Consider the following 230,686-nt stretch of genomic DNA (forward strand, 5'->3'; position numbering starts at 1 on the left):
GGCGGCGACGGCGAGCAATGTCATGCCGAGCAGCGGGACGAGCGACGAACTGCGGGAAAAATCGAAGAGAGGGCCGACCGGTTCGACGACGACAATCGACCCACGCCCATCGGGAATGGCACGCATCAGGGCGTGATGTTCGCCGATGCGGGCAAGCGTCGGCTCGAGCTCGCGGGCGAGTGCTGCGACCGCTCGTTCTTCCGTCGTCCAGCCGTGTCCGACGACAAGGCCTTCGTCGGGCAGAAAGAAAGCGACCTTCGAGTTCGTGACCTGCGAAAGACTATCCGCGAGTTGCCAGGATCTCGGGAGCTTCAGATTCGTGAGGAAGAGCGCATTGGCTTCCGCCACTTCGGCAAGCCGCTCGTGGGCCTGCTGGCGCTGCTGGCTCGCCGCCCAGAGGAGGGCGAGGGCTCCGGCGGCGGTCGCGATCAGAACCTGCGGCACGATGAAGCGACGGAATAGCCCGCCCCGGCTGCGGGGATCAATCGCGGGATTTGGTGGTGTTTTGCTCAAATCTGAGCGGCTTTATGGATAAAAATTGGCCATTTGGAAGGTTTTTGAACAATCGGTCTCAGCTTTGTTGCGCGATCTTCGTTCATCCGGGCATGAAGACATCCATGAGTTCACGCCGCCAGACGCCCTTTCTTTTCCTCTCACTCGTCGTCGGAGCCAGCACAGTTCTGAAAGCGGCTCCCGAAGAGCTCGAGGAGCTGGATCCGACCATTGTGACGGCGGGGAGGATCGAGGAAAGCCTCATGGACACGCCCTACACCGTGGAGGTGATCACCGAGGCTTTCATTGAAGACAACAGCAGCCGGACCTTGCCCGACGCTCTCCAGTTCACGCCGGGTGTGCTGGTGCAGAAGACGGCTTACGGTCACGGCTCGCCCTTCATCCGCGGCTTCACCGGACGGCAGAACCTGCTGCTTGTCGACGGAGTGCGGCTCAACAACTCGCTCTATCGGGGTGGTCCGGTGCAGTATTGGAACACGGTTGATCCTTATTCGCTCGACCGCATTGAGTTGATCAAAAGTCAGGGTTCGGTGCTCTACGGGTCGGATGCGGTGGGCGGCACGCTGAATGCCTTCAGCAAATCGTCGGGTTTCGAATTCGAGGAGGCCGGCCAATTTTTCAACCACGGCTCCGGCTACTATGAGTTTCGTAGTAATGGTGACGGGTCGCACATCGGACGGCTCGAGACCTCATTCGGCGTGGGTGAGAAATTCGGCGTGCTGCTTGGGGTGACCGGCAAGGAGTTCGGCGACATCCGCGACTCAGGTGTCGGCCTGATGACCAACACCGGCTATCCGGAACAGGACCTCGATCTGCGGTTCGACATGGCGTTGAATCCGGACACGACGCTGACCTTCGTCCATCAGAACGTGAACCAGGATGGTATCTGGCGCTGGCACTCGACGATTTACAATCCGGGCTGGCAGCACGACGGCCACGTGGCGGCGCCGGGGACTTACAAATCGCGAATCTATGACCAGGAGCGCTCGCTGACCTACATCCGTGTGGCCGGCGAGAATCCGGACGAGTCGGCATGGATTTCGAACTGGTCGGCAACGATTTCCTATCAGACCGGCCGCGACAGCGAGTCGCAGGACCGGAGTGCGGTCGCGCGGGTGGACCGCCGCTATCAAATCGCTGAGGTGGATACACTCGGCTTCGACCTGTCATTTGAATCGCCGCTGGCTGACGGCGATCTGGTTTACGGGCTCGACTACTATCACGACTCGGTGGACTCGTCGGGCTATCGTGATCGTGGAGCGGGCATGGTGTATGATCCGAGTTTCCGCCCGGTGGCGGACGATTCCTCCTATGATCTTTTCGGTGCTTTTGCGCAGTATGTGTGGCGGCCGACCGAGCGGTTCGAGCTGACTGCTGGCGGTCGCTACACCTATGCGGAAGCCGAGCTCGGCCGTTATTATGATCCGGCGGCGGGGGGCGATCTTTTTGGGGCGACGCAGCACTGGGATGACTTCACCGCCTCGTTGCGGGCGCTTTACCGGATCAATGATTGCTGGAATCTCTACGGTGGCGTTTCCCAGGCTTTCCGGGCACCGAACCTGAACGACCTATCAGGCAATCTAACAACCCGCTCGGGAACGCCAACACTTGGATCCGTGGGAGTGGAGCCCGAGGAGTTCGTCACATGGGAAATCGGCGGGCGCTACACCACGGATGACCGCTATTTCAATGCGGCGGTCTTTTACACCGACATCAGCGATACAATCACCAGTGTTCCGACGGCTGCGGGCTCGTCGACAAGCGTCACCACCAATGGCGAGGATGGCTACATTTACGGCATCGAGCTGGAAGGGGCCTGGGAGTTCACGCCGGGTTGGACGCTTTCGGGCTTTGTCGCCTGGCAGGATGGAGAAACTGAAACGCCTGCATTCTTCGGAGGACCGCTGGTTGAGGAGCCGGTATCGCGATTGCTGCCCCTGAGCGGATCGCTTGCCCTGCGCTGGACGCATTCATCGGACCGACTGTGGGTCGAAGGTCGCGTGCTGGCAGCCTGCGAGCAGGACAAGCTGACGGCATCGGATCGGGCGGACAATCAGCGGATTCCTTCGGGAGGGACGCCGGGCTATGTCGTGGCGATGCTGCACGCCGGCTGGCAGGCGACGGACAATCTTGAGCTGACCTGTGGTTTGGAGAACCTGACGGATGTGGACTATCGCATTCACGGCTCGGGCCAGAACGAACCGGGCTTCAATGCCATCGTGGGCGCAAAACTGAGCTGGTAGGGAGTTGCCAGAGGCAGGGGAATGCCCGACAAAGCCCGCGTGATTCGTAAGGCATTCCTTCTTGGTGCGGGGCTCGGGACCCGGCTTCGTCCTCTGACTGATATCCTGCCAAAGCCCTTGGTGCCGCTTTTTCATCGCCCGCTTGTCGAGTGGGCGATGAAGGCCTGTGAGGAGGCGGGTGTGACGGAGTTTGCGATCAATACGCATCACCTGCCGGAGCGATGGAAGATCCCCCGCCGCCAAGGCTATGGGGGGCAGGCGGCAGATGGGGGATGGTTGATGGCAGATGGGGAAGGTCGCGTCTGCAAAGGAGGGAACGGATTGGTGGCGGAGAACGCGGTCTGGAAGGGAAAGCCGGTGAGTTTGTTTCAAGAGCCGGTGCTGTTAGAGACGGGGGGTGGGATCAAGAATATCGAGGCGTGGGTGGGGGATGATGATGTGCTGGTGCATAACGGTGACATCTATTCGTCGATGCCGCTGGAGAAACTGATGGCGGCGCATGAGGCGTCGGGGAATGTGGTGACGCTGGCATTGCGCTCCGATGGGGTGGCGAAGCACATCGCGATCGAGGACGGACAGGTTCTGGATATCCGGAAGATGCTGGGGAAGGCGGAAGGGACGCATGTTTTCAGCGGCATTTACGTTTTCTCGCCGAGCTTGTTAGAGAAAATCCCGGCGGGTGAGAAGGTGTCGGTGATCCCGGCATTCCTGGAGCTGGCGAAGGAAGGGAAGCTTGGGGGTGTGGTGCTGGATGAAGGCCTGTGGTTTGATCTGGGAGATGCGGAAAGTTATCTGGCGGCGCATCGCGAGCTGGGTCTGGCGGAAGCGATTCATGCGGATGCGGTGATCTCGCCGGAGGCGGTGGTGGAGCGCAGTGTGATCGGGCCGGGCGCGGTGGTTGGTGCAGGAGCGGTCGTAAGGGACTCAGTGCTCTGGCCGGGGGTGGTGGTAAAGGAAGGTGCGGTGGTGGAGGGAGAGATTGTTTGTCGTTGATGAGAGGCGCGACGCCCCCGTCGCGCAGGTGGGGGGTGAGGCGGGCGGGTTCGGGGCTTCGGGCTTTTGGGATCAGGATTCAGGGGGCAGGGGTTAGAAAGACAAAAAGGCAAGGGGGCGCGACAGCGTCTTCGGTCTTTCTGACCCCTGAATCCTGGCCCCTGGACCCAAAGGCGTGTCAGGGCGGTTGGGGCTCTTTCGTGAAACCGAAGAACTCAAACTGATTGGGTTACTGAGCAGCTGCCTGCTTCGCTGAAACTTCGAAGGCCAGGGAAGTCGTGGCTCCTTGGGAGAATGAGGGTTGGAGCAATCTTCATGGGTAGTTCGGCTGGGGCTCCGTCGGGGATTGCAAATCCCCGCTCCTTGGGGGCTTGAAGTTCAGCTTGCTCCGGGGCAGTTTGATGGAATGAAGGGCTTGCTCGTTTGGATTTTGACGATGGGGATGGCTTTTGGGCTGGAGACGGCGGGGTGGCGAATTTCAGTGGATAAGTTGGTGAATGGTGGATTGAAGAATCCGAAGGTGGAGAAACTGGAAAAGGCTCCGGCGGAGTCGGCTTTCTTTGAAGCGGGGGATGAGCTTTGGGATTTGTCGGGGGCGGTGGAGTTGGAACTGTGGGGTGTCGTTGAGAGTTTACGTAATGTTGATCCGTTTGCGGTTCCTGAAGAACCTTGGGTGGTGGATCACGTGGGATTTGGTGGGGAGTGGCTGGTGTGGAATGCGAGTTCAGGAGTGATTGTGGGACGGACGACTTTGGCGGAAATGGCGTTGATTGAGGATACGCTCGATCTGAGAAGTGAGCCGTTTCACCTACGAAAGACCATTGAGGTCGGAGCAAAGGCGAAGGAGAAACGAGTGTCGCTGATCAGTCGCAGTGGCGAGATGGCGAAGATAGAAACTGAGTCGATTGATTTGGATGTGGCGACCAATGTGGATCAGGACCTGAAATGGCTGGACCTGCAATTGGCGGTGACGATGGACGCGGGTGAGAGCGTCAAGGAAGAGGTTCAGACGGGAGTGACGATGAAGCTGGGTCAGGAGATGAAGGTTGCGGCGTGGAAAGATGCTTCACGGGACTGGGAAATGACGGCGAACGCCGAGGCGTTGACGGTCTATGGAATTCCGGTGGGGGCGGTAAGGTTGATTGAAAGTGAGGGACGGGTTGTCGGGATGGGCATGGATCGGCCATACGATGACAAGCGGCTCGACGGGAAAAAACTTGGCGACGGACTTTTTGTTAGGCTCTTTCCGGTGCCGCCGGATTTTATTGAGCGCATCACTTACGAGCCGGATGGGAAAAAGACGAAGAAGTCAGCTTGGAAATTGCCGGACATGGAAGTTCCGGAGCCGCTCAAAACATCACTGGCAGGAAGATACATCGATGTCTCAGGTCCGTTGAAGTCGAACGGCGTGCGGTTTGAGCATGGGTCGGCGGTGGCGGGCTTTGATCCTCGGAGGTCGATGGTGCTGCTCGTGAATGATGCAGAGAATCAGGATATGGCGGAGGCGATTTTTGCTTGCTGTGATGGTGGGTCGCTGTTCGTTGTAGAGCTCAACTTTGATTGGGAAGATGGGGCATGCATGCTCCTGCTGAGGTCGGGGGAGAAGGCGTGGATTAAGAGGACGAAGGGTGAGAAGGAGGTTTCGAGCCTGGAGGCGGCACCGAATGTGGGATCGGATGGGAAGGTCGTGGATTTGAGGTTTTTCCTGCAGACGATGGAGGGAGATGCGTTGAACACGGCCGTGACGTTGGCGGAAGGAGTGCCGGTGGAGGTGGGGAGTTTTTTGAAAGGTGGAGTGGAGCGGAATGTCAGGGTGACGGCGAAAGTGCTGGAAAGTGGGAGATAGGAAGTGGGTTACCCAGGTCGCGCTGGGTAGAGAGCGAGGTTCAGCACTTCGGGCTTTTGGGGCCAGGATTCAGGGGGCGGGGGTCAGAAAGACAAAAGGCAAGGGATCGCGACAGCGTCTTCTGGCTTTCTGACCCCTGAATCCTGGCCCCTGTACCCAAGGGCTGGTCAGGGCGGTTGGGGCTCTTTCGTGAAACCGAGGGACTCAAGCTGTTTGGCTTGCTAAGCGACTAAAGTCGCTGCTCCTTGGGTCGAATTAGGACAGTTTCCCCTTGTCGGGGTGGGATCGGGTCTGGAATCTCCGGCCGCGATGTCCGCTGAAACCATTCTGACCACTACCCGCCAGTTCCTCGAGGTCGACCCGATGGTGCGAATCACCATCGAACCGATCAAACGTGGGGCGTCGGGGCGCACGATCGTACGGGTCAAAACGGATAGCCGTGACCCATTCATCGGGATCAACTGGACGGATGAGCGTCCCGATAACGACTTCTATCCTGCAGTTTCGGATTTCCTGTCGAAGGCCGGGATCAATGTGCCGGAGCTCTATCACCGTGACATGCGCTGGCGCGTGGTGCTGGTCGAGGATCTGGGCGACAAGGATCTCCTCTCGATGAAGGATGAGCCTTTTGAAAAGCGGGAGCCGTTCTACCGCTCGGCGCTGCAGCAACTGGACAAGTTGTTCTATACGCGGGGGGCCAAGGACATGGAATTCAACCCGGAGTTCGATGAAGAGATGTATGGCTGGGAACAGGAATACTTCTTTGATCATCTGGTGGATGGCTTGTTAGAGATGGATTCTTCCGAGCTGCGCAAGTCGTCGGAGCTCGCGGCCCTGGCGAAGCGCTTGGGGAAGAGTGCGCGGCATCTGGTGCACCGTGATTTCCAATCGCAGAACTTCATGCTGAAAGGCGATAAGGCCTACTGGATCGATTTTCAGGGCATGCGTCGCGGACGGCAGGAGTATGATCTGGCTTCGCTGGTCTTCGATCCCTACATGAATCACTCGGAGGAGGATCGGGAGAAGTTGCTCGATCTGTGGGAAGAGATTTCCGAGGAGCGTCCGGTGCCCCAGATTTTCCACGAATGTGCGGCTCAGCGGCTGATGCAGGCGCTTGGAGCCTACGGGAAAATCATCACCAAGCAGGGCGACGACTGGTACCGTCAGCATGTGCCGGTGGCGGCGAAGATGCTCGGCGTGGTGACCAAGGGAACGGATCTGGAGCCCTTGCTGGCACCGGTGATCGCGAAGGCCGAAGCCTTTGTTTGATGGCTGCGGGCGCACTCGCTCCTTTTCACGGGGCAGGATTCCGGGTTCGTTGAAGAGGTGATCCGCACGGGACATCATCGCATGGCTGCCGCCGTCGCCTCATTGGGCGTCGGACTGCTGCTGCTGGCGATCACGCCAAAGGTGGGATTCCTGGAAGAGGCGGACCGAAAGTGGTTCGGCGTGCTTTCTGGAAAGGGTGAGGCGGTCGTCGGGCAAGGGACGCTCGAAGACCCGCGACGGACCGAGGAAATCGAGCTACCGGAGGAGGTGTCACCGGCGGGGCTGCTTTTTCTCGACGATGATCATGACGAATATTTTGAAGCGACGCCACCGGTGCCGACGGATCTGGCAGTGGTATTTTCGCGGCTGAAGACGCAGGGGGTGGAGCATTTCGGGGTCGGCTATCCGCTGGGGTGGAAGGAGCCGGATACCCTGGCGCTGGAGGCGATGCGCGCGATGATGGATCGTCTCGAGGGGACAGTGCTCGGATTTCAGCTGAACAACGGAACGGTGGGCGAGCCGGTGCCGGTGCCGTTTCAGCGCTGCTCGATTGCCTATGCGGAGGTCGGCGGGGACCGGAGCAAGCTGCCGGTCGTGAACAGTCTGCAGGGGGAGACTCCGGAATTTGGTGGGGAAAAGACGCGGGCCGGGTTCACCTTGTTGGGAAACGAGGATGACGAGAGCGAGCGGGCGTATCTGCTGGCGCGCTGGGATGACCGGGTGGTGTTTTCGCTGCCTCTGGCCTCGGCGATCGTGAGGCTGGGCGTGCCGCTGGATCAGGTGAAGGTGGAGGCCGGAAAGCAAATCCGTCTCGGAGCGGAGGGTCCGCGGATCCCGATCGATTTTCGGGGGCGGATCAAGCTCCCAACTGCCGAACCGGAGCTGCTCAAGGCGGCGGCGACGGCGGTGATCAGCAAGACCCTGCCGGACGGATTCGGGGAGATGGACGTGCCGGTTTACCTGGTCGATAGCCGGCTGGGGGCGAGCAAGTTCGAGCGTGAATGGGGAGAGATGCTGCCGCGCATTGATTCAGTGATCCGGAGTGCTCCGCGGCGGGTGGGCCTGAAGGAGGTGCCCCGCCCAGAGCCCATTGTGGAAATGCTGGCGCTCGTTGCAGTGGCTCTTGTTGGTGCCTGGTTGCTACGTGCAAAAGGGGTGTTCGGTCGGATGATTCAGGCGGTCTTTCTCTGCGGACTTGTCGCCGCGGCGCTGGCGGCCGTCATTCGCTACTACTCGCTGGCACCGCTGCCGCTGGCGTTTCAGATGGTGCCGGTGGCGGCGCTGCTGATGGTGATGATGACGGAAGGCAGCGGGAAGATCGAGGTGGTGCGGGCGAAGTCGGTGGAGGCTGAGGAGGTGGCGACGAAGCCGCCAAAGAAGGGGAAGCGACGGAAGCGTTGAGCGGGTGATGTCAGCCGCAGGTAGCTGGGATAGGGTTTTGAGAAGGAACGGATGAGGACCGTTAGGGTGGACAAGAGTGCCCGCCCTCCTTACTTAATCGCTCGCGATGAGCCTCCAGCAGCCGACACAGAAAGCCGAAGCCCTGATCGAAGCCTTGCCCTATTTGCAGGCATTCCGCGGGAAGACCTTCCTGATCAAAATGGGCGGATCGGCGATGGAGGATCCGGATCTCGTTCGGAAAGTGATGCGTGATGTCGTTTTCCTCGAAGTCGCGGGCATCAATCCGATCATCGTCCATGGTGGCGGCAAGGCGATTTCTTCGGCGATGAAGGAAGCCGGGCTCGAAGCGGAATTTGTCGGCGGCTTTCGTCGGACCACGGAGGAGGCGATTTCGATCGTCGAGAAGGTGCTCTCCAACGAGATCAACCCCGGGCTCGTGCAGATGATCCGTGAGTTTGGCGGCAAGGCCACAGGGATTTCCGGGACGGACGTCTTTCTCGGCGAGAAGATGAAGGTCAGGGACAAGGACGGCAATCCGGCAGACATTGGCCGGGTGGGCGAGGTCGTAGGCTGCCAGCTCGGACAGATGGACTCGGCTCACAAGGCGTCGATTGTGCCGGTGATTTCGCCGCTGGCTTCAGAGCTCGCAACCGGTAAGCCGCTCAACATCAATGCCGATCTGGCGGCGGCGGCACTGGCGAAGGAGTTGCGCGTGACAAAACTGGTGTATCTTTCCGATGTGCCCGGTCTGATGAAAGACCCATCCGATCCATCGACCTTGATCAAATCGGTGAACCGGGAGCAGGCCGAGGCACTCCTTGCTGACGGGACGATTTCGGGCGGGATGATTCCGAAAGTCCAGAGTGCGATGGACGCCCTGAATGCGGGTGTCAGGAAAGTGCACTTCGTCGATGGACGATTGCCCCACGCGCTGTTGTTAGAGATTTTTACGGACTACGGGATCGGCACTGAGGTGACTCGGTGAGTTCGCTACATCCTGTCTTCGTTCCGTTGGGACGGTTGATGATAGCCGTGGATGATCACAGCTATCATGGGAAAGCCCGATGAGGTCGGGAGGACCGCCGTATCAGCAAATCAGCAAATCAGCGCTCGAGGATCTCGACTTCGTAGCCGTCGGGATCGGTGACGAAGGCCATTTTGCGCTCGCCGCTGGTGAACTTCTCACGCCACTTGCTGGGCCAGATTTCGATGCCGGCTTTTTCGACAGCGTCGCAGTATTCGACGATGTCAGGCACGCCGAGGGCGGTGTGCATGAGGTCCTCGGGGCAGGTCGTCTTGTAGTCTTCGGACCAGGTGAGTTCGAGAAAGGCGTCGTTGCCAGGGAGTTCGAGGAAGGCGAGTTGGTTGCCTTGGGGCGAGGCCTTCCGTTCCTTTTCCTGATAGCCGAGGACCTTGTAAAAGGCGATGGAGCGGTCGAGGTCCTGGACGCGGATGCGGGTGTGGAGGAATTTGATCATGTCGGCGGGAGTCTGAACCTGGATGCGGGATGCGGGAAGGGGAAAGCGCTGAGAGATAGAGCGCGAGCAGCCGAGAGGCTGCAGGTTTTCGGATTCCCCGGCCGCCGCAGCAGGATGCGCAATCTTGCTGAATTTTGAGGCATGGTTTGGTGTGAGGTGGCGACGTGGGTGGTGCTGTGCTAGGCTCCGAATGCCATGAAAACGATAGTAGCCGCAGTAGATTTCTCAGACTCGACCCCGGATGTCATCGATGCCGCCGTGAGTATGGCAGGAGCATTTGGTGCGATGCTTCATGTGATTCACGTGCTGGAGCCGGAGCCCGCCTACACGGCCTACGGATTTACTCCCGATGAATTCCCGGCGATGCATCTTTTCCAGGATGAAGCGAGGAAACGCGCCACCAAGCGGCTCGAATCGCTCGCCGCGCCACTCACGGATGTGACGGTGAAACTGATCGAAGGCAGCCCGCTGATGGCGGTGCTGGACTACGTGAAGGCCTCGAAGGCTGACCTGGTGATCCTGGGAACGCACGGACACGGCATGGTGGCTTCGCTGCTGCTGGGCTCCGTGGCGGAAGGCATGGTCAGGAAAGCAGTGGTGCCGACGATGGTGATTCCGGTGAAGGAGAAGGAGTGAGTTGCAGGCGGAGCTAAGAGGTGCTTTGCAGGCCTTTTGGGGACAGGATTCAGGGATTAGGAGTCAGAAAGACAACGAGCACGCGCCAGCACCTGCCTTTCCAGCCCCTGAATCCTGACCCCGAAAGCCGCGAAGGACCGGGTCGCTTGTTTGCAGCTTGGGCTGCCGGACCGCCCGACAGGACAGGAATGCCCTTGCTCCCTTTGGTGGGATGGCTAGTCAGAGGCATGGCCAGACGTTCCTTCAGCATGATGCTCGCGTGGCGGTATCTCAATCCGCGGCGTGCGATGCTTTCAGCGGTAGCGCTGATCTCGACAACCGGCGTGGCCTTCGGGGTCTTCGCGCTGGTTTCGGTGATGTCGATTTATTCCGGCCTGGAGCGAGAGGTGAAGAGCCGGATTCTGGGCTTTATCCCGCACGTGAGGCTCGACTACGCGCCGATGGTGGGGATGCGTTTGCCGGTGTCGGACTGGCGGGGCACGGCGGAGGCGGTCGAGAAGCTGCCGGGGGTGGTGGATGCGGGGGCTTTTGTGCAGGACAGCCTGCTGATCGATATCGCGGGCTACCGGACGGCGGGGACTTTCCGCGGAGTGGATTCCGAGGACCCGGCGGAGGTCGAGGGAATTTCGAAGATGCTCGATATGGAAGGTCACCCGGCGAGCTCGTCGGACATGGGACTCGATGACCGGGTGGTGATTTCCTCGAAGATCGCGAAGGCCTTCGGCGCCAGGGTGGGCGATACCGTGCGCTTGCTGACCTTACGGAATTTCGAGGAAGTGGAGCGGGTCTTCAAAGTGACCGAAGATCCGCCGGTGAGGGAAAAGTATGCGGAGCAGCTGGCGACGGTGAAGGAGGTATCGCAAGAGCACTGGGTGGTGAATGGCGACAAGTCGGAATATCCGCTGGAGTTCGACGAGAAAATCTACGGTCCGCTGTTTCAGATCTACAATGAAGGGGTCCGCGAAGCGGAGCAGCAAATCATCGAGGGCGCGTTGCTGCTGCTCGATAGCAGAAGCGAAGACGCGGAGCGGAATGTTCTGGTGATGGGGCGTGAGGCAAAGGAGGAGTTTTTCGCGATGCTCGCGGAGCTGGAAACGACGGATGTCGAGAAGATGGATGCCGAGATATTGAAGGGCATTCGTGAGGTGGTTCTGCCCAAGGAGGCGGAGATCATCGGGATCTACTCGGCTTCGCAAATGGCGATGACGCCGGATGTGTTCATGCCACTCCACCTGGCGCAGGATCTGGCGGGGCTGGGCAATGGCGTGCAGGGCGTGAGCGTGCGGCTCGACGATCCCTATCAGGTTGGACCGGTCGTCGATGAGATTCAGGCAGCGCTGCCACCGGAGTGGAAGGCAACGACCTGGGTCTCGGAGTTGTCGGACTTTTCGGCGCTGATCGAGCAGCAGCGGGTGATGATGTACATCGTGCTCTCGTTGATCGTGGTGGTGTCGGCGTTTTCGATGACGGCGGTGATGTTCACGGTGACTCTGCAGAAGCGCCGGGAGGTGGGCGTGATGAAGGCGCTCGGCGCGGCACCGGGTCAGATTGTGAGGGTGTTTGCCTATCAGGGGGTGATCCTTGGCGCGCTGGGGGCGGTCATGGGAGTGATCGGAGGCTTGTTGCTGGTCCGTTTCCGGGAGGGAATTCAGACGGGGATGCGCAGTGTGGGATTTGATCCGTTTCCGGCGGACTTCAATGGTTTCGCGGTCCTGCCGGCCCACGTGAATCCGGGTGAAGTGATTGCGATTGGGGTCTCGGCCTTTGTGCTCTGTTCGCTGGCGGCCTTGTTGCCGGCGTTCTTTGCGGCGCGGAGTGATGCGGCGAAGTCGTTGCGAAATCTTTGAGGGGGAAACCCGCGACGGGAAAGTCGCCCTTCCATGATAGGTGGTGCCTGAGGGATGCGCCAATTCCCACGCGATGGCGTCGAAAAGATGGCCCGTTTTGTAGTGGTTGAACCCGGAGCTTTCGGGTGGGATGGCGCCCTTGATTAAGGAAATTTGGGATCTGGCGACGAGTCCGGGAGTGCTGCCCTTCAGCCTCCTGCTCGGCCCCATGGTCCTGTTTTGGATCACCTGCTTCATCGGAACCCTGGATTTCGATTTCATCGGCATCGATTTCGGAGATGGAGGTGTCGACTCCGGTGATGGGGGGACTTTGTTCGGGGGCTCGATTCGCTGGCTCTTCAAGTTCATGCATGGCGACGTGGTGCCGCTTCCCGCCTTGGGAAGCTTCATGTTGGTCTATGAATGGGGCGGAACCATGCTTGGGAACCATTTCTGGAATCCCACCGAAGATTTGAAGCAGGCAGCGATCATTGCCGGATGGGCGCTGATTCCTGCCGTCGCACTTACTAAAATGACCGGATCACTCCTGCGGCCGATGTTTTTTGCGCTGAAGGGCACGGAAGGCGAGGCGAAGCCGGTGGTCGGGCGCAAGGGCCGGGTGCGAAGTGGCGTGCTCGATGAATCTTCCGGGCAAGTGGAGGTCGAAGACCCGGAGGTGCCATTGCTGATCAATGCCCGCTTGCTTCCCGGCTCGGTTCCTCGCGCCAAAGGCGATCTGGTAGTCGTGGAAAGCCACGACAAGGAGCGTGACATTTATTTCGTAAAGCATCTAACAAACATCGAATCCTGAATCTTATGAACACCAATACACTGGCCTTTATAGAAGTTCCCGCGATCGTCGGGGTCATCCTCATGGTCCTCCTCGGGATCGGGGGGCTCATATTCGTGGTGGGTCTCGTCTATGCGATGCTCTATCGAAAGGTAAGGAAGGGCACCGCACTGATCCGAACCGGTATCGGTGGCACCCGGATCAATTTCAACGGCATGCTCGTCTTCCCGGTGTTCCACCGCCTTGAGACGATGGATATTTCGCTGAAGCGGATTGAGATCGACCGGACGGCAAAGGGGGGGCTGATCTGTAAGGACAATGTTCGAGCCGATATCAAGGTGGCGTTTTTCGTGCGGGTAAATCACGCGGATGAAGACGTGCTGCGGGTCGCTCAGTCGGTCGGATGTGAACGGGCGAGCTCGCAGGATGCGATCCGCGAGTTGTTTGATGCGAAGTTCTCGGAAGCGCTGAAAACCGTGGGAAAACGTTTCGACTTCATCGCACTTTATGAAGATCGCGACACCTTCCGCGATGAAATCCTGAAGGTCATCGGAACCGATCTGAATGGCTTCGTGCTTGATGACGCGGCGATCGATTACCTGGAGCAGACACCTATTGAGTCGCTCGATCCCGACAACATCCTCGATGCGGAAGGCATCAAGAAAATTTCCCACCTGACCGCTGAGCAGGCGAAGCTTTCGAACAACATTCTCCGCGACAAGGAGAAGGTCATCAAACAGCAGGACGTCGAAGCCCGCGAAGCGATCCTCGAGCTGGAACGTCAACTGGCGGAAACCGAGGCAAAGCAAATGCGCGAGGTGCAAACCGTGCAGGCGCGCGAGGAAGCCGAGACGGCGAAAGTACGCGAAGAAGAGCGCCAGAAGGCCGAGCGCGCACGCATCAGCGCGGATGAGGAAATCGAAATCGCAAACGAAAACAAGGAGCGCCAGGTGCTCGTTGCGCTGCGCAACAAGGAGCGGACCGACGTGGTCGAAGTGGAACGCGTGAAACGCGACCAGCAACTCGAATCGATCGAGCGCGAACGTCTCACGACCCTCAAGGACATCGAAAAGGAGAAGGCCGTCGAAGTGGAGAAGAAGGCGATTCAGGATGTCATCAAAGAACGCGTCGCGGTCGAGAAACTGGTGGTCATCGAGCAGGAGCGCATCAAGGACACCGAGGCATTTGCCGGTGCGGACCGTGAGAAGCAGGTCAAGGTGACACTCGCCGAAGCCACAGCTCAGGAAGATGTGATCAAGCGCGTCAAGGAAGCCGAAGCCGATCAGGAATCGGCCAAGCTGCGCGCGGACAAGGAGCTTTACGAGCGCGTGAAAGCGGCCGAAGCCGAGAAGAAGGCGGCCGAGCTGCACGCCGAAGAAGTGGTGATCGCCGCCGAGGCCGAACAGGCATCGAGCGAGAAGATCTCCGCGGCGAAGAAGCTGCTTGCCGAGGCAATGACCAAGGAGTCCGCCGCGGTGGGCTTGGGCGAAGTCGAGGTGCTCGTGGCCAAGGCCGATGCGACCCAGAAGCAGGGAGCTGCCGAAGCGGAAGTGAATCGACTGAAGTTCGACGCCGAAGCTCAGGGCATCCACCAGAAGGCCGAAGCGATGAAGCTCTTCGAGGAAGCCGGTCAGTCACACGAAGAGTTCAAGCTGAACCTCGAGAAGACCAAGGCGGTCGAGTTGGCCGAGATCAACATTCAGAAGGACATCGCCGAAGCTCAGGCTGCGGTGCTTGGCGAAGCCATGAAGTCCGCGAAGATCGAGATCATTGGTGGCGAAGGCAAGTTCTTCGACCAGATCGCCGGTGCCATTTCCAACGGCAAGTCGGTCGACCGCCTGGTCGAGCACAGCGAAGCGATCCGCGATGTGAAGGACACCTTCTTCAATGGCGACCCGGAGTACTTCAAGACCCAACTCAAGGATTGGGCCGGGCAGTTTGGAGTGACCGCGGACGACGTGCGGGACCTGACGATTGGTGCGGCTCTCTCAAAACTTCTTCTCGATGCAACCGGTGAGACCCGCAGCAAACTGATCGGCTTCCTCGGCGGCGCGGACCGCTTTGGTCTGGCGGATGAGAAGGCGAGTAAGGTTCTGAAGTGAGAAATTGAACCACGGAATACACAGAATACACGGAACTGGAACTGCTGCAGGATATGAATTTATTACTGAAGGAGGAGACCCATGCGATACTTGGAGCGTGCTTTGAGGTTTATCGAGAGAAGGGGTGTGGGTTCGTGGAAGATGTGTTTCAGGAATGTCTGGAAATTGAATTTGGAATTCTTGGCTTGCCGGCAGTGGCACAGCCGGGACTCGAAATCCAATACAAGGGGCGAACCTTGAGAAAGAGGTTCGTCCCCGACTTTATTTGTTACGATCAGGTGATATTGGAAATCAAAGCAGTCAAGGCGTTCGATGATATTCGTCGGGCACAGGTGATGAACTATCTGAAAGCGACAGGTAAGAAAGTCGGGCTGTTAGTGAACTTCGGGCATCACCCCAAAGCCGAGTTTGAGAGATTCGTCCTCTAGGATTTCCGTGTATTTCGTGTATTCCGTGGTTCCCCAATAATATGTCCGAAGAAAACAAAGCCGACCAGCTTGAGGGTGGGGCGTATGAAGTGATTCGTGCGCGACTGGAGGAGCATGGGTCGAAATTGCGAGCGGGGATGGAGGTGCTCAACGCCCAGCGCCTCGAAGTATTCGGTGGTGTCGATACGGCCCTTTTGGGAACCGAGCGCGTATCCACGGAGCACAACTGCGTGGCCCGCGACCTGGTGGCAGTGGGGCGTCGGCGCTTTCTCTTCGGCTATAACATTCAGTTCGGGCTGAAGCAGACGACCGACATTGAGGATGTCTTTGCGGCGTACGATTATGATCACGAAACGCACAGCTTTACTCCGGTCCCGGTCACGGAAATTCTCGGTGACTCGCGTTTCATTGAAGACTTCCAGTATCTCTACAAGTACTATCGCGAGACAGTCTTCCTGAAGTTCCTGGTGATCGGGCCGAACCTGTTCATCGCGATGCGTGCGGGCAAGTCGCTGGATGACATCAAGGTCTTCAAGTGGCGGATGCTTGGCGGCGGAAAAATGGAATACGTCGGCAACCGCTTCGACCACGAGTATGTCTATCCACGACAGCAGGAGTTTGATTGGGTGCGCGCCCACCGGGGGATGCATCGCTCGGGTGAGCATCCGCATATTTCGATCAACGACCGGGTGTTTGTGGAAACGGTCGGCGGCGACCTGACGGTGAAGATCGAGGATAATACCGAGTCGGGTGCAGGGATTTATTCGGAACCGGTGACCGAGAGCGATCAGACGCTTGATGATGCGGAGATTTTCTATGCCGAAGTCGGCTCGCTGATTCTGATGAAGATCCTTCCCTATCGGGAGAGCCTCCATCGTTATCTGGTTTTCAATGATAAGACGAAGACGGTGCATCGCCTCGATGCCATCGGGGATTCCTGCGTGTTGCTGCCGGATGATCACGGGATTGTTTTCGCGAATGGATATCTCCTGCAGAGCGGTGAGGTGAAGACCTTCGACCATGGCCTGCTCGACATGCGTTTCGAGCGTCGGGTGGCCAGTTCGAATGGCGAGGACGTGCTGTTCGCGTTCTACAACCGCGCGGCCGGTGAGTATGTGCTGCTTTCCTACAGTCGGATCCAGCAGAGCATGGAGACGCCGATCCTTTGTTCGGGATTCTCGTTGTTTGGTGACGGGCAGTTGGTGCTTTTCCGCAATGAAGGCGAGCCTCAGAAGCACCATGCGCTGCAAGTATGGCAAACGCCGTACTTGGACGATGAGGCGGCGGTTCAATCGGCGACGAAACAGGATTCCTTCCTCTACAAGATCGGCAACGCCCAGTTGGTGCGCGGGATGGCGGAGGTGCGTGAGTTGCTGACGCTGCTCAACAAGGATGATTCCTTTGCCGGCCTGTATCTGGATTTGGTGAAGCGTTCGGGTGATTTGCTCGATAGCTATTTCTGGCTGGATCGCGAGGAATGTGGTGGGCTTGCCGATTCACTGCGCGGGGTAAAGCAGGCGGCCGAGTCGGCGATCGGGGAGTTTGAAAAGGTTCAGGCGCTGCGTTCGACCGCGGCGGAAAGAACGGCGACGACACGGGCGGCGGTGGATGCCGGCGTGCGTGCGGCGATCACCGCTCCGACAAACGAACTGAAGCCGCTGGTGAAGCATCTGGCAGAGCTGAGGAAGCTGCGGGGTGAGATTATTTCGCTCGGCGAGGTGCGCTACGTGGATGCGGCGCTGGTGACCGAGTTCGAGAAGCAGGTGATCGAGGCTTCGGACAAGGTTTCGCAGTCGACAGTTGAGTTTTTGTTAGGCGAGGACTCGCTGAAGAGCTACGCGGCGACGATTGATGAGCAGGAGGCGGGCTTGCAGAAGATTTCCAAGGTGACGGAAGCGGATGCGGTCGCCGAGGCACTCGACACGGCGGCCAGCGAGCTGGAGATGCTGATCGAGATTGTCGGCGGGCTAAAGATCGAGGATGCGACGCAGACGACGGCGATCATCGAGCGGATTTCATCGCTGTATGCGAAGCTCAACGGCACCCGGGGATCGCTGAGGAACAAACGCAAGGAACTCTCGCGTGGCGAAGGTGAGGCGCAGTTCTCGGCGCAGATGAAACTGCTTTCGCAGGCCCTGGCAAACTACCTGGACCTCTGCGATACGCCGGAGAAATGCGATGAGTCGCTGACGCGGCTGATGGTGCAGGTCGAGGAGCTGGAGGGGCGCTTCGCGGAGTTCGATGAATACATCGAGCAACTGGTCGGGCGGCGCGAGGAGATATACGATGCCTTCGAGGGACGTCGCACGCAGTTGATGGAGGCTCGTCAGAAGCGGGCGGGATCACTTTTCAAATCGGCGGAGCGGATTCTCAACGGGATCAAGAACCGGGTGGCGGGGCTGAAGGAGGTCGAGGAGATCCACAGCTATTTCGCCACGGACCCGATGAGTGAAAAGGTGCGCGATATCATTGCGCAACTGACCGAGCTCGGTGATCCGGTGAAGGCGGATGACTTGCGAACGCAGCTCAAGACGCTGCGTGAAGACGGGGTGCGCCAGCTCAAGGACAAGAAGGAACTCTACGTCGATGGACAGAACGTGCTGCGTTTCGGCAAGCATGCCTTCAGTGTGAACACGCAGCCGCTGGAAGCGACGATCGTGCCGCACGATGAGGGGATGGCCTTCCACCTTTCGGGCACGAAATATTTTGAACCAATCACCTCGCCGGAGTTCCTGGCGACGCGCGATGCCTGGGATCTGGAAGTGCCGAGCGAGAGTGATTCGGTGGCGCGGGTGGAGTACTTGGTTTGGCGTTTCCTGGAAGAGGGGCGCGGCAATGGTGAGGATCTGTTAGTCGAAGTGCAGGGCTTCATGCAGCCGAGGTATGCGGAGGGATACACCAAGGGGGTGCATGATGAGGATGCGGCGAAGATTCTGGAGAAGCTGCTGCCGGTGCACGCCGAGGCGGGGCTTCTGAGATTCGGTCCGCGTCTGCGGGCGGTGGCGATGGTCTTCTGGGAAAGTTGGAGCGATCCGGCGAAGGACGTGCTGGCGGGGCAGTTCGCGAGTTATGGGAAGCGTCGTGGGATTTTTGAAGGGGGCGGTGATGTGGGGATTTGGAAGGAGAGGCTTCGGAAGGGTTTCGTGACTTGGAGGGAGGCGAATGGGTTTGAGGATGTGCCCGAGCTTGCTTTGGTGGACTACCTGGCGGAGGAGCTTTCGGATGGTGAGGACTTTGTCGTTTCCTCGGCGGCATCGGCTTTGATGCGGGGTTTTCAGAGCGCCCTGGTGGCGAAGCGGGCAGAGAAGGATTTCCAAGCGGCGAAGGCAGGCAGCGTGATCTCGATGTTCGAGGTGGCGCGCGATTGGTTGTCGGGATTTGAAGCGGGAAATCCGGAGGTGCTGGAAGGCACGCCGGATGGCTTGAAGTCGTCGGTGATCGATGAGGCGGCGGCGCATCTGGCGCGAGGTGGCTATGATCAGCGGGCGGTGAAGTCGGTGGAACTTGCGGTGGAAGTGGATGGTCTGCGATCGAGTCACCAGCGGATCGAAGGCGGTTCGCTGGGGCTTCACTACAGCGAGTTCCTGGATCGTCTGGCGCGGCATGAGGTCACGGATGGGGCGGCGTTTCGCTCGCTTTCCGCATTGAAGCAAAAGCTGACGGCGGAGAAGCGCGAGGCCATGCGCCTCGATGAATTCAAGCCGAAGGTGATGAGCGCCTTCGTGCGGAACCGGCTGATCGATGAGGTCTATCTGCCGATGATCGGCGACAACCTGGCCAAGCAGTTGGGCACGGCGGGCACCGACACGCGGACCGACCGGATGGGCATGCTCTTGCTGATTTCTCCTCCGGGCTACGGCAAGACGACGCTGATGGAGTACGTCGCGAATCGCCTCGGTCTGACTTTCGTGAAGATCAATGGCCCGACGCTCGGTCACAACGTGCTTTCGCTTGATCCGGCGGAGGCTCCGAATGCGGCGGCGCGCGAGGAAGTGATGCGCTTGAACCTCTCGCTCGAGATGGGTGACAACGTGATGATCTACATCGACGACATCCAGCACACCAATCCCGAGTTCCTGCAGAAATTCATCAGCCTCTGCGATGCGCAGCGGAAGATCGAAGGGGTGTGGAAAGGCAAATCGCGAACCTATGACCTGCGTGGTCGCAAGGTCGCGGTGGTGATGGCGGGCAATCCTTACACCGAGAGCGGTGGCAAGTTCCAGATTCCGGACATGCTCTCTAACAGAGCGGATACCTACAACCTCGGTGACATCCTCGGCGGGCACGAGTCGGCTTTCAAATCGAGCTACATCGAGAACTCGCTGACATCGAATGCGGCGCTTTCGAGGCTGGCGAGCCGCTCGCAGAAAGACGTGCTGACCTTGATCCGAATCGCGGAAACCGGAAGTCGCGATGGTGCGGATTTTGAAGGAAACTACACGCCGGCGGAGATTGATGAGATGGTCACGGTGACGAAGCATCTCCTCACGGTTCGCGAGACGATTTCGCGGGTGAACCAGGAATACATCCGCAGCGCGGCGCAGGAAGATGCGTACCGGACCGAGCCGCCGTTCAAGTTGCAGGGCTCGTATCGGAACATGAACCGGATTGCCGAGAAGGTCCTGCCGCTGATGACGCCGCAGGAGGTGCGACAGTTGGTGATCGATCACTACCGCAGCGAGTCGCAGAACCTGACGACCGCCGCCGAGTCGAACCTGCTGAAGTTTTACGAAATGGAAGGTCTGCTCGATGAGAAGCAGGCCGCGCGCTGGGACGAAATCAAGAAGGGCTTCAACAAGCGCAAGCTGTTAGGTGGTGCCGGTGAGAATGATCCGGTGGCGCGGGTGGTGGCGCAGATGAGCCAGTTCAACGACGGGCTGGAGGCGATCCGCGAGGGCATCGCGGAAGCGGGGAAACACTACTCGCAACCGCAGTCATTGGCCGAGCAGACGGTGGCGCAGTTGAAGCAGATCATCGATGGCCTGCGGGCCGTGCCGGTGGAGGTGGAGATCAAGGTCGTGCCGGTGACGGAGGGTGCGGAGCCGAAGAAGGGGGGGACGGAAGTTGGTGGGGTGGGGATCGAGCCGGAGGTTAGGCAGTTGCCCGTTTCCAAGAATCGATCAACCGGCCCTGATTGATTCCTGCCAGATTTTCGGGGCCGACCGCTCTTCTTGGGCTCCGTTCAGGTTTTAACACGGAGCCTCTGCCCCTAGTTTTCTCCTAATTTTCCCCTAATTAGGATTTAGCTTGTGACTTCAGCCCGATTTCCTAATCTACTCCTAATTTCCTCACGATTAGGAACAATCTGATGCGCTATCCGAATATTGCTCCCGACTGGACCAAGATTTTGCCTGAGGTGACGAAGGCAGGACTTGGGGTCGAGTTTTTCAAATTCGGGCAGGAAGAAGGGCTGCGAACCGACCGCTACCTTCATTGGGACGAGTTTCGGCATCGCGCTTCAAAAACAGGGCCTCTTGCCATTGAGCAACGTTGGGCCGCCATCCGCATGGCTAGGTCTCTTCGCGCCCAGCCCATCGCCCTCATCGATACTTCCGGAAAGCCATTCACCTTTTCCCTCACCCAACGCGCCTTCGAGCTTCTTCATGAAATCGACCTCCACTGCGGAGGCGGTATCGGAGTGGCTCAAGATGGCGTCATTCAGGCTGACACGCGCGACAACTACTACATCACCTCAATCTTCGAGGAAGCGCTCACGTCGAGCCAACTTGAGGGCGCGGTGGTGACACGTTCCGAAGCTCGTGAAATCATCCGCAAGCAGCGCCAGCCGGCTAACAGTCACGAACGGATGGTGGTCAACAACTACCGGACCATGCGGCTGGTATCCGATCTGAAGGAGCAGGAACTCACGCCCGAACTCATTCTAAGCATCCACCGCGAGATCACCGCCGGCACGCTCGACCATCCCGGTGACGAGGGCCGCTTCCGGGATCTTGGTGACGATGTCCGCGTGGTTGACGACGAAAGCGGCGAAACCTTCCACACACCGCCACCCGCTAGCCAATTGGCTGGCCGGATGGATGCTCTCTGTACCTTTGCCAACCAGCAGGGCATGAACGGATTTCTTCATCCGGTGATCCGCTCCATTCTGATCCACTTTTGGGTCGCCTACGACCATCCCTTTGTCGACGGCAACGGCAGAACCGCCCGCGCGCTGTTCTACTGGTCGATGCTGCGTCACGGATTCTGGCTCGCCGAGTTCTTCTCCATCTCTCATGAGATCCTGAAAGCCCCGAAGAAGTACTACCGAGCCTTCCTCTACACCGAGACCGACGACAACGATCTGAACTACTTCCTGTTGCATCAACTTGAGGTCATCAAGTCATCGATCAGTGCTCTGAAAGAATACATCCTGCGGAAACAGACCGAACTCGATGGCATGCGAAAGCATCTTGGCCCCGGGGCCGGTTTCAATCATCGCCAGCTCGCCATTCTGAAGCACGCCATGAAATTTCCCTACGCCAGCTACACCGTCGCCGGGCATCAGGAGTCGCACGGCACCTCCTACCAAACCGCCAACAACGACCTCGCCCAGCTCCACCAACGAGGGCTGCTTCATCGCAAAAAAGTCAGCAAAGCCTTCGTCTTCAACCCCGTGCCCGACCTTGCGAAACGACTCGGGAATCCCGGAGAGTGTTAGTCAGCGCGGATGAACTGTGGTCTTCACTCCAACCCTTGAAATCATCTGATGCTACTGACCCTTTTGACTTTTGACGGAAGAGGAAGAAGGGTGACGCGGCTGAAAGACTTCTTGCCCACTCATCCTCCGGCGCGAAAGGCCATGGAGGACGCAGTGGCGATTGATCAGGGCGCTACTCCGGTGCTATTCCGTTACCACGCAATTGGCGGCAAATGTCCGAAAGTTGGGACTGGTACCGTTGACTTGCCGACCTTGCGTTTAGGGAAGCTGAACAAGCCAGATTACAAAGAATGCCTGCGATTCGCCGGCCTCTCGATTGATTTCGATCGTGCCGGTCCCACCGACTATCTTCATGTCCCCGTTGCGTTCCCAATGCTTCAGATCTGAGCTTTTGAGAACCTCGTAGGTGCCGTTGGGACCCATTGCCTCCAATACTGCGGTGGTTGCTGTGACGCGAGGAACTGCCAGAACGACGTCTTCCCTGACAACTACGGGAAACCCTTCAAGGTAATCACCGAATCCTGAGGAAGTCGAGGTGATCAGGATTCGTGCCTGAGGATCGATTCCTCCAAGAATGCTCCGCCGAAGGGAGGGAAGATTACCTTCGAAGAAGATGGTGGCGAGATTGCTGCAATCTCTAAAAGCGCTTGAGTTGATTGCGACTATGTTTTCAGGAATGATGATGGACTCCAGACTGGTGCAGTTTTCAAACGCTCCAGTTCCGATCTCTTCCAGTAGGCGGGGTAGTCTAATCCGAGCAAGGTTTGAGCAGGATTCGAAAGCACTGATTCCGATTTCTGTCAGTTCATCGGGCAATTCGATGTTTGATAGGCTTGAGCAGTCTTTGAAAGAATTCCTACTCAGGACTTCGAGAGCTTCGGGAAGGCTGATTGACAAGAGGCTTGAGCATCCCTCGAAAGAGCTGCTTCCAATGCTAGATGTGGAGTCCGGGATGATGATGCCCTCGAGATCGCCACAATCTTCAAATGCGGAGTCTCCGATGGTTTTCAGGAATGCTGGAAGGGTGATCGACGTCAGGATTGAGCAAGACATGAAGGTGCCTTCTTCCAAGGCTTCCAAGCTGTCCGGTAGAATGACGGACGTCAGATTTGAGCAATCCTGAAACGCGAATTTGCCCAAGCCCAAGACTCCTTCCGGAAGGCTGATCGATCCCAGGCTGAAGCATTCCCGAAACGAGCTTTCGCCAAGCGATTCAAGGGTGCTCGGGAATTGTATTGTGGCAAGGAGGCTGCATCTTTGGAAAGCCTGATTGCCAATAGAGCGGATTCCTTCAGCGATCTCGACGTTCTGCAACATTTGGCAAGAGAAGAATGCCGCTACCGGGATCTCGGAAATAGAACTAGAGATCACGACTCGATTCAGTTGGTCGCAAGTCGAGAAGGCCCCGACTCCGAGGGAATCTACCAAATTTGGAATGACGATTTCTTCCAGGCTGTCGCAGTCTTTGAACGAGTAGTCTCCGATATGGGTGACATTGGCCGGTATCGTGACGTCCGAAAGCCCATGACATGCGATGAACGCCCCGTCTCCGATCGAGGTCAGGGTCGTTGGGAGATTGATTGATTCAAGAACGGAACATTGGGCGAAAATCCGGTTGCTCAGGGATTCGAGTCCATTGGGAAGGCTGATCGTCTGAAGCGAGCTGCAGCTTTCGAAGGCTCCGGCCCCGATGGAGGTTATGGAGTCTGGAAGGGAAAGGGAAACGAGGTTTGGATTCAGCGCGAAAGTCGAGTCGCCAACCGTTTTGAGGCCTGATCCGAAGCTGACTGCCGAAAGGCTGTAGCAATCCGAGAAGGCCCCGGCTCCGATTGATTCCAGAGAGTCAGGAAGTGCAACCGATTCGAGAGAAAAGCAGGATGAGAAAGCCGTCCGGCCAACATGCTGAACAGACTCGGAGATGACAACCGAGGTGATTTGATCACAGTCATGAAATGCGGAGTCGTCGATCAACTCTACCGGCAGCGATTCAATTTCAGAAGGAACAACGATCACTCCGGAAGCATCACTCGCGCAATCGGTGATCGCGACAAAGTCATCCCGGACTTCGAAAGTGAGAGGGCCCAATGTGTCTGCCATGGTTCCCAATTGCGCTACCAAGAGGAGGCAGAGGATTAGGTGATTTGCTTTTAAGCGTTTCATTCTGAGAAATGACGTAAATAGCGGTACCCCGTGATTCATCGGAGGTTTTCGTTCTGACTTCAATTCGATAAAGTCGGACAGGCCCGTGGTGTGGGCGGGTCTTGCGGGTTGGATGAGCAGGTGGGTCTGGTCGATCGCTCGCAGCAGTTCAACGGTGGTGTGTGAGTTTATTTCGGCGGAAGCAATCCGCCGTTCCCTGTGCCCTATTGCTCGCCGAAGATCTGTGCCTTCCGATAATATGCCAGATAATACGCCACAGACAATACGCCAGGCATGTAGTAGCCGATTGGATTTGATAAAGGTCTGAAGATCGGACGATAGCGGTCTCGAGGGCCCCGCTGAGAAACGGGGCGAATCCACGTTGGAGATTCGAGTGCTCCAAATCGTCAGCGACCAGGAAGCGGAATCGCGCCTCTTCCTCTGTTAGGTCGAACTCCGGTGCGCAGCGGTAGCTCCGACTCATAGATGGGCTCGGCATTGCTCCTCTCCTGATAAGAACGTCCATAGACGAACATCTGTCGCCCTTTGTCATCAATCCTCAGCTCACCGGCGACGACGGGATCGGTCGCGCCGGGAAGCCACCGCCAAACGTAGCACTTAGAAGTCGTCATCGATCTCGGGGTGGCGGGTTCGGACACGCTTCGGGAGTAAAGAGTCTAGTTTCTCTGTTCTTGCTGCGTTTATGGCAAAGCGATCTTGGTCCGAATCGAATAGCGGGACGCCGAGAATTCGTGCGGCTTCGAAGTACGAGCCGATCGCGACGTTCGGGGAACCGTCCAGAATCTTGCGGACCGTCGGAGTGGAAATGCCGAGCCGATCGGCCAGTTCGTCGAGCGTGAGATTCCGCTCCTTTCTCTGGATACGAAGCAGCGCGGCAAAATGCGAAAGAGCCGCTTTTGCTAAGGTTCCCGTGCGGACAGGGGTCGTGGGCATGAAGTAGAATTGCTTTTAATTCATCTAAAAGCAAATATAGTTTACTTTATGTCCGAGAGGGACGGTGTGGCATGCGAAGAGTTGGCCTTGAATGGAGAGGAGTCACGTCGCCTGTGCGGTCAGTTTATTGAGCTGAAACTGCCTCTAGTGCCTGCTCGCGGTGCCAGCCGGCGGGGAGCGATTCGGCCCATTCGCGGGTGGCGTCGGGATCAGCACGGAGGCGCAGCTCGATGGCCGCACGGAACACCGGCTGGGTTTCATCACGGGCGGGAAGACGCAGCGCCCATCGTGCTAAGGATTCGGGGTTGGGTTTGGCTGATTTGAAGTGTTTCTTAATGGCGTCGGCGCCGCGAAATGAGACCAATTCCCAATGTTCGCTCTCGATCAGCAGGTCGAGTAAAATGGGGGAAATAGGGTCAGGGAAATGGGGTCAGAGGGAAATGGGGTCAGAGGGAAATGGGGTCAGAGGGAAATGGGGTCAGTGTGCAAATTTTGACAGATTTACGAAGGGCGGGGGTCCCGAAATTCGAGGGTTCTCGCTTGAGAGTTGGATGAATTCAGTTCCGCGGTTCTTGTGGCGTTCAACGCGGGGCGATCCGGGGCAGGATCGGATTGCGGGACGCCGCGAGTTCGTGCGGCTTCGAAGTACGAGCTGATCGCGACGTTCGGGGAGCTGGCCAGAATCTTGGAGATCGTCCGAGTGGTAGTTCCGAGCCGGGCGACCTTTTTCTCCGGGGGAACTCTGCTTTTGAGCTGAAGCGATACCTTTGCACCTCAAGGGATCCGTGGAATTCGTCCGGGTGGAACCACGCATTCTCCTTTTCATCATCTTCGGGGCCGCCACTGGGGGCGTCATCTGGCTGGAGAAGCAGCTCGAGGGGACGTGGCTTTCGCTTCCCATTGTTTTGGCTTGGGAGTCGGGTGGAGATGATCAGGCTGCCAAATTGCGATGATCCAAGTTCCCCTACTTCGCCTGATGAGCTAGGAAAGGCAGGCAATGCCGAAACGGAAGCGGAAGAAGGGTGACGCGGCTGAAAGCCGCCACTCCTTGGCTATGGCGCTTGTGAAAAGCGCCACTCCGTTGCTAGCCTCCGCGCGTGGCGGAGAAGAACATCGTTTACTTTGATCTGGAGACGCAGCGGAGCTTCAATGATGTGGGTGGATCGGCCCACAAGGACAAGATGGGGATGTCGGTGGGGGTAACCTATTCGACGGCCAGCGGGGAGTACAGGATTTACGGCGAGGAGCAGGTCAATGATCTGGTGGAGGAGCTGGTGAAGGCGGACCTGGTGGTCGGCTGGAACCATGTGGAGTTCGATTATCCGGTGCTCCAAGGCTACACGATCTACGATCTGCCGAACCAGACGGTGAATCTGGACATGATGCTCGATCTGCAGGAGGTGTTAGGCTTTCGCCTGAAACTCGACGCGGCGGCGGAGGGTTCGCTGGGTCAGCACAAGACGGCGGATGGCCTGGATGCGCTGCGCTGGTGGCAGGAATACAAAAAGACCGGTAGCCAGAAGCCGATGATGAAGATCGCGGAATACTGTGCCTTCGATGTGAAGGTCACGAAATGCGTCCACGAGTATGGCGTGGCAAACGGCTTGATTCGCTACAAAGACCGGGGCGGCCAGCCGCAGGAGACGGTGGTGAAGTGGTAGGCTCCTGTTGAAAAGATACGACTCTCCGGTGGGGAGATTCCTTGAGGTGAGGCGACAGGGCAGGAATGCCTTTGCTCCCCTTAGATCACGCCGATGGTGAGGAGGACGTGGGAGAGGGCAGCAACAAATGCGATGATCAGGAGAACGATGAAGATCTTGATGCTGAATTCGACTTGTGGGCGGGTCATGACGAGGGGCTTGTAGGTCCGGCAGGCGACTTGGCCAAGAAAAATGGATCAGGTGGCTGCGGAGACTTGAAAGAGCGTTTTGGGGTCGATGTCGGGGCCGACCTCCACGAGCTGCCATTGGCGATCGAGATTGAGGCGGAAGGTGGCGAGGTGGCGCATGGTCCATTCTTCCGGACCGATCATCGAGAGCAGGTGGCGTCCGCGGCTCTCGTAGAGGTGATAGGTTCCGCCGACAACGGGTTCAAAGTTGATCTCGGCTTCGTAGACGAGCTTGTTCCAGTTGAAATGGTCGATGGCGGCGAGATAGGTCTCGCGGATTTCGACGAGCTTCTGTTGGAGGTCGCGCTCGACTTGGGAGATGCCGCGCGATTTGAAGGAGCTCAGATCGGTGGGCACAATCCTCGGGCTGAGGGTCGAGGAGGGATAGGGCAGGAAGGCGCGCGAGACGGGTGATTCCGACATGATGGGCAACCCCTTCGAATGGAATGAGTGAGGTGCAAACAAAAAAACCGGGAAGCCGCTGGGCTTCCCGGTTTTGTAATGGTTTTTGGCTAAGCCAGATCAGCTACCGCGCTTGCTTGGAGCCTTGATCTCGGGAGTTTCGGTGCCCCACACGGAGTCGGTACCGGTGTCCTCGATGACCTTGCCGTTGCCGACGGATACCTTGTTGTCCTTCTTACGGATAAGGGGTGCTTCCACGCTGTTGTCCAAGCGGAGGAGCACGGCCTTGTCACCGTAGGGGTCGCCATCAAAGGTCCAGTCTTCCGCTGCATTGAGCAATGGAGCTGCAAGAACCGGACGACCAGGGTTACCCGAGGTGTTCTGGGCAACGGCACCGGAGAGCATGATGTAGCCGAATCCGACTTCACCGTCTTCGAGTGCCTTGCTTGCGCTCATGACTTTGTCAGGCTTCTTGGTGTAGGCGGTCTTACAGTAGAAGATGTCTTCCGACTGGATACCGAAAGCGATGAGCTGACGGAAGTAGTCGTTGGACTTTCCACCGGAGAGGTTGAGGTCGGTCCCGGTGGAGTCTTCCACGTCTACAGCGGTGTCGTCATCCGGGAATGAACCGTACTCTTGGTCGAACTCAAGCAGGGCGAGGCCGATCTGCTTGGCGTTGTTGATGGCCTCCGTGCGATCAGCCGCCTTGCGTTGGCGGAGAATCATGGGAGCCGAGAGACCCGCGAGGGCCGCGATGATCACGATGACCACGAGGAGTTCCACCAAGGTGAAACCACGCAGTTTTCTTTTATTGGATTTCATGTTTTTCGTTTGTCTATGGTTTGGATTCAGAACGAATCCGGTTTGTTTATGACCCAAGAGCGCGAGGAGCGCCCTCGGGTAAGGATCACGCTACTCCGGAATAACTGATGCTCAAGGAGAAAGGTGAATGCTGACGGGGTAAGTCTACGAATTCACAAGATCTTCACGATCCTATGGGAGAATCGCGACTTAGAAACCCCGAGGGGCAGGCAGGGAAGCGCTCGGAAAGGACCGAAAGCAAACGCGTTCCGTCGCTTCCATGAGACGAGCAGAGCTTCGATCGCGAGGGGATCCTGCATGGAGGGTATCCCATCCGTTTTGGTTCCCCCGTCAACCGGAGCCGATTTCATCTCTCGTTCGATCGCTGAGGTGAGGATGGCGTTTTTCAGGCTGCCATCGGGGCGAATCGTGGTCAGCATCAGGGGGTGTTGAAGCGGATGCCACGATGGATTGAGGAGGCCTCGAAGCGCCGGCGGTATCTGGTCGGTGTTTCAGGCGGGGCGGACTCGGTTTCCCTGCTGCACCTCTTGCATCGATCGGGCTTTGGCTCACTGGTGGTCTGTCACCTGGACCATGGTCTGCGGGGCGAGGAGTCGCGTGAAGATGCTCGCTTTGTGGAAAAATTGGCGAAAAGCCTTGGGTACGCTTTCGAAGGAGGGCGTGTAGAAGTCGCGGGTTTGGCGCGTGGGGAGAAGATTTCAGTGGAAACGGCGGGGCGGAGGGCGAGGCACGCGTTCTTCGCTGCTTGCGCGCGCGCGCGGCGTTGCCGTCGACTGGTGCTCGCCCACCACGGCGACGATCAGGCGGAGACCGTGCTGTGGAAGCTCGTGCGGGGGAGCCGTGGGGCTTGTGGCATGGGCGAGTCCCAGACGATGGTGATGGGCGGGTTGGAGATGGAAATCATCCGTCCGCTGTTGGAGTTCCGCCGGGCGGAGCTGCGGCAGTGGCTGGAGCAGGAAAATCTCAGCTGGCGGGAAGATCCCAGCAATGCGCAAGCGATCGCGGTGCGCAATCGGATACGAAACGAGGCCTTGCCCTTGTTGGAGGATATTGCGAAGCGCGATCCGACGGAGGCCTTGATCAAGGCGGCAAACTCAGATGCGGAGCTGCGTCAGATTGAGGCCTGGGCGGTCGAGCAGGCGGATGTGATCGACCCGCAGTCGCGGATTCATTTGCCGAAACTGCGGACGCATCCTGAGGTGATCCAGCGGGCTTGCCTGTTCTCCTACCTGCGGCAAGCGGGGGTGTCGGGTGTCACCCGTTCACTCGTCGATCGTGCTCTTTCCCTAACAGACCCTGAGTCTCCCCCGGTGATCAATCTTCCCGGAGGACGGGCCTTGAGACGCCGTGCCGGGCGGATCTGGGTGGCGTAAAAGGCTGCGCCTTGCGCGATTTCTGCCAACCCTAGTTTACCAAAATCCGAAATCCACGATCTAACATCTGCCATCTGCCATCTGCCATCTGCCATCTGCCATCTGCCATCTAATCCCGCCCCAGCCAATCCAGCACTTCGGCGGAATGAAAGACGGGGAGTGAGTAGTGCCCTTCGCCTTCGACCCAGCTGCCTTCGCAGTTGGGGACGCGGGAGGCGAGGTTTTGAGCGACGGAGCAGGGCAGGTTGGCATCGGCGAGGCCATGCCAGAATCTCACCGGCGTGGAGATTTCCTCCGGCTTGAAGTCCCAGGGTTTGAGGTAGAGTTCGCCTTCGGTAAGGATGCTCTCGCTGCCGTTGGCGACGGCTTCGAGGTAGCTGCGTGTCACCATGTCCCAGCCGTTGCCGTGATGGATGGCTTCACGGTCGCGGGGAGGGATACTTTTAAGCATCCAGGACATCGGGGGCTTGTGGCTGCCGCGCGAGATCATCCATCGGCTGAAAGGCACGAGCGCGGGGAGAGCGGCGCGGCGCAGGGAATTGATGCCGGACAGGGTGCGGTAGGCCCAGTGCATGTGAGTGCGATCCGCCTTGTCGGCGAGGGGCGGGGCGCCGCAGACCACCGCTGTGCGCTCGATTCGTTCACTGAGCTTGGCGGTGGTGGCGAGGGCGTAAGGGCAGCCTCCGGAAACCCCGAAAATCCGAAAATGATCGATGCCGAGGGCATCGGCAAATGCGGCAACGTCCTTTGGCCAATCGCCAAAGCGACGCTGGGGCAGCGGGCTGGAGCGGCCGATGCCGGGTCGGTCGGGTGCGAGAATGCGAATCCCACGCTCGGCTGCGCTGTTGTTGAGATAGGCGGCTTGATACCGACTGCTCGGCCAGCCGTGGAAAAAGAAAACAGGCTGGCCATTTGAGTCACCGTAATCGGCGTAGCCCAGCGTGCGGCCATCAGGCAGTTTCACGGATTCGTCTTCTTTCATCGGCGGGGAAAGCATGGCCGAGGAAATGGCAGAGCGCACATCGATATTTGGTGAAGATTGATTTAAAGAATCGATTGCCTGCATAGGGGACTCGTTCTTGCTGGAGCATGGCATCGGCAACTTTCATCACGAAGGATGGTTTACGGAGGGATGAAGAGCTTCCTTATTTTGATCGCGTTCGTGCTGCAGTTCCTACCGGCCTTGGCGGATTATGATCCAAAGAATCCTTTGGGGAATGTGGCGACGGAGCTGGCTTCGTTTCATTACAGGGATCGTGAGGTGCCGCTGAAAATCTATCTGCCCGAGGCGAAGAAGGCGCCGGTCATTTTGCTCAGCCATGGGCTCGGTGGCTCGCGTGAGGTGGGAACGTATCTGGGAACATACTGGGCGGAGCGCGGCTATGTGGTGGTGGCGATGCAGCATGTCGGCAGTGATGCATCGGTCTGGAATGCGAGTGCGCCGAGCGAGCGGATGAACAAGCTGAAGGCAGCGGCGAATGGGAAGACTTTCCTTGATCGCATGAAGGATGTGCCGGCGACAATTGATCAGCTTGAGAATTGGAACGCCGACAAGAATCATTGTCTTTTTGGCAAAACAGATCTGAGCAAGATTGGGATGGCCGGGCACTCGTATGGGGCGGTGACAACCCAGGCGCTCTGTGGTCAGAATTTCGGACCGCTCGGGCCGGCTTACGCGGACCCGCGGATTGATGCGGGGCTGGCGCTGAGTCCGAGCGAGCCGAAGCAAGGCGGTGCGGATCAGGCTTTCGGAAAAATCAAACTGCCGATGATGCTGATGACGGGGACGAAGGATGGCAGTCCGATCGGACGCACGACTCCGGAATCACGGCGGCTCGTTTATCCGGCACTGCCTGCGGGATCGAAGTATGAGTTGGTGCTGAAGGATGCCGAACATTCGGCTTTTTCCGATGCACGGTATCAGCGCGGCGCGACGAGGAACCCGAATCATCATGTGGTGATCACGGCACTCAGCACGGCGTTCTGGGATGCCTATCTGAAGGAGGATGCCTCGGCGAAAACGTGGCTGGAGTCTTCTGCGCCCGAGAAGTTGCTGGAGCCGGGAGACGAGTGGCAGAAGAAGTAGGCTTATTTAATCCGCGAGACTCAGACGGGGGAGACTGTCGAGGAGGAAGCGCGTGGTGCGGCGGGTGGTGCGAGCGAGGGCTTCGGTTTCTTCGTTGAGATTGCCGATGACGATCTCTTCGGCGGAGGCGATCGAGCCGGGGAGGTCGCGAGTGGGTTCGGTGATTTTGACGATCACCGGGGGAGCCGGGCTCGGGGGGGCGGTTTGAGGGACGCGGTTCGCGATGAGGATCACGAGCACCACGAGCAAAGCGGGAAGGAAGAGCCAGGAGGGCTTGATGCCATTGCGTCGCGAGCTGGTGCGGAGGGTGGCGCAGACACGGGTCTTGAGGCCGGGCGGCGGTGTTAGCTCCGGGGTTTGCTCGCGCAGCAGGCGATCGATGTCGGATTCTTTCATGGCGTGGTTTCCGGTTTCCAGAGAGAGGGCAAGGGGGGTGGGGAGGATGGGAGTGGCGGTGGCACGGCGGGGCGGAGTTCGCTCATGCCCTCGGCAAGGGTGGTTCGGGCGCGGTGCAGTAGTACTTTGACGGTGCCTTCGCGCTTGCCGAGCACGCGGCCGATCTCGGCGAGCGAGAAGCCGTCGTGATAGTGCATCCAGATGGCACTAAAGGCATCCCGGCTGAGCTTTTTCTCGGCGAGTTGCCAGAGATCGAGCGAGGGCGTGCTGGGATCGACGACTAATGTCTCGGCCATTGGGAGCGGCCGGTTCTTGCGGAGCATTCGCAGCGAGAGGCGTCGGCCAATCGTGAAGAGCCAGGGGAGAAACGGGCGTTCAGGATGGAAGCGGTGGATCTTTTGCCAGGCTCGGATGAAGGTCTGCTGGGTGAGATCTTCGGCGTCGTGGCGGTGGCGTGTGAGGCTCATCATGAAGGCGAATAGCCGGTCGTGATGGAGGTCGATGAGCCGCTCAAAGGCTTCCGTCGAACCCGCCCGGCTTTCGCGGGCGAGTCGGGATTCCTCTGGATCTACGGCGGGCATCGTACTTGGGCGGAATGAAGAACGGGTTACTTTCCGATCTTATCAAAGTCGCCGTTCTTTTCCATCAGGGAAATCATTTCAGAGGCTGGCATGCTCAATGTGGCGCTGACCACTCGTCCGCCCTCGCTTTCGCGGGTTTCGAAAGCGGGGTTGATGTCGGCCAGTTCTTCGTTGGTCAGTCTGCCGATGGCAACGATGCCCTCGAGCACCTTACGGACGAGTTTTCCGGTGACGGCGGAGTCGGACTCGAGTTCGATGCGGCCTTCGATCTGGCCACCGGTTTCACCGAGGGCGATCTTGAGGTTCTCGGCTTTTCTCAGGAGCTTGGCGTCGTCCTTTTTCATCGGAAGCTCGGCGACTTTTGCGGAGCCGATGAAAACGGGTGGAGCACCGACGGTGGCGAAGGTCTCGGCTTGCATGCCTTCGCCGCTTGCAAGCAAGTCGATGGCGTCGTGGAGCGTGGATTTTGTTTGGCTGAAGACGAGCAGTCGATCTCCGACGAAGGCGGCGTTCTGGGATTTTGATTTGTCTTTCCAGGAGTGGACGGTCGTCCCGGCGTGCTCGGAGGTGGCGTAGTCGTCCGCGGCGGCGACGATGTCGGTGAGGTGGGCTTGGTCGAATCTTCCTTCGACAATCAGCACCCCGTTCTTTTCGTCGCCATCGCCATAGAGGGTGAATCCTGCGAGGTCGGTCAGCGGATTGATCGAGAACATGCGTTCGGCGGCGCGGAGTTTGGCGCCTTCGCGTTCGGTGATTTCGCGGGCGATGCGGCCACCGACTTCGCTCTGGCGGGCGCCTTCAAGGTCGAGGTGAAGCCACCATTTGGCGTCGGCCGGAACGCGGGCTGGATCGAGGGGTGCGGCGTGGAGGGAGCTCGCGGCAGCGGCGGCGAGGAGGATGGTGAGGAGCTGTTTCATGTGCTGGTTCGTGGTTTCGTCGGGAGTAGCCACGAAGCGGGGGAAAGGTTACATGAAATGTGGTGAGGATAAGGGGAAGGCGATCCTGAACATTACTTGACAAAAATGCCACGGGTGGCAATTTGCCATCATGATCAAGACGCAGGTCCAGATTCCTGATGAGCTCTACCGCAAGGCCAAGCAGATCGCGAAAGAGCGGGAGTGGTCGTTGGCAGAAGTGATGAGGCGGGGTCTCGAGTACATGACTCAGGCTTGTCCTCCAGGAGCGAATGCTGCAATCCGGCTTCCTCGGCTAAAGGCGGAGGACTTCGTCGAAGGATTTGATGGTCTCGATTTCCGTGATCTGAGCGCGGATGAAGAATCGACGAGAGGGATCAATCATGATCAGTTTTGATACCAACATCCTTCTGTGCTCGCTCAATCCGAGCTCAAGCTGGCACGCGAAAGCGACGCAGTTTCTGGAGGAGTCTCTAACAAACGAGCGGGTGGCAATCGCCGACTACGTGCTTGTCGAGCTTTACACTCTGCTCAGAAACCCTGCGGTGATGAAGAAGCCGCTAGATTCTAAAAGGGCGAGTGAATTGGTGCTGAATTATTTCAAGTATCCGAGCGTCATCCGTATCGAGAATGCCCCGGTGATGGATTTCGTGTGGAAGATGGCCGAAGGTCCCAGCTTTGCCCGTCGCCGGATTTTTGATGCCCGGCTCGGGATGACCCTGCGCCATCATGGCGTGACGCATTTCGCGACTGCCAACGTGAAGGATTTCAAGGGGATGGGTTTCGAGAAAGTTTGGAATCCCTTGATCGACGAAGCCTGAATTAGTCGTCTTCTTCGTCGTCGGCGAGGAGTTGCTCGAGGGTGCGCTCGGGGGCGTCGAGGACGCGTTTGGTGATCTGATAGTGATCGGTTTCGCGAAGTTCCAGGCGATCGATGCCGCCGGGGCCGAGGCGGTAGATGTAGGCCTCCGGGTAGGCCATGATGATCGGCGAGTGAGTGGCGATGATGAACTGCGAGAAGTCCTTGGCGAGGTCGTGCATCCTCACAAGGAAGGTGAGTTGGCGGGCCGGGGAGAGGGCCGCCTCAGGTTCGTCTAACAGAAAGAGCCCATGGCCATCGAAGCGGTTGAGGAAGGTGGAGAGGAAGGCTTCGCCGTGACTCTGCTCATGGAGCGAGCGGCCTCCGTAGCTGAAGTAGCCATTGGCGGTCCAGGGGTCTTCTTCGAGTTCATCCATCTCCGTGGCGAAGTTGTAGAAGCTCTCGGCGCGGAGAAAGAAGCCGTCCATGGGGCGGATGCCGGGGCTGCGGCTGATGCGCAGAGTGGGGGCGAGGGCGGTTTCGTATTGGCGCAGGCCTGGGTGGCCGACGCGGTTGCCGCTTTGCATGGAGAAGCCCCATTTGTCGGCGATGCCCTCGAGCACGGTGGATTTCCCAGAGCCGTTTTCGCCGACGAGGAAGGTGACTTTCGGGTGAAGTTCCAGACCATCGCCGAGGGCACGGACGGCGGGGAGATCGAAAGGATGAGCGCCTGGATCCTCCGGGGTTTCGTGGGTGATGGTTCTGAGGAAGGGCATGGTCGCGAGGGGGATGAGAGCCCCTCTGCTCAATTCTGTGGGATCTTCAAAACCTGACCCACCCTCAGCTTGTTGGCATCAGCAATGCCGTTGAACTTCATGAGTTGCGCCACTTCCACGTCGAATTTCCGTCCGATCTGGGTCAGGTTGTCGCCGCGTTTGACCGTGTAGGAAACGGATGTTGTGGGGGCGCTTTCCTTCGCTTGCCGGGTGGCAGGCGCCTCCTCGGTTTTGCTTTCCGCCGCCACGGGAGCCGGCCGATCAGCAGGGTCGGTGTTGGGGACCAAGGGGGCTTGTTCCGCAGGCATCTCGACCGCTGGGGGAGTGGTGGGTCCGGGTTCTGTGCTTGGAGGTTGTTCCGTTTCGGATGATGCTGCTTGCGGTGCTGCCGCGACTTGTTCGAGGACGCGGACGCGGTCCTCAGCGGGCAGATCGGCAAGGAGCGTTTCGAGTTCTTTTCCCGATAGACCGAAGCGGCTCATGGCCTTCGCGACCCCGGTGGTGAGTAATGCCCGGTCCTCGGCAGATTTTTCGAGAACCTGCTCGCGCACTTGTGATGCCTGTTCCTGCAATTGCTCGATCTCGCCGTTCTTTGCGATCAGGGCATTTTTCAGAGAATCGATCTCTGCCTGAGCCATCGATTGCTCGGCGGTCGACGCCTCATAAGCAGCGGCTTGTGCTTCCACCCTCTTCAAGCGGTCGTTGAGAATCTCGGTTTCTTTCCGAGAGTCGTCCCACTTCTTTGCGAGGAAGATCGTGGCGGCGAGCAGGGCGACCCAACTCGCGCGGCTTACGATTTTCCAAGTCATCGTCCTCACCGGTCGGCGGCGAACGTTTTGCGATCTGATTCTTAGTTGTTGGTCCAACACGAGCTAGTGAGCGATTCCTAACCCTGCGCTCGGCTGCTATCCAGCGAGGATTGTGGTTTTTTCCCTATGATTGATGCAAGTGTCCCAGCATCAGTGGTTTGTGAGATCTGTGAAAGTGAGGTGGCGACTTTATTTCGGGCCTGATGAGTGGAATCCGCAGCTCAAGAACGGCCCTCGATTTCGGAAATCGCCCACTGTGCGTGCTCGGCAATGAGGGGGTCTTCGCTGGTGGCGGCTTCTTTGAGGGCGGGGAGATCTTCCCTCGTGCCGGTGTTGCCGAGGACGACGCAGGCGTTGCGTATGAGGCGGGGGAGTTTGATGCGTTTGATCGGACTCTTGGAGAATAGGCGGCTGAAGTCTTCGCGGGTGAGGCTGAGAATGTCGCGGGTTTTGAGCTCGAAGATCGATTCGCGGGCGTGGAAGCGCGCTTCGTTCGAAAGCTTGGCAAAGCGGTTCCAGGGACAGACTTCGAGGCATTCGTCGCAGCCGTAGAGACGATCGCCGATCGCGCGCCGGAACTCTTCGGGAATTGAGCCTTTGTTTTCGATGGTCAGGTAGGAAATGCAGCGGCGGGCGTCGACCCGATGAGGCTGGGTGATGGCATGGGTCGGGCAGGCATCGATGCAGCGTGTGCATTTCCCGCAATGGTCGCCGAAGGGCTCATCGGCGGGTAAGTCGAGAGTGGTGAGCAGCTCGGCGAGGAAGAACCAGGTGCCGAGGTGGCGGTGGATCTGGACGGTGGATTTGCCGTTCCACCCGAGACCGGCGTCGGTGGCAAAGTCGCGTTCGAGGACCGGGCCGGTGTCGACATAGTAGCGCTGGGTTCCGCCGAGGGCGACCATCGCTTCATTGAGTTGCTTGAGCTTTTTTTCGACAATGTCGTGGTAGTCTTCGCTCCAGGCGTAGCGGGCGATACGCCAACCGGTGGGTGGATTACTGCCCGGGTAGTAGTTCAGGGCGAGGGTCACGACTGAGCGGCAGCCGGGGAGGACTTCGCGGGGGTCGCAGCGCCGTTCCGGGGTGCGCTCGAGCCAGGCCATTTCGCCGTGGGCACCGTCGTCGACCCACTGCCGGAACGAGTCGGCGTGGGTGGCTTCCTTGGCTTTGGCGATGCGGCAGTCGTCGAAGCCAAGTTCGCGGGCGAGGTTTTTGATGTCGGTGACGGGCACGGAGATGATGGGAGAGGGAGTGGTCGCTGAGAGGGGATTGAATGGGGAGATCGTGGGAGTGGCAAAGTTTTTGGCGAGGAATGAGGTTCTGTGAAGGCTTGATCCGGATCGAGGCGGGCAGGAGGGCGCCGGCCTGCTGAGGCGACGATCAGTCGGTTCTTGACCCGGGGTACGGAGAGGGGGTGGATGGTTCAGGATGAAGTTTTCTGAGATTTTGAAGGCGGTGAAGAATGCGTGGGGCTTTGCCTGGCCTCCGATTGTGGCCCTTGCCGTGGTGTTCTGGGTGTCCGACTACGTCTCGGCTTTCTCGATCAAGAATGCGATTTTGACGGGTCTCGGGACCATCCACGAGAAGATGGGGTGGCTCAAGGAGGTCAAGGCGATGCTCAATGAGTATGGGCTGGCAAAGATGGTGACCGTATTTGCCGGGGTGCTGCTGGTGGTGGTGCTCTACTTGATCAAACACGTTGGATTGTCGCTGGTGGGGGCCTTGCCGCCATTTCTCGAAGTCTCGGTGCCACGCCTGCTGTTGAGGCTATTGCCGGACAAGGAGGTGGTGCGATTGCTGCGCCGCTATCCTGGCGCGGAGAGTTTCAAGCAGGCCTATGCCTGGGGTCTGGCTGAGGTCCAGATGAGCCGTTCGAGCTCGGACAACACTCCTGATTCGGTGGGATTGGTGGTCAGCCAGCTGACCAAATTGGCGGCGGTGACGGCGGTGGTCGTCGCCTGCGTGAGCATTCGCTCGCATCCCGGTCCGGTCTTGATTGAAATGCTGACGGTGCTGGTGGTGTGCGCGCTGGTTTGGTTCGGGACGGCGATTTCCGTGCTCAGAGATCAGCACCAAGCGGCTCGGGAGCTGTGGATTTCCCTGCGTAGCAATTTGCTGAAAGACACAGAGAAACTGAGCGAGGCCGAGATCGAACTGGCGGAGTTCCAACGGGTGGCCGAGGAAAAGCGGGTAGCCCGTGCGGCCCGCTGGTGGTCGGTGCGATTTGTCGATGGGAAGGTCAGCGCCTGGTGCCGAGAGAACCTGCTAAGTCGCTGAGTGCGGAGGATTCGCTCAGGCGCCGCTGGCGAAGTGGTAACGGGCGCTTTCAAGAATACCGCAGGCAATTTCGCCGGCGTCGAGACCGATGGTTTCGACTTCGATGTCGGAAGTGGCCGCATACATCGGTTTGCGCTCGGTGAGGAGCGCTTCGATTTTTTCGCGGGGGTTCTCGGTATGAAGGAGCGGGCGGTCGCGATTGCGGCCGGTGCGCTCGAGGATCACGTCGACGGGAGCCTGGAGCCAGACGACGTAGCCCAGATGCTTGAGCAGGGATCGGTTGCGCTTGCGGGTGATGATGCCGCCGCCGGTGGAAATGATCCGCCGGGGAGCGTTGGGGGCGGCGAGTTCGTGAAGCATCGCGGCCTCCAGGTTGCGAAAGTACTCTTCACCTCGTTTGGCGAAGATTTCCGCCACGCTGAGACCGGTTTTTTGTTCGATGAGCTCGTCGGTATCGACCAGCGGGTAGCCGAGCAAGTGCTCGAGCTTCCTCCCGATGGTGGACTTCCCGCAGCCCATGAAGCCGATCAGGATGATGTTTTTTGGTAGGGGTTCCCCTGCGTTCATGGGGCGAGCCTAGCGTTGCAGGTGGGGGGCGAAAAGAAGCGAAATGAGGCAGGCTCCTCAGCCGCGGAGTCGGCGTGCGCTCGTTGCAAGCAGTTGAATACGCTTTACTTCTCGGTAGGGATCGGGAAATAAACCGCGCGTCCCGTTTCCTCTGGCAGCTCAAGCATGCCGACAAACTCGATATGAAAGTCCCATTGTTTGTGACGTGTTCCGCTGCTTTTCTGGTGGCTTGGCTAGGTGTGACCTTTTTCCGTGAAGTGCCACGTGATGCTTATCCTCAACTCGGAAAGGGTTCGCTGCCGGTTTCCGCGAAGACGGAAAAAAAGGAGCTTCTGATCGAACCTGAAGAGCCGAAGGAAGTCGTCGCGGCGGCGGAGTGAGCGGAACTCAGGACGGGTTCCGCATGACTGTCGCCAGGCTTGGCGGCCGTTCATCATAGCGCGTGTAGAACGCGAAAGCCGGGGAGAAGATTCGTGCCCGAAGGCTTGTGGGCGAGTGACTGAGGGCTGGTCAAAGGAGGCCTGATAGGCGTAGGATGTCTTCATGGCGGAAGAACCTATCGTTTGTGATACCAAGCCTCTGGGCCTGGAGGTGGAAGCGGGCGTGCATTTCTGGTGTTCCTGCGGCCGTTCGTCGCATCCCCCATTTTGCGATGGGAGCCACAAGGGAACGGGCCTGCAGCCGGTGAAGTTCGAGGTGGCGGAGAAAACGACGGTCTGGTGGTGCCAGTGCAAGCGGACCGGGACACCGCCGATCTGCGATGGAACCCACAAGCATGTGTGGCAGCCGACCGAAGAATGATGAGGGCGACGCTTCGAAGCGCCGGGAGAGAATGATGCCGGACGAAACCCGGCCGCTTCGATCCACCGCTTCTAACGACGGCTGCGACTGAAGCGGGTGCGCGGATCATCCTCGGGCTGCTCTTTGTCGCGGTAGCGGAGGATGCCTTGCTGCTTCAGATTTTTGATGAAGGTCTTGGCATCGTTGGAGACTTCCTCGTCGTAGGCGAGAGTGCCGATGAGGCCCTCGCCATTTTCAACTCGGGAAAGGGTGGAGGTGGCTTGATCGGCGGCCCGCGAAATGGAGGCGACCGCTTCCGGGACGTCCCTGAGGGCTGGTTCAAGTTCCTCGATGCGCTCGGTGGCCTGAGCGAAGGTCTGCTCGGCGCTTTCGGTGGCTCGTTTGAAGGAGGCGATGGCTTCGTTGGCACCGTCGACCGTATCGGGAAGCTTGCCGCTGGCCCGTTCGAGGTTGGCAAGGGAGGCGTCGATCTTGCCGAGGTTGTCTTCAGAGAGAACCGAGCGATTCACCTTCTGCAGGGTGAGGGTGAGCTCCTGGGTGGCGCTGCGGAAGTCGCCGATGGCATTGTCGATTTTCCCAATGGTGGCTTCGGCCTGCATGAGCAGGCGTCGGGCGTCACGCGAGACGGCGACGGCATTGTCCTGAATGGCATCGAGTCCGGAGGGACCTCCACCTGTTAGAACGCTGCCGGCAGCAATGAATCCACTGGCTGGCTCGCTCGGCGGGGTGATGACCACAAGCTTGTCTCCGAGGATGGTGGCGGAGGCGATTTGGAACAGGGACCCTTCGGGAATCTTGATGGTGTCGACGATCTCAAGTTCGACTTCGACCTGGACCTGTTCGTTGAGAGTCGGGGTGCTGGAGACCTTGCCGATTCGCGCCCCGCCCATGCGGACTTCGGAGCCTTTGATCACACCGGCGGCATCGGCGAAGACGACGGTGAGTCCGTATTTGTTGACGAAGCGATCGCCGAAGCGGCCGAACTGGACAATCAGCACCGCGAGCAGGGCGAGACCGACGAAAATAAAGACGCCGACGAGAGCTTCGGTGTTCCTTTTCGATTCGGGCATGGCTTGAGGGGAAGGGGAGTGCGGCGGGATGATAGCCTATCGATGGGCGGGGGTCACAGGGTTTTCCGGCCAGGCTTCTCCGGAGTCGCCTGAAATGAAGGCGCGGAGCTCCGGATCGGAGGTCGATTGGAGCTCGGCGGGACTGCCTTCCCAGGCGATCTGGCCGTCTTTCAGAAAGAGCACGCGGTCGGCAATGTGGAAGACGGAGCGCATCTCGTGGGTCACCACGACATTGGTCATGCCGTGATTGTGCTGCAAATCACGGATCATGTGATCGATGGTGTCGGCGGTAATCGGGTCGAGGCCGGCGTGCGGTTCGTCGTAGAGAACGCAGGCCGGACGATCGACGACGGCGCGGGCGAGCGCCACGCGTTTGCGCATGCCGCCGGAGAGATCGGCGGGCATCTTGTTCTGTTGCTCGTTGAGACGGACGATGCTGAGGGCCCGGTCGACGCGGGTGGTGATCTCGTTTTCGTCGCGGATGCCGCCTTCACGAAGAGGGAAGGCGACGTTTTGCCCGACGCTCATGGAGTCGAAAAGGGCGCCGCCTTGGAACATCATGCCGACTTTCTTTCGAATGGAGCCGAGTTGTCGTTCGTTGAGACAGGAGATCTCGGTGTCCTCGATGTGGATGGTGCCGCTGGTGGGCTTGAGAAGTCCGGGAAGGAGCTTGAGGAGGACGGACTTGCCGGCGCCGGAGCCGCCGAGAAGGACGAGCGTTTCACCCCGATGAATGTCCAGATTGATGCCGCGCAGGACTTCATGGGACCCGAAGCGGTGCTTGAGGTTCCTGACTCGGATGAAGGGTTCGTCCGGCATGGCGCCGAGTGTGGCGTGGGACGGGGCGTTTTCCAAGCGTTAGCTACCCATTGGCATCCAGCGCCGAGAATCCACAGAAGAGGCGGGAGCTTTCGTTGGGGCGGGCGGGGAAGGGGGTGTCGTGATCAAGGAAAGTACGACAAATCTCGTAGAAAGATTCGGGAGTCTTGGCGCGGCGGAGTTGCTGTTCGAAGTCAGGGTCGAAGCCCTGGGTGACGAAGAGCATCGTCTTCTTCATCCGCTGGACGTGGAGAAGCGGATTGAAAGTGGCGCAGTCGTTGGCGATTTCCTCGTAGAGGGTGAAGACGTAGTCTAACAGGTCGCGGCAGCTTGGTTCGACGGATTTTTCGCCGAGGAAGGCGGCGCGGAGTTGCGGGAAGAGCCAGGGGTTGCGAATGGCGCCGCGGCCGATCATCAGGCCGGCTGCCTGGGATTGCTGGTGCAGGGCGAGGCCGGTGGGGACGTCGACGACGTTGCCATTGGCGATGACCGGGCAGGGCATTCTTTCGACGGCTCGGCGGATGCAGTCGGGATGGACCGGGGTGCTGTAGCGCTCGGTGACGGTGCGGCCGTGGATGGCGAGCATGTCGATGGCGTGCTTGGAGAATAGGTCTAACAGCGCGCCGAATTCCTCGGACGAGTGGTAGCCGATGCGCGTCTTGACGGTGAAACGGGTGGGGATGGTCTCGCGGAGTTCGCCGAGGATGCGGTCGACCTTCGGGAGGTTTCGAAGCAGGCCGCCGCCCGCTTCCTTTTTGCAGACAACGGGTGCCGGGCAGCCGAGGTTGAGGTCGATGCCGGAGACGGGATGTTCGAGGAGCTCCTTGGCAGCGCGGACCAGGTGATGGACGTCCTGGCCGATCATCTGGGCGAAGATGGGTCGGCCGGTCGGGTTCTCGTCGATCGACCGCAGGATCCAGGGATTGAGCCGCGAGTCGGGATGGACGCGGAAGTACTCGGTGACGTAGACGTCGGCACCACCATAGCGCGACAGCACCCGCAGGAAGGTGAGATCCGTCACATCCTGCATCGGCGCAAGATAGAGCGCGGGGCGGTCGTTTGGAAACAGCTCGGTCAAGTGGGATGAGGCTGCCGCAGGGAGACGAATCGGGCAAGCGAGTGAATGGTCCGATGCTCAGACGGCTTTACCTTGACATTCAAGATCTCTTCGGGAAGCTGTGCTTAGTTTTTAAGTAAAGGAGTGACTGTGGATAACGACCTATTACACACGGAGAAGATTCTGGCGGACAGGAAGACGTTTTTCCTCGATTTGAAGGAGAACTCACGCGGGATGGTGGTGAAAATCACGGAAGATGTTGGCGGCAATCGTGACACGATCATGGTTCCTGCGGACATCCTCGGGGATTTCATCGCTGCGCTGAGCGATATCAAAGCGACGGCCGACGGCCATTAAGGAAAGCGGAGTCCGCTTGGATGTAGGAGGTGTCGGCGCAGACCGGCAGGTGGGTTAGGCGGCATGGCACGCTGCAGTGGCCGGGAGAGATGGGTTTCACTCCCGAGAAGGTGTGGTAACTTTTCCCCGATGGGCGGAGACTTTCTGGCCATCGACTTATTTGATGGGTGCGAGCCCGCAGAGAATCCAAGCCCATGAAATTGCTACTGACCGTCGGAGCATCCATTTTCCTGCTGGGCTGTGATTCGCCGAGTCGGACGGGACGGGCATCTGGAAATGGCTCGATTGAGACGAAGCATCTCACGGCGGCAGAGTATGAAGACTTCATCTCGACTCCCGATAAGCTCACGGCGGTGATGTTTCACGCCGATTGGTGTGCTCCATGCCGAGAGTTCGGTCCGGTAGTGGAAGAGGTGGTGGCAGCTTCGGAAGGGATGGCAGTGCTCGGGATGATCGATGTGGAGGACTTCCCCGAGCTGGCCAGGAACCTGGGTGTGAGTGGTATTCCGGATCTCAGGTTGTTCCGGGACGGGGTGATGGTGGATTCCATGAAGGGATCGATTCCAGCGGAACAACTTCGCCACCACTTCGCCATTCAGATGAATGGGATGGGAGAGCACGGGACGCCGCCAGGGTCGAGTGAAAGTCGCGAAGAAACGATCGCGCCCTGATCAACGACGGTCCTTCTGCGGATGTGGAAAGGGAATCGTCGCGTGATCTCGGATGTCAGCAGTGAAGAGCAGGATGGATGGAGGCTTTCAGCGATGTGATGGAGCCCTATGCCTTCGGTGAAAAGCCTCTGCCGATCAAGGAAGCGGTGGCGAATAGAGCATGGCTTACTTCAGCAAGGCCTGCAGTTCCCAGGTGCGCTTGCTGCGCGGGGTGCCGGGGCCGTTGTAGCCTAACAGGCGGAAGCCGGTGGATTCGACGTTTTGGGTTTCGATGCTTTCTTCCAGGGCGGTGCGAGCTTTGGCGATGTTTTCCTTCGAGTCGGGACCTTGCCAGGCATAGCTGAGGGCTCGGGCGGCAGGAATGTCACGCACTTCGACTTTGGTGCCATCGGGGCCTTTGCTGCCCACTTTTCCGTTCTGATAGAGGAAAGCCATGCCGGCTTGGTCGAGTTCACCATCGTCTTCCGTCATCGCCATCTCGACTGGCGCCGTCATCGGGATGTCGTTCTTTTTGATGTGGGTGAAGAGGGTCCAGAAGGAACTGATCTCGCCTTTGCCATTGGTGAACGCGGCGCGGTAGGCGGGATAGGATTTCTTCTCGACCTTGTTGAAGGGACCGGGGGCGGGCCATTTCTCGGGAAGCGGAGCTTCGTCGACGTACTTCGGAGCGGTCAGGGCCTTCTCGTCTGCTTGCAGGTTGCAAGCGGCTACGAGCGCAAAGAGTGGGAAGAATTTCTTTTTCACTCCATCAAAGGAGCGAGGAACGGAGGTGCCGCAAGAGGAAACCGCGAAGCCCGCTCGGCACCGGAGGTCAGTGGTCGGCTCAAGGCACGATTTTCACCGGCGTGCCAATCCGAGCATTGGCGAACATGATTTTGGCCATGTTTTTGGGCATTCGGATGCAACCATGGGAAGATGGGTGGCCAGGCTGAGGGATCGGGCCGGCGTGCAAGCCGATGCCGGACGAAGTGAGCCGCATCCAGTTGGGCATCTCAGCACCGACGAATTTGCCGCCAGCCGGAACCGAGTCCCTGCGGCTGTCGGCATCAGGGACCAATAGTTCACCGCTGGCTGAGTAAATCCTGCCATAGAGATTGGAGCGCTTGTCGACGGTCATCTCGGTGATCGAGAACGAGCCCGTGGGGGTTTCATGTCCGCGCATGCCTGTGGCGACTCGTGACTTTCCAACGTGGACGCTTCCCTTGAAAAAATAGGCCGTTTGGTCGCTGAGATCGATGGTCACACGCATCGGTCCGTCCCCCGGCAAGTTGTCCCAGTAGGAAAATCCGGACTCCGATTGATAGGTGTGCTCGCGATTCAGATCACGCTGCAGTCCAGGGTCATCACCCGAGAGCAGGCCATTGGCGCAGCTGCTGATCAGCAGGGTCGAAAGGGAGGCAAAGGCGAATCTCAGATGGAGCATCCCAAGGACTGTCGGGTCCCGCATTGCCCACCGTCCAGAAGATTCAAGTCCATCGGGACCGCCACTGCCAAAACGGGGCCTGGTGGATGGGCAAGTCGGGAAGGGGTGACGACTGAAATGGGCAACTTTGTGACTATCTATCCCAAGAATGATGGCGTAGCAGTCTGGCAATGGAAAGCGATGCAGGGCAGGCGGATCTGGAAGTGGGCTCAGCGGGCGGGGCAGAACGTCGCAAGCTCCTGATCATCGTTAACCCGGTGGCGGGGCAGGACGACGGCCGGGATGTGGAAGCCCGACTCAGATCGGCGGCCAATGCGGCGGGGCTGGACTATGATCTGAAAGTCACCCGGGGAGAAGGCGATGCAATGCGGTGGGCGCAGGAGGCATGCAGGGGTGATCGGGTGATTGTTTCGGGGGGCGACGGCACCGTGATGGAAGTGATTACGGGCCTGGTGAAATCCAAAAGCGGTGCGGGGCTTGCTCAAATCCCGACCGGGACGGCGAACCTGTTAGCCCGTGCTTTGTCGATTCCGACCGAGTTTGACGAAGCGCTGGAGTTTGCCTTCGGCGATGGCGTGGTGGTGGCGACCGATGTCGGGTATCTGCCCGGGTTCGACCGTTACTTTGCGCTGGTCGCCGGTGCGGGATGGGATGCGGAGTTGATCAAGGATGCGAGCCGTGAATTGAAGGATCGTCTCGGATTCTTTGCCTACGTGCTGACCGGAATCAGGAACCTCTTTGGCCTCCGGAATTCAAACATCAGACTGACGGTGGACGATGAGGTCCATCAATTCCGGGCGCATACCGTGATGGTGATCAATGTCGGGGAGATTCACGATGTCGGCATTGCCATCGGGCCTGATGTGAATCCACACGATGGCAGGCTGGATCTGGCGATCATGGCACCACGGAGCGCCTGGGGCATCGTGAAGCTCGTCGTGCGCCTGCTGACCAAGCGCTTTGGAAACGACGACGATCTCAGTTATTTTTCCGCGACGCATTTCAAAATCGAGGCGGATCCTCCACTCAAGCTGGAGGTTGATGGAGAGTACGTGGGCAGCACTCCGTTTGAGGTCGAGGTGATCCCGAAAGGGGTTCACCTGCTAGTGCCCCAGCGGTATGCGGAGGACAAGGGGCTCCTTCCCTAAGCGATGAATCCCGAGGCTTTTGCTTCGGCGACGGCGGCCTTCGTGTCCGCGACCAGATGGAGTTTGACCCCGTGGCCGTGGCAAGCTTGCGCAAGCAACCGGATCTCTTCATCGCGTAGCGATTGGGAGACGTTGCGGATGAAGATGGCGGCAATGCGCTCAGGGTGTTCTTCGACGATCTGGGTGTAGATTTCCGGGTCCTTTTCTCCGCTGTCGCCGATCAGGATGGCAGGAAGGGGTTCGTGGAATGAGAGCAAGTGCCGGATGGCGCCCAGCTTGTGATCATGATGTCCGGCCTTGAGAAGCTTGTGGCGATCGATGCCCCAGTCCGTCATGAACAAGGGACCTCGCGGGGTGTTCCGGATCTCGAATATCTTGAGAATAAAGTCACGGAGGTTCCATGGCGAACTGGTGACGTAGAAGATCGGATTCCGTTCATGACCGGTCGGCCCTGCCTGAAGCCGGGTGTAGAATTTGGAAACTCCGGGGAAGATTCTCCGGGTGTGGACGTTCTCGAGCAGGGTGTTCTTGAGCAGCTGCCAAAGTTTGGCGGCACCCGTTTCGATGACGGTGTCGTCCACGTCGCTGATGATGATGCGTTTCGCGGTGGCGGGGCAAAGCGTCACGATCCCCGATGACTTGGCGGACTCGTGAGAAGGATCGTCGGCACGTTCGACCCTTGCCGTGAATTCGATGCTGCTAGCTTGGGGGAGGGAATGATGTTCGAGGTGGTGGACGAAGTACCCTTCTTCGTCACAAACGACCTGGAATCGTTCACCAAGAATCTCGCCGTGGACAGTGGCGTGGGGGATTTCCTTGGTGAAGAAGTTCGACGCCATATTCAGGAAATTCCGACGTCTGGAATCATTGACGTCCGAGGCGCGGAGTTCGCGCTTTCGTTCGACTCGTCCACGGATCACGAGCTTCGAGCCATGGGCGTAGCCTTCGAAGCAGCGCACGTAGGCGCGCTCACCGGGCAGCCGTTTCGGGCTCAGTCGTGCCGCAATCTTCTCCAGTCGGAGGAGGACACGGTGGATGGTCCCCGGGGTGGATTCAGGACCTTGCATCGCGAGAGTCGGAGCTTTCTGCTGCCGCCGGGAGAAGCGGAATCACTCGAAGATCTCAGCGAAAAACTGCTTCATGTCCGCCCACGAACGTTGATCTGCTTTCTCATTGTATGCGGCTCCTTTCGAGTTGTCGTCGCCAGCCATCTTCTGGGTGAAGGCATGGACGGCATTGCCGTAAGCGATGAACTGCCAGTCGGCCTTGGCCTCGCGCATTTCCTCAGCAAAGGCGGCGACTTCCTTGTCGGGAACGTGGGGGTCATCGGCGCCGTGGCAGACGAGAATGCGGGCTTTGAGGGTGTCCTTGTCGGCGGCCATGCCCTCAGCGGCACCGAGTCCACCGTGGAAGGAGACGATGCCGGCGATGTCGGCTCCGGAGCGGGCGAGTTCGAGCACACCGGTGCCTCCGAAGCAGTAGCCGATTGCGGCGATCTTGGAGGGATCGGTCTTCGAATCGTTTTTCAACACTTCGAGCCCGGCGGCCAGACGTGCGCGGAAGAGTTCGCGGTCGCCTTTGTATTTCCCCGCCTCGGCACCCGATGCGGGCGGTTGCGGACGGATGCCCTTGCCGTAGATATCCAGAGCAAAGACGTTGTAGCCAAGTTCGGCGAGCTGCTTGCTACGGGACTTCTCGTAGTCGGTGAGCCCGGTCCATTGGTGGACGATCAATACGCCGGGACGAGCGCCGGTGATGGAGTCGTCATAAGCGTGGTAACCTTCGAGGGTGGTGTCACCTTGCTGGTACTCGACGCCTTTCTCAACGATCCCTGCAAGACTGGTGAGGGGGAGAAGGGCCAATAGAAGGAGTTTGGAGATCATGCTCTAAGAAGGCAGCTGCTGAGCCTCTGTCAAGTCGGCCTCGCTCCCACTGTCGCCGATTCTTCGAATGCACTCCGTTTTGAGGTTGTCATCTGGGTGCCCACAGTCCAGTTGATTTGTATGACAACTTACGGGAAGTTTTCGAAATGGGTCGCCTTCATCCTCATCGGCCTCCTGCCAGCGCTGGGCTTGGCCAGGGAAGACCATGACTTCAATTTCGATTGGGAATTCCATCTTGGAGCGGATCTTCTGCCCTTGGAGGATGCCGAGTCGGGGGATTGGGAAAAGGTTCGCTTGCCGCATGATTGGTCGATTGCTCAGGGCTTCACGAAAGAGAGCACCGGAGCAAGTACGGGCTTTCTGCCTGCGGGGGTCGCCTGGTACCGGAAGAGCTTCACGGCGCCGGAGGATTGGAAGGGGGATCACCTCAGCCTTGTTTTTGAAGGAGTCTACTGCCGCTCGAAAGTCTATCTCAATGGCAAGCTCGTGGGTGGTCGTCCGAGTGGCTACGTCTCGTTCGTCGTTGATTTGACGCCGGAGCTGCGTTTCGGAAAAGAGGCGAACACGCTGCTGGTGAAAGTCGATCACTCGAACTATCTCGACTCACGCTGGTACACAGGCTCGGGGATCTATCGAAATGTCCGGATGGTGAGGACGGCTCCGACTCGGATTCCGGAGTGGGGTGTCTGGGTGCAGACGCCGGAGGTCAGTGCTGAGAAGGCGGAGCTGATCGTGCGGACGGAAATCGAGACGCCGAACAAGGAAGCTCGGAAGATGGAAGTGCAGGTCGAGATTCTCGACAAGCATGATGCGGTCGTGGCAAGTGGAACGAATCATGTGGAACTCGAGGGATCGAGGGATGTGTCGGTTCCGGTGAGTCTGACGCAGCCGAAGCTCTGGGACTTGGAGTCGCCCAATCTCTACACGGCGAAGGTCCGCTTGGTGCAGGATGGGGAAACGCTCGATGATTACTCGCTTCGTTTTGGACTGAGAAACTCGCGCTTTGACGCGAAGCTGGGCTACTTGCTCAATGGACGTCGGGTGAAGATCAAGGGAGTGAACCTTCACCATGATGCGGGTCTGGTGGGCGCGGCGGTGCCGAAGGATGTTTGGCGAGATCGGCTGGAGCGATTGAAGAGCGTCGGGTGCAATGCGATCCGCATGTCGCACAATCCACATTCGATCGAGCTGTTAGAGCTTTGCGATGAAATGGGCTTCCTCGTGATGGATGAGTTCTTCGACGAGTGGAAGGTGCCGAAGGACAAGTCGCTGGTCTGGCTCAGCGCCAACAAGGCACCGGAAGAAGTGACGCATGGTTATTCCGAACTCTTCGAAGAATGGGCCGAGCGGGATTTGAAAGCGACGATCCGCCGCGACCGCAATCATCCCTCGGTGATCATGTGGAGCATCGGCAACGAGATCGAGTGGACCTATCCCTATTACCCGCAATCGGCGAGTTATAATCCGGGCGACCCGAATGAGGACTATCACAAGACGCCGCCGGACTTTGATCCGGTGAAGATCCGCGAGCGCATGGCGAAGCTTCACCAAGGTCCGGACGAGTTGTTAGAGACGGCGAAGAAATTGGTGGACTGGACGCATGAAGAGGATCCGACACGGCCGGCGACTTCCGGCTTGGTGCATCCATCGGTGGGCTATGCGACGGGCTATGCGAAGGCGCTCGATGTGGTGGGATTCAATTACCGTGCCTGGGAATACGATGGAGCCCACGAGAGGTATCCGGAGTGGCCGATCATTGGCTCGGAAAATTGGGGAACCTGGGCGGAGTGGGACAACGCGAACAAGCGCGACTTTGTCGCCGGGATTTTCATTTGGACAGGATTTGCCTACCTCGGAGAAGCCGGTCCGTGGCCACGCAAGGGCTTGGAGATCTCGCTCTTCGACTATGCGGGTTTCAAGACGCCGCGCGGGCACTTGTTTGAATCGATGTGGGTCGATAAGCCGAAGTCATGGCTGGGGACGACGCCGGCGGACGAGTCCGAGCATCGGGTCGATGAGGAGGGAAATTGGAGCTTCGTTCAGCGGGACTACGAGATTCCGGCGATGAAGTGGCTGCGCCGATGGGAATGGGATCGGATTTATCCTTCGTGGAACTACAAGCAGGATGAGCCGATCATTGCTCAGGCTTACTCGAACTGTGAGGTAGTCGAGCTCTTCCTGAATGGCGAGTCACTCGGTCAGCGGAAGATGGCTGAAATGGACGACCGCATCGCCAGGTGGCGGGTCCCCTTTGCTTCGGGTGAGCTGAAACTGATCGGTTCGAATGGGGGCAAGGTCGTGACTGAGGATGTGTTGCGCACGAGTGGTGAGCCGCAGGCAATCCAACTCAAGGTGGATCGCGAAAGCATGAGTGCAAATCACTACGATGTGCTTCGAGTGGAGCTTCAGTTGCTCGACGAAAAGGGTGTGCCGGTGGTCAATGATGACCGCGAAGTACGCTTCGAGGTGAAAGGCCCCGCCCGGCTGTTAGGTGTCGACAATGGCTGGGAGAAAAGCGTGCAGCCTTATCAATCTGATAAGCTCACAACCTGGCAGGGTCGCGCCTTGTTGCTGCTTCAGTCGACAGATCAAGCGGGGGAAATCACGGTTACCGCGAAGAGTGGTGAGATCGTGTCCGAAGCGGTCTCGGTCACGGTGAAACCGTGACCGAGAGAAGGGGGCTTCAGTTCGCGGGCCCGAGGGTGAACTCGAGCTCGTGATTTCCTGAAGGAACGAGGTACTGTGGCAGGATCGTCGAGAGGGTCCCGGCGATGCCCTTTTGGATCTTATCGATGTTCAGGGTGAAGTGGCCTTGGGGCTTCAGATTGAAAGGGTGGCCGGCGGCTTCGATGTTCTCGGGGGCGTAGGGCCAGAGGGAAAAACCAAAGGCCGGGCTGCCGGTGATTTGGAGGCCGGACGCTCCGTCATCGCTACTCAGCTTCAGCCAGCGGGTGTCGCTGCGATTGCCGTTCTCCTGCGGGTAGGCGTAGTTGGTGAATAGCTCGGCGGTTTTGGATGCATACTCGCCGATCATCGCGCTGCGTTTGCGGTCCGGGTAATTTTCCCAAGGACCACGACCGTAGTAGCTGGTGTGTGTGTAGCCTGCGGGAACACCGGTGCTCATGCCGAAGCGGATGAGGTCGGGCAGGGAGGCGTTGGCATCGAGGACGAGCTTCACGCTGATGCGGCCATCGCCGGTGATGGTGTAGCTGGTGTTGATTTTCACCTTCGGTCCGGATTGGCGGGAGCAGTTGATCGTGACCGCGCCGTCTTCGACTTCGCCGACTTTGATCGACGGGCTTTTCAGCTCGGAGAGGATCTTCCTCCAGGCGGTGCGGGATTTCTTGAAGGGGCCGGAATTGGCGGCTTGGAGGTCGTTGTCGGTGCCGGGACGATCGAAGTTCAGGGTCAGCGGGGTGACGAGTTGCTCGATGTTGCCGAGTTTGTAGGAGATGAGCTCACCGCTGGCCTTTGAAATACGGGTGGAGAATCCCTTGCCGCTGACGGTGATGGCATCGTCGGCGTCGTTGATGGTGAGTTCTTTGTTAGAGGCCGGAGCCTCTGTGGTGGATTCCTTTGCCTTGAGCTGGATCTGTTCGTGGGCGAGTTGATGGCCCTTTTTGCACCACAGGCGGTCGACCTTTTCGTGCACGCTGAGGTTGATCCAGTATTCGGAGGTCGGCTTGTATTGGGGGCGCTCGAAGGGGATTTCCGCGACGGTGGATTGGCGGGCGGGGATGTCGGTGGTGGGGAGGACGCCGGATTGGAGCTCCTTGCCGTCCTCGCTGAGGGTCCAGCGGATTTCGTAGTTGCTGAGATTGGTGGTCTCGAAGCGATTGGTGATCTTCACGCGGCCTTCCTCTTCGGCTTCGAAGACGAGCGGTTGGAAGACGTATTTGCATTCCCAAGCGTGGGGGTTGGGGGTTCTGTTAGAGGCGAAGACGCCGTTGAAGCAGAAGTTGCCGTCGTTCGGTTTGTCGCCAAAGTCGCCCCCGTAGGCGAAGAAGGTTTTGCCGTTGGGGCCCTTCTTTTCGAGGCCCTGATCGATCATGTCCCAGAGGTAGCCGCCCATCAGGTTCGGGCGGGAACGGATTTCATCCCAGTAATCGCCGAGGCCGCCGATCGAGTTGCCCATGGCGTGGAGATACTCGCACATGATGATCGGGCGGTTGATGTGCTTGCTTTCCGACATGCCCACCAGCTGGCTGAGATTCGGATACATGCGGCTGAGCACGTGGACGTAGTCGGGATCGTCGGGGTTGGCATAGACCGGCCAGCTGGTGACCTTGTAGCCGACGTCATCTTCTTCGACGTAAGCGGGGTCGGCCGGGTCACCTTGGGCGCCTTCGTAGTGGACCCAGCGGGTCGGATCGAAATCGCGGATCCAGTGAGCGGCGGCGGCGAAGGCAGGACCGGTGCCCGACTCGTTGCCGAGCGACCAGCCGATCACGCTCGGGTGGTTCTTGTCGCGCTCGACCATGCGGTAGACGCGGCTGAGGATCGGGGCGGTCCAGGAAGGTTGATTGGGGATGTATCCACCGAGGTGGTGGGTTTCGATGTTGGCTTCATCGAGGACATAGAGGCCGTACTGATCGCAGAGGTCGAGAAAGTGCGGGTCGTTCGGGTAGTGCGCGGTGCGCACGGCGTTGAAGTTGAACTGCTTCATCAGACGGACGTCGGCTTCCATGTCTTCGCGGAGCAGTGCTTTGCCACGGGTCGGGTGGTGGTCGTGTCGATTGACGCCCATGATTTTCACGGGGATGCCGTTGACTAACAGCTCGCGCCTTTCGTTGAACTCGATTTTGCGGAAACCGACGTTTTGGCTGCGGGCTTCGATGAGCTTGCCGTCGGCGTCCTCGAGGGAGAGGACAAGCTTGTAGAGGTAGGGATCTTCGGCGGACCACTTTCGCGGGCTTTCGATCTCGGCGCGCATCAGGGCGAAGACGGGCATGTCGCGGGCGGCGTAGCGCTCGTTGTAGACCTTTTCGACGGGCACCGACGTATTGCTGTTAGGGACCAGATTGCCCTCGGCATCGAAGAGCTGACCGGTGATTTTCCAGTCCTTGAACTGATCGGGAGCGGTCTGCACCCACAGCTCGGGACGGATTTCAAGGCGGGCGTTTTTGAGGTTTTTGTCGAACCGGGTGCGGATGTTGAAGTCGTCGATGGCGACCTTCGGTTGGGCGAGCAACAGGACCTCGCGCTGGATGCCGCTAAGGCGCCACATGTCCTGGTCTTCGAGGTAGGAGCCATCGCTCCAGCGGAAGACCTGGACGGCGACGCGATTTCTTCCGTCCTGCACGAACTCGGTGATGTCGAACTCGGCGGCGAGGCAGCTGTCCTGACTATAGCCGACTTTTTCGCCATTCACCCAGACGTAGAAGGCGGAGGAAACGCCGCCGAAGTGGAGGATGATCGATTGGTCATGCCAATCGGCCGGCACCTTGAAGTCGCGGAAGTAGCTGCCGACAGGGTTGTCGCGATAGATTTTCGGTGGGCGGGGTGGCTGCGGACCTTTCCAATCCCAGTCCGGTTCGCGAGTCAGGATTTCGGGGGTGAAAGGATAGGTGATGTTGGTGTAGATCGGCTGACCGTAGCCTTGGAGTTCCCAGTTGGAGGGGACTTCGATGTCTTTCCAGTCGCTGCCGACGAAGTCTTTCGAAAAGAAGTCGAGCGGGCGGTCCTGGGTCTTTTCGACGAAGTGGAATTTCCAGCTGCCGTTGAGCGACTGCATGCGGGAACGGTCGCGATCACCGCTGAGAGCATCTTGCTTGCTGGTGAAGGAGTAGGAGGTAACGCGCGCCTCCATTTTCCCCTGCTCGTAGACTTTCTCGTTTTCCCAATCTAAAGGGGCGGCGAAAAGGGGCATCAAGCTGGCGCAAAAGAGGTTTAGGATTAGGGGCTTGGATCTCATCGGCAGGAAATTCTAAACCAAGATAAATGTCGGATGTATACAAAAAAGACACAAAACGGGGCAGCGGTCTTCCGGAGCGCCGTCGAGTGGCCGAGCCGACTTCCCAAGTCTTCGCCGATACGCGATCGGCCTAAGTTACCCGAAGAGGGTTTCCTTAAGGATTGAAGGACGGCGGAAGACGTTCGTGCTGGGGGGAATGGAGCATCAGCTCGCTGGCCGCTTCAAGGTGGCGATGAAATAGAGAGTCCCATAGGGGGACTTCGCGATGGTTTCGGTGGAGACGAGTTCCCAGCCGTGTTCGCCCCAGCGGTTCAGGGTCTCGGCGATGCCGAGGTGGTCAAAGTGGACTTCGTTTTCGACCGGTAAGCGGAGGACTTGATATTCCCAAGGGGTCATGACGAGGGTTTGCGACTGTTATTTCCCGACCGTTGACGGCGGCGACGAATGCAGCTCGCTATTTGTTAGGAAAAATTCAGGCGGAGCCGGTCGGGCTGGCGATCAAATCCGGCTCCGCCGATTGAGAGCGTCTCAGAGCTGTTCGAGCTTCTCGAGCAGGAGGTTCTTGGTAGCGAGAATGCCCTCTTCCTCGCTGAGATCGGAGCCTTCATACTCGATGCCGACATAGCCGGTGAACCCGGAGTCTTTGGCGATTTGCAACATCTTGGCGTAATCGGTGTGCTGCTCTTCTCCTTCGGCCGTGAAGCTGTGCGATTTGGCGGAAACTCCCTTGGCGTAAGGCATGAGATCCTTGAGTCCCTGGTAGCGATCGTAAGCGAGGCCGAACTCGTCTTCCTTGAGGCCCTCCACTCCGGAAAAAAGGTTCTTCGCTTGCTCGAACTGCGCGGCGTTGTCGCGCTTCTTCGCAACGTAGAAGTTTCCGAAGTCGGGAAGGCTACCGCAATTATCCATGCCGACGGATTTGAGCACGCCCGCGAGCCAGGCGCCGTGGGAAGAAAGTCCGCCATGGTTCTCGACGATGACGTTCAGTTCCATGGGCTTGGCATGTTCGCAAAGGCGGCGCAGGCCATCGGCGCAGAGCTTGGCTTGTTCCTCAGGGGCGAGACTCGCGTTTGATGCTGAGTTCACCCGAATGCTGTGGCATCCCAGTTTCTTGGCGGCATCAAGCCAGGCGTAGTGGCCTTCGACGGCGGCACGGCGCTTTGCTTCGTCCGGGTCGCCGATTTGGCCGACACCGTCGCACATGATGAGCAAGCTAATCATGCCGTTGTCATCGCAGCGCTTTTTCATTTGGTCGATGTAGTCGCCGCCACGTGGCTGGAGTCCCAGCTTATCGGTCCTCTCCGCAAAAAACTGATTGACCCATTCCAGCGCATTAATTTGGAAAAAATCGCCCGTGTAATGAGGCCAGTCGAGGTTGTCGAGATCACCGCTCTGAAGTGCTCGATGGAGCGACCATTGCGCTAGGGAAAGCTTGAATGGCGATGTTTCAGCCAGCCGAGGACCCGGTTTCTCCGTTTTGGAACAGGAAGGAATAAAGGCTCCGGATGCAAGGGCGGCGGAGGAGGCGAGAAAACGGCGACGGTTGAGTTTCATGGATAAGCTGTATCATGATTGTAGACCAACTCAATCTTCTTGATGAAGGGTGTCGCAATCCGCCCGAAGATCGAGATCCTCGGGGGGCCACGGAAAAAAAGCCCCCAAATTCGCAGCTCCCAAGTGGAAGGCCTGACGATTTCAGGGGCGATCGGCGACAAGCTGTTTCGGCTTGCGGATAGAGATTAACATCGTCGGCAACGCACCGTGCGTCCGACGACTCATGGAGTCTGCTCGGCGTGTTTTCCTTCGGCGAATTCCTCGATCGCCTTGGCGCAGAATGCCGGGATGTCGTCCGGGTTGCGGCTGGTGACGAGTCCTTCGTCGCAATGGACTTTCTGATCGACCCAGTTGCCTCCCGCATTGGTGATATCGGTTTTGAGGCTCGGCCAAGAGGTCACCGTGCGGCCTTTGAGCACGCCTGCTTCGACGAGCACCCATGGGCCGTGGCAGATCGCTGCGACCGGTTTGTGCTGTCTGAAGAACTCGCGCACAAAGTGAACGGCTCCTTCGTCGACCCGCAGAGCGTCGGGATTATGCACGCCTCCGGGAATGAGGAGGCCGTCGTAGTCGGAAGCGGTCACGCTATCGAGCGTCCGATCAACTTCGAATTGATCCCCTTTGTCGGCGTGATTGAAGCCCTGAATCTTTCCGGGCTTGAGGGACACGATGTGCGTGGTGGCTCCGGCCTCTTCGATCGCGGCACGGGGTTTCGTGAGTTCGACCTGCTCAAATCCGTCGGTCGCGAGAATGGCAATGGTCTTATTGGTGAGATCATGTTGTTTCATGGCGTCTTCAACTGGAGCGGCGATCGTGCCATGAGGTTTTTCAATGAGTTACGCAGAATTTGCTGTGCCGATAGTCGAGATCTGCAAGGTCGACGTTGCAGAATTTGACCCGTGTTTGAGGCTGAAATCCGACAGCTCTCCACATCGCCATAGGAATTTCCGGAGCATCGGTTACGCTCGGGCATGGGCCTGCTGCCGAGTCGCTTCCTCAAAATTTTTCGACCAAGGCACCAGGTTTACATTTTCGGTTCTTCGATCCTGTGGGGTCAGGGATTGAAGCCATCGCAGAAGATCCATTCGCTGCTCGCGCGGTCGATTGAGAAACACTCCTGGGTGAAGGTGCGCAGCCACATGCTTGCTCATTCCGGTGCGACGGTGTGCGGGGACGGTGGCGATGACCATCTCCATGGAGAAATCCCTCGGGATGCGCCATCGATCGATGCTCAGGTAAAGTCCGTGAAGGGTTCGCGCTCATCGCGCGTGACGGTTCTGATCGAGGGCGGGATCAACGAGGTCGGGGCCGTGACCATCGTGAATCCGAGAACGACGTCCGACTTCATTCGTCAGGCGGTTGAGAAGTCCTGCTATCACGACATGCGGCGAGTCCTTGCTGAAGTGGCCCGCCGTTTCCCCAAAGCCGAAATTTTCCTGCTCGGCTACTATCCCATCCTTTCGCGGCGTGCGGAAGGGGAGCAAATCAAAGACTTTCTGGAGGCGGAGGGCGTGGACCGGGATGACGTGAAGAACAGCGACGACTTTGTCGAAAACGCCGTCGCGAACTGCCGGTTGTTTGTCGCGGAGTCGGACCGTCATTTGAAACAGGCAGCGCGGGAAATCAGCGCGGAGTTCGGGCGAAACTGCCAGTTCGTTGCTTCGGGTTTTGGCGATGCGGAAAGCCTTTTCGGTCGGAACTCGCTGCTCTTTCCGCCGTGGGCGGGCGACCCGATGATGTCGCTACGGGCGCGCAAGTGCACCCTGGCCATCACCCGCGGAAAAACCGGCGTCCACTGCTATCTCGCGGCCGCCGCCCATCCGGACGAACGCGGCGCCGAACGCTATGCCGAGCAAGTTATTGCAGCGCGGGGGAGACGGTAGGTCATGAGGGCATCTGAAGGTGATGAACCTTTCCGGCCTGCGTAGATATCCGAGGAAAATAGGGCTGGTGAAATTGAGAAAACAGCGCAGGTTGCGGCGATCCGTCGTTCTGGCGGGTGATCTCCGAGTGAGGCCTTTCGTCTCCTTTGCTCTCCGTTGCCCATGTTTCAGCGTTTCTTCAAAGCCAGCCTCATCGGCCTTCTGGTCCTGCATTCCGCCAGCTGTCTTTCGATGCGTGATCTAACGACCCTCGGAGCATCGAGCGAAGCGCTTGTAAGGAAAGTTCCGGTGAGTGCCAGAACAGCGCCTCCGGAACCAACCCCGTCCACCGCATCCCACTTCATCTGTTGGAACGTCCACAAGGCAAGCCATCAGAGTTTCAACGAGGATGTGGGCGAACTTTTGAAAGCCGTGCCGGAGAAAAACGGGCTGATCGTCTGCATGCAGGAGGTGCGATCGACGACCTTTGACCTGATCAAAGGTCTTCATCGGGAAGCGGTCAGCGGCCACTACGCCCCGAGCTGGCGGCTGCCCTTTGCGAAAAAATCCACGGGAGTCATGACCTTCGGCTGTCAGTCGGGGGCGGCCTCCGAGGCCCGATTGATCCGGGCACCGAAGCGGGAACTCTTTGTCGCTTCACCGAAAGTTTCATTGAGCAGCGACGTGCCACTTCCCGACGGCCGCACCTTGCGGGTGGTGAACTGTCACGGTCTGAACTTTGTTCCCTTCTCGGTGTTGCCGAACCAGCTCGATCGCATCCTGGAATCCCTCAAGGATTCGGATTCACCGGCGATCGTCTGTGGCGACTTCAATGTGTGGAGCGAGCGGCGGCTGGAATTGCTCAATCAACGGGCGAGTGAGGCGGGACTCAGCGAAGTGGTGCCGCGAGGTCCCGAGCATTCGCCGGCACCTCGATGGCTGCGCTGGATGCACCGCATCAATGGCTTCGACCCCGACATCCGGCTCGACCGGATTTACACGCGCGGTATCGAGGTCTTCGATTGCTACACGCACCGCGACACCGTGAGCTCCGATCACCTGCCGCTGGTCCTGAGCTACAAGGTGCTGCCCGCTCCCTGAGCGACGAGTTCAAAACTCCGGAGCCTCTCTGACCCATTCGACGAGGGATTTCCACATCGTGTGGAAATGGTAACCGCCGCCGGTCATTTCCTCGATGGCGTCGTCCTTTGACCAGCCCTGGCGGTTGATCCGGTAGAGCGCGGTGAAGGCGCCAGTGCGGTCGGCGCCATGATAACAATGCAGCAGCACCGGTTGGTTCTTCGGGTCATCGACGATTCGGAAAAACTCCCGCGCTTCCTCGTAAGTCGGGGCGCTGGATCGCACCGGGATATTGAAGTAGTTGGGGATGGAGCCGACGGGTTTGGTGGCGGACTTTCCAGGGCGTAGGTTAACGACCGTCTTGATGCCCAGTTCGTTCGCGGCGGTGTATCCGTGCTCGTCAGGAAGGGCGCAGCGATAGAGGGCGGGTGAGACCTGATGGAGGTTGGAGAGCCTCGCGTTCTCCACGGGTTGCGCCCAGATCTTCGGACGAGGCTCTATGCTCGGCGTGTAGATGCAGCCTGCAAACATCAGGCACGATGCGGCGATGGTGGACATCGCGGTCGCTGCGAATCTCGATCGACTGCAAATCATAATGCTATGCTTCGACCGGCAAGCTTGCTTGTCCAGTGATCTTCCTATTCTCGGCCATGGCAGGAACAAGGTGTCGCGACTTTTGGCGCGATTAAGCGACTGAAGTCGCTTCTCCTTGGGGCCAGAGGGTGAAGTGACCCTCGGGGAGTTTTGCTTTTGTTGGATTGTTTTGGATGTAGCGGGTGACGCGGAAGAGATGCTTGGGGTCGCGGATGAGGCGGTCGAAGTAGTCTTTCTGCCAGAGGGTTCCGGTGCGATCGGCCAATTGATTGATGGCTCGGGCGGAGGAGCCTTTCCATTTTCTCATGACCTCTGGGAGAGTCATGTCGATTAGAGAGGCGAGGAGGTGGACGTGGTTTGGCATGATGACGAAGGACATCATCTGATAGGCTTTGCCATGGTCTGAGAGAAAGATCTCAGCGAGGGGCTCGCGAAGTTCACTGCGCCGGAGGAGGCATTCGCCGTGGCCGAGGTCCATCCACTCGTCGAGTTTATGAGAGAAGCGTTTGTGGAACTCCATTTCGAGTTCGTCGGTCCATGGTCGTGGGTTGGCGAGGAGCCAGGTTTCGCGTTTGATGGAAAGCTTTTGAATCGCTTCGGCGGGGATGGAGTCGGCGAGGCGGAAGGTGATGAAGTAGGTGGCGTGATCCTGCTCCCAGTGAGTGAGGTTGTTTTGGTAAACGGTTGTTCTCGCGAGGGGATCGTAGAACTTCATGGAGAAGCGACTTTAGTCGCTTTCAGGAGAAATGAAAGAAGCGACTGAAGTCGCTGCTCCTTGTTCACTTCGTGAAGTCTGGATCGCTGAGGGTCTTTAGAAAGGCGATGAGGGCGGCTTTGTCGGCTTCGCTGAGGCCCAGGCCTTGAGGGTGCTTGGCGAGGTTGGGGTCGAGGGTTTCGCTGAGCTCGAAATCGCTGTTGTAGTGATCGATCACTTCCTCGAGGGTGGCGAAGCGGCCGTCGTGCATGTACGGGGCGGTGAGGGCGATGTTGCGCAGCGAGGGGGTGCTGAACTTCTTCATGTCGCTCTCTTTTCCCGTGACGGCGAAGAGACCGGGGTCATCGCCGGAGAGGCCGTTGTTGTGGAAGGAGTGGTCGGTGAAGAGGGCGCCGCCGTGGCAATGAAAGCAGTCGCCCCCGAGCTTGCCGAGGCGTGGTTCAGACTCGGTGAAAAAGAGCTCGAAGCCGCGCTTCTCCTGATCTGTTAGGGTGGCCTTGCCCTTGAGGGATTGATCGAGTTTGGAGTCGAGGCTGAGGCGCGTGAGGAGGAAGTTCTCGATCGCAAGGCCAATGTTTTCCGGAGTGATGTTTCCGGATCCGAAGGCGGCGGTGAAGAGTGGGGGATAGGCGGAGTCGGCTTTGATTTTGGCGACGACCTTCTCCAACGACTCGTCCATTTCGAGATGGTCTTCAATCGGGACGAGGGCCTGTTCCCGTAGAGAGGGCGCGCGGCCGTCCCAGAAAAAGGCGCTTTTCCACGCCAGGTTGAAGAGCGGCATGGAGTGGCGAGTGCCGAGCTGACCATCGGTGCCGGGGCTGAGGGTGCGGGGGTCGGAAAAGGTCTCACCCTGGTGACAGGAGGCGCAGGAAATGGTGTTGTTGCGCGAGAGTTTCGGCTCGTGGAAGAGCTTCTCGCCGAGGGCGACGCGAGTTGTTAGAATGGGGTTGTCGCTGGGAAGGGCGGGGAGGGGGATGTGTTTGGGAAGGGTGATCGGGTAGCCTTTGGGGTTCGCCGGGAGGTCGATGGGTTTGGCCGGATTCGGTGGCGTGGGGATGCCGCCTTTTTGAATGGTGACGATGCGAAACGCGGACCGGAGATTCTCTTTTAGACGGGCGGCGACGGGGTCACCCTCGGCGGAGTGGGTGGTGGCGCCGTCTTTCTCGAAGGAGAGACCTGTCAGGAGTTTCTTGGGATCGAGGGCGATCGTGACGTAATGCTCGTCACGGAGGTTGATGTCGAGCGGCAGGGTGATGGTGCTGCGGTTGGGATCGCGGGCGAAGTGGTAGGCGAAGCCGCCGGGAAGTTTCTGTTCGGGGGCACGCCAGTGACCTTCGAGGGCGAGGAAGATGTAGCCTCCCTGCCAGTCCCAGTGGAGCTTGTTAAAATTCGGGTTGAGAGGGTGGTTGGCGGTGTAGGCGGCGGGTTCGGAGTGGTTGATCTCCTCGTTGGGACCAAGATGGAAGCTGATGGCGCTGATCTTTTCCGCCGGGAGATCGGGCAGGGTGAAGGTGCCGCCGCGGGTGGGAATGAAGGCGGTGGTGTTGGGGAGGTTGATTTTTCTGCCGTCGGCGGTTGTTAGAGAGAAGTCGGTGGCCAGCCAGTCGAGGCGGGTGACGGAGAAGGTTTCGCTACGAGAGTTCTCGTAGCGAAGGGAGTCGGCGAGCAGCGGGCGGCCGTCGACTTCGTGGGAGAAGTCGAGATGCAATGAAGTGCCGGGTGAGACGTGAGAAGTGATTAGAAAAAGAATCCACCAACGCGTTGCGAATCGTGATGAGCGTCGGAGGAACATGACTTTCGGACGGATTGCTGAGGCCTGCGACTGGTGGACATGGTAGGCGCATGCCACCGGGTCCGCAGTGCGAGTGGACTTTTGCCATCTTGGCAGATGCGACGGCTTTGATGCAGCATGGATGGGTGACGTAAAAAATCAAGCGACCTCCGGGATGCGAAGGTCGCTTGAGTCGGGATCGCAGCGATCCAGTCCCTGTTAAGGAAATTTGTGGAACTGGCGTGGGATTGATCAGTCTCGGTAATGACTTCCCCCCGGTTTCGCCGCCAGGCCCGAATCGGCGCGTCGATTAGAAAGTCATCCCCACCCAGGCGCCGAGCACAAGGGCGTCGTCGATCGCTCCGGTGCCGCCAGGATTCTGGATGTACTGGATCGAGGGCTGGACGAAAAAGGCCGGGGCGACCTGAAAACGGTGGCCGAGTTCGTAGACGATCTCCTGAGTGACGTCCTCGCCGATGGAGTCGCCGTATTGATTACTAAGCTGACCGTAGGTGACGAAGAAGAAGGTGTGGTCATCGTCGCGGCCGGGGATCATGCCCTGATAGTTGGCGCCCGCACTGATCTGAACCGGAGTCTTGGCAACTTCATCCTGGCCGGAGTAAGTGACCATGCCGAAGACCTTGAAGTCGTCGCAGGTTTCGACTTCCCCGTGCGCGTAGACACGGAACAGGAAATCGGTGGTGTTGACGCCATCGAAGTTGTCGAAGTCGCGGAACGAATTGATCGCACCGACAAAGAAGCGGGATTCACGGCCGTTGATTTCCGGAGTCCAATCGTACTGGGCGATCACGGAGATGCCGTCTTCGCTGCGGAAGCTCCAGTCGAGACCATGTTCGCTGAAATCCCACTGGTCGGGGCCGGTCTGGTAGGCGCCGAGCTGGAACTGGTGCTCGTCGGTGGGCTGGTATTTCACACGCCCACCCCAGACGGCGTAGGGAAAGGAGGTGATCGAATTTTCCAGAAGTGTGGCGCGGATCGGTCCGTTGATGGCGGTGCTCAGCGAGTAGCCGTAGAGCGGGGATTTGGCGAAATCCGAGTCGGCGGAAACGCGGCCGAGTTTCACCGACCACTCATCATTGAACTGCTTCTCAAGGAAGAGCTGATAGAGATAGGTCGTCTGACCGCCGTAGATTGTCTGGGGATCGTAGATGCCGCCGACCGAGTTGCTGATGGTATTGCCGTGGCGGTTGACGCCGGAGATCTTCATGGTGGTGCCGTGCCATCCGAAGAGTTTCTCGAGGTCGAGGTCGAAGCCGCCGTAGACCTGGCCCACGAAGCCGAGGTCATCCTTGATGCCGCCGGCGACATTGGCGCTGGTGATGGTGTCGTAGTAGAGGAAGGGCGTGACTCCTGCGTTGATAAGCTGGGAGCGTCGGCCGCCCCAGTCACCTGTTAGGTAGTCTCCCGAATTGAACTCTCCGTCTTCCATGGCGACAGCGGTGAGCTGGGCCGAGGATTCTGGGGCTTGTTCCGATGGGTCCGGTTCGACGCCGGATGCGGAGATGATTCCGAAGGAGGTGATGGCGGTGGTGAGCGTGATCTTTTTCATGGGTTTGGATGTTGGATGGATTCCTGGTTTGAGGCGCAGTGGGTGCGTGACGCCTGGCTTGGCAGGCGTTGGGAAGTGGGTCTTTTGGGGACGGGGAGAAGCTTATTCCCGACCGAAGAGCTGAGCTTGCATCAGGCGGGCGATGTCCGGGTTTTCGTAGAGCGCATCGATCATGCGGACATATTCGTCGGTGAAGTCCTTGCGATTGGCGAGGTCGCCGAAGACGGCTTTCAGTTTGAGAAACGAGAGCTTGTTTCGCGGGGTTCCGGCGGCGGCTTTGTGAAGTTCGGCCTTCATGTCATCCACGATCTCGAGCTTCTTGCCGTCCTTGTCCGTCCCCTTGTCGGAGTAGTAGCACCATGCGGCGATGACGAGCGTGGCAAAGTCGGTGCTGCCTCCCCGGTCGAGATTCTCGGTGATGGTGGGGATGAGGAACTTCGGCAGTTTGGACGAGCTCTCAAGGCAGATGCGGGCGAGGTCGTCCTTGATGTTGGGATTGGCGAAACGCTCTAACAGCGAGTCCTTGTAGTCCTCGATGTCGACGCCTTCCACCGGCGCGAGCACCGGGGTGGCTTCGGCATCCATGAAACGCCGCAGGTAGGTGGCGAAAAGCGGGTCCGCCACGCAGCCGTCGATCGTCTTGTGGCCGTGGATCGATCCGAGCAGGCCAAGCACCGAGTGCCCGGCATTGAGCAGGCGGATTTTCATCGTTTCGTAAGGTGTCACGTCCGGCACGAACTGGGCACCGACTTCCTCCCACGAGGGTCGGCCATCGCAGAACTTGTCTTCGATCACCCATTGGCAGAAGGGCTCGCAGGTGACGGGCCATTCGTCTTTCACGCCGAAGTCTTCCTCGAGCAGTTGGATGTCTGCCGCGGTGGTGACCGGAGTGATGCGATCGACCATGGCGTTGGGAAAGGCGACTTCTTCGGCGATCCATTCGGCCAGGGATGGGTCCTGCGCTTCGGCAAAAGCGAGCAGCATCTTGCGGGTCATGTCGCCATTGTGCTGGATGTTGTCGCAGGACTGGATGGTGAAGGGCGCCAGACCAGCGGCTCGACGTTTTCGCAGGGCCTCGGTAAGGTAGCCGAAGACCATACTCGGCTTATCAGGATGGGCGATGTCGTGCTTCACCTCGGGGTTCTTGAAGTCGAACTTGCCGGTGGCGGGATTGAAGTTGTAGCCGCCTTCGGTGATGGTGAGGGAAACGATCCGGGTGATCGGCGATGCCATGCGGTCGGTGACGGCGACGGGGTCATCGCAGCCGAGCATGAAATCGATGAGCGAGCCGATGACGCGGTTCTCGATGCGTCCGTCGGGGTGCTTGACGATCAGGGTGTAGAGGTAGTCCTGGCGCTTGAGCACTTCGGCGATCTTGCGGTCGGCCGGGCGCAGCCCGACACCGCAGATACCCCAATCGGTGATTCCGGTTTTTTCTAACAACTCATCGGTGTAGTAGGCTTCGTGGGAGCGGTGGAAGCCGCCGACCCCGATGTGGATGATGCCTGCCTCGAGTTTGCTCCGGTCGTAGCCCGGCCGGGCGATGGATGAGGGCAGATGGGCGAGGTTGGTCTGGTTCAATCGAATGGGTTCCTTCATGGGTTTATTGGGGTTGGAGGGTGGTTTGGAGGGCTTTTTTCCGACGCAGCGCCCAGTAGGCAGCGACGAAGTAGATGAGCGTGCAGATGAAGCCGTAGAGGTAGAAGGTCGCCCGGTTCTTGTCGTAGGCCTCGATATCCGGACTGCCGAACATGGTGACTGCCGCGAGGATCAGGGTGATGGCGAGGCTTGTGCGGGCGATCCAGTGCAGGGATCTGGAAAGGATCGAGCGATCGACGACTGCGGGAGGCGTGATGCTTGCCTGATGTTCCTGATAGTCTTCCACGAGCTGCTCCTGCTGCTCCATCGCCGCCTGCTCGGCCGGGTATTTTTGTGCTGCGCCGTAGCGTTTGGCGAGCAGGGTGTAGACGATGATGGTGACGACCCAGGTGGGAAGGAAGAGGTAGTAGAATGACATCACGTTGAGCGCATTCAGTCCGAAACCGAACACGAGACCGACCGCCCATGAAGCGACTGCGGGGGTGCTGTGGGCGAGCTTCCGGTAGCTGACCCAGTAGCGGGTCATTCCGATGCGGGGAAAGATGAAGTGCTCGGCGAAAACGATGGCACCGACCGGCACGACGAGCAGTCCGGCGTAGGTCAGCAGCGGCAGCATCTTGCCAAAGACGAAGGGGAAGCAGGCAATGATCATCGTCACGATGCCGACGGCCAGGGTCGTCTGCTTTCTCGAGCGCTTGTGGAAAATCGCCTGCGCGGCAAGACCGGCGCGGTAGAGGTTGGCGTTGGCAGTGGTCCAGCCGGCGACGATTACGATGACAAAGCCGGACAGCCCGAGGGCCTGGTAGGCGACGTCGCCCGGGTCGAGCTCGATGATGGATTTCTTCACCAGCACGGCGGTGCCGGCGCCCATGATGCCTGCGGCGATCCAGGCGAGGTAGTGGCCGAAGAGCATGCCGGAGCTGGTGCAGAGTCCGTAGATCGGCTTCTTGGCATAGCGCAGCAGCGCCATGTCGATGAGTCCGAAGTGGGTGATGGTGTTGGCTGCCCAGGCAAAGCCGATGACTTCTAACAACCCGATGCCCGGTTGTCCCAGAGCATTGACTCCGGTCCAGATCGATTGATCTCCGATGGCGACGAAGTCGGAAAAGCCCTGCACTACCGTGGTGCCGAGCACCGAGTCGGCGAGCGCCGGCATCATGACCAGCGCGCCTGCCGTGAACATTACGAAGAGCCACGGACCGCAGATGCCCGAGAATTCGGAAACCGCATTGAATCCATACATCGCGACGAAGACCACGATGGCTCCGACGGCGAGGACCACGAGCACGAACATCGCGTTGGTGGGATACCAGTCGAGCTGTGCGGGGATTTTGAAAAGGAAGCGGACCGCGGTGCTCGAGACCGTGATCATCGCGGCGGAGATGACCGTGAAGATGATGACGTTGGCCCAGTTGTAGAGCTTGGTCATCGAGTTGCCGGCGATCTTGTCGAGGTAGGTGTAGAGGCTCAGCCGGGTCTGGGTGGCGATCGGCGCGGTGATCAGCGTCCAGCTCAGGATGGCGAGGATGTTGCCGATCAGCAGCCCGATGATGATGTCCATCGTCTTGGCACCCATCGCGACGAAGGTGGCACCGATGACGAACTCGGTGGCGGCGACGTGCTCACCGGCATAGAGGCCCATGAAGTGGGTCCAGCCGTGAAGTTTGTGTTTGGCGATGGGCAGCTGCTCTTCACTGACGCCGTCGAGCTGGGCGAATTTACTGTTTGGGTCCATGGGGTTTTTTGGGGCTTGGGTTTGTTAGATGGTTTTCAAATGGGCGGGAAGTTCGGGGCAGGCGCCTTTTTGCGAGCAGACGTAGGCGGCGACCTGGTTGGCGCGGGTGTTGATCTCGGGCAGTGGCCGGCCTTTCAGCAGGCCGATGCAAAGGGTGGCGGTGAAGGAGTCGCCGGCACCGACGGAATCGATGGCGGTGGTTTCGACGCCTGGAGCGCGATGGGTTTCATCTTTGCTCAAGAGGATGCTGCCTTCGGCCCCGCAGGTGTAGACGACCAGGTCGAGTTCGAAGCGCTTGAGAAGGGCGGACAGCTTCTCGGTCTCGCTGCCTTCGAGCTCAAAGTAGTCGGCAAGGACGGGGAGCTCTTCATCGCTGAGTTTCAGAATGGTGGCGAGTTCGAGGGATTCCTCGACACGCGGCTTGGAGAAAAAGGGGGCACGCAGATTGACGTCGAGAATCCGCAGCGCCCCTTCGGGCATGTGTTTCAGGAATGCCTGGATGCTTGCCCGCGACTTGGGCGAGCGCTGGGCGAGCACTCCGAAACAGGCGGCATCGAGGGAGGCGGCGAGCTCCTCGAACTCAGGAGTGAACTCCAGATGGTCCCAGGCCATGTCCTCGAGGATCTGGTAGCTCGGCTTTCCGGCGGGATCGAGGGTGACCTGAACCTGACCCGTCGGGTGCGTGCTGCTTTCTTGGACGAACTCGGAACTGATGCCGAGCTTAGCAAGTTCGGCGCGGGCCTGATGGCCGAGCTCGTCATCGCCGACGCAGCTGACCGGGTAGGATTCGCCACCGAGTTGGTGGCAGTGACAGGCGAAGTTGGCCGGGGCGCCGCCGAGGCGTCCACTGTCCGAGAGCATGTCCCAGAGGACTTCTCCGAGGCCGACGATTCTGGGTTTGTTGGGGTTTTTGTTCACTGATCCTTAGTAGGTTAATGAGCCTTGAGTTTCGGTAGACTAATTGGAATGAGAGTCGAATGTAAAGTCTGCATGTTACAAATGGCTTGCCAGTATATTACAAATACCTGACAAATGCCTCGTGAAAGAGCCACAGCCCAAGTATTTGCGGGTGCATAAGGAAATCCGCAGGCAGATCCACAATCAGCAGTATCTGCCGGGAGATTTGTTGCCGACCGAGGCCGAGCTCTGCGCCCGTTATGAGGCGTCGCGGCCGACGATCGCGCGGGCCTTGAAGCTGCTGACCGATGAAAAGCTGGTTCATCGGAAGGCGGGATTCGGCACCCAGGTCCTGGCCCCGAGGAAGACCGGATTGCTGGCCGGACTGCTGATTCCGCAGCTTTCCGAGACTGAAATTTTTGAACCGATCTGCAGCAGCATCGCGGAAGCTGCCGGGATCGAAGGCATGAGGGTGATCCGCCCCAGCGAGCTCAATTTTGGCGACGACCTTCGCAAGCACACGGAGTCGCTCACCTCGCAGCTCATCAGTGCGCGAGTCCGCGGGGTGTTCTTTGCGCCTGCCGAGCACGTCGACGACCCGACGGAGTTCAATCTGGAGATCATCGAGCGTCTTTCCGGAGCGGGGATTCAGGTGGTGCTTCTCGACCGGGACATCCACCGCTGGCCGCGACAGACTCCCTTCGACCTGATCGGCATCGACAACATCGAGGCCGGCTATGTGGTGGCGACGCACTTGCTCGACGGCGGGTGCCGGCGGCTGGCGTTCGTCACCCGTGGAAATCCGGCGATGACCGTGCAGCTTCGCCGCATGGGTTGCCGGGAAGCACTCATTCAGCACGGGCGTCAGCCGGGCGAGCTGATGAGCGTGGAAGACGGCCAAGGAGATTTGGGAAAGGTGGCGAAGGAGCTGCTGGAGCAGGGCGTGGACGGCGTCATCTGTGCCAACGATGCCACCGCCTCCCTGCTCCTTCGCAACCTGCTTGATCGGGGGGCCAAGGTTCCGAAAGAGATCAAGGTCTGCGGCTTTGACGACGTGAAGTACGCCTCCCTCGTCAGCGTGCCGCTCACCAGCTATCAGCAGCCGTGCTTTGACATCGGACGCACGGCGGCGGGCGCGATGATTCACCGCATCAAGCACCCCGACGCACCGGTCCAGCGCATCGCGCTCCAGGGGCAACTCGTCGTGAGGGAATCATCGTCGAGCGAAGGAGAGGCCCAAGCGCCCCGCTGAGCTCGGCAGGCGGGGGGGCCAGGCATCTCTCGCTTCGGCATCTCGATTTCTTTCGGTCTTCTGCCAAATCCGGCCTCCGCCGGGGTCGAAAACTCGGTGTTTTTGGTGGCATTGCGCACTTTTCCGATCCTTTGCTGACGCGGATTCCGATTTTTCTCGTCGGGGTGGGGTATGCGTATAAAAACGTAGCGCGAGAGTCTCTCCCTCTCTTGGTGGCTTCCTGACGAGTCGGATTTTTTTGGAGGGCTCATTGTCGGCGCGCGTCGCCCTACCTGCCCCTGCCCCATGAAAACGTTCCCTCTTTCACTGACTTCATCCCTCGTCGCCCTGCTGATCTCCGGATCCCTGCTTGCCCAGGATCTCGCTCGCTACGATCTCGGGGCAGTACCGGACCAGACGATTTGGGGGGGATCGACTCGAGAGTTCCTCCTGCATTGGAACGACCGCCCGACGAGCACCATGACGTTCACGGTCTCACCCGAACCGAGTGGGTCACTGACGCTTGCCGAGGTCGGTGGAGGAGACTGGCGGATGGCCTACACGCCTGCAGCCGAGGACAAGCAGCCTTTTGTGGTGACGGTCAGCGCGAGCGATGGCGGGGAGTCGGCGCTGCAGAGCTGGGAGATGGCGCCGCAGCCTGTCCTGGGGCCCGAGGCCGACTATTTTCGCAGCGGTCCCCATACTCAGGCGCCGGTCAGTCATTACGACGTCGAGACGATCGATTCGGTCGATCCCGTCCCAAGCTCTCTGAATTTTGAAAGCCGTAATCTTTACTCGGTGCAGGTGATTGGTGAAGTGGTGGAGATTGAGGAAGATCATCCGCAGAACAATCTCTTTGAGGACTACTTTGATGGTTCGCGCCGTGATCTACGAGCGATGGAAATCATCGCCGATCGGGTGATTATTCGCAGTCCCCTTCGATTGAAGCAGACGGACGTGACCGTATTCGCGCGGGAGTTGGTATTCGAAGGCGAAGGATCGATCACCACCACGCCTCAGGAAAAAACGAGCATCCCTGCGGGAACCAGCGTCTTGGGAGATGATGGCCTCCCGGCCGGTGACATCGATCTGCGAGTGGCAAACATCGTGGCTGAGGGGAATTCGCCCCGCTTCGATCTCACAGGAGGGCAGGGAGAACCTGGTAGCTATGGTGATCACGGAGGGGACGGTCAGGACACGATTGACGGCTGGACCAGCGTAACGGTCGAGGACTGGCCGCTTAGCAAAACTCACAATGCGGGCACGGGCTACCGGATCATTTACTGGAAGTACACCGCAGCCGGGATCAAAGTGAAAGAGGGGGGCACCGCAAGTGGAAAGCCGACCAGTGGCGGCGATGCCAAACCCTCGGGTAAGCCGGGAGACGGAGGGCCCGGTGGCTCGATCCGGACGACCGTTTCCGTCGCCGGAATGGCGGATCAATCCGGAGGAATGACCCCTTCAGGAACCACGCCGAAGACCGCGCCTTATCATATCTATCAGGGGGGCAGCGCCGGGACACCGACAAAATGGAGGAAAGTGGGTTTCTATCTGACGGTGTTTAATGGGATCGAGTCCGAGACGACATCCAGTGGGACGACCTCAGCGGGCGACAATGCGGCCATTGTTCGAGGCGATACTCCGGGTGGCGGTTCTCCGGGATCGGTGGACTTGCTCGATGCTCCTTACGCTTGGATGCATCCGCTCGCCGTGCGCAAAGCGCTCCACCACATTCGCGACGATTACCTGGGCGAGCGGATCGCTTCGGCGCAGGAGCGGATTGCCTTCTACGTCACCGAGCTGTCGGACTTCCAAGAGCACCCGACCTGGGTCGACCTCGACCCGGAATCCCAGCTGGATCTCGCCGCGATGCGCGAGGAGATGATCGTCCTGGAACAGCAGATGGAGGCTGGACTCGACTACTTTGGAAACGCGGCTGCCTGGGTCCCGATGCTGAGCTTTGAGGTCAATCAGACCTTGTTTCGCAATGAATTGGACCGGGCGATGAATACCCTCTATCTCTCCTACTGGATCGGTAACAAGGCCGCCAGCGAAGCGGAACGCTTCGATGCCCTGAACGCCTTGCGCGACGCCGTCGTGGAGCAGTTCGAGCAGACCAAGACCGACTACGACATCGCTGTCGCACGGCTTCCCTTGCTCACTGAGCGCGCCAATCAGATCGGCGCTGAGGTCGGGTCTTTGCAGAATGAATTGGAAGCCGAGGAAATCGAGCTGCTGAACGATACCCGCGAGGAAGACTGGGTCACCGGACTCCGCATCGGGCTCAAAATTTCCGCGACCATGTGCCAGATGATCCCCGTCTATCAACCCGCCCTGGGCGCAGTCGGGGAGGGCCTCAGGACCGCGAGCAATTTCAATCCCGATCGGCCATGGGACTCGATCACCGACGCGAAAAATGTCGGCACCGCCTACACCAGTTCGCCATTCTACGAAGCGGTCGACGAGAAAAAGAATGAGTCGGACGCCATTGACAGCGAAGAAGCCAAAGGTGACCGCTCCAAGAGTCAGGACTACGCCAAAGGCTTGCTTCAGGCCGGTCAAGGTTTGGCGAGTGGGATCAAGGACTATCAGGAGTTCATTAAAGAGCGCGAGGCCCCGAGTGCGGAGATGCTCGCCGAGCTTGAGCGGCTCAAAAGCCGTTCGCCGGAATACAAGGAGCTGATGGAGCGGGTCGAGGCCTTGATGATCGAGAACCGCGAGCTTGCCGATGAGATCATTGACACCATGCAAAAGATCGGCGCGATGTCAGGACTGATGACGAACAGCCTCCTGGCGCTTGATGCGCTGGGTCGTGACATCTCCGAGGGGGTGGTTCTGGACGAACGTGCCAGTTCCTACCTCGATGACCTTGAGCGCAAGGCTCTCGATCGCTTGGTGAAATATCACTACTATCTCGCCAAAGCGTATGAATACCGCTTGCTCCTTCCCTACACCGAGCCCCTCGATCTTTCCGCGCTGTTCACCAGGTTTGGAGAGATTGCCCAAGTGGGGGACCACACGGTCACACCCGAGCAGTTCGAATCATTCAAGTCGGTCTACCAGGAGATGCTTTCCGATGTGGCTGAGACGATCTTCGATCACTACAACGCCAATCGGCCGGACCTCTCGGTGCCAATCCGCTTCAACCTGCTCGATGAGGAAATCGAGACCCTGAATGCGGGAGGAACGGTGACGCTGAACTTGCGCGAGGAAGGCTTTTTCCAACCGGACGAAGAGAACGTTCGGATCGTTGACCTCAGCCTGTTCTCGCTGGAAGCGGCGCCGCAGGGTGGCGGGTCCCTTGGTCGTACCGCCTTTGTCGATCTGCGGATCGAGCACTCTGGCGAGTCCTTGCTCAAGCAGCGCGGCAGCACCTATCTCTTCCGCCACTACAATCGAAGCACCGACAACCCCTTCGTATGGGGTGGGCGCTATGACGTGATCGATGATCAGATCGATCCAATTCATCCGAGTGAAGCCTCCGATTCCTTGCTCCGATCGTTGCTCGCGGGCGATGCGGTAAACGACATGTTGCTCTATTCGCGTCCCTCGGCCTGGGCTGACCTCCGGATCACGCGGTCCTACGTCAATAGCGGTGGCCCCCCGCTGGAAATTCAGTCCGCGAGACTGGAAATGATCTATGACTTCACTCCTCGCGCAGCTTCATCAAGACAGCGTGACCTCGAAGTGCTCGTTCGGACTCTGGTTGAGAACGTAGGCGGAGAGACAACCAGCGAAGAGTCCTCATTCCAGCCGTATTTCGAGCTTGATGCGATCGACTCCAGTGGACGTTCCGATGCCCGCGGGTCATTCCTGAGAACCTACGACTCGGCCTCGGGCGTGGTGACGATCACGGCACCGGCCCGCTATGGCTTGTGGGAATTTGCCGGATGGACCGATGCATTCGGCAACGAGTTGCCCGGCGGGCCCTACACCGATCCAACCTTCCACGCGGCCCTTCCTGACGACACGGTCCTGGTGGCTCAGTACCGTGAAAGCAGCGCGGTCGCGGTCATTCCGATGTGGTTGCGAGCCTCCCTTTTGCCAGGCGGAGAGAGTCTGCGGCTTGAGTGGCAGGGGGACGATGGAGTCAGGCTCCAGTTCAATCCAACGCTCGATCGCGGAAGCTGGGAGGACGTCGATGGTTCGCAATCAGTTCGGACGATGGAAGTGCCTCTGACCGGCGATTCGGGATTTTTCCGGCTCCAAGACTGAGCGAGGAACCCCGCAGACCACCTCGACGTCCGGACCGCAGTCGTGAGGTCAGAATGGAGCCGCGAGAGGCCGCTAGTATTTGGTTAAATCAAGGTCACAGAAGCAGTTGAATTGATTCGATAGGGCGGTCGAGTGAGGAGCGGAAGGCCCGGCCGCTTTCGACCGCCCCGCTTCGTGACCTCGCTGTTTTTGTGGAGGCTGGGACGTCATTTATGGGAAGTGCTGGACAAAAATGCTGCTGGGCTCGCTTCTGTCTTGGTCATGAGACTCCTCCTTTCGTTCTTCGTTGCCACCTGTGCCGTCCTGTGGTCGTCCACTGTGGCTAGTGAAACCTTGCCGGCTGGTGGGTTTAGCAGCCCGCAGACGCTCAGTGATGAGCTGAAAGTCAGCCTCAAGAAAGTCAGGGCAAGTTGTGTCGCGGTGAATGCCGGGGTGACGGCGAGCGGAGTGATCATCTCGCCGGAAGGATGGGTCATCACGGCGGCGCATGTGATTCGCAGTGCCAAGGACGGTCGCCCATTTAGAATCACTCTCGAGGATGGACGCCAGGCGGTTGCCGAGCCGCTGGGCTACAATCGGGAGAGCGATTTCGGGCTCCTGCGGATAACGAGTCCATCCATCGATTCATGGCCGCACTGCACGCTGGCTGAGACTTCGGCAATCACCGGCGACTTTTGCTTTACGCTGGCTCATCCCTCGGGACTCCAGCGTGGTCGGCCGGCTCAGGTGCGGATGGGGAGAATCATGACTCACAACGTGGCTCGGGGTCGGCCCCAGTACTTGATCGCTGATTGCAACATTCAGCCAGGCGACTCGGGAGGCCCCCTATTTTCGATGAAGGGAGAGCTGATTGGTCTGGATAGCAGTGCGGCTGGTTTCCTTGGCTTCAACGTTTTCCCCGCCATTGACCAGTTTCACCTCGATCGGGAGCGACTGCTTGCGGGCGATCGCTGGGGTGATCAGAAAAAGTCCCCGAATGGGCCGGAGTTCAGCAAGATGCAGCTCACCAAAGAGACCATCGACAATGTTCAGGCTGAGTTCATGCGGCGCCTGCAGATGAAGTACCCTCCAACCATGGATTTCGTGCAGACCCTGGCCAATGAGAAGGGTGAAATTTCGATGAATCGGCAGGCCGTGCTCGGTCATATGGGACATGCCGTATTTGCCATTGCCAGGCAGCAGGCGCTGAGCTTGGGGATGGATGATCCCTCGTTGAGCATGGCCTTGGAACCCCTCCCAAACGATGCGGTCAAGGGCCTGCCGGTTCACGTCGATGGCGCACGGGTGGGCTTCGCCCTCGCCCTCGATGAACGGCATCTGCTTACCAAAGCGAGTTTGCTTTCCGCGGATCACAAGACCGGTGTCCGCGTGGGAGATCGGGTGCTGGCCGCCAAGTCGGTCGCAAGGGACGAGGCCTGGGATCTTGCTCTGCTGCAGGTTGAAGAGGACCTCTCGGTGGCGCCGGTGAAGTGGCCGGCATCGCCCGCCGCCGTGGAGGCTGGGGATCTTCTGGTGGCGCGTGATCACGCCGACCGCTTGATCTGGAACATCGCCACCGACCGCGCGCGCCCCGTGACCAAGGCTCGTTCAGTAGGCCCCTTGCTGGATGAATCGATTATCAGCAAACACCGCGCACCCTATCCCGAGGTGATCCGTCACGCGCTGCCTCTGGTGGGCAGGGATGCAGGGATGCCTGTTTTCGATTCCTCTGGAAATCTGGTTGGCATGCACATCGCTCGGTTCACGCGCATCGTCGGTTTGATCATTCCTGTAACGTTGTTGGAGGCACGCGCTGAGGCCCTCCTCGCCCAGGCCGGAGACGAATAGTTTTTCCAACCGGTGATCTCCGTTTCCTGAACATGGTGAGACGGAGCCGCCAACCAGCGGGTTGTTTCCAGCCCACATGAAATTGACGACTCCGACTTGGAGTTGCTGGCTTTCCAGTGAGCTCAGCGGCGCGGGCCGCCACGTGGTGGTCCACCTGGAGGAGGCCCGCCGCCTGGAGGACCATCACCGCCCGGGCCACCCCCATCGTCAGGACGGCTCAATCCGGCTTCATCGGAGCTGAGTTCACCGTCGTCATCGGTGTCGAGAGCGGCGAGGGACTCCGAAGCAGCTTCGATTTCCTCCTTGGAAAGGTCGCCGCTGCTGTCGGTGTCGAGGGCCTTCAAGATCTCCGATGGCGGTGGGGCAGGAGGTGGATTTTGATCGTCATCGTTGCGGGGGCGGTCGTGGTCTGGGGGCTCGGGCTGGAGTTCCTCGGCGCTCAGGACGCCGTCGTCGTCCTCGTCGAGCTTGAGAAGCTGCTTGGCCGCGTTCTTGATCTCGCGCTTCGAAATTTCATGATCGTGATCCCTGTCGATCGTCATGCCGATCGGATCAGGCGGCGGTCCCTGAGGCGGGCCTTGGGCGATGGAGTGAAGGGAGGCTCCGATGAGGAGGGCGGGAATGAGGCAGGTGGTTTTCATAACGTTTGTTCGTTGATACGCTGAGAATGTTGGGGCGGGATTGTTTGGAAATGATGTGGAGAGAGCGGATTTTTGTAATGGAGATGTAAAAAGTCCGCGGATGGATTTCGATCAAAATCAAGAGTGGTAATGGGTTCTTTTCGTATTTCATAAAAGTCTGAAGAGTAGCTAGTTGTGGGTGAGTGTGCCGCAATTGGACGCGTATCTAAGCCGCAAATGGACGCTTGCTTATGCCGCAATTGGACGATAGGGTATGCCGCAAATGGACGATCTAGAATTCATGCTGCCACGGCAGCTTCAGTGGGCGATGGACGCTGCTTTGGCAGACACGCCGGTGGTGTGCCTGCTAGGCCCACGTCAGTGTGGGAAATCGACGCTCGCTCGAGCGCAGAAGGCCTCTCGAAAATTCCTCACGCTGGATGATGTGAACCTTCTCAATGCCGCGCAGAAAGATCCGGAAGGATTCGTCGGGCGGCTGCCGGATGAAGTGACGCTCGATGAGGTGCAGCGGGTGCCGGAACTGCTTCTTGCGATCAAGCGGAGTGTCGATGAGAGGCGTCGGCCCGGGCGCTTTCTTCTAACAGGTTCGGCAAACTTGTTACAACTGCCGAAGCTCGCGGACTCGCTGGCTGGGCGGATGGAGTGCCTCTATTTACAGCCGCTGAGTGAGGCGGAGAAAAAGCGCAGCGCAGGGGCTTTCCTGAAACGCTGGCTCGCAGGGGAACTGTGGGACAGCAAGTTGATGGAAGACAGTCCAGGGTCGTCCAGCTTGATCAAGCGGGTGGTGGCGGGTGGCTATCCCGAGCCGCAGGGGCGGACGCCTGAGCGGGCGCGGCAGTGGCATCGGCAATACCTGCGCGCGGTGATCGATCGTGACGTACACGATGTGGCGAAGGTTCGCGACAGCAGTGAAGTGGCGCGTCTGTTAGAAAGGCTGGCCCACCAGACGGCGGGGCTCTTGAATGCATCATCACTGGCGACGGATCTGCGTCTGGATCGTCAGACGGTGGACCGATATCTGACGGTGCTGGAGCGGCTCTTCCTGATTCGTCCGCTGGCACCATGGCATCGCAACTCGGCGAAACGGCTGATCAAGACACCAAAGATTCATGTGATCGATAGCGGACTGGCAGCATCGCTGGCCGGGCTGTCGGCGGAGGACTGGAATGCAAAGCGGGATCGCTTTGGTCACCTGTTAGAGTCCTTTGTGGTGCAGCAGTTGATCGCGCAGGCGGGCTGGACGGATCCGGATCTGCGGTTCTGGCACTACCGTGACAAGGATCAGGTGGAAGTGGACGTGGTGATCACTCGTGGTCGCGAAGTGTGGGGCGTGGAAGTGAAGGCTTCGGCGACCTTACATGATTCGGATGGCAAGGGCTTGCGTCGGCTCGCAGCGCAATCAGGCGATGATTTCCGGGGTGGAATTGTTTTCTATGATGGGAAGTCGATCCTGCCTCTGGGTGGCGACCGGCGAATGATCGCCGTGCCGCTGGAGCTGCTTTGGAAATGGTGATGAGCTTGCAGGGCGGACACGTTTTGCTCTGTCGGCGGGCGGGCGCAGGTGACAGGCTGCGGATCATGGAAGACGATGCCGATTCCTTTTTCGAAGCCTTTGAGAATGCCGTGATGCGACCGCCGCGTGAGATTCTCGGGAAGCTTGGTTTCGAGGCGACTCCGGTGGCAGGACTCGAGGGTTCGCAACTTCGGGGCAGGATGTGGGAGCTGGTTTACGCGCTGGCAGCGCGACGCTATTTTTTCTACCAGACGGATCACCTCAGCGACTGCGAGTTCTACGAGTGGTTGGTCGAGGATTGGTTGGAGACTCCCATCGACGACATTCCCTACGAGTATGAATCGAACTGCCACTCGGCACCAGATGTCGGGGCTTCCGACGAAGATGATCCATATGGTGACCTGGTTTGGCTGCGCTACTATGCCCTGCCCGAAGATCGCGAGATGCTCAAGCGCGCCGACCCGGACGAGCCCCTGCCGCCGCACGTTCATCCGCCCCATGATCGCGATCGATTTTTGCCCGATCCTTATCCTGCGATTTCGTCGGAGACCGACTTCAATTCTGGAATGGAGGACGAAGGTCCTGATCCGCTTGGATTGCGGAAAGTCGATCAAGAGATCGCCGAAGCGAAGTCGGACGAAGCCAAGCCGCCAGCTTTTCGTGAAACCTGGGAACGCCCTGCGGAGACCTTGAAGCGCGCAGGCTTTTCGCCGATACCGCCCGCGGAAGTCACGCCCGAGACTCAATGCGCGTTGCTCTGGGAATTGCTGCACGAGCTGGCGATCCGTGGCTTTTATGTGCTGTCCACGAATCACCTCACCGATGAGGAACTCTACGCCGGACTGTGGCGACACGGCATCCGGGAAGACGCGATCCTGCCGGGAAAAATGAAGACCGGCGCGTGGTTTCACGACATGGTCGGTAGCGGCAGCGACGAGCACATCGAGCTATGGCTTCGCTACCATGCGGATCAGACCGCCCGCGAAAATTGGGCCAAGAGTTTCCCAGATAGGGAGCTTCCGCCGAGCGAGAAACCGGTGGCGGACCGAGACTGGCGACTGCCCAAAGCTCCGCCTCCTTTTGCCTGATCCGGTCAAACAGGACGTGGTGCTGATGAGCAATATGGAGACGGACTTGGTCAGTCCGTTGCTCTGGCCGGGAGCCTTTGTCAGGAAATACTGAGGTGGCTCGATACGCTGGGGTCGAGTGAAAGGGCTGGAAAAGTCCCTCTCCATATTCTGGGCCGCTCCCAGCTTGCTCTTGGGGGGATGGCTCGCCACATTCGGCCCGCCCGATGTCCGACTCCTTCGTCCACCTCCACCTCCACACTGAATACTCGCTGCTCGACGGCATGGCCCGTTGCAAGCAGGTAGCCGCCAAGGCGAAGGAGCTGGGAATGCCGGCAGTGGCGATGACCGATCACGGTAACCTGTTCGGAGCCATTGAGTTCTATCAGGCCTGCAAGAAAGAGGGGGTGAAGCCCATCCTCGGCTGCGAAATCTATTTGGCGCCCGGAAGCCTGGAAGACAAAAAGGAAGTCCCGGGTCGGAAGCGCTCCTGCCACATGACCTTGCTGGCGGAAACGACCGAAGGTTGGGGAAACCTCCAGAAGCTCGTTTCGCTCGGTCACCTCGAAGGACTTTACTACGGCAAACCACGCGTCGACCGCGATGCCTTACGGCGGTTTTCGAAAGGAATCATCTGTCTCAGTGGCTGCATCTCAGGACCCGTGAACGAATGGCTGCGTGCCGATGATTTCGAAAAGGCGCGCGAGACGATGGCCGAGTTGATCGACATCTACGGTAAGGAGAATCTTTACGTGGAAATCCACAACCACGACCTCGAGCCGCAGCGCAAGGTCACGCCGGGTTTGCTGAAATTGGCCGAAGAGTTTGATTTGAAGCCGGTGGCGGCGAACGACGTCCACTTCCTCAATCGCGAGGACCACGAGGCGCACGACGTGATGATCTGCATCGGCACCGGCAAGTTGCTGATCGACGAAAACCGGATGCGCTACACGCCGGAGGTGTATTTCAAGACGGCGGAGCAGATGCGCGAGTTGTTCGCGGATATTCCGGGCGCCTGCGATGCGACTCTGGAAATCGCCGAGCGCTGCAACGTCGAAATCAAGCTCGATGCCACCAGCTCGGAAAAGTATCCGCAGTTCGAGTCGCCTGACGGCACGCCGCGTGAGGAATACCTGATGCGCGTCTGCAAGGAAGGCCTGGTCCGACGCTACGGTGAGGAAAAGGCGGTGCGCGAGGACATCGTGGAACGCCTTGAGTATGAGGTCGGCATCATCAATCAGCTGGGCTTTGCCTCTTACTTCCTGATCACCGCTGACTTCATCCAGTGGGCTCGAGATCAAGACATCCCGGTGGGCCCCGGCCGTGGCTCGGCGGCGGGATCGCTGGTGGCCTACGCGATGGGCATCACCGACATCTGCCCGCTGCAGTTCGGGCTGCTCTTCGAACGATTCCTCAATCCGGAACGCGTCAGTCCTCCCGATGTCGACATCGATTTCTGCCAAAGCCGTCGTCCGGAAGTGATCGACTACGTCCGTCAGAAGTACGGCGAACGTAGTGTTTCCCACATCATCACCTACGGCACCCTCGGTGCGAAGAGCGTGCTGCGGGATGTCTCGCGGGTGATGGGGGTGAGCTACGGCGAGGCCGACCGCATCGCCAAGATGATCGAGGCGAAGCCGGGCGTGACCCTGAAAAAGGAGTGGGACAGCAAGCCGGAGCTGGTGGAGCTCATCGAGTCGTCCTCGACCTACCAGGAGCTCTGGGACTACGCCACCAAGCTTGAGGGCCTGACCCGAAACGTTGGCATCCACGCGGCGGGTGTGGTGATCGGGGATCGTTCGCTCGACGAGCACGTGCCGCTGACACGCGGTAACGAAGGTGAAGTCGTGACCCAGTACGACATGGGTGCGATCACCGAGGTCGGGTTGCTGAAAATGGACTTCCTTGGACTGAAGAACCTGACGGTGATTCAGGATGCGGTGGAGCACATCCGCGTGCATCATCCGGATTTCAAGATTGAGGAGGTGCCGCTCGATGATCAGAAGACCTTCGAGATCCTCAACCGCGGGGAAACGATGGGCGTGTTCCAGCTGGAATCCGGCGGCATGGTCGAGACCTGTCGAAAGTACCAGATCGAAAAGATCGACGACATCATCGACCTTCTCGCGCTCTACCGTCCGGGTGCGATGCAGTTCATCGATCAGATGATCGAGGTGAAGAAAGGCCGCAAGAAGCCTTTTTACGAACACCCTCTGTTAGAGCAGGTCAGTGGTAACACCTACGGGGTGATGATTTATCAGGAGCAGGTGCAGAATGCGGCCAAACTGCTGGCAGGTTACTCGCTCGGTGGTGCCGACCTTTTGCGTCGGGCAATGGGTAAGAAGGACCCGGCGAAGATGGCGCAGGAGCGCACGAAATTCGTGGCGGGCTGCAAGGAAACCAACGGCATCGACGAGAAGATGGCGAACGCGATTTTCGAGAAGATCGAAATGTTCGCGGGCTACGGATTCAACAAGTCGCACTCCGCGTGCTACGGCCACATCTCGTATTGGACGGCCTACCTGAAGGCGAATTTCCCGGTTGAGTTCATGGCCGGTCTGCTGTCGAACGAGATCAACAACACCGACAAGATCGGAGTGTTCGTTTCCGAGTGCCACCGCATGAAGATCGAGATCCTGCCGCCGGACATGAACAAGTCGAAGCTGCGTTTCGCGCCGGAGGAAACGCCGAATGGCGTGATGGCGATCCGCTATGGACTGGCGGCGATCAAGAACGTCGGCGGCGGCGCAATGGCTCAGGCGATCGAGAATCGCGAAAAGAACGGGCCCTTCGAATCGCTCGATGAGTTTGCCAACCGGCTCGATTCCAAGACGGTCAACAAGCGCATCCTCGAGAACCTCGCGAAAGCGGGCGCCTTCGACTGGACCGGTGAAACCCGTGCCGGGATTTGTGCGCGCCTTGAGCAGGTTTGTGCGAGCGCTTCATCGGCGCAGAAGGATCGTGCCTCGGGGCAGGTCGCCTTGTTCGACACGATGGATTTCGGTGGTGCGCCCACGCCTTCAAGTACGGCGAGTGCCGTAGAAATCCAGGAGTGGAGCAAGGACGAGCGGCTGGTGATGGAAAAGGAGCTGTTGGGCTTCTACGTCACTGGTCATCCACTCGACAAGTTCCGGACGGTCCTGGATTCGGATCGCTATCAGAAGCTGGGTTTGATCGATGAGATCGAGATGAAGGGGCCGCGTGATCGCTACGCCTTTGCCGGGATGATCCGCAGTGTCGACGCACGGGTGACCAAGACCGGCAAGCCCTTCGGCATTCTGGTGATCGAGGATTTCACCGGCTCCCGGGAAGTGATGGTCTGGGGTGAAAGCTTCGTGCCCGCCCGAGATGCCGGGATGATGGTGCCGGGAAAAGTGATTCGATTCAAAGCCGCAATCCAGATCGATGACCGCACGGATTCGCGGAAGCTGACGGGTTCGGAGTTCAACGAACTCAAGGTTCGCAAGGCGGGAGCGAACAGCAAATCCATCGAACTCACCCTTTGGACCGCCCGTCATTCGGAAACGGATCTCGAAGAGATCCGCACGGCCATCAGCGAGAATCCCGGAAAGACCCCGGTCGTTCTTCACTTCCAGAACTCCGCCGGCAAACGCGCGACGATGGAGCTGGGCGAGGAGTTCAAAGTCCGCCGCGGCGAGAAAATGGAGGCCGCGCTCGGGCGCTGGATGGATTTGTAGGGATCTTCGGATCGTGCATCTCGATCCCGGCAGGGATCATCGCTTGTAGCCCCGGGTCGAGGAGCCTTGGCGACGACCACCCGGGGACCCGCGTAGAGGAATGAATTCGACCCCGGTAGCGGGTCGCAGCGGGCGCGGATGTCAGTGGTGGATCCGTCTTCGCTGGCACACCTTTCAGGGTGCCAATTCAGGAACCCATTCAAACCCGGGGTGCTCGTCGCTGCCGCTCCTCGACCCCGGGCTAGATGCTGTCATCCCTATCGAGATGTTGATCTAGGATTCTTCCAATCCTTAAAGGCACTGGGCTTCAGTAGGCTTAACACCGCGCGATTCCGAGCCGACTGAAGCCGGCGCTCCAATCGGCAGATCGTTTGGAATCCGCATTTTCAAAGTGAGCTAGTCCTGAGCCATCGGCCTCATCCCTTCAGTTCGGCAGGGATTTCTGGCAAACGGTCTAGCGGTCACTCGCGCTCCGGCGGCGTCCAAAGAGCAAGCCGCTCATGATGAGGGCGCCAATCGGCAGCGTTTGAGCGGGTTCAGGAACGGAGGATCCCGTGGTAGCGGGAACCGGAACGATGAATTCGGCGCTGCCCGTCTCCTGCGCTGCCCACTCTTCGAAGCCTCCCTTGTCCAGCGCAGCGCCCTCGAACATGTGACTCTGGTCGGTTTCCTCGGTCCCCAATTCGCCCATCTTGCTGTAAAGATAAACGAAGGAGTCTTTGCCGAAATCCTCGAAGATCGAGGTTGGGACATAGATTGCCATTTCATCCCTGCCGGAGCCGTTGTCGCCTTGTAGAAGAATCGAGTAACGATCGCTACCGCTCAGGCCGGCCTGCAGATCATAGACGAGAGTGCCAAGATCCGACAACGTCGCGATCGTGTTTGGGAGAGGGTCGGGATCAGTCGCAGAACCAACATAAATCTGGATCTCGTCGAGTGAGACATAATCCGTCACATCCTGTTTGTTCTCAGGTTCGTTGATATCGAGCGAGAATTTGTAGTAGCCGCCCAGGTCGACGAGATCTTCGATGGTGATCTTGGCCTCGGCTTCGAATCCGCCGGACACTTTTGATTCAAAGTCGCCTGCAAGATCGCGGTTGTAGCCGTCGGCGATCGATGACTTGTTCTCAAGGGTATACATCCGGCGGTAATTACCTGAGCCGGACTTCTCCTTGGTGGTCGTGAGGAGCGCGCCATTCACCACGGCGCCCGGGTGAGTGGCATAGTCGGAGCCGACGTAAGTAGAGCGAGGCACGGTCAAGGTGCTGGTCGCCATGGTTACTTTGTCGATGACGGTGAATGATTCGTTGACCGTCAGGTTGAGGACCGTGGCATGGAGCGGCGCCACGAGAAGAGAAAGACAGAAGGCGGGCAAAAAACGGGGGAGGGGGAAGCGAGACGCGTGCATGATAGACTTAAGCCCTTGATTTCCAATAATTGGGGCGGCCTTCAAGCGGTCGCCCCTGCGGGAGGGGGCGGGAAACTAGTTAGGAGTCCCTCCCCCTCAAGAAATATCTCAAATTATTTTTCCCCCGGTCTCCTTCACGTTCTCTCATTAGGGGGGGTGAAGGGGCGAAAGTTCATTTCAGATTGAACAAATCGTGGAATCGCGTTAAAGCCTGAGCCGTGCCGAGCACTCAAGAAGAAGGATCGACTCCCGCGATGAGCGTCAATGCCCTGGAAAAACAGGTGGTTGATGTGTTTGTGGACGGGGTGAAGGTGCTGGGTCTACCGCGCTCGATCGGCGAGATCTATGGGTTGTTATTCGTTGCTCCTCAGCCACTTTCCTTGGACGACTTCGTCGCGCGGCTGGGCATGAGCAAGGGCTCGGCAAGCCAGGGGCTGCGGACCTTGCGCGACCTGGGAGCGGTTCGCGAAACTTCGGTGGAAGGCGCTCGACGGGTGTTTTACGAAGCGGACGTCGAGCTGAAGCGTCTGGTCGGCGGATTCGTGCGTGAGCAGGTGCGACCGCATCTTGAGAGCGGTCAGTTAAAAGTCGGACGACTGCTGGAAGCGGTGGGTGAGGAGGAGGATCCGGAACTCCGGGAATTTTATGACGAAAGGGTGGCCAAACTGGAAACCTGGATGCGGCGCGGTCGAATGATGCTTCCGCTGCTACAAAAGTTTTTGGGCCAATGAGTAACAACGATGACGGCCCCGAATGGTACTGTGTGAAAACCCAGCCGAAGCGCGAGCATATTGCGGCCGGGCATTTGCGTGAATTTGAAGGCGTCGAGGTGTTTTGTCCGCGTCTCCGCTACCGCAAGGCGACACGCCGCGGAAAGATCTGGTGGATCGAGGCGCTCTTTCCCGGCTACATTCTAGCGAAGTTTGAACTCGCTGAGAGTGAACGCGCTGTGACCTATTCGACGGGGGTTCGTGGGCTGGTGAAGTTCGGGTCGGAGGTCCCACCGGTGAGCGAAGAATTCGTGGAGACGCTGCGACAGGAAATCGCCAGGAATCTGGGAGAGGAAGGGCTGCAGGACACCCTCACCGTCGGTCCGCAAGTCGAACTGGGTGAAGAAGTTGAGATCGCGAGTGGACCGCTCGGCGGTTTTCAGGGGAAGGTCGTCTCGATCCTGCCGGGAAGGGAGCGCGTCAAGGTGCTGCTGGATTTCCTCGGTCAGGCTCAGGTCGTGGAAATGGACCTGTTCGCCCTCTTACTGCCGCGCAAGCCGCTGCCTTGAGAAATCCGGTGCCTGGCAGCCGAAGAGTTTTGTTCATTTTGGATTGAACAATCCTGGTTTTGGATCATCGATAGTCGCGTCGCCAAGGGCTTTTCCTGCTCCTGGTCTCCATCATCCCTGCGCGCTCCACTTTCGGTTTTGTCCTCTTCGGGATGATTGACCAAGGGCGGTAGCGTGTCAGGACTCCGCTTGGTTCCCCTTCAGGGGCTCCCCAGTCTCACCATGTCCCCCTTATCAACCTCTCTTCTCCCCGTCAGATGATCACAGATGTTTCTCAGTATGCGGGTCAAACCGCAGTCGTAACCGGTGGCGCAGGATTCGTCGCTTCCCACCTCATTGACCGCCTCCTCGCCGATGGTCTGAAGGTCGTGGCGCTCGACAATTTCGTGACCGGAACCCGGAAGAACCTTGAGCACCTCGAGGGCAACGCGGATTTCCGATTCATCGAACACGATGTTTCCGAGCCCTTCGATGTGGAGGGTGATGTCGCTCTGGTTTTCCACATGGCCTCTCCCGCCAGCCCGATCGATTACGTGGAAATCCCGGTCGAGACCCTGAAGGCCGGATCCTATGCTTCGCATAACTCACTCGATCTGGCTTTGCGGAAAGGGGCGACGTATCTGGTCGCCTCGACGTCCGAAGTTTACGGTGACCCCGAAGTGCATCCTCAGCGCGAGGAGTACTGGGGGAATGTCAATTCGATCGGAGTGCGCTCGTGTTATGATGAAGCCAAGCGCTATGCCGAAGCTGCGGCGATGGCCTACCATCGCGCCCACGGCTTGGAGACGCGGATCGTGCGCATTTTCAATACCTACGGTCCACGCATGCGGCTTGATGACGGCCGGGTGGTGCCGGCCTTCATTGGTCAGGCGCTTCGTGGTGAGCCGATGACGATTTTTGGTGGCGGTGCCCAGACGCGCTCGTTCTGCTATGTCAGCGATTTGGTCGATGGCATCTGGCGCTTGATGCGCAGCGATTTCCACGAACCGGTGAACTGCGGAAATCCGCACGAGATGAGCATTCGCGAGTTTGCCGAAGAGATTGCAAAGATCTTCGAGATCGAGCTCAAGGTTGATGATCGGCCGATGCCGCCGGACGACCCGAAGGTTCGCAAGCCGGACATCAGCCGCGCCAAGGACGTTCTCGGATGGGAGCCTGAAGTTCCCTTCGATCAGGGGATCAGGGAAACGATCGACTATTTCCGAGGCGTGGTTTGAGAGATGGTCGAGGATGAATCCACCGACTTTCTGATCATTGGTGCCGGCTTTTCCGGGCTGGTCATCGGCGAGCAACTCGCGAAAGCGGGTTGGAAGTGCGTGGTGGCGGATCGGCGTCCGCACCTTGGAGGAAATGCCTATGATAAAAAGGACGAGGCAGGCGTCCTGATTCACCCCTACGGTCCCCACTACTTTCGTAGTAATTCGCAGCGGATCGTCGACTACCTGTCGCAGTTCACCGAGTGGCAGCCGGTGGCCTATCAGATCAAGAGTTACACTGAGGGTCGCTACTGGAGCTTTCCGATCAATCTCAATACCTTTGAGGAGATGCTCGGTCGTCCATCGACCAGCGAGGAATTCGAAGGCTGGCTGAAAAAGAAGCGTGTGCCGATCGACCAGCCGAAGAACTCCGAGGAAGTCATTCTTTCGCAGGTCGGCCGCGAGCTCTACGAACGGTTTTTTGAAGGCTACACGATCAAGCAGTGGAAGCGTCACCCCCGCGAACTGGATCCGAGCCTTTGTGCGCGCATCCCGATCAGGACGAACCGCGATGACCGCTACCTGAGGGAAGAGTTCCAGGCCTTGCCGAAGGAGGGATACACCGCGATGTTCGAGCGGATGCTCGAGGCATCGTCGGGGCTCGAGTTGCAGCTGGGAATTGATGCCGACGAAGCCCGCGCCCGCTGGAAACACCGACACCTCATTTTCACCGGCGCAATCGATGAATTTTACGAACGTCGATTCGGTCCGCTACCGTATCGCTCGCTTCGTTTCGAGCACGAAAGCTTCACCGCCGAGCAGCTGAAACCCCGCGAGTCGATCTCAGGGAAACCCGGCTTCTGGCAACCCGCCATGCAGGTGAACTACCCGGATGCGGAACTGCCATTCACGCGCATCGTCGAGATCAAGCACGCCACGGCGCAGAAGATTGATGCCTCAAGCATCGTGCGAGAGTTTCCGAAGGATTGGACGCCGGACGACGAGCCTTACTATCCGGTGCCGGCGGATGATGCCGCCGCCTTGTATCAGCGCTACGCCGAGCTCGCCAAGGGGGAGAAACACACGAGCTTCATCGGCCGGCTCGCGACCTACCGTTATTATAACATGGATCAGGTCACGGGCATGGCGCTGGCCGAGGCTTCCAGGCTGATGACCCGATATGGGAACCCAAACATGACTCAGAAATGACAACACTTATCGATAAGTTCCAATCGAAGGACGCCGTTGTCGGTGTCGTTGGCCTCGGCTATGTTGGATTGCCGTTGGTTCTTGCATATGCGAACGCAGGATTCCGAGCCCTTGGTTTCGATATCGATAAGGAAAAGGCCGCAGCTCTTCTCGCGGGTAAGAGCTATATCAAGCACATCCCCGGCAAGCAGGTTGCCGCGGCGAAGAAGTCCGGAAAGCTCGATGCGACGACGGATTTTTCGCGTGTCTCTGAATGTGATGCTCTGATCCTCTGTGTGCCCACGCCGCTTGACGAGCACTTCGAGCCAGATCTGAGCTACGTGATCAAGACGATTGAGGCGATCGTTCCTTTCCTGCGCACCGGGCAGATCGTGAGCTTGGAAAGCACCACGTATCCTGGCACCACTGATGAAGAACTCGTTACTCGGGTGGAGGAAGCAGGGTTCAGCGTCGGTGACTCGATTCACGTCGTCTATTCGCCCGAGCGTGAGGACCCGGGGAATGCGCATTTTGCGGCGACCAACATTCCCAAGGTGGTTGGCGGGGCGACTTCCGAATGCCTCGCCGCAGGAGTGGCGCTTTATGAAGCGGCCTTCGATCAGGTGGTGCCGGTCAGTTCGTGCAAGGTCGCGGAGTTGACGAAGCTGCTGGAGAACATTTACCGCGCGGTCAACATCGGACTCGTCAATGAGCTCAAGATTGCCGCTGACAAGATGGGCATCGATATTTGGGAGGTCATCCGTGCGGCTTCGACAAAGCCATTTGGATTCAATGCCTTCTATCCGGGGCCGGGGCTCGGGGGGCACTGCATCCCGATCGATCCCTTCTATCTCACCTGGAAAGCCCGCGAATATGGAGTGCACACCCGCTTCATCGAACTGGCTGGTGAGGTGAACCGATCCATGCCGGATTACGTGGTGCATCGAACCATGGAGGCTCTCAACCGTCGGGGGAAGGCGGTCAACGGCAGCAAGATCGTGCTACTAGGCCTGGCGTACAAGTCCAATATCGACGACACCCGGGAATCCCCGACCTTCGCCCTCATGGATGGCTTCAAGCGCTTGGGCGCCGAGCTTTCCTACTACGATCCCCACGTCCCGAAAATCGGTCCGACCCGTGAGCATATGGAGTGGGCAGGTCAGGAGTCGCTGGAATGGAGTGAGGAGAATCTTCGGGCTCAGGACTGCGTGGTGATCGCGACCAAGCATGACGCCTTCAATCTGGACGAACTCGCCGCGTGGTCGGATCTGATCGTCGATACGCGGAACGCGATGGCGGACACGGAGACACGCGACGGACAGGTCGTCAAAGCGTAAGTCAACCCGAGGGAAACCTCATTTCAAACGATGATGAAAAGAATCTTCATTGCAGGCCACCGTGGCATGGTGGGCTCCGCGCTTGTTCGTGGGGCGGAAGCTCGTGGAGGATTTGATGTTCTCACCGCCGGCCGCGATCGTCTCGACCTCTGCGACCAGGCGGCATGCTTCGCTTTCCTGGAAGAAGAGAAGCCTGATATCGTAGTCATCGCCGCCGCGAAGGTCGGAGGGATTCATGCGAATGCCAGCTATCCCGCAGACTTTATTTACGAAAATCTCGCGATTGCCGCGAACCTGATTGAGGGAAGCCGTCGCGCTGGAGTCGATCGCGTGCTTTTTCTTGGGTCGACCTGCATCTACCCGAAGCTGGCCCCGCAGCCGATGCCCGAGGATTGCTTGCTGACGAGCCCTCTGGAACCCACCAATGAGGCATACGCCGTGGCAAAGATCGCCGGGCTCAAGCTTTGCCAGCACTACCGCGCTCAGCATGGTCTGGTTTATCACTCGGCCATGCCCACGAACCTCTACGGGCCGGGCGACAACTATCATCCGGAGAACTCTCACGTCATTCCTGCGATGATCCGTCGCTTCCATGAAGCGAAGGAAAGTGCTGCGCCTGAAGTTTCAATCTGGGGAACAGGGACACCAAAGCGCGAGTTCCTGCACGTTGATGATCTGGCCGATGCCTGCTTCCATTTGCTTGATCTCGCCGATCCTCCGGATTGGGTGAACGTCGGCGTTGGCGGTGACATCGCGATCATGGATCTTGCGAAATTGGTGGCGGAAACGGTCGGCTATCAAGGCGAGATCAAAACGGACCCAAGCAAGCCCGACGGCACCCCGCGCAAGTTGGTCGAGGTCTCGAAAATTCACGCCACCGGATGGCAGGCGAAAGTCGACTTCCGCGAAGGCCTGGCCGCCGCCTATCAGGACTTTCTCGCCACCTTGGAATCAGGGGAGGCGAGGCTTTGAGTCGGGAAAATTCCTTCGACTTTCGACTTTCGACTTTCGACTTTCGACTTTTGGCTTTCGACTTTGGTTCGGGCATTGGGGAACAGGATTCAGGGATTAGGGGTCGGAAAGGCAGACGAGGCTTCGCTGCGATTTGAGGGGTGTTTCGGTGTTTCGGTTTTGCAGTTCTTCAGTTTTTCATTATCAGCATCTTCCCCCTCTAAAATCTAGAATCTCAATCTCCCCGTTCACATGAAGAAAGCTCTCATCACTGGAATCACCGGACAAGACGGCTCTTATCTCGCCGAGTTGTTGCTCGAAAAAGGCTACGAAGTTCACGGCATCAAGCGTCGTGCCTCGTCGTTCAATACCCAACGCGTGGATCATATCTATGAAGATCCGCACGTGGAGAATTCGCGTTTCAAGCTTCACTATGGAGACCTGACCGATACCTCGAATCTCACCCGCCTGATCAGCGAAATCCAGCCGGATGAAGTTTACAATCTCGGCGCCCAGTCACATGTCGCGGTCTCGTTCGAATCGCCGGAGTACACGGCCGATGTCGACGCCACAGGAACTCTCCGCCTGTTAGAAGCGATCCGCTTCCTGGGTCTTGAGAAGAAGACCCGTTTCTATCAGGCCTCGACTTCCGAGCTCTACGGTCTGGTGCAGGAGATTCCCCAGACGGAGACCACGCCCTTCCATCCGCGCTCGCCCTACGCGGTGGCCAAGATGTATGCTTACTGGATCACGGTAAACTATCGGGAGGCCTACGGCATGTATGCGTGCAACGGCATTCTTTTCAATCACGAGTCCCCGCGCCGCGGCGAAACATTCGTGACCCGCAAGATCACGCGCTCGATCGCCAACATTGCCCAAGGCCTCGAACCCTGCCTGTTCCTCGGCAACATGGACTCCTTGCGCGACTGGGGTCACGCCAAGGACTATGTCCGGATGCAGTGGATGATGCTTCAGCAGGAGGAGGCGGACGACTTCGTGATTGCCACCGGAAAACAGATCTCCGTCCGCGATTTTGTGCGGATGTCAGCCGCTGAAGTCGGGATCGAACTCGAGTTCTCGGGCGAAGGCGTCGATGAGATTGCCACAGTGGTCGGGGTGTCCGGTGACGATGCGCCTGCGGTGAAACCGGGAGATGTGATCGTAAGGGTGGATCCCCGCTACTTCCGTCCTGCGGAGGTGGAGACGCTTCTGGGAAATCCCGCCAAGGCGAAAGCCAAACTCGGCTGGGAGCCGGAAATTTCAGTCGAGGAGATGTGCGCGGAAATGGTCGCGCACGATCTGGATCAGGCGAAGCGCCATGCCTTGCTCGAAGTCAACGGGCATCACGTTTCGGTCACAAAGGAGTGATCACCTGGATTGAGCGACCCTATCCCCCATTGATTTGATGACTCGCGTATTTGTCAGCGGCTACTACGACATCATCCACGCCGGTCATCTTCAGTTTTTTGAGGAGGCCCGAGCCTTGGGTGACCACCTGACCGTCTCCTTTGCGGCGGAAGAGATCCTTTGGGAGCAGAAGGAACGCCGACCATCGATTCCAGATGACCACAAGAAGGTCCTTTTGGAAGGACTGAGGATGGTTGATGAGGTTGTCATCGGAACGAGCCCTGAGGAGGGACTGGAGTTCAGAGAGCATTTTCTTCGAATCCGACCGGACCTGTTAGTGGTGACCGAGGATGACAAGTATGGCGGAGTGAAGCAGGAACTGTGTGACCAGATCGGGGCGCGCTATGTGGTTCTGCCCAAGAGTCCTCCTCGCTTCAAATCCGTCTCCTCCTCATCGATCGTGCGCTGGATCCAGGCGCCCACCGAAGCGCCTCTGAGAGTGGACCTGGCAGGGGGCTGGCTGGATGTGCCGAGGTTTTCCCGGCCAGACGGCTACATCGTCAATTGCGCCATTTCCCCCCTCGTGACCCTCAAGCATTGGCCCTATGAAAAGCAGGCTGGCTTGGGAGGGAGTGGAGCCTGGGCTCTCTTGAATGGTCACGATGGGATCGATGCGGAACTCGACCTGGGAGTCGGCTGGCAGGATCCGGCGGTGATTCGCGAGACGGGTCTGTGCGTTTGGCGCTCGGGTCAGCGACCGGTCCTCGATTTCAAACACAATGGTGACAGCCTGCGTGGCAAGCTGGCGATTCTCTGGACCGGCAGCGATCATGATACGCCCGGAGCCGCTGACTTGCGGAGGGACTATGACATGATTGCCGAGTCGGGGAGGGTCGCCCGGGAAGGGGTGCTTCAATCGGACTTGGGAAGACTGGCCGAAGGAATCAATCTCTACCATCAGGCCCAACTGACCGAGGGCATGGATGCCCTGCCATCCATCGAAGGGGCGATTGCTCGAAAGTACTGCGGAGGAGGCCACGGAGGATACGCGCTCTACCTATTTTCAGATGAGTCCTCACGGAGCCAGGCACTCGGGGAAATGCCACTGTTGCGAGCCGTCGAGCCTTTCTATCGTCTCTAACACTCAATTGATCGCGGGAATCTTCATTCCCAAAAGTCCTCACTCTTTCGTTTTGGCAAAGATTTTGGGCCGCCGGTCTAACCCCAGAAAACAGAACAGATGAAACAACGCATACTTGTCGCCGGCGGTGGCGGATTTATCGGAGGCCAGCTGGCACGTGTCCTCCTTGAGCGGGGCCACGAGGTCGTGGTCGCGGATGTCAAACCCACGGAGCAGTGGTATCAACTCCACGAGGCAGCCGAGAACCTTGTCCTCAACCTCGAAGAAAAAGAGGCATGCTACGAGGCGACCAAAGGCTGCGACACGGTCTTCAACCTTGCCTGCAACATGGGCGGCATGGGCTTCATCGAGAACAACAAGGCGCTCTGCATGATCAGCGTTTTGATCAATACCCACATGCTGATGGCGGCCCGCGATCTGGGGGTGAAGAAGTATCTCTATTCCTCAAGTGCCTGCGTCTACAATGGCGAGAAGCAGACCGACGCCTCGGTGACCGCCCTCAAGGAGTCCGACGCGTATCCGGCGATGCCGGAGGATGGCTACGGTTGGGAAAAGCTGTTCTCCGAGCGGATGTGCCGCCACTTTTACGAGGACTACGGAGTCGATGTGCGGATTGTCCGCTTCCACAATGTCTACGGCCCCTTCGGCACCTGGGACGGCGGTCGCGAAAAGGCACCCGCAGCGATGTGCCGCAAGGTCATCGAAGCGATCGATTCCGGCAACCATGACATCGAGATCTGGGGCGACGGCGAGCAAACCCGTTCGTTCATGTACATCGATGACTGCGTGACCGGCCTCGACAAACTGATGGCCTCGGATTTCCGCGAACCGATCAATCTCGGTCGCAGCGAACTGGTCTCGATCAACCGCCTGCTCGACATCGTCGAGGAGATCGCCGGCGTGAAACTGAACCGCAAATACAAACTCGATGCCCCTCTGGGGGTGCGTGGCCGCAATAGCGACAACACCCTGATCAAGGAAAAGCTCGGCTGGGAACCTGAGGTCGATCTCGTCACGGGCATGAAGAAGACCTACGAGTGGATCAAGCAGGAGTTCGACAAGCGCAAGCGCGGCGAGCATGTGATTCAATAAGAAGTCCGATTGCGGTTAGATTAGATGTCCGATTCATCACAAAAGACCGTCATGGTCTCCGGCTGCTTCGATTTGTTGCACGCCGGGCATATCGCGTTTTTCGAAGAGGCATCCAGCTTCGGGAAGCTCATTGTCAGCGTCGGATCGGATGCGAATATTGCCATGCTCAAGGGCCGGCCTCCGCTCTTCAGCGAAGACGAGCGGGTCTACCTCGTTGGGCATGTCGACTGCGTTCACGAAGCACGGGTGGGAAGCGGTGTCGGGATGCTCGACTTCGAGCCCGATCTCATCGCCTTGAAACCGGATGTCTTCGTCGTCAACGAAGACGGCTACACACCCGCCAAGGAAGAGCTCTGCAAGCGCCTGGGCATTGAGTTCAAGGTGCTCGAGCGAAAGCCCGCCGCCGATTTCAAACCGCGCAGCAGCAGCGATTCGAAGGCCCGCAGTGAATTGCCCTACCGGCTGTGCATCGCCGGCGGATGGATGGACCAGCCGTGGGTTTCCGAGATGGCCGGCGGATCCGTCGTGGTGGCGAGACTCCAGCCGAATATCAAGTACATGGACCGCGCCGGGATGGCGACAAGCACCCGCCAAACGGCTGCCAAGCTCTGGGGCAAGGTCATGCCGACCTCAAACTTCGAGGAAGAGGGACGAGTGCTGTTTGCCTGCGAGAACCCGCCGGGCACCGAATACATTTCAGGATCGCAGGATGCGCTCGGCATGGTGCTTCCGGGCATCAATCGCCTGGTCTATGCCGGCGACTACTGGCCGGAGCGCATCGAAAGCTGCACCGATCCCGAAGTCGCCCAGTGGCTGCAAAGGGTGCTCCACCTGGTGCCAGTGGCCGAGCGGCCGGATGGCTACGATCCGCTGGTGGAAAAACATCTCGACGCCGAGTTCGCAGCCCGACTTGGGAAAGCGGGCGACCTCGCCTGGGAATCGATCCTCGCGAAGGATGCCGCCGGGCTCGGAAAGGCTCTCAACGAGACGCTGGAGTCATGGAAGCAACTGCTGCCCCACACCGTCAGCGATGAGTTGATGGAAACCCGCGCCCAGTTGAGCGAAGTGGCTCTGGGTTCCTGCTATTCGGGCTGCGGCGGTGGCTACCTGATGATGGTCAGCGAAGAGCCCGTGGAAAATGCCATCGACCTGCGCATCAGCCTGCCGGCGGTTGATTTTTGATCCGAGCTGATGAAAGTCGTAAAAGTCATTGGATTGCCGCTCGCCTGTACGGATTATGCGGGAGCGGTTGATTGGATCCTTCAGAAGGCGGCCGACGCCGCTACGGTAACTGCCGTAGAAGCTGCCAATACGCATGTGGCGGCCATGTATCGTCATGACGATGACTTTCGCGCAACGATGGATCGCTTCGATCTGATTGTTCCGGACGGGATGCCGCTTGTGTGGTCTCTCAATTTGCAGCTCGATGAGCGGCATCAATTGCGTGATCGGGTTTATGGTCCCTCGCTGATGCTTGAGACGATCAAAGCGACGCAGAATCTACCCCGCTACCGACACTTTTTATTCGGAGGCAAGGAAAGCACCCTCGACAAACTAACAGGCAAGTTTGGTCACGATTTCCCCGGCTCCGTGATTGCAGGGAGTTATTCACCACCCTTTGGTGAATGGCCGGACGATGAGATTGATCGCATCTGTGAAAAGATCAGGGAGTCTGGTGCCAATCTGATCTGGGTCGGTCTCGGCTGTCCCAAGCAGGAGCACTGGATCTCGCGAAACAAGCACCGCTTGCCGCCTGGAGTTTACTTTGGAATAGGAGCTGCTTTTGCCTTTCATGCGGGCGAGGTCTCACAGGCTCCTGCGATCATGCAGAAGTGCGGTCTCGAGTGGATTTATCGAATCGCTGCCGAACCGCGCCGACTCTTCAAGCGATACTTGGTTCACAACAGTCTTTTCGTCGCCTATTCCGTTCTCGATCATTCGAGGGGCGCTTGATGGAATGATGGATCAAATAAGAACCGCATCTCCTCTTTTCAAGATTACGAATCCAAGTTTAGCATCGATTATGAGCACCGACATTCACCCGCACGCCACCCTGCCTCGCCACGCCAAGGAAGTCCTCCTTGGCCAGAAAGGTTGCGTCCTTTGGTTCTGCGGACTTTCGGGATCAGGAAAATCCACGATTGCCGGCGCGCTTGAACACGTGCTCCACGACAAAGGCCGCTTCTGCATTCGCCTCGATGGCGACAACCTTCGAACGGGGCTGAATGGCAACCTGGGATTCAGCGACGACGACCGTCTCGAAAACATCCGTCGCACGGCGGAACTGGCCAAGCTCCTCGCGAGCAACGGCGTCATCGTGCTGTGCTCCTTGATCACCCCTCGGGGTGCCTTCCGCGATCTGGCGCGTGGCATCCTTGGACGCGATTTTTCCGAAATCTACGTCAAGGCCAACTACGCCACCTGCGAAGCCCGCGATCCCAAAGGGCTCTACGCCAAGGCAGGGAAGGGAGAAGTCGCCAACTTCACCGGCCGCGACAGCGCCTTCGAAGAGCCTCAAGAGCCTGACCTGGTCCTCGATACGGAAGCCCTGAGCATCGAGGACTCCACTTTCGAAGTCCTCGAATACCTTCGAAACAAAGGCATCGCCTTGTAATCCTTACTAACTTACCCAAGTAACTCCTTATTTCTTGCAATGATTTCGTCGGGGCGCTTTCCTGCGCCCCGTCACCGCTGCGATGAATCGCGGCCATTCAACCGGTCCCCTGATTATGCCGAACTACCAACTTTCCCACCTCGACCAACTCGAAGCCGAGGCGATTTTCATCCTTCGCGAAACTGCCGCCCAGTTCGAAAGACCAGGCCTGCTCTTTTCAGCCGGTAAGGACTCGATCGTCATGGCATGGATCGCTCGCAAAGCATTCCACCCGGCCCGCATGCCCTTCCCGCTGGTCCACGTCGACACCGGACACAATTTCCCGGAGACCATCACTTACCGCGATGAGTTCGCCGAAAACATGGGTGCCCGCCTGGTGATCGGATCCGTCCAGGAGTCCATCGACAAAGGCCGCGTCGCCGAGGAAACCGGAGCCGATGCTTCCCGTAACCGACTTCAGACCACGACCCTGCTCGATACCATCGAGGAGCATCAGTTCGACGCCGTGCTCGGTGGTGGCCGCCGCGACGAGGAAAAGGCGCGAGCCAAAGAGCGCTTCTTCTCCCACCGCGATGACTTCGGCCAATGGGACCCGAAGAACCAGCGCCCCGAATTGTGGAACCTCTTCAACGGCCGCAAGCAGCAAGGCGAGCACTTCCGCATCTTCCCGCTGTCCAACTTCACCGAAATGGATATCTGGATGTATATGAAGCGCGAGAACATCGTCCTGCCGAGCCTCTACTACGCCCACGAACGCGACACCGTCACCCGCAACGGCACGATCCTCGCCGTCAGCGAATTCGTCCAGCCGCGCGAAGGCGAAACGGTTGAGCGCAAGTTGATCCGTTTCCGCACCATGGGCGATGCCACCATCACCGGAGCCGTGGAATCCAGCGCCGACACCATGGACAAGATCATCGAAGAAGTCGCCGCCGCCCGCCAGACCGAGCGCGGCAACCGCGCCGACGACAAGCGCTCCGAAACCTCAATGGAAGACCGCAAGAAAGAGGGCTATTTCTAAGCGCCTACGGCGCTGAAATAGCCGGTGTTTCCGTGCTTCGGGTTTTCGGTATTTCAGTAAAGGCAGACGCACTCAGCACTAAAGGCCATGGTCAATTCTTGGAGAGAACTGGAAGTTTATCAGAACGTGTGTGCGTTGCAGCAGGCCGTAATCCAGGAGTCGAGAACTTGGCCGAAGGAAGAGACATACTCGCTCATTGATCAGATCCGCCGGTCGTCTCGATCTGTTGGCGCAAATATTGCGGAAGCCTGGGCCAAGCGCCGCTATCCCGCACATTTTCTCTCCAAACTCAGCGACTCCGACGGCGAACTCCAGGAAACCATCCATTGGCTACTATCGGCCACTGACTGCGGCTATTTGCCGTCTGATCGTGCTGAGGCGCTCATTGAGTCCGCCGAACACATTGGAAAGCAACTCGGAGTCATGATGAACCGACATAAGTCATTTTGCTTCTGACGGAAGCACCGCTTCCCGAAACACAGAAACACCGAAGCCCGGAAACACCGAGGCCCGGAAACACAGAAACACTCACCTCCTCCCCAACTAGACATGGACCTTCTCAGATTCACCACCGCCGGTTCCGTCGACGACGGAAAATCCACCCTTATCGGCCGCCTTCTCTATGACTCCAAGTCGATCTTCGAAGATCAGCTTGAAGCGGTTGAGGAAAGCTCACGCCGCCGCGGCGATGAACACGTCAACCTCGCGCTTCTAACCGACGGCCTCAAGGCCGAACGTGAACAGGGCATCACCATCGATGTGGCCTACCGCTACTTCGCCACGCCGAAACGCAAGTTCATCATCTCCGATACGCCGGGTCACATCCAGTACACCCGGAACATGGTGACCGGCGCCTCAACCGCCAACCTCGCGATCATCCTCATCGATGCCCGTAAGGGCGTGATTGAGCAGACCAAGCGCCACAGCTTCATCGCCAACCTGCTTCGCATCCAGCACGTCGCCGTCTGCATCAACAAGATGGACCTCGTCGACTACGACGAAGAAGTCTACAAGAAGATCGTCAAGGACTACGAGTCCTTCGCCTCGCGCCTCGACAACATCGTCGACATCACCCCGATCCCGATCTCCGCACTGAATGGCGACAACGTCGTCGATAAGTCCGAGAACATGCCCTGGTATCAGGGCCCGTCCCTTCTCTATCATCTTGAGAATGTCTACGTCGGTGGTGAGGAGAACCACGTCGATGCGCGCTACCCCGTGCAGTGGGTGATCCGCCCGCAGAGTGACGAATGGCACGACTTCCGCGGCTATGCCGGCCGCGTCGCCGGTGGCGTCTTCAAGCCTGGCGACGACATCACGGTTCTGCCATCCGGTTTCAATACCAAGATCAAGGCGATCCATAGCACCGATGGAGAGCTCGACGAAGCCTTCGCCCCTCAGAGCGTGACCATCACGCTCGCTGACGAGATCGACATCTCGCGCGGCGACATGATCGTCAAACAGAACAACCCGCCAAAAGTCTCCCAGGACCTGGAAGCGATGATCTGCTGGTTCTCGAACAAGCCGATGGCCTCGCGCGCCAAGCTCGTGCTCCGTCACACAACCCGCGAAATGCAGGCCGTGATCCGTGACGTGAAGTATCTCGTCGACATCAACACCCTGCACAAGGTTGAGGGCGTGGACAGTTTCGCGATGAACGACATCGGCCGCGTCACCCTCCGCACCGCGAGCCCCGTCATTCACGACAGCTACCGCCGCAACCGCAACACCGGCTCCTTCATCCTCGTCGACCCCGGCACCAATGAGACCGTCGCGGCAGGGATGATTGTGTAGGAAAAGCTAGAGGCGAAATGGCCAGCGAGGGTTCAAGCGCCCAGCTGGTTCGTCCTGGACGCGAGGGATCCTCGCCTCCCTTGTGTTGAATAGGGAGGCAATGTTCGAATTGCCGAGGGGCGGAAAGCTTCACGGAGATTCGGACTAATGTCAGGTTCGCCCACTGAGGACCCTAATCTAAGTAAGATCGAGTAGAAATTCAAAGCAGTTCCTGGGTCCTAGCTTTCGATCAATGCCAGAAAACAATGACTAAAAGATTTGCAGGTCTCGATCAGTGGCGCGGCTTCGCAATGGTGCTGGTACTAATAAACCATGGGCTTAAGCATACAGGTTGGGTTGAAGGCTTAGGTAGGTCAGGCGTGAACCTCTTTTTCGTAATTTCGGGATTACTCACGGCACTGAGTATCAAGTCTCTTGTGAATAAGAAAGAAAACTACTTTCTTAAGCTACCTCTAAAGCGATTGTGGAGACTGTACCCTGTTCTCATCATATATTTCATAATTTTGTGGGCTCTAGGGAGCATTTCTGGAAACCCGATCGACGACGAAGTTTCGCTCCTTTACCCTTTTTATTGTAATTATCTTCCCAGTAGGGGGTTTGGAGTTCATCACATCTGGAGTATAACGTGCGAACTGCATTTCTATTTTCTTAGCCCAATTCTATTTTGGTTAGGCACGACTCTCGGAAGATCTGGAAAATTTCTAATGGGTGCATTGCTCCTGGGGTTAACATGCTGCATGGGTCTAAATTTCCTAGTCTCGAAAGGATTGTTTCCGATTCTGGAGCCACATTTTATCAATAAATACACTACCCACGTGGCAGTTTGGCCAATGTTGTTGGGATTTTGCTTTGTTTTGTACCCAATGTCGATTCTGTCCTCGTTTGGAAAGCATTTGGAAGTATTCCAGTGGAAGTTGATAATTTTCTCAGTAGTGGCTCTATTTGGAGTTTTGCTCATAAAGCAGAGTGGGGCCACTGTCCTGGTGGGCTTGCTATTGATTCCTGGGCTGCTTGTAACATACATAAATAAACTATCGCTAAATGGATGGGCGGGCCAAGGATTGGATTGGATTGGAAAAAGAACATACTCGATTTATCTAATTCAGCAGACCCTAACCTTGGATCTTCCGCTCGATGACTCATGGAAACCATTTGGAGCCCTACTAGCGATTCCAGCTGGAGGTGTATTTTATTGGGCGCTTGAGTCAAGATTTCTCGGGACTCCCAAATTCATCAGGTAATGTCTGTAGAAATACCAAAGGTAATCCGTCCTCTTACTCGTCTAGTAGTGCTATCAGCAATAATTGGCGGTGCCGTTTTAGTGTGGTTTCTCCTAACTAAATGCTTTCTAGAGCGCGAAGGATATCACCGCGTGAACCCTGTGACAAAATTAGTCTCAGAGAAACACGAAAGTATTAGAGCTTCTGATGATGTGATTCTTTTTGGTGATTCAAGGGTAGACCAGTGGTGCAATTTGCCTTTCAGTGCGACCAGCAAGATTGGAATCGGAGGGGCGACGGCTGCAGAACTAGCGTGGGGTCTTGACTCCGTGCTTGAAGGAAAATTTTCCCAGATTGCTTATGTCCAATGTGGTATTAACGATCTTAAGTATCTGGGAGTGATGGAGGGTGATTTCGAGAACTCCGTAAAGCGATGTGTAGGTGATATCCAGAAAATTGCTAAGAGACTTAAAGCACTTGGTGCTGAATCAGTCGTGGTTATAGGAATATTTCCGATCGGCGAAATCCCCATTGTGAGAAAGCCATTTTGGAGTGACGAGATTGATGCAGCGAGGTTGGAAGTAAATAAACTTCTAAGCGAGCAGTCAGGTGAATATGAATACATTGACTGTGATGATGTGCTAAATGATGCTTCATGTTTTAGAGATGAACTTCACTTGAGTCCGATGGGGTATGAACGAGTAAACCGGGTAGTGAGAGCTTCACGTAAGTGAGAACGCACAATATTTTGCTAACACCCAGAAAATGTTTCGTGTTTGGTCTCGAGAATACTAGGGTAGTTCCGGAAGCCTAGTGCAAGTGGAAATGTGACCAAGAGAATACGTTCGTCTGATTCTAAGTTTGAAACACGATATGCTCAGGAAGTCTCAGATCAAAGAATCATTGTTAGTTTTTGCCCACGTCCCGCCCCCGGATCACGGGCAAAGCCGGATGATTGCTCTTATGCTCGATGCGCTAGGAAGGGGAATGTTTCCTCTACCAGTTCATCATGTCGATGCTCGGTATTCAATGGAGCTCAGAGGCGTTGGTGCCTTAAGTCTGAAGAAGCTAAGTTTAATTCTTCGCTACATCATTCAGGCGATTAGGATTAAACGCAAGTTTGGAACTAGAACCTTTTATTATGTTCCGGGACCCGTAAAATGGAGCGCCGTCATCCGGGATTGGATAACATTAGGGGTTCTGAGGAGGTTTTTCCCAACCACAGTCCTCCATTGGCACGCTATAGGGCAAGGTGCTTGGGCTGCAGGGTCAGAAGAAGTCGCTCTACCTGGCCCGAAATGGATGGATAGCGTAGGTAGATCACTCAGTAAGTTGGTACTAAAGAATCCTGACCTTTCGATTTGTGTCGCTACCACTACTCAGGATGACGCGTCGGCTGTCTTCTCTAGAAAGGTGGAAGTTGTTTCTAATGGTATTAAAGATCCATGCCCGGGAGTTGCTGAAGGTATCGCCTCCGGGAGAGTAGCGAGATTTAGGGAAATAGGAGAACGATCTAGTGTAATTCGATTATTGTTCCTCAGTCATGGAACCGAAGAAAAGGGCTTATTTGACGCGCTGGAATGCATTGAAAGTTGGCTCAAAACCGATGAGAAACAACGTTCCATCTCACTGAGTTTAGCGGGCGGAATTTCGCCCGAATGTGAGCTCCGCTTTACCAAAGCCATTCTAAGAATTCGAGAGCGTTTCAGCGACCGCTTTGCACTAGAGGAGCTTGGATTCATTGAGCAACAGGAGAAGGCTGATGCTTTCGGAACTAATGACATCTTCCTCGCGCCGAGTCGATGGGAGAGTTTTGGTATCGGCGTTGTGGAGGCAATGGCCTGGTCAATGCCTATTGTCGCCTCCTTTTCTAAGGGAGTGACCGGAGTTCTCCCAAGCCGCTACCCTTATGGTGCCCCTGTAGCGGACCCAGAAGGGTTGGCCAAAGCTCTCGGTCGCTGTGTTGAAGATCTTAGTACCGAACGCGGTGATCACTGGCCAAGAACCTTGAGAGCGAGATTCGAGAAGAATTTTGGTATCGACCTTTTCAATAAACGGATTTCTGAAGTACTTGTAAATAGCTGCGACCAGGACATAGATCAGAATCGAGTTAAAGCTACCTGTTGATATGAATGGAGGAACCTTCGCTCGTAGTCTCGCGAGACTTGTCGGGACTAGATTAGTTGACCGATCTACAGGAACCTATCTCGGACATGCCATAATCCTTACTTGGAAAGGTAGAGTCTGGGTTATAGGGTACACTGGCTACAAGCCTTTACGTGCAGTCGCAGTGCCATCGCGGAAATTATCGTATTGGCGTCTGGAAATCCGCTTCGAAGGACCTCAAGAGCCGGATTTTCCTCGTCTTGTTAAAAGTGGCGATAGAACTCGAAATAATAATAACGCATGAGTGACGCAAAGATTGCGCTTGTACTTCTAAGTCATGAAAGGGCCGAACGTGTTAACCGAATGGTTGATAGATGGCGAAGTATTACTCGGCCGTATTTGATCGTCGTTGCGTTTGGAGGTGATGCAAGCGAGTTTGAGTCGATTAAAGGTCGAAAAGTTTTCGTGGATGATTCTCGTCTACGAACAACAGACCATCAGCGTGAGCGGCAGAGCTACACTGAAGTACTGCGAAAATCGGTCCAATCTATTGCGGACGACGATTGGGATGCTCTTTATTTGGCTGAGTTTGACATGCTTCCAATAGTTAGCGATCTTTGGAAGAGGTTGGAGCAGCGAGCAGAAGCTGAAAATGCTGATCTATTAGGACACAGGGTTTGGAGGGTTGACGGAACTTTTCATCCTCATTACTCTAACCTAGCAACTGCACCGGAATGGTTTGAGTGGATAAGAACGTTTTCGATAAGAGAGGAATCTGCAGTTGTTCTGAGTTGTATGGGATGTGGACAACGCTGGAGGCGGGAAGCTATTCAAGCGGTTGTCGACATAGGAGAACCCGTCCGTGCCTATTTGGAACTCCATCTTCCGACCGCAGCCCATCATCTTGGCTACCGAGTGCGTGGTTTATCCGACCAAGACCAGTTTGTTAGCAGCGACCAACTTGCGACTAGCGCCATCCCATCAATGAAGCAAAATGGTGCATGGGTTGTCCATCCTGTCAAAGGAGAGTGGGCGTAGCTTGGAGAGCAAAGCAATCCCGCTTTTATCCTTTCTAGATCTTACACTAAGAAGAAAAAGGCTATCGGCCTACTCTAATAAAATCATGGAATTCATTGACCTGAAAGCGCAACAAGCGCGTATTAAGCCTGAAATCGACCGCCGTATCGCAACAGTGCTTGAGCACGGCCGTTATATCATGGGCCCCGAAGTGGGCGAACTCGAGCAACATCTTGCGGAATATGTTGGTGTCGATTACTGTATTTCCGCAGCGAGCGGCACCGATTCCCTGCTTATCGCCCTGATGGCTCTCGGGGTGGGTTACGGGGACGAGGTGATCACCGTTCCTTATACCTGGATTTCAACGGCCGAAGTCATCTCCTTGCTTGGGGCTAAGCCTGTATTTATTGATATCGAAAATGATAGCTGGAACATGGATCCTAACCTTTTGGAGGCTGCCATCACAGACAGAACCAAGGCCATCATGCCAGTTGGGATCTATGGCCAGACGGCGGACATGACGGCGATTAATGAAATTGCAGATCGTCATGGGCTTCCGGTTATTGAGGATGGCGCGCAGTCTTTTGGTGCCACTCACCACGGGAAGAAATCATGTGCACTCTCGCTTGTTGGTAGCACCTCATTTTTTCCTAGTAAACCACTCGGAGGATACGGTGATGGGGGTGCTCTATTCACGAACGACGAGGAACTTGCGAAGAAGATGGGACAGATCCGTCTTCACGGTCAGGAGAAGAAACATCACCATCCTATTCTTGGCCTCAACGGTCGACTCGATACTCTCCAGGCTGCCATCATATTACCAAAGCTTGGAATTTTTGATGATGAGATTAAAAAACGGCAACGGGTTGCGAAACGATATATCGATACTTTGAGCAATTCATCTCAAGAAGTCACCGTTCCTTGTGTAACCGAAGGTAACACCTCGGTGTGGGCGCAATTCACTATTCTTTCTCCTGATCGTGATGCTTTTGCCGCCCGTCTTGGAGAGAGAAATATACCAACCGTGAGCTACTACTCCGTGCCACTACATCTCCAACCCGTCTTCGCAGGTTTAGGTTACAAACTTGGAGATTTTCCTGTGTCGGAACTGGTGGCCAAGCAAGGACTATCCCTGCCTATGAATCCCTACCTTAGCGAAACAGAGATCGACCAGGTCTGCGACTCCCTCACGTAAGAGTTAAACTCTTCCGCCGAACCCTTTGCCAAACAATTTCATGGTAGCGAAAATCCATCCTAGCGCCATTGTCGACGATGACGTTACCCTAGGAAGTGGTACCTGCATCTGGCATTTTTCCCATATCTGCAGCGGTGCCCGAATCGGAGAGAATTGTAGTTTTGGCCAGAACACTATGGTCGCCAACAACGTCACCGTCGGAAACAACGTTAAAGTTCAAAACAACGTCGCCATCTACACCGGCACCACGGTCGAAGATGATGTTTTTCTCGGTCCGTCCTGCGTCCTCACAAACGTCAGTAACCCACGTTCTCAGGTCAGCCGTCGCAGACTCTACGAAAAGACGCTGATCCGCCGCGGTGCCACGGTTGGAGCAAATGCCACGATCGTCTGCGGCATCACCCTCGGACGCTACTGCTTCATCTCCGCCGGTGCCGTTGTCACGAAGGATGTGCCGGACTACGCTATGATCCTCGGAGTCCCCGGACGACAACGCGGCTGGATGTCACGCCACGGGCATCCTCTCAATGAGCGCAATGCGGGTGGAGAACTCGTTTGTCCCGAGAGCGGCTACCGCTATTTAGAAAAGGAGGGGCGACTCCGTTGTCTGGATCTCGATGAAGAAAGTCCATTGCCACCGAACCTTGCATGCGGGCAGAAGGCCTATCGCGAATTTTAATCTGACATAATTATCAAATGGAATTGATCGAAAAAATCAAAAGCAAGAAAGCTCTCATCGGAATTGTAGGCCTCGGCTATGTAGGGCTTCCACTTGGCCTGGGATTCATCGCTAAAGGCCATCGGGTTCTCGGTCTAGATATTGATTCAAAGAAGACCGCTGCGATTCTTTCAGGTTCGTCCTATATTGAACATATTGATGCCCAACCGATTGCCGATGGCGTAAAGTCAGGTCTTCTTGATGCGACCACCGATTTTGCCCGAGCAGGCGAATGTGATGCGCTGATCCTTTGCGTCCCTACTCCACTCAGTGATCATCATGAGCCTGATTTAAGCTATGTGCTAAATACCCTTGAGTTCCTTCTCCCTTATCTGAGAAGGGATCAAGTAATCTCACTAGAATCAACAACTTACCCGGGAACTACTGATGAGGAGCTCCGGCCGCGTATTGAGAACCTGGGCCTAACTGTAGGTAAGGACATTTTTCTCGTCTATTCGCCAGAACGGGAAGATCCTGGCAATGCCCATTTTTCCTCCGTCAACATCCCAAAGGTTATGGGGGGTTCCACTCCTGCTTGCGCCGAAGTTGGCCTCGCCCTCTACCAGGCAGTAGTTGAGCAGGTAGTCCCTGTATCCTCGACTCAGGTTGCCGAGTTTTCGAAGCTTCTCGAGAATATCTACCGCTCTGTCAACATCGGCTTAGCCAACGAGCTAAAAGTTGCCGCGGACAAAATGGGCATCGATATCTGGGAAGTCATCCAAGCAGCCGCGACGAAGCCATTTGGATTCAAGGCGTTCTACCCAGGTCCAGGTCTAGGTGGGCATTGTATCCCGATTGATCCGTTCTATCTCACATGGAAAGCCCGAGAGTTTGGTGTTCACACACGATTCATTGAACTCTCAGGTGAAATAAATGAAGCGATGCCGGCCTACGTGGTGCAAAAAACAGCACATGCTCTCAATACCCGGCAAAAATCGGTCAATGGTAGCCGAATCCTTATCCTCGGTCTTGCCTACAAAGAAAACGTTGACGACATGCGTGAGTCACCCACGTTTCACCTTATGGACGGACTTGATGAGCTCGGTGCTGAAGTCGACTACCATGATCCTCATATTCCTGAAATCATTCCGACCCGTGAACATGCCAAATGGACTGGTCGAAGATCTATCGAAATTACACCGACTACGCTTGCTTCCTATGATTGTGTGCTTATTTCGACTAACCACTCCCGCGTCGATTTGGTTGAAGTTGTAGCGAACTCGAGCCTGATCGTCGATACCCGGAATGCGATCGCCAGTGCTGGACTGGCTCCTAAGGAAGGTCAGCTTTTCAAAGCTTAATTTTGATAACCACTTTACTATGAGAATTGCCGTAATAGGAGCAGGAGTGTGGGGAAAGAATCTTGTCAAGAATTTGGGTGAACTTGGGGCACTAGCTGCGGTCGCCGACGCCGTTGATTCCAACCGGGAGTCGGTTCAGGAGAAGTATCCCGATTTGCCAGTCTACGAGAGCGGAGAAGAGCTCTTAGGAAAGGAAGAGCTCGATGCAGTTGCTATCGCAACCCCACCGCATACCCACTGCGCCATCGCACTTGCCGCAATGAAAATGGGACTAGATGTATTTGTGGAAAAGCCGATGACACTCGACCCTGCCGAGGCCGAGACGATGGCTGACTACGCTAAGGAGAAAGGACGAATTCTTATGGTGGGACACCTACTTCTCTACCAGCCCGCCATTTCATTCATTAAGGAGTATATCGATAGCGGGAAACTCGGGAGGATCCGCACCTTAACACAGCGCCGTTCAAAACTTGGACGTGTCCGATCCATTGAAAACGTACTTTGGTCATTCGGAGTTCACGATGTCGCGGTTCTCCTCCATCTTGCAGGAGAAGAACCTACTGAAGTCGTTTCGTTTGGGCATTCAGGCATTTCACCAAACATTGAAGATGATTACCACCTGCATCTTAGCTTCCCCTCAGGCATCAAAGCGAATCTTCACAACTCATGGCTCTGGCCAAGGGTCGAGCGGGAACTCATTATTACAGGAGAGAAAGGCATCCTCGTTTTCGATGAGGTCCACTCTCAGGTCATTCTACATAAGAAAACCGTAACTGAAGATCTCGCCCATCACGACCAGGGCAACGAAGTGATCTTTGAGGGGCATGATCAGCCGCTACGCTTGGAGCTCGAACACTTCATTGACTGTTGTTGTACTCGAGATGAGCCCATATCGGGGTCATCAAATGGGGTGGCATGCGTCAACGTTCTATCCCGAGCGACAAAATAGCGGATGGTTTAGACGAATCTTGTTTTTGCTCATCACTTTGGATGAGCAATTGATTTCGAGTTTCGAGTGTTCAGTTCTCTCTACAGCTTGGCCGCGCACCTAGAGGTAAATGAGTGAATTGATACGACGTCTTCTGCGATCTAACTATTGGAATGCGGTAGCAAAACTAGCAGGAGCGACAGGGGTTGCCCAACTTATTGGCTTTGTTACAAGTCTTTTTGTAGCGCGGCTCTATACGCCGGAGATGACCGGGGTTCTTGGTGTTGTTCTTGCAATTGTTGGAATTGTATCGCCACTAGCTGCACTTAGATATGAAATGGCAATCCCTTTAGTAAGGGAGGAGAAAGACGCTAGATATCTCCTAAGAATATGTATAGCGATGGCTGTATTTGTTGCTATCGCAAGTACGTTCTACATTCTCCTATTGTTGTTGAGGCCAGACTTCGCGCCAGCCGACGACCTAGGATCATACGTATGGTTTCTTCCCGTTCTTATTCTAGGGAATGGAATTTTGAATTGTCTGAGGTTCTGGTGCAATCGGGCAGCAGACTTTGCGCTTCTATCTCGAATAAGGATCGGATCTGCCGTTGGAACGGGTCTCACAGTGGTTCCATTTGCATGGATTCTAGGTGGTGATAGCACTTGGTTATTTGTCGGCCAAATCGTTTCATTATCAATTGGAATATTTCTCGTTGTTTCGCACTTTGGCCTATGGAGGCCGTCACTAAAGTTCGAGAAAATAGGAGGCCTCTCCCTATTACGAGAGTATAGGCAGTTCCCCTTTTACAATGCTCCGCTGACTCTCCTGGATCAGTCCGCGGCCCTGTCACCCGCTCTTCTACTCGCAGCTTACTATTCTACAGCCACCACCGGGCAATTCAATCTAGCTATGCTAATTGTGAGGGTGCCCAGTGCCTTAATTGGAGCCGCAGTCGCACAAGTATTCTATTCCCGCGCAGCAGGGTTAAGGGATCAGCCTCAGGCGCTATCCCGTTTGGTCATCACGACCACTGTATTGCTTGTCGCGATTGCCGTTCCGATGATCTTCACGATATGGTTTTTCGGTGTGGACTTGTTCCTGCTAATTTTTAACCGGCAATGGCAACAGGCTGGTGAATTTTCAACAATATTGGTTTGGCCCGCTGCTCTCGCTTTAATCCTATCGCCGACAAGTATGCTTCCGTCTCTATTGAATTTGCAGCATCGCCAGTTAATGGTTGTGGGAAGTTCTTCGTTGCTACGCGTTGTCGTTCTGTGGATTGCATGTTTTTCGGTCAACGTGCATGAAGCGCTCTTTTGGTTCGCGATCACGGAAAGTATCGGACGTCTGGTTTATGCTGGATGGATCGCTCACGAGATGAGGTCTCGCCGGATCCCTTGCTAGGGAGTCTATAGATACTATTTTGAGGATGTATATAATTTCACTTTCACCTGTTCGATCAGATCCGAGGGTTCTGCGTCAAATTGAAAAACTGCAAGAAGTTTGCAATGTAAGAGTAGCTGGTTTTGGGGCAAATCCTGAGGTTTCTAGAAAGCGATTTCAGCATAGTTGGCTTTCTTTAGGCAGTTTCCCGCCTAAGCGTACGATTGGATTTGTATTCTATAGACTTTCGTGTCTTCTAGCAGGGATAGTCTATCCTTACGCGCACTGGCTTCTTTTTCGGATGACTGCCGCCTATAGAAACTGCATGAGTGATCTTAAACTCCACAGCCCTGATTGCATTCTGGCAAATGAGTGCGAAGCGCTGTTCATTGCGGCAGAGTATAAAAGCAAGGTGAATGATAGGGTGAAAATTATTTTTGATGCACACGAATATTACACAGATTCACATCGTTCTATAAAGTCGAGACTTTTGGGTGCCAGGCCTGCGGACGCGCTATTTAGAAATGTTCTTAAGCTCGCCAGCGCAAGAACAACAGTATGTGCTGAATTAGCAACCAGGTACTTTGAAGAGTATGGACATCGGTTCGGCGTTGTGAGAAATATTCCGATTCATTCCAAGCAATGTCTTGCGCTTCCTGATCGAGATTCCAACGACAAATGCGATGGAGTAATTCGATTGATTCATCATGGTGTCGCAAGCAGATCTCGAAGAATAGATGACATGATTCGAATCATCGCAAACACCGATATCCGCTATACTTTGGATCTCATGCTGGTGTCGGATCAACAATACCAGGAAGAATTAAGGAGATTAGCTATGGAAATCGCTCCAGGTAGGATTACCTTTGTTGATCCTGTCAAGACCGTTGAGATTGTTGAAACAATTAGGCGATATGATGGGGGGCTCTTTCTTATACCTCCTTTTTCCTTTAATGCAGAAATGTGCCTTCCAAATAAGCTTTTCGAGTTCATCCATGCTGGACTTGCTGTTTTTATTGGTCCTTCTCCAGCCATGGCCGATCTTGTGAGGAGTCATAGATGTGGTTTCGTGGCGAAAAGCTATGATTTCATGGACATGGTTGATCTATTGAATAGCACTAGTCGTTCCCAGATACAATCGGCACAAGCCATGAGTCAGAAGGCATCAGGTTTGATGTCTGGTGAGAATGAAATGGATAAGGCGCTAGAGTTGTGGTGTTCTGGGGGTTTAAGGATAGTGTCCGATGCGGGCGGGGAATTTACCCGCGGCTGCGGTTGAAGGGATCCCGCTTGTATTGTTGAGGTTCTATTTACCGGTTTGAAATGAATTCTTCAATTGGTGCCGTGCAGAGATTGCGTATAGTAGTAATTTGTGCTGAGTTCGTCCCTTCGTTCTCCTATTTGGAGAATATTCTCTGCCGAACGCTTGATAGGCTTGGACACGACGTGCTTGTGCTCTCTAGCGTTCCCCGAAATTGGAGTGGTGACCTATCCACCGCAGATGCAGAGCTTCCTTTTGAGGTTTATCGGAGTTCATGGATCATTAAGTTCAAGAATACGTTTCTTGAATTTGGCTCGGGTTTCTCTCGTAGAATCAAATTACATGATCCAGATATTGTCTTTCTGCTCGCGCCTCTGAGTGGAATTGGGATGTCGGCGCTACCGAGTATTCCGACCAGAAGTAAGGTTATTTCGGCGTTTAGTGATTTGCCTTGCCACCGGGGTAAATGGAGTATGTCAACTCTGATCAAGAGTAGGTGGGTTCCTGCGATCGTCCGGCGTTCTTCTCTGGTGATGGCTATCACAAAGGAAACTCGCGTATTGCTGGAAGGTTGGGTCAGTGAAGAGGAGAGGCGCAAAATTCAGATGACTGGGCTCCTGCTGGATTTTTCTCGGCTGCCAGGTTCCCAAGATCTTCCATCACAGGTGGAAGAACTCTTAGAAAAGACTGCTTCAATTTGCTCTGTGATAACTAGGGTGCGCCCAGAGAAGAATCTTAAAGAATTCTTTGGAGTGATTTGTAAGTTCTTGGAGAGCCATCCAGAGATGGGCTTTGTTATGGCGGGAGTTGGAGATGATGCCGCTTCGACTGATTTGTTGGAAGCAATCCGTAGTTCATCTGTATCAGACAGGTGTGTGACTCTTCCGCTTTTAAGTGAGTTGGAAATTCGCGCCGTATTTGAGAAATCAAGATTCTCTCTCTGGAATTCCGTGTCGGTGGGAATCTACCATTCATTGGTGAGCGGTTGTCCCGCATTACTTTGGAACGGGCAAGTTTCTGAACATCTGATCAAGGACGGTGTTAATGGTCTTTGGTTTGGGTCGATCGATGAAGTTGAAGAGGCCATGGAGGTTGCCTATTCACACCCTTGGAACATAGATGAGGTGAAGCGCTCAGTGGGGCATGCGGATTCTGACAAGCTTGTTCCTGCGCTTCTCGATGCTGTGTTGAAATCTAGCGATGGAACTGATGAAAGGCTCGCGTCCAATTCGTTTTCCTAATGAAGGAGTGATTTGACTGTTGTTTCCGGAATGCTAAGATTCTTCACGAATGCGAGGCTCTGGGATTGACCTATGTGAGGTCCTAGTCTAAAGAAAATTGCTTACAGTCAATGGGTAAGTCCGTAGCCGGACCCTTGTAAACAAAGTTTTTTCTTATGGTTTTTAGAATAATCCAAGTTGTTATGGTGGCGTTGGTTGGCGTCGTGATGATGTCAGCCATTCTGACAGGCGGAGGTAATGTTATCGGTCAGACAGCGCTATATGGTATGATAGTGGTATTTTTTGTTGGTCTGATGTCTCCAAAGGGCGGGGTGCTGCTGATGATTATTCTCGCTGGGTATAGTGATATGCTAAAGCGATTGATGGTTCTCGAGACAAATATTTCGATGTTTGACCTCACCTACGTCCTCGGTATGGCACCTATGGCCCTGGCTGGTACGGTGGTGGCTTGTGTTGTTCAGAAGATCTTCTCGGGAAAAATCGAGAAACGAGATGTTGTGACATTTGGCGTTGCTACGGTGTTTCTAGTGATTGGAGCAGCGTTGGGTCTCAAAAGTGGAGGGGGTATGCGCGCACTGCGGTTGGTGGCTGACTACGGTGCTTTTTCTTATTTGATCTTTGTCTTGCCGATCCTCTATCCAACTCGAGATGAAATTCTTAAATTAGTAAAGACAACGATCCTTATCTTTGTGCCTGTTGCGCTTTACGGAATTTGGCAACGGACTTTTGGTTTGGCAGATTTTGAACATGCCTATTTGTTGACTGGGCTTTCTAGCGAATCTCGGCAATTGCTGGATTTGGAAGTCAGACCGTTTTCAACATTGAATGCAGCTACGTCGCTGACTATGGTGACAGCATCTGCGGTAATTCTCATACTCTGTCTGCGGCGAGAAAGGAAGATCAGCCCGCTGCTGTCTTTTACCCTTGTTGTAGTCTTCGCAATGTCCTGTTTTATGACCTTTACTCGTGTTGGTTGGGCCGTTCTTTTTGCCAGTCTCTGTTTGATACCGGTGCTTCGTTATAAATCGACGACCTTTTTGATGTATGTTGGGGGTATAGGATCATTCATTCTTGTGGTTCTTAATGCAGACTTAATTATTGATAATCTTCCTCACTGGCAGAATAAACTCTATGGTAAGACAGAGGTGTCAGCTGGCGAAGGTCAAGGTCTTAGAATTATGACGCTTTCAGATCGGTTCATTGGGTTTGAGAATATGAAGAGGCCGGAAAACTGGACCCCTTTTGGAATCAAGGAGGAGGGAGCCCGAATCTATGGATTGAGCGATCGCTATTCCACTACCTTTTCTCACGATGCGATTTCGGGCTTCCTATTCAAATTTGGTTACGTGCCGTTGGCGTGCGGGATTCTTATGGGATTGTTTTTCTTAGCCAGCCTTCACCGTGCGATTTTCAAGCTTCCTTTCGATCAGCAACGTTTTTGTCAACTGGCGCTTGCCGGGATCTTTGGGATGCTTTGCTCTCTGGCGACTGGTGGCACCGTATTTCAGTTCCCTGCAAATATCTTTTTCTGGTTTCTGTTTGCGATGGTCTTGATCACCATTGGAGAGAAACCACGCCCCGTGGAGGAAGGCGGGAAAGAGGAGAAGGAGGCAGTGTTTGGCCGCCTGAAGCCCGCCGGTGCATTTCGACCCTAATTCCCCGGCTTATTTTGTGATGGGGAATTGCCGATTATTGGTGAAGTGTGGTTTGTAGTCGCAGCGGATCAAGGTACCTGAAAAGATTAGCTCGCTCCCCCCGAGCTTTTAGGGTCTTGATTCGCCGTGCAAACCGTTTGAATTGATGCCAATAGGAAAGAAAGAAGCCTTCTCAATCCAGCTGATGCAGCTGGTCGATGCCGCCTTGGTGTGGGCAGCTTTCTGGCTTGCGGACGCCTTTCGCGCGCCGGTGCGGGAGTTGCTCGGCCAAACGGCGACCGATGCGGCGGGTTTGGCGGAGATGACTTGGGTGCTTTACCTTGCGGTTCCGTTCACGCCCTTGGTGCTGGAGTTTCTCGGCTTTTACCGCAGGCCAAGGTCCAAGCACTTTTTCCAAGCGGTGACGCAGCTGATCCGCGCCTTGATGGTGATGGTGCTGCTGATTGGGCTGTTGGCGATTTTCGCGAAGCTCGGAGAGGCGAGTCGTCTGGTGCTGGGGATTGGTGGGCTGTGGATCTTTGTGCTCCTGCTGATTCGCGACCGGATGCTGCATGCGCATCTTCTGAAGCGGGGGGTCCGCGAGGACCTCAAGGAGCGGGTGCTGATGGCGGGATCGGACGAGGAAATCGACGAATTCCTCGATGAACTCGAACCCGAAATTCGGGAGTCGTTTTCCGTGAAGGGCCGCTTCGATGTCGCGGAAGGAAAGGTCGATGAGCTCTATGCGATCCTGAAGAAGGCCTCGATCGAGCGGGTCATCTTTACGGCAGGGGAAACGGGCTTCGCCAAGGTCGCGAAATGCGTCGAGGCCTGCGAGTTGCAAGGAGTAGAGGCGTGGATTGCGGCCTCCTTTATGCGTACCCAAGTCGCGCGTCCGACTTTCGATCTGATGGGCGACCGGCCGATGCTGGTGCTGCGCTCGACGCCCGAACTCTCCTGGGAGCTGGCGATGAAAGCGGTCTTCGATCGTCTGGTGGGTGTGCTGATCATCATGCTGACTCTGCCGCTGTGGATTTTTGCCTGGGTGGGGATCAAGCTTTCGAGTCCTGGTGCTCCGGTGATGTTCAGTCAGAAGCGAGCAGGCCGCTACGGTCAGCCATTCCAGATGTGGAAGTTCCGCACCATGGTCCCCAATGCGGAGGCGCTTTTGGAGAAGATCAAGAAAGAGCATGGCAATCAGATGGATGGCCCGGTTTTCAAGCTGGATCGTGACCCTCGGATCTTCCGCTTTGGCGCGCTGCTGAGAAAGCTCAGTATCGATGAACTGCCACAGCTTATCAATGTGGTTCGGGGTGAGATGAGCCTGGTCGGCCCGCGACCCTTGCCGCTCTACGAGGTTGAGGCATTCAGGAAGTCGGCGCACCGTCGCCGTTTGAGCGTCAAGCCCGGGATCACCTGCATCTGGCAGGCCGGTGGGCGGAACACGATCACCAGCTTCGATGAGTGGGTGGAAATGGACCTCACCTACATCGACAATTGGTCGTTCTGGCTGGATATGAAGATCCTGCTTAAAACCGTCCCTGCGGTGCTGTTTGGGTGGGGGGCGAAGTAGCCGGGTGAACCAGGTTTCCTGCATTCCAGCTTGATGATGAAGCGAGCATCAATGGTATTACTGGTTGTCGCCCTTTTGTTGGCGCTGCTCTTCGGGGGGAATTCCATTTCGTGGGGCTGGACTCCCGCACTGGCTGTGTTGGGCGCCGCGGTTCTGGCGAGTGCGGGAGACCGCAGAAGCCGCGGGCGCCTGCTCGATTGGCTGCCGTTGCTTCTAGCGTCCTCGTGGATCCTTTACCGCTGTGCGATTTCTCCCGTGCAGGAGCTCGCGCGAGCCGACGCTCTGCTGGTCTTGGCGTTGATGGCGACAGCGTGGTTGGTAGCTGGCATCGAAAGGGGCGGTGCTGCTCTCCGCTGTCTCTACGACGGTCTGGTCCTGGCGGTGGTGGCCAACGCGATCGTGGCCTTTTTCCAATGGCAGGATCCTGAATTCAGTTGGCCCTATGATTCACGGCCAACGGAGTCGCTCTCAGGGCTCTTCAGTCACTACAATTACTTTTCCAACTTCCTGGTAGGGGCAGCTGGCTTGCTCGCAGGCCGTCTGATTTTTGGTCAGGACGCGTGGTGGCGAAAGGCTCTCCAAGCCTTTGCCGTCCTGCTGGTTCTTGCGCTTGTTCCTTTGTCCGGTTCTCGAGGGGGGACACTGGCTCTTTGCTTTGTTGGGCTCCTCCTAATGATTTGCGCGGTGGCGGTTTTATTCCGTCGGCGGAGTCGTTGGTTCGGGCTGGCGGCGGCCTCCTTTCCCGTCGTTCTGGTGATCGGAGGCGGGTTGGGTTGGGCGGTGCTGAACGGAATCCAATCTCAGCGAAAATCGAGTGAGGGGCTGATCAGTCTGGTCGATGGAAGTGACCGACTTGGATGGATCGAACTGGGCTTGGCCACCAGCAAAGACCATTTCCTTGTCGGCGGTGGAAGCCGCTCGTATTCGTGGGAGCGGAACGCGAAGTGGGATCAGGCCGAGTTTGGCTGGAACAGGGAAAATGAACCGTTCGTTCACAACGAAGCCCTTCAGGCGATTACCGACTATGGGATTGTGGGTTTGGCTCTCATTGTCGGAGCGCTTGGCTTGCTGGTCTGGCGATGTGTCGAAGGACTGGTGGTGGGGACTGCCGAGAGGGATAAGAATCGGGAGGATGATGCGGTTCTCGCGGGCGTGCTAAGCGCGTGTGGCGCGATCGTCCTCCAATCCAACCTTAGCTACGTGTTCCACATGCTGCCATCCGTGCTGCTTCTGGGGCTATGTTTGGGGCTGACGGTGCCACGCCGAGAATCCGAGATTCGGGCCTTTTGGCGTGCCTGGCCGGTTGGGGTGCTTCTTGCGGCTCCGCTCATGTGGTTTGGTATCAGGGGAAGCGTGGCACTCAAGAGCCTTTGGCCAGTTCTCTACGACACTCGAGGTTCGGAGCAGCTCTCGCGAGAGCAGATGAGCGAGCGCTACGAGACGGCGAGGAAGTATTGGCCCGGCTATCGTGTGGCGGAATTGGAGGGGCATTTCTACCTCGGGCTCGCCGGCAAGGCAGAAGGACTCGTGGCCGATGAATGGAGAGATCGCGCGATTGAGTCTTACCGTGCCGCAGCCAAGGAGCATCCCTACAACGCCGTTGTCTCTGTAAATCTGGGCAACGCGCTATCGACAAGTGGGCGTTATGATGAGGCGACGCGGGAGTTCGAGCGGACGATCAAACTGCAAGGTAAACTGGAGGCCATGTGTAAAGGGCGTTTTTACATGGCCCAAAACATCCATCGAGAATGGTATGGTCGGTGGACAAAGGAACGACGTGCGTCTGAAGCCCTACACGAATTTTTACGGGCTCAGCGACTTTTGGAAGAGGCTAAAGAATTTGTGATGCCGGGGATTTGGTGGCGTGATTGCCTTGAGTTTGAAAAGGATCTCGATCAATCCATCGAATTCCTCGAGGGCGCGGGGATCACGCCGCAGGCGCCGGAGCCCCGCTAGCTAATCCCGCCCCAGCCATAAGAATCACGAGCGGATTCTTTCCCAGTCGATGTTGCGTTCCGCGAGTTCCTTGGCGAGCTCGCGGATTTTTTTGTCCGCCATTTCAAGGTCCGGCGGGTCGCCGTAGCCGCGCTCCTCCTGGTCGACGAACTGCATGGTGATCGAGACAAAGGCCCAGCGCTGCGCTTCCCCTTTGAGAACGCGGTCTCTGATGTCGATGATGGTGCGTTCATTGTGATTGCTCGTCACCCGGTCGTGGCCGACGAAGAAGTAGCAGTTCAGGTTATCGATCGAACGGAACTGCTTGTTCCCCTCGGGCCCGAATTCGCCGCTCAGCTTGGTGGCGAGGAAGGTCAGGGGGACTTTTTCGCCGTTCGATAGGGTGATCTCGGATTGCGAGCTGCTCTGGATGCGGTGGCCCTGGGCTTCGAGGCAGCGCTCGGGGCGGTGGATCGAGTTGGCGAGGTCGTGGCCGGAGAGGACGATCGAGACGTCGAGCCGGTCGTAGGGCACCTCGCCGGTGATCGCCGATTGCTCTTCGGTGCGCGGCATCCCGCAGGCGGCCTTCGAGAATTTGGTGTCGGCTTCCAGGATCCTCAGCTCGGCTTCGGAGGGCGGGTAGCTGCTGGTGAGGATGCTGCCGATGCGCTCGGGAATGGTGGTATCCAGCGCGGAATCCACCTGCTCGAATGGCGGCAGGACGTAAATCGTGGACATGCCAAGCCCGAGGACGGCCGTCAGAATGATCGCTTGCTTCATGACTTCAGTGCTTCAGTTGGCGGGGCTTTGGCTGACGACGACGGTTTTTCTCGTTCGCAGTTTGCGGAGCTTGGGCATGCCGCCCTCGAGCAGGGAGTGGGTCATGAGAAGCAGGATGAGGGAGATCGGATAGAAGATCAGCAGGCCGGACCAGTCGTGCCAGGAGTTGCGCGCAAAGTCCGGGTCCCCGTACTCGGCGATCACGAAGATCGAGGTCAGGCGGAGCATGTTGCCCAGGATGGCCAGCGGGATGGCGGAAAAGCACAGCAGCGCCTTTTTCCACAAAGCCATCTTGGCGAGATAGGCCCAGACGGAGGAAATCAGGATCAGCGCCATCAGCGAGCGAATCCCGCCGCAGCCTTCATCGATCTCGAGAGGCTCCCAGTTCGAGTTGGTGGAGTAGAGTTTGACGCCGCGGATCTCGATATCCACGCCGAACCAGCTGCAGCCGACCTGGGCGAGCTCGGTGGAAAGCAGCTGCAGCTTGGTGGTCGCCAGCTGGATCTGGGGAAGGGGGATGGCCATCAGGAAGATGAACATCGGGAAAAGCGTCAGCCGCGCGACTTGCCAGCCCCACAGGTACCAGGCGGATCCCCAGAGAATGAAGGGCAGCCCGCCAATCGCGATGCGCGGCTGGCCGGTGCGGTGGGCGAGGATGAAAAAGAACACCCCGAGGATCGCGACGGGCAGGCCACGCCAGTCAGCCCGGCTGGCGACTTCGCGAAGCTTTTTCCACTGCCAGGCGATCAGGCCGACCGAGACCAGCGGGACCATGAAGCCGTGCTCCATGCGGGTTTCCGCATTCCAGGCGGACTCCAGCCAGACCAGCGGACTTTGCTTCTGCCCGGGGCCGAATCCTTTCACCACGAAGTAGAAAATGGCGACAATCAGCCCCGCGATGGCGACTACGGGCCAGCTCAGGGATTCTTTTGGCGACGTAGCGTGTTGTTTTGGAGGGCTTTCCATCTTTCCTGTGGATGCAGGGTTGCCGATCCCATGCGGGCTGTCAACAATCCCGCCCGTCGCTCACCCGTCTCCTTAATGAAGCTGATCAGTGGAACCGCTCACAGGGCGCTCGCAGAGCGCATCGCCGAAGAAATAGGAACCCGCCTTGCCGATGTCAGCGTGACGTCGTTCCCGGACGGCGAGACCTTTGTCAAAATCAACGAAAACATCCGGGGAGAGGATGTCTTCATCGTCCAGCCGAGCTGCCCGCCGACGAACCACAACATCATGGAGCTGCTGATCATGGTGGATGCGGCCCGCCGCGCCTCCGCCGAGCGAATCACCGCCGTGATGCCCTTTTTTGGCTACGCCCGCCAGGACCGCAAGGACCAGCCACGCGTCCCCATCACCGCCAAACTGGTCGCCAACCTGCTGACCTCAGCCGGCGTCGGCCGCGTGCTGACGATGGATCTGCACGCTCCTCAGATCCAGGGCTTCTTCGATATCCCAGTGGACCACCTTTACGCCAAGCCGGCGCTGATCGGCTACATCCGCGATAAAGTCGGCGACCCCTCGCAGCTCACCGTCGTCTCGCCCGATGTCGGCGGCACCAAGCTCGCCCGCGCCTACTCCGATGCCCTCGGCGCGGAGCTCGCCATCGTCGCCAAGCACCGCGTCAGCGCCACCCAGGTGGAGGCGATGAATGTGATCGGCGAGGTCGACGGCCGTGACGTGATCCTCGTCGATGACATGACCGAGACCGCCGGCACGCTCTGTGCGGCCGCGGAGATCCTCCAGGCGCGCGGAGCCAAACGGATTTTCGCCGGGGTTTCGCACGCAGTGCTCGATACGATGGGCCGCGAGCGGATCAAGAAGTCGGCGATCGAGGAAGTGATCACGACCGACTCCGTGCCTCAGGCGAGTGGGGAAAAAGTCCACGTCTGCGGCATCGCGCCCCTCCTGGCGGAGGCGATCCGGCGGATTGCCGGCGGCCAGTCGGTGACCTCGCTCTTCGAGGTCTGAGAAATGGCGCGCGCTGTCGGCCATTCCGGACGGGCCGTCCATGTCGTGGATCTACGTGGATTTTTCTCGATGGATGGCGGCCGATATGGCATGAATCGCGCCCCTTCTTGTCTCGTTTTACCGCCATGATCATTTCTCATCCCCCTGGAAACGTTTGCGCTGATTGTGGCAGCGGACTTGCTGGGGCTTTCGAGGCGAGCGGTGATCCGATGATTCCGGGACCTTCTAACACCTTCCATTGCCTCTCTCCTGGCGCCGCGCTGGTGGCGGGGGAGAGACGCAAAAACTCCCCGTCCTGAGCGACGCTGGAGCCCATGAAAATCACCCAAGGATTGAAAATGAAAGCTTCGCAACATCCCCTGAAACCGTCGGAGTCCCCCGAGTTTGTCCTCCCCTTGCTGGGCCTGATCGCAGGTCTGATGATGCCCGCGACCTTGATCGCCCAGGCCGTCCCGCAGATCGACCCGGATACCGGACTCTTCACCCAAGCGAGCCCGGAGGAGGAGGAAGAGGAGAAGGATGAGCCGCTCGACGCCGAGGCGAAAATGCAGGAGCTCGAGGACCGCGCCAACGCCTTTGGCGAAGATCAGACGGAGGAGGCGGAAAAAGCCGCCGATGAAGCCGCGGTCGACCCGCTTAATCCTGATCCGCTCGATCCGGACGCCCCGATGGCCGAAGAAGCGCCGGGAATCCAGAGAGTCTCCGGCGTTCCGGCCGACGGCGACCCGCTGCCGCCGCTTGAGCCTGTCGGGCCGATGGATCCGCTCGATCCGCTGGCCCCGCTTGATCCCCTCGATCCACTAGCGCCACTGCCGCCAGCGGAAATGGGTCCCGATGGCGTTGACCCGCTGTTTCCCTATGGCGCACCGGCCGGGGATTTCGAGGAAGACCTGGAGGCCGATGAAGAGAGCTCCGGCAGAGTTGCTGGCTTTGAAGGTCAGGGGTATCAGCCGGCCGGCGCGATTGCCGCCCCGGTGCCCGCGGCCCCTACGGGCTTTAGTCCGTATCCTGTCGCGGTGATTCCCGGCACCGGTGAAATGCTTCCGGGGCTTGAGTTCGGGGTCAATTTGTCCGCCACCTATGATTCGAACGTGCAGCGAAACTCCGGGACTTTTCTAGGAGGTGACGAGGACGACTTCATTCTCAGCACCGGCGTGGTGGCAAGTTATCGCAGTCCCGGGGAGACGTTTTGGTACTCCATCGGAGGCAACCTCGGCTACTCCCTGTATTTCAACAATAGTTCTTACAGTGGGATTTATTACGGGCTCAACGCGGCCTCGGGCTATCAGGGAGCCAAACTCACCGTGAATGCGAGGCTGGGACTCTCTTTTGGTAGTGGAGGGAACCGCTACAACAGCTCATTTGTCGATCAGCTGCGTCTTGGTATTGGGGTTAATGCGAACTATCGGATCAGCGCCAAGACCTCGATCGATGCCAGTATCTCAACCAGTCTCCAGAATTCGGACGGTCCCAACACCTCGGACATCGGATCGATCAATACCTCCGTGGGGGGGCGCTGGCAGTACTCGCCGCTACTCAGCTGGGGTGCGGGGCTGTCGTACACCGTCGATGGCGGCGATGGGGCCAGGCAGTCGGACCGTCAATCCTTCGGTCCCTACGTCACCGCCAACTACAGTGTGAGCAATAAGGTCTCGCTCAATGCCAATTTGGGCGTGGGTGTGGAATCCTACGGTGGTCAAGGGGACACGGAGATGGACTACAATTTCAGCTTAGGCGCGAGTTACCGTGTCTCGGACCTCTCGAGCATGGACCTCTCGATCAACGGAGGGACCTATGCGGATGGTTCCGGATTGGGCAACTACCGCGATACCATCGGGATGAGGTTCGGCTACAATCGCACGATCGGACGCAATGCGCTTGCTCTCGGGATCGGCTGGGAAACCAGCGAACGCTTCAATCCCAATGCGGCGATTGTGGGAGCGGCTGAGGATGAGGACTACCTGACTCTGGATGCCTCGCTCTCCCGGCCCATCCCTCTGATTCGCGGCAATGGTTCCATCTACTGCCGCTGGGAAGATCAGAATGGGGGCATTGCGTCTACCTACGACAGCTTTGTAATGGGTGTCAGCCTCTCTACCGCCTTTTAAGTGTCAGCCTCTCCTTGCTTGAAGGCCTGTCTGACGCCAATGTAGTGCGACTCAAGCCTTGCTAATCCACGAGATATGAGCCATTGGATCCCCTGATTTCGCCATGATTGCCCCCACTATCCTCAAACGCCTCTGGAGCCTCTTGCTGGCTTCAACTTTCCTCATTTTGTCCTCCTGCGCGGAGGATGAATCTACTGCCGCCGGTCCGAAGCTGAAAATCGGCGATAGCATCAGCATGGCTGTTTACAAGCAGTCCGATCTCACCACATCGGCGACCATTTCCAAATCGGGTGAAGTGTCCTTCCCCCTGATTAAAAACGTTAAGCTGGAGGGTCTCAGCGTGGTGGAGGCGACAGAGAAAATCCGCAGCCTGTATGCGGAGAAATATCTAGTGGATCCGAGCGTGACGCTTGAGGTCACGAACTACAGCAGCGAGCGGATTACCGTTACCGGGGCCGTTCGTGGGCCTGGTCAATTTGACATCCCGGGCACCGGAAAATATGGCCTCACGGCAGCCATCGCGGCGGCCGGTGGTCTTGATGCTCGGGCCGACCGGGATCGGATCGTCATCTATCGTGCCAGCGGTAGGCAGGAGACCTATTCGGAAGATGTGCTCAGCACCGATCGCCACATTCCCTTGGGATCGGGTGATCGGGTCGTGGTGATGGAAAGCCCTTTCCTGAACAAGAGGGTTTCCGTCTTGGGCAAGGTTGGTCGGCCAGGTCCGGTGGCTTTCCCCTTGGATGGCAAGCTGGATATCCTGACCGCGATTGCAGGCGCAGGAGGATTCACACCATTGGCGAATACCAAGAAGGTCAAAATCAACCGTGGCGGACAGATCATCATGATCGATGTCAAGGCGCTGGGTGAAGCCGGGAACAAGCCCTTCTATTTGAAAGAAGGCGACATCGTGAATGTCCCGGAGCGCCTCTTTTGACGAGCGACTGATTCTCCTCCTTTTTTCACCCTCTTAATTTTATGCGATCTCAGGACAAGAGTGACCTCTTGGAAGAATATTCGGACGACGACAGCTACTCGGCATCAAGCCGAGCGGCCGGCGGTGGCAGCGGACAGATCAAGCGCCTCGTCATGGCGCTCCTCGGGCGCTGGTACTGGATCGTGCTCTGCATGCTGATTGGTTGGGGCTGGGCGGTCTACGCCCTGGATAAGACTCCCAATCGCTACACCGCCACCACGACCCTGCTGATGAAGGTGCAGGTGGATCAGGTGCTGTCACGTGATCAGATTGCCGATATCCCCCTGGAAAGTATGGAGGCCATGAATACCACCATGGCCCAGATCAGCTCGCTCGACATGCTGGAGCGCGTTGCCGCACGACAGGACGTGCGTGAGTTGCCGGGTTTGGTGCCTCTGCCGGTCGACTGGCGCCCGGAGTGGCTGCAGGAGAAAATGGGGGTTGAGCCTCCCGTTGCCGGTCCTCCTCCGCAGGCGGCGAACTTGGCCAAAATGATCAGAGGCTGGCTGAGCCTTTCCGTGCGACCGGTCACCCGTCTGCTTGATATCAGGATCGACCATCCGACGCCGGAGGTCGCGAAAGCCGTGGCGGATGCGATTGCCAGCGAGTATTTGGCCGAGCTGCGCAGTGATGCAGCGATGAATCGTTCCTGGGTTATCGAGCTGCTCTCCGAGGAAGCCGAAGACGCCCGTGAGTTATTGGAAGAGGCGACGGGTTCGCTGGTAACCTACAATCAAGCTTTGGAGAGCAAGACATCCCTCGACGCCCATGAGGCGATCGTCGCCCAGCTTGAGCAAACCTACCTGCCGGCCCACCCCAAAATGATGGGTGCTCTCGCCGAACTGAAGCGCTTGCAGGATCATTTCATCAAGGACTTTGAAATCGCCCGCAAGGCACCCTCGGAGGCTGCCTATTGGGAAGAAAAGGCGGATTTTCTGCCGAATTTTGAGCAGGACCCCGAAGGCTATCTGAGAACGGGTCGCGCACTCCTGATGTCGAGAGTCGGGATCCTCAATAAGGAGATTTCGAATCGTACCAGTTTGTATTCCGGCATGCTGAAGCGCATCGAGGAATCCCGCGTCAACGGAGAAGGCGGCGAGCTCAGTGCGGAAATCGAGAACCTCGCACGGACTCCTGTCTTTCCAAGTTCCCCGGTTCCCAAATCCTTCTATACCAAGGGTCTTGGTGGCGGATTTGCCGCCGGTCTGGCGATCGCCTTCGTGCTCGTCCGCCTCGACTCGAAGTTCCAAACCGTCGCCCAGCTCGAAGGCACCACCGGCATCGCTACTCTGGCCGCGATTTCCGATATCAACGTCGCGCATCTCGCCAAAGCCGAGAAGCTCTACTACTCGAAGCATCCCGACGACTCCCCGGAACCCTACATCGATTGGGATCCCCACCTCGTCTTCCGCCCAGGCACCTCGAGCACCAGCTACGCCGAGATGTACCGCGTGCTGCGTGCCTCCGTCAGCCTGCTCGGCGATGAAACAAAGCGCAAGATCACCATGTTCAGCAGTGCGCTGCCGGGGGAGGGCAAGACCTCGACCTCGGTCAACTTTGCCCTGGCCGCCGCCGGCCAGCGCAAAAAGACCCTGCTCATCGATTTGGACTTGAGAAAGCCCTCGATCCACAAGGCTTTTGGCATCCCGCGCATTCCAGAAAGCGGCGGGATCTCCGATTGTTTGGCAGGCGATGCGCACATCAATGATGTGATCATCAGGGATTGCCCGGAAAAGAACCTCCACATTGTCGTTTCCGGCAAGCGCGTCGGCCAGCCCGGCGAGTTGCTCAATCGCGACAAACTGAAGATGATCCTCGCCTGGGCGGTGGAGAACTACGACATCGTCGTCCTCGACACGGCCCCCTTGCTTGCCGTGCCGGACTCCCGCGTGATCGCCCCGCTGGTCGACAATTTCTGCCTCATCGTACGCGCCAACTACGTGCCGAAGGGTGCCGTGCGCCGCGTTCTCGAAGTGCTCGAGGACGATGAATCCAAGCTCGACGGCATCGTCTTCAACGGCTTCGTCGAAACCCGCCGGGCGATCGGTGAAAACTACTCCTACGGCTACTACAAGACCTCCCGCTACGGTCGCTCTTACCAGTATGGCTATGGTTCCTACGGCTCCTATGGGGCCTACGGCGCCGACGACGAAGACGAGGCGGAGTCCGCCAAGGCCCTCGAAAAGCGCCGCAAGCGCCGCCGCAAGCAGATGAAGGTTTGAGAGACGCCCAGGACTTTGGAGTGCGGTGGCAGAGCGCAGCGGCGACACCGCTTTCCGAGCAACCCCATGAGCCCTCGCTCGAAAAGAAAACTCGAACCACCCTCCCGCTCCACAAATTAGTTTAATTGGTTCGGAACTTCTTGAACTAACGGCGCGAAACTGATTGTTTTTCGCCGTGCCCCCCACACCCCTCAGCTCCCGTGATCAGGAAGTCGTCGATGCCATGGCGGTGTACTTCAGCCGCATGGGAGCGACCGCTGGCTTGCCGAAATCGGCGGCCCTCATTTACCACGCTCTGTTCGTGTCCGAACAGCCCTTGAGCTTCGGCCAAGTCATGGAGCAGGGTGGGCTCAGCAAGGCCACCGCTTCCACAGGCCTCAAACTGCTTGAAAGGATCGGCGCCGCGCATCGCGTGGAAATGCCCACCGAGCGAGGCACCTACTACCGCCCCGAACTCTCGGTGCGACGCCTGATTGCCGGATTTTTCGAAAACACCCTCCAGCCGGGACTCCAGTCTGGCAGTGAGATTCTCGAGGGAATGAATGGAACCGATGGCCTCTCCGAGCACCTCGAAAGCCGGGTGAAGAGTTTGAAACATTGGCATGCTATGAGCGAGGACCTGCTTCCCGTATTGAAGGCCCTCGAGCCCTGAAATGTTAGAGTCTGCGGAAGGTCCGCGACGCCCCTGAGATTACCAAACATGGTAAGATCGGCAAAAACACCTGAGACCACGAAAGAAGGTTTTTCCGCAAACGCGGATCACGACCAAGGGCGGTAGCGTGCGAAGAGGAAAGTCTGAATAGCCGAAACCCCGAAACCCCGAGCCAAGTCATGTGGGGCGCAGCCCTTTACGCGACGCGACGCGACTCACTGCTCACTGCTCACTGCTCACTGCTCACTGCTCACTCGGCACTTCTCACTCGGCACTCGGCACTCGGCACTCGGCACTCGGCACTCGGCACTCGGCACTCACACCAACTTCCAAATATTATGCGACTACTAGTAACTGGCTCATCTGGTCTTATCGGTTCTGAAGTATGCGTTCACTTCGCGTCTTTAGGATGGGAAATTCATGGCGTTGATAACAATCAGCGCGCGGTATTCTTCGGCCCTCAGGGTGATACTCGATGGAATCAAGGACGTCTTGCCGAGTCTCTCGGTGAGAAGTTCGTCCACCACGAAATCGATATCCGCGATCGTGACGGCGTCTTGAAGCTTCTCAAGGACGTCATGCCCGATGCCATCGTCCACACCGCCGCGCAGCCTTCCCACGACCGCGCCGCCGCCATTCCATTCGACGACTTTGATACCAACGCCGTCGGCACCTTGAACCTCTTGGAAGCCACCCGTCAGGCCTGCCCGACCTCGCCCTTCGTCCACATGTCGACCAACAAGGTCTACGGCGATCGGCCCAATACCATCGCCCTCAAGGAACTCGAAACCCGTTGGGATTATGATGACGCGGCCTACGAGCATGGGATCAGTGAGGAGTTTTCGATCGATCAGTCAAAACACTCGCTCTTCGGTGCCTCGAAAGTCGCCGCCGATGTGATGGTCCAGGAATACGGTCGCTACTTCCAGTTGCCGACCTGCTGTCTCCGTGGCGGCTGCCTCACCGGCCCGAACCACAGCGGCGTCGAGCTGCACGGCTTCCTCTCCTACCTGGTGAAGTGCAATGTCGAAGGCCGCGAATACAAGGTCTTCGGCTACAAGGGCAAGCAGGTGCGCGACAACATTCACTCACACGATGTCGCCCGCTTCATCGAGGAGTTCATCGCCGCGCCCCGCATCGGAGAAGTTTACAACATCGGTGGCGGAAAGAATAACTCCTGCTCGATTTGGGAAGCCTTCAAGATTGCCGAGCAATTCACCGGCAAGCCTCAGGTTTACCAGTACGTCGATGACAACCGCATCGGCGATCATATTTGCTACTACTCCGACCTCCGCAAGATGCGTGAGCACTACCCCAAGTGGGACATCACCGTAAGCCTCGAAGAGACCATTCGGCAGATTGTTGACGCGAACTTGCGTCGTTCCTAGTTCGAACCTGCGGTGTTTGAACCTTCGGTGTTCTTGGTTCTTGGTTCTTGGTTCGAACCTGCGGTTGTTCCTGGTTCTTGGTTCTTAGTCAGAGGCTTAGGTGCGCCGTGCGCTGTCCAGCCGCATTTCAACAACGAAGACCTTCGGTTGTTCCTGGTTCTTGGTTCTTAGTTAGAGGCTGAGGTGCGCCGTGCGCTGTCCAGCCGCATTTCAACAACGAAGAACCAAGAACCAAGAACACGCCGCCCCGCGGCGTAACCAAGAACTAGGAACAAAGAACTACGAACACCAAAGGTCCGAAGGACCAACAAGGAACCAAGAACCAAGAACTAGGAACCAAGAACACCGAAGGTACTAAGGTTATGAAAATTGAGCGCTTTGAAGAGATCGAAGGTTGGCAGTTGGGCCGTGAGCTAACTCGCTTGGTTTATGATGCGACGCGGCAGGGTCCGTTCTCAAGAGACTTCGGCTTAAAAGATCAAATTCAGCGTGCTTCATGCTCAATCATGCACAATATCGCCGAAGGATTTGATGGTGGAAGTAACAACGAATTCATTCGATTCCTGAGGTATTCCCAGCGTTCCTGTTCCGAAGTCCAAAGCGAACTCTATGTCGCACTGGACCAGGACTACATCGACTCCGATCAATTCCAGCAGCTTTACGAGCTCGCCGCTCAGACTCGCTCGAAAGTAGGCGGCTTCATTGCCTACCTCCTCCGCTCTGGAAAGTAGTTCCTAGTTCGAACCTTCGGTGTTTGAACCTTCGGTGTTCTTGGTTCTTGGTTCTTGGTTCTTGGTTCTTGGTTCTTGGTTCTTGGTTCTTGGTTCTTGGTTCTTGGTTCTTGGTTCTTGGTTCTTGGTTCTTGGTTCTTGGTTCTTGGTTCTTAGTTCTTAGTTCTTAGTTAGAGGCTGAGGTGCGCCGTGCGCTGTTCAGCCGCATTTCAACAACGAAGAACCAAGAACCAAGAACCAAGAACACGCCGCCCCGCGGCGTAACCAAGAACACCGAAGGCCCGAAGGCAAATACTCAATGAATATCCTAATTACCGGCATTTGCGGCTTTGTTGGCTCGACCGTCGCCGAAGCCCTGCTCGATCAAGCCGCTTCCAGCGATCTCACGATCACCGGAATCGATAACTTTTCACGCAATGGATCGTGGCTGAATCGCGATCGGCTCCAAGCGCGCGGCGTCCGGATCCTTCACGGTGACATCCGCACCGCGGCCGACCTCGAGGCCATCGGACCCTTCGATTGGGTGATCGATGCCGCTGCGAATCCCAGCGTCCTGGCCGGGGTCGACGGGAAATCCTCAACCCGCCAACTCGTTGAAAACAACCTCGGCGGCACCATCAACCTGTTGGAAGCCTGCAAGCGTTGGAAAGCCGGCTTCATCCTCCTCTCAACCAGCCGCGTCTACTCCATCCCACCCCTGGCGAATCTCGAAGTCGAAGTCCAAGACCGCGCCTTCCACCCGCCCTCCAACAACCAGGAACAAGGAACCAACAACGAGGAACCAAGAACCAAGAACCAGGAACCAAGAACGAGGAACCAAGAACTCCCCGGCTTCAGCCGATCAGGAATCTCCGAATCCTTCTCCACCGCGCCGCCGGTATCGCTTTACGGCTCCACAAAGATCACTTCCGAGCTTCTCGCCCTGGAATACGGGCTGACCTTTGATTTCCCAGTCTGGATCAACCGCTGCGGCGTGATGGCCGGAGCCCGCCAGTTCGGAAAGCCCGATCAGGGCATCTTCGCCTTCTGGCTCCACTCGTGGCGGGAAGGACGCCCCCTCAAGTACATCGGCTTCGATGGCCTCGGCCACCAAGTCCGCGACTGCCTCCACCCCCGCGATCTCGCGCCGCTGCTAGTAAAGCAAATGGCAACCAAGAACCAGGAACCAGGAACAACGACGCCCCGCGTCATCAACCTCTCCGGCGGCCTCGCCTCCACCATGTCCCTGCGCCAGCTCTCCGACTGGTGCACCGAGCGCTTCCCTGATTCCCCAACTCGCGACTTCCTTCCTCCGGTCGCCGAAGTCCTGAAGCCTGAAGTCCGACCGTTCGACCTCCCTTGGGTCGTCCTCGACCACTCGCTCGCCACCGAAACCTGGGGCTGGAAACCGACGACCTCCGTGACCGACATCCTCGAAGAGATCGCCGACTTCGCCGACCAAAACCCCGATTGGATCGCGGTGTCGGCTTAAGGCCGACGTTCTTAGTTCTTGGTTCGAACCTACGGTTGTTCTTGGTTCGAACCTACGGTTGTTCTTGGTTCGTGGTTCTTGGTTCTTGGTTCTTGGTTCTTGGTTCGTGGTTCGTGGCTCGTGGCTCGTGGCTCGTGGCTCGTGGCTCGTGGCTCGTGGCTCGTGATCTAACAAGGAACTAAGAACTAAGAACAAAGAACTAAGAACTAAGAACACCAAAGGTCCGAAGGACCAACAAAGAACTAGGAACTAGGAACAAAGAACTAGGAACAAAGAACAGCGTTCTCAGCTTTCACTTCTCATGGAACACACCCTCAACCAACTCCTCGATATCTCAAAACTTGCCGGTGCTGAGATTCTGAAGTTCTACGATCAGGATCCGGGCACCGTCCTTAAGGACGATGCCTCACCCTTGACGCTGGCGGATCTGGCAGCCCATCGCACGATCTGCGATGAACTGATGCGACTCTTCCCGGAGATCCCGATCTGTTCGGAAGAGGGGATGGAGAATGGCGAGCTTGAGATGAGTGGTCGCTACTGGCTGGTCGACCCGCTGGATGGCACCAAGGAATTCCTCAAAAAGACCGGAAGCTTCACGGTGAATATCGCCCTCATCGAGAATGGCCTTCCGATTTGCGGGGTGATCTACGCGCCCGCCACCGGCATTGGCTACCTTGGGGGCAAGGACGTGGAGGCGTGCCGCATCGAGCCCGATGGAACCCGGACGAAAATCCAATCATCGGCACCTGCCGAGCCACCACGCTTTGTGGCCAGCCGCGATCACGCCGGACCTGAGGTCAAGCGGCTCCTCGCCGCCTTTCCCACCTCGCAATCGCTCAGCATTGGCAGCTCGTTGAAGTTCTGTCTCGTGGCAGAAGGTTCCGCCGATGCCTACCTGCGCGATGTCCCGACCATGGAGTGGGATACCGGTGCCGCCCACGCCATCCTTCACGCAGCCGGAGGCCATCTCCTCACCTGGCCCGACCTCAAGCCACTTACCTACGGCAAAGCTGATTTCAGAAACCCAAGTCTGATCACCCTCGGAACCGAATCCTTCGCCCAAACCATCGCCACCGCCGTAGGCGAAAGTCCGAAAGTCTGAAAGACTGAAAGACTGAAAGACTGAAAGACTGAAAGACTGAAAGACTGAAAGTCTGAAAGACTGAAAGACTGAAAAACGGCCCCAACCGCGTGGGCCGCAGCCCGAGCCCAATCGCGTGGGGCGCAGCCCTTTACGCGACGCGACTCACTGCTCACTGCTCACTGCTCACTCGGCACTCGGCACTCGGCACTCGGCACTCGGCACTCGGCACTCGGCACTCGGCACTCGGCACTTCTCACTCGGCACTCGGCACTCGCTACTTTGACCTAACGCTCTCCCACCAATCGAGTGGAGAGCCGCCCACCTCAACCCACCGCGTGGGGCAACGCCCGAGCCTAGTCGCGTGGGGCGCAGCCCCTTACGCGACGCGACCCGTTAGACCACCGCGATCAGTTCCTCATTTTCAGAATATTAGCATCTTCACCCTATGCCATCCGACCTTCCCGTCACCGTTTACACTCCGGACTCCGCTCTCTCGGACCCCAAGCGACTTTTCCGCGAGATGGCGGATGAGTTGAAGAACTCCCGAGAACTCTCGATGGCGCTCTTCCGCCGCGATCTCAAGGCGCAGTTCCGCCAGAGTGTGCTCGGCTACGCCTGGCTCTTCTTTCCCCCCATTGCCACCACGCTGGTGTGGTTCTTTCTCAATAGCTCCGGCGTTGTCCGCGTCGCGGAAACCGGCATGCCGTACCCGGCCTTCGTGATGATTGGCAGCCTGCTATGGCAGGCCTTCACCGAGAGCCTCAATAAACCGATCATGGCACTCACGAAGGCCAAGCCGATGTTGGTGAAGCTCAACTTCCCGCGCGTCGCTCCGGTGCTCGCCGGGATCGGCGAAACCACGCTGGTTTCGGCCGTTCGCTTGGTCCTGCTCATCCCGGTTTTCATCTTAGCCGGAGTGGTGCCATCCTGGACGATCCTCTTCTTCCCCTTCGCCTACCTTTCCATGGTCCTGCTCGGGACGGCGATTGGCGGGCTCCTCACGCCGATCGGGCTGCTCTACACCGATGTCGGCCGCGCGATCAGTGTCTTCAGCCAGTTCGCCATGTATGCCACCCCGGTCGTCTACCCCATCGCCACCGCCGGATTACTGTCGTGGGTTCATGCCCTGAATCCGATGACCTATCTCGTTGAAACCGGCCGCGCCACCCTCGTTGGTGGCCCCTTCGATGCCCTCCCCATCGCTCTCGCGGTCACCGCCGGTGCCTTCATCCTGCTGCTCCTCGCCTGGACCATCTTCCACATCACCGTCCCTCGGATTATCGAGCGTATGGGAATGTGAGTCGGCACCGGTTTCAAAACGTCGAAAGTCCAAAGTCCTAGCTTCCAAAGATCGCCGCGCGGGGCGGAGCCCCGGCGCGACAGTTTACTCAAATATCCATGTCTGAAATTCTAGAAAGCAATGCCGTTGCCGCATCCTCGAGTGAGGCCAGCACGCATTCCGACTCGGAAGTCCTCGTCCGCGTTGAAAATCTCGGAAAGGTCTTCTGCCGGGATTTTAAGAAATCGCTGCTCTATGGGTTACAAGATTCCATGGGCGATCTCTTCTCCGCCAAGAGCGATAAAAAGCAGCGCGCTCAGGACTCAGAACATAAACTGCGACCGGGTGAGTTCTGGGCGAATAAAGACATCAATTTTGAACTGCGACGAGGTGAGTGTTTGGGCCTGATCGGCCAAAACGGGGCCGGGAAAACGACACTGCTCAAAATGCTCAATGGACTGATCAAGCCAGATGTCGGAAAAATTGAAATGAGAGGACGAGTCGGGGCTTTGATTGCGCTCGGCGCTGGATTTAATCCGTTGCTCTCGGGAAGGGAAAATATTTATGTAAACGGCTCAGTATTAGGTCTTACGAAAATAGAAATTGATGAGAAGTTCGATGATATTGTGGAGTTTGCAGAGGTAAGAAAATCAATCGACTCTCCTGTTCAAACATATTCCTCTGGAATGCAAGTTCGTTTGGGCTTCGCTATCGCTAGTTCGATGAAACCCGATGTATTAATCCTAGATGAAATACTGGCCGTAGGAGATATGGAGTTTCAGGCAAAATGTATGATCGAGATTTCAAAAAACCTAGCAAGTTGCGCAGTTGTTTTTGTGTCTCACCAGGAACATCTAGTTCAAAGGATCTGCGATAGAGTGCTATGGCTGGAGGCAGGAAAAATAGTCGAGAGTGGGCCAACATTCTCGGTGCTTCCTAAGTACATTGATGCGCCTAGAAATAGAATTTCTTCCGAACAAAAGGAAACCAATCTTGAGAAGCTGGATTGCATCAACATAGTTGAACTCGTGTCATGCACTTTGGAGGTAGAATCAGGAGATAACTTAAAATTAGAGATTCTGATTAACGCATCCTCACGTGTAGCAATCGAAACATTCTATATTGCCTTTCGAGATAATACGGGAAAATTCGTCGCACGCTCAACAATTAGCTGTGAGGTTATCATTGAGGCCGATACCAATACGAACCTGAAATTTCAAGTCAAAGATTTACGATTAAAGCGAGGGTCCTACATGGTAGATACTTACGCATACAGTAACGGAGAGAAGAGTCTGGTTTTTCAATTCAATAGCGCGGCGAAGTTTCTAATGAGATCCATGATTGCATCTCAAGTAGATTACCAGCCTGATGCAGTAATCAGTGTTTAAATATGAATAGTACCTGTAAAAAAGTTGAGGACATTCTCGATGTCTCAGATTCACGTATCAGCTTGTGGATCAATTGGATCCGCTTAACTAAAGTCAGAAATGCAGCCGAAGTTGGCGTTTGGAAAGGCGATTTTGCGTCTGAAGTATTACGGGAATGTGACTCCATTGATACCTATTATATGGTTGATCCTTGGCGGAATTTGGACGATTGGAATAAACCTTTCAATGTAACAGACGAGGAGTTTAACGAAATTTATAATATGGCAGTCGGCGCGACCGATTTTGCCGAAGGAAGACGGAAAATTCTCCGTGGAAAATGCCTAGAGGTTGTAAGTCAAATAACTCAATCCGAACTAGATTTTGCATATGTAGACGGTGATCATACCCTCAGGGGCGTTTCAACCGATCTGATTTCGATATGGTCACGTATCCGTGATGGAGGTGCCGTTGGCGGAGATGACTTTACTGATACAATATGGCAGCACGAAAGCAAATATGAACCAACACTAGTGAACCCATTTGCGGTCTATTTTGCGGAGGCAGCCAATTGTCCAATATTTATTCTGCCTTTTAATCAGTTTCTCATTCTTAAAGACACAGAGATTGGCTTCACTCTCTTCAATTTGTCAGGGAAAAAGCTCACTATAAATACATTATCGCCAGTTCCGCAAAACATGCCTAAAGTCGAGAGCGGTCGAAGAAATCTGCTTAAAAGTAAAATAATTGACGCCTTATTTCGCTTATCTCCAAAATTTCATGAACGCCGAATAGTAAAGGTATCTGGTAAGCCTTTTCCAAAGTATATCAAGGATGGGAAGTGCCTTTTCATACACATACCTAAGGCAGCGGGGAGTAGTATATCCATGGGCTTGTATGGAAGGCAGATCGGCCATACCAAAATCAAGGATTGGCTTAACAGATATCCAAGCACGACACGCGAGATTATGTCGATGGCCGTGATTCGCGACCCTTATTCGAGATTTATATCAGCGTTTAATTTTCTGAAATCGGGAGGGATGAATCAAAAAGACAAGGAATTCTCTGATCTATACATCGCCCAATATCAGTCTGCTGACGAATTCGCACTAGCGATGATCGATCCAAACATGCAAGGCAAAATCCTGAATTATTGGCACTTTCAACCCCAGATCAATTATGTGACGAACCATAGGGGCGAGATTCAAGTTAAATTGCTAATTGATTTCAGGGCGCTTGAGGAAGGACTTTCGATTTTAGGAAAGATAACGGGTAATGATATTCATGTCGCCCATTTAAATAAAGGAGAGGCGACAAGCGAAACATTATCCGAAGATGCCAAGAAGATAATTTCTGCTATCTACCGATCCGACGTAGCCTTATACAGGGAAATTCAGGCGAAAGGTAGCGTATTGAGACCGTTGGAAAAGTAAGCGCTACCTTGTGCAAATTGATGATAAAGCGGCTGTGGTTGGGTTTCATCATCGTTGGCAAAGCCGTTCATGAGTTTGGTAATGAAATCTGAAACGAGGTGAGACGGAATGTTAAGGTGCTAGCAATACGTAAATTCAAAGACCTAATCTGGTCAAGCCATCCGGGTAATCGGTTATCTCCATGTGGTGCCGTCTTAGTCTCGACGGCGTTGATTTCGAAATCCTTTGCATTCTGCTCAAGGAGCGACCTTCGGCTCAAGTTGTCGAATGAAATCGCGAGTTTCTGATGATAGATTCGAGAAGATGATAAAAATATCAGTTATTATTTGTACGCACAACCCGCGTAGGGATTACTTGAATAGGACTCTAGAGAGTCTTAGAAATCAAAGTCTCAGCAAGGCGGAGTGGGAGCTTCTAGTCATCGATAATCAATCAAAGGTTCCGGTGAAAAATATCCTATCCGCGGATAAGGGAGACAACATCAGAGTCGTTGTAGAAACGAATTTGGGTCTAACGCCTGCAAGGAACCGTGGGATTGAGGAATCTCGCGGAGACTTATTGATTTTCATTGATGATGACAATGTGGTTGATCCTAATTATCTCAGTCGAGCCATGGCGATAATGGAGGATATGCCAGTGCTGGGGTGTATTGGTGCAGGCGTATTGGAACCTGAATTCGAAGAAGAACCCGCTGATTCCGTACGCCCGTATCTCAGAATGCTTGCCCTTCGCACGGTAAAGGAGACCCAGTGGTCTAACATTCCGACAGATTCGATAATTCCGTGGGGCGCAGGTTTAGTGGTTAGAAGGAATGTTGCAGAGAAGTGCCGCGACAAAGTAAAGGCTGATTCTTTGCTGTCCATTCTCGACCGAAAGGGTAGCGCTCTAAATTCAGGTGGGGATAATGAGTTTACTTGGACTGCGTGTGAGATGGGCTACGGAAAGGGTCTCTTCTTAGACTTGAAGATTGTTCATTTGATCGATAGGAAGCGACTTCAGAAACCTTATCTGATAAAAATAGCTGAAGGTCATGCATTTTCGTGGGGGATAAGCCGTTGGAATCATTTGAGAGAGACGCCTAACATACCCTCTGAAACATCATGCTTTGATATTGTGAGAAGCATCGCAAGGTTGAGAGTATCTGAAGCGCTGAGCGGAATCCAAAAGCTAATTGATCGACGGCATGTAGACGCCTTTGCCTCCGAGATTGAGGCCGCCCGTATTTCTGGTCGGAAGAGAGCACTGAAGCTTATTAAAGAAAATTAGAAAATTTCTGTTACACACGAGAAGCAGCGATCAACTTCCTTTAAGGCAATATCTAACATTTTCGTAATGCTATCCGAAGTTTTGCATTTACGGTACAAACCGAAGAGAACGAATTTCGCACGATGCGGTTGTGGTGTTCCTGCTGGATTCGATCTCTTCGATTGGGTTATTTGGAATGCTGATGCTCCTTCGCAAACGCGAACGAGTAAGCTATTTCCAAGGTCAGTGATATGTCTGCCTACTAAGGAGAGTCTTGGTGAATTATATCGAAGGAGAAGGAGGCTCAAAGCAGCAACTATTATTTTCGCCGGTGAAGATACGAACTTAAGCGACCTTCTTCCTGAGATCGAGCGCCTTCTTCCGTGGGTTGGGCACGTATTCTATGAGGCAAAGGATGTGAAGCATCCCCGTGTTCAGTCATTCTGCATGGGTTTCATTTCCTACTACCTGGTTGAAGCCGGAATGTTTCATATCCGCGCACTCGTAGAGCAGGTCAAGAAAGATGACTGGAAGAAGAAGGGCCTGCTGGCGGCTTGGGGTGGCATCTGGGCCCACCTCGATGGGATTCTCGACGATCGGAAAGCGCTTTGTCAGTTCGTTGAAGAAAGCGATTGGATACATCGCGAAGGTCTTACGCCCCATGATTATTGGCAGAGGCTCGCAGAGTCTAAATACTTGCTCGCCCCGGCTGGTCAAGGGATTCAATCACCCAAACTTGCGGAAGCATGGCTCATGCGGACTGTCCCCATTGTGACACGGAATCCATGCTTTGAGGATTTGCAGGCCGAAGGCTTCCCCATGCTGATTCTCGAGAGCTGGAATGATCTTAAGGAAAGCGTAATTGATGCCCATAGTCTCGAATATGATGGCATCGATTGGGATAAGATAGATTTCATGCTCACCCAGGATTATTTCCATAAACGCTATTTGCTAGGGCAAAGCCCTACGACGCTTGTCAAATGATGAAGCCACTATTCCTTGTATCACTCCCCCGAAGCGGATCCACCATGGTGCAGGCAGTCCTGTCAAACCATCAAAATATCGCGACCTGTCCAGAGCCGTGGATTCAGCTCATTCGGATGTCTTTCATGAATAACGATTTGGTGAGAGCGTCGTATTCCTGGCCCCTTGCATTACAAGCGATGTCAGAATGTTGCGGCGATTACGATCTATTATCGGACATCAGGGAAAAAATAGGACAATCTGCGGATCAACTATACAAAGGTAACTCAGACGAATCTACAGAGTTCTTTTTGGATAAAACTCCTCGGTACTATTTGATTCTTGAAGAACTCTACAATGCATACCCAGACGCTAGGTTTATTATTTTAAGGCGTGATTTGATATCCGTATTGGCCTCAATTTATAAAACCTGGCTGCTTCGCAAGCCCTTCTCCAAACTGGACGAATATTCTTATGATTTGATCGAGGGACCTAGTATGATTGCGGCATTCTGCGGAAAGCATGGAGATGATCCAAGAGTGCGGGTGATCGATTATGAGCATGTGGTGAGAAAGCCGCATGAAGTATTCAGATCCATTTTCCAATGGCTTAATTTGCCTTTTGAGGAATCTCTTTTAGAGTATTCATCTAATAAATCATTTCGTGGAAAGTTTGGTGACCCAAATTGCAATAATAATGCCAATGTGAAGCCTAAGGAGCTGGCTTCTTATAGATCTTTAAATGAATTGTTCCCGGCCGGAAAATGGCTATCCTTTTCAAAGGGCTATTTGAGACAAGTTCGAAAGTGGAATTATGAAGGTACAATCAGTGGAGAGTGGAATAATGGGCGCTTCAGTAATACTTATACTGCCTATGTTGCAAGGCACTACTTGAGGCTAGGATCCTCTGAACCCTCCATGCGGCAATTAATTTCGCTTCTGCTAAATAAGTTACGGTCCAAGTTTATTAATTAGCCTGAAAGCTTCAAATGGTATTTGAAACTGGAATGCTCATCCGCTACTGAGCAGACCGTACAAGGCCATTGAATCGTAGTGCATAGGAGCTTTTTCGCTACTGAAATGGTACAACTATAGGGATAGGCCCCAGAATTTTTCCTTTCAGCAGACGAGGGGGCCGACCTCATTGCGCAGAGGGAATATAGGAATTAGTTGGTTCCTGGGCGTGCGAGGCTCTGGAATGAGAGATTTTGAAGCTGGGGGAAAGGGAGGGTTTTATTGTTCTAGTCGTTAGTTCGTGCCTATCTGGATCACCTTTGTTGCTAAGTTACAAGTCGTCATGAATCCATGTCTACCTCTCTAAAGTTCTCAATTATCACGGTTACGCGTAACAATCGAAGTGGCCTTATCGATACTCTGGAAAGCGTTCGAAAGCAGAGCGTCCAAAACTATGAATTGGTCATAATCGATGGGAATTCCACAGACGGAAGCAAGGAAGCTGCAGGCGCTTATGGGAATCTGGTAAGTTTGTTTGAGAGAGATGAAGGGCAAGGTATATACCCTGCGATGAATCAGGGAGTTAGGAGGGCATCTGGTGACTGGGTAATTTTCATGAATTCAGGTGACATTTTTATCAATGAAAGAGCGTTGGAGCTCTTTGATGCATCAGGCGATTGTGATATTGCTTTTGGAAGAGCGCGGAAGACGGACGGATCTCCGCATCTGGATTTTACAGGGTGGGATAATATTTGGAAGAACATGCCGTTCTGTCATCAATCAATATTTTGTCGTCGGGAGCTTCTTTTGGAAAGGCCGTTTAATCCCAAATATAATATAGTCGCCGATTACGAGTTTATACTTTGGGCCTATTCGAACGGACGCACCTTCCACGAGATGGACTACGAAGTTTCTCAAGTTGAACCAGGCGGCGTTTCGGAAACTGCTCTTTTGCGGCGGGTTTGGCAAACCTACTGCGCAGTGAAGCGTTATTTCCCTCAAATGCATGTTCACCGATTTTATTACAAAAAGCTTAAGTGGGCGTGGAAACAACAAAGATTGACCCGATGCAAGTCATGATGGCGGTGCCGTTCAAGGTTTCTATTATTGTGCCGGTGTTTAACTGCGCCGCATCGCTCGCCGCATCGCTTAATAGTCTCTTTGTTCAATCTTTAGGTGAGATTGAAGTCATTGCGGTGAACGATGCCTCCAAGGACGATTCGGCAACGATTTTAGATGAAATTGCAAAGAATGAGCCTCGGCTGAAAGTCATTCATTTGCCGGATAATGTGGGGGTTCATGAAGCAAGGGCCGCCGGGCTTCGGGCTTCAACTGCGCCTTGGATCGGATTTCTCGACGCGGATGACTTTGCGAAGGAGGAGATGTTCGCAACCTTGCATGCGTTCGGAGAGGAGAATGCGGTGGATGTCGTGATTTGCGGCGTTGAGAAAGTGAACGCCGACAGAGTGCGACTTGGCACAAAGGTCAGATTTCAGAAGGATGGTACGCTTTGCGATGATCTCTTTGGACGCTTTTGCCGAATCGAGTTTGGAACGGGGGCACTATGGAATAAGCTCTACAGGAGAGAACTGCTGATGCCGCATGGTACGAGGTCTTTCAAATGGCGACAGGATGCAACTGAGGACACCTTGATAAACCTCGGCTGTTTCTTGAAGGCTCGGAGAGTCGGACTAGTGTCCGAATCTCTATATGAGTATGTCCAGCATCCTTCAAGCGCCACGCAGCGGGCAGGCAATGCCCGCTCATATACCAGGATTATCCGTGCCTACGCGGTTGCGATTGATATTTACGGGGAGCAGGGGAGGGAGGTGGTCGACAGAATCACTGAGCTCTATGCCCGTCAGTTGAACTACGAGTGTTATCAAGTAGAAGATTACAAGGAGCTTGATGCATTTCAGGATCAACTGAACGAAGCCATTCGATTCCTGGCAGATCGGCATTCGATGGGTATCGCCGGATTGATGAATCGATCGGCATCGGGCTCAATGAGTCGATCGACTGCGCACCAGGAGCCTCGAGAATCATTCGTTTCGGCCTGTAGGGCTTGGCTGATTCTATCAGCCAAGTTACCGATGCTATTCGCAGAGGCACTTCTCAGAAAGGTTAAAGCGATCTGACGATGAATAGGGAAAGAAAACACGTCTGCATACTCGCTGAAAAGTTTCCCGCGCGGTCGGAGACCTTTATCTTGGAGCATGCCATTGGCCTCGCTCGGCGGGGATACGAGGTTACGGTAGTCAGCGGGGGCCCCGCAGATGGGATTTCTGATAGCGAAGTCAAAGCAGTATCGTCCTCGGGGGTAAGAATGGTCCAGCATGCAAGAATGCGCACCAGCGGTATTTCCTGGATTCGTCAGATCGCAGGAGTTCTTCTAAGGTATCCGGTTTTGTGGCGTGGTTTTCGACAGAAGCGTCCTTGGAACGATCACGAGGGCATTACTGCTTCGTTCAAGTATGACGCATTAAGGCAACTTAAGCCTGATGTCGTTCACATACACTTCGGCTATCATGCCTTGTCTCTGCATCGGCTCGGTGCTCGGTTCCCGACCGTCGTGACTTGGCATGGTCTCGATGCGAACGTATTTCCGAGATGGTATGGTGAGGGCATGTATGAAGCTTTGTTTTCAGGTAGTGGCTATCACACGGTTGGATCGGACTTCATGGCTGGGAGGTTGAGGTCACTGGGCGCCCGTGATTCTTCGGTCACGAAAGCCGCCATGGGGGTCGATCTCACGAAGTTTCCTATGATTGATCGCGAACCATCGGCGACTTTTAGGATCGTGTCCGTTGGGCGGCTCGACGAGATGAAGGGCCACAAATATTTGATCGATTCCGTGTCCCAACTCATGATCGAAGGTTTACCCGTATCGCTACGGATTGTTGGCGAAGGCCCCATGAGGAAAGAACTCGAACGCCAGATCGAGGAGTCCGGACAAGGTCGCCAGATTGAATTACTAGGAGCGAGGACAAGTGCGGAGATTCTAGACGAACTCCGCTGTGCGGATTTGTTTGCGTTGACCGGAGTGGTGGCTGCCAGTGGCCGGGTGGAGACACAGGGCGTGGCCTTTATCGAAGCGCAAGCAACCGGATTGCCGGTAGTGGCCTGTGATGTGGGCGGGGTCTCCGAAAGTTTGATTGATGGCAATACGGGAATTCTATGCAAACCTGGGGATGTCGCATCAATCAAGGGAGCGATTAAGTTCTTTTGGGAGAATCCTGAGGAGCGAATCGCTTTCGGCCTACGTGGAAGAGATTTCGTCAAAAAGCGGTTTTCGATAGAGGGCATGTTGGATAGATTCGGCCACCTCTATGAACGAATTGCAGGTCATTGAGCGCCTGCCACTTTTCATGAGGCAGTAACCGTGCCGAGTTCTGGAGTCTGCGGTCTCAGTAAGTATGACGGTTCGGTTCGGTCCTTCGACCTTCGAACTGCGAGGACGTTTGAATTCATAGTCATTGGCGTTTCGCCCACCATCCCATCAAAGAACGCGCTTTCTTATCTCTTTACATGAATGCATTGCCTAAAGCCATTCCCGGCCGGAAGTCGGAAGTTTTTTTGGATAAGGAGCCAGTCACGATCGTCATCCCCACGCATAACAGGAGGGATTTGGTGTATGAAGCAATCCTCAGTGTTCAGGCTCAAACTCACGAGCAATGGAAACTCATTGTTGTAGACGACCATTCCAGTGACGGGACAATCGAGTATCTTGATGAGACCATCGAGGATCCCCGGATTTCTATCGTCCCTTTAACAGAGGGAAGAGGAGGGCAAAAGGCACGCAATCTGGGATTAGAACTGAGTAAATCTGAGTATGTCGTCTTTCTCGATTCGGACGATATGCTTGCTCCTGATTGTTTGGAGCGCCGTTTGACTGAAATCCGTAAATCCCCTGACTTGGATTTCGTGGTTTTTCAAGCCGGTCTCTTCGATGACGTTCCTGGTGATACGGATCTGATGTGGAATTATGATTCTGGTGAAGACGTTTTGGAACGGATGCTTCGGATGGATCAGCCCTGGCAGACCAACTGTTTCCTTTGGAAACGTGAATCGCTAGTAAGGATAGGAGCATGGGACGAGACACTGAGACGGGCACAAGACCTGGAGCTCCAGATTCGAGCTGTCGCTCGTGGTCTTAGCTGGAAGTGGTTCCCGGTCATCGACTGTTTTGTTCGTCAGCCTAGCAAGGATCGGGTATCCATCGGTTCAACAATCGGTCAGCTTGACGAGAAGCTCACCCATCTCGATCGCATCGACCGTACTCAGGAAGTCCTTGAGGCCAGTGGACTGTTTTCCGGTGATCACCGTACACTTCTGGCAGGAAATTATTTTTGGTTGTCCACCGGACTCGCTTCGACATACGGGAGACGTCATGCGCTGAATGTTTGGAAGAGAGGATGGGAGTATGGAGTTCTTGAGCCTGATAAGTTCTTTCCTGGTCTCGGCTACCTTGTGTTTCAGGGCACTGCTTTTGAGCATCCGTTCGTCTACTGGATTGGGAAGTATTGGCCGAATCAAATGTTTGCGTTTATCAGGCCTTTCTTTAAGAAGACCCCAAGGTCATATAACCAAAAGTTTGGTGAACTCTTGACCAGGGATATCAATCCGTTTTCGTCAATACGTATGGTCCAGGACGGGCCGATCAAGTTTCTTTTTTCGAAGCTTTCCCGTGCGTTTTCTCGGGGGCCGAAATCCCCTCCCTCGGGTTCACAACCTCGCTGACGAACTAATGATTCTTCGCAGCCTCGTCCGGGCCGGATCGATTTTATACTGTTACATCGGTAGCTGGCTGAGGCATTTCTATATCACTTTCGAAATGCGCATTATCTTTCGGTTAGTGGCGGTGGAAATCGTCCCGTCCGAAGAACTGATTCCGCACTCCCCTTCCTATGCACTACCTCCTCGATCTTGATGGCACCCTTACTGACCCGAAGGTCGGCATTCTCACTTCGCTCCAGCATGCGCTGCGCGAGTTGGGTGAGCCGGTCCCTGAAATTGACGAGCTGGCATGGTGCATCGGGCCGCCCTTGAAGGACGCCCTGGTGACGATCTTCGGCAGTGATGAGGATCCACGGGTGGCTCAGGGAGTGACGCATTTCCGGGCACGCTTCGGGGATGTTGGGCTTTTTGAGAATGAGGTGTATGAGGGGATTCCCGAGGCGCTTGCCGAATTGGTCGAGCAAGGGCATCAACTGCACATCGCGACTTCGAAGCCTGAGGTTTTTGCGCGTCGGATTCTCGATCATTTCAATCTCGCCGAGCCATTCACTTCGATCCACGGCAGCGAGCTCGATGGCACGCGGAGTGACAAGGGGGAGTTGATCCAGCACATTCTCAGGACACAGGGGATTGCCGCCGAGGATGCGGTAATGGTGGGCGACCGCAAACACGACGTTCTTGGTGCGATCCGCAACCAGGTTCGAGGCATGGGGGTGTTGTGGGGCTTTGGTTCCCGCGATGAACTCGAAGCCGCCGGAGCCTGCCACCTGTTCGAGAAGCCAAGCGATTTGGCAGTGCCCTTCTCGTGAAAGTCTGAAAGTCTGAACTGCCGAACCGGCGACGATACCTCTGACTTTGGACTTTCAGGCCGATAGTCCCGTGCGGCGCAGTCGTTTTACCGGATTCGATCTTCCAGATCATCGCGTGAGACGTCGTCTTTTACGCGACTGCTTTCCGCTTCCCGCTTTCTTGAATACCTGCTTCCATGATTAAGCTGAAACTTTTGCCATGAAAACACGAACCATCACGATCGGTGATTCCACCGTCAAAGCCGTTCCCATCGGGGGAGACGGACCGCTCGCCTTTATTGGTGGCCCCTGTGCCATCGAGAGTCGGGATCACTGCCTGAAAATGGCGGAGGACATCAAGGCGATCTGCGATGAGCTCGAGATCCCGCTGATTTTCAAAGCCTGTTACGACAAGGACTGCCGTTCTTCGCTCAAGTCCTTTCACGGGGTTGGCATCGATGAAGGGCTGGAGATCTTGAGTGAAGTTCGACGTGAATTCGGCCTGCCGGTGACCTCGGACTTTTCTGTGCCGGAGTGGGCGGTGCCGACGGCTGAAGTGGTCGACCTGCTGCAGGTCCCGGCCTACCTTTGTCGCCAGACGAGCATCCTCAAGGCTGCGGCGGCGGGCGGGAAACCGGTGCATCTCAAGAAGGGTCAATTCATGAGCCCATGGAACATGAAGAACTCGCTGCGTAAACTCGACGGCGCCGGTTGCACGGACGTGCTGCTCACCGATCGAGGTTCGTTCTTCGGGTACAACATGCTGGTCAACGATTTCCGCTGCTTTCCGATCATGCGCAGCACCGGCTCGCCAGTTTGCTTCGATGGCACCCACTCCATTCAGATGCCGACTTCGATGGGCGACATTTCCGGAGGCCAGCGTGAGTTCATTCCTTTTCTGGTGCGTGCTGCGGCTTCCTGTGGTATTGACGCGCTCTTCCTGGAAGTCCACGATGATCCGCCGAACGCCTTGTCCGACGCCAACACCGTGCTCGACATCAAACATCTCAAACGGATCCTGATCGAAGCCAAGCGGATGCACGAAACCCGCTTGGAATTGCTCGAAACCTACGGAGAGGAGGACGACATCTCATGAAATCGAATGTATTGAATCAGGATGTGATGCTTCCGCTTGACCGCTTCCCCGTGGTCAGCTCGAAGTTCTACCTCAAGCAAGCGCTTGAGGAAATGACCCGCCACACCTTTGGCATCGCCTGTGTGACCGATGAGGGCGGCAAGTTGCTGGGCATCTTCACGGATGGCGACATGCGCCGCCTCACTCTCCGGCAGCAGAAACCGTGGTCGGCATTGTTCGTCGATGACATCATGGATCACTCGACCAAGAACCCCGTGACCGTGTCCCCTGAGATGCCTCTGGTGGAAGCGGTGAAGCTCATGGAGCAAAAGCACATCTGGGATCTGCCGGTGGTGGATGCCGATGGCAAACTCGTCGGTCTCCTCCACCTCCATCAAGCCATCAAGCACCTGCTGGGGATTTAGGGAAAGGCAGTGTTCTTGGTTCTTGGTTCTTGGTTCTTGGTTCTTGGTTCTTGGTTCTTGGTTCTTGGTTCCTGGTTCCTGGTTCCTGGTTCCTGGTTCCTGGTTCCTGGTTCCTGGTTCCTGGTTCCTGGTTCCTGGTTCGTGAGCGGGGGCTTATGATCTAACAAGGGACTAAGAACAAAGAACAAGTAGCTACGAACACCAAAGTTCCGAAGGCAAGAACTGGGAACCCTGCCCCCTCTCTGGCTCATCCGTTTTCCAGTAACAAAGAACCAAGAACCAAGAACAAGGAACGGAGCGCAGCGACCCTCCCCCTCTGTGGTTAAATCATCCCTCAAATTCCAACTTTCAACGTTACCAACATGCCACACTCCAAGGCCCTTATTGTCATTCCCGCCCGTTACCCATCGTCACGGCTTCCCGGCAAACCTCTCGTCGATATCGGAGGCATTCCGATGATTATCCGCACAGCCACCCAAAGCCGGAAGGCCAAGTTGGCGGCGGAAGTGGTCGTCGCTGTCGACGACGTGCGTATCCAGGAAGTGGTGGAAGCCGCAGGCTTCCGCTGCGTGATCAGCGACCATCCATTCCGCACCGGGACGGAACGCGTCGCCTGGGCCGCGCAGCTTCCCGAGTTTGACGAGTATGACATCGTCATCAATGTCCAGGGTGATGAACCGTTGGTCGATCCGGAGAACATTGATCAGTGCATCGCGGCTTTCAGCAAGTTCCCTGAAGCGGCCGGTGTCATTGTCTACACCGCGGATGCCGACGCGAGCCATGCCGGTCACGCCACCGTTCAGGCCTCGGTCGATGTCAATTCCAGGGTGCTCTATCTGTCCCGCGCCTTCATTCCCGCGACCAAAACCGGCGGTCGGATTGAAGGCTATCCCTACCGCTACGTGCACGGCTTCTATGGATACCGCAAAGCGGCCCTTGCGGCTTACGATGGCCGTGAGACGGATGGTTGGAAGCATGAAGACATTGATCAGCTCCTGGCCCTTGAATCCGGCTACCCGCTTTACGCAATCAGCGTGCCATGGGTCGAACCCTCGGTGAACACCCCGGAGGATCTCGAACTGGTGCGGGAGATCGTGGCGAAGAAGGCATCTCAATAGGTCTTCGGCAACGAGCGGCCGTAGCTTCCTCTTTAAACGACTAGATCATGAAACATCTGTTTTTCGTGCACAGTTTTGCAAGCTATCACTGTGCACTGCGAGTCATCGACTATGAAGGTTTGGAAGGCGAAGATTGCGTTTTCGTGTGTGCGAGGGATTTTGTCTGCCCGAATCCACCTCCAAACTCGGTTCAGACCATTGCGAGATTCCGCCAGACAATGGGCATGCTGTCGCTGAGAGAAGTACTTCGCGGAATCAGATCCGGAAAGGATGCCGACAAAGAGATATCCAAATTGGCGGGAGCCAACGGATTTCATGCCTATATCCCTCATTCCTATTACGCGCCCATACAATGGGCGCTCAGTCACCCCCTCTGCGAAGGTTATTCATATATCGAAGAGGGGCTCACGTCCTATTATGGATTGAAGGAAATCGCTAAAGCTTATCCGCCGCGAAAGCCCCCATATAAAGCCGGCGTCGCCTGCAGGATCCTCTTTGGCAAACGCACTCCGAAGATCTTCACCTTTTTCCAGGAAGGCTACACCAAAGTCTACGGGTTCTTTGACACAAGCTTTCCTTCCTGGAAGCGCCGACATACGGTCGGCCCGCCGGAGCACATGGCACGTAAGCGAGACCGTGCTAAAAACCAATGCCCACTGCTCGTCTTTGATACGCTAGTTGAACTCGGTATGTGCAGCGCTGATGTCCTGGAGAAAGCTCTAAGCGACTTTCTCGAGATTTTAGTGGATTCCGGAGTACACGAGCTTCGGTATAAGTTGCATCCCGGCCAGCTGGAAGAGAGCCGGGAATCAGTTTCGCGGGTTTTCGGAGCATTCTCCGAGCGCGTGTCATTCGAGGAGTTGGCTCGGTCGGTTTCGCTTGAACAGATCTTCCACGAAGAGGATTGTGATGTGTATGTTTTCAATAGTGCTGCTGGGATGTACGCCGCTCAGGCAGGGCAGAGAGTTTTTACCATCAACGAGCTCGTATCACAATATGACCCGGAATATTCCGAGAAGGTCTCCAGGTTTCCCGCTATTTACCATGAGCTTGTGATGCCGATTTCCATAGCTCGAGGTTCCGGAATGCCTGCAAGCGTATGATGGAGCCCCGTTGATCCGGGGGTGATCATGCCGGTCGTAATCTAGTAATATCCGGTTCATTGCATCTGATGCGAATCTCTCTTCTTTAGGAAGCGAATCCGGATCGAATTCGGAGTTGTTAATGTGCTCTGATCGCATGGTTTTCATGTTCATTTAGGTAGTTCTCCCATGAAAAAACTTCATCTATTCGCGGCGAAGCTGAATCTTTCGCTTCGAAGGTGTGTGGGGCTCTGTCCCTCAAGATTTTGCTGTATCCGTGGTTTTCCGAAATCTGGGACCAATTGGGTTGGCAATCTCCTCAGACTCCATCCTGATGTATATGTCTCAGGAGAGTGGGCATTTGGAGGAATTGCTGAGGCGTTGAATGAACGAACCAAGCTATACTGGACGGAGAGTCACAACCCTTCACTCAAAGGTGTATTCGAGCGGGAGCAGCGCAAGCTTTTCAAAAAGCACTATCTTCTCCAGTTTGCGTTGGGAGGAGGAGCAGGGTGCCCGAAATGGATTTGTGATCAAACGCCGGCTCCGGTCTATCCTGAGGTCATTCCAGGCGCACCTGTCATTTATGTGGTAAGGAATATTCGAGACATCGCCGTTAGCCGGGCTTTCCATCTGCTGAGGCATGATGGTGACTGGGGAATTAAGGAGTATCCAGTAATGAGAGAACTTTATCAAAAGTATCACGGGAAGCTTGAAATGCTTGAAGGGCATCCTCAGTTACTTCTTTCAGATTTTGATTGGGTTGAGGATACCGTGAGAACATGGGCTGAGCGGGTTCGTCTCGACGTATCGGGCAACCTGGAGGACTCGACCTATCTTACATCAGATGATCGGAATGATGCTCGGCTTCACATCGTAAAGTATGAAGACCTTCATGCGGATATCGAAGGGGCCAGAAGCAAGATGTATGAGTTTCTGGAGTTGGATCCAGCGCGCGCAGCAGAGCTCGACACCGGAAAGGTGAAGACAACGCCCGGCTTCAAAAAGGAGAATCCCAATGCATTCTTTCGTAGTGGTAAAGTCAACGGGTGGAAGCGTTACTGGAATGATGATCTGGAAAAAATTGTGCAAAGAGTGGCAGGAGAAGTGATTAGAGAGTTCTACCCTTGAAATTGTTCGAATAAGCTGTGAAAGTAGAAAAGCCAAATTTCCTCATTGTCGGTTCCGCAAAATGCGGGACCACTGCCTTAGCCTCCATCTTGAGTAATCATCCGGATTGCTGCATGGCGGATCCGAAAGAAGTCTGTTTCTTTCAGGACTCTATGGACTACAAACCTAACCCGAATTTTGACAAGGGATGGTCTTGGTATAGGGAAGCATTCGGGCACTATGAGGGTGAGGCGGCGATCGGTGAGGCCACACCGTCCTACTCTGACCGATCACGCTCTCCGCTAACCGCCAAACGGATCTATGATTTCAACCCCCAGATGAGAATCATTTATATGGTTCGCGATCCCCTTGCTCGACAGATTTCCGCATGGAAGATGCAGTGGGTATTTGGTAAGGAAGGTTCTTCACCCTGGCGGAGAGAGGACAGCTGGGCATTGGAGGGATTTGAAACTTGGATGAAGAAGCAACGAGAGGTGAAGGAGTGGGACGAGTGTCGCTACAAGTTTCAGCTGTCGGCCTATCAGGAGTTTTTCCCGAAGAATCAGATTTGTGTCTCGTTCTTGGAGGATTGGAAACAAGAGAAGGATGCCGAGGTTGCAAGAATTATGGAGTTTCTCGAGTTGGACCCGTCGAAACGAGATGTGGAGTTCCGGGAGGCTGCCAACCGCGGACAAGACCGCGTCATCGAGCGGCCCTTTTTGCGCAGGCTCCGCTACCATCCAGCGGGGCGGAAGCTGATTGATGCATTCCCAAGTAGTTTGCGGCAGTACGCCCGGGAACGAATCGCGAAGCATAAAGTTCTTCCACCTGAAGCTGAGCTTTCGCAGGCCCTGCGTGCAGAGTTCCTTGATTATGTGGCAAGTGATTGTCGCGAGGTATTGAAGGAGTTTGGTAAAGACGAGACGCTCTGGAATCTCAAATAGCAGCATTTGGTACTTCAAGTTGGATCCGAAATAATAGAATGGCTGTGAAACTTCTTATTCTCACTCATTGTCCTCCACTCCCTTCTTGGGGTGGTTCAATGACCTTCTACCGTCATTTTATCGAGCGCTCTGACTTCGAGGTCATGGTGGTGACGTCGAGTCGTCACGTTGACGATCAGCCATTGCCCTATGAACCCGTTCGGGTGTCCCTTCCTGCCTGGTGGGAGCGTGCATGTAGAACCCGATTTCTGCCCTACCTCTACCCCCTGCAGGTTCTCGCGGGTCATCACCTATTGGGTCGCAAGGTGATGAAGCAAATTATGGAGTTTCAGCCTGAGGCGGTGTTCTCGGTGGCTGGAAGCTGGGACTGGACCACTTTGGCAGGTCAAAAGGTGGCGAGGGCCTTGAGGATTCCCATGGTAGCCAGTTTTAATGATTGGTATGATTACGGGTGGTTCCCTGCAGACGACCGGTTCCGCCCGCTGATCGAAGAACGCTTCCGACGTTTTTATCAGGAAGCCGACTTGGCCCTCTGCACCAGTGAAGGCATGAGGGAGGAGTTGGGAAAACATTCCAATGCCCATGTCTGGTATCCCACCGGCGCGGTAATGCAGCGCAGTTCGGATAATTATGAACCTACAGAAGTCAGTATCGATGATCCCCTCATTGCCTTTTTCGGAGGTAGCCTTGGAGGATGGTATGGACCTATGATGGAGTCTATTGTCCTCGCCTGTGAGGATTCCAGCGATCCAGTTGAGTTCCGAATCTTCGGAGCATTGGAGGCCTGGAGCCCCGAGTTTGGTGAGCGGGCCAAGAAGGAAGGGATCTTTAGGGGAAGAGTCGAATTCGATCGGCTTCGCCAGGAAGCCCTTGCAGCGGACTTGTTGATATTGCCGATGGGCTTTGGCAAGGAATGCGAACACGCCGAGAGGACGAGTTTCAAAACCAAGTTCCTCGATTACCTTTCGTTTCAGCGTCCAATCCTAGTCTGGGGACCCGAGTACTGTTCTGCGGTTCGGGTGGCGCGGGAGTTCGATTCGGCGGAATGTGTTACAGACCCGTCGCCGGAGGCTTGTCGGAAGGCAATCGCTCAGCTTGCTGCCGACCCGCTTCGGCGAGCTGAGCTCATGGGTAATGCAAAGCGAATGTATGACGATCGCTTTCATCCGGACCGAATTCACAGTGCCTTGGTTCAGAAGATTAAAGAAGTGGTAGACCGGTTCTCAGCAAGGGAAGGAATTGCATGATCAAGCGGGGGATTCAATTTCTGTATGCGCGCTATCGAGCCTTTGCACCGCTTTCATGCTTCATGTCGCCCAGGTCGGACATTCTCCGTGGCTGGGACAAGTGGCGATGGCTTGTAATGCAGCGACGCTCGGGTCGAGAGATTGAGCCGTCAGTTCGGGTTCAAGGGGTGGATTTGGATGATTTGTCCACGCGATTGGAGCTTGGTTCGGGATGCCAAGTGGATCTCGATTGCATTTTCTGGCTTGGCATGTCCGACTCCCGAATTTTGGTGGGTGAAATGACCTACATTGGTCCGAACTGTTTTCTGGGGGCGCATCGTCATCCCTTGAAGATTGGCAGAGACTGCATGATTGGAGCGCGCTGCTACTTGATTACGGCAAATCATGAAACCTGTGCGAAGCCCTATCGCGAGCAGGGATTTCGCGGTGCGGATGTGGTCATCGGCGACAACGTGTGGTTGGGCTGTGGTGTGGTTGTCCTGCCGGGTGTCAACATTGGCGATAACGCCGTCGTTGGGGCAGGTGCGGTGGTGACCAAGGATGTTCCGGCAGGCGAGACATGGGCCGGCATTCCAGCTCGAGCGATATCGAGCGTTAACAGAAGCCAAACATGAGCTCTATCAGTGTAGTGATCCCTTGCTTCAATCGCGAAGCAAGCATCGGCCGAACGCTTCGAAATGTGCTTGAGCAAAGCCGGCGGCCCGACGAAGTGATTGTGGTAGATGACGGATCCACCGATCAGTCGGCAAGGATCGTTCGAGAATTTGGCGGCCGTGTGACGCTCATCAGGCAGGAAAACCAAGGGCCTGGGGCAGCTCGGAATCGAGGACTCGACGCAAGTCGCGGCGATTATGTCTGGTTCATGGACAGTGATGATCTGGCCAGCGGCAATCAGTTGGAATTGCAATGGAAGGCTTTGATTGAGAGTGGGGCTGACATCGCCTATGGACCGTGGATCCGTAGTCGTATTGAACAGGATCGGATCGATTTTCTAGGGCCAGTGCTCCAAGCGGAAGCTTTGCCTGCCTCAAGAAGCATGCTTGAATGGCAGCTGGGAAGTTGGAGCACGATTTTCCAAGCATGCTTATTCAGTAGGAAGGCCTTGGAGAGAGCCGGGCGTTACTCGACTGATATGCGTGTTGCTGAGGATGGCGAATACCTGGTGAGAATTCTGGCATCTGGAGCACGCACCACGTTCGTTAGAGGCAGCCTCTTGTTCTATCGGTCCGATGGATCCGATCAGTTGACTCATACTACGGATGCAGCTGACAAGAACGCGTCTGACCATACCCGCTATTTCGAACGAGTTTGCGAGACGCTGCGTTCTCAAATCCCAAAGTTGTCCTCTGCGGCACTCCGTGACCTAGGGCTCCAGATTTACCGCCACGATCGGTTCTGCAAGAGTCATGGGGGATCAGGTCTGTCGCCGAATAGTCCGGCCTTGGAGATCGTCGAGCGCGTCGGATTACCTGTGCTGAGGGTGCTTGATTGCTATGAGCGTTTTGAGAGAAAAATTCGAGGTTTAGCGGGTGACTTGCCTGCGTCGAAAGGGATGCAGTCAACATTAGCAGGAGCTCATGAACGAGCACTCGCTCAGTGCATATCAGAATGAAGAGATGAGGGAAGAACGCATCAGATGAACATTGGCATCATATCAACGATTGGAAATCTCTACAACTGGGCAGGTAGCGAAGAAATGTGGAGAGGTGTCGCGATCGCCGCGATTGGTACCGGAGCAGGAGTTACCGTGAGTATGGCTGACCGGATCAGTACCTCTCGGCAGGTAAAAGATTTGCAGGAGAAAGGCGTGCGCATCCTACCTCGGAAAGAACTCAACGGAATGACGCGAAGATTGGCCACGCGTGCCATGTTTTCCCGTTTCTCCAAGATTTTTTCCCAAAAACATGATGTCATTTTGGTGTCGATGGGAGGAATTGCCGACTGTCGATGGATCCCAGATCTCCTTGAAGAATTCACCAGGACGCAGATTCCTTATGTGGTCGTGGTCCAAGCGAACGCGGAAGGGTTGCTGCAAGAGGAAGAGGGCCGAGTGCTACTTCGCCGGTTCTATGCCCGGGCTGCTTCTGTATTGTTTGTGTCGGAGCACAATAGGGAGCTCGCAGAACGTCAGCTCGGCCTCGATCTAGCACACGCAGTTTTGATGCCCAATCCCCTTCGCTCCGAAGTCCACGAACCAGTGAGCTGGCCTGACGAGGCGCCATTTCGTTTGGCTGAAGTGGCGCGCCTCGAGTTGGCGGATAAGCAACAAGATCACCTTCTCAAAGCGCTTTCTGGGAAGGCCTGGCAGGACCGAAATTGGCAGCTCACCTTTTACGGAAGCGGACCGGATGAGGGCCACATTCGTCGCTTGATCGATTTCTACGAACTTCAGGACAAGGTGAAGATCGGCGGCTTTGTCTCGGATTTTCGCGACATCTGGCGAGATAATCATCTTCACATTCTTCCGTCCCGCCGCGAAGGCATGCCGCTCTCGCTCATTGAATCGATGGCATGTGGACGCCCTGCGCTTGTCACCCGTGCAGGTGGGAGCGCGGAGTTGGTTGAAGAGGGTATAAGCGGGTGGATTTGTCCCGGCATGCATCCTGAAGTTCTTGCCGAGACGCTCGAGCATGCCTGGGAAGCGCGGGATCGATGGCAGGCATTAGGGCTGGCGGCTCGTGACAAAATCCTAACTGTCTCCGAGCCCGATTGGGAGGGAAGGATTCTTGAAATTTTGAAAGAGGCGTCGCGGAAGGGGGGGCAGGTATGAATCTCGTGTTTTGTGCGGATAGGAGGATGTTGGCGGGCCTACACGTCGCGGCGCAGTCGATCCTTTTCGAACTGCATAACGAGGTTCCCCAAGTCTCGATTTCCGTCTTCAGCGCGGATTTAGATGATTCAGACGAAGCGCTGCTGAGAAAAACTCTGGATAGAACGGGCCGAGACTATGTGCTCACCATGTATCCAATCGATTCTTCACGCTTCGAATCCTTCCCTGATCTGCAAGCAAGTCACGCCACCTATTTCCGGCTGATTGTCCCAGATATTCTCGGTGTCGATCGCTTCCTCTATATTGACGCAGACACGCTTTGTCGCGCGAATCTCCAGCCTCTCTACCACACCGATTTGCAAGGCAACCCAATTGGCATGGCTCCGGAAGCACCGATTGAGCGGAGTGTAGACCCCGATGTTGCCCGACTACTTGGAGATCGCGCCAAGGGATATTACTACAACGCTGGGGTTGCCCTTATTGATGCCGCCCTGTGGAGGCGAGAGGGTCTTACCGAGAAATGCCTCAAGTTTATTCAGGATCATCACCCCAGCTACCACGATCAATCCGCACTGAATTACGTCCTTCATGGAAAGATCCGTTGCCTGGAAGCGAAATACAATTGCCGGACCAATGCGCGAGAAAACTGGCCCGACCTCAAGTCTCCAGCGTCAGGAAGAGGCAAGCTATTGCACTTCGTGGACTTTCCAAAACCATGGAGCAAATGGGGTAAAGTCGTTCATCCTCTCGGCCCGGTATGGTGGAATGCACTGGCTCGCACTGAGATGGATGCGTCTACGCTTGGCTCTGTAGACCTTTCCCTTGTTTGGAGAACTCGAGAGGCTTACCGCCGGACTTTCAAGGATACGATTTTATTTAGAGGGTATTGCCTTGGAGCTATTTCTAAAGTGAAAGGAGTGCCATCTCAGTGAGATGTGGTCGGTTCACAAAGTTTCTGGAAACTGATATAAGCATGTCTATAGGTGACATTTTGACAATATACCCGTTGTGGATGTGAATCATTCATTTACCATCATGATTACGACCAAAAACAGGGTCGATGATTTGCGCGAGACTTTGAGGCATATTGCCACATTGGATCCTCCGCCTCTTGAAGTGATTATCACAGCTGACGGGTGCGAAGACAGGACAGAAGAAATGGTCCGATCAGAAATGCCGGATGCTCTATTGATCGTTAACGAGGTCGGGCGTGGGTCAGTGGCGTCCAGAGCGACCATGATGGAGCGAGCAAAGGGGGATTTGGTTCTAGCTCTGGACGATGATAGCTACCCTGAGCAGAATAATTGCCTGGCGAGTTTGGCGAATTTGTTTGAACAGAAGCAATCACTCGCGATCGCGACTTTCCCTCAGCGTACCGATGAGTATCCTGAAAGTTTGGAGCAGGATGATTTTGGGAAGTTACGCCCGATTCGTACTTTTCCTAATTCTGGAGCCTGTTTGCGGGTTTCAACCTACCGCTCGTTGGCGGGATTCGAGCCGATGTTCTTCCATATGTATGAGGAACCTGACTACGCGTTGCAGTGTATCGCAAACGACTGGGAAGTGTTGTTTTTTCCTGAGGTCTCAATTCGGCATCATTGGACACCGAATCAGCGTAGTGAACTCCGCAATCATCACCGTCATGCTCGCAACGAGTTTTGGAGCACTCTGATGCGGTGTCCTTTTCCGCAAGCTCTCGGTTTCATCGCTTGGAGGACTTTTGCCCAAGCGAGGTTTGCGCTGAGCCGAGGACCTTCCTGGGCGTTGCGGGAACCGGTCTGGTGGTGGCAGGCTCTGAAGGGGATGCGTCAGGCACTCCGGAGAAGAAGACCTGTAACATGGGCTGGCTATAAGAAATGGTTGGCGATGCCGGATGGCTGACTCATGTCGGAAGTTTCTCAGGATCGTGTTGTTGTGGAGCGTGCACTTTTCCTTAAACTTCTTAGAGCGCATCGCGCCGAAGCCGCCTTCCAAAATACTATTGAGGCGGTGGCACGAAGAGGGAGCCAATTGAGAAGGTCATGAGGATCGCGATTCTCTCCACCATGAGTGGTTATGCCTGGGGCGGCACCGAAGAGGTGTGGTTCCACTTGGCTGAGAGGGCACTAGGGCATGGACACCAAGTGATTGTGGCGGCGGATCACCGGGTGATTGCCTCGGAACCCTGCCGCTCACTTATTGACAAAGGACTTCGCTGTTCGGCGCGTCGACCCTTTCGTCCCGTCCGACTTCACCGTCTCAAGAACCGCCTGAAGGACGACCATCAGGAACTTCTCTCATTCCAGCCTGATGTATTGCTGATCAATGCAGGTTCGCCGTTTGATCTTGGATACAACGAGATCCTAGCTCTATTGGTTGAGAAATGCAGCGGCAAAAAGGTTTTTTTCTGCCATTTCAACTCCGATCGTCTAAAGGTCGAAAACCGGGAGGTGAGCCGTTCGACCTTCGCGGCCATGGATCACGTGGTCTTCGTGAGTCAGGAGAACCAGCACCAGCTTGAGGTGCAACTCGCTGCGAAAATTAGATCTGCAACGGTGATTCTCAATGCTTCTCGATTAGTGTTACCAGAGCCTCTCCCTTTTCCACAAATGGGATCGGTTCAATTCGCAAACGTGGCAAGGCTTGAAACGGCCTGGAAGGGGCAGGATATTCTCACCAAGATGATGGCAATGCCCCTATGGAGGGATAGGGATTGCCAACTGGATTGTTTTGGGGTGGGGCCGGAAGAAGACTATATCGCGGATCTGATTGCGCTGAACGGATGTGGCTCCAAGATGAAGATGGCGGGGTATCTTCGGGATTTGAAAACTCTTTGGGGAGGACACCATGCACTTCTGCTTCCCTCACGTGGCGAAGGCACACCTCTGGTCGTAGTCGAAGCGATGATGTGTGGTCGACCCGTCATCGCTACCGACGTCGGAGGTAATGCTGAAATCATCGAAGACGGAGTAAATGGATTCATTGCTGAAGCCCCGACGGTTCGAAGTTTCTCTGCAGCGCTGCAGCGGGCCTGGGACTCACGAGGCCGGTGGGATGATATGGGCCAGGCCGCCCATGAACGAGCCCGTGATTTAGTTTTGAGTGACCCGCCGGGTAAGCTTCTAAAGCTTCTTGAAGAGCTTGTCTCCTAACGATCGTGATCTCCATTGTCATTCCGGCCTTCAATCGAGCAGAGCTTTTGCCAACGACATTGCGAAGCTTGCTAAACCAGTCGCTACCCGCGCTTGAAATTCTGGTGGTCGATGATGGCTCGAGCGACCGAACGGCTGAAATTGCGAAGTCATTTGGAGATCCGGTTCGAATAATCCGTCAGCAGAATGCAGGCCCGGCGGCGGCGCGTAACCGGGGCTTCAAGGAGAGCCGGGGCGAGTTCATTCACTTTTTCGATAGCGATGATGTGGCGCTTCCGAACAAGCACGAAGTACAAGTCCGCGCTCTTGAGGAGAGCGGTGCGGACATTGCCTATGGGCCGTGGGTAAAAGGCAGCTTCAGCGAGAACGGGTTTGCGCCTGAGAATCACATTTTTCAGCAGCATGGTTTGCCGGATGGCGACTTGATCAAGGCGCTTCTCACAAACTGGTCCATCGTTCCCCACGCCTGTTTATTCCGACGCACCATCGTGGAGCAAACGGGTGGGTTTCCCGAAGATCTATGGGTCGCCGAAGATCAAATGATGTTTCTCGAGTGCCTCCTGGCCGGGGCCAAGGTGGTGCATTCGCCTGGCACCCTGGAACTTTACCGTAGCGATAACAGCGATAAGATATCCGGGAATGACTTGGATGCGGGTCGTCGGAGGCATCTTCTCCACTGGGCCCAATTTCTTCTGCGTGCCGGTGAGCGTTGTCGCAAGCAGGGAATCGACCCCCGTCAATGGTTCGGCTATCGAGGGCGGCTTGCCGAAATCCTGCGCGAGATGCAGACCTTCGATATTGAGGAACCTGAGCTGGAAACCAGGATCCGACAAGGGTTGGAAGGAGCCAGTCCCCTCTGGCTTTACCGATTCGTCCAACAACTCGACAAGAAGCGACAGGGCCTCGAATGTCGTCTCGGCCGCGGTCGGGCTCACCCTTGTTTCCGAGTCGGCAAGATGGATGAAGAGCAAGAGATTGCGTTCAAGGAGTGGGAGATGCGGGCTACCCAATCGAATCATTGACTGCAATCCAATCCAGCGGTTTGAAAGATCAGGATTGGGATCGGCACCCCGAGGTTAGGCATTGGGCTTAATTTGGTCGCTTCCCGAACTCCATCATGATATCGTGCGCATCCTGATCACAGAAGAAGCACTCGAAACGGGAGCGGGTCATTGGCCCAGCTACATTGGAGATCTTGCCGGCAAGTTTCGCGAGATGGGCGATACGGTTGATGTGCTGGCGCATCGCGATGCATCGCCCGAGACGCTGTCGAGAGTCGGCGGCACCCCCTGGTATTCCCGCAACTGCTGGCGGGATTCGCGAAGCCAGGGGAAGGTGGGGGGACTCTTACACAACTGGTATTTTTATCGGGAAACGCTGAAATTCCTGAAGCATCATCCGCCCTACGATCGAGTGCTGGCGTTGACGATGCGGATGCAGCATTTGCTGGCTTTCGCAGCCCTGGTGAGGAGTCGCCTCATTCCTTCATCGACGCGCTTCGTCCTACTCTTTGTGCAGGGCTTCGGTCAGTATGTCGGGCCGGGGCAGGCGACGATCTTTCCTGAGAATTTCTCCTCGAAGCTTGCCCGTGCGGCCTTTCGGGCGATGGCTCCGGCCGTGAGAAGCGGACGCGTGATCCTGGCCGGCGAGACGGCGGGCATGTGTGACGAGTTGCAGCGATTTACCGGGCTCCCAGCGACGCTATTTCCGCATCCAGTTGAAGAGGAAAAGCTGAAATCTGAAATTGGGAGAGAACCCGAAACCAAGAACAAGGAACAAGGAACAAGGAACCAAGAACCAGGAACCAAGAACCAAGAACCATTATTAACGATCACTTGCCCGGGTTATGCCCGGCATGAAAAGGGGAGTGATTTGTTGCACGATGCGATCCTGGAGGTCATTGACCAGCCGTGGGCGAAGCGGCTGCGATTCGTCATGCAGTGGCCGGAGCCTTTTGATTTGCCGGATGGCAGCAGCATGAGTCCGGATGAGAGATTGGTGAATCACCCCCGAGTGGAGTTCCTCAATCAGAGTCTTGATCCGCTTGCCTATGCCGCTTTGCTCGAGCGATCGGATTTGGTGATCCTGCCGTATCGCAGTGAATCCTACCATCAACGGCTTTCGCGGGTGGCGATCGAGGCGGCCGGTAAGGGTATTCCGCTGATCTACAGCGTTCACACCTGGACGCAAGAGGTGGTGGATCTGGTCGGGGGCGGCGTTCCCATTTGTGACGAAAGTGTCGAGTCGGTCGTCAAGGCGCTGCGTGATGCGCTCGACTGCTACCCGTCACTGAAATTAGCCGCAGTCAACGGTGCCGCTGAGGTGGCTGTCTTTCATAAAGCGGAAAGCTTCCGCACTCATTTCACCTGAACCCAAGGGATGCGAGAAATCCCGGGGAATGCTTGGGATGTTAGTCGCATTAGGTCCGCACTCATGACTGAAAGTCATTCTGGTTTGTTGCTTTTTTGCCCGTCTTCTTTTGGTGGAATTGCCGATTATGCGCACCATCAAGCGGAGGCATTGGGTCGAAGGGGGATTCCCGTTTTAATGCTGTGCCCTCCAGACTATCCGCATCGCGCGGTGGCTTATCGGCAGGAGCGCTGTTTGCCGGCTGGCGGCAAACGGTCCAAGTTGCTACTATTCAGATTGATGACTCCTGTCTGGCTTCTTCTGGGAGCTTACATCATCCTCGTGAGGCAAATCCGGGAGCGCGGTTGCAAGCGGGTATTACTGGCCTCTTACGGTGAGTATCTTGCGCCATTGTGGGCATGGCGGATGCGTCGACTTCGACGTCTCGGAGTGCGATTCGGTGCGGTGGTTCATGATCCAGTGCGCGATTTCGTGTTGGGGCCGAACTGGTGGCACCGCTGGTCAATTTCAGAGGGCTATTCCTTCCTCGATGCCGTCTTCTTGCACCACCCGATTGAGCTCGATACAGGAGTCCGAAAGTTTGACTTGGAGCAGACGGTAATCCCACATGGACCTTATTTCTTTCCGGAAGCAAACCGGAGTAGGGTTGAAACGCGTGCTGCGTTGAAAATTCCGCAGCAGGCGAAGGTGTTTCTGAGCTTTGGTCACTTGCGTGATGGCAAGAATCTCGATCTGATTCTTGAAGCCCTGAGCACGCTACCTCAGGCCTACCTGTTGGTAGTAGGCACGGAGGCTGGAACCGGGCATGTGCGTTCGGAGGATTACCAGAAGCAGGCGGAGCGTCTCGGTGTTGATGATCGCTGTCGATGGAAGGTCGGTTTCGCGAGTCCCGAGGAAGTGGCGGACTATTTCGAGGCGGCCGATTTCGCTTTGTTGACCTATGAAGCCCGCTTTCGTTCCGCTTCGGGGGTTCTGAATGTGGCGGCCCGCTACCGGCGGCCCGTTGTTGCTTCCTGTGGAGAAAGCAATCTGTCGACCGCCGTGAAGAACTATCAACTAGGGCCATGGGTCGAGCCTGATCGGGCCGACGAGATTGCCCGTGGGATGCGTGAAATTCTGGATCAAGGCGCCGCCCCCGAGTGGGAGCGCTATCTTGAAGAGAATAGCTGGGAGAAAAATGCTGAGCTGGTGAGCAGAGCACTCGATCTTTGAAATCATGAATCTCCGTCCCATGGCAGGCGCCCTGATTGGCTATCTCTATCACCGCGTGGTCGGGCGGATTCCCTCACGCTGGATGCGGGAATGCTATCTGAAGCGCTGCCTGGGTGCCTTTGGCGAAGGCAGCGCCGTGCAACTTGATTGCCGCTTTCTGAATGCGCGAAAAGTCCATCTGGGTAAACGCAACGTGATCAACTTTGGCTGTCTGCTGGATGGTCGGAAGTTCGAGATCCGGACGGGCGATGACGTTTCGATCGGGCCAGACGCCGGCATCCTGACCCTCGGGCACGACCCGCAATCTCCCGATTTCGAAGATCGAGGCGGAGCGGTGGTGATCGGGGATCGGGCGTGGATTGGTTATCGCGCGATGGTGCTCCCGGGAGTGACTATTGGAGAAGGTGCGGTGGTGGGGGCCGGCGCCGTTGTCACCAGAGATGTCGAAGCCTATTCCATCGTGGCGGGCAATCCGGCAAAGAAGATCGGCGAGCGCGAACGGAATTTGACGTATGAGCTGAGCTTCCGGCCCTGGTTGGGGTGAGGATGGCTGAATTGCTGAAAACGGGAAGATGATAGGTGGGGTGGGTTCGTGGTTCTTGGTTCTTGGTTCTTGGTTCTTGGTTCTTGGTTCTTGGTTCTTGGTTCTTGGTTCTTGGTTCTTGGTTCGTGGTTCGTGGTGGATGGTGGATGGTGGATGGTGGATGGTGGATGCCTCACTGCTCACTGCTCACTGCTCACTGCTCACTGCTCACTGCTCACTGCTCACTTCTGACCTGAGAATCCGTTTTCTGATCCTGATAGAGCGAAATAGAATTTTATGCCACCACAGCTTGAATCCAAGCGCGGCCGTAATCAGGCCGTTGAGGTTGGGAGACTGGTTGCAGCCATTGCAATCGTATGGCTTCACACGGTCGGAGGAGCGGAGATGTCTGAAACTTCCCGATGGATGCGGTGGGCGGTTCCCTTCTTTATAGGTGCGAGTCTATGGTTTGGTGGCCCAAGCTGCCAAAACCAACCCATTCAGTTCATTAAGGATCGCTTCTGGAGACTCTACCCGCTGTTTCTCATCTGGAATGTCTTCTATCTTGTCGTGAGGCTTGTTGCCAGCGCAGTAATGAATGGATCATTCCAGCAAAGCCCCTCCACATTTCTTCAGAGTCTCTTCTTTGATGGTTTTGCCCACCATCTTTGGTTCTTGCCTTTCCTTCTGTTGGTTCACCTCGTGCAGGCGCTTGGAATCGCGCTCAAGCCACCGATGTGGTTTTCCCCTCTAGCTGCTGTGGCATGCCTTGTTGGTTATGAATTTATTCCTCCTGGGTGGATCGGTGGAGGCTACCTGGCGGAGCTTGCCTGGTGGTCTGTGCCTGCCGCGCTCTGGGCGGTGGCGATCGGATTTTTGGTGCGGCGCGTGTCGCTGACTGGTCGGGCTGGCATCCAAGCGGTTTGGGGTATGGGATTTTTGATCCTCGGTGCCTTGGTCATGGCCTGGTCGGTGATTGGTCCGCGTGATGCCATGCTTGAGGGGTTGTCGGGAGTTTTGCTGTTTTTTGGAGCGATGCTCATTGGGGAGAGTGGCAAAGTGAGTTTCCCTGATAGGCTGAATCGGCTGGCCGCGCTTTCGGGCGGAATTTATCTGATTCATGTTTTCTTCATCGAGGGATTCCAGGATGTGATTTCGATGAGATTTGCTGCTGAGGAATCGGTCTGGGTGATTTCTGTTTTCATCCTGGCGACCTTGTCATCCGTTGCCGCTGTCGGAATCGCCCGAAGTGTTGGACTGGGCTGGCTTTTCGACGGTTTTGGCAGACGTAAGGCGGGTAAGTGCTGATCGATGTAACCCATTGACTGACCCTCAAGCCGACCCCGGGATCCGTCACCAGGCACATCGTTCAAATCAACCCACGAGGAACAGGTGAGAATATGGAAAAAAGGCGGCCTGATAAAGGTCGTGTTGATGGTGGGAATCGTGCCTTGCGGGTTCTTTGCGTGGGGGTTTGCCGTGGCGAAATATGAGGTTTTCCCGTTTTCCCAACTCAAGTCTCTGAAGTTTACGCTATCGTCCCACGGGAATCGCTATCACCTCGACGCATCAGCGAATCCCCATCGGGACATGAAGGTTTCTCATTTCGAAGGGCTCAATACCCGGCCGGACGTCATCATGCTCGGTGATTCGTTGACGGCTTCAGCAGAATGGCAGGAGGTTTTTTTGGGAGTGTCGATTGTCAATCGAGGAATCGACGGAGAGACAACCTTTGGCTTGAGGGGGCGATTGGAAGAAGTGATCAAGCGTCGTCCGGGCGGGGTGTTTCTGATGATTGGGGTTAATGACTTCATGGTGGGGGAGAGCGTGGAAAGAGTGCGTGATCGGTATCAAGAGATCATCAAAAGGCTGAGCGAGACCGGTGACATCCATGTCTTTGTTCAATCGACGATTCTCCAAGGGGGCAATGTTGGCCTCGAGAAAAGACGCCGGGTTACGGAGTTGAATCGTTGGTTGCGGGAATACTGTGATCGCCACGAACACGCGACATTCATTGACCTCAATCACGTCTTGGCTCCTGAGGGATTTCTGAGCGAGCGTTTCACTTTGGACGGGATTCATCTGAATGGTGACGGTTATCGCGAGTGGGCTCGCCTGATCGAACCCATGGTTCGGCAAATCGGCAGCCGCGAGGAATAACAGCCGATCGCGGGTCCAATAGTCCGACTATCGATTTCCCTCTGCCCCACTCCTCATCAACATGACCTGGATTGTTAGTCAAATCGGCGGGCGCGAGCATTATGCGGTTCCGCGCTCCTTGCATGGGCGTGGGAAGTTGGCACATCTGATCACGGATTTCTGGGTGCCGCCGACTTCAGCACTTGGGCGAGTACCTTCGCTTCAGCGGCTGAAGGACCGATGGCACCCGGAGTTGAGCGATGCGTCCGTGTGGGCTCCGAATGTTCGGATGCTGAGGTTCGAAATGGAACATCGGCTCCGCAAGACCCAGGGGTGGACGCGAACGATCGCCCGCAATTCTCTCTATCAGAATCAGGCGGTGGCTTTCCTGAGGAGGATGGAGAAGCAGGGCTTTGAAGGGGGAGAGGTGCCGACATTGTTTTCTTACAGCTACGCTGCTCTGGAGCTCTTTCGTCTGGCGAAAGAGCGGGGCTGGAACACGGTGCTCGGGCAAATCGACCCCGGTCCTGAGGAAGAGCGCATCGTTGCCGCTGAATGCCAGCGCTATCCCGAGCTGCCAAGCCAGTGGAAACCCGCTCCGGCGAGCTACTGGCGGCTCTGGCGCGAGGAGGTGGCGCTGGCGGACCGAATCATCGTCAACTCCGAGTGGTCGCGATGCTGCCTGGAAAAAGAAGGCGTGGGAGGCGGCAAGGTGGAAGTCGTGCCGCTGGTCTACCGTGCCGCAGGTGCCGACGAAGGATCGCGTGCGACAAGGCAAGCCTCGCAAGGACCGTTCCGCGTGTTGTTCCTGGGTCAGGTGAACCTGCGCAAAGGGGTGGCCCGTTTGCTTGATGCGATGCGCTTGTTGCGCGAGGAGCCCATTGAGTTGGTGATGGCCGGTCCTTCGGAATTGGATCCGATGGCATGGGCGGACCTTCCGAACGTAAAGTGGATCGGTCCATTGCCGCGGAGCGAAGTGGGAAAAAGTTATCGGGAGGCCGACTTGTTTATCTTGCCGACCCTTTCCGACGGATACGCCCTGACGCAGTTGGAGGCGCTGGCTCACGGTTTGCCGGTATTGGCATCGGCTCATTGTGGTGAAGCCGTAACGGAGGGGGTCAACGGCAGCGTGCTGGAAGACCTTGAAGCCGAAACGATCGCCGCCGCACTGATCAAGCAGCGTGAGGCGAGTTATTCCAGGGTCAGCGCACCATCGTTCCGTCTGGAAGATCTGGGGGATGCCTTGATGGATGGCCGTGCTCAGTAAAAAGTGGTTCCCGCGCTCGCCATTATTTCGTCGCTCCCATTTACTCCGGTGATCGCCTCTGGCGGGTGATGCTTTTTGATTCAACTTATGGAACAAGATTTCCAATTTCCTCTGCCCTTCTTTTTGAGTGTTCTGGCGCTTGCGGGTTTTGCCTTCATGGCGTTCAAGAACCGCGACCGTGGGTGGGGCTTGCCGATGGGCGTCGTGCTGGCCACTACCGCCGTCTGGTATCACGGGGATGCCCTCTACAATGATTATCAGGAATACATCTACCTCATGGGTGAGTCCGCGCTGGAGTCGGGCTGGTGGCAGGTGCTGATTTTCATTGTGTCCTTCGGCCTTCTAGTCTCGCCGGTGCATCAGTTGATCAATGCGAAGCTTGTTGGGAAGAAGAGCAATCTGATGGTCTATTTCCGGACGCGACGTCTTGAGCATCCGGCGATCCAGCAACAGATCGATAAGCTGACGATGGCGCTGGCCGTCGGCTGGCTCCTGCTGATGTCGGTTGCGTTGGTCCGCGTTGATTTCAACTTTGTGGGTCTCTTTGCCCCCTACCTCGAGCGCAAGGTGGATCCCTGGATGCGGGGGAGAGTGGGCGGTAGTTTCGATGCGGTGATCTCGCTGGCGGGTTATTTGCATGTGTTCCTCGCAGCGGGTTTCGGAGTGCTTGCGGCAGTTGCCCGAAATCCGAAAGCCCGCACGGTGGCCATCACGATTTGTATCCTGACCTTTCCATTTTTCATTTTCGACCGGACGCGCAATACGATGCTGGCAACCATGCTGCCAGGAATCCTGGCGTGGATTTTGTTCCGAGTGAAGGGAGGCCTGGTGGTCAAGGGCGCGGTCCTGCTTGGAGCCTTCATGCTGATCAACTTCTGGTTCAGCTTCGTTTTGGCGAACCGCAACGACCAATCGATTTCGACAGCGTTCAAAAATGATGAGGCGATCAAGGCGGCTGAGGAGACGAAGCACGAGGGGCTGAGCATGTTCTCGGAGCTGGGTTACATGAACAGCTTCTTTGAGCAGGGCACCCTGGAGCCGAACTGGGGTGAGCGGTATTTCGCCGAATTGGTGAATCCGATTCCGCGGGGGCTGTGGAAAGACAAGCCCTTTGTCGGAGTGGATTACGCCATCGCCCGGGGGTTCGGCTGGGATAAGGCAGGAGGCACGGGAGCAGGGATTGCCGCCAGCATCGCCACCGGAATGATTGGGCAGGGGGTGGTGAACTTTGGGGGGCTGTTCGGTCCGATGGCCGCCGCTTTGCTCATGGCAATATGGGTGGCGGTGCTCGCTCGACAGGACCTTCTGGGTAGCGACCCCGCGCGGTTGTTGCTGTATGCCAGCGGCATGATTCTGACCTTCAACATGGGACGCGACATCACCTTGTTGGTGCTCTATCCCTTTGTGTTTGGTCTGATGCTGCTCATTGCCCGTGACCTGATCCTGGGACGGAGTCCCGAAGTTCAAATGGCACGCCCGCCACGGCGGAGAAAGGTGCGAAAAGGGACGGAGCGTGATGCCTCCCCGAAGACCGCCCGAGGTAACAAGCCCCGCCGGCGGGTCCAGTGGCGTGGGTGACTTGTCCTCCGCTTTCGAATCTCCAACGAGCTCAAGCTTGTATTGAAACCCGTGAGCATTGCCCACCTTTCTCAATCCGTCAGCACTCAGGGTGGTGGAATTTCCGAAGTGCTCCGTGCGCTGGCGAGTGCTCAGCACGCGGCGGGTCACGAGCCGCATGTGGTGTCGGTGTCCGATGATGGCGAGGCACTTTCGCCATGGCCGCCGGATCAGCCCCATCTCTTGAAGCCGCGTCGCCTCCCTGGCATGCTCTATCTGCCGGGTCTGGAAGCCCTTCTCGATCAGTTGTCGCCGGATGTCACCCATGTCCACGGGCTGTGGACCTATCTTTCGATCGGCGTGCCGAAATGGGCGGCGGGCAAGAATGCGGCCACCGTGGTGAGTCCTCACGGGATGCTGGATGCCTGGGCGCTGGCCAATTCACGATGGAAAAAGCGTCTGGCGGCCGTGCTCTATGAGCGCCGGCACCTCGGGCAGGCGGACTGCGTGCATGCCTTGTGCAAAGCTGAAGCGCGCTCGATCCGCGAATTTGGCGTGAAGAGTCCGATTGCCGTGATTCCTAACGGGATCGATCTGCCGTCGCTCAATCCCGAACTCGATTTTAAAGGACGCAGTCAGGGGAGGTTTTTGCTTTTCCTTGGGCGCCTGCATCCGAAGAAGGGGCTGCTGAATGCCTTGCGAGCGTGGTCGCTGCGCGAAGATCGGGGCGACTGGAAGTTTCTGGTGACTGGCTGGGATCAGGGGGGGCACGAGGCCGAACTGAAACAGCTGTGTGACGAGTTGGGTCTGAGCTGGGCGACCCCTACGGTCGGGGATCTGATCGATGCTCCCGACAGCGTATCCGCGTCGGTGCTTTTCACTGGACCGGCCTTCGGTGAGGAGAAGGCGGCACTTTTGAAGATGGCTTCGGCTTTCATCCTGCCGAGCTTCAGCGAAGGATTGCCGATGTCGGTGCTGGAGGCCTGGGCGTACCATCTCCCGGTGCTGATGACGGAGTTCTGCAATCTCGAAGAAGGGTTTGAGGCGGACGCCGCCATTCGGATTGGCACGGAGGTCCCCTCCATTGCCGATGGTCTGGCGGCCTTGTTCGGGCGGAGTGAAACCGATTTGCAGGTATTGGCCAAGAATGGCCGGCGTCTGGTAGAAGAGAAATTCACCTGGTCCCGGATTGCTGCAGATTTCCAGCAACTCTATGAGTGGATCGGTAAGCGGGCGGAGCGACCTTCATTTGTGGAATGAAGGGGTCTTCGGTAGTCCGGTCCGCGATTCGTCGGTTGAGACGCCTGGCCGTCGTCTTCGCGACGCTTGGCCTCGCTCTGATGGTGGCCCTGACCGCATGGGTCGCGTGGGGGCACTGGCCTGATCCCGTCAGGGGAGAATTGGAGTGGGAGCCGGACGCGATTCTGGTGCTTGGTGGAGGCAATATCGATCGACCGACTGAGGCGCGGCGCCTCGCGACCCGCTTTCCAGAAGTGCCTGTGCTGGTCACCGGCGATGGGGGCATGATTTATGATGAGCTGATTTCCCAGGGTCTGCCGAGAGAGCGATTGATTCACGAAACGCATGCCACCTCGACGATTGAGAATGCACGTTTCACCCGGAAAATCCTCGATCGACTCGGTGCGGAGCGGGTGGTTCTGGTGACGGATTGGTTCCATGTCCCGCGCTCGATGGAGATCTTTCAGCGGGAGCAACCGGGGAGGGAATTTTTTCCGGTGTTCCGCCCCCGGCCGGAGCCGCTCAACGATTGGCACCGCTATGGCTCGACCCGTGAAAGGATCGCCGTCATCCATAACCTGATCCGGCATGGGATCTGGCCTTTCTGACTTTTCCTTATCTTCAATGCACCAGCCATGGCTCTACTGAATCAGCACGATGCGAATCATCCCGACGCCTTGATGAGGCCGATGCAGAGCTTCAGCAGCAAAGCGCGGCGGGCTCTTTGGAACTTCGCCTGGACAGTGCTCTGCCGACCGACTCCCAAACCTCTCCACCGCTGGCGCTGCGCCGTGATCCGCCTGTTCGGTGGCCGAATTGGAAAGAACAACTTTATTTACCCGAGTGCACGCATCTGGGCGCCTTGGCTGCTGGAGACGGGAGATGTGGCGACGATTGCTTCCGGCGTCTATGTTTACAATGTCGGCGGGGTGAAGATCGGGCACCATGCGATCATTTCAGAGGATGCGTTTCTTTGCGGAGCCAGCCATGACTTCAACAGCGTGGACTTCCCCTTGGTGAGCAAGCCGATCGAGATCGGGCCCTATGCCTGGATTTGTGCGCGGGCGGTGGTGCTTCCCGGTGTGCACTGCGGCGATGGTGCGGTGCTCGGAGCGGCGGCAGTAAGTTCGAAGGATTTACAAAGCTGGAAGGTTCATGCAGGAAACCCCGCGCGTATCCTCGGTGACCGGGCCCGCATCGATCAGCCGCCAAATGGCCAAGCCACCAACCCTGCGAATTGAATGTCTGATTCTGGTATCAAGGACAGCCACTATGACCTGTGCGTGATCGGCAGCGGTCCGGCCGGCATGATGGTGGCGCTGGAGTATGCTCGGAAATGCCCGGACCAGCGCGTGCTGCTGGCGGAATTCGGTGCGATTCATGGGACGGGTCAGAACCGATTGGATGATCGGATTGATAACAAGAATCCGCGCAACCATCACGACCCCTACGAGTGCACCAACAAGGGCCTCGGCGGAACCTCGATCACCTGGGGTGGCCGCTGCGTCATGTATGATGAGGTCGACTTCGAAGATCGCCCGATCGTCCGTGGAGGCTGCACTTGGGATCAGGCTCTGTTTAGCGAAGTCAAAGGCTATCAGGCCCGGGCATCGGGATATTTTGAATGTGGTGAGGGGCCATTTTCTCTCGGAGAAATGGCCGCTCATAAGGACTCGAGGGTAGCGGAGTACTTTGTTGAAGGTGAAGTGTCGGACAGCACAGTAGAACGTTGGAGCATGCCGACCCGCTTCGGTCCGCGCTATCGGGCGGAGATCGAAGAGACCACCAATCTCGATCTCCTTTGTGGCGCGGAAGCGCGTCGCATTGGTGCGGTGGATTCGGCGGGTCAGATCGACGAAATTGAGTTTCGGATGAGCTCCAATGGGGAGTCCGTAACGATAAGGGCCTCGGCTTTTGTGATTGCCGCAGGCACTCAGGAGAGCACCCGACTGCTGCTCCGCAACGCTCATGTTTTCAAGCAACTTGGAGGAACGCCCGCTGCCCTCGGAAAGTACTACCAAGGCCACGTATCAGGAAAAATCGCCAGTGTGAGATTCAAGGGCGATCCGAAGAGAACGGACTATGGTTTTCTCCGTGATCCGGATGGCAGCTACTATCGGCGACGGTTCCGCTTGTCGGATGAGTGCCTTCGCCGGGAGAACTTGCTGAACACGGCGATCTGGCTGGATAACCCGCTTTACCATGACCCGGCCCATGGCAGTGGCGCGATGTCGATGATGTATCTCGCGATGATCACACCGGTGCTTGGCAAGCGGCTGGCTCCTCCGGCGATCGCCAACTCCGTCACCAAGGGCAAAGTCAACAAGGTGCCACAACATCTGGTCAATGTGCTCCGCGGCCTGCCGGGTTCCTTGTGGACTCCCGCATCCGTTTTTTATCGACGCTACTTGCTGAAACGCAAACTGCCGGGGATCTTTCTCTACAATCCGGAGAACCGCTACGCTCTCCATTTCCATGCCGAACAAGTACCGGACCCGGAGAACCGGATGAGTCTGGCGGACGACGGGGAGACGCTGGAGATTCGTTACGATCTGAGCGATGATGATGTCGACTCGGTGATCCGAAATCATGAGATCCTCGATGACTGGCTGCGCCAGTGTGGCTGTGGAGAACTGGAATACTGGTTCCCGCGCGAGGAGTTGCCGGATGCCATTCGGACGATGTCCCGCGATGGCATTCACCAAAGCGGAACCACTCGGATTGCCGACCATTCGGCCGATGGAGTGGTCGACCGCGACTTACGGGTCTGGGGCACGCGGAATCTCTATGTCTGTAGTAGTTCGGTCTTTCCGACATCGAGCCAGGCGAATCCCACATATTTTCTCGGATGCTTTGCGATCCGATTGGCTGATCACCTGATGAACTCTCATGCGAAGCGTTGAACTTGTTTCTGGAATCCACTCCTCCGTCCTTGGTTTCGGTTGTGCCCCTATCCTGGGTGCGGTGGGTCGGCGGGAAGCCGATCGGGCGCTTGGCCACGCCCTCGATTGTGGAGTGACCCACTTCGACATCGCCCGGTCCTATGGCTACGGAGAGGCCGAGTCACATGTCGGGAGGTTTCTGGCGGGACGTCGGGAGGAGCTGGTGATAGCGAGTAAGTTTGGGATTCGGGCGACGTGGAAAGCGGGATTGCTACGACCGCTCAAGCCTCTCGTTCGAACACTGAAGGGGCAGCGCAAGCCTGCCATGGGACCGCCTTCTTCCACGGAGATCCAAAGCACGCCGAAGCGGGATCCCTTTCACCAACGCATCCCGCTGACTCCAGCCGCGATGCAGGCAAGTCTTGAGCAGAGCTTGAAGGCCCTTCGCACGGACTATCTTGATCTATTTTTCCTCCACGAACCCTTGGGAGCCATTGAGCGTCTGGACGACCTGGTGGAAGCCGCCGAGACGCTCAAGCAGCAGGGAAAAGTCAAGGGCTGGGGATTGGCTTTTGATTGGGCAAGTCACTCGATGGTGGCGCCATCCTTTTCACGTTTCGAGGTGCTTCAGTTCAACAACTCACCGGGAAGCCAGCACTATGCGCAGGCTCTCGCAGCCCGACGGGATCAGCCGAATGTCTTCTTTTCGCCACTGCGGGGTGCGGGTGGCCTCAAACCCAATCGAGTGCTTGAGCAGATGTGGAGCGATTTTCCAAATAGCGTGATTTTGTGTTCCATGTTCAAGCCGGAGCATATCACCGCCAATGCTGAGGCGGCGGGGGAATGATGCACCTTGAGAATAGTCATCCTGGCCAATTTTCCGCGGATTATCGCTCACCATGTTTTCGATTCTTATTCTAACAAAGGACGAGGAGATCAATCTGCCGGCGTGTCTTGAATCGGTCGGTTGGTGTGACGACGTTGTCGTGCTGGATTCCCTGAGCGAGGACCGTACTCAGGAGCTGGCAGAAAAGTCCGGGGCGCGGGTGTATGAGCGGCCTTTCGATGATTTTGGTTCGCAACGTAACCACGCTCTGGACCAGATCAAATTCAGGCATCCCTGGGTGTTTCACCTGGATGCCGATGAGCGATTCAACGAGGAACTGCGCCGTGAGTGCGAACGGGTGATTCGCGAGGATCAGCACAGCGCTTTTTTTGTGCCGAACAAAATTATTTTTCTGGGGCGCTGGATCCGACATAGCACGCAATACCCTTATCCCCAGGTTCGTCTCTTGAAAGTCGGTGAGGTCCGCTTCGCCAAAGCAGGGCATGGCCAACGGGAAGATCAGGTGAAACGGAGTTTGGGCCACATCGATGTGGCCTACGATCACTACAACTTCTCAAAGGGGATCAGCGACTGGGTGCAGAAACACAACCGCTATTCGGATGAGGAGGCGAAGCATTTCAACGAACAAGCCGAGCAGTCGATCCAGTGGCCAGATCTGCTCAAGGGAGGAATGGCGCGAAAGCGCGCGATGAAACAAGTCCATGCCCGAGTGCCATTCCGCTGGGTATTCAAATTCATCTATCTGTATTTTGTTCGCCTGGGAATTCTGGATGGTTATCCCGGCTTCGTTTACTGTGTGCTGCAGTCGTTCTACGATTTTCTGATCACGGTCAAAATTCAGGAAGCGAAGACCGGAACATCTCGCCCCGCGGCGAAGGCTCCGTGAGGAAGCGCCGTTCGGGATCACCGGAATCACTTGATCGCCTTGGCCGGAGAGCTGCCTGAGATCTGGAAAATGTGGAAAATGTGGAACAGTTTGCAATGAAGTCTGAAAAGCACCTTCTGCTATGGGAGCGAATGGGCGACTACCATCGTGCCCGGTGGAAGGCGACGATTCGGCGCGTCGGTAGCGACGCCTGTCTCGCCGCCGATCTCGGAACAGCCGACGGTCTCTATGAGTGGCAAGGTACGGAGGATGATCCTAATCACTTCGTGCTGGTTCGAAAGCCGGTTGGCGAGCTCGGCGACTTGGAGGCTTTCATGGCATTTCGCCGACTCGTTAGAGAGCAGGGGGTGAGCCACGTGGCGATTCCCGGCTACGGACGCTTGGCCTACATGCTGATGCTCGTCTGGTCGCGTCTGACGGGAAGAAGGGTGACAATGTTTGCCGAATCCTGGTACCCTGGCCGCAAGGGAATGGATTGGGCTAAAGGCCTGTTTTTGCGCGGAGTTACCCACCGATGCTTCGTTTCCGGAGTGTTGGCCCGGGATCACTTCGTGAAGCGTCTGGGTTTTCCGGAATCTGCGGTGTTTGCCGGATACAGCGTCGTCGATAATGACCATTTCGCAGCCGGCCACGCTTCAAGAAAGTCAAACTCACCGGACTTTGTTAGGGACGAGAAAGGGCGAAGAATTCTGCTCTGCGTCGCCCGATTTGCCGAGGAAAAGAGCCTCGAGCTGCTGGTGGCCGCTTTCAAGCAATCGAAGCTTAGCGAGTCGTGGAAGCTGGTTTTGGTGGGAGGAGGCCCCCTGAAAGACAAGCTCGCCGAGGCTTCGGTGGGAGCCCCGATCGAATTGCGCGACTGGTTGGACTATGATTCTTTGCCAGACCTTTATGCCTCGGCGTCATGCTTCGTCTTGCCCAGCAACTTCGAGCCGTGGGGTCTGGTCGTGAATGAAGCGATGGCGGCGGGTCTGCCGATCCTGTTGTCCGATGCCGTAGGAGGCGCACCGGATCTGCTGCGGGTGGGAGAAAATGGATGGAGCTTTCCAAGCGGTGATGAATCCGCCCTGCGGACGAAGCTCGATCAACTGGCGGAGTCCCCCCCTGAACGCTTGGCGGAAATGGGGGCTTGCTCGCGTCAGATCATCGCAGGGTTCTCAGTCGATTCCTGGGCTGAGAAGCTTATGAGTTGAAACCGCGTGCCGTCGCGTCGCGTCGCGTAAAGGGCTTTGCCCCACGCGATTGGGGTTGGACTCCGCCCCACTTGATGGTGGATGGTGTGAAATTTGCGGTTTTCAGTTTTTGATTTTCAGTTAACTCTTCCGATATGGCAAAGTCCCCCAACTCCCCAAAATCCTCCTTTTTACGGAAGCATGCCAAGTTCCTGATCCTCCTGACGATTCTGGTCGTCGGTGCTGTCGCCGCGGTATTTGCCTATCGCCCTGCAGTGGGGAAGTTCAAGGACTGGAGGGCTCAATCCCTCAATGAGGAAGCCCACCAGTATGCGGAGGCTGGCGACTGGAAGGAAGCCAAACGGGCGGCGGTGGCTTCCCTGCAAAACAAGGGCAGTTTTGAGGCCTTGCGGACCCTTGCGAAGGCGGCGGTGGAAAGCCGTGATCCCCGCTCACTCGCGATCGTCTACTCGCTCTTCGCCCATCCCGAAGCCAAGCCAAAGGACCGGGCCATGGCATTCGAATATGCGCTGGAAACGCGTGATCTCGTCAACGCCGCGCAAATGGTCAAGTTTCTTTCTGACGAAGAGAAGAAGTTGCCGGCCATCCATTACCAGATGGTGAGGTGGCTGCTCTTGAATGGGGAATACCAGAAAGCCATTCACCTCGCTGATGAACCGATTGGCGAGACTCGAGACGTTTCGTTGGACCTATTGTTGGCTCAAGGTGTCGTCAGCAGCGGACTTAAAGGGGCTCGCGAGGTTGCCTCTGCACGCTTGGAAAGCGTGATGAAGGATGGCGATCGCGAGTTGGCTCTTAGAGCGCTCACCTTCCTCGCCTCGCTTCCCGACAACTGGATCTACGGTCCGTTGGCGGAAGCGACGATTAAGCGCTTTGAGAACGATCCCGACCTAAGCACCGCCGATTATCTCAATATTCAGTTCTTGAAACTCGGCTTGAAGCAGGTTGACCGCGATCAAACGATTGAAAGCGTGATCACTGAATATAAGGAGGACCACCTACCCGAATTGGTGAGGTGGTTGAAGCGACTTGGTGCTTTTCAGCGCATCGTTGACCTGACGGATTCGGAGATTGCCAAGGCGGACACGGGTTTGTTCTCCGATCGCCTCAATGCGCTTGAAGCCCTCCAGCGTTGGGAGCAGATGGATCTGGAATTGGAGAATCCGTCGGCGGTCATCGTGGAACCCCTGCTGTTTTCGGCGCGAGCCTCGGCTGCTTTTAGAATCGGGGACGAACCGAAGTTTGTCAGTAACTGGGAGAAGGCGGTCAATGCGGCCAAGGTGGATTTCAGCGAGAACTGGTTCTATTCCCTCGCCACCAGTGCCGGGTATCTTGGAGACCATGATCGCCAGATGGAAGCTTTGGCACAAGGGATCCTCCATCCGCTGGGGCTCCCTCCGGAGTCGACTTTGCTTTCCCCGCTCTTCGAGTGGTTGATGAAGCGTGGCGAGACCGAAAGAGTGCAGAAGATCTGTGAGATCCTGTTGTTCCGTGAGCCGGAGAACCCCTTTCTGGTCAACAACTACATCTACCTCAAAGCGCTCCACGGCAAAGTGGATGATGACGATGTGGCCCAGCTCCGCCAGCTGCTGGAGACTTATCCCGGAAATCAGTCGGTGAAAGATTCCTTGGCTCTGGTTCTACTCCGAAATGAAGAGCCGCAGCCTGCCATTGATCTCCTCAAGGAAATCTCGGCTGAGCCCTCGAAGCTATCCATCTCCAGCCAGGCCATTTACGCGAATGCCCTCGCCGCCCTCGGCCGAGAGGAGGAAGCAAAACAACTGGCTTCTCAGATTGCCTGGGATCGGCTTTCCCAAGCCGAGCTGCATGTCTTGACGCTCAATCCTACGGATCAATCTCCTCGAGATCGACTCCAGAACAACCGTCTCTATCTGAAAGCGCTCTATGGCAGAGTAAACAGCGAAGACGTAAGCGAGCTTCGCCGTCTGCTGGCAAGCAATCCGGACGCTCAGGGTCTGCGGGATAGTCTCGCCCTCGTATTGCTGCAAAATGGGGAGCCCCAGGCGGCCATCGATATCCTCAAGGAAATCTCGACGAATCCTCTGGAGCTTTCATCGCCGAACCAGGCGATCTATGCCAACGCTCTCTACGCCCTCGGCGAGGAGGAAGAGGCGATGGAGATCGCCGATAAGATCAAATGGGAAGACCTCTCGGCGGCTGAACTTCGGCTGCTCTCGCTGCGACGCACCGAGAATGATCTCGATGATGATCTGATCAATAATCGCCTGTATCTCAAGGCGCTCCACGGCCGGGTGAGCAAGCAGGACGTCGATCAGCTCCGTCGCTTGCTCAAGACGATGCCTGATAAGGAGGGCTTGCGCGATGCGCTCGCTCTCGTGCTGCTGCAGACCGGAGAGCCTCAGGCCGCACTCGATACTCTCAAGGAAATCTCCTCGGACCCGCTAGCCCTCTCGGCACCGAACCAGGCCGTGTATGCAAATGCCCTTTACGCTCTCGGTCAGAAGGAGGAAGCGTCCCAGATTTCGCAACAGATCTCTTGGGAAGAATTCTCGGAGGCCGAACTGAGGCTTCTCGGCCTCGATCAATCCAAAGAGAAACCTCGGGAAGTCAAGGAGGCCAAGGTGAGCATCAAGCGCATCTATCTCAAGGCACTGCACGGCAAAGTGAGCGAAAATGAGGTGGCGGAACTCCAGCGACTGCTGGAAAGTGAGCCTGAAACGGAAGGCTTACGCGATGCCCTCGCGCTGATCTCGCTTCAAGCGGGGGATGCTCAAGTTGCTCTTGATCTTCTGACGCAAGTCTCGCCTGATCCGATGGCGCTATCCCCTTCCAACCAAGCCATTTATGCAAATGCGCTGCGGCAGCAGGGTCAGGTGCAGGAGGCGCTTGGCATGGCCGGAAAGATCGATTGGAGCAAGCTCTCCCAAGCCGAAAAGCGCGTGCTGGCCTTCCCTGATGAGGAGGGGACCGAGGCCCAGTAAGCCAACTAAGGGCCAAATGGTCCGAGGATATTCGGAAACCTAAAGAAAGTTAGAGGATTTTCGATCTCTAAACCTGAAGGCGCATTTCGTCGTAACTCGCTGAATATCAAGAATTAACATTGAGGTCTCTGGATTGCGGCGAAATTCGAATGAGATATCCGCTAAAATTTCTTGTAATATCAGTGAAGTCACGTATACCAACCTCGTGTCAGGCATCTCCTGGCTTTTGCATTAGAGTTTTGCCTTTTGGAATCGTTGAGAAACTTGTTTGACCTCGATCTCTCACTAGGCAGAATTTCAAAAAGTTACAGACTCTCCAGAGAACAACCCCCGAAAACGTAAAATAGTATATGAAAACTAAAACAATCCTAGGCATCACAGCTGCAGCTGTCGCCTCCGTCCAGACTGGCTCAGCGGACTTCGTCCTTGCTGGCTGGCACGAGTTTACCCCCAATGCCAGTCAAATCTCGACCGTGAATTCGCCTGCGAATGAAGGTGTCGCGGGTCTTTATGATGACGCGAACACCGTCTTCCGTCACACCCAGGCAACTGACAATGGTGGATCCACCGACAATTGGTATGGTCCTGATTCGTTGGCGACTGGCGGTTTGAAGACCGGTCAATCCCCATATGCAGGCCCTCAGAATCCGGAAACGGGAGGACCACTAGATCCGCGTTTGGCAGCCGGATACTCGGATCCTGTTGGTTTCAATGGAGCTCAGCCAGGAACGACCATGAACGGTCGAGTCGCCGTGACCAACGACAGTGACATCCTTCTCTTCAATGGTTCCGCTGATTCGTTCAAGTTACGTAGTTTCGTGTTTGACGCCTTCCTTGGAGAAGTCAGTGCTCCAGGCGCTTCGGCTCAATTTGCCAACTTTACGGTCTCGATCCTTAGAAATGGTGGCGGAGCCGCTGAGAACTACTCGATCCTTGCTTCGCAAGGCTTCACGGGTGTGCACTCCAATCCTGCTGTTGCAGGCTTCAACGCGCTGACACCTGTAGACACTCCATTCGCTCCAGATGCTATCAGCATTCCTGTTCCCAACGCGATTGTGTATGGAACCGGCACGAACTACGTTGACTATTTGGTCGACCTGCAAGGGCTTACGCTTGATCCCGGCGACGCGATCAAGATTCGCTTCAACCAAACGGGTAGCGGTGCGGTTCGTATCGACAACGCAGCCTTCATCGCTGTGCCTGAGCCATCCTCCGCGCTTGCGCTTGGTGGTATCCTGGGCCTCGGCTTGATGGGTCACCGTCGTCGCCGTTAATCCGTCCGAGTCATCTGACTTTCCCAAAACACCGGAGCCTCACGGGCTCCGGTGTTTTTTTTACGGGAGAAGGCGTCGATGTCTCACCCGTTTCCACCTCGAGTTGCCACACCTTACTCATTTGAATTACATCATCGGGATTCTGCATGCCGAACGACTCTGGTATCAGGGTCTGAGAAAGCGGTGACGGAGGGATCGATCCGCTTGGTGCGATGGAGACGCTTTCCAAAGAGTCGCTTTCCATCGTTGCGTAAGTGAGTTGATTTCAAAAATCCCGTGACATCGCCTCAAACTGTGTAAGGTGTTGCTCGGCCCACCGAAATCCACCAACTTCCGGTGGGTGCAGGCCTACCAAGTTTTTTACCATGACTCTGCCTGTTGCAGGGTTCCCCCAACGCAAACAAACATGAATATACGTACCTTATTAGGTCTTTCCGCAGTTTCTGTCGTGATTACCCAGACAGGATCTGCTGCCATCCTCCTTGCTGGCTGGAACGAGTTTACGACCAATGCCAGCCTGATCTCGCACGTCAATTCGCCTGCAAATGAAGGAGTTTCCGGAATGTACAATCATCCCACGACCTTGTTTCGCCACACCCGAGCGACGGATAGTGGTGGATCGACGGACAATTGGTATGGCCCTGATTCTGCCGCAAGAGGTGGCATGAAGACTGGTCAAACTCCGTATGTCGGCGTTAAGAACGATGAAATTCCTGGCAGCGGAGATCCGCGGTTGAATGCCGGATACACGGATCCCACAGGATTTGTCGGTAATCAGCCCGGCACGACCATGAATGGCCGGGTTGCCGTGACCAATGACAGCGATCTCATTTTGCACAACGGGACACAAACCTCCTACGAGCTGCAGAGCTTCGTGTTCGATGCCTTTCTCGGGGACGTGAACAAGCCTACGGCGGTCGCAAATATTGCTAACTTCACGGTTTCACACGTCAAAGGTGGAACCACTTACAACTACTCAATCCTCGCCCAGTTGGGATATTCGGGCGTTCATTCGAATCCGGTGGGGGGGCTGACCACGGGTTCGCCCGCTGACACTCGCTTCACTGATAATGGCATCACGATTCCGGTTCCCAATGCCATCGTGTATGGAACAGGCTCCAATTACGTCGATTACGTCTTGGATCTGTCCGGCTTCATCCTTGATCCGGGCGACACCCTCAAGGTTCGTTTCAACCAGACCGGCAGCGGTGCGGTACGTCTCGACAACGCCGCCTTCATTGCCGTTCCTGAGCCCTCCAGCGCGCTTCTGATCAGCAGTCTCATGAGCCTGAGCTTGCTGCGTCGTAGGCGTCGCGCCTGAGCGAACTGAGGTCATTCGATTTCCAAAAGCATCAGAGCCCCACGGGCCCTGGTGCTTTTTTGTGCTTTGAAGATTTGGGAGAAGTTTTGCCGCGCACGTAGCGGGATGACCCGAAGCCATCAGAAGAAGCGGCGATATCACCACTCCCTCCAAAAATCTGTGTAATCTGCGTAATCTGGCGGTTCCAATGTCGACTTGTAGGGGTGACTTCTCAGGGTATGAGAAACGAGGGTGCTACTTGGCGACTTCGAGTCGATCGATGGTGACCTGCTTGAAGGCATCCCAAGCGAGCTCGTAATCTTCGGTGCCCCGCACCATGGCCAGGATGACCCGGGTTGCGGGTGAATTGAGGCCTTCTTGAGCCGCTTTTAATTTGGCCCGCCGGAGCTTCGATCCCAGCGGCACGGGAGAAGACTCGCTGTGACGGAAGACTTCTTCGTAGTGGGTCGCGCCGGGTGACCAGACGATCTTGAAGACATAGAAGGTCTTATCCGAGAGGGGATTTCCGAAATACCATTGGCGGATGTAGAGCTTTTCCTGCTTCACTTCCAGTTCCTTGATCGGGAACTCCTCGATTAGCTTTGCGCCAGAAGCGGAGAAACAGACTTCCGGAGTGTGGGAGCCGAGGTCAGCGAGAACGTGGGGATTGCCATTTTCGTAATCAAGGTAGAGCACTTCAACAGAAGGGCTCTGGTCACCATTCTCGATAAGGTACTGAATGCCTTCATCCTGATTGAGGACGTCGGCACCGGTGGTCTCTGAGAAATGCTGATTAACGGCATGGGGCGGCGGCGTCCATTTGAGGTAGCTTCGCAGTTCGGGGTCGCTTTGATCCTGCGAGAACCACCAGAGTCGAACGCCTTCACTTGCCGCGAGCGCCAAGCAGGCGATGACGAAGAAAATTTTGCCTGAGGTCTTCATGGGTTGAGAATTTAGGCTGAATTTGCGACCTTCTTGCGCACGACCTTCACTTTTTTTCCGTGGGTGCTCCATGCGCTGATCAGCCACGCCAAGCCTGCTACCAAAACGTAGGTGGCGACCGCAGTCCATAGCCCGACCGGGTCATGGGCCTTGTCCATCGCGTCATGACCTTCGGTATAGGCGATCTGGGTCAGGGTGACGATGCGGATGGTATTGGCGATGATCGCAATCGCCAGGGAGGCGATTAGCAGAAACAGCCGTGTCGGAATCTTGAAACGACTGAGTTCCCCAAGCACCAGAGCGGCGGTGATGCAGCTTTGAAACGAGCGGATTCCGCTGCAGCCTTCAGTGACGTCGAGGAGCTTGCCATCCACCACGAAGGCCGTGCCGGAAAGGATCGCCGGAAAACCCATCATGGGAAGAACTTGGCTGGACAGATCGAGGATGAATCCCGTTAGCGCCTCGACCAGTGCGGACTGCACACTGGTAGGCAGCGGCACGGCGACAAGAATCATGAACGTTGCGGGAGCCAGATGGAGGCTCCGGCGCCAGCCTTTCAGTAAAACCAAGCTGAGATGCGTAATCCCTAACATGACGAAGGCGTGGGCCCAAAGGGGAAAGCGCCACAGCGCATCGACATGCTCTATGACCCGGATCGGGATGATGCTGAGAACCCCGAGAAAGATGAGAATTTTGAGCCAGGCCTGATGCTTCGGCGCGGGCTGTGGCGGGAGGACATCCTGCCAACGCTGGTAGGCGAGAAAGGCGATGGCCGGCGGGACCAGCCAGCCGTAGTCATAGTAGGTTCCGCCTTCCCAGCTGGGGATCAGGACGAAGCAGAGCTGCAACCACAGGATGGCGATGAAAATCAATCCGAAGATTGTCCTGCCTTTCTCATCAATCGCTGCGGGGGGGGGAGACATCGTTTGTTACTACGCCGGGGGATCGGGACGGCTTTTTGTCAGGGACTGGGAGGCTAAAGTCCAGCCATGATCGGGCCAGAAAAATGAAACACAGGTCCCGTCATGGCAGGGCGACCTCGCTTTGAAGCGGCTTGGAAGACCGCAAACCTTCAGGGGAACTCCGGCTTCAGCCCAATACCTTTAAGGATTCGATGTTCGGATCTTGCATCTCGATCCCGGCAGGGATCATCGCTTGTAGCCCCGGGTCGAGGAGCCTTGGCGACGACCACCCGGGGACCCGCGTCGAGGAATGAATTCGACCCCGGTAGGGGGTCGCAGCGGGCGCGGACGTCAGTGGCGGATCCGACCTTGCTGGCACACCTTTCAGGGTGCCGATTCAAGAACCCATCCAAACCCGGGGTGCTCGTCGTCGCCGCTCCTCGATCCGAGGCTACATGCTGTCATCCCTATCGGGATGTCGATCGGAATCCAGGATTCTCCCAATCCTTAAAGGCATTGGGTAGCGTGGTGGATCGGCTCGGTTGGTGGAGGAGTTAGGCCTTGGAGTTAGGCGAGGGAAAAACGGGATTTTTCTCGTTCCCGAAATTGGAATTATTTGTCTCTTTTACCGGGTGTCTCTTTTCAACACCAGTCGCAGTGCCCTGCTGTTCCTCTTCCTTGCGGCGATTTTTGTCGGAGTGCTGACCAGTCGTGCAGCCTGGGACTTCAATCACGGTTTGATTTTTGTCCTCGCTGGCGCGGTGATGCTGTGCTCCCGAGCCCAAGTCGCCGCGTCGCGCTATGCGTGGTTGGCAGTGGCGGTGGTGGTTTTAGCGATGGGTGCCTTCCTTCCGGCCGCGTGGTTTGGGATTCCCGAGTGGCGGCGTGGCTTCGAGGCGGTCGGGATCGAGGTCGGTGATCTGCAGGTCATCCAGGTGAGACAGGCCTTTGAGCTGACGCTGGGCCTGGCGGCCACCGTGGCGGTGGGCCTGTGGCTGACGACTCAGCGGTGTTCCTCGCAGGCACTGGGATTCCTGGCGCTGAGTTTCAGCGCGCTCGTGGCGGCCTACGCCGTGGGCTGCTTCGTGTATCGCGAGCCGCTAGCGGTGGGAATGGCCGACGGCGATTTCGGGATCTTTCCCAACCGCAATCACACCTCGACGCTGCTTTCGATGGGCTTTATCACCGGTTTGGGCTGCGTGGTGCAAGCGATCCGCGACAAGCGCTGGATGCTCTTGCTGGGTGGCTTGCTGACGACCGGGGTCTGTCTCTGGGCGGTGCTCTTCTGGTCGATAAGCCGCTCAGGAGTGCTCTTGGTGGGGCTGGGCTCTGTGCTCCTATTCGCCGGTCTCGGCGTGCGCTATCTCGGTCGCCATGCGGTGATGGCCATGGTTTTGATCGGCGCCACAGCGCTGGCGGGATTCATGCTCACCGACACTCGCCTGAAAGGCCGTCTGATGGGAACCGAGCTCGTGGCGGAATCGCCAGCAGGCGAGACCCTGTCCCCAAATTCGGCCGCCGAGCTCGATTCGCCCCCAGCCGTCGAATTCGGCGCGCTAGGTCTGAGACTGCCTCTATGGAAAGAAACAGCCAGCATGATCGGCGATTCTCCGTTGGTGGGTGTGGGGATGGGACAATTTGCTGCGCTCTTTCCTCAGTATCAGGAGCAATCGGTGATCAAGAACGACGCAAATGTCCTGCACCCGGAAAATGATTGGCTGTGGTTGGCCGCCGAACTGGGGGTTCCGGCGCTGTTAATGGGCTTGAGTTTCGTGGTGATTCTGGGAATCGATGCCTTTCGCAAAATTCGTCAGGGAAAGCTCAGGGGGCTACGCATGGCCTGCCTGATTGGGGCACTATTATTGCCCATTCATGGGTGCATTGATGTGCCGGGGCATCGTGTTCCTCTCTTTCTAGCGGCTGCATTTCTCTACATGCTTTCGATGACTGGAGAGGGCCTCGCCGCGCCAGAAGGATGGCGCTCAAGGGTGCTTCCGAAGCTGGTCGGACTTCTGGTGACGACCTTAGGAGCTTGCCTGCTTTTTCACGAATCATTTGGTCTTGGGCCGTCGGCGGTCGCGACGCCGCAGCGGGTTCGTCTGGAGGCGCAAGCGCTTCTGGAGCGGGACAAGGTGCTGGCGGAGGCGGCCCGGAAATCCAATCTGCCCTATCAGCCAGATCCCGACGACGATTTGCTTGAACTGGCGATCAGGCTTCTGTTGGAGGCAGAAAAAGTCTCGCCTCTTGACCGAGTGAATCAACGTCTGACAGGTCAGTTGGCCCTCTATTTTGACGATAAGTATGAGCTGGTGCGCAGCGCCTACGCGAAAGAGGCAGTGCTGGACCCGCAGTGGGTACTCTTGTCCATTGATCACGCGACGGACTGGGTCCCGCACGACATGGAGGAATCGAAGGCCGCGTGGCGTGAAGCTTATCGACGGGCTCAATGGATCGAAAATAAGGATCCTGCCACGCGTTTCGGCACAGATTTTGTCATAGGGGAGCTTCGATTCCGGGCGAGGAGATATCCTAAGCAGAAGGCCGAACTGGAGGAATTTATTCCTCTGTTGAATCCAAATGAAGCGAAATAAGACGAATGGCGAAGGGCTCCGTTAGTTCCCATTCAATCGATTGCCTGAGGTAGCCACACCCGGTATTGGATTTTTGCATTCGAGGGCGGCCGTCAATCGGTCGGGTTTCACGCTGTCATCACGGTTTCCGGGCGAAAGGTTGAGATCGTGGCGACGGCTTTAGGGATGATTTCCAAGGGTCTTACGGGTATCCTTACGATTCGAATTATCATTGACGTAGTCAGTAGTTTCCCTTACTGATCCCCTAGTTCGCTATGAAAACGAAATCACTCCCCAAAATCACTGCTTTTCTTGTCGTTTCCGCTGTCTTGGCGTTGCCGGTAGCCTTCGCGGCACGTGGTGGCAACAGTGGTGGTACCACAACCGGTGGCGGAAAACCGCCTGTCAGCGCTCCTTGAGCGGTCCGATCATTCTGTGAGGTCCTCCACGGCCAATGAGTCGGACGGATCTAATGGTTCTTGTGCTTATTTTATCCCTCTAATTCCCCTCTAATCCCTCTTCTTATGTCCTCTCTAAAATTTTTGAGCCAATTTGGCCTGGTGCTTCTCGGTTCGAGCGCGTCTTTGCAAGCATTCACCACGGATTTCCCTTCTTCAACTTTCGGCATTCCTGACGTTGGAATTCCTGGTGCCGACGATCCACCAGCCCCGATCGCAGGTGTCGATGGCTGGACGATTAATGATTCGGGCGCTGACGGTGGCAATGGTCTCACTTGGCTTTCCACCGTGGATGGCGCGAACGCCGCAAAGTTGGGTGGAAACTACGAGGCTCCTACGGCTCAGGATGTTTATCTGACTCATGCCGTCGAAGGTTTTCCAATTGAAGAAACCATTTTCCAAGTCGATTTCACGATTGTGGATAGCAACGAGAACTTTAATCGAGACGGTTTTGGACTTTCCCTCGGCACCTCTGGTTTGGGAGAAACGATCGGTCTCAATTTCCTCCCGGTTTTCGATGCTATCGAAAATGTGAATGCCTACCACGTGGAATATAGCGTTGGGGGGGTATCTCAAGGAGACCTCGTTTCTGACTATGGATACGCTTTCAATATATTTCCAAGTTCACTCTATACCTTGAATTTGTCATTCACTGCGAATGGTGCCAATCCGAGTTTTTCTGGAGCAATCAACGGCGTAGATGCACTGGGCAACCCGTTCTTTCTCCCATTTTCAGACGTAGAGATGAATGGAATGGGTGGCCGCGCGGTCGATACCGTTTCTGCAGTTTGGAACGTGGACCAAACCCCCAATGCGGTAAATGGCCTTGGTGGTGATAACTTGATTGCCTTCACCAATTTGAGCGTCGTTCCTGAGCCATCGGCGATGCTGCTTGGTGGTCTTTCGCTGCTTGGTCTGATGCGCCGCCGTCGCCAGGCCTGATTCTCGAGTCTAAACCTTTAAGAAAGCTGCCTTCGGTCTTCGGAGGCAGCTTTTTTGTTGCCAGGAGTCGCTGATCCCCGCTCCTTTTCTCTCCTCCCTCGCGTGAAGCTGGTCCTGATCAATCAATATTTCCCTCCCGATGAAGCGCCCACAGGCTTGATGCTGGAGAGCGTGGCGGAAGTCCTCGCTCAGCAGGGTCATTCGGTGACGGTGCTCTGCTCGGCAGGAGGTTACGCGATGACCAAGGGGGGTGCGGAGGACGCCGTCGAAGAGGCAGGTGGCAACTCGAGGCTGCGGGTGATCCGCATTGGGGCTTCGCGCTTCGGACGCGGAAGCTTCGTTGGTAAGCTACTGGATTATGCCTCGTTTTACCTGGGGGTAAGTTGGCAGTTGCTCCGCCTTCAGGCGGCCCCGGATCGGGTGGTCGCTCTAACCACGCCTCCGTTTCTTTCCCTGCTGGCACGGTTTGGCAGCTGGCTGCGGGGCGGAGACCATGCCCACTGGGTGATGGATCTCTATCCCGACGTGATGGTTTCCCACGGGATGCTCAAGGCGAATGGTGGGGGGCACCGATGTTTGGCCTTTCTGAGCCGTTTGGGATTTGGGGGTTCACGCAATGCGATGGTTCTGACCTTGGGGCCGGACATGCAGGAGCGGGTGGCGGATCATCTCAGTGCGAAGACGCCGTCGGAATGGGTGCCGCTGTGGGCGACGGAAGCTCCCGAAGAATTTTCCGATGACCAGGCCGGTCGACAATTGCGTCGCGAGCGAGGCTGGTCTGACGATGAAATGATCGTGATGTATTCCGGAAACATGGGTCTGGGCCACCGCTTCGGTGAGTTTCTTGATCTGTTGAAGAATGCCGAGCGATGGAAGCCTTTGGAGGGGAAATGCCGATTTGTATTCTACGGTCGGGGGAAGCGTCGCACTGAGATTGAGGCCTTCATCAAGGAGAACCCGAAGGCACCCGTAGAACTGCATGATTACGTCGCCCGATCCCAGCTGGGCGCCCACCTGCGCAGTGCCGATGTGCATCTGGCATCGCTGGAACCATCCTGGGACGGCACCATGGTGCCAAGCAAGTTGCAGGGGATTTTCGCGATTGGACGACCGGTGATTTTCGTCGGCAGCGGGGAAAGTTCCATCGGCCGCTGGGTCGAGGAAAGCCGGGGAGGCTGGCGAGTGACGCCCGGCGACGCTGCTGCGCTGGACTCCGCCCTGCTACAAGCGAGTGATGCGACCCAACGTCGCGAGCGGGGTGACGCCGCGCTGCGCTTTGCGGAAAGGCATTTCCAGCGAGGAGAGAATGCGCGGCGGGTGGCGGAGTTGTTTGGGGGGAGTAGAAGTGCCGAGTGAGAAGTGCCGAGTGAGCAGTGAGCAGTGAGCAGTGAGCAGTGAGCAGTGAGCAGTGAGCGGTGAGCGGTGAGCGGTGAGCGGTGAGCGGTGAGCGGTGAGCGGTTGGCAGTGTTTGCTTTGGCGCTTGTGGTTCTGGGTCGGGTGGTGAGCTATTCTGCGGCGGGGGCGGCGAGAGTTTCGAAGACTCGCTTTTCGGAGGGGAGCAGATCGTCCCATGGGAGTTTTTCAAAGTAGACGCTGGCTTCTTCGGACTTCCCGTTTTTCGCCAAAACGATGCCTCGGATGGCGCGATACGCGGGGTTCGTGCTGAACCAGTCGATCGCGGGATCATTGGTGAGCTCATCCGCTTTCTCAAAATCACCATTAAGGACGTGGCTGATGGCGAGAATGGAACGCAGCGCGAGAAGCTCGGGATACTTCTCCTGAAGAGGGCTGAGCTGCTCGACCACATACTGGGCTTCGGCACGACCAGACAGGCAGGAGATGTACAAAAATTGGGCATGGATCACCCTGTTGTCGGACTCGATTGCGTGCAGCGAGCTGAGCACGGCATAGAGCTCGTCTTCGCGGCCTTGAGCCGAAAGGCGGGCGATCACATGGCTGATTGACTCGGAGGGAGGGAGGGGACCGGTCCCGCGAATCAGGGCGCGCGTCCAGGCATCGATGGAAAGGTCGTCCAGCCCGCGCTTCTGGGCGTCGCGGGCGAGGTCGATGAGGGCGGCGGGATCTGCGGACTCGGTGGCGGATTCGAGCGCACTTTTCACGGCAAGCTTGGCCAGGTCATGGTCGCCATTTTCCCGTCCCAGAACGGCGAGACGGGTTTGGACTTTCCAGTTCGGCACCTCGCGTGGTGCTGCCTCGAGGAAGCTCTTGAGCTTGTCGTTGGCTCCGGTGGCCTCAAGATATTGAAGCTGGAGTTGGTAAAGATCGGAGAATTCCGAGGGTTTGCCAAGACTGAGAAAGTTGGCGGCTTCTTCGGGGTGGCCGATCTGGAGAAGCCAACGCGCAAGCTCGATCGAATGGCGTTCCTCGTGGCGTTTGATGGCGGCACGGAGCAGTTCCTCGCTTTTCTCGGGCTGAGCGGCCATTTGGCAACGGGTGATCCGCAGGTCGACGAGGGGGTCGGATGAGGGCTGGGAATGAGCGCTTTCGGGGAGGGCGTCGTAGACATCTCGCGCCAGATCGGCTTGCGAAATTTCGTCGACCGTCTCGAGCAGGCGAGGCCAGGCTTCAGGGGTATCGCGCAGCTGGCTTGCCAAGCGCCGATGAAACTCCGCGAGGGATTCCGGAGAATTTTTTCTGGCGAGGATCGTCAGGAGGCGGGAGTTGAGCTCGACCGGGTAGGGTTTCGGAAAGCTGATGACGATCGCCGTGGCCGCCGGCAGCATCTGATCATAAAGAAGCCGATCGATGATCGGCAATTGGTAGTCGAGCGACTGCTTGTTCTGATCGGTCAGGTGGGCCCAGGACTTGAGCGGGATGTAGGTGGGGCCTGATTGGCAGAGGTAGCGCCAGGCCACGACTTTGTCCTCTGGGGTGCTGCGGATGTCGCGGAGGATGGCGATGGCGACGTCGCCCGCCTTTGGATCCTTGAGGGCCGAGGCCGAGCGGAGAAGGATCGGGAGTGCTTCGTAGGATGTGCTGTCTTGGCGGAGGATTTGCAGGGACAGATCCCGGGCTTCGGTGAAGCGGCTTGCGGCAAGGGCTTTGGAAGCCTCTTCGAAATTGCGGCTGCTTTTCCAGCGATGGTAGGCGGCCTTTCCGGGAACCAGCGCGGCCAACAGGCCGGCACCTAGGAGGAGAAGCACGATGAGAAAGCGCCAGAGAATGTGGAGATTGGCCCAAGTCGAGGGGATTTGAGTGAGGGGGTTCATGGGTTTTACGATCAAAAACGGAGGGAAGGTACCTTAGGGCTCTGGCTTGGGAGGCGTCCAGCGAATCTGCCCGCGGATGGTTTTTTCAAATTGCAGCCAGGCAAGTTCTTCGGTGGGCATGCCGACGATTCCTCCGCTGATGATGCGGGTGTGTTGGGGGCGGAAGCGGGCCATGGCCGCGGCTAGCCGGAGTTGGCGGAGTTCGTGGCCGGTCTGCCCCATGAGCGCATCGTTTCGCAGGGTGCTCTCGGGAAATCCACTGACCCAGACGCTTTTGAAAATAAACACCGCTTTGCCTCCGTTCTGGTGGCGGAACTGGGTGGAATCGAAGTAGAGCACGCCATCGCCCGTCTCCAGCTTCCTCGTTGGATGGATCTTCACGAGCCGCATGCCGATGGCACCCATGCACTGTTCGGGGAGGTGCTTGAAGGCCTCCAGGGTGTTGACCGTGTCCGCGGCATCCCAGCGGAAGAACGAAATCCGCGCGTCCGTCTGATTCTCGGATTCGACATCTGAAATCCAACCGTCATTGCAGAGCAGAGCGTCCTCGACTTCTTCGTAGACGTCGATCCGCGGGGTCCAGGATGAGTTTGCAGAGGGAAACGCCAGCTCGAGGATCGGTTCGGACTGAGCGGTCGGTGGCGGGCTCATCCAAGCATGGGCCGCCACTTCGGCGACCACTACCGGAAGTGCCCAGAGAATGATGCGCGGAATCCCTTTCATAAATCGCCCTTTCCGACCTGTTTTCTCATCACGGTGCGGCGGCTTGGCCTGCTGATCCAGGACGATACGGCGAGTAGAACCACCGAGCCTACGGCGAAAGCGATGAGGCCTGCCTGGTCATGCGCCTGATCGAAGGCCTCTTGGCCGCTCTTGAATTGGATCGCGGCGAGCGCGCTGGCCCGAATGACATTGAGAACCCAGGCGACCGCCACTCCGATCCCCACCAGAATGAGACGCTGGACGGCTTGGAGCCTCATCAATTCGCCAAAAAACAGCGAGCTCATCAGGAAACTTTGAGCCGAGCGAATGCCGCTGCAGCCATCGGTCACTTCCACAACCTCGTTCATGAAGGCGAGCCGATCGCCCATGGTCTGGACCTGCATGCCGAGAAATTGGAGCAGCGCGGCCGAGCTGCCAACCACTCCATCGGTCAAGCTGCTGACCAGGAAGTTTTCAATCAGGGTGGGAAGCGGAATGGCCGTGCAGGCAAACAGGAGGATCGGGATGATCCGGACGGCCGCTTTGCTCCCGCCGGTGCGGACGGTGATGAAGAGAGTGATGGCGATGACCCCTAGTGCGTGAATCCAGATGGGAAGTGTCCACCGAGGGTCGACCTTCTCGACCACGCGCAGGCAGAACAGCAGTGCTGCGAGTCCCAGCATCCCGACGAGCACAAGAGTCTGGGAAAGCGGTGGGGGAGAAATGGCCATCCACTGCTTGCGGAGACGCCATAAAAACCACGCGAAGAGGGGCGGGATGAACCACCCGTAGTCGTAGTATTCCCCGAACTTCCAAGCATAAATGCACGCTCCGAAGAGCTGTGCCCAAAGGAGGACGAGCAGGATGACCCAGCCCGGAGGATTGGGCCGGACGGGCGCGCTTGATTGGCTGCTCACTGGCAGGATGACTCCGTCACCTCGACGGAGTCGCTCGACTTGGGGCTTAATAAGTTGGCTGGTTCAGGTCAGCCGTCTGTACCTCAGCGGTGAAATTCTTTTTGGGAGAAACGGGAACGCTGATTTCAGGTTTGATCGGCACATCGGGGCTGCGAATCAGGCCGGGTTCGAGGTCGGGTTGCCAATGCCGCAATTCAATATCGAGGTCTTCGCAGCATTCACTGAGTTCTTTCCGCTTGTAGGCGCTCAGCACCGATGAGGTGACGAGGATGCTGTTTGCTCCCGTTTTTTCCACGATGGCTGGCAGCTGGTTGAGCGTCCCCAGGATGGGGAATCCGCGCATCCTTCTGCCGCTGAGCTCTTCACTGTCATCAAGGAAGCCGATGAAATGGTCCTTTGCCCAGGCTTCCGGCTGCGACAGGCGCAGGTGGCAGATGAACAATTCGCCAAGGTCTCCGGCTCCGTAGAGAATCGTGGTCCGCTGAGAGCGTTTGCCGGTGAGCCGCCGTTTGCGGTGCATCGTATCGATGACTCCTTCCTGCAGGAAGAATCCCAGCGACCGTGGAATCAGGATCAAAGCGGTGGCAATGACGCCGGCGCTGAGATGGAAGACCGCGGAGCGGTAACTGAAATCCGCATGAGTCATCGCTTGCAGACCAAAGCTGAAGCCAATCCCGCAATACAGCCACAGCAGCGTTTCCGCAAAGTCGTGAACCGAGGCTCGAGTCCAACGCCGTGCGTGGGCGCGAGCCAGGCGCAGGGCGATGATGCTGCAAAACACGAAGATCATGCCGCTTGAAAGGGCCGTCTCGCTGAGTGCGTCCTCACGCAGGCTTTTCGAGACCAGCCAAGTGGCGGTGAAGGCGGCGATCGAAAGCACCGTCACGTCATACAAAAAGTAAGCCAGGACCATGATCCGGCTGGAGCGGGGACGTCGTACCATGGCGCGCAGGCCCTGACCACTGGCCATGAATTCGATCGGCGCAATGTAGCGCAAACCAATCAGCACGAGCATCATCAGCAGCATCGCTGAAATCGTCGTCATGTTCGCACCGCCGAGGACCGGAACCAGCGCGAGAAGCGAAATCAGACTCGCAATGCCGTAGATCAGGCCGACGGCTTGGCGGTGGGTGAAACCCCATCCCAGGATCCGGTGATGGAGGTGTTCGCAGTCGGGGTCGAAGATCCGGATCGCCGCTTGGCCCGGCTTGGATTGAGCAATTCTTTTCGCGCCGCGCCGCCAAATCGCCAGAGCCACATCAAGAAGAGGAACACCCCCGACCAGAAGGGGCAGGAGAATGCCTGCCATGACCGTGTGCTTCGAAACCACCGAGGCTCCGACCGAGGCAATGAAGAAGCCAATCAACATCGATCCGGTATCCCCCAGAAAGATGCGCGCGGGAGGGAAATTGTAGCGCAAAAACCCAGCGAGAGCCATGATCATGACGCCGGCGAGAAAGGCGTCACTCACGGAACTGGTGACGACGATGAAGACCGAGATGATGGTCAGGGAAATGATTCCCAGACCTGCACAGAGGCCATCCATGCCGTCGATGAGGTTGAAGGCATTGACCAGAAGAACGGTCCAAGCGACGTGGATGCCCAAATCCACAATCAACGGAACCTCGAAACCCATGATGTTTCCGGCATCGCCTCGCTGGTGGAGGAACAGCACCATCGCCGCGAGCACCTGACCGCCAAGCTTGATCCAGGCGGACATGCCACGTCGGTCGTCGATCACGCCGATCACGAAGATGATGCCCGACGCGAGGGCGAAATGGATCATCCAGTTGGCATCGATCCGGTCACTGAACGGATGTCCGGTGAGGTAGAGGAGCGACAAGCCAATCATCGCAGTGATATACACGGCGATGCCTCCGGCCCGAGGGATGACCGTTTTGTGAATCCGTCGCTCAGAAGGGGTGTCGATCAATCCCAGCTTGGGAGCGAGGTAGATCATCAGCCTCGTGAGACCGATGGCGAGGGGGAGTAATCCGATGAGGATCAGCCAGCTAATCAGGGGTGCTGTCATTTGCTCGGAGATTGGTCAGATGGGGACCAGATGGTTGGGGGTGGGGTGGGATCGCTGTCGGGGAGATGGCGATCGAGATGCCAAAGCGAACTCATTCTGTCAAGGGGGGTAGAAGGGTTCGTTCGGGGAGTCATTCAGCCAAGAAAGCGTCAGGATTTAAAGTAAAAACTTTACGGGCGAAGCATGATTTGTGCCGTGAGTCGGTCGGACTGTCGTCATGACACAGAGTTTGTTAAGCTTGGTTAATCGAGTTTCCGGGAAGAGAGCGTGATCGATTGCAGAGCGTGGAGGCAAGGGTGCCATTCTGACGAAATCGTGAAGTCGTGAGCACGGTGGCTATCACTGGAGATTCGCTAAGGATTTCGAGCGGAGAGCGAGCTTCTTTCGGGCGATCTTCGGGCACGGATGGGATCAAGCTGCAAAACAGACGCGAACAATTTTTTGACATTCTCCCTTTACCCCGCTATCACCCGCGCCCCGCCGTCGGAAACGGCGCCCATTTAAACCACTAACCGACCCTTTCTGTCATGGCCAAGAAGCAAACTCTCCACGCTGAACCCCGCATCCGTACCGGATCCGGCGTCCTCAAACAAATGCGCCGCGAAGGCTGGCTTCCATGTGTCGTTTACGGCAAGGGCGCTGAAAACCAGAACCTCAAGATCAATGCCAAGGCCTTCCGCGAATTACTGGCTCACAGCACTTCGGAAAGCTTCATCGTGAATCTCGAAGTCGCCGATGGCAAACCAAGCCTCGCCCAGCTCAAGTCCGTCCAGCACGATCCGCTTTCCGGCGATCCGCTGCACATCGACTTCCTCGCCGTGGACCTGAAGAGTGAAATCACGGCTTCCATCCCCGTGCACCTCTCCGGCGATGCTCCTGGCATCAAGGCGGGCGGTGTGCTCGAGCAAGGCCACCACACTTTGGACATCACCTGCTCCGCCGCGAATCTCCCTGACTCGCTTGAGTTTGATATCTCGGCCATGGAGGTCGGTGACTCGCTTCACGTGGGTGATGTGAAGTTCCCGGAAGGTGTGACTCCGAACTACGAGGCGGATGTGGTAATCGCCCACATTGGTTCGCCACGTGTCGAAGAAGGCGCTGCCGATGACGAAGCTGCCGCCCCCGCTGCCGAAGAAGCAGCCGCTCCGGCCGAAGCCTGATCGATCCCTGATTTTTCCAAAGCCCGGCCCGCTCATCGGCGGCCGGGCTTTTTTTTTAGATGGTGGATGGTGGATGGTGGATGGTGGATGGTGGATGGTGGATGGTCGCGTCGCGTAAAAGGCTTCGCCTCACGTGATTTTGCTTTGAGGGGGCGAGTTGCCTTCCTGATCGAATAGGCTTGGGGGACAGGGGTCAGGATTCAGGGTTCAGAAAGACAGTAGACGCTGTCGCGACCCTCTGCCTTTTTGCCTTTCTGACCACTGTCCCCTGAATCCTGATCCCCAAAGCCCGAGCCACCGGCAGACACCACCACAATCCAGTCTCTACCCGAGGATCGTGAATCACCCATCGAACAGGCTTGGGGGGACAGGGGTCAGGATTCAGGGTTCAGAAAGACAGTAGACGCTGTCGCGACCCTCTGCCTTTTTGCCTTTCTGACCACTGTCCCCTGAATCCTGATCCCCAAAGCCCGAACCACCGGCAGACACCACCGCAATCCAGTCTTTACCCGGGGATCGTGCATCGCCCATCGAACAGGCTTGGGGGACAGGGGTCAGGATTCAGGGTTCAGAAAGACAGTAGACGCTGTCGCGACCCTCTGCCTTTTTGCCTTTCTGACCACTGTCCCCTGAATCCTGATCCCCAAAGCCCGAGCCACCGGCAGACACCACCACAATCCAGTCTCTACCCGAGGATCGTGAATCACCCATCGAACAGGCTTGGGGGGACAGGGGTCAGGATTCAGGGTTCAGAAAGACAGTAGACGCTGTCGCGACCCTCTGCCTTTTTGCCTTTTTGCCTTTCTGACCACCGTCCCCTGAATCCTGTACCCCAAGCCCGAATCACCGGCAGACACCACCGCAATCCAGTCTTTACGCGAGGATCGTGCATCGCCCATCGAACAGGCTTGGGGGGAACAGGGGTCAGGATTCAGGGTTTAGAAAGACAGTAGACGCTGTCGCGACCCTTTGCCTTTTTGCCTTTCTGACCACTGTCCCCTGAATCCTGATCCCCAAAGCCCGAACCACCGGCAGACACCACCACAATCCAGTCTTTACCCGAGGATCGTGCATCGCCCATTGAACAGGCTTGGGGGACAGGAGTCAGGATTCAGGGTTCAGAAAGACAGTAGACGCTGTCGCAACCCTCTGGCTTTTTGCCTTTCTGACCACCGTCCCCTGAATCCTGATCCCCAAAGCCCGCAGGTCCTGCCGACTCCGCCCCTCCTTCTGGTAGTCCGCACCGGCTTCCGAGCGCTTTTCAGCATTCGACATTTGGGTCCGCAAATCGCAAAGCTGTGGCGTGCCCCACTACCCGCTGATCGTCGGACTTGGTAATCCAGGCCGACAGTATGAAGACACCCGCCACAACGTCGGTTTCATGGTGCTCGATCGTCTCGCTGCTGCTGCCGGGGCGAGTTTCGAGTCGCGCCCGAAGTGGCAGGCACACGTCGCCAAGCTGCCGGATGGCGCGCTGCTGGTGAAGCCGCAGACCTTCATGAACCTCAGCGGGCGGAGTGTCCGCCAGATTGCCGCATTTCACAAATGTCCGCCGGAGCAGGTGCTGGTGGTCTATGATGATTCCGCCCTGCCGGTGGGTCGTCTGCGTTTCCGTGAAAAGGGCAGCGCGGGAGGGCACAATGGCATCAAATCGCTGATCGAGCACTTCGGATCCGATGCCTTTCCGCGGCTCAAGGTGGGGATCGGAGCGCCCCGGCCGGGCGAGATGACCGGGCATGTTCTGGGCAAGTTCCATGCCGATGAGCGGGAAGACGTGGAAAACACGCTTGCAAGCGCGGTGGAGGCCGTGCAGCTTGCGCGCTCCCAAGGCTTTGCGCCCGCCGCAAACACTTATAATTCACGCAAATCACCATCTGAAATCACCGATCATGAGCAGGAAATACGAAGGTCTCCTCATTCTGAACACGAAGGGCCTTGATGGCAGCATCGACGATCTCGTCAGCTCCGTAGGCAAAGAAATGGAAGCCGAAGGCGCCAAGCTCGAGGAAGTCCTCCAGCACGGCCGCAAGAAGTTCGCTTACCCATCCAACAAAATCGATGGCGGCCACTACGTCAGCTACATGTTCGATGCAGAGCCGGAAACCATCAAGAGCATCGACACCAAGCTGAAGCTGAACACCCACGTTCACCAGCAGTACTACAAGGTTCTCTGAGGAAGGCGGGAATTGTCTGTTCGCTCGAACAGCATTTCTGCTTGACCTGCCCGGATCACCGGGGCCTAATCTGACAACTGCCATGGCCAATCTCAACAAAGTCCTCCTGATGGGAAACCTGACCAAGGATCCCGAGCTTCGCTACACGCCGAAAGGCACAGCAGTCGGTGATCTCTCCATGGCGGTGAATCGCCGTGTCTCAGATGGCAATGGCAACTGGTCCGATGAAACGACATTCGTCGACATCACGGTCTGGGGAAATACCGCCGAAAATGCTCAGAAGTATCTGAGCAAGGGGCGCGGAGTCTTCGTCGAAGGCCGACTCCAGCTGGACACTTGGGAAGATAAGACGAGCGGCCAGAAGCGCAGCAAGCTCAAGATCGTCGCCGAAGTCCTGCAGTTCTTGCCAGATGGCAAGGGTGGCGGCGCCCGTGCTTCCGGCGGTGGTGGCGGTGGTTCTTCGAGCAATGCCTCGCCAACTCCCTCCGGACCTCCTCAAGGCGGCTCCGCAGCGGATCCCGCCGATTTCGATGACGAAGAGGACGATATCCCATTTTGATCAAATGCTTGCCGTCTGAACGGCAAGTTCGGCAAGGCCACCGGTTTGACTGCCGGTGGTTTTTTCGTGTACGCTTGGGAGGTGCGACGCCCCCGTCGCGCTGGTGAGGAGAGCTGCGAGGCTTTAAGGCAACGAGTCGAGGAGAGACACGTCACGCGTAGCGGCGCGAGGGCGTGCCGCCTCCTATAAAATCGCCCTCCAGCCTTGCACTTCACGGGCTTCGCCCCTATCCGCCTCGTCTCCACTGAGCGGCGAGTACTTTTTGCGGCCGACTCTCCAAGCCACTCGACCCACTCGACTTGTGATTATCGATTTTTTTAAGAAGCAGCAGGGGAACCTCAAAAACGACTCCCTTTCCGGCCTCACCGTCGCCTTGGCCCTGGTTCCGGAAGCCATCGCCTTCTCCTTTATCGCGAAGGTCGATCCGCTCGTCGGACTGTGGGCAGCGGTCTTCATGGGATTCATCACAGCGGCTTTTGGCGGCCGTCCGGGGATGATTTCCGGGGCAACGGGTGCCATCGCGGTGGTCGCGGGAAAGGCTGTCCAGCATGGCAACGAAATCGGCGAGGGCATCGGTCTTCAGTATCTCTTCGCGGTGATCATGCTCGCTGGCGCCATCCAGATCCTGTTCGGCGCGCTCAAGCTCGGACGCTTCATCCGCCTCGTCCCCCATCCGGTGATGATCGGTTTCGTCAATGGCCTGGCGATTGTCATTCTGATGGCGCAGTTCCCCTCGTTCAAGTTCCCGGGAACAGATGAATGGATGCAGGGTTCCACCTTGGGGATCTTCGTGGGCTTGATCGCGATCACGATGCTGATCATTCAGTTCTTTCCCAAGGTCACCAAAGCCGTGCCGTCGATTCTGGTCGCGATCATCAGCGTGGGGCTTCTGGCGTTCTTTCTCTTCAAGGACACACCAACCGTTTCGAACGTGCTGGCACAGGCAAAGGGCAATCCGAACGGGATTCTCAAGGGCGAGTTTCCGATGCCTCACTGGCCAACGAATGTCGATTGGCTGGGCGACTGGAAGTTCCTTCTAACTACGGCCTTCATCGTAGCGATGGTGGGAATCATCGAGTCGCTGATGACGCTGCAGCTCATCGATGAAATCACCGAGACCCGCGGACAGGGAAATCGCGAGTGCGCGGCTCAAGGATCCGCCAACTTCCTTTCCGGCCTCTTCGGTGGGATGGGTGGCTGTGCGATGATCGGGCAGTCGCTGATCAACATCAAATCCGGTGGCCGTGGACGGGCTTCAGGCATTGTCGCCGCTCTGGCGCTCGCCGTTTTCATCATGGTCGGTGGTCCTGTCATTCAGCAGATCCCGATCGCGGCGCTGGTCGGCGTGATGTTCATGGTCGTGATCGGCACCTTCGAATGGTCGTCACTGCGGACCTTCGGACGCGTGCCGCTTTCGGATGTCATCGTGATTCTCTCGGTCACCCTGGTCACGATCATCATGCACGATCTGGCGACAGCGGTATTCGTCGGCATCATTGTTTCAGCGCTGGTGTTTGCCTGGGAAAGCTCGCGTCACGTGCACGTGCGTGTGGAGTCCGAGACCGAGAACGAGCGGATCTACTCGCTCGATGGATTGCTCTACTTCGGCTCGGTGCGTGAGTTCAGCGATCACTTCCAAGCGCGGTCGGACTGCCAGAACATCGTCATCGATTTCGCTCGCGCCAGGGTCTGTGACCTTTCAGGTATCGAGGCGATCAATTCGCTGACGGAACGCTATCGCCAGGCTGGCAAGACACTGAAGCTGCGCCACCTTTCGAAAGACTGTCGTCGGATGTTAGACCGCGCGGACGCGCTCATTGATATCGAGGTCGCGGAAGATGATCCTGAGTATCTCGTGGCTCGGATTAGCCCGAGAAAGTGATTTTTGGAGTGCGCTCTGCCACCCCAGTCCAAAGTACTTTGTTTTCGGGGGGGCTTGGGTAGTTTTGGCCCACATGAAAACCCTGCTCGTTCTGTTTCTCACCGTCGCAAGCTCCATGGCCACCGACTGGCTGCCGCTTTGGCCGAATGAGGCACCGGGAGCAGTCCCTTTGGCGAAAGGGACTGAGCAAATCGGTGAAGGCGGGCGCATCAGCCACGTCGAGCAGCCCCAGTATGCGCTCTACCCCGCGCCGGAAGGAAAGCGCAGCGGGCAAGGCGTCGTCATCTTTCCCGGTGGCGGATACACCATTCTCGCCGCCCAGCATGAAGGCGAAGACTACGCCAAATGGCTCAACGAGCGCGGCATCACGGCGATCGTCGTCAAATACCGCGTGAGTGGAAATGAGAAGAGCAGCTATGGTTTTCCGGTGCCCTTCCTCGATGCCCGTCGTGCGATCCGGACGATGCGCGCGAATGCCGAGGCCTGGGGCGTGGAGAAAGATCAGATCGGTGTGATGGGCTCATCGGCGGGTGGCCATCTTGCCAGCCTGTGCGCGACGCGCTTTGCCGATACTTTTGAAGAGGAAGGGAATGACGAGATCGACAAACACGACTGCCGGCCCGATTTCGCCGTGTTGATCTATCCGGTGATCTCGATGGACCAGGTCGGGCATCAGGGATCCCGGCTCCGACTCATCGGAAAGCAGCCATCGGCCGAAATGGTCGACAAGATGTCAACCGACAGGCAGGTGAGCGCAAAGACACCCCCGTGCTTCCTGCTTTCGACCTCCGATGATGGAGTCGATTGTCGGAACAGCCTGATGTTCGCCACCGCCTGCAGGGAGCACAAGGTACCGTTCGCCCTGCACCTCTTCGAGAAAGGCGGTCACGGCTACGGCTTGAATGGCAAAGGCGACCTCGCGGCGTGGCCGAGCCTCTTGGAGGCATGGCTGACCAAAAGGCCGTGAGGCGGTCCGCCTCACTCGTGGTCCCCCTTTGCCAAGACGACGGAGGGCAGGCTGCTGCGCTCCCCAGCCGCCTGCTTACCGGGCCAGCGCGGCGAGCACGGCCTTCTGGGCGTGGAGACGGTTCTCGGCTTGCTGGAAGATGGTGTCGGCCTGGGACTCGAGGACTTCCTCAGTGATCTCCTTTCCGCGATAGGCGGGGAGGCAGTGAAGTACGATGTGTCCCGTAGCAGCCTTGCTGAGCAGCTCGGCGTTCACCTGATAGGGGCCGAAGGCGGATTCCTTTTCGGTCTGTCCTTCTTCACCCATCGAGAGCCAGACGTCGGTGTTGATGACATGGGCTCCGGCGACCGCTTCAGCGGGCGTATGAGTGATGCTGACATTTGGCGCGTCGAGCTTGGCCAGGAACTCGGCGGTCGGCGCGTAATTCTCCGGGCAGGCCACGGCGAATTCGATCCCAAGGATTTTGGCGGCCCACATCCACGAGATGGTCATGTTCGAGAATCCGTCACCGACCCAGGCGATCTTCTTACCCTCCCAGTTGCCGAGCTTTTCGCGGATCGTGAGCAGGTCAGCGAGGATCTGGCAGGGGTGTTCGTCGTCGGTCAGGGCGTTGATCGTCGGGATGCCGGAAAACTCGGCAAAATCGACGACGTCCTGCTGGGCAAAGGTCCGGATGATGGCGCCGTGGACCATCCGGCCAAGCACGCGGGCGGTGTCCTTGATGGGCTCGCCGCGTCCGAGTTGGATGTCATTCTTGGTCAGGAAAATTGCTTTCCCGCCGAGTTCGCGGATGCCGACTTCGAAGGAAACGCGGGTCCGGGTGGAGGCCTTGGTGAAGATCATTGCCCAGGTCTGGCCTTCGAGCGGTTTGCCGTCGCGCCCGCGCTGCCGTTTGAGCAGTTCAGCGGAGTCGAGCAGGTGAATGAGCTCTTTTTCGGAGAGCTGTTCGATGGTGAGGAGGTTCTTCATGGAGATGTTTGAAGTGAAGTTAGCGTGCTGTGCACGATTTTCAGGGCTTGATCGACTTCTTCGGTGGTCACGTTGAGCGGTGGGAGAAGTCGTAAGGTGGCGGGGCCGGCGGGGGGAGCCAGGAGACCGGACTTGATGAGCTCGGCGGAGAGATGAATGGATGGAAGTTTGCCCTCGGGTGTCGACATCTTTTCCGTGTCGAGTCCGATCCCGATGAGCAGACCTTTGCCCCGCACTTCGGTGACGAGCGGATGATTCCATAAGGCGATCGTTTCCCGAATGTGGGCTTCCTGAGCGCGGACGTTTTCGATGAGCTTCTTGTCGGCGATCTCCTTGAGCACGGCGAGGGAGGCAGCACAGGCTAGCGGACTGCCGCCGTAGGTGGTGCCATGCGAGCCGGGCCCCATGAGCGAACTCAGGGTTGCGGGATTCTCCGGGGCGGACTGAAGTCCGCGGTCCAGGGGGCGGTCGGAAAGCCAGAAGGCCCCAATCGGAAAGCCACCACCCATGCCTTTGGCCCACGAAATGCCGTCGGGCTCGAGCTCGGGGGCGATCTCCCGCCAGGCCATCGGGTCACCGCAGCGGCCGAAGCCAACCTGCACTTCATCTAACAGAAGAAGCAGGTCGTGCTTCTTGCAAAGCGCGGCGACACCCCGGAGAAATTCGGGAGTGGCGACATTGACGCCGCCTTCGCCCTGGATCGGCTCGAGGATGATGGCGACGGTTTCGGGCGCAATCGCGGCTGTTAGAGCGTCGAGATCGTTAAATGGCAGGTGCCGGAATCCGGTGGGAAGCGGGTTGAAGCCTTCCTTGACCTTGTCCTGTCCGGTGGCGCTGATGCCGGCGAGGGTCCGACCATGGAAGGATTGCTTGAAACTGAGAACTTCATAGCGCGGTGAGCCGTCGGCTTGCGGATTGGCGTGACCGTAACGCCGGGCGGATTTGATCAGTCCGTCGTTGGATTCGGCTCCGGAGTTGGCAAAGAAGACCTTTCCCGGGAGCTTGACGTGCTTTTCCACGATCAAGGTGGCGAGTTCCTCCTGCTGCGGGATGTGGTAGAGGTTGCAGCAGTGGATGAGGGTGGCGGCTTGTTGGGAAATGGCGTCGACGAGGACCTTCGGCGAGTGCCCGAGGGCGCAGACGGCGATGCCGGAGCAGAAGTCGAGGTAGCTGTTACCGGCCTCGTCCCACACGCGGGTGCCCTCGCCCTTGACGAGGGTGAGAGGAAAGCGGCCGTAGGTGGATAGGATGTGACTCATTTTGGGAAGCGGTTGGTGTAGATGGAAATGGGACGGAGTGCAAGACGTGGTGAAAAGAGACTTAGGAGCAGGTGGTGACGGGTAGGGGCTGTGGACGATCGCGCGTCATGACGATCCTCCAGGTGGCGAAAAGGGTGGTGACGGCACCGAGTAACTCGATGGCGGTGAAGGATTCCTGAAAGAAAAAGTAGCCTCCGATGGCGGTCAGAATCGGCAGCAGCATCTGGATCGATGAGCCGCGCGCCACCGAAAGCGTCCGGTAGGCGTGGGTCATGGCGAGCTGGGCGATTGCGACGATGGCGGCACCCAAGGCCATCAGCAGCACGGCATTTCCCGGCAGGGAAAGCGTCGGGCCGACCGCTGGCCAGGCGGCAAACATGGCGCTGGCGAAACACTGGGAGGCATAGATCGTGGCGGTGTGTTCGGTGTGCCGGAGCTGGCGAATCAGTACGACCACGATGCCGGCGGCAATGGCCCCGGCGAGCCCGAGCAGGTCGTAGAGATTGACGCCGGCGTGCAGGTCGATCCCGAGAAAGATCACCAGGCCGGTGAAGCCGGCGATCATCCAGAGCCATGAGCGCAGGGGCAGGTATTCTTTCAGCCAGATGGCGGCGAAAAGGGAGCCGAACATCGGATAGCTCAAGTTGATGATGACCGAGCGACCGGCCCCGAGGTGGACGACGGTGATGTAGAGCGCGAGAATGCCGAAGCCTCCGATGAGCCCCCGAATAATCAGCAGCGGCTTGGTGAAGAGGTGGCTGATCTGGAGGCCCCGACCGTGGAACATTGCACCGACGACCATGAGCCCGACGATGCCGCGGAAGAGTGAGGCGACCCAGCCGTCGGCGGCGGGAAAGTAAAGATTCAGCGCGCGGATCATCAGCACGTTGACCGCGAACAGCACGACGGAGCCGAGCATCAGGAAGATGCTGGTTTTGGTGGAAGGAGTGGAAGTCATCGATCGGAGTGACGCCGTGTGATTTCCGGGAAACAAAAAACCCGGCGAACCGCATAGGGCGCCGGGTGGGTGGAAGTGCGATCTATCAAATCACATCACACGCAGCCGGCAGCCCCACGCCAAATGGCGAGGACTCGGAGACGAGCAATGTGAAGTTTGTTGTTCAAGGCGGCGGGGTGGTAGCGGTTTGCCGGTGGAGTGGCAAGTGAGAAGTGCCGAGTGAGAAGTTGCCAAGCCAGCTCACACCGCGCGGAGCAGCAAACCGAGTCCTGTAGTAGCAAGCAGGATGATGAGGGAGATCATGTTGGCGAGTCCGGAGAATCGGAGTTTCGGCACAAAGACCTGAACGAGGATGATGCTGGTGATCAGGATCAAGGGAAGCTTGAAGATCATGGAGGGGTTTTCGAATGGCGATCTCAGCAGATCAAGGGACCAAGAGGTGATCCATACCAGCATCGCAGAGTAGAGCAGCTTGTCCTGAGGTCTGTAAGTACGAGGATCGATGTTCTTCATTCCCAGGAAGACGAGATGCGGGAGATGGATCGGGACTTTTGGGATACCCATCGTCCCCTGAGTCTCGTGCCCAATGTCCGAACCATTGGCGGGATCTTTGCGTCCTTATGGCACCTGCGTTTTTTCAAGGACCGCTTTGATCAGTGGCTGCGGGTCGGAGCCGTCGGCGGGGACGAGACGGTGACGCAGGACGGCGGGGAAGACTCGTTGGACGTGGTCGGGATGCACGGCAGCGGCGCTTTCAAGGAAGGCGGTGGCGCGGGCGGCTTGCATGACGGCGAGCGAGGCGCGAACAGAAACCGAGGAGTCGCTCCCGGCGAGTCGACGCAGGCTTTCACACAGCGCGGTGATGTAGGCAGCGATCGATTCGGCTAGGGGGATTTTTCGCACCTCGCTTTGGAGCGCGAGGACTTCGTCGGGATGAATGAGGGCTTCGGTGGCGGACTTGCCGTTGATCTCACCGGAGGCGTGATCTAACAGAATGCGCTGCTGGATTTCCGGGGAGGGGAGATCCATGCGGATGGAGAGCAGGAAGCGGTCGAGCTGCGGCTCGGGGAGGGGGAAGGTGCCGTGGCGGTCGCTATCGTTCTGGGTGGCGATCACGAAAAAGGGCTCGGGCAGCTGGCGGGTGACGCCATCGAGCGTGACCTGATGCTCGTTCATGCATTCTAACAGCGCCGACTGGACGCGCGGGGAGGTGCGGTTGATCTCATCGGCAAGCACACAGTGGGCGAAGACCGGGCCGGGGATGAACTCGAAGTCGCCGCGGTCCATGCGGTAGAGCGAGTAGCCGAGCAGGTCGGCGGGAAGCAGGTCGGGGGTGAACTGGACGCGCTTGAAGGTGCCGCCGATGGAAGTCGCGAGGGTGTGGGCGAGCGACGTTTTCCCGATACCCGGCGGGCCCTCGATGAGGACGTGACCTTGTGAAAGCAGGGCTGTTAGAAGGAGCTTGGCCGCGTCTTCGGAGCCGAGGACGGTGGAAGTCAGCCTTTTGCGGAGTTGATCGAGGGCGGGGCGAGGCATGAGCTGACTGGTTTCCAATGTTCAATTTTCCAATTTCGAAACTCGTGGTGAGTCAGGAGGCGACGCCGGTCACGATGCGGATGGCTTCCGGGTAGATGCGATGTTCTTCGACCTGGATGCGGGCGTGAAGGCTGGCGGCGCTGTCGCCGGGAAGGACAGGGACTTTTGCCTGAAGAATAGTTGGTCCGGTGTCCATGCCGGCGTCGACGTGATGAACGGTGCAGCCGGCTTCGGTGGCGCCGTCGTCGAGCGCCTGCTTCCAGGCATTGAGGCCGGGGTAGGCGGGGAGGAGCGAGGGATGGATGTTGAGGATGCGTTGCGGGAAGGCGTCGAGGAGCGGTTGCTTGACGAGACGCATGAAGCCGGCGAGGCAGACAAGGTCGACCTCGGCGTCCTTCAGCGCGGCAGCGGTTTCCGTCTGGGCTTCGTCGGGGAATTTCGTTTTGAAACCACGGCAATCGATCAGGGCGGTCGGAATGTCGTGCTGTTTGGCCCGATCAAGGATGAAGGCGTCGGGGTTGTCGGAAAGGACGAGCGCGATTTCCGCGTCGAGTGAGCCGTCCTCGATGGCGTCGAGGATAGCCTGCATGTTGGAGCCGGAGCCGGAGCCGAGAATGCCGATGCGCATGGCGGGAGGTTCCGGGCGGGAGGCGTGGGGTGACAAGGGGAAACTTGAGTTGGAAATGAGGTGGGTTTAAGGGGTTCTTCGGGCATTGGGGTCCAGGGGTCAGGATTCAGGGCTTAGAAAGGCAGGAGACGCGGTCGCGGCTCCCTGACTTTTTGCCTTTCTGCCCCCTGCTCCCAGAATCCTGTAACCGAATGCCGGACCAAGCTACGGGCTCCCTCTTCCCGGACTTGAAACTTGGCACCTTTGATATGGCTCTTCATCTTCCGCGCATGCATGACCCGCGCGTTGATCAGCTTGCCCGCCAACTTGTCCGTTACTCGACTTCGCTGAAGAAGGGGGAAAAGGTTCTTATCGATCTCTATGATGCGCCGGAGTCGATCGGGCTGGCGCTGATTCGTGAGGCGCGGGCAAAGGGGGCGGTGCCCGTTTTGAGACTGAATCAATCGCGGCTGACACGGGAGATGCTGAAAGGCGCGACGGATGAGCAGTACCAGGTAATCTCGAAGGGTCTGATGGCCGAGATGAAGGAAATGGATGCCTACATCGCGGTGCGTGGCAGCCACAACATCGCGGAGACCAGCGATGTGGATGGAAAGAAAATGCAGGTGGCGATGAGGCACTTGCGCCCGGTGCTCGATCAGCGGGTGAAGAAGACGAAGTGGTGCGTGCTGCGCTGGCCGACGCCGTCGATGGCGCAGCAGGCGGGGATGAGCACGGAGGCTTTCGAGGACTTTTACTTCGATGTCTGCCTGGTGGATTACAAGTCGCTGGTGCCGGCGGCCAAGGCGCTGAAGAAGCTGATGGACAAGACGGAGCTGGTGGAGATCAAGGGGCCCGGCACGGATCTGCGTTTTTCGATCAAAGACATCCCGGCAGTGGTTTGCGCGGGGACCTGCAACATCCCGGACGGCGAGGTTTTCACCGCTCCGGTGAAGGACAGCATCGAAGGCGTGCTGAGCTACAATGCCCCGACGATCTATCAGGGCATCCCCTTTGATTCGGTGAAGCTGACTTTCGAGAAGGGCAAGGTCGTGAAGGCCGAATCGCCCGGGAAGAACAAGGAGCTCAACAAGATTCTCGATAGCGATGCGGGATCACGGTTCATCGGTGAGTTCGCGCTGGGATACAATGCGGCAATCAAGCACCCGATGCGTGACATTCTTTTCGATGAGAAGATCGGTGGCTCGTTCCATTTTACGCCGGGTCAGGCCTACGAGGAGGCCGACAACGGCAACCGCTCGCAGGTCCACTGGGATCTGGTCTGCATTCAGCGCAAGGACTACGGCGGTGGTGAAATCTGGTTCGATGGCAAGCTGATCCGCAAGGACGGCGTGTTCCTGCCCAAGGCGTTGGCGAAGCTGAATGGGTGACAAATTGAGCGCGGTGGCTGAGGGAGTCTTCGACCGGTGACACCGCTTGGGGGGCGAGCTTGCGAGTTTGGTGGCGACGGGTCGTCTGGCTCGGTTTGCTTGTGTTGACGCATTCAAGCGAGGGCGCGGTGGTAAGATGGGTGTCTCGAGGTGGCTCGCAAAGCGGTGTCGCCGCTTCGCTCTGCCACCGCAGTCCAAAATAATTTGCGAACTTCGGCAACTTCGGTGGCGATTGATGGTTTTCAGTGGAGTGTTTCCACTGAGGACCGATGCACGACGAGGCTTCCCACGACCGATTTCTCCGGCTTTTCACGGCAAATGACGCCGCGATCGGGGGATCCGTGCGCTCGTGGCAGAGATGGGGAAAAACGGAGCCGCGTTTTCCCATAGCTACGAGCTCAGGAAGATGGCCTGTGCCGGCAGCTTGGTCCTTTGACCGAATGAGGCCGCCGGCCATAGGTCGAAGACCGCCACGGGTGGCGTCGGTGTCAGAACTGAGCACTTCCAAACCCTTTCCCCCTGCATCCGCGGAGGAACTAACAAAACAACAACAGAAACCATGAAAACCACACTCGCAATGCTGGCCCTCGCAGCTCTGATCATTCCTGCCCAAGCCCAGGAGAAGGAAGCGCCAAAGCGCGGCGGCGATCCTGCCAAGATGTTCGAAAAGAAGGACACCAACAAGGATGGTTCCCTCTCTCTTGAAGAGTTCATCAAGGATGCTCCGAATGCCGAAAAGGCAACCGCTGCTTTCAAGAAGATGGACAAGGATGGCGACGAAAAGCTGACCCTCGAGGAAGTAAAAGCCGGACGCCCAGCCAGAGGTGAAGGCAAGGGTAAGGGCAAAGGCAAGAAAAAGGAAGATGCCGAGTAATCGCATCAACTAGTTGATTCCAATAGGAGCGAGTGGAGTGATCCACTCGCTCCTTTTTCGATCCTCGGTTTGACTCCGAAGCTTGCCGGATGGGCAGGGCGGGTGCATGAGGTGGGTGTATGATGCGACTGCTTCTTGCTGCCTTGCTTTCTCTTGGTGCCCCGATGGTCTCGGGGCAGACGTTCCGGCCGACGACTGAAAAGCCGCCAATGCCGGCGCGGGAGTTCCGCGGGGCCTGGGTGGCGGTGGTTCACAATATCGATTGGCCCAGCGCGAAGGGGCTGGGATCGGGGACGCAGATGGCGGAGGCACGGGCAATCCTGGATCGGATGGCTTCGCTGAACATGAATGCGGTGATCCTCCAGGTGCGGCCGCACTGCGACGCGGTATATCAGTCGTCGCGGGAGCCGTGGAGCCCTTGGCTTACAGGCACGATGGGCAAGTCGCCGGGCTACGATCCGCTGAAGTATTGGATCGACGAAGCGCACAAGCGCGGGATCGAGGTCCACGCGTGGTTCAATCCGTTTCGCGCGCTTTCGAACCGAAGCCATCCGACGAGTTCGACCCATGTCTGCCGCGCAGCCCCTCACATTACCAAGCGCTATGGCAATCTGGTGTGGTGTGACCCGGCGGAGGGAGAAACTCGCCAGCGGGCGATGTCGGCGATCACGGATGTGGTGCGGAATTACGATGTGGATGGCGTGCACCTCGACGACTATTTTTACCCCTACCCCGAGGCAGGAAAGGCCTTCCCGGATGGACGGAGTCCGAGTCAGCGGCGAGCGATCGTGGATGGCTTTGTGAAAGATCTCTATTCGCAGGTGAAAGGGGCGAAACGCTGGGTGCGGGTCGGAATCTCACCCTTCGGGATCTGGCGGCCGGGAGTGCCGGCAGGGATCGAGGCGGGCCTGGATTCGTATGAACAACTCGGAGCCGATGCGCGGAAGTGGCTGGCAAATGACTGGGTCGACTACCTCGCCCCGCAGCTCTACTGGCGGGATCAGCCGAGAAAGCAGAGTTTTTCGGCGCTGCTCTCGTGGTGGCGTCAGCAGGGAAGCCGGCCGGTGTGGCCGGGAATCGCAACCTCGCGGATCGCTAGCTCGGATGACCCGGGCCGCCCGGCGAGCGAGATCACCAAGCAGGTCGGCCTGAGTCGGACGATCGGGAAAAACTGGGTCGGCCACATCCACTGGAGCGTGAAGGGGCTGATGCAGAACCGCGGGGGAATCAGCACGATGCTGGCGAAAAGCGGCTATTCGGAGCCGGCGCTGGTGCCACCCATGCCATGGCTGAGCACCTCGAATCCTCCTGCGCCGCTGGTGCAGGCGGCTGGCTCGGGTGGAGAAGTGAAGCTTCGCTGGAAGCTAGGGGAAGGCACCGCCAAGGTCGCGGTGATGGGCCGGTTCGAGAACAAATGGCACATGCTCCGCGTGGTCCCGGGTCGCTCGGCAGGCGTTGACTTGAAGAATGGTCCCAAAGGCATGCCCGATGCCATCTCAGTCAGCGCGGTAGATCGCTACGGAAGCATCAGTCCGCCGATGGTGCTGGGGAGGTGAGGGGAATTGAAACGCCAAGTCGCCAAGGTCGGCAGGTAGAATCTGAAGTCTCGATTCGTCGTAAATCGGGGAGCTGCGACGGCCACGTCGAATGGCGCTGCGAGCTGGTTTGGCGAAGCGGGCTGGTTAGGCGCGGCGGGCTTTTGGGTTCAGGATTCAGGGGTCAGGGATCGGAAAGACCAAAGACGCTGTCGCGTGCCACCTGCCTTTCTGGCTTCTGCCTTTCTGTCCCCTGAATCCTGACCCCTGTTCCCCAAAGCTGATAGAAACCGCAAGGGACCTATCTCCAACCGAGGCGAACTCCCGGGGTTGCGGCACGGGGGCGTGCCACCTCCTATGGGCTTGCTCGGGAGGGGATCGGGGGCTAGGAACGCGGCGTGGAAGAGACTCGCATCGTATACGCTGATGACCAGGAAATGAGCGAAGCTGTGAGCGAGGCGGTGACGCTGCTCAAGCAGGGCGAAGTCGTGGCGCTCCCAACCGAGACCGTCTACGGACTGGCGGCGGATGCTTTCAACGCGGAAGCGGTCGCCAAGGTTTTCGAGGCGAAGGAGCGTCCCTCGTTTGACCCGCTGATCGTGCATGTGGCCTCGGTGGAGCAGCTTTCCGAAGTGGCGGTGGTGCCGGAGGAGATCGAAAAGACGGTGCAAAAACTGATCTCGGCATTCTGGCCGGGGCCGCTGACGCTGGTTCTGCCGAAGTCGGACAAAGTGCCGGACCTCGTGACGAGTGGCTTGCCGGATGTGGCGGTGCGCCAGAGCGGCAACAAGATTTTCCGCGCGATCGGCAAGGAACTCGGAAGCCCGATCGCGGCGCCGAGTGCGAACCGTTTCGGGCGCATTTCACCGACGGCGGGAAGCGCGGTGATGAAGGAGCTCGGCGGACGCATTCCGCTGATTGTCGATGGCGGCGCCTGCCGCGATGGATTGGAGAGCACGATTGTTAGAATCGAAGCCGGAGAGAAACGCCCGATCATTCACATCCTGCGTCTCGGTCCGGTGACGAAAAAGGAACTGCAGAATTTCGGTCGCGTGGTGATCGAGAAAAAGCGGGTGATCGATGATCACGTGCAGGCTCCTGGCCAACTTGCCAGCCACTACGCGCCGGTGACACCGCTGCTGATGTTCGACAAGCCGCAGGATTTCAAACCGGAGCCCGGAAAGAAATACGGCCTGCTCAGCCACAAGGGTGAGAAAAAGGCGGGTTACCTCGATCTTCATGAGTGGGCGATGGTCGAAAGCCTGAGTCCGGGAAGCGGCAAGCTTCCGGAGGCGGCTGTTAGGCTTTTCCACGTGCTGCGCGTGCTCGATGAAGCGGGTCTCGATGCGATCGTCGCCGAGCCGGTGAGCGATACCGGGCTGGGCCAGGCAATCATGGACCGTCTGCGGCGGGCGGCGATTGATCCGGCATAATTCATCTGAGCTTCATCGCTTGATCTCAATCGCCCCGCATCCTTATCCCGAATGTTACGCGCCCTTTCGACCGTTGGTGGCTTCACTTTGATGAGTCGATTGCTCGGGCTCGTGCGCGAGATGTTCATGGCGGCGTTGTTAGGGACGTCGATCGTGACGGATGCCTTCTACGCAGCCCTCCGCCTGCCGAACATGTTTCGGCGGATCTTTGGTGAAGGGGCCTTCAATTCCGCTTTCGTGCCGCTCTTCGCCCGGGAACTAGCGGAGGGGAATGAAGCGGCGGCGCATCGTTTTGCCTGCAATGCCTTCTCGTGGCTCGGCGTCGTCCTGGTTATCGCGACTGCAGTGCTTATTCCCGGAATGCAGTGGTTTGCCCGCTTGCTGGTGCCGGCCGCTGCTCCGGACCTTTATGAGCTCGTTGTCGCTTACGGACGCATCATGTTCAGCTATCTGCTTTGCATGGCACTATCGGCTCATTTGAGCGGTGTACTGAACTCGCTGAAGATCTTCGCGATGCCGGCCTTTGCTCCCGTGGTGCTCAACGTGCTGATGCTGCTGGTGCTCGCGGTGATTGTCCCGCTGGCGCACCTGAAAGGAGAGTTGGTGCTGATCGGAACCCTGGTTTCCTGGTCCGTTTGTGCGGCGGGTTTTGCCCAGCTGTTTTTGCTATGGGCAACCTGTTGGAGAAAGGGAGTCAAAATCATCCCGATGATGCCGAAAATGACCCCACGTATTCGACGTCTATTGATCCTCATGGGGCCTGGAGTTGCTGCTGCGGGTGTCCAGCAGATCAATCTGGTGGTTGGAACGGCCATCGCCTCATCAGAAAAGTCGGCAATCAGTAGTTTGAATTTCGCCGACCGCTTGTTCCAGATGCCGAATGGAATGATTGGTGCGGCATTTGGAGTGGTGCTGCTTCCCGAGATCACACGCTTGCTGCGTGGAGGCGATGAACTCGGGGCGAACGAGGCAATCGGCAAAGGGGTGTTCTTTGCGATGCTGCTCACCGTGCCTGCGGCAATTGCGCTGGCGACGGTTCCGGCAGCCTTCGTGGGGCCGATTTATGATCGCGGTCAGTTTGCTGAAAATGAGGCGCTGATACCGGTCTCGATGGCTCTCGCGGCCTTCGCGCTCGGGCTTCCAGCTTACGTCTTGGTGAAGGTCCTTCAGGCCGGTTATTTCGCCCGTGAAAACACCAAGTCGCCGATGAAGATCGCGGCGGTGACGGTGACGGTGAATGCCGTCGCAAGTCTGGCGCTTTTCCCGCTGGTCGGCTTCATCGGGATCGCGATTGCCACGACCCTCGCGGGTTGGGTGAACGTCGCGCTGCTGGTCTATGGCCTGAGGGGATCGATCGGACTAACAGCCCGTCGCAAGTCGCAGCTTTTGCGGATCCTTCTGGCCTCGCTGGCCATGGGCGCCTTCCTGCATTTCACCTATCCTACGATGGCCGCGTGGTTTGCAGGGCCAGAGTGGCAGAAAGTTTCCGCCATGCTGATCCTCGTCGCGGGGGGTGGCGTCGTTTACGGAGTCTCAGCGATTGCCCTGAAAGCCACCTCGCTTTCCGAACTGAAGGCTGGCTTCAGGAGATAGGGTTGGGCGCCGTTTCTGACGGCTTGCGCGGACGTGAAACCGACCTAGCTTCGGAGCGTGAAGAGGAACCAACGGTTGGTCATTCAGGTCATCGTTCTGCTGCTGCTCGTATGGGGGGCGGTGAGCGGGGTGCGGATGCTGGCCGGAACCCAGCGGGTGACGGCAGAAAAGGTGGCGAGGGAAATCGATGCGGCAAACTTCGACGACTGGTCGGAGCTGGACGACCTGCCGAAAAATGCCGAGGCGAAGGGCCGTGCCAAGATGATCACCGAGATCGCGGGAATGGTGAACGTGCTCGATTTCGCGGAGCGTGAGAAGGCGCGTGAGGAGCGGATCGGTGAGAATTTCTTCCGCAGGCTCGCCCCTCCGGAGAAAGAGAAATTCATCAATCTCACAATCGAAAAATCCATGGAGACCTTCATGAAGGCGCTCGATGCGCTGAATCCGGAGGAGAGGAGAAAGTTCGTGGAAGACGGGCTGCGTGAAATCGAGGACGGTCGCACCGAAGAGGAGATGAAACGCACCCGGGAGATGAGCGAGGATTTGCTCAAGCGCATCGCGGACGAGGGCATGAAGTCCTACTTTGAGAATGCCAGCGCAGACACCAAGATCGATCTCGCCCCCCTGATGGAGGCGATGGATGACGTGATGAAGGGAATGCGCGGGAGGGAATTCGGACCGCCACAATGAAGACTGCGGATTCACGAGGCTTGAGCGGCGGATTCACGCTCACCGAGATGCTGGTGGTGCTGGCAATCGTCGCGGCACTGGCGGGGATTTCGATTCCGCTGATCAAGTCGGGGCTTCGTTCGTCGCACAAAGCCGGCTGTCTTTCGAATCTCCAACAGATCGGAATCGGGCTGGAGGCCTACCTTCAGGATCATCACCAGCGGATGCCGGAACTGCTGGCCGGGAGGAAATCGCGCTCGGACGAAGGTCCGGTGTTAGAGACCCTCCTGCAGCCCTACCTGCGGTCGGAAGAAGTCTTTCACTGTCCGGCGGACTCGGAGGTCTTCAAGGCGAGCGGATCGAGCTACCTTTGGAACACCACCCAGAATGGACTGCCACGGACCAAGCTTTCATTCTTTGGCGAAGAAGGTGACCTTTCGAAAATCCCGCTGGTGATCGATAAGGAGTCGTGGCACGGCGGCGATGAGGCGGGGTCGAATTTTCTGTATGCGGACTATTCTGCCACCAATCGCCTGAAATTTTCGGTCTCTCCCTGATTTTCCGACCATGCTCGACGTCAAGAATCTCCACAAAAAGTTCGGCAAGAAGGCCGCGCTTGAGGACGTGTCGTTTCATGTCGACGAGGGCCAGATCTACGGGCTGCTCGGTCACAACGGAGCGGGAAAAAGCACCTCGCTGGGCATCATCCTCGGGATGGTGGAACCGGATCGGGGAGAGGCTTTCATCGATGGCGTCTCGGTTCAGAAAGCGCGCGCCAACGCGCTGCGCAACGTGGGTGCCATCTTCGAAAGTCCTTGTTTTTACGAATACCTGAGCGGATGGGAGAACTTGCGGATTCTGAGCAACTACTCGGGTCCCTTCAATAAGATGGCGACCGAGGAAATTGTCGGGCGGGTCGGCCTAACAGAGCGGATTGGATCGAAAGTCCGGACCTACTCCCATGGGATGCGTCAGCGGCTGGCGCTGGCGCAGTCGCTCTTGCCGATGCCGAAGGTGCTCTTGCTCGACGAGCCGACCGACGGTCTCGATCCGGAAGGCATCAAATGGTTCCGCGACTTCATTCTTGGACTGCGAAACGAGCGGGGGATGACGGTGGTTTTCAACTCGCACCTGCTGGCCGAGGTCGAGCAGATGTGCGATCGGGTGGCGATCCTGAAAGGTGGGAGGCGGGTCTTCGAAGGCAAGGTCTCGTCAATCGAAGGAGACGAGAGGCTTTACGATGTCGACCTCGAACCTTGGGATGAAGGCATGCATTTCCTGGCGCTCCAAGGCTGCCGGATGATTCGCAAGGGCAGGATCTCGATTCCGCAGGATGCGGACCCGGCGATTCTGGTGGCGGCACTTGTGGGGATCAGGGTGAGGGTCTCGGCATTCTCGCCGATTCGTCGCTCGCTGGAGGACCTTTACCTGGAGATCACTCGATGATGTTTTTACGACAACTCCGCGGCGAGCTCCGGAAGCTCTTTGCGCGACCACGGACCTACATGGGCTACGCGGCTTTTGTGCTGATGGAGGTAATCATTCTGACGGTTTTCAAAGTCACCAATGGAGGTGCCTACATGCGCAAGATGATCGAGCGCAATGGCTACGACTTTGATTTCTTTTTCAGCTCATTGTCACTGACCTTCATGGTGATGATCTGGAGCATGCTCCTGCTGGGCGCGATCTTCTTCGCGCTGGTGGCGGGTGATGTGGTGGCGAAGGAAACGGAGGATGGGAACCTGCGGCTGGTGCTTTCACGACCGATCAGCCGCTTCCGACTGCTGCTGGTCAAGTATGCGGCGGTGGCGCTCTACACCTTCAGCTTCGTGTTTTTTGTCGGCATCACCGGCTATCTGATGGCGGTGGCGGCGGTTGGTTGGGATGGCGGACTCTTCGTGATGGAGCCGAAGATGAAGGTCTTCGCCGTCTACAAAACCTGGGGTGAAGGCATGACGCGTCTGGTCATGGGCGCGACGGGGATCGGCATCAGCATGATCACGCTTTCGTCGATGGCCTTCATGTTTTCCTGCTTCAGGATCAAGCCGGCAGCGGCGACGATTCTGACCTTGGCGGTCCTGTTCGTGGACATGATTCTGCAGAACTTCCCCTTCTTCCGACCCTACGAAGACTACTTCATCACCTGGCGGATGAGCTGCTGGGTGTATCTCTTCGAATACGACATCGATTGGTGGAAGATACTCGATGCCTACACCTTTCTCGGTGGCCTGAACGTGACCTTTTTCATGATCGGCCTGCTGTCGTTCCAGACGAGGGATTTCAAGACTTAGGAACGAACGCTGACTCCAGCCGGCGATGCTTTTCAGTCCCGTCGGGACCCTTCATGATGTCCGTGGGTTTTCAACCCATGGGATAGGATGCGAAAGCACCCCCCGGCGTCACGCCGTGACGCATCATGAGCGGGGAGTTTCGTGGACGGATGACGGAAGGCGGCGGGCGAATCATTTTGGCAAATCGGGCGCGAGGGTTCAGCGTGGCGTCGATGCGCGAGGACACGCGACGATGGATCGAGGCCGACAAGCGGCACGGCTGGCACCCTTTCACGCCGCAAGAGGCATGGACGGATGATGGACACGAGCCCTTGGTGCTGGTGCGCGGTGAAGGCGCGTGGCTGGGGGACTCGGAGGGTCGGAAGTACTTCGATGGGAACTCTTCCATCTGGACGAACATCCACGGCCACAATCATCCGGCGCTGAATGCGGCGCTGCGGAAGCAGGCGGAGGAAGTCGCGCATACCTCGTATCTCGGATTTGCAAACCCGCGGGCGAGCGAGTTGGCGGAGAAACTGGTGTCCCTTGTTCCGTCGCGGACGCTGGAGCGGGTGTTCTTTTCCGACAACGGATCGACGGCGGTGGAGGTGGCGATGAAGATGTCGCTGCAGTACTGGATGCAGAGTGGCGAGCCGACGAGAGATCGCTTCGTAGCCTTCGCGAATGGCTACCATGGCGACACCATGGGCGCGGCTTCGCTCGGTGGGGTGTCGCGCTTCTTCGAGCGTTTCAGGAAGTTTGGAGTGGAGGTGGATTTCGTGGAATCACTGGATGAGCTTGCGAAGCTCGATGCCGGGAAGATCGCGGCGGTGATGGTGGAGCCGCTGATTCAGGGGGTGAATGAGATGCGTCCCTGGCCGGAAGGGATGCTGAGGAATTTGCGGACAGCCTGCGATGACGCCGGGATGCATCTGATCCTGGATGAAGTCATGACCGGCTTTGGTCGGACCGGCACGATGTTTGCCTGTGAGCAGGAATCGGTGGTGCCGGATTTTCTGTGTCTGGCGAAAGGGCTAACGGGTGGCTACATGCCGATGGCGGCGACCATGACGACCGCGAAAGTTTACGAGGCTTTTCTCGGTGCTGCGGAAAACGCGTTCTACTATGGACATAGTTACACGGCGAATCCGCTCGGCTGTGCGCTGGCGCTGGCGAGTCTGGAGCTCTTTGAAAGCGAACGGACTCTCGAAAGGCTGAAGCCGAAGATCGCAGCGATGGGGGAGTTGCTGGTGGCGCTGAAGGAGAAGCAGCCGATGGTTCATGAAGTCCGGCAATGTGGATTCGTCGCCGGGATCGAGCTGCGCCAACTCGATGGCTCACCGTTTTCTCCGAGTGAGAAGATGGGAGAGAAAGTCTGCGTGGCGGCGAGGGAACACGGGCTGCTCACCCGGCCGATCCGCGATACAATCGTAATGATGCCGCCGCTTTGTGCGGAAGTGGGGGACTTGGAGAAAGCGTTTGAGGCGCTTCGGCGAGCGCTAGCTTCGGGAGTGTCTCTCCTGGGTAAATAAAGGAGTTACCTGCTTCGCCAGAGGCTACGAAGGCCAAGCCAAACTCCTTCTCCATTTTCACTCCTCGTCCTGCATCTGGGACTTGAGGTCGGCGATGATCAGGTCGGAGACGTAGCGGCAGGTGAGGGCGAAGTCTTTGCGAAGCAGATCGTTGTCGGCTTTGTATTTTTCGAGGTTTCGGGCCGGGAGTTGGTCGTTGTGCGGGGAGCTCCCGTAGTGGGATTCCCAGAGGATTCGTCCGCCCGTGTCCGCCAGCGTTGCCTGGACTTCGAGTTCAAACCGCATCTCTTCTCCCGCGGGCATCGATGGAACCAGCCCGAGCTCCGTGATGGTCAGGGTGAACTCGGATTTCTGACCGGAGTCGACGACGCTGGCCACCTTGTTGCGGCGGAGTGACTTGATGAACTCATCGCGAAGGATAAGGGACCCTTTGTCGGCTCTCTCACCGAGTTCGGGGTCATGGGTGCTTTGTTCATTCAAATTGAGGCCTTCAACAATCGGCGCGGCAAGCAAGGCGCCGACAAGCTCGAATGTCGCGCCGACCCCCTCAGCATCGGCTCCTTCGGTGTCGGCGAATTCAATCGCTTCAGGCACTCCGACTTCGTTCTTTACCCGCGTGGGAGAGACGAGCGAGCGGTCGGAGGGCTTGAGCCTGACCGTGTTGGAACACGAGGTGGCCAAAATGGTGACGAGGGCGACGATGGGAAGAAGGACTTTCATGGGTGGAGGTGACAGCACTGACGAAATGCCAGTGGCCGGGAGATGACAAGGTTCATTCCGATCCATTGAGCCCGAATGGGGATTGCTGGACCGGGCGTTTGCTTGTTAAAGATGGGGCAATGAATACGCCGCCACCTCCACCGCAACAGGGTCACGTCTCACCTCGCAAAGGCCTACACCCACTCGCCTGGGTCGGGATTGGCTGCGGTGGCTTGACGGTTCTGGCAATCATCGCAGGGGCCTTCCTATTCGGCGCGGGGAAGCGGATGTTTGATCAGGCGATGGAAGATTTCGCCAAGAATCCGGCGAAGGTGGTGGCCGAACAAGTTGTCAAAGCGAACCCGGACCTCGAGATGCTTTATGAAGATGACGAGAAAGGTGAGATGACAATCCGCAACACTGCCACGGGTGAAGAGACGACGATCTCCTATGATGATCTGGCGAAGGGAAAGCTGACGATCAAAGGTGAGGATGGCTCGGTGACCCAATTGGGCTCGGCGGATATTTCGGTGATTCCGTCTTGGGTGCCGACTTATGCAGCGATGTCGGATGCCACGCTTCCCTACCATCAGGACAAGTCAGGGGAAATCCACGGAATGCTCAGTTTCAACACCAGTGATTCGCCCGCCGATGTCATCGCGTTTTACGAAGGAGAATTGGATGGGGCGTCGCAGTCGAGCTCGGCAGTGAACCTCGGTTCCATGGAGCATTCTTCGAAGACCTTTCGCGATGGGAAGAAGACTCTAACAGTCTCCGCGCAGAAGACATCGGCGGATCCGACGCAGGTTCAGGTCACTTATCAGGAGATGCCGTGAGCACGCGGAAGCTATCGTTGCGAAACGGGTAGGTAGAAGCCGGTGAAACGGTAGCGGATGAGGAGTTCCTTTTCGGTCAGTGTTTCATCGCCGACGAGGGGGTCGCCGACGTGGTAGCGATCTCCCTCTTTAGAAAGGATCGCGATGAAGTGACCTAAAGATCCGATGGTCACACCGACGAGGGCGGGGAACTCGGCATGTTCGTCGAAGCCCTTGGTTAAATTGAAATGAGCCTTGTAGCCACGAGCGCGAATGGCTCGGGCCAGATACCAGGCTTCCGTGCCTCCGACGTAGGAGTGGGCGTCGGCGGCGATCTCGGCTTCGGTGGTGGGCTTGCCGAGGTAGGTGAGGATCGTCGCGGTCGATGCGGCTCCGCAGGTGGAGGGGGTGCTTTGAAGGCAGACTTTGCCGTCCCATTTCTCGCTGAGGCTGCCTTCGGGGATCGGGCCGAAGATGGGCTTCAAAAGTGGAACAATCGAGAACGCGGCGACGCCGAAGAGCGGGATGACCAGCATGAGCCGATGAAGGAGAGAGGCGACAAGCCCGCCAGCGATGCCGATGAAAACAAAGAGCAGCTCGGTTCCGGGAATGCTGCGGAACTGATAGTAGCCCTCGGTTTCCGGAAAGATGTGGGCGTAGTAGGCGGCGAAACTTGCTCCGGGAATGGCGAGTAGGATTGCGATGAAGCTCAGAATGAGTCGTCGTTTGAGGGACTCCTTCTTTGCGTAACGATAGCTGAGCGCAAAGGCTACGAATGCCAGAATGGCCGAGATGATGCCGATCCCGTTGGGGTTCATGCGATGGATGACTCTAACATTTTGTTCCGGCGATGCACGAAAGCAATGGCGGCGGTGAGGGAGAGGAGCAGGCAGATGATCTGGTAGCCGGAGAGGCCGAGGAAGGGTTTTGGGGTGTCGCGGAGGAACTCGTGGGCGAAGCGGAAGAGGCCGTAGGCGATGAGGTAGAGGTGAAAGAGCTGGCCTTGAAAAAGTTGGCGGCGTTTGAGGGTGAAGAGGATGACGAGGGCGAGGAGTTGGAAGCCGATCTCGACGGGGATGGAGGGCCAGGTGAATCCGCAGACCTCGTTTCCCTGGCAACAACCGGCGTGGAGGCAGCCGATGCGACCAAGGGCGAGTGGGATGGGAATGAGGACGGCAAAGCGATCGCCGGTAATGCCTTGGTAGCCGACCACTCGCTTCATGATCTCGACGCCGGCCCAGCCGCCGGGGAGCGCGCCGGTGATGGATTTTCCTGATAGCCAGATCAACCAGCGCTCCGGGTGCTCGGTGTAAAGCCAGGCCTCGGAGAAAAGGAAGGCGATCTTGGCACCGAGGAAGGCCCCAACGAGTCCGCCGAAATAGATCAAGGGAAGGCTGGGGTCGTTCTTTGCCTGACGACTCCAGTAAACGACGCCGATTCCGATGCCAATCACCATCATGGCGAGGTAAACGGGCGATCCGGCGGGTTTGGGGAAGTCGGGCATTACAAAGCAGCGCAGATTGCGTAGGCGATGGCAAATAGGAGAGCAGGAACGACAAGGACTATCTGGGTGAGCATGTAGATGGCGAGATGAGTGCCGCTGCTTCTTTTCCCGATCCGGCAGGGAAGTGCTATCTGCGAGTCGAACCAGGCGCAGAAGCAAAATAAACCGATGCCGAGGACCGATAGGAAAGATCTTCCAATATAATAATTCACCAACCCTGATGCCGAGAGAAAGAGGCATAGTACTAAGATTCCCGTCGGAGCGAGCCAGAGAAGGAAACGAAGGATACCGAGCGCAGGGTTGGGCTGCAGCTCGATGGCTTGTCCGATGTCTGGCTCCTCTGGCTTGTCCTGATCGCCGTCACTCATGGTTTCGAAGTTTCGAGGTTTCCGTCATCAAAGTTTCCCTTGTTCAAGTAATGAACGACGTTGCGAATGACTCGCTTGTTTTTCATCAGGTAGGGATGAGTCACCGGTAGGACGAGATGGGTGGTGGTGTCGGGGAGTCGGGTGTGGGAGACGGCGACCTTTCCGTCGTCGGGTCCGGGGATCATGCAGGAGTTGATCCAGTTGATGGAGCATGATCCGGCGATGACGGCGTGATCGTGGCCGAGCGGTCCGAGCTGGTTGGGCAGGCTGTCGTCGTTGCTGCCGAGTTGGGTTCCGGCAGGACCATTGAGCGCCTTGAAGATTTTCCAATGACCGATCTTATCGACGACCTGCGAGCCCTGGCTCGGTGGACCGAGGAGGACGATGCGGCCGAGGTTGTGCAGGGTGTGGTCGGAAAGATATTGCCGCAAGACGATGCCGCCGAGCGAGTGGGTGACAAAGTGGATTTTGGTCGCGCCTTTGAGATCGGGCTGCGCAAGCTCCGGCGCGAGGTGTTCTTCCGCGAGGCGGACGACGGATTTTTTCCGTGTCGGGTAGGAAAGGTTGTGAACGGTGTAGCCGGCTTCTGTTAGGCTGCACTCCATTTTTGCCATGCTGCGGGTCGTCCGGCAGAGGCCATGAAGAAGCACGACGTGTTCGCCCTGACCAGCCGTAGGAGGGGCCGGGCTGGAATGGAGGAGCGCGGGGAAGATCCAGATGGCGATGGTTTTCAGAAATCTCATGAGGGAAGGGTGGAGGTGGCGACGGGTTTGTCAGGCGCGCAATCGGGAAAGCCGGAGTAGTAGCGGCAGAAGGAATCGAGTTTGCCATCGGGGCGGATGACGTGGGTGCAGCAGCGGTCGATGCGGTCTTCGTCCCAGGTCCAGGCGTCCATGAAGGGCTTGATGAAAAGACGGAAGGTATCCCGCTCGCGGAGTTCGTATTGCTTGAGGATGTCGCCGAGGTCAGTGTTGTCGCAGCCGCACTGGGCGAGGTCTTCGATGCGGTAGTGGACCTTGTCTTTGAGGAAACCCTGGACTTCGGAGAAGTTGATGAAGTCGGAAATGGAGCGGATGCCGAGCGGGGTTTTGAGCAGGTAGCCGATGGTCGCGCAGTTCGGATCGCCGCAGGGGAGCGGGGTGAAGTCGTCGAAGCTGAGACGCTTGTTCGATTGCCCGACGGCGCCGAGGATGATGTCGGCGGTGTTCAGGCGATGCCCCGGGGTGCTCGCGGTGCTGCGACCGGAGAGGAACATCGGTTGGAAGGAGACGCCGCGGCAATTGTCGTGGCTGATGCCCCACTCGATGGTCTCCCAGAGGTTCGGCAGGTTGTGCTCGTTGACGGTCATCGCCAGCGTGACCGGCAGGCCGATGCTTTGGCAGCGCTGCATCGCGAGCTGCTTCATTTTCCGCAGATCAGCGCCGCGCAGGTCGCGCTGGCCGGCTTCCTGTGGGCCATCGAATTGCAGGTAAAGCTGCAGATGACCGCGGGCGACCCGTTTCCCGAGTTGTTGGAGAAACTCGTCGTCTTTCGAAAGCCTCACGCCGTTGGTATTGATCAGCGCGTAGTCGATGCCGGGCTGTTCGTGGATCCAGTCGAGGAGTTCGAAGAAGTCGGGGTGAAGCGTCGGTTCGCCGCCGGAAAGTTGGAGGATCTCGATGTGTTGCTTCCGTTCTAACACCCCGCTGATGCGCTTCTTGAGTTCGGGAAGCCGGTGATATTTGAGTTTGGCATGAGTTCCGACAGGCGAGTCGGCGAAGCAGGTCGGGCAGGCGAGGTTGCAGGAGTCGACGATCTCGATCAGCGCGAGGCAGGTGGAGAGCTGCTCGATGGTGGCGTCTTTCCCGGCAAAGGCGTTCTTGCCGAGGGTTCCTGTGAGGCCGCTGGGGTCGGCCGAGCAGGCGCAGCCGGCACCGCAGCGGTTGTCATCGCTGCCTTGGGCGAGCCAGTAAAAGCGGGCATCGGATGAGATGACCGCGCTGGACTTCCCATGTTCCGGGCAAGTTCGCGAAAGCACGATGCGGTCGCTTCCATCGGCCTGACGCTCTTTCCAAACCCCGGCGGGCGCAGGCTGGTGGCAGGCCGGGCAGCGGGAAATGGTGTTCTTCAGCAGCTTGCGACGCGGGGTTTCGGAGGCGGGCATGGAGGAGAGAATGACAGAGGGGGCGCTGAGTGGAAAATCGAAGAAGCATGGGAATTCATCGATGAAATCAATGAAAGCCCTTGGCTTGGATCATCACCAGGCAGCCGACGAAGAAGGCGCAGAAGACGAGCACGGCCTGAAGAATCGGGTAGGCGAGGATGAGTAGGATGAGGCTCGGGCCGGCGAAGCGTTCGGCGATGCATTTCGAGAAAGCGACCCAGCAGATCAGGCTGGCCAGTCCAACGACGAGCATGCCGGCATTGAGAAAGTGTTCTTCCATCCGGCCGGAGCTTGCCGTGACGATCAGGACCATGAAGACAGAGGTCAGGCCCATTGGAAGCAGCAGGGTGAGCCAGAGCCTCCGGAGATTCATCTTTGGCGGAGCGACGGGCATGTCCGGAGGTGCTTGATCGGGCGGTGGCTGATTCATGATAAGTGATTGAAAACCATCGCGAGATTGATCCCATTCGAGGCGTGGTGGCGAGACGGAAATTGCGATTGGAATAGCCGATGATTTCCCCACTCGCACTTGTTGGCTGTTTGGCTATATTCGCCGCATGTCTACGCTTGCTGCTATTGATGGGGGTTTCATTGTCCTACTTCTTGTTCTCATTGTCCTCTCGGTCGTCATCCTGGTGATGGCGATGTTTTTCAAAACCTGGCTGCGGGCAAAGCTTTCGGACGCACCGGTTTCATGGGGCAGCCTGATCGGAATGCTGCTGCGGAAGGTGCCTTTCGGACGGATCGTCGATGCCCGGATCACTGCGGTGAAAGCCGGTCTGCCCCTGAGTTCCGAGCAACTCGAAGCCCACTACCTTTCCGGTGGTGATGTGGAAGACGTGGTGCTCGCGCTGATCGCCGCCGACAAGGCCGGCATCAATCTTCCGTTCGACCGCGCCTGTGCGATCGACCTCGCGGTGAAAGGCACGACCAAGACGGTGCTCGAAGCCGTCCGCACCTCGATCAACCCGAAGGTCATCGAGTGCCCGAACCCGGAAGCCGGCATCACCAAGATCACGGCGGTGGCGAAGGACGGCATCGCGGTCAACGTGCGCGCCCGCGTCACGGTCCGCACCAATCTCGACTCCTTCATCGGCGGTGCCACGGAAGAAACGGTGATCGCGCGTGTCGGCGAAGGCATCGTGACCTCGGTGGGCTCCGCCGAAAGCTACAAGGCGGTGCTCGAGAATCCGGACAGCATTTCCAAGCTGGTGCTGAGCAAAGGCGTGGACTCGTCGACGGCGTTTGAGATTCTTTCGATCGATATCGCGGATGTCGACGTGGCCGACAACGTCGGCGCCCGCCTCCAAACCGAGCAGGCGGAGGCCGACAAGCGCGTGGCTCAAGCAAGAGCGGAAATGCGTCGCGCTGCTGCGGTCGCGGTCGAACAGGAAATGTCCGCGAAGACCCAGGAGATGCGTGCCAAGGTGGTCGAGGCCGAAGCTGAAGTGCCGCTGGCGATCGCCGAGGCCTTCCGCTCGGGCAATCTCGGCGTGATGGATTACACCCGCTACAAGAACATCGTGGCGGACACCGACATGCGTTCATCCATCGCAAGCGACGAGGATTCGAACCCTGATCACGATGGCCAAGGATGATTCTCGCCTTTGACATTCAAGACCTGCCCGGGGAGGCCGTCACGGTCGTCCTGCTGCTGCTTTTCTCATTCGTCAGCTGGCTGAAATCGAAGTTCTTCGACAAGCCCGAAGAGCCGGAGCCCTTTGAGGATGAAGAGATGCGCGAAGTCATCTGGCGTCGTCAGATGGGTGAGGACTCCGAGGATACCCGGATGCCGTGGGAACCTCCCAAGGCACCGCCGACGATCCGATTCGACCCACCGAAACCCCCTCCGATCGCCCCGCCGGCATTGCCGACCCAGGTCCGGGAGGTCTCGAAGCGCGAGCGGGATCTGGCAAATGCCTTTGAGCGGTCGACTCGTCGCAAAGGGGGACGTCGCACCAGTCATCGACGGAAAATCGATGCCCTGCTCGCGTCTCCATCAGCCGCCAAGGACGCGATTCTTCTGATGGAAATCCTTGGTCCTCCGGTGGCCATCAAGCCCGAGCATCAACCCGAGAACTGAAGCGATGAAAGCCCTCTTCTTTCTGATTCTAACAGCGCTCTTCTGCTTGGCGGAGGAAGCCCCCGAGCAGCGTGTGTGGGGAAAGTCCGACGAGGTCAGCCTCACGGGCAAGGTGGTGGTGTTGCCGATCGGGCAGAAGGATCTGATCAACAAGCAGGCCTTCCGCTTCTGGCAGCGGATGCTCGAACGCGCGGTCGAAGAGGAGGCGCGTGCCGTGGTGCTGGAGCTCGATACTCCGGGCGGGCTGGCTTTCGATACGAAGGACATCATCACCGACGATTTCGGCAAATTGGAGATTCCCCTGATTGCCTGGGTCAAGCGGGAGGCTTTGAGTGCGGGGGCGTTGATTTCGTTTTCCGCAGACCGGATCTACATGGCACCCGGAACGATCATTGGATCGGCTGGCCTCATCAACAGCACCGGTGCGGAGATGGACAAGGTGCTCCGCGCCAAGCTGGAGAGTGCCTTTGAAGCCTCGTTGCGCCCTGTCGTGGAAAAGAAAGGCCACAACCTCGAAGTGCTGCGGGCGATGATGTTCATTGATGAAGACAAGGAACGGACCTTTGGCTCAGTGACCGTGCGCAAGAACGGTCTGCTCAATCTAACCGCCAAGGAGGCGGTCGAAGTCGTCGATGGGAAGCCGCTGCTTGCTGCCGGAATCGCCGAGAGTCTTGAGGAAGTGCTGAGGGCTGAGGGGATGGAGAATGCTGAAGTGATTCGGCCAAACCCAACGGGCTTCGAAAAGTTCGCGTGGTGGATCGCGGCGATCTCGCCGCTTCTCATCGCCGTGGGGATTGGAGCGGCGTATTTCGAGTTCAAAGCACCGGGCTTTGGCTTGTTCGGCTTTCTTTCCCTGGGCGTCTTCACCCTGTTTTTCTTCGGCAATAATGTCGCGGGAAACCTCGCGGGCTATGAACTGATGGCGGTGTTTCTCGTAGGGATGGTGCTGGTCGTTCTGGAAATCCTTGTAATCCCTGGCGGGATCGCGGGAATCATCGGCGGACTGATGGTGCTTGGTTCGCTGTGGTTTGCGATGGCGGACCGCGTCGAGTTCGAGCGACTGGATGAAGGTGAGGGAGTGGCCTCAAATCTTGGCAGCCTGCTGATCGGTCCGGGTCTGATGCTTGGGCTTGGCATTCTCGGTGCGATCGGGTTGATGCTGCTCTTCATGCGCTTCCTTCCCGATATTCCGCTGTTCCGTGGCCTGGTGGCGAAAGAAGCGCTGCCTTCCGGCCAAGGGGGAGCGCCGAAGCAGAGCTTTGTCGGAGCGATTGCCACCGCTCTAACCGATCTGCGCCCGACGGGAACGATCATGGTAGATGGCGTCAAAAAGGATGCCATCTCGAATCATGGGCTGATCGAGAAAGGGAGTCAGGTGAGGGTTCTCGAGGAAGGCATGACCTTCCATGTGGAGCCTGTGGAGGACGGTGAGGTTTGATGGGTGGTCCGAGGCATGCGGTGATTTCGGCTAGCGACTGAAGTCGCTGCTCCTTGTGGAAGGGCGAATGACGGTCGTTGCGGTCCAGGGGCCGGCATCGGGATGGAGCATCGCTTGCCAGTACCAAGCGGAGGCATCGGTGCAGGCGTCTCCATTCTCTGAAACGTAGCGCTCATGGACGAGCCAGCGCTTGCCGTCGCGAAGCGCGAGCGAGGCTCCCCACAGCTGGCCATCGGCATCGCGAAAGACCGCTTCGCTGTGCGTTTCGTAGCCGGCGGCGCGCAGGCAGTCGCTACTTGGATGCATCATGCGGGTGGCCTGATGGCTGCGTCTCATGATGACTTCCGCATCGCCCCAGCGGAACTTGGCGATCTCGCCGGGAAAGGAACGGGCGAAGCTTTGTTCCATCGGGCTCAGTGGCTGGGGAAGCAGGGAAACGCCGTCGAGCATCGTCGGCCATGTGGCGGCAGATCCGGGAGCCGGGCGGTGACGAACGAGGCTTGTTAGAAAAAGACCTGCGCCGACGAGAAGTATCCCGACAGAGACCTTCGCGATGTTCCGAGGTCCTTGCCACCAGGGTTTGAGGGACCATCGATTGCCTGCTTCGTTGAGCCGACCCGCGAAGCCGAAGACGGCGAGAAGCACCGCGCCATGGACGAGCAGGCCTGCGCCCGGATGGGCCCAGTCCGGCCACTCGACACGACCGGATTCAGGAAAGAAGACAATGGCTGCGCGGACTCCATTTCCAACGATCACACAAGCGAGTGCGACCGCGAGGAGCGCGAGCGTGCGCAGCCAGGACAGACGCATCCTCGCGGCGAGCACGGCGGCGACGAAGGATGATGTCCAAAGCATCCGAATGCCGGCACACGGAGGATCGATGCCGACGAGGCGATCGCCGTCAATCAGCATGACGCCTGACTTTTCCACCGGAATGCCGCCGAGCTTCAGGAGAAAGGTCGTGATCTCGGCGGCGATCAAACGCAGCGGGTAGCCGGCGTAAAAATCGAGTGAGGCGACCAAGGGTAGCGAAAGCACCAGCAGCGCGATGGTTCCCGCCTTGCCGCGCGGCATTTTCACCGAGAAGGCAATGGCGGCGATGGCCAGCAGGCCGATGAGCAGCGGGTAGTGAAGCACGCCGCCAAATTGGATGAAGGAGAGCAGGGCCGCGCTGACGAGCAATCGGCCGGGGAAGATCCCGATGCGGTCGCGTTTCCCGTAGCGGGTGGAGGTTGCCAGCATGAAGAGCGCGACCACTAAAGCGATCACTCCGAGCGGTTCGTCGGAGCCATCGCTGACGCGGCGGGCATACCAGCTCAGCAGTGGAAGCACCGAGATGCCGAAGGCAATCACCGCCGCGATCGGCAGTGCGCGGGCCAGAGGAGAGCGCTGCTCCAGAGGCACGCAGCATAGGGTTTGAGCATTCATCCCGGGATTGAAGATGGGGAACCACGGAATACACAGAAAACACGGAAAATTTGAGTTCCCTTTGGGCATCCTGGCTCTTCCCTGGATGCCATTTCCGTGCATTTAGTGCATTCCGTGGTGATTGTCTTAGCGTTCCATCGGATCTTTTCTACGAGATTTACCGTAGTTCAGTCTTTCTGGCGATGGCGGTGCATCAGCAGGCCGATGGCGGTGATCATGAGGAGACCCACTGCGCTTGGTTCGGGAACCGCACCGGTGGTGCCGGGGCTGCCGCCGCTGTTGCTGACCGTCACGTAGCTGCTTCCCACAGCCTGGTTGCTGACCCCTTTGGGGAGGGGAAGGGGTTGGGCGACGGTGGCGAGCTTGTCGAGGACTTCGCGCGGTGTTTCATCGACGCCGACGAAGGAGGTGTAGTCTGTTAGAAGACTGTAAGTCAGTCCGAGAGTGGTGATTTCCCGCTTGGTCTCATCCTTGGCGCCGGAGCCCCGCATGTGGGAATTGATCATCGAGCGGTCAGCCAAGCTCCGGACCTTCTCGCGCGCCCAGAGCGGACGAAGGGCGGGGTTTTTCATGCCTTTCGTGGCTTCGGTCGAGACGTCGAAGCTTGCTTCGTAAGGGCCGGCCCCGCCTTGACCGGTGATGATGATTCGTCCGCTGGCTCCGCCTTTCCACTTCCCAATCAGTTCGATCGGGCGGTCGGCGAAGACGTCGGGGAAGCTTTCAGGCTGCACGTCGACGGCTTCGAAGCCTTCGTAGCGCACCTTGATGTCGGTGAGCACCGGCGAGGCGATGTAGTCGCGGAAGCGGCTCGCGGTCTGGCTCGCTTCGCCGGGATGGAGGACGAAGAAGGGCTCGCCCATCCCGGCGCGGGCCATGCCTTCGATCAACCAGCGGTTGACCGAGCTGCCGATGCCGAAGGCGAAGAGATTCGCATTGCCAAGCTCGGATTGCACGAGGTCGAAGGTCTCGCGCTCGATGTTCACGAAGCCATCGGTCACCACGACGATGCTTCGTGAGGTGTCGTGGTCTTTGGGCAAGGCCATCGCGCGTTTTAATGCGGGAAGGAGCTCGGTGCTGCCACCTCCGCTGGCAAGACGGGTGAGATCGGTGCCGCGGGCGATGTTCTCGGGAGTCGCCTGGAGCGGGGTTTCCGAAAGAATGCGGCTGTCTCCGGCGAAGAGCAGGACGTTGAAGGTGTCGGTCTGGCGGATGCCACCTAACAGGTCACGCATCAGGAGCTTGGCGGTGTCCAGTGGGAAGCCGTTCATGCTGCCGCTGGTGTCGAGAATGAACACGTAGTCGCGGGCAGGGATTTGTTCAGGAAGGACACGTGCCGGCGGTTCGACGTTGAGAAGGAAGAAGTTATCATCTTCGCCTTCGTGAAGCAGCAGGCCGCTGGCGACCTGCGCGTCGGCCAGGCGGTAGCGCAGCACGAAATCGCGGTTTCCCGCTTCACCGCTGGGTGGCAGTGAAACGCTGGCCTGGTCCTTGGCGGTGAATTCGATGGTGGGTTGGTGGCTGGTGCAGGTCAGTGATTGCAGGGGCATGCCGCTTTGCACCTGCACTTCGGCGGCGAAGGTCGCGGGGCTGTCGACGCCTTCGCTGAGATGCGGGTTGCCGACCCATGTTTCGGTTTCGGCACCCTTGTTAGAATAGCGCGGTCCGACGACGGTGGGGTAGACGAATTCGTAAACGCGATCGGTGGCGGTGAGTTTCTCGCTGAAGTTCAGGGTCACCGTGACCTCGTCGCCGGGGAGGATGTTGGCGACGCTCATCTTGAAGACGTTCGGGCGTTCCTGATCGAGCAAGGAGGCCGTCTTGTTCTGGCTCTTGGCCTTTTCGTAAGTCGCCTTGGCTTGAGCCTTTTCCTGGATCTCCGCGATGATCACTCGCTCGCCGATTTTCATCTCCACGCCATGCACCGCCGCGCGGGTGCTGGCGGGGAAAACGTAGGTCGCCTCGATGGGCGTGCTGCCGGTGTTGGAGTAGGTTTGCTCAACTTGGACCTGGGCGATGACGCCGGAGATGGTCGCTTTGACGTCCGTCGACTTGAGGGGGAATTGCTCGGTGGTTTTCCCGTCGCCGGAGATCTCGAAATGCGGGGCGTGGGTTTGGTCATCGTCGCCGTCCGGGTGCGGCTGCGGGAGGGCGAAGGAGAGTCCTGTGCTCAGGAAAGAGAGGGTGACGGCATGGAGGATCGTTGGCGTTTGCATGGCGGTGATTCGTTTGGTCAGAACGAAGCTTCGCCATGGGCGTGAACGCTGGATGAACCGATGGTGAAAACTGGGTGGGTTTTGGGTGGTAAATGAAACCCGCTCACCGAGGTGAGCGTGGGCAAGGAGCGGGCATTTTTAATCCCCGAGGGTGAGTGAGTTGATCGCTTTCGAGAGGTTTTGGCTGCCGGGGTTTCTCGGCCCGGGCTCCGTCGGGGATTGCAAATCCCCGCTCCTTGGGCGGGACTCAGCTAATCAGTGGGCCGAGCACGAGGGCGACGACGGAGACGAGCTTGAGCAGCACGTTGAGCGATGGGCCGGCGGTGTCCTTGAAGGGGTCGCCGACGGTGTCACCGACAACGGCGGCCTTATGAGCCTCGGAGCCTTTGCCGTGCTTTACTCCGTCGACTTCGATGCCTTCCTCGATCATCTTCTTGGCGTTGTCCCAGGCACCGCCGGCATTGGCTTGGAAGATCGCCATCAGGACGCCGGAGACGGTCACGCCGGCAAGCAGACCACCGAGCGCTTCGGCACCTTGGCCAGTAATGTACTTGAAACCGAAGCCAACAATCACGGGAGCCAGCACGGCGAGCAGGCCGGGCAGAACCATTTCCTTGATCGCGGCCTGAGTGGAAATGGCGACGCATTTGCCGTACTCGGCTTTGCCATCGGCGGCTTCGAAGGTCTGCTGATCTTCAGCGCTCCACAGGTCCTGATCGACTCCCTCGTTCTTCCGCATCACATCGAGGGCGGCGCGCAGCTCGGGGATGTTGGCGAACTGGCGTCGCACTTCCTGGATCATCGCCATCGCGGCGCGGCCAACGGCATCCATGGCCATCGCCGAGAAAAGGAAGGGCAGCATGCCGCCGACGAAGAGCATCGCCATCACGGAGGCTTTCGAAATATCGATCGTCTGAAGTCCGGTGACGGCCATGAAGGCGCTGAACAGCGCAAGGGCTGTTAGAGCGGCGGAGGCGATCGCGAAGCCTTTGCCGATGGCGGCGGTGGTGTTGCCGACGGCGTCGAGCTTGTCGGTGCGCTGGCGCACTTCCTTCGGCAGGCGCGACATTTCGGCGATGCCGCCGGCGTTGTCGGAGATCGGGCCATAAGCATCGACAGCGAGCTGGATGCCGGTGTTGGCGAGCATGCCGACGGCAGCAATGGCGATGCCGTAAAGTCCGGCGACTTCGTAAGCGGTGATGATCGCGGTGGCGAGGATCAGGATCGGGATGGCGGTCGAGCGCATGCCGACGCCGAGTCCGGCGATGATGTTGGTGGCCGATCCTGTGACCGATTGCCTGGCGATCAGGATGACCGGCTTCTTGCCCGTGCCGGTGTAGTATTCCGTGACCAATCCGATCGCGACCCCGGCGACGAGGCCGGCGATGGCAGCCCAGAAGACACCATGGGCGGTGAAGGTTTTCCCGGCGATCTCCCATTGAGCAGGGAGGAGCCCATTGATCAGGAACCAGCTTGCGACAAGCAGTAGCCCGGCGGCGACGAATTCGCCCATGTTCAGCGCGGACTGCGGATTGCCACCTTCGCGGACTCTAACAAAGAAGGTGCCGACGATCGAAACGACGATGCCCGCCGCGGCGATCAGCATCGGCAGGATGACCGCGGAAAGCGGGCCGAAGGGCAGATCGGCGAACTCGGGCAGGGCGAACATGGTGGCGCCGATGACCATCGTGCCGATCAGCGCGCCGATGTAGGACTCAAAAAGGTCGGCTCCCATGCCGGCGACGTCGCCCACGTTGTCGCCGACATTGTCCGCGATGGTGGCGGGGTTGAGCGGGTGGTCTTCGGGGATGCCGGCTTCCACTTTTCCGACGAGGTCGGCACCGACGTCGGCCGCCTTCGTGTAAATGCCGCCCCCCACGCGGGCGAAAAGCGCGATCGATGAGGCCCCGAAGGAAAAGCCGGTGAGCACGGTGATCACTTTCGAGACTTCCTCGGCAGTGGATATTCCGAAGATCTTCGTGTAGACGAGAAATAGTCCGCTGAGGCCCACCAGTCCGAGTCCGACGACACCCATACCCATCACCGATCCCCCGTTGAAAGCGACTTTGAGGGCGTGATTGAGGCCGCTGCGGGCGGCGTGGGTGGTGCGCACATTGGCCTTTGTCGCGACCCGCATGCCGATGAATCCGGCGAGCGCCGAGCAGATGGCACCGGCGACAAACGAGACGGCGACGACCGGGCTTGAGGCCTCCGCCGATGATCCCTGCCAGGCGAGCAGCGCGGCGACGATCAGCACAAACCAGGCGAGCACCTTGTATTCCGCTTTCAGGAAGGCCATCGCGCCCTCGCTAATGAAGCCGCCAATGCGCTTCATGAGCTCAGTCCCGGCGTCCTGATTGGCGACCCAGCGCGACTGGATGAAGGTGTAAAGAAGCGCCAGAATCCCGGCGGCAGGCAGCAGGTAAACGAGGTTGTTCATGGGTGCTTGGATTTTTCTGCGGAAGCAATCTAACCGACTACAACTGAAGCATTCTGCACAATCATCACGAGAGTGCCAGTTCTGTTTCGGGTGGAACGCTGGTCTCGCAGGGAAACGGTTTGAGCCGCTTCGGAATCGTGGTATGAGGTGGCTCCGCCTTCGGGCGATTCCATGATCGTCATTCTATCCTATTTGAGTCTGCTGTTGTTGCTTGCGCTGAGTGCCTGGATCGTCTGGATCCGCGGCCGGGGAGCACTGGGTTTCTGGATCCGGCCATTGACTCGAAAGGAGTCATGGGCGGTGGGCGTGGAGCTGGGTGGTGACGACCCGGTCGAGAACGATTCCGCTAGCTTGGCCGAGGTGGTGGCATTGGTCCGGACGCTGGACCGCGAAAGTGGCCATGTGGTGCGGCAGTGGGATCGGGAAAAGGGAACGCGATTCATCGGGCTGATGCTATCCCAGGCACCCGAGGAATCTCCGAGGGATCCCTACGAACTTCGCCATTTCCCCTCGACGCCGGTATTGAGACTCTCCGGCAGATCCAACGTCGATGGTGTCACACCCAGCACGGCGGCGAAAGGCTACTTGGATGAGCATGGTCTGGAGGCGGATCTGGCACGCCCTTTCCGCATCTCCGGACAGTCCTTTTCCCAATACGAGTGGGAAATCCTCGGGCAAAAGGAAGTGGCTTATCCGGTCGAACCGGTCTCGGAACGGATGTTCCAAATGCGGGACATCGTGCTCTATCCGCTGATCCTCACCTTGTACTCGATCGCCTTGATCGGCACGGGAAGTGGCGGGCTCTTTGCCGCAGGCTTGCTGATCCTGATTTTCCTCTCAGGCGCCTGCAAGTTCGTCTTCGTGCACCAGCGGGAGGACGAATCACAGGAGAGTCACTTGCAGAATTACTGAAAACCACCGCCATGAAAGTCGCCATCCTTGGAGCCAGTCCGAAGCCCGATCGCTATTCTAACAAAGCCCAGCGAATGCTCGTCGAGCATGGCCACGAGGTCTTTCCGGTCAGCCCGAGCGCCCAGGAGGTGCTCGGAGTTCCGGGACTGTCGGAAGTGCCGGAGGGCATGGACACGGTGACGCTCTACGTCGGGCCGAAACACCTGTTGCCGATGCTTGGCCAGCTCGTCGAGGCGGCTCCGCGACGCGTCATCTTCAATCCCGGCACGGAGTCCGACGAGGCCATGGATCGCTTGAAGGCGGCAGGCATCGAGGTGGAAGTGGCCTGCACGCTGGTGATGCTCAGCGTGGGCGAATTTTAAATTTCTCCGCCTTAATATTCCACCTGTTAGATCACCTCCCACACCACGAGAAATTCGCGGGCGTATCGGGGGTCGGTGAGGAGGATGGATCCGCCTTCCAGGTTCCCGCTATGCAGCTCGGCGATTTCGGCCTCGCTGAGGCGGGCTTTTCGTTCGATGCGCAGGCGGCCCTTTTTCCCCTGCTGGCTCTTTGCCAGGAGCTCAAGAGAGACGCGGCCCATGGTCATGCGGACGTTGAGTTCGACGACGGGCGTCCAGCCAAGGCTGCCGTCGGGCTTGCGGTAGAGCATCGCATCCACCCCGACCGGGCCGATGTAGCCGGGAAGGAGACCGTGAAGGACGGGGGGAAGGGTGTTTCGGTACCACTCCAAGGCATTCGCTTCGCGGAAAAGAAAGCTCGTGACTTCATCGTCTAACAACGCGGTCCACTTGGGTGCGACGCGGGATCCGAGGAAACGGCCGTGGGAGTCGTTGTCCATGACGCTGAGACCGACAAGCCGGGTTTCCCCGGCATGCATTTCGTAAAGCGCGGAGAAGTCGAGGACACGCTGGCGCCAGGGCTCGATGACGACCTTGCCATGCTGGGGAAGCACGCGGGCCAGCCAGTCGCGGGCCGCGGCCTCCTCGCCGGGGCTGACGCGTAGATGATCTCGTCCGGCACAGCCGTAGGCGCCTTTGATCAGGGCAGGACCGTTTGGTAGAAGGGATTTCAGGTGGGCCATGGCGGCGTCGAGTTCATGGCAGACGGCACCGCGATCCGTAATGTTCAGCTTTTCTAACAAGCGGACGCCGATCTCCTTGGAAAGCCATTCGTCCGGGACGGGCTCGCGCCATTTCCAGGCGGCGGAGTCGGGCAGGGTAGGCTGGTGCGGGCGAAGAAGTTCGGAGGCGTCGGGCGACCATGCCCAGGGACGCAGGCCGCTGAGTTTGCGCTCGCCGATTTTCCCGACTTCCACGATCTCGGGAATCTGGAAACCGGCTTTTTTGAGATGGGCGAGGTGCTCCTTGCTTGGCGGGCGGCGCATCAGCAGGAGGTCATCGCGACGGATCGCGGAGAGCATGACGATCTCGGCATCGCGCTCCATGGCCGCGCTCATCTTCTTCGGATGAAAGGTCTGGCCACGGCGACGCGCGGCGACTTCGAGTTCGGCGCTGGGGTTGAACCAATGGACGACGGGCGTGCGGCCGCGCGATTGCTCGTAGACTTCAAGGTGTTGGATGAAATCCTCGTCGAAGCCAGCGAGCTTGCGGCCTTCGGCATTGAAGGGCGCGAGGCCTTTGGCTTTCGACGCGGAGAAAGGGAAGACGAGGGCCTTGTTGAAGGCCTCCCAGTCGTTGTCCTCTCGGTCCTTCCACTTGCGGAACCACTTCACGCCGTGACCGACGTGGCCAATTTCGTCCTGATAGATTTTCTCCAACACGCCGGCGGTGGCGCTGTCGCCAACCTGGCGGAAAAGTCCGGCGTAGTGTTTGGAAAAATCGAGGTTGGCCTGCTCGAAGGTGAGGTTGAGGCGGGTGACGAAATCCATCGGTGTTTCCATCGGGGCGATGAGCCGCCAGAAGTAGTTGTTGAGCGGCAGTTCGCCGAAGTGCACGCCGCATTCCTTCATCCGGCGCAGATACATCAGGGTGTGCATCTGTTCCTCGCGCATCGCCTCGTAGACGCCAGCGCGGTACTCCCTGGGGGCGTCAGGAAATTTCAGCAGCACCAGCGCCATGAGCTCGGCGGCGAGCAGTTCGTGATTGGCGAGGAAGTGGAGCATGCGGCCACGCTCGCGGTCGTCATCGAGCTTGTTGATGCCCGGGAACTCGGCGCGCACTCCCTTTTCCACGATACGCAGCTCGTCGGGTCGGCCCGGGCCGTCAGGGGTGAGGATGGCTGGTCCGGGTTGCTCGTCGCACACATCAATCGGCGGCAACTGGAGTTTTTCCTCCAGTGTCCTGGCAAAGAGCACCCGCTCCGCTGCTT

200 protein-coding genes (2 of these 200 only partly in view) are annotated in these 230,686 nt (G+C 57.2%); 138 read left to right on the forward strand and 62 right to left on the reverse strand.

Going from position 1 to position 230,686, the window contains the following annotated elements; genetic code table 11:
- Window positions 1–513, reverse strand: partial view of a sensor histidine kinase gene (locus ACFQY0_RS12335; RefSeq protein ID WP_379712785.1) — the 5' portion only. 843 nt of this gene lie to the left of the window's left edge; only the first 513 of its 1,356 coding nucleotides appear in the window; it begins with the start codon at window positions 511–513; its stop codon lies beyond the left edge, outside the window.
- Between the two features lie 92 nt (window positions 514–605).
- Between ACFQY0_RS12335 and ACFQY0_RS12340 the strand changes: the two genes are divergently transcribed.
- The 6 genes from ACFQY0_RS12340 to argB all read left to right on the forward strand — a co-directional run bounded on the left by ACFQY0_RS12340 (window position 606) and on the right by argB (window position 9,250).
- Complete coding sequence (locus ACFQY0_RS12340) at window positions 606–2,756, forward strand: TonB-dependent receptor plug domain-containing protein (RefSeq protein ID WP_379712787.1); 2,151 nt, start codon at window positions 606–608, stop codon at window positions 2,754–2,756.
- Between the two features lie 21 nt (window positions 2,757–2,777).
- A complete protein-coding gene (locus tag ACFQY0_RS12345; RefSeq protein ID WP_379712789.1) occupies window positions 2,778–3,749 on the forward strand; it encodes a sugar phosphate nucleotidyltransferase in 972 nt (323 codons plus the stop codon).
- Window positions 3,750–4,155: 406 nt separating this feature from the next.
- Window positions 4,156–5,595, forward strand: coding sequence for a hypothetical protein (locus ACFQY0_RS12350; protein ID WP_379712791.1), 1,440 nt, complete (start codon window positions 4,156–4,158; stop codon window positions 5,593–5,595).
- Window positions 5,596–5,904: 309 nt separating this feature from the next.
- Entirely contained in the window at window positions 5,905–6,864 is a 960-nt protein-coding gene (locus ACFQY0_RS12355; protein ID WP_379712793.1) for an aminoglycoside phosphotransferase family protein, read from the forward strand.
- 81 nt (window positions 6,865–6,945) lie between these two features.
- Entirely contained in the window at window positions 6,946–8,265 is a 1,320-nt protein-coding gene (locus ACFQY0_RS12360; RefSeq protein ID WP_379712795.1) for a hypothetical protein, read from the forward strand.
- Window positions 8,266–8,371: 106 nt separating this feature from the next.
- Window positions 8,372–9,250: an acetylglutamate kinase gene (gene argB, locus ACFQY0_RS12365; protein ID WP_379712797.1), complete on the forward strand. Its 879-nt coding sequence runs from the start codon at window positions 8,372–8,374 to the stop codon at window positions 9,248–9,250.
- A gap of 118 nt (window positions 9,251–9,368) precedes the next feature.
- On the opposite strand, the gene ACFQY0_RS12370 is transcribed toward argB, so the two are convergent.
- Window positions 9,369–9,743 (reverse strand): VOC family protein, encoded by a 375-nt coding sequence (locus tag ACFQY0_RS12370; RefSeq protein ID WP_379712799.1) that lies wholly within the window; start codon window positions 9,741–9,743, stop codon window positions 9,369–9,371.
- Between the two features lie 195 nt (window positions 9,744–9,938).
- On the opposite strand from ACFQY0_RS12370, the gene ACFQY0_RS12375 reads away from it, so the two are divergent.
- The 7 genes from ACFQY0_RS12375 (at window position 9,939) to ACFQY0_RS12405 (ending at window position 22,183) form a co-directional block, all read left to right on the forward strand.
- Window positions 9,939–10,379: a universal stress protein gene (locus tag ACFQY0_RS12375; protein ID WP_379712801.1), complete on the forward strand. Its 441-nt coding sequence runs from the start codon at window positions 9,939–9,941 to the stop codon at window positions 10,377–10,379.
- 227 nt (window positions 10,380–10,606) lie between these two features.
- Window positions 10,607–12,226 carry an ABC transporter permease gene (locus tag ACFQY0_RS12380; protein WP_379712803.1) on the forward strand — a complete coding sequence of 540 codons (1,620 nt, stop codon included), beginning with the start codon at window positions 10,607–10,609 and terminating at the stop codon, window positions 12,224–12,226.
- 130 nt (window positions 12,227–12,356) lie between these two features.
- On the forward strand, window positions 12,357–13,016 hold the full coding sequence (locus tag ACFQY0_RS12385) for a hypothetical protein (protein WP_379712805.1): 660 nt from the start codon (window positions 12,357–12,359) through the stop codon (window positions 13,014–13,016).
- 5 nt (window positions 13,017–13,021) lie between these two features.
- On the forward strand, window positions 13,022–15,097 hold the full coding sequence (locus ACFQY0_RS12390) for a flotillin family protein (protein ID WP_379712807.1): 2,076 nt from the start codon (window positions 13,022–13,024) through the stop codon (window positions 15,095–15,097).
- Between the two features lie 53 nt (window positions 15,098–15,150).
- Complete coding sequence (locus tag ACFQY0_RS12395) at window positions 15,151–15,525, forward strand: GxxExxY protein (protein ID WP_379712809.1); 375 nt, start codon at window positions 15,151–15,153, stop codon at window positions 15,523–15,525.
- 41 nt (window positions 15,526–15,566) lie between these two features.
- On the forward strand, window positions 15,567–20,663 hold the full coding sequence (locus ACFQY0_RS12400; protein WP_379712811.1) for a DNA repair ATPase: 5,097 nt from the start codon (window positions 15,567–15,569) through the stop codon (window positions 20,661–20,663).
- Between the two features lie 170 nt (window positions 20,664–20,833).
- Window positions 20,834–22,183 (forward strand): Fic family protein, encoded by a 1,350-nt coding sequence (locus ACFQY0_RS12405; protein ID WP_379712813.1) that lies wholly within the window; start codon window positions 20,834–20,836, stop codon window positions 22,181–22,183.
- A 258-nt stretch (window positions 22,184–22,441) separates the two neighbouring features.
- On the opposite strand, the gene ACFQY0_RS12410 is transcribed toward ACFQY0_RS12405, so the two are convergent.
- The 4 genes from ACFQY0_RS12410 to ACFQY0_RS12425 all read right to left on the reverse strand — a co-directional run bounded on the left by ACFQY0_RS12410 (window position 22,442) and on the right by ACFQY0_RS12425 (window position 25,640).
- Window positions 22,442–24,343: a leucine-rich repeat domain-containing protein gene (locus ACFQY0_RS12410; RefSeq protein ID WP_379712815.1), complete on the reverse strand. Its 1,902-nt coding sequence runs from the start codon at window positions 24,341–24,343 to the stop codon at window positions 22,442–22,444.
- A 386-nt stretch (window positions 24,344–24,729) separates the two neighbouring features.
- Window positions 24,730–24,954, reverse strand: coding sequence for a hypothetical protein (locus tag ACFQY0_RS12415; RefSeq protein ID WP_379712817.1), 225 nt, complete (start codon window positions 24,952–24,954; stop codon window positions 24,730–24,732).
- Window positions 24,941–25,276: a helix-turn-helix domain-containing protein gene (locus ACFQY0_RS12420; protein ID WP_379712819.1), complete on the reverse strand. Its 336-nt coding sequence runs from the start codon at window positions 25,274–25,276 to the stop codon at window positions 24,941–24,943. Before ACFQY0_RS12420 ends, ACFQY0_RS12415 begins: the two co-directional genes overlap by 14 nt.
- A gap of 124 nt (window positions 25,277–25,400) precedes the next feature.
- On the reverse strand, window positions 25,401–25,640 hold the full coding sequence (locus ACFQY0_RS12425; RefSeq protein ID WP_379712821.1) for a hypothetical protein: 240 nt from the start codon (window positions 25,638–25,640) through the stop codon (window positions 25,401–25,403).
- Between the two features lie 733 nt (window positions 25,641–26,373).
- Here ACFQY0_RS12425 and ACFQY0_RS12430 point away from each other — a divergent pair.
- Complete coding sequence (locus tag ACFQY0_RS12430) at window positions 26,374–26,937, forward strand: ribonuclease H-like domain-containing protein (protein ID WP_379712823.1); 564 nt, start codon at window positions 26,374–26,376, stop codon at window positions 26,935–26,937.
- 236 nt (window positions 26,938–27,173) lie between these two features.
- Here ACFQY0_RS12430 and ACFQY0_RS12435 read toward each other — a convergent pair whose 3' ends face one another.
- Window positions 27,174–27,587, reverse strand: a complete 414-nt coding sequence (locus tag ACFQY0_RS12435) for a DUF2452 domain-containing protein (protein ID WP_379712825.1) — start codon at window positions 27,585–27,587, stop codon at window positions 27,174–27,176.
- 99 nt (window positions 27,588–27,686) lie between these two features.
- Window positions 27,687–28,388 carry a type II secretion system protein gene (locus ACFQY0_RS12440; RefSeq protein WP_379712827.1) on the reverse strand — a complete coding sequence of 234 codons (702 nt, stop codon included), beginning with the start codon at window positions 28,386–28,388 and terminating at the stop codon, window positions 27,687–27,689.
- A gap of 437 nt (window positions 28,389–28,825) precedes the next feature.
- On the opposite strand from ACFQY0_RS12440, the gene tilS reads away from it, so the two are divergent.
- The gene (tilS, locus tag ACFQY0_RS12445) at window positions 28,826–29,761 is read left to right on the forward strand and encodes a tRNA lysidine(34) synthetase TilS (RefSeq protein ID WP_379712829.1); all 936 of its coding nucleotides are present in this window, start codon (window positions 28,826–28,828) and stop codon (window positions 29,759–29,761) included.
- Between the two features lie 109 nt (window positions 29,762–29,870).
- Here the strand turns inward: tilS and ACFQY0_RS12450 are convergent, their stop codons facing one another.
- Window positions 29,871–30,743, reverse strand: coding sequence for an alpha/beta fold hydrolase (locus ACFQY0_RS12450; RefSeq protein ID WP_379712831.1), 873 nt, complete (start codon window positions 30,741–30,743; stop codon window positions 29,871–29,873).
- Window positions 30,712–30,870, reverse strand: coding sequence for a hypothetical protein (locus ACFQY0_RS12455; protein WP_379712833.1), 159 nt, complete (start codon window positions 30,868–30,870; stop codon window positions 30,712–30,714). Before ACFQY0_RS12455 ends, ACFQY0_RS12450 begins: the two co-directional genes overlap by 32 nt.
- Window positions 30,871–30,893: 23 nt before the next feature.
- Between ACFQY0_RS12455 and ACFQY0_RS12460 the strand changes: the two genes are divergently transcribed.
- Complete coding sequence (locus ACFQY0_RS12460) at window positions 30,894–31,847, forward strand: alpha/beta hydrolase family protein (RefSeq protein WP_379712835.1); 954 nt, start codon at window positions 30,894–30,896, stop codon at window positions 31,845–31,847.
- Window positions 31,848–31,853: 6 nt separating this feature from the next.
- Here the strand turns inward: ACFQY0_RS12460 and ACFQY0_RS12465 are convergent, their stop codons facing one another.
- Genes ACFQY0_RS12465 through ACFQY0_RS12475 form a run of 3 tightly spaced genes read right to left on the reverse strand, consistent with a single transcriptional unit; the run spans window position 31,854 to window position 33,741 of the window.
- Window positions 31,854–32,243, reverse strand: coding sequence for a hypothetical protein (locus ACFQY0_RS12465; protein ID WP_379712837.1), 390 nt, complete (start codon window positions 32,241–32,243; stop codon window positions 31,854–31,856).
- Complete coding sequence (locus ACFQY0_RS12470; RefSeq protein WP_379712839.1) at window positions 32,240–32,824, reverse strand: RNA polymerase sigma factor; 585 nt, start codon at window positions 32,822–32,824, stop codon at window positions 32,240–32,242. The genes ACFQY0_RS12465 and ACFQY0_RS12470 overlap by 4 nt, the downstream gene beginning before the upstream one ends.
- Before the next feature lie 26 nt (window positions 32,825–32,850).
- A complete protein-coding gene (locus tag ACFQY0_RS12475) occupies window positions 32,851–33,741 on the reverse strand; it encodes a hypothetical protein (RefSeq protein WP_379712841.1) in 891 nt (296 codons plus the stop codon).
- A 130-nt stretch (window positions 33,742–33,871) separates the two neighbouring features.
- Between ACFQY0_RS12475 and ACFQY0_RS12480 the strand changes: the two genes are divergently transcribed.
- Together ACFQY0_RS12480 and ACFQY0_RS12485 are read left to right on the forward strand one after the other, a co-directional pair.
- Window positions 33,872–34,135 carry a hypothetical protein gene (locus ACFQY0_RS12480; RefSeq protein WP_379712843.1) on the forward strand — a complete coding sequence of 88 codons (264 nt, stop codon included), beginning with the start codon at window positions 33,872–33,874 and terminating at the stop codon, window positions 34,133–34,135.
- A complete protein-coding gene (locus tag ACFQY0_RS12485) occupies window positions 34,122–34,559 on the forward strand; it encodes a PIN domain-containing protein (protein ID WP_379712845.1) in 438 nt (145 codons plus the stop codon). The genes ACFQY0_RS12480 and ACFQY0_RS12485 overlap by 14 nt, the downstream gene beginning before the upstream one ends.
- A 1-nt stretch (window position 34,560) precedes the next feature.
- On the opposite strand, the gene ACFQY0_RS12490 is transcribed toward ACFQY0_RS12485, so the two are convergent.
- The 3 genes from ACFQY0_RS12490 to queG all read right to left on the reverse strand — a co-directional run bounded on the left by ACFQY0_RS12490 (window position 34,561) and on the right by queG (window position 37,351).
- On the reverse strand, window positions 34,561–35,313 hold the full coding sequence (locus tag ACFQY0_RS12490; protein ID WP_379712847.1) for an AAA family ATPase: 753 nt from the start codon (window positions 35,311–35,313) through the stop codon (window positions 34,561–34,563).
- 29 nt (window positions 35,314–35,342) lie between these two features.
- A complete protein-coding gene (locus ACFQY0_RS12495; protein WP_379712849.1) occupies window positions 35,343–36,122 on the reverse strand; it encodes a LysM peptidoglycan-binding domain-containing protein in 780 nt (259 codons plus the stop codon).
- A 221-nt stretch (window positions 36,123–36,343) separates the two neighbouring features.
- Window positions 36,344–37,351: a tRNA epoxyqueuosine(34) reductase QueG gene (queG, locus tag ACFQY0_RS12500; RefSeq protein WP_379712851.1), complete on the reverse strand. Its 1,008-nt coding sequence runs from the start codon at window positions 37,349–37,351 to the stop codon at window positions 36,344–36,346.
- 196 nt (window positions 37,352–37,547) lie between these two features.
- On the opposite strand from queG, the gene ACFQY0_RS12505 reads away from it, so the two are divergent.
- Window positions 37,548–38,396, forward strand: coding sequence for a hypothetical protein (locus ACFQY0_RS12505; protein WP_379712853.1), 849 nt, complete (start codon window positions 37,548–37,550; stop codon window positions 38,394–38,396).
- Window positions 38,397–38,411: 15 nt separating this feature from the next.
- Here the strand turns inward: ACFQY0_RS12505 and ACFQY0_RS12510 are convergent, their stop codons facing one another.
- Window positions 38,412–38,963, reverse strand: a complete 552-nt coding sequence (locus tag ACFQY0_RS12510) for a shikimate kinase (protein ID WP_379712855.1) — start codon at window positions 38,961–38,963, stop codon at window positions 38,412–38,414.
- A 182-nt stretch (window positions 38,964–39,145) separates the two neighbouring features.
- Here ACFQY0_RS12510 and ACFQY0_RS12515 point away from each other — a divergent pair, with 182 nt between their 5' ends.
- Together ACFQY0_RS12515 and ACFQY0_RS12520 are read left to right on the forward strand one after the other, a co-directional pair.
- Window positions 39,146–39,343: a hypothetical protein gene (locus tag ACFQY0_RS12515; RefSeq protein ID WP_379712857.1), complete on the forward strand. Its 198-nt coding sequence runs from the start codon at window positions 39,146–39,148 to the stop codon at window positions 39,341–39,343.
- Between the two features lie 163 nt (window positions 39,344–39,506).
- Complete coding sequence (locus tag ACFQY0_RS12520) at window positions 39,507–39,764, forward strand: CDGSH iron-sulfur domain-containing protein (RefSeq protein WP_379712859.1); 258 nt, start codon at window positions 39,507–39,509, stop codon at window positions 39,762–39,764.
- A 71-nt stretch (window positions 39,765–39,835) separates the two neighbouring features.
- Here the strand turns inward: ACFQY0_RS12520 and ACFQY0_RS12525 are convergent, their stop codons facing one another.
- Genes ACFQY0_RS12525 through ACFQY0_RS12535 form a run of 3 tightly spaced genes read right to left on the reverse strand, consistent with a single transcriptional unit; the run spans window position 39,836 to window position 42,731 of the window.
- Window positions 39,836–40,834: an MlaD family protein gene (locus ACFQY0_RS12525; protein ID WP_379712861.1), complete on the reverse strand. Its 999-nt coding sequence runs from the start codon at window positions 40,832–40,834 to the stop codon at window positions 39,836–39,838.
- 36 nt (window positions 40,835–40,870) lie between these two features.
- Window positions 40,871–41,653, reverse strand: a complete 783-nt coding sequence (locus tag ACFQY0_RS12530; RefSeq protein ID WP_379712863.1) for an ABC transporter ATP-binding protein — start codon at window positions 41,651–41,653, stop codon at window positions 40,871–40,873.
- Window positions 41,654–41,696: 43 nt separating this feature from the next.
- On the reverse strand, window positions 41,697–42,731 hold the full coding sequence (locus ACFQY0_RS12535) for a tRNA dihydrouridine synthase (protein WP_379712865.1): 1,035 nt from the start codon (window positions 42,729–42,731) through the stop codon (window positions 41,697–41,699).
- Between the two features lie 123 nt (window positions 42,732–42,854).
- Here ACFQY0_RS12535 and ACFQY0_RS12540 point away from each other — a divergent pair, with 123 nt between their 5' ends.
- Window positions 42,855–43,067, forward strand: a complete 213-nt coding sequence (locus tag ACFQY0_RS12540) for an RNA-binding protein (protein ID WP_379712867.1) — start codon at window positions 42,855–42,857, stop codon at window positions 43,065–43,067.
- A 194-nt stretch (window positions 43,068–43,261) separates the two neighbouring features.
- Window positions 43,262–43,738, forward strand: a complete 477-nt coding sequence (locus ACFQY0_RS12545; RefSeq protein WP_379712869.1) for a thioredoxin family protein — start codon at window positions 43,262–43,264, stop codon at window positions 43,736–43,738.
- Between the two features lie 165 nt (window positions 43,739–43,903).
- Here the strand turns inward: ACFQY0_RS12545 and ACFQY0_RS12550 are convergent, their stop codons facing one another.
- Together ACFQY0_RS12550 and ACFQY0_RS12555 are read right to left on the reverse strand one after the other, a co-directional pair.
- Complete coding sequence (locus ACFQY0_RS12550; RefSeq protein WP_379712871.1) at window positions 43,904–44,482, reverse strand: heme-binding protein; 579 nt, start codon at window positions 44,480–44,482, stop codon at window positions 43,904–43,906.
- 79 nt (window positions 44,483–44,561) lie between these two features.
- A complete protein-coding gene (locus ACFQY0_RS12555) occupies window positions 44,562–45,161 on the reverse strand; it encodes a L,D-transpeptidase family protein (protein ID WP_379712873.1) in 600 nt (199 codons plus the stop codon).
- A 170-nt stretch (window positions 45,162–45,331) separates the two neighbouring features.
- Between ACFQY0_RS12555 and ACFQY0_RS12560 the strand changes: the two genes are divergently transcribed.
- A complete protein-coding gene (locus ACFQY0_RS12560) occupies window positions 45,332–46,309 on the forward strand; it encodes a diacylglycerol/lipid kinase family protein (protein ID WP_379712875.1) in 978 nt (325 codons plus the stop codon).
- Here ACFQY0_RS12560 and ACFQY0_RS12565 read toward each other — a convergent pair.
- Window positions 46,306–47,376: an App1 family protein gene (locus ACFQY0_RS12565; protein ID WP_379712877.1), complete on the reverse strand. Its 1,071-nt coding sequence runs from the start codon at window positions 47,374–47,376 to the stop codon at window positions 46,306–46,308. The two genes, ACFQY0_RS12560 and ACFQY0_RS12565, sit on opposite strands and share 4 nt — an antisense overlap.
- Window positions 47,377–47,418: 42 nt before the next feature.
- On the reverse strand, window positions 47,419–48,192 hold the full coding sequence (locus ACFQY0_RS12570) for a dienelactone hydrolase family protein (RefSeq protein ID WP_379712879.1): 774 nt from the start codon (window positions 48,190–48,192) through the stop codon (window positions 47,419–47,421).
- 120 nt (window positions 48,193–48,312) lie between these two features.
- Between ACFQY0_RS12570 and ACFQY0_RS12575 the strand changes: the two genes are divergently transcribed.
- Entirely contained in the window at window positions 48,313–50,859 is a 2,547-nt protein-coding gene (locus tag ACFQY0_RS12575) for a glycoside hydrolase family 2 TIM barrel-domain containing protein (RefSeq protein WP_379712881.1), read from the forward strand.
- Between the two features lie 16 nt (window positions 50,860–50,875).
- Here the strand turns inward: ACFQY0_RS12575 and ACFQY0_RS12580 are convergent, their stop codons facing one another.
- The 4 genes from ACFQY0_RS12580 to ACFQY0_RS12595 form a co-directional block, all read right to left on the reverse strand.
- Complete coding sequence (locus tag ACFQY0_RS12580) at window positions 50,876–54,061, reverse strand: glycoside hydrolase family 2 TIM barrel-domain containing protein (RefSeq protein WP_379712883.1); 3,186 nt, start codon at window positions 54,059–54,061, stop codon at window positions 50,876–50,878.
- Window positions 54,062–54,310: 249 nt separating this feature from the next.
- Window positions 54,311–54,502 (reverse strand): DUF4177 domain-containing protein, encoded by a 192-nt coding sequence (locus ACFQY0_RS12585; protein WP_379712885.1) that lies wholly within the window; start codon window positions 54,500–54,502, stop codon window positions 54,311–54,313.
- Window positions 54,503–54,634: 132 nt separating this feature from the next.
- Window positions 54,635–55,660, reverse strand: a complete 1,026-nt coding sequence (locus ACFQY0_RS12590) for a sugar phosphate isomerase/epimerase family protein (RefSeq protein ID WP_379712887.1) — start codon at window positions 55,658–55,660, stop codon at window positions 54,635–54,637.
- A gap of 221 nt (window positions 55,661–55,881) precedes the next feature.
- On the reverse strand, window positions 55,882–56,448 hold the full coding sequence (locus ACFQY0_RS12595; RefSeq protein WP_379712889.1) for a type 1 glutamine amidotransferase domain-containing protein: 567 nt from the start codon (window positions 56,446–56,448) through the stop codon (window positions 55,882–55,884).
- 273 nt (window positions 56,449–56,721) lie between these two features.
- Between ACFQY0_RS12595 and ACFQY0_RS12600 the strand changes: the two genes are divergently transcribed.
- The gene (locus ACFQY0_RS12600) at window positions 56,722–57,543 is read left to right on the forward strand and encodes a hypothetical protein (protein WP_379712891.1); all 822 of its coding nucleotides are present in this window, start codon (window positions 56,722–56,724) and stop codon (window positions 57,541–57,543) included.
- Window positions 57,544–57,705: 162 nt separating this feature from the next.
- Window positions 57,706–58,623 (forward strand): endonuclease/exonuclease/phosphatase family protein, encoded by a 918-nt coding sequence (locus ACFQY0_RS12605; RefSeq protein WP_379712893.1) that lies wholly within the window; start codon window positions 57,706–57,708, stop codon window positions 58,621–58,623.
- A gap of 9 nt (window positions 58,624–58,632) precedes the next feature.
- Here the strand turns inward: ACFQY0_RS12605 and ACFQY0_RS12610 are convergent, their stop codons facing one another.
- The 7 genes from ACFQY0_RS12610 to ACFQY0_RS12640 all read right to left on the reverse strand — a co-directional run bounded on the left by ACFQY0_RS12610 (window position 58,633) and on the right by ACFQY0_RS12640 (window position 67,504).
- Window positions 58,633–59,160, reverse strand: a complete 528-nt coding sequence (locus ACFQY0_RS12610; RefSeq protein ID WP_379712895.1) for a fused DSP-PTPase phosphatase/NAD kinase-like protein — start codon at window positions 59,158–59,160, stop codon at window positions 58,633–58,635.
- Between the two features lie 127 nt (window positions 59,161–59,287).
- Window positions 59,288–59,911 carry a transposase gene (locus tag ACFQY0_RS12615; RefSeq protein ID WP_379712897.1) on the reverse strand — a complete coding sequence of 208 codons (624 nt, stop codon included), beginning with the start codon at window positions 59,909–59,911 and terminating at the stop codon, window positions 59,288–59,290.
- A 64-nt stretch (window positions 59,912–59,975) separates the two neighbouring features.
- Window positions 59,976–61,703, reverse strand: coding sequence for an MbnP family protein (locus ACFQY0_RS12620; protein WP_379712899.1), 1,728 nt, complete (start codon window positions 61,701–61,703; stop codon window positions 59,976–59,978).
- Window positions 61,704–61,992: 289 nt separating this feature from the next.
- The gene (locus tag ACFQY0_RS12625; protein WP_379712901.1) at window positions 61,993–63,252 is read right to left on the reverse strand and encodes a carbohydrate porin; all 1,260 of its coding nucleotides are present in this window, start codon (window positions 63,250–63,252) and stop codon (window positions 61,993–61,995) included.
- Window positions 63,253–63,354: 102 nt separating this feature from the next.
- Window positions 63,355–64,851: a mannitol dehydrogenase family protein gene (locus ACFQY0_RS12630; protein WP_379712903.1), complete on the reverse strand. Its 1,497-nt coding sequence runs from the start codon at window positions 64,849–64,851 to the stop codon at window positions 63,355–63,357.
- Window positions 64,852–64,855: 4 nt separating this feature from the next.
- Window positions 64,856–66,586, reverse strand: a complete 1,731-nt coding sequence (locus ACFQY0_RS12635) for a purine-cytosine permease family protein (RefSeq protein WP_379712905.1) — start codon at window positions 66,584–66,586, stop codon at window positions 64,856–64,858.
- Between the two features lie 24 nt (window positions 66,587–66,610).
- Entirely contained in the window at window positions 66,611–67,504 is an 894-nt protein-coding gene (locus tag ACFQY0_RS12640; protein ID WP_379712907.1) for a carbohydrate kinase family protein, read from the reverse strand.
- A gap of 121 nt (window positions 67,505–67,625) precedes the next feature.
- Here ACFQY0_RS12640 and ACFQY0_RS12645 point away from each other — a divergent pair, with 121 nt between their 5' ends.
- The 3 genes from ACFQY0_RS12645 (at window position 67,626) to ACFQY0_RS12655 (ending at window position 74,756) form a co-directional block, all read left to right on the forward strand.
- Complete coding sequence (locus tag ACFQY0_RS12645; protein ID WP_379712909.1) at window positions 67,626–68,735, forward strand: GntR family transcriptional regulator; 1,110 nt, start codon at window positions 67,626–67,628, stop codon at window positions 68,733–68,735.
- Window positions 68,736–69,020: 285 nt separating this feature from the next.
- Window positions 69,021–72,929 (forward strand): hypothetical protein, encoded by a 3,909-nt coding sequence (locus ACFQY0_RS12650; RefSeq protein ID WP_379712911.1) that lies wholly within the window; start codon window positions 69,021–69,023, stop codon window positions 72,927–72,929.
- Between the two features lie 261 nt (window positions 72,930–73,190).
- Window positions 73,191–74,756, forward strand: coding sequence for a S1 family peptidase (locus ACFQY0_RS12655; RefSeq protein ID WP_379712913.1), 1,566 nt, complete (start codon window positions 73,191–73,193; stop codon window positions 74,754–74,756).
- Between the two features lie 122 nt (window positions 74,757–74,878).
- Here ACFQY0_RS12655 and ACFQY0_RS12660 read toward each other — a convergent pair whose 3' ends face one another.
- Window positions 74,879–75,397, reverse strand: coding sequence for a hypothetical protein (locus tag ACFQY0_RS12660; RefSeq protein ID WP_379712915.1), 519 nt, complete (start codon window positions 75,395–75,397; stop codon window positions 74,879–74,881).
- A 262-nt stretch (window positions 75,398–75,659) separates the two neighbouring features.
- On the opposite strand from ACFQY0_RS12660, the gene ACFQY0_RS12665 reads away from it, so the two are divergent.
- From ACFQY0_RS12665 to dnaE, 3 genes are all read left to right on the forward strand, one after another.
- On the forward strand, window positions 75,660–76,910 hold the full coding sequence (locus ACFQY0_RS12665) for an ATP-binding protein (protein WP_379712917.1): 1,251 nt from the start codon (window positions 75,660–75,662) through the stop codon (window positions 76,908–76,910).
- 65 nt (window positions 76,911–76,975) lie between these two features.
- The gene (locus ACFQY0_RS12670) at window positions 76,976–77,998 is read left to right on the forward strand and encodes a hypothetical protein (RefSeq protein ID WP_379712919.1); all 1,023 of its coding nucleotides are present in this window, start codon (window positions 76,976–76,978) and stop codon (window positions 77,996–77,998) included.
- A 206-nt stretch (window positions 77,999–78,204) separates the two neighbouring features.
- On the forward strand, window positions 78,205–81,675 hold the full coding sequence (dnaE, locus tag ACFQY0_RS12675) for a DNA polymerase III subunit alpha (RefSeq protein ID WP_379712921.1): 3,471 nt from the start codon (window positions 78,205–78,207) through the stop codon (window positions 81,673–81,675).
- A 454-nt stretch (window positions 81,676–82,129) separates the two neighbouring features.
- On the opposite strand, the gene ACFQY0_RS12680 is transcribed toward dnaE, so the two are convergent.
- Complete coding sequence (locus tag ACFQY0_RS12680; RefSeq protein WP_379712923.1) at window positions 82,130–83,023, reverse strand: hypothetical protein; 894 nt, start codon at window positions 83,021–83,023, stop codon at window positions 82,130–82,132.
- A gap of 314 nt (window positions 83,024–83,337) precedes the next feature.
- Between ACFQY0_RS12680 and ACFQY0_RS12685 the strand changes: the two genes are divergently transcribed.
- The 29 genes from ACFQY0_RS12685 to ACFQY0_RS12825 all read left to right on the forward strand — a co-directional run bounded on the left by ACFQY0_RS12685 (window position 83,338) and on the right by ACFQY0_RS12825 (window position 115,577).
- Window positions 83,338–83,814, forward strand: coding sequence for a GbsR/MarR family transcriptional regulator (locus ACFQY0_RS12685; protein WP_379712925.1), 477 nt, complete (start codon window positions 83,338–83,340; stop codon window positions 83,812–83,814).
- Window positions 83,811–84,362 (forward strand): transcription termination/antitermination protein NusG, encoded by a 552-nt coding sequence (gene nusG, locus ACFQY0_RS12690; protein ID WP_379712927.1) that lies wholly within the window; start codon window positions 83,811–83,813, stop codon window positions 84,360–84,362. The genes ACFQY0_RS12685 and nusG overlap by 4 nt, the downstream gene beginning before the upstream one ends.
- Before the next feature lie 257 nt (window positions 84,363–84,619).
- Window positions 84,620–85,579, forward strand: coding sequence for a UDP-glucuronic acid decarboxylase family protein (locus tag ACFQY0_RS12695; protein ID WP_379712929.1), 960 nt, complete (start codon window positions 84,620–84,622; stop codon window positions 85,577–85,579).
- Between the two features lie 3 nt (window positions 85,580–85,582).
- Window positions 85,583–86,767, forward strand: a complete 1,185-nt coding sequence (locus ACFQY0_RS12700) for a UDP-galactopyranose/dTDP-fucopyranose mutase family protein (protein ID WP_379712931.1) — start codon at window positions 85,583–85,585, stop codon at window positions 86,765–86,767.
- Window positions 86,764–88,083, forward strand: a complete 1,320-nt coding sequence (locus tag ACFQY0_RS12705) for a nucleotide sugar dehydrogenase (protein ID WP_379712933.1) — start codon at window positions 86,764–86,766, stop codon at window positions 88,081–88,083. The genes ACFQY0_RS12700 and ACFQY0_RS12705 overlap by 4 nt, the downstream gene beginning before the upstream one ends.
- Window positions 88,084–88,113: 30 nt before the next feature.
- A complete protein-coding gene (locus tag ACFQY0_RS12710; protein WP_379712935.1) occupies window positions 88,114–89,055 on the forward strand; it encodes a GDP-L-fucose synthase family protein in 942 nt (313 codons plus the stop codon).
- 231 nt (window positions 89,056–89,286) lie between these two features.
- Entirely contained in the window at window positions 89,287–90,402 is a 1,116-nt protein-coding gene (gene gmd, locus ACFQY0_RS12715) for a GDP-mannose 4,6-dehydratase (RefSeq protein WP_379712937.1), read from the forward strand.
- A gap of 37 nt (window positions 90,403–90,439) precedes the next feature.
- Window positions 90,440–91,522, forward strand: coding sequence for an adenylyltransferase/cytidyltransferase family protein (locus tag ACFQY0_RS12720; protein WP_379712939.1), 1,083 nt, complete (start codon window positions 90,440–90,442; stop codon window positions 91,520–91,522).
- 99 nt (window positions 91,523–91,621) lie between these two features.
- Entirely contained in the window at window positions 91,622–92,614 is a 993-nt protein-coding gene (locus tag ACFQY0_RS12725) for an NAD-dependent epimerase/dehydratase family protein (RefSeq protein WP_379712941.1), read from the forward strand.
- Window positions 92,615–92,638: 24 nt separating this feature from the next.
- On the forward strand, window positions 92,639–93,796 hold the full coding sequence (locus tag ACFQY0_RS12730) for an FAD synthase family protein (protein WP_379712943.1): 1,158 nt from the start codon (window positions 92,639–92,641) through the stop codon (window positions 93,794–93,796).
- A gap of 9 nt (window positions 93,797–93,805) precedes the next feature.
- Window positions 93,806–94,567 (forward strand): WecB/TagA/CpsF family glycosyltransferase, encoded by a 762-nt coding sequence (locus ACFQY0_RS12735; protein WP_379712945.1) that lies wholly within the window; start codon window positions 93,806–93,808, stop codon window positions 94,565–94,567.
- 70 nt (window positions 94,568–94,637) lie between these two features.
- Window positions 94,638–95,228 (forward strand): adenylyl-sulfate kinase, encoded by a 591-nt coding sequence (cysC, locus tag ACFQY0_RS12740; protein WP_379712947.1) that lies wholly within the window; start codon window positions 94,638–94,640, stop codon window positions 95,226–95,228.
- Window positions 95,229–95,343: 115 nt separating this feature from the next.
- Window positions 95,344–96,249 (forward strand): sulfate adenylyltransferase subunit CysD, encoded by a 906-nt coding sequence (gene cysD, locus ACFQY0_RS12745; protein ID WP_379712949.1) that lies wholly within the window; start codon window positions 95,344–95,346, stop codon window positions 96,247–96,249.
- Window positions 96,250–96,336: 87 nt separating this feature from the next.
- Complete coding sequence (locus ACFQY0_RS12750; protein ID WP_379712951.1) at window positions 96,337–96,705, forward strand: four helix bundle protein; 369 nt, start codon at window positions 96,337–96,339, stop codon at window positions 96,703–96,705.
- Between the two features lie 93 nt (window positions 96,706–96,798).
- A complete protein-coding gene (gene cysN / locus ACFQY0_RS12755) occupies window positions 96,799–98,043 on the forward strand; it encodes a sulfate adenylyltransferase subunit CysN (protein ID WP_379712953.1) in 1,245 nt (414 codons plus the stop codon).
- A gap of 245 nt (window positions 98,044–98,288) precedes the next feature.
- Complete coding sequence (locus ACFQY0_RS12760) at window positions 98,289–99,284, forward strand: acyltransferase family protein (RefSeq protein WP_379712955.1); 996 nt, start codon at window positions 98,289–98,291, stop codon at window positions 99,282–99,284.
- A gap of 131 nt (window positions 99,285–99,415) precedes the next feature.
- On the forward strand, window positions 99,416–99,997 hold the full coding sequence (locus ACFQY0_RS12765) for an SGNH/GDSL hydrolase family protein (RefSeq protein WP_379712957.1): 582 nt from the start codon (window positions 99,416–99,418) through the stop codon (window positions 99,995–99,997).
- A 127-nt stretch (window positions 99,998–100,124) separates the two neighbouring features.
- Window positions 100,125–101,390 carry a glycosyltransferase family 4 protein gene (locus ACFQY0_RS12770; protein WP_379712959.1) on the forward strand — a complete coding sequence of 422 codons (1,266 nt, stop codon included), beginning with the start codon at window positions 100,125–100,127 and terminating at the stop codon, window positions 101,388–101,390.
- Window positions 101,391–101,669: 279 nt separating this feature from the next.
- Window positions 101,670–102,407, forward strand: a complete 738-nt coding sequence (locus ACFQY0_RS12775) for a hypothetical protein (RefSeq protein ID WP_379712961.1) — start codon at window positions 101,670–101,672, stop codon at window positions 102,405–102,407.
- An 85-nt stretch (window positions 102,408–102,492) separates the two neighbouring features.
- Window positions 102,493–103,581 carry a DegT/DnrJ/EryC1/StrS family aminotransferase gene (locus tag ACFQY0_RS12780; RefSeq protein ID WP_379712963.1) on the forward strand — a complete coding sequence of 363 codons (1,089 nt, stop codon included), beginning with the start codon at window positions 102,493–102,495 and terminating at the stop codon, window positions 103,579–103,581.
- Between the two features lie 40 nt (window positions 103,582–103,621).
- On the forward strand, window positions 103,622–104,260 hold the full coding sequence (locus ACFQY0_RS12785) for an acyltransferase (protein ID WP_379712965.1): 639 nt from the start codon (window positions 103,622–103,624) through the stop codon (window positions 104,258–104,260).
- A 17-nt stretch (window positions 104,261–104,277) separates the two neighbouring features.
- Window positions 104,278–105,600, forward strand: a complete 1,323-nt coding sequence (locus tag ACFQY0_RS12790; RefSeq protein WP_379712967.1) for a nucleotide sugar dehydrogenase — start codon at window positions 104,278–104,280, stop codon at window positions 105,598–105,600.
- On the forward strand, window positions 105,557–106,549 hold the full coding sequence (locus ACFQY0_RS12795) for a Gfo/Idh/MocA family protein (RefSeq protein ID WP_379712969.1): 993 nt from the start codon (window positions 105,557–105,559) through the stop codon (window positions 106,547–106,549). The genes ACFQY0_RS12790 and ACFQY0_RS12795 overlap by 44 nt, the downstream gene beginning before the upstream one ends.
- A gap of 109 nt (window positions 106,550–106,658) precedes the next feature.
- Window positions 106,659–107,933: an oligosaccharide flippase family protein gene (locus ACFQY0_RS12800; protein ID WP_379712971.1), complete on the forward strand. Its 1,275-nt coding sequence runs from the start codon at window positions 106,659–106,661 to the stop codon at window positions 107,931–107,933.
- Between the two features lie 304 nt (window positions 107,934–108,237).
- Window positions 108,238–109,191 carry a glycosyltransferase family protein gene (locus ACFQY0_RS12805; protein ID WP_379712973.1) on the forward strand — a complete coding sequence of 318 codons (954 nt, stop codon included), beginning with the start codon at window positions 108,238–108,240 and terminating at the stop codon, window positions 109,189–109,191.
- A 44-nt stretch (window positions 109,192–109,235) separates the two neighbouring features.
- Window positions 109,236–110,414, forward strand: coding sequence for a glycosyltransferase family protein (locus ACFQY0_RS12810; protein WP_379712975.1), 1,179 nt, complete (start codon window positions 109,236–109,238; stop codon window positions 110,412–110,414).
- A 155-nt stretch (window positions 110,415–110,569) separates the two neighbouring features.
- Entirely contained in the window at window positions 110,570–112,069 is a 1,500-nt protein-coding gene (locus ACFQY0_RS12815; protein WP_379712977.1) for a hypothetical protein, read from the forward strand.
- 145 nt (window positions 112,070–112,214) lie between these two features.
- Window positions 112,215–113,621 (forward strand): sugar transferase, encoded by a 1,407-nt coding sequence (locus ACFQY0_RS12820; RefSeq protein WP_379712979.1) that lies wholly within the window; start codon window positions 112,215–112,217, stop codon window positions 113,619–113,621.
- 36 nt (window positions 113,622–113,657) lie between these two features.
- Window positions 113,658–115,577: an O-antigen ligase family protein gene (locus ACFQY0_RS12825; RefSeq protein WP_379712981.1), complete on the forward strand. Its 1,920-nt coding sequence runs from the start codon at window positions 113,658–113,660 to the stop codon at window positions 115,575–115,577.
- A 24-nt stretch (window positions 115,578–115,601) separates the two neighbouring features.
- Here ACFQY0_RS12825 and ACFQY0_RS12830 read toward each other — a convergent pair whose 3' ends face one another.
- Complete coding sequence (locus ACFQY0_RS12830) at window positions 115,602–116,336, reverse strand: exosortase-associated EpsI family protein (RefSeq protein WP_379712983.1); 735 nt, start codon at window positions 116,334–116,336, stop codon at window positions 115,602–115,604.
- 12 nt (window positions 116,337–116,348) lie between these two features.
- On the reverse strand, window positions 116,349–117,302 hold the full coding sequence (locus ACFQY0_RS12835) for an exosortase/archaeosortase family protein (RefSeq protein ID WP_379712985.1): 954 nt from the start codon (window positions 117,300–117,302) through the stop codon (window positions 116,349–116,351).
- Window positions 117,303–117,377: 75 nt separating this feature from the next.
- Between ACFQY0_RS12835 and ACFQY0_RS12840 the strand changes: the two genes are divergently transcribed.
- From ACFQY0_RS12840 to ACFQY0_RS13090, 51 genes are all read left to right on the forward strand, one after another.
- Window positions 117,378–118,304 (forward strand): ribose-phosphate diphosphokinase, encoded by a 927-nt coding sequence (locus tag ACFQY0_RS12840; protein ID WP_379712987.1) that lies wholly within the window; start codon window positions 117,378–117,380, stop codon window positions 118,302–118,304.
- 338 nt (window positions 118,305–118,642) lie between these two features.
- Entirely contained in the window at window positions 118,643–120,412 is a 1,770-nt protein-coding gene (locus ACFQY0_RS12845; protein WP_379712989.1) for a hypothetical protein, read from the forward strand.
- Window positions 120,413–120,515: 103 nt separating this feature from the next.
- On the forward strand, window positions 120,516–121,349 hold the full coding sequence (locus tag ACFQY0_RS12850) for a polysaccharide biosynthesis/export family protein (RefSeq protein ID WP_379712991.1): 834 nt from the start codon (window positions 120,516–120,518) through the stop codon (window positions 121,347–121,349).
- Window positions 121,350–121,390: 41 nt separating this feature from the next.
- A complete protein-coding gene (locus ACFQY0_RS12855) occupies window positions 121,391–123,610 on the forward strand; it encodes a polysaccharide biosynthesis tyrosine autokinase (RefSeq protein WP_379712993.1) in 2,220 nt (739 codons plus the stop codon).
- Between the two features lie 175 nt (window positions 123,611–123,785).
- Window positions 123,786–124,262, forward strand: coding sequence for a GbsR/MarR family transcriptional regulator (locus ACFQY0_RS12860; RefSeq protein ID WP_379712995.1), 477 nt, complete (start codon window positions 123,786–123,788; stop codon window positions 124,260–124,262).
- Between the two features lie 335 nt (window positions 124,263–124,597).
- Window positions 124,598–125,650 (forward strand): NAD-dependent epimerase/dehydratase family protein, encoded by a 1,053-nt coding sequence (locus ACFQY0_RS12865; RefSeq protein ID WP_379713246.1) that lies wholly within the window; start codon window positions 124,598–124,600, stop codon window positions 125,648–125,650.
- Between the two features lie 362 nt (window positions 125,651–126,012).
- Window positions 126,013–126,381: a four helix bundle protein gene (locus ACFQY0_RS12870; protein ID WP_379712997.1), complete on the forward strand. Its 369-nt coding sequence runs from the start codon at window positions 126,013–126,015 to the stop codon at window positions 126,379–126,381.
- A 298-nt stretch (window positions 126,382–126,679) separates the two neighbouring features.
- On the forward strand, window positions 126,680–127,852 hold the full coding sequence (locus ACFQY0_RS12875) for an NAD-dependent epimerase/dehydratase family protein (RefSeq protein WP_379712999.1): 1,173 nt from the start codon (window positions 126,680–126,682) through the stop codon (window positions 127,850–127,852).
- 301 nt (window positions 127,853–128,153) lie between these two features.
- Window positions 128,154–128,954 carry a 3'(2'),5'-bisphosphate nucleotidase CysQ gene (cysQ, locus tag ACFQY0_RS12880; RefSeq protein WP_379713001.1) on the forward strand — a complete coding sequence of 267 codons (801 nt, stop codon included), beginning with the start codon at window positions 128,154–128,156 and terminating at the stop codon, window positions 128,952–128,954.
- A gap of 427 nt (window positions 128,955–129,381) precedes the next feature.
- Window positions 129,382–130,236: an ABC transporter permease gene (locus ACFQY0_RS12885; RefSeq protein WP_379713003.1), complete on the forward strand. Its 855-nt coding sequence runs from the start codon at window positions 129,382–129,384 to the stop codon at window positions 130,234–130,236.
- A gap of 98 nt (window positions 130,237–130,334) precedes the next feature.
- Window positions 130,335–131,603, forward strand: coding sequence for an ABC transporter ATP-binding protein (locus ACFQY0_RS12890; protein ID WP_379713005.1), 1,269 nt, complete (start codon window positions 130,335–130,337; stop codon window positions 131,601–131,603).
- A gap of 2 nt (window positions 131,604–131,605) precedes the next feature.
- Complete coding sequence (locus tag ACFQY0_RS12895) at window positions 131,606–133,012, forward strand: class I SAM-dependent methyltransferase (protein WP_379713007.1); 1,407 nt, start codon at window positions 131,606–131,608, stop codon at window positions 133,010–133,012.
- Between the two features lie 267 nt (window positions 133,013–133,279).
- Entirely contained in the window at window positions 133,280–134,278 is a 999-nt protein-coding gene (locus ACFQY0_RS12900) for a glycosyltransferase (RefSeq protein WP_379713009.1), read from the forward strand.
- Between the two features lie 426 nt (window positions 134,279–134,704).
- Window positions 134,705–135,241: a hypothetical protein gene (locus tag ACFQY0_RS12905; RefSeq protein ID WP_379713011.1), complete on the forward strand. Its 537-nt coding sequence runs from the start codon at window positions 134,705–134,707 to the stop codon at window positions 135,239–135,241.
- A complete protein-coding gene (locus ACFQY0_RS12910; RefSeq protein WP_379713013.1) occupies window positions 135,238–136,194 on the forward strand; it encodes a sulfotransferase family protein in 957 nt (318 codons plus the stop codon). Before ACFQY0_RS12905 ends, ACFQY0_RS12910 begins: the two co-directional genes overlap by 4 nt.
- A 330-nt stretch (window positions 136,195–136,524) precedes the next feature.
- Window positions 136,525–137,253, forward strand: a complete 729-nt coding sequence (locus ACFQY0_RS12915; protein ID WP_379713015.1) for a glycosyltransferase family 2 protein — start codon at window positions 136,525–136,527, stop codon at window positions 137,251–137,253.
- Window positions 137,217–138,311, forward strand: a complete 1,095-nt coding sequence (locus tag ACFQY0_RS12920; protein WP_379713017.1) for a glycosyltransferase family 2 protein — start codon at window positions 137,217–137,219, stop codon at window positions 138,309–138,311. The genes ACFQY0_RS12915 and ACFQY0_RS12920 overlap by 37 nt, the downstream gene beginning before the upstream one ends.
- A 2-nt stretch (window positions 138,312–138,313) precedes the next feature.
- The gene (locus ACFQY0_RS12925; RefSeq protein ID WP_379713019.1) at window positions 138,314–139,525 is read left to right on the forward strand and encodes a glycosyltransferase family 4 protein; all 1,212 of its coding nucleotides are present in this window, start codon (window positions 138,314–138,316) and stop codon (window positions 139,523–139,525) included.
- A 176-nt stretch (window positions 139,526–139,701) separates the two neighbouring features.
- Window positions 139,702–140,913 (forward strand): glycosyltransferase family 2 protein, encoded by a 1,212-nt coding sequence (locus ACFQY0_RS12930; RefSeq protein WP_379713021.1) that lies wholly within the window; start codon window positions 139,702–139,704, stop codon window positions 140,911–140,913.
- 167 nt (window positions 140,914–141,080) lie between these two features.
- On the forward strand, window positions 141,081–141,719 hold the full coding sequence (locus tag ACFQY0_RS12935; protein WP_379713023.1) for an HAD family hydrolase: 639 nt from the start codon (window positions 141,081–141,083) through the stop codon (window positions 141,717–141,719).
- A gap of 199 nt (window positions 141,720–141,918) precedes the next feature.
- Window positions 141,919–142,794: a 3-deoxy-8-phosphooctulonate synthase gene (gene kdsA / locus ACFQY0_RS12940; protein ID WP_379713025.1), complete on the forward strand. Its 876-nt coding sequence runs from the start codon at window positions 141,919–141,921 to the stop codon at window positions 142,792–142,794.
- Window positions 142,791–143,198, forward strand: a complete 408-nt coding sequence (locus tag ACFQY0_RS12945; protein ID WP_379713027.1) for a CBS domain-containing protein — start codon at window positions 142,791–142,793, stop codon at window positions 143,196–143,198. The genes kdsA and ACFQY0_RS12945 overlap by 4 nt, the downstream gene beginning before the upstream one ends.
- 362 nt (window positions 143,199–143,560) lie before the next feature.
- Window positions 143,561–144,316, forward strand: coding sequence for a 3-deoxy-manno-octulosonate cytidylyltransferase (gene kdsB, locus ACFQY0_RS12950; protein WP_379713029.1), 756 nt, complete (start codon window positions 143,561–143,563; stop codon window positions 144,314–144,316).
- A 47-nt stretch (window positions 144,317–144,363) separates the two neighbouring features.
- Window positions 144,364–145,419: a hypothetical protein gene (locus ACFQY0_RS12955; protein WP_379713031.1), complete on the forward strand. Its 1,056-nt coding sequence runs from the start codon at window positions 144,364–144,366 to the stop codon at window positions 145,417–145,419.
- A 168-nt stretch (window positions 145,420–145,587) separates the two neighbouring features.
- On the forward strand, window positions 145,588–146,529 hold the full coding sequence (locus ACFQY0_RS12960) for a sulfotransferase domain-containing protein (RefSeq protein WP_379713033.1): 942 nt from the start codon (window positions 145,588–145,590) through the stop codon (window positions 146,527–146,529).
- Between the two features lie 17 nt (window positions 146,530–146,546).
- Window positions 146,547–147,452: a sulfotransferase family protein gene (locus ACFQY0_RS12965; RefSeq protein ID WP_379713035.1), complete on the forward strand. Its 906-nt coding sequence runs from the start codon at window positions 146,547–146,549 to the stop codon at window positions 147,450–147,452.
- 98 nt (window positions 147,453–147,550) lie between these two features.
- Entirely contained in the window at window positions 147,551–148,699 is a 1,149-nt protein-coding gene (locus tag ACFQY0_RS12970) for a glycosyltransferase (protein ID WP_379713037.1), read from the forward strand.
- 248 nt (window positions 148,700–148,947) lie between these two features.
- Window positions 148,948–149,313 carry an acyltransferase gene (locus ACFQY0_RS12975; protein WP_379713039.1) on the forward strand — a complete coding sequence of 122 codons (366 nt, stop codon included), beginning with the start codon at window positions 148,948–148,950 and terminating at the stop codon, window positions 149,311–149,313.
- The gene (locus ACFQY0_RS12980; protein ID WP_379713041.1) at window positions 149,310–150,311 is read left to right on the forward strand and encodes a glycosyltransferase family 2 protein; all 1,002 of its coding nucleotides are present in this window, start codon (window positions 149,310–149,312) and stop codon (window positions 150,309–150,311) included. The genes ACFQY0_RS12975 and ACFQY0_RS12980 overlap by 4 nt, the downstream gene beginning before the upstream one ends.
- Before the next feature lie 24 nt (window positions 150,312–150,335).
- Window positions 150,336–151,469: a glycosyltransferase gene (locus ACFQY0_RS12985; protein ID WP_379713043.1), complete on the forward strand. Its 1,134-nt coding sequence runs from the start codon at window positions 150,336–150,338 to the stop codon at window positions 151,467–151,469.
- Window positions 151,466–152,401: a glycosyltransferase family 8 protein gene (locus ACFQY0_RS12990; RefSeq protein ID WP_379713045.1), complete on the forward strand. Its 936-nt coding sequence runs from the start codon at window positions 151,466–151,468 to the stop codon at window positions 152,399–152,401. Before ACFQY0_RS12985 ends, ACFQY0_RS12990 begins: the two co-directional genes overlap by 4 nt.
- A gap of 103 nt (window positions 152,402–152,504) precedes the next feature.
- On the forward strand, window positions 152,505–153,350 hold the full coding sequence (locus ACFQY0_RS12995) for a glycosyltransferase family 2 protein (protein ID WP_379713047.1): 846 nt from the start codon (window positions 152,505–152,507) through the stop codon (window positions 153,348–153,350).
- Window positions 153,351–153,514: 164 nt separating this feature from the next.
- A complete protein-coding gene (locus tag ACFQY0_RS13000; RefSeq protein WP_379713049.1) occupies window positions 153,515–154,600 on the forward strand; it encodes a glycosyltransferase family 4 protein in 1,086 nt (361 codons plus the stop codon).
- A gap of 5 nt (window positions 154,601–154,605) precedes the next feature.
- Complete coding sequence (locus ACFQY0_RS13005; protein WP_379713051.1) at window positions 154,606–155,622, forward strand: glycosyltransferase family 2 protein; 1,017 nt, start codon at window positions 154,606–154,608, stop codon at window positions 155,620–155,622.
- Between the two features lie 103 nt (window positions 155,623–155,725).
- Window positions 155,726–156,970, forward strand: a complete 1,245-nt coding sequence (locus ACFQY0_RS13010) for a glycosyltransferase family protein (RefSeq protein ID WP_379713053.1) — start codon at window positions 155,726–155,728, stop codon at window positions 156,968–156,970.
- A 63-nt stretch (window positions 156,971–157,033) separates the two neighbouring features.
- A complete protein-coding gene (locus tag ACFQY0_RS13015; protein ID WP_379713055.1) occupies window positions 157,034–158,182 on the forward strand; it encodes a glycosyltransferase family 4 protein in 1,149 nt (382 codons plus the stop codon).
- Between the two features lie 4 nt (window positions 158,183–158,186).
- Window positions 158,187–158,726 (forward strand): acyltransferase, encoded by a 540-nt coding sequence (locus ACFQY0_RS13020; RefSeq protein ID WP_379713057.1) that lies wholly within the window; start codon window positions 158,187–158,189, stop codon window positions 158,724–158,726.
- A 276-nt stretch (window positions 158,727–159,002) separates the two neighbouring features.
- Window positions 159,003–160,013, forward strand: a complete 1,011-nt coding sequence (locus ACFQY0_RS13025) for an acyltransferase (protein ID WP_379713059.1) — start codon at window positions 159,003–159,005, stop codon at window positions 160,011–160,013.
- A 282-nt stretch (window positions 160,014–160,295) separates the two neighbouring features.
- Window positions 160,296–160,865 (forward strand): GDSL-type esterase/lipase family protein, encoded by a 570-nt coding sequence (locus ACFQY0_RS13030; RefSeq protein WP_379713061.1) that lies wholly within the window; start codon window positions 160,296–160,298, stop codon window positions 160,863–160,865.
- A 283-nt stretch (window positions 160,866–161,148) separates the two neighbouring features.
- Entirely contained in the window at window positions 161,149–162,111 is a 963-nt protein-coding gene (locus ACFQY0_RS13035; protein WP_379713063.1) for a glycosyltransferase family 4 protein, read from the forward strand.
- 87 nt (window positions 162,112–162,198) lie between these two features.
- The gene (locus tag ACFQY0_RS13040; protein ID WP_379713065.1) at window positions 162,199–163,689 is read left to right on the forward strand and encodes a hypothetical protein; all 1,491 of its coding nucleotides are present in this window, start codon (window positions 162,199–162,201) and stop codon (window positions 163,687–163,689) included.
- Between the two features lie 51 nt (window positions 163,690–163,740).
- Complete coding sequence (locus tag ACFQY0_RS13045) at window positions 163,741–164,928, forward strand: glycosyltransferase (protein WP_379713067.1); 1,188 nt, start codon at window positions 163,741–163,743, stop codon at window positions 164,926–164,928.
- A 35-nt stretch (window positions 164,929–164,963) separates the two neighbouring features.
- A complete protein-coding gene (locus tag ACFQY0_RS13050; protein ID WP_379713069.1) occupies window positions 164,964–165,515 on the forward strand; it encodes a YdcF family protein in 552 nt (183 codons plus the stop codon).
- A 27-nt stretch (window positions 165,516–165,542) separates the two neighbouring features.
- The gene (locus ACFQY0_RS13055; protein ID WP_379713071.1) at window positions 165,543–166,148 is read left to right on the forward strand and encodes an LbetaH domain-containing protein; all 606 of its coding nucleotides are present in this window, start codon (window positions 165,543–165,545) and stop codon (window positions 166,146–166,148) included.
- Complete coding sequence (locus ACFQY0_RS13060; protein WP_379713073.1) at window positions 166,149–167,810, forward strand: GMC oxidoreductase; 1,662 nt, start codon at window positions 166,149–166,151, stop codon at window positions 167,808–167,810.
- The gene (locus tag ACFQY0_RS13065) at window positions 167,797–168,636 is read left to right on the forward strand and encodes an aldo/keto reductase (RefSeq protein ID WP_379713075.1); all 840 of its coding nucleotides are present in this window, start codon (window positions 167,797–167,799) and stop codon (window positions 168,634–168,636) included. The genes ACFQY0_RS13060 and ACFQY0_RS13065 overlap by 14 nt, the downstream gene beginning before the upstream one ends.
- A gap of 52 nt (window positions 168,637–168,688) precedes the next feature.
- Window positions 168,689–169,522, forward strand: a complete 834-nt coding sequence (locus tag ACFQY0_RS13070; protein WP_379713077.1) for a glycosyltransferase family 2 protein — start codon at window positions 168,689–168,691, stop codon at window positions 169,520–169,522.
- A 95-nt stretch (window positions 169,523–169,617) separates the two neighbouring features.
- The gene (locus ACFQY0_RS13075; protein ID WP_379713079.1) at window positions 169,618–170,712 is read left to right on the forward strand and encodes a glycosyltransferase family 4 protein; all 1,095 of its coding nucleotides are present in this window, start codon (window positions 169,618–169,620) and stop codon (window positions 170,710–170,712) included.
- Between the two features lie 134 nt (window positions 170,713–170,846).
- Window positions 170,847–173,675 (forward strand): hypothetical protein, encoded by a 2,829-nt coding sequence (locus ACFQY0_RS13080; RefSeq protein ID WP_379713081.1) that lies wholly within the window; start codon window positions 170,847–170,849, stop codon window positions 173,673–173,675.
- A 350-nt stretch (window positions 173,676–174,025) separates the two neighbouring features.
- A complete protein-coding gene (locus ACFQY0_RS13085; protein ID WP_379713083.1) occupies window positions 174,026–174,949 on the forward strand; it encodes a PEP-CTERM sorting domain-containing protein in 924 nt (307 codons plus the stop codon).
- 406 nt (window positions 174,950–175,355) lie between these two features.
- Window positions 175,356–176,270, forward strand: coding sequence for a PEP-CTERM sorting domain-containing protein (locus ACFQY0_RS13090; RefSeq protein WP_379713085.1), 915 nt, complete (start codon window positions 175,356–175,358; stop codon window positions 176,268–176,270).
- Window positions 176,271–176,504: 234 nt separating this feature from the next.
- On the opposite strand, the gene ACFQY0_RS13095 is transcribed toward ACFQY0_RS13090, so the two are convergent.
- Both ACFQY0_RS13095 and ACFQY0_RS13100 read right to left on the reverse strand, forming a co-directional pair.
- The gene (locus ACFQY0_RS13095) at window positions 176,505–177,191 is read right to left on the reverse strand and encodes a hypothetical protein (protein ID WP_379713087.1); all 687 of its coding nucleotides are present in this window, start codon (window positions 177,189–177,191) and stop codon (window positions 176,505–176,507) included.
- 11 nt (window positions 177,192–177,202) lie between these two features.
- Complete coding sequence (locus ACFQY0_RS13100) at window positions 177,203–178,114, reverse strand: exosortase/archaeosortase family protein (RefSeq protein ID WP_379713089.1); 912 nt, start codon at window positions 178,112–178,114, stop codon at window positions 177,203–177,205.
- 611 nt (window positions 178,115–178,725) lie between these two features.
- Here ACFQY0_RS13100 and ACFQY0_RS13105 point away from each other — a divergent pair.
- The 3 genes from ACFQY0_RS13105 (at window position 178,726) to ACFQY0_RS13115 (ending at window position 183,419) form a co-directional block, all read left to right on the forward strand.
- Window positions 178,726–180,684 carry an O-antigen ligase family protein gene (locus ACFQY0_RS13105; protein WP_379713091.1) on the forward strand — a complete coding sequence of 653 codons (1,959 nt, stop codon included), beginning with the start codon at window positions 178,726–178,728 and terminating at the stop codon, window positions 180,682–180,684.
- A 503-nt stretch (window positions 180,685–181,187) separates the two neighbouring features.
- Window positions 181,188–182,063 (forward strand): PEP-CTERM sorting domain-containing protein, encoded by an 876-nt coding sequence (locus tag ACFQY0_RS13110; protein WP_379713093.1) that lies wholly within the window; start codon window positions 181,188–181,190, stop codon window positions 182,061–182,063.
- Window positions 182,064–182,165: 102 nt separating this feature from the next.
- Complete coding sequence (locus tag ACFQY0_RS13115) at window positions 182,166–183,419, forward strand: glycosyltransferase family 4 protein (RefSeq protein ID WP_379713095.1); 1,254 nt, start codon at window positions 182,166–182,168, stop codon at window positions 183,417–183,419.
- 149 nt (window positions 183,420–183,568) lie between these two features.
- Here ACFQY0_RS13115 and ACFQY0_RS13120 read toward each other — a convergent pair whose 3' ends face one another.
- Genes ACFQY0_RS13120 through ACFQY0_RS13135 form a run of 4 tightly spaced genes read right to left on the reverse strand, consistent with a single transcriptional unit; the run spans window position 183,569 to window position 188,944 of the window.
- Window positions 183,569–185,293: a tetratricopeptide repeat protein gene (locus tag ACFQY0_RS13120; protein ID WP_379713097.1), complete on the reverse strand. Its 1,725-nt coding sequence runs from the start codon at window positions 185,291–185,293 to the stop codon at window positions 183,569–183,571.
- A 33-nt stretch (window positions 185,294–185,326) separates the two neighbouring features.
- Entirely contained in the window at window positions 185,327–186,016 is a 690-nt protein-coding gene (locus ACFQY0_RS13125; protein WP_379713099.1) for a hypothetical protein, read from the reverse strand.
- Complete coding sequence (locus tag ACFQY0_RS13130) at window positions 186,013–186,912, reverse strand: exosortase/archaeosortase family protein (RefSeq protein WP_379713101.1); 900 nt, start codon at window positions 186,910–186,912, stop codon at window positions 186,013–186,015. Before ACFQY0_RS13130 ends, ACFQY0_RS13125 begins: the two co-directional genes overlap by 4 nt.
- A gap of 46 nt (window positions 186,913–186,958) precedes the next feature.
- Window positions 186,959–188,944: a hypothetical protein gene (locus ACFQY0_RS13135; RefSeq protein WP_379713103.1), complete on the reverse strand. Its 1,986-nt coding sequence runs from the start codon at window positions 188,942–188,944 to the stop codon at window positions 186,959–186,961.
- 527 nt (window positions 188,945–189,471) lie between these two features.
- On the opposite strand from ACFQY0_RS13135, the gene ACFQY0_RS13140 reads away from it, so the two are divergent.
- The 6 genes from ACFQY0_RS13140 (at window position 189,472) to ACFQY0_RS13165 (ending at window position 195,686) form a co-directional block, all read left to right on the forward strand.
- Window positions 189,472–190,104: a 50S ribosomal protein L25 gene (locus tag ACFQY0_RS13140; RefSeq protein ID WP_379713105.1), complete on the forward strand. Its 633-nt coding sequence runs from the start codon at window positions 189,472–189,474 to the stop codon at window positions 190,102–190,104.
- Between the two features lie 1,303 nt (window positions 190,105–191,407).
- Window positions 191,408–192,043, forward strand: coding sequence for an aminoacyl-tRNA hydrolase (pth, locus tag ACFQY0_RS13145; RefSeq protein ID WP_379713107.1), 636 nt, complete (start codon window positions 191,408–191,410; stop codon window positions 192,041–192,043).
- Window positions 191,994–192,278 (forward strand): 30S ribosomal protein S6, encoded by a 285-nt coding sequence (rpsF, locus tag ACFQY0_RS13150; protein ID WP_379713109.1) that lies wholly within the window; start codon window positions 191,994–191,996, stop codon window positions 192,276–192,278. Before pth ends, rpsF begins: the two co-directional genes overlap by 50 nt.
- A gap of 82 nt (window positions 192,279–192,360) precedes the next feature.
- Window positions 192,361–192,837, forward strand: a complete 477-nt coding sequence (locus tag ACFQY0_RS13155; RefSeq protein ID WP_379713111.1) for a single-stranded DNA-binding protein — start codon at window positions 192,361–192,363, stop codon at window positions 192,835–192,837.
- Window positions 192,838–193,141: 304 nt separating this feature from the next.
- Window positions 193,142–194,719: a SulP family inorganic anion transporter gene (locus tag ACFQY0_RS13160; RefSeq protein WP_379713248.1), complete on the forward strand. Its 1,578-nt coding sequence runs from the start codon at window positions 193,142–193,144 to the stop codon at window positions 194,717–194,719.
- 73 nt (window positions 194,720–194,792) lie between these two features.
- Entirely contained in the window at window positions 194,793–195,686 is an 894-nt protein-coding gene (locus tag ACFQY0_RS13165) for an alpha/beta hydrolase (RefSeq protein ID WP_379713113.1), read from the forward strand.
- A 75-nt stretch (window positions 195,687–195,761) separates the two neighbouring features.
- Here the strand turns inward: ACFQY0_RS13165 and argF are convergent, their stop codons facing one another.
- From argF to purN, 6 genes are all read right to left on the reverse strand, one after another.
- Window positions 195,762–196,655: an ornithine carbamoyltransferase gene (argF, locus tag ACFQY0_RS13170; protein ID WP_379713115.1), complete on the reverse strand. Its 894-nt coding sequence runs from the start codon at window positions 196,653–196,655 to the stop codon at window positions 195,762–195,764.
- Window positions 196,652–197,914, reverse strand: coding sequence for an aspartate aminotransferase family protein (locus tag ACFQY0_RS13175; RefSeq protein WP_379713117.1), 1,263 nt, complete (start codon window positions 197,912–197,914; stop codon window positions 196,652–196,654). The genes argF and ACFQY0_RS13175 overlap by 4 nt, the downstream gene beginning before the upstream one ends.
- Before the next feature lie 61 nt (window positions 197,915–197,975).
- Window positions 197,976–198,872 (reverse strand): DMT family transporter, encoded by an 897-nt coding sequence (locus tag ACFQY0_RS13180; protein WP_379713119.1) that lies wholly within the window; start codon window positions 198,870–198,872, stop codon window positions 197,976–197,978.
- Between the two features lie 240 nt (window positions 198,873–199,112).
- The gene (locus ACFQY0_RS13185; protein WP_379713121.1) at window positions 199,113–199,385 is read right to left on the reverse strand and encodes a hypothetical protein; all 273 of its coding nucleotides are present in this window, start codon (window positions 199,383–199,385) and stop codon (window positions 199,113–199,115) included.
- Window positions 199,386–199,490: 105 nt separating this feature from the next.
- Window positions 199,491–200,408 carry an AAA family ATPase gene (locus tag ACFQY0_RS13190; RefSeq protein WP_379713123.1) on the reverse strand — a complete coding sequence of 306 codons (918 nt, stop codon included), beginning with the start codon at window positions 200,406–200,408 and terminating at the stop codon, window positions 199,491–199,493.
- 52 nt (window positions 200,409–200,460) lie between these two features.
- Window positions 200,461–201,036, reverse strand: coding sequence for a phosphoribosylglycinamide formyltransferase (gene purN / locus ACFQY0_RS13195; protein ID WP_379713125.1), 576 nt, complete (start codon window positions 201,034–201,036; stop codon window positions 200,461–200,463).
- A 269-nt stretch (window positions 201,037–201,305) separates the two neighbouring features.
- Between purN and ACFQY0_RS13200 the strand changes: the two genes are divergently transcribed.
- From ACFQY0_RS13200 to bioA, 10 genes are all read left to right on the forward strand, one after another.
- Window positions 201,306–202,406 (forward strand): aminopeptidase, encoded by a 1,101-nt coding sequence (locus ACFQY0_RS13200; RefSeq protein ID WP_379713250.1) that lies wholly within the window; start codon window positions 201,306–201,308, stop codon window positions 202,404–202,406.
- A gap of 559 nt (window positions 202,407–202,965) precedes the next feature.
- On the forward strand, window positions 202,966–203,280 hold the full coding sequence (locus ACFQY0_RS13205) for an EF-hand domain-containing protein (RefSeq protein ID WP_379713127.1): 315 nt from the start codon (window positions 202,966–202,968) through the stop codon (window positions 203,278–203,280).
- Window positions 203,281–203,399: 119 nt separating this feature from the next.
- The gene (locus ACFQY0_RS13210) at window positions 203,400–204,836 is read left to right on the forward strand and encodes a glycoside hydrolase family 10-like protein (RefSeq protein ID WP_379713129.1); all 1,437 of its coding nucleotides are present in this window, start codon (window positions 203,400–203,402) and stop codon (window positions 204,834–204,836) included.
- 416 nt (window positions 204,837–205,252) lie between these two features.
- Complete coding sequence (locus tag ACFQY0_RS13215) at window positions 205,253–206,248, forward strand: L-threonylcarbamoyladenylate synthase (protein WP_379713131.1); 996 nt, start codon at window positions 205,253–205,255, stop codon at window positions 206,246–206,248.
- A 51-nt stretch (window positions 206,249–206,299) separates the two neighbouring features.
- Window positions 206,300–207,841: a murein biosynthesis integral membrane protein MurJ gene (gene murJ, locus ACFQY0_RS13220; protein WP_379713133.1), complete on the forward strand. Its 1,542-nt coding sequence runs from the start codon at window positions 206,300–206,302 to the stop codon at window positions 207,839–207,841.
- A 57-nt stretch (window positions 207,842–207,898) separates the two neighbouring features.
- Window positions 207,899–208,531: a BAR domain-containing protein gene (locus tag ACFQY0_RS13225; protein WP_379713135.1), complete on the forward strand. Its 633-nt coding sequence runs from the start codon at window positions 207,899–207,901 to the stop codon at window positions 208,529–208,531.
- Window positions 208,528–209,067, forward strand: coding sequence for a type II secretion system protein (locus ACFQY0_RS13230; RefSeq protein ID WP_379713137.1), 540 nt, complete (start codon window positions 208,528–208,530; stop codon window positions 209,065–209,067). The genes ACFQY0_RS13225 and ACFQY0_RS13230 overlap by 4 nt, the downstream gene beginning before the upstream one ends.
- Before the next feature lie 10 nt (window positions 209,068–209,077).
- The gene (locus tag ACFQY0_RS13235) at window positions 209,078–209,956 is read left to right on the forward strand and encodes an ABC transporter ATP-binding protein (RefSeq protein WP_379713139.1); all 879 of its coding nucleotides are present in this window, start codon (window positions 209,078–209,080) and stop codon (window positions 209,954–209,956) included.
- Window positions 209,953–210,801 (forward strand): ABC transporter permease, encoded by an 849-nt coding sequence (locus ACFQY0_RS13240; protein ID WP_379713141.1) that lies wholly within the window; start codon window positions 209,953–209,955, stop codon window positions 210,799–210,801. The genes ACFQY0_RS13235 and ACFQY0_RS13240 overlap by 4 nt, the downstream gene beginning before the upstream one ends.
- 125 nt (window positions 210,802–210,926) lie before the next feature.
- Window positions 210,927–212,312, forward strand: a complete 1,386-nt coding sequence (gene bioA / locus ACFQY0_RS13245) for an adenosylmethionine--8-amino-7-oxononanoate transaminase (RefSeq protein WP_379713143.1) — start codon at window positions 210,927–210,929, stop codon at window positions 212,310–212,312.
- A gap of 57 nt (window positions 212,313–212,369) precedes the next feature.
- On the opposite strand, the gene ACFQY0_RS13250 is transcribed toward bioA, so the two are convergent.
- Window positions 212,370–213,032, reverse strand: a complete 663-nt coding sequence (locus tag ACFQY0_RS13250; RefSeq protein ID WP_379713145.1) for a hypothetical protein — start codon at window positions 213,030–213,032, stop codon at window positions 212,370–212,372.
- Window positions 213,033–213,151: 119 nt separating this feature from the next.
- On the opposite strand from ACFQY0_RS13250, the gene ACFQY0_RS13255 reads away from it, so the two are divergent.
- On the forward strand, window positions 213,152–213,847 hold the full coding sequence (locus tag ACFQY0_RS13255) for a hypothetical protein (protein ID WP_379713147.1): 696 nt from the start codon (window positions 213,152–213,154) through the stop codon (window positions 213,845–213,847).
- Between the two features lie 11 nt (window positions 213,848–213,858).
- Here ACFQY0_RS13255 and ACFQY0_RS13260 read toward each other — a convergent pair whose 3' ends face one another.
- The 6 genes from ACFQY0_RS13260 to ACFQY0_RS13285 all read right to left on the reverse strand — a co-directional run bounded on the left by ACFQY0_RS13260 (window position 213,859) and on the right by ACFQY0_RS13285 (window position 218,271).
- Window positions 213,859–214,644: a cysteine peptidase family C39 domain-containing protein gene (locus ACFQY0_RS13260; protein ID WP_379713149.1), complete on the reverse strand. Its 786-nt coding sequence runs from the start codon at window positions 214,642–214,644 to the stop codon at window positions 213,859–213,861.
- A complete protein-coding gene (locus ACFQY0_RS13265; protein ID WP_379713151.1) occupies window positions 214,641–215,330 on the reverse strand; it encodes a prolipoprotein diacylglyceryl transferase in 690 nt (229 codons plus the stop codon). Before ACFQY0_RS13265 ends, ACFQY0_RS13260 begins: the two co-directional genes overlap by 4 nt.
- A complete protein-coding gene (locus tag ACFQY0_RS13270) occupies window positions 215,330–215,698 on the reverse strand; it encodes a hypothetical protein (protein ID WP_379713153.1) in 369 nt (122 codons plus the stop codon). Before ACFQY0_RS13270 ends, ACFQY0_RS13265 begins: the two co-directional genes overlap by 1 nt.
- Entirely contained in the window at window positions 215,695–216,441 is a 747-nt protein-coding gene (locus tag ACFQY0_RS13275) for an esterase/lipase family protein (protein ID WP_379713155.1), read from the reverse strand. The genes ACFQY0_RS13270 and ACFQY0_RS13275 overlap by 4 nt, the downstream gene beginning before the upstream one ends.
- Window positions 216,438–217,841, reverse strand: coding sequence for a radical SAM protein (locus tag ACFQY0_RS13280; protein ID WP_379713157.1), 1,404 nt, complete (start codon window positions 217,839–217,841; stop codon window positions 216,438–216,440). Before ACFQY0_RS13280 ends, ACFQY0_RS13275 begins: the two co-directional genes overlap by 4 nt.
- Before the next feature lie 67 nt (window positions 217,842–217,908).
- A complete protein-coding gene (locus tag ACFQY0_RS13285) occupies window positions 217,909–218,271 on the reverse strand; it encodes a hypothetical protein (protein WP_379713159.1) in 363 nt (120 codons plus the stop codon).
- A gap of 127 nt (window positions 218,272–218,398) precedes the next feature.
- Between ACFQY0_RS13285 and floA the strand changes: the two genes are divergently transcribed.
- The 3 genes from floA to ACFQY0_RS13300 are packed head-to-tail and all read left to right on the forward strand — an operon-like array spanning window position 218,399 to window position 221,362.
- Window positions 218,399–219,439: a flotillin-like protein FloA gene (floA, locus tag ACFQY0_RS13290; RefSeq protein ID WP_379713161.1), complete on the forward strand. Its 1,041-nt coding sequence runs from the start codon at window positions 218,399–218,401 to the stop codon at window positions 219,437–219,439.
- Window positions 219,436–219,924 (forward strand): hypothetical protein, encoded by a 489-nt coding sequence (locus tag ACFQY0_RS13295; RefSeq protein ID WP_379713163.1) that lies wholly within the window; start codon window positions 219,436–219,438, stop codon window positions 219,922–219,924. Before floA ends, ACFQY0_RS13295 begins: the two co-directional genes overlap by 4 nt.
- Before the next feature lie 4 nt (window positions 219,925–219,928).
- Window positions 219,929–221,362 carry an NfeD family protein gene (locus ACFQY0_RS13300; RefSeq protein WP_379713165.1) on the forward strand — a complete coding sequence of 478 codons (1,434 nt, stop codon included), beginning with the start codon at window positions 219,929–219,931 and terminating at the stop codon, window positions 221,360–221,362.
- Window positions 221,363–221,392: 30 nt separating this feature from the next.
- Here ACFQY0_RS13300 and ACFQY0_RS13305 read toward each other — a convergent pair whose 3' ends face one another.
- The 3 genes from ACFQY0_RS13305 to ACFQY0_RS13315 all read right to left on the reverse strand — a co-directional run bounded on the left by ACFQY0_RS13305 (window position 221,393) and on the right by ACFQY0_RS13315 (window position 227,443).
- Entirely contained in the window at window positions 221,393–222,790 is a 1,398-nt protein-coding gene (locus ACFQY0_RS13305; protein WP_379713167.1) for an exosortase/archaeosortase family protein, read from the reverse strand.
- A gap of 167 nt (window positions 222,791–222,957) precedes the next feature.
- Window positions 222,958–225,003 carry a VIT and vWA domain-containing protein gene (locus ACFQY0_RS13310; RefSeq protein WP_379713169.1) on the reverse strand — a complete coding sequence of 682 codons (2,046 nt, stop codon included), beginning with the start codon at window positions 225,001–225,003 and terminating at the stop codon, window positions 222,958–222,960.
- A 247-nt stretch (window positions 225,004–225,250) separates the two neighbouring features.
- Window positions 225,251–227,443, reverse strand: coding sequence for a sodium-translocating pyrophosphatase (locus tag ACFQY0_RS13315; protein WP_379713171.1), 2,193 nt, complete (start codon window positions 227,441–227,443; stop codon window positions 225,251–225,253).
- Window positions 227,444–227,614: 171 nt separating this feature from the next.
- Between ACFQY0_RS13315 and ACFQY0_RS13320 the strand changes: the two genes are divergently transcribed.
- Together ACFQY0_RS13320 and ACFQY0_RS13325 are read left to right on the forward strand one after the other, a co-directional pair.
- On the forward strand, window positions 227,615–228,355 hold the full coding sequence (locus ACFQY0_RS13320; RefSeq protein WP_379713173.1) for a hypothetical protein: 741 nt from the start codon (window positions 227,615–227,617) through the stop codon (window positions 228,353–228,355).
- 11 nt (window positions 228,356–228,366) lie between these two features.
- The gene (locus ACFQY0_RS13325) at window positions 228,367–228,717 is read left to right on the forward strand and encodes a CoA-binding protein (protein WP_379713175.1); all 351 of its coding nucleotides are present in this window, start codon (window positions 228,367–228,369) and stop codon (window positions 228,715–228,717) included.
- 26 nt (window positions 228,718–228,743) lie between these two features.
- Here the strand turns inward: ACFQY0_RS13325 and ACFQY0_RS13330 are convergent, their stop codons facing one another.
- Window positions 228,744–230,686, reverse strand: the 3' portion of a protein-coding gene (locus ACFQY0_RS13330; RefSeq protein WP_379713177.1) for a DUF455 family protein. Its footprint extends 13 nt past the window's final position; 1,943 of the gene's 1,956 nt are visible here — the last part of the coding sequence; its start codon lies beyond the right edge, outside the window; its stop codon occupies window positions 228,744–228,746.

Origin of the sequence: Haloferula chungangensis (assembly GCF_042664875.1) — a bacterium.
In the GTDB taxonomy this organism is placed as follows: domain Bacteria; phylum Verrucomicrobiota; class Verrucomicrobiia; order Verrucomicrobiales; family Akkermansiaceae; genus Haloferula; species Haloferula chungangensis.

Bases quoted from the DNA above. Each gene is read 5' to 3' on its own strand.
- ACFQY0_RS12340 (WP_379712787.1), top strand. From the start codon at position 606: ATGAAGACATCCATGAGTTCACGCCGCCAGACGCCCTTTCTTTTCCTC.
- ACFQY0_RS12345 (WP_379712789.1), top strand. From the start codon at position 2,778: ATGCCCGACAAAGCCCGCGTGATTCGTAAGGCATTCCTTCTTGGTGCG.
- ACFQY0_RS12350 (WP_379712791.1), top strand. From the start codon at position 4,156: ATGAAGGGCTTGCTCGTTTGGATTTTGACGATGGGGATGGCTTTTGGG.
- ACFQY0_RS12355 (WP_379712793.1), top strand. From the start codon at position 5,905: ATGTCCGCTGAAACCATTCTGACCACTACCCGCCAGTTCCTCGAGGTC.
- ACFQY0_RS12360 (WP_379712795.1), top strand. From the start codon at position 6,946: ATGGCTGCCGCCGTCGCCTCATTGGGCGTCGGACTGCTGCTGCTGGCG.
- argB (WP_379712797.1), top strand. From the start codon at position 8,372: ATGAGCCTCCAGCAGCCGACACAGAAAGCCGAAGCCCTGATCGAAGCC.
- ACFQY0_RS12370 (WP_379712799.1), bottom strand. From the start codon at position 9,743: ATGATCAAATTCCTCCACACCCGCATCCGCGTCCAGGACCTCGACCGC.
- ACFQY0_RS12375 (WP_379712801.1), top strand. From the start codon at position 9,939: ATGAAAACGATAGTAGCCGCAGTAGATTTCTCAGACTCGACCCCGGAT.
- ACFQY0_RS12380 (WP_379712803.1), top strand. From the start codon at position 10,607: ATGGCCAGACGTTCCTTCAGCATGATGCTCGCGTGGCGGTATCTCAAT.
- ACFQY0_RS12385 (WP_379712805.1), top strand. From the start codon at position 12,357: ATGGCGCCCTTGATTAAGGAAATTTGGGATCTGGCGACGAGTCCGGGA.
- ACFQY0_RS12390 (WP_379712807.1), top strand. From the start codon at position 13,022: ATGAACACCAATACACTGGCCTTTATAGAAGTTCCCGCGATCGTCGGG.
- ACFQY0_RS12395 (WP_379712809.1), top strand. From the start codon at position 15,151: ATGAATTTATTACTGAAGGAGGAGACCCATGCGATACTTGGAGCGTGC.
- ACFQY0_RS12400 (WP_379712811.1), top strand. From the start codon at position 15,567: ATGTCCGAAGAAAACAAAGCCGACCAGCTTGAGGGTGGGGCGTATGAA.
- ACFQY0_RS12405 (WP_379712813.1), top strand. From the start codon at position 20,834: ATGCGCTATCCGAATATTGCTCCCGACTGGACCAAGATTTTGCCTGAG.
- ACFQY0_RS12410 (WP_379712815.1), bottom strand. From the start codon at position 24,343: ATGAAACGCTTAAAAGCAAATCACCTAATCCTCTGCCTCCTCTTGGTA.
- ACFQY0_RS12415 (WP_379712817.1), bottom strand. From the start codon at position 24,954: ATGACGACTTCTAAGTGCTACGTTTGGCGGTGGCTTCCCGGCGCGACC.
- ACFQY0_RS12420 (WP_379712819.1), bottom strand. From the start codon at position 25,276: ATGCCCACGACCCCTGTCCGCACGGGAACCTTAGCAAAAGCGGCTCTT.
- ACFQY0_RS12435 (WP_379712825.1), bottom strand. From the start codon at position 27,587: ATGTCGGAATCACCCGTCTCGCGCGCCTTCCTGCCCTATCCCTCCTCG.
- ACFQY0_RS12440 (WP_379712827.1), bottom strand. From the start codon at position 28,388: ATGAAATCCAATAAAAGAAAACTGCGTGGTTTCACCTTGGTGGAACTC.
- tilS (WP_379712829.1), top strand. From the start codon at position 28,826: ATGCCACGATGGATTGAGGAGGCCTCGAAGCGCCGGCGGTATCTGGTC.
- ACFQY0_RS12450 (WP_379712831.1), bottom strand. From the start codon at position 30,743: ATGAAAGAAGACGAATCCGTGAAACTGCCTGATGGCCGCACGCTGGGC.
- ACFQY0_RS12455 (WP_379712833.1), bottom strand. From the start codon at position 30,870: ATGAAAGTTGCCGATGCCATGCTCCAGCAAGAACGAGTCCCCTATGCA.
- ACFQY0_RS12460 (WP_379712835.1), top strand. From the start codon at position 30,894: ATGAAGAGCTTCCTTATTTTGATCGCGTTCGTGCTGCAGTTCCTACCG.
- ACFQY0_RS12465 (WP_379712837.1), bottom strand. From the start codon at position 32,243: ATGAAAGAATCCGACATCGATCGCCTGCTGCGCGAGCAAACCCCGGAG.
- ACFQY0_RS12470 (WP_379712839.1), bottom strand. From the start codon at position 32,824: ATGCCCGCCGTAGATCCAGAGGAATCCCGACTCGCCCGCGAAAGCCGG.
- ACFQY0_RS12475 (WP_379712841.1), bottom strand. From the start codon at position 33,741: ATGAAACAGCTCCTCACCATCCTCCTCGCCGCCGCTGCCGCGAGCTCC.
- ACFQY0_RS12480 (WP_379712843.1), top strand. From the start codon at position 33,872: ATGATCAAGACGCAGGTCCAGATTCCTGATGAGCTCTACCGCAAGGCC.
- ACFQY0_RS12485 (WP_379712845.1), top strand. From the start codon at position 34,122: ATGATCAGTTTTGATACCAACATCCTTCTGTGCTCGCTCAATCCGAGC.
- ACFQY0_RS12490 (WP_379712847.1), bottom strand. From the start codon at position 35,313: ATGCCCTTCCTCAGAACCATCACCCACGAAACCCCGGAGGATCCAGGC.
- ACFQY0_RS12495 (WP_379712849.1), bottom strand. From the start codon at position 36,122: ATGACTTGGAAAATCGTAAGCCGCGCGAGTTGGGTCGCCCTGCTCGCC.
- ACFQY0_RS12505 (WP_379712853.1), top strand. From the start codon at position 37,548: ATGAAGTTTTCTGAGATTTTGAAGGCGGTGAAGAATGCGTGGGGCTTT.
- ACFQY0_RS12510 (WP_379712855.1), bottom strand. From the start codon at position 38,963: ATGAACGCAGGGGAACCCCTACCAAAAAACATCATCCTGATCGGCTTC.
- ACFQY0_RS12515 (WP_379712857.1), top strand. From the start codon at position 39,146: ATGAAAGTCCCATTGTTTGTGACGTGTTCCGCTGCTTTTCTGGTGGCT.
- ACFQY0_RS12520 (WP_379712859.1), top strand. From the start codon at position 39,507: ATGGCGGAAGAACCTATCGTTTGTGATACCAAGCCTCTGGGCCTGGAG.
- ACFQY0_RS12525 (WP_379712861.1), bottom strand. From the start codon at position 40,834: ATGCCCGAATCGAAAAGGAACACCGAAGCTCTCGTCGGCGTCTTTATT.
- ACFQY0_RS12530 (WP_379712863.1), bottom strand. From the start codon at position 41,653: ATGCCGGACGAACCCTTCATCCGAGTCAGGAACCTCAAGCACCGCTTC.
- ACFQY0_RS12545 (WP_379712869.1), top strand. From the start codon at position 43,262: ATGAAATTGCTACTGACCGTCGGAGCATCCATTTTCCTGCTGGGCTGT.
- ACFQY0_RS12555 (WP_379712873.1), bottom strand. From the start codon at position 45,161: ATGCTCCATCTGAGATTCGCCTTTGCCTCCCTTTCGACCCTGCTGATC.
- ACFQY0_RS12560 (WP_379712875.1), top strand. From the start codon at position 45,332: ATGGAAAGCGATGCAGGGCAGGCGGATCTGGAAGTGGGCTCAGCGGGC.
- ACFQY0_RS12565 (WP_379712877.1), bottom strand. From the start codon at position 47,376: ATGCAAGGTCCTGAATCCACCCCGGGGACCATCCACCGTGTCCTCCTC.
- ACFQY0_RS12570 (WP_379712879.1), bottom strand. From the start codon at position 48,192: ATGATCTCCAAACTCCTTCTATTGGCCCTTCTCCCCCTCACCAGTCTT.
- ACFQY0_RS12575 (WP_379712881.1), top strand. From the start codon at position 48,313: ATGACAACTTACGGGAAGTTTTCGAAATGGGTCGCCTTCATCCTCATC.
- ACFQY0_RS12580 (WP_379712883.1), bottom strand. From the start codon at position 54,061: ATGCCCCTTTTCGCCGCCCCTTTAGATTGGGAAAACGAGAAAGTCTAC.
- ACFQY0_RS12585 (WP_379712885.1), bottom strand. From the start codon at position 54,502: ATGACCCCTTGGGAATATCAAGTCCTCCGCTTACCGGTCGAAAACGAA.
- ACFQY0_RS12590 (WP_379712887.1), bottom strand. From the start codon at position 55,660: ATGAAACTCAACCGTCGCCGTTTTCTCGCCTCCTCCGCCGCCCTTGCA.
- ACFQY0_RS12595 (WP_379712889.1), bottom strand. From the start codon at position 56,448: ATGAAACAACATGATCTCACCAATAAGACCATTGCCATTCTCGCGACC.
- ACFQY0_RS12605 (WP_379712893.1), top strand. From the start codon at position 57,706: ATGTTTCAGCGTTTCTTCAAAGCCAGCCTCATCGGCCTTCTGGTCCTG.
- ACFQY0_RS12610 (WP_379712895.1), bottom strand. From the start codon at position 59,160: ATGTCCACCATCGCCGCATCGTGCCTGATGTTTGCAGGCTGCATCTAC.
- ACFQY0_RS12615 (WP_379712897.1), bottom strand. From the start codon at position 59,911: ATGAAGTTCTACGATCCCCTCGCGAGAACAACCGTTTACCAAAACAAC.
- ACFQY0_RS12620 (WP_379712899.1), bottom strand. From the start codon at position 61,703: ATGTTCCTCCGACGCTCATCACGATTCGCAACGCGTTGGTGGATTCTT.
- ACFQY0_RS12625 (WP_379712901.1), bottom strand. From the start codon at position 63,252: ATGAAAAAGATCACGCTCACCACCGCCATCACCTCCTTCGGAATCATC.
- ACFQY0_RS12630 (WP_379712903.1), bottom strand. From the start codon at position 64,851: ATGAAGGAACCCATTCGATTGAACCAGACCAACCTCGCCCATCTGCCC.
- ACFQY0_RS12635 (WP_379712905.1), bottom strand. From the start codon at position 66,586: ATGGACCCAAACAGTAAATTCGCCCAGCTCGACGGCGTCAGTGAAGAG.
- ACFQY0_RS12650 (WP_379712911.1), top strand. From the start codon at position 69,021: ATGAAAACGTTCCCTCTTTCACTGACTTCATCCCTCGTCGCCCTGCTG.
- ACFQY0_RS12655 (WP_379712913.1), top strand. From the start codon at position 73,191: ATGAGACTCCTCCTTTCGTTCTTCGTTGCCACCTGTGCCGTCCTGTGG.
- ACFQY0_RS12660 (WP_379712915.1), bottom strand. From the start codon at position 75,397: ATGAAAACCACCTGCCTCATTCCCGCCCTCCTCATCGGAGCCTCCCTT.
- ACFQY0_RS12665 (WP_379712917.1), top strand. From the start codon at position 75,660: ATGGACGATCTAGAATTCATGCTGCCACGGCAGCTTCAGTGGGCGATG.
- ACFQY0_RS12670 (WP_379712919.1), top strand. From the start codon at position 76,976: ATGGAAGACGATGCCGATTCCTTTTTCGAAGCCTTTGAGAATGCCGTG.
- dnaE (WP_379712921.1), top strand. From the start codon at position 78,205: ATGTCCGACTCCTTCGTCCACCTCCACCTCCACACTGAATACTCGCTG.
- ACFQY0_RS12685 (WP_379712925.1), top strand. From the start codon at position 83,338: ATGAGCGTCAATGCCCTGGAAAAACAGGTGGTTGATGTGTTTGTGGAC.
- nusG (WP_379712927.1), top strand. From the start codon at position 83,811: ATGAGTAACAACGATGACGGCCCCGAATGGTACTGTGTGAAAACCCAG.
- ACFQY0_RS12695 (WP_379712929.1), top strand. From the start codon at position 84,620: ATGATCACAGATGTTTCTCAGTATGCGGGTCAAACCGCAGTCGTAACC.
- ACFQY0_RS12700 (WP_379712931.1), top strand. From the start codon at position 85,583: ATGGTCGAGGATGAATCCACCGACTTTCTGATCATTGGTGCCGGCTTT.
- ACFQY0_RS12705 (WP_379712933.1), top strand. From the start codon at position 86,764: ATGACAACACTTATCGATAAGTTCCAATCGAAGGACGCCGTTGTCGGT.
- ACFQY0_RS12710 (WP_379712935.1), top strand. From the start codon at position 88,114: ATGATGAAAAGAATCTTCATTGCAGGCCACCGTGGCATGGTGGGCTCC.
- gmd (WP_379712937.1), top strand. From the start codon at position 89,287: ATGAAGAAAGCTCTCATCACTGGAATCACCGGACAAGACGGCTCTTAT.
- ACFQY0_RS12720 (WP_379712939.1), top strand. From the start codon at position 90,440: ATGACTCGCGTATTTGTCAGCGGCTACTACGACATCATCCACGCCGGT.
- ACFQY0_RS12725 (WP_379712941.1), top strand. From the start codon at position 91,622: ATGAAACAACGCATACTTGTCGCCGGCGGTGGCGGATTTATCGGAGGC.
- ACFQY0_RS12730 (WP_379712943.1), top strand. From the start codon at position 92,639: ATGTCCGATTCATCACAAAAGACCGTCATGGTCTCCGGCTGCTTCGAT.
- ACFQY0_RS12735 (WP_379712945.1), top strand. From the start codon at position 93,806: ATGAAAGTCGTAAAAGTCATTGGATTGCCGCTCGCCTGTACGGATTAT.
- cysC (WP_379712947.1), top strand. From the start codon at position 94,638: ATGAGCACCGACATTCACCCGCACGCCACCCTGCCTCGCCACGCCAAG.
- cysD (WP_379712949.1), top strand. From the start codon at position 95,344: ATGCCGAACTACCAACTTTCCCACCTCGACCAACTCGAAGCCGAGGCG.
- ACFQY0_RS12750 (WP_379712951.1), top strand. From the start codon at position 96,337: ATGGTCAATTCTTGGAGAGAACTGGAAGTTTATCAGAACGTGTGTGCG.
- cysN (WP_379712953.1), top strand. From the start codon at position 96,799: ATGGACCTTCTCAGATTCACCACCGCCGGTTCCGTCGACGACGGAAAA.
- ACFQY0_RS12760 (WP_379712955.1), top strand. From the start codon at position 98,289: ATGACTAAAAGATTTGCAGGTCTCGATCAGTGGCGCGGCTTCGCAATG.
- ACFQY0_RS12775 (WP_379712961.1), top strand. From the start codon at position 101,670: ATGAGTGACGCAAAGATTGCGCTTGTACTTCTAAGTCATGAAAGGGCC.
- ACFQY0_RS12780 (WP_379712963.1), top strand. From the start codon at position 102,493: ATGGAATTCATTGACCTGAAAGCGCAACAAGCGCGTATTAAGCCTGAA.
- ACFQY0_RS12785 (WP_379712965.1), top strand. From the start codon at position 103,622: ATGGTAGCGAAAATCCATCCTAGCGCCATTGTCGACGATGACGTTACC.
- ACFQY0_RS12790 (WP_379712967.1), top strand. From the start codon at position 104,278: ATGGAATTGATCGAAAAAATCAAAAGCAAGAAAGCTCTCATCGGAATT.
- ACFQY0_RS12800 (WP_379712971.1), top strand. From the start codon at position 106,659: ATGAGTGAATTGATACGACGTCTTCTGCGATCTAACTATTGGAATGCG.
- ACFQY0_RS12805 (WP_379712973.1), top strand. From the start codon at position 108,238: ATGAGTGATCTTAAACTCCACAGCCCTGATTGCATTCTGGCAAATGAG.
- ACFQY0_RS12810 (WP_379712975.1), top strand. From the start codon at position 109,236: ATGAATTCTTCAATTGGTGCCGTGCAGAGATTGCGTATAGTAGTAATT.
- ACFQY0_RS12815 (WP_379712977.1), top strand. From the start codon at position 110,570: ATGGTTTTTAGAATAATCCAAGTTGTTATGGTGGCGTTGGTTGGCGTC.
- ACFQY0_RS12820 (WP_379712979.1), top strand. From the start codon at position 112,215: ATGCCAATAGGAAAGAAAGAAGCCTTCTCAATCCAGCTGATGCAGCTG.
- ACFQY0_RS12825 (WP_379712981.1), top strand. From the start codon at position 113,658: ATGAAGCGAGCATCAATGGTATTACTGGTTGTCGCCCTTTTGTTGGCG.
- ACFQY0_RS12830 (WP_379712983.1), bottom strand. From the start codon at position 116,336: ATGAAGCAAGCGATCATTCTGACGGCCGTCCTCGGGCTTGGCATGTCC.
- ACFQY0_RS12835 (WP_379712985.1), bottom strand. From the start codon at position 117,302: ATGGAAAGCCCTCCAAAACAACACGCTACGTCGCCAAAAGAATCCCTG.
- ACFQY0_RS12840 (WP_379712987.1), top strand. From the start codon at position 117,378: ATGAAGCTGATCAGTGGAACCGCTCACAGGGCGCTCGCAGAGCGCATC.
- ACFQY0_RS12845 (WP_379712989.1), top strand. From the start codon at position 118,643: ATGAAAGCTTCGCAACATCCCCTGAAACCGTCGGAGTCCCCCGAGTTT.
- ACFQY0_RS12850 (WP_379712991.1), top strand. From the start codon at position 120,516: ATGATTGCCCCCACTATCCTCAAACGCCTCTGGAGCCTCTTGCTGGCT.
- ACFQY0_RS12855 (WP_379712993.1), top strand. From the start codon at position 121,391: ATGCGATCTCAGGACAAGAGTGACCTCTTGGAAGAATATTCGGACGAC.
- ACFQY0_RS12870 (WP_379712997.1), top strand. From the start codon at position 126,013: ATGAAAATTGAGCGCTTTGAAGAGATCGAAGGTTGGCAGTTGGGCCGT.
- ACFQY0_RS12875 (WP_379712999.1), top strand. From the start codon at position 126,680: ATGAATATCCTAATTACCGGCATTTGCGGCTTTGTTGGCTCGACCGTC.
- cysQ (WP_379713001.1), top strand. From the start codon at position 128,154: ATGGAACACACCCTCAACCAACTCCTCGATATCTCAAAACTTGCCGGT.
- ACFQY0_RS12885 (WP_379713003.1), top strand. From the start codon at position 129,382: ATGCCATCCGACCTTCCCGTCACCGTTTACACTCCGGACTCCGCTCTC.
- ACFQY0_RS12890 (WP_379713005.1), top strand. From the start codon at position 130,335: ATGTCTGAAATTCTAGAAAGCAATGCCGTTGCCGCATCCTCGAGTGAG.
- ACFQY0_RS12895 (WP_379713007.1), top strand. From the start codon at position 131,606: ATGAATAGTACCTGTAAAAAAGTTGAGGACATTCTCGATGTCTCAGAT.
- ACFQY0_RS12900 (WP_379713009.1), top strand. From the start codon at position 133,280: ATGAAATCGCGAGTTTCTGATGATAGATTCGAGAAGATGATAAAAATA.
- ACFQY0_RS12905 (WP_379713011.1), top strand. From the start codon at position 134,705: ATGGGTTTCATTTCCTACTACCTGGTTGAAGCCGGAATGTTTCATATC.
- ACFQY0_RS12910 (WP_379713013.1), top strand. From the start codon at position 135,238: ATGATGAAGCCACTATTCCTTGTATCACTCCCCCGAAGCGGATCCACC.
- ACFQY0_RS12915 (WP_379713015.1), top strand. From the start codon at position 136,525: ATGTCTACCTCTCTAAAGTTCTCAATTATCACGGTTACGCGTAACAAT.
- ACFQY0_RS12925 (WP_379713019.1), top strand. From the start codon at position 138,314: ATGAATAGGGAAAGAAAACACGTCTGCATACTCGCTGAAAAGTTTCCC.
- ACFQY0_RS12930 (WP_379713021.1), top strand. From the start codon at position 139,702: ATGAATGCATTGCCTAAAGCCATTCCCGGCCGGAAGTCGGAAGTTTTT.
- ACFQY0_RS12935 (WP_379713023.1), top strand. From the start codon at position 141,081: ATGCACTACCTCCTCGATCTTGATGGCACCCTTACTGACCCGAAGGTC.
- kdsA (WP_379713025.1), top strand. From the start codon at position 141,919: ATGAAAACACGAACCATCACGATCGGTGATTCCACCGTCAAAGCCGTT.
- ACFQY0_RS12945 (WP_379713027.1), top strand. From the start codon at position 142,791: ATGAAATCGAATGTATTGAATCAGGATGTGATGCTTCCGCTTGACCGC.
- kdsB (WP_379713029.1), top strand. From the start codon at position 143,561: ATGCCACACTCCAAGGCCCTTATTGTCATTCCCGCCCGTTACCCATCG.
- ACFQY0_RS12955 (WP_379713031.1), top strand. From the start codon at position 144,364: ATGAAACATCTGTTTTTCGTGCACAGTTTTGCAAGCTATCACTGTGCA.
- ACFQY0_RS12960 (WP_379713033.1), top strand. From the start codon at position 145,588: ATGAAAAAACTTCATCTATTCGCGGCGAAGCTGAATCTTTCGCTTCGA.
- ACFQY0_RS12970 (WP_379713037.1), top strand. From the start codon at position 147,551: ATGACCTTCTACCGTCATTTTATCGAGCGCTCTGACTTCGAGGTCATG.
- ACFQY0_RS12975 (WP_379713039.1), top strand. From the start codon at position 148,948: ATGTCCGACTCCCGAATTTTGGTGGGTGAAATGACCTACATTGGTCCG.
- ACFQY0_RS12980 (WP_379713041.1), top strand. From the start codon at position 149,310: ATGAGCTCTATCAGTGTAGTGATCCCTTGCTTCAATCGCGAAGCAAGC.
- ACFQY0_RS12985 (WP_379713043.1), top strand. From the start codon at position 150,336: ATGAACATTGGCATCATATCAACGATTGGAAATCTCTACAACTGGGCA.
- ACFQY0_RS12990 (WP_379713045.1), top strand. From the start codon at position 151,466: ATGAATCTCGTGTTTTGTGCGGATAGGAGGATGTTGGCGGGCCTACAC.
- ACFQY0_RS12995 (WP_379713047.1), top strand. From the start codon at position 152,505: ATGATTACGACCAAAAACAGGGTCGATGATTTGCGCGAGACTTTGAGG.
- ACFQY0_RS13000 (WP_379713049.1), top strand. From the start codon at position 153,515: ATGAGTGGTTATGCCTGGGGCGGCACCGAAGAGGTGTGGTTCCACTTG.
- ACFQY0_RS13015 (WP_379713055.1), top strand. From the start codon at position 157,034: ATGACTGAAAGTCATTCTGGTTTGTTGCTTTTTTGCCCGTCTTCTTTT.
- ACFQY0_RS13020 (WP_379713057.1), top strand. From the start codon at position 158,187: ATGAATCTCCGTCCCATGGCAGGCGCCCTGATTGGCTATCTCTATCAC.
- ACFQY0_RS13025 (WP_379713059.1), top strand. From the start codon at position 159,003: ATGCCACCACAGCTTGAATCCAAGCGCGGCCGTAATCAGGCCGTTGAG.
- ACFQY0_RS13030 (WP_379713061.1), top strand. From the start codon at position 160,296: ATGAAGGTTTCTCATTTCGAAGGGCTCAATACCCGGCCGGACGTCATC.
- ACFQY0_RS13035 (WP_379713063.1), top strand. From the start codon at position 161,149: ATGGAACATCGGCTCCGCAAGACCCAGGGGTGGACGCGAACGATCGCC.
- ACFQY0_RS13040 (WP_379713065.1), top strand. From the start codon at position 162,199: ATGGAACAAGATTTCCAATTTCCTCTGCCCTTCTTTTTGAGTGTTCTG.
- ACFQY0_RS13055 (WP_379713071.1), top strand. From the start codon at position 165,543: ATGGCTCTACTGAATCAGCACGATGCGAATCATCCCGACGCCTTGATG.
- ACFQY0_RS13060 (WP_379713073.1), top strand. From the start codon at position 166,149: ATGTCTGATTCTGGTATCAAGGACAGCCACTATGACCTGTGCGTGATC.
- ACFQY0_RS13065 (WP_379713075.1), top strand. From the start codon at position 167,797: ATGCGAAGCGTTGAACTTGTTTCTGGAATCCACTCCTCCGTCCTTGGT.
- ACFQY0_RS13070 (WP_379713077.1), top strand. From the start codon at position 168,689: ATGTTTTCGATTCTTATTCTAACAAAGGACGAGGAGATCAATCTGCCG.
- ACFQY0_RS13075 (WP_379713079.1), top strand. From the start codon at position 169,618: ATGAAGTCTGAAAAGCACCTTCTGCTATGGGAGCGAATGGGCGACTAC.
- ACFQY0_RS13080 (WP_379713081.1), top strand. From the start codon at position 170,847: ATGGCAAAGTCCCCCAACTCCCCAAAATCCTCCTTTTTACGGAAGCAT.
- ACFQY0_RS13085 (WP_379713083.1), top strand. From the start codon at position 174,026: ATGAAAACTAAAACAATCCTAGGCATCACAGCTGCAGCTGTCGCCTCC.
- ACFQY0_RS13090 (WP_379713085.1), top strand. From the start codon at position 175,356: ATGAATATACGTACCTTATTAGGTCTTTCCGCAGTTTCTGTCGTGATT.
- ACFQY0_RS13095 (WP_379713087.1), bottom strand. From the start codon at position 177,191: ATGAAGACCTCAGGCAAAATTTTCTTCGTCATCGCCTGCTTGGCGCTC.
- ACFQY0_RS13100 (WP_379713089.1), bottom strand. From the start codon at position 178,114: ATGTCTCCCCCCCCCGCAGCGATTGATGAGAAAGGCAGGACAATCTTC.
- ACFQY0_RS13110 (WP_379713093.1), top strand. From the start codon at position 181,188: ATGTCCTCTCTAAAATTTTTGAGCCAATTTGGCCTGGTGCTTCTCGGT.
- ACFQY0_RS13120 (WP_379713097.1), bottom strand. From the start codon at position 185,293: ATGAACCCCCTCACTCAAATCCCCTCGACTTGGGCCAATCTCCACATT.
- ACFQY0_RS13125 (WP_379713099.1), bottom strand. From the start codon at position 186,016: ATGAAAGGGATTCCGCGCATCATTCTCTGGGCACTTCCGGTAGTGGTC.
- ACFQY0_RS13135 (WP_379713103.1), bottom strand. From the start codon at position 188,944: ATGACAGCACCCCTGATTAGCTGGCTGATCCTCATCGGATTACTCCCC.
- ACFQY0_RS13140 (WP_379713105.1), top strand. From the start codon at position 189,472: ATGGCCAAGAAGCAAACTCTCCACGCTGAACCCCGCATCCGTACCGGA.
- rpsF (WP_379713109.1), top strand. From the start codon at position 191,994: ATGAGCAGGAAATACGAAGGTCTCCTCATTCTGAACACGAAGGGCCTT.
- ACFQY0_RS13155 (WP_379713111.1), top strand. From the start codon at position 192,361: ATGGCCAATCTCAACAAAGTCCTCCTGATGGGAAACCTGACCAAGGAT.
- ACFQY0_RS13165 (WP_379713113.1), top strand. From the start codon at position 194,793: ATGAAAACCCTGCTCGTTCTGTTTCTCACCGTCGCAAGCTCCATGGCC.
- argF (WP_379713115.1), bottom strand. From the start codon at position 196,655: ATGAAGAACCTCCTCACCATCGAACAGCTCTCCGAAAAAGAGCTCATT.
- ACFQY0_RS13175 (WP_379713117.1), bottom strand. From the start codon at position 197,914: ATGAGTCACATCCTATCCACCTACGGCCGCTTTCCTCTCACCCTCGTC.
- ACFQY0_RS13180 (WP_379713119.1), bottom strand. From the start codon at position 198,872: ATGACTTCCACTCCTTCCACCAAAACCAGCATCTTCCTGATGCTCGGC.
- ACFQY0_RS13185 (WP_379713121.1), bottom strand. From the start codon at position 199,385: ATGAAGAACATCGATCCTCGTACTTACAGACCTCAGGACAAGCTGCTC.
- ACFQY0_RS13190 (WP_379713123.1), bottom strand. From the start codon at position 200,408: ATGCCTCGCCCCGCCCTCGATCAACTCCGCAAAAGGCTGACTTCCACC.
- purN (WP_379713125.1), bottom strand. From the start codon at position 201,036: ATGCGCATCGGCATTCTCGGCTCCGGCTCCGGCTCCAACATGCAGGCT.
- ACFQY0_RS13200 (WP_379713250.1), top strand. From the start codon at position 201,306: ATGCATGACCCGCGCGTTGATCAGCTTGCCCGCCAACTTGTCCGTTAC.
- ACFQY0_RS13205 (WP_379713127.1), top strand. From the start codon at position 202,966: ATGAAAACCACACTCGCAATGCTGGCCCTCGCAGCTCTGATCATTCCT.
- ACFQY0_RS13210 (WP_379713129.1), top strand. From the start codon at position 203,400: ATGATGCGACTGCTTCTTGCTGCCTTGCTTTCTCTTGGTGCCCCGATG.
- ACFQY0_RS13215 (WP_379713131.1), top strand. From the start codon at position 205,253: ATGAGCGAAGCTGTGAGCGAGGCGGTGACGCTGCTCAAGCAGGGCGAA.
- murJ (WP_379713133.1), top strand. From the start codon at position 206,300: ATGTTACGCGCCCTTTCGACCGTTGGTGGCTTCACTTTGATGAGTCGA.
- ACFQY0_RS13230 (WP_379713137.1), top strand. From the start codon at position 208,528: ATGAAGACTGCGGATTCACGAGGCTTGAGCGGCGGATTCACGCTCACC.
- ACFQY0_RS13235 (WP_379713139.1), top strand. From the start codon at position 209,078: ATGCTCGACGTCAAGAATCTCCACAAAAAGTTCGGCAAGAAGGCCGCG.
- ACFQY0_RS13240 (WP_379713141.1), top strand. From the start codon at position 209,953: ATGATGTTTTTACGACAACTCCGCGGCGAGCTCCGGAAGCTCTTTGCG.
- bioA (WP_379713143.1), top strand. From the start codon at position 210,927: ATGAGCGGGGAGTTTCGTGGACGGATGACGGAAGGCGGCGGGCGAATC.
- ACFQY0_RS13250 (WP_379713145.1), bottom strand. From the start codon at position 213,032: ATGAAAGTCCTTCTTCCCATCGTCGCCCTCGTCACCATTTTGGCCACC.
- ACFQY0_RS13255 (WP_379713147.1), top strand. From the start codon at position 213,152: ATGAATACGCCGCCACCTCCACCGCAACAGGGTCACGTCTCACCTCGC.
- ACFQY0_RS13260 (WP_379713149.1), bottom strand. From the start codon at position 214,644: ATGAACCCCAACGGGATCGGCATCATCTCGGCCATTCTGGCATTCGTA.
- ACFQY0_RS13265 (WP_379713151.1), bottom strand. From the start codon at position 215,330: ATGCCCGACTTCCCCAAACCCGCCGGATCGCCCGTTTACCTCGCCATG.
- ACFQY0_RS13270 (WP_379713153.1), bottom strand. From the start codon at position 215,698: ATGAGTGACGGCGATCAGGACAAGCCAGAGGAGCCAGACATCGGACAA.
- ACFQY0_RS13275 (WP_379713155.1), bottom strand. From the start codon at position 216,441: ATGAGATTTCTGAAAACCATCGCCATCTGGATCTTCCCCGCGCTCCTC.
- ACFQY0_RS13280 (WP_379713157.1), bottom strand. From the start codon at position 217,841: ATGCCCGCCTCCGAAACCCCGCGTCGCAAGCTGCTGAAGAACACCATT.
- ACFQY0_RS13285 (WP_379713159.1), bottom strand. From the start codon at position 218,271: ATGAATCAGCCACCGCCCGATCAAGCACCTCCGGACATGCCCGTCGCT.
- floA (WP_379713161.1), top strand. From the start codon at position 218,399: ATGTCTACGCTTGCTGCTATTGATGGGGGTTTCATTGTCCTACTTCTT.
- ACFQY0_RS13295 (WP_379713163.1), top strand. From the start codon at position 219,436: ATGATTCTCGCCTTTGACATTCAAGACCTGCCCGGGGAGGCCGTCACG.
- ACFQY0_RS13300 (WP_379713165.1), top strand. From the start codon at position 219,929: ATGAAAGCCCTCTTCTTTCTGATTCTAACAGCGCTCTTCTGCTTGGCG.
- ACFQY0_RS13305 (WP_379713167.1), bottom strand. From the start codon at position 222,790: ATGAATGCTCAAACCCTATGCTGCGTGCCTCTGGAGCAGCGCTCTCCT.
- ACFQY0_RS13310 (WP_379713169.1), bottom strand. From the start codon at position 225,003: ATGCAAACGCCAACGATCCTCCATGCCGTCACCCTCTCTTTCCTGAGC.
- ACFQY0_RS13315 (WP_379713171.1), bottom strand. From the start codon at position 227,443: ATGAACAACCTCGTTTACCTGCTGCCTGCCGCCGGGATTCTGGCGCTT.
- ACFQY0_RS13320 (WP_379713173.1), top strand. From the start codon at position 227,615: ATGATCGTCATTCTATCCTATTTGAGTCTGCTGTTGTTGCTTGCGCTG.
- ACFQY0_RS13325 (WP_379713175.1), top strand. From the start codon at position 228,367: ATGAAAGTCGCCATCCTTGGAGCCAGTCCGAAGCCCGATCGCTATTCT.